Source organism: Vogesella perlucida, assembly GCF_979366545.1.
In genome coordinates, this window is the sequence record NZ_CEETRO010000002.1 from 55686 (window position 1) to 283710 (window position 228025).

Consider the following 228025-nt stretch of genomic DNA (forward strand, 5'->3'; position numbering starts at 1 on the left):
TGAAGGCGCTGCTGCGCGCCGCCGTGCTGGTGCCGTGGGCTATTCCCACCGTGGTGTCGGCCAAGATGTGGACCTGGATGCTGCACGACCAGTTTGGCGTGATCAACGCCATGCTGTTATCGGCCGGCCTGATCGACGCGCCACTGGCATGGACCGCCGACCCCGACCTGGCCTTTACCACCATCGTCCTGGTGGACGTGTGGAAAACCACGCCCTTCATGGCACTGCTGATCCTGGCGGCGCTGCAGATGGTGCCGGGCGATTGCTATGAAGCCGCCCGCGTGGATGGCGTGCCCACCTGGTCGGTGTTCGTCAACATCACCCTGCCGCTGATTACCCCTGCGGTGCTGGTGGCCATGATTTTCCGCACGCTGGACGCGCTGCGCGTGTTCGACCTGATCTACGTGATGACGTCCAACAGCCGTAGCACCAAGAGCATGTCGGTGTACGTGCGCGAACAGCTGATCGACTTTCAGCTGGCCGGTTACGGCTCGGCCGCCGCCACGCTGCTGTTCCTGCTGATTGCGCTGATTACCCTGTGCTACATGGCGCTGGCGCGCCGCCGTATGGAGGGCCACTGACATGCTGCCTAAACGATTACACACCGCCGACCTGGCGTATTACCTGCTGCTGCCGCTGGTGCTGGCGTTTTCGCTGTATCCGTTTGCCTACGCCATTGCCAGCTCGTTCAAGCAGGGCAGTGCGCTGTTTTCCAGCGATTTCTGGCCCAAGGTGTGGAGTGCGGCCAACTACGTAGCAGTGTTTGCCGAGCAGCCTTTCGGCCAGAACCTGCTGAACTCGGTACTGGTGGCCGGCGGCGTGGTGCTGCTATCACTGACCGTGTCGCTGCTGGCGGCCTACGCGCTGGGCCGGGTGCAGTTTCGCGGCCGCGGCGTGCTGATGATGACCATCCTGGGCGTGTCCATGTTTCCGCAGGTGGCCATCCTGTCCGGCCTGTTCGAGCTGATCTCGTGGCTGGGCCTGTACGACAGCCTGTGGGCGCTGGTGTTGTCCGACCTGATCTTTACCCTGCCGTTTACCGTGTGGGTGCTGGTGACTTTCATGCGCGAGCTGCCGCGCGAGCTGGAAGAAGCGGCGCTGATGGACGGTGCCGGCGTGCTGACGGTGATCTTCCGCATTTTCCTGCCACTGCTGTGGCCTGCGGTGGCGGCCACTTCGCTGCTGGCGTTTATCGCGGCGTGGAACGAGTTCCTGTTTGCGCTCACCTTCACGCTGTCCGGCGAGCAGCGCACGGTGCCGGTGGCTATTGCGCTGATTAGCGGGGCCAGCAGCTACGAGCTGCCATGGGGCAACATCATGGCCGCCTCGGTGATCGTGACCGTGCCGCTGATTGTGCTGGTGCTGATTTTCCAGCGCCAGATCGTATCGGGCCTGACTGCCGGCGCAGTAAAAGGCTGATGTTATTTTCGCCATAAAACGCCTGTGCATGACCAGCAAAACAATACTGCCTGATCGCCGGCATGAAATAGGCCATCGCCAGCTATTCTGCGCATGACGCATCCGGTGTTATTTCGTGCTTTTCGTGATTTTCGTGGCTAAGGAATAAAAGAATGCAAAATAATCAACACTGGTGGCAAAACACCGTTATTTACCAGATTTACCCACGCAGTTACCAGGACAGTAATGGCGATGGTATCGGCGATTTGCCGGGTATTACCCGCCGCCTGCCGCATATTGCGCAATTGGGCGCCGAGGCCATCTGGATTTCCCCCTTCTTTACTTCGCCAATGGCCGATTTCGGTTACGACGTGTCCGATTACTGTGACGTCGACCCGATGTTCGGCACGCTGGACGATTTTCGCACACTGGTTGGCCGCGCACATGAGCTGGGCCTGAAAGTGCTGATCGACCTGGTGCTTAGCCATACCTCCGACCAGCACCCGTGGTTTGCCGAAAGCCGCGCCAGCCGCGACAACGCCCGCGCCGACTGGTACGTGTGGGCCGACCCGCGCGCCGATGGCACGCCGCCCACTAACTGGCTGAGCATTTTTGGCGGCAGCGCCTGGCAGTGGGACGCCCGCCGCGGCCAGTATTACCTGCACAACTTTCTCACCAGCCAGCCGGACCTCAACTTTCACCAGCCAGCGGTACAAGACGCGGTACTGGACGTGGCGCGCTTCTGGCTGCAGTTGGGCGTGGACGGCTTCCGGCTGGATACCGTCAACTTCTACACCCACGACGCGCAGCTGCGCGACAACCCGCCGCAGCCGGCCGGCAGCTACGCCGGTGGCGTGCCGCGCAGCAACCCGTACGCCTTCCAGCGCCACCTGTACGACAAGACGCAGCCGGAAAACCTGCACTTCATCCGCCGTCTGCGCCGCCTGTGCGACGAGTTTGGCGCCATCACCGTGGGCGAGATCGGCGACGACCTGCAGTACCAGACACTGCGCGACTACACCGCCGGCAGCGAGCTGCTGCACATGGCCTATGTGTTTACGCTGCTCACCGACGAATGCCACCCGCGCTACCTGCACCGCGTGCTGCAGGAGTACGTGGCCGAAGCCGGCGACGCCACCGTGTGCTGGGCGCTATCCAACCACGACAACATCCGCGTGGTGAGCCGTTGGGCGGCGCTGGGCGGCAGCGAAGTGGCGCGCGCGCGCGTGTTTGCCATGCTGCTGCTAGCCTTGCCCGGCCCGGTGTGCGTGTACCAGGGCGAAGAGCTGGGCTGGCCGGAAGCCGAGATCCGCTACGAACAGCTGCAAGACCCGTACGCAAAGGTGCTGTGGCCGGAGTTCAAAGGCCGCGACGGCTGCCGCACGCCGATGGCGTGGGACAACAGCGCCGACGGTGGCTTTGGCAGCCAGCAGCCGTGGCTGCCGCTGTGGTCGGCGCACCGCGATGCTGCCGTGGCACAACAGGCGGGGCAGGCCGACAGCCCGCTGGCGTTCTGGCAGCAGCTGCTGGCCTGGCGTCGGGCGCAGCCCGCCTTGCACGGGGGCGATTTTGTGCTGGGCGAGGCCGACGACAGCCTGCTGCGCTTTAGCCGTAGCGGTAACGGCCAAGTGCTGCTGTGTGTCTTCAATCTGGGCGGCGATGCGGCCAACCTGCCCCTACCGGCCGGTGCCCGCGTGCTGTTGCACAGTGACGGTAGCCAGGCTGCCGGGCAGGTGATCGAACTGGCGCCGATGTCGGCTGCCTTTATCCAGCTGGCCGTGGAGGGCTGATCATGAGCGAAATCCGTTTGCAGGGCATTCAAAAGCGCTTTGGTGGCAACCCCATCCTGGCCGACATCAACCTCACCATTGCACCGGGCGAGTTCTGCGTATTCATCGGCCCGTCCGGCTGCGGCAAGTCCACCTTGCTGCGCCTGATTGCCGGCCTGGACGACGCCAGCGGCGGCGAACTGCATATTGACGGCCGTTGCGTGAACGACGTGCCACCGGCTCAGCGCGACGTGGCGATGGTGTTCCAGAGCTATGCGCTGTACCCGCACATGACGGTGTACGACAACATGGCTTTTGGTCTGCGCCACCTGAAGCTGGGCCAGGAAGAGATCGAGCGCCGCGTGCGCAGCGCGGCCGAATCGCTGCACCTTACCGCGCTGCTGGACCGCAAGCCGGGCGCCCTGTCCGGCGGCCAGCGCCAGCGCGTGGCCATTGGCCGCGCCATCGTGCGCCAGCCCAAGGTGTTTTTGTTTGACGAGCCGCTGTCCAACCTGGACGCCTCGCTGCGGGTGAAGACGCGGGTAGAGATCGCCCGCCTGCACCGCCAGCTGGGCAGCGCCAGCATGGTGTACGTGACGCACGACCAGGTAGAAGCCATGACGCTGGCCGACAAGATCGTGCTGCTCAAGCCGCTGGCCGGGCAGGAAGGCCTGCCCAGCATCGCACAGGTGGGCCACCCGCTGGACTTGTACCATCACCCGAAGAACCGCTTTGTGGCCAGCTTTATCGGCTCGCCAGGCATGAACTTTTTCCCGGCCGAGGTCAGCCAGGCCAGCAGCAGCGGTTTGCAGTGCCTGGCGGGTACGGCCACGCTGCACGCGGCGGTGAACGCTAGCGGCCAGCTGGCAGGCTCGACGGTGACGGTGGGCATTCGCCCCGAGCACGTGCAGGTGGGCGAGGGCAGCCTGCAGGGCCGGATTACTCACCTGGAGCACCTGGGCGAGCATAGCTATGCCTACCTGGAAACCGGCTTGTCGCCCGCACCGCTGGTGGTAAAACTGGCCGGTAGCAGCGCCGCCATCGGCGATAGCTTGCGCTTTGCGCTGCCCGCCGCCAGCTTGCATGTGTTTGACACGGCGGACGAAGCCTTGCCCAGGTTGGCCGCCAGCCTGGCCGCAGCCTGAGCCGCCGGGGGCGATTGTGAATAAAGGCACCGAAGGGTGCCTTTATTTATATGTGCTGTATTTCAATTGTTAATGGTGTGTTTTATTTATGAATAATGTTTTGTTGCGGGTAACCAATTTGTTTTAAAAAATGAGCGGGTTTGTTTTGTAATGTGTTGGCTACATGTTTGTTGGCGTCTTAAATAAGCCTTACCGGCAAGCGCTGGAAAATAAACACAAACGGAGACAAGCATGAATAAAAAACACATTGCCCTGCTGATCACTGGCACCCTGATGGCTGGTCACGCATTTGCCCTGGATGGTGATATCAAATTCACCGGCAAAGTAGAGGTCGGCATGGCATCCAAAAAAGAAAACGGTATTAGCAACCGTGCAGTAGAAGACGGTGGTTCAGAATTGAATGTGGTGGGTAGCGCCGATATTGGCAATGGTCTGAAAGCGCTGCTGCAAGTCAATACCGATATCAAGTTGGATAATAATAAAGGCACCGACCATTTTGCCAATGGCGATACCTTTGTCGGCTTGCAAGGCGAGTTTGGTACTGTAAAACTGGGCCGTGGCATTAATGCTTATGGCGATGGCTACTTCAAAGCCAATCTGTACGCCTACGACGTGGGCCCGGACCGTGGCGACATCGCCAGCGGCGGTGGCAGCAGCCGCGGTGCTTTCAAATACGAGGCACCCAAGCTGGATGGCCTGGCGCTATCGTTCAGCTACTCGCCAGGTGAAGATAAGACCACCACCCAGCCACGTGCGACCGACGCCTGGGCAGCCAGTGGTACTTACGAGCAAGGCATGTTCGGCACCCGTTTGTCTTTTGGCCAGCAAAAAGTGGCTGCCGGTGGCACGCTGAAAGACACCCTGCTCGCGTTCAAGCTGATGCCGGCAGCCGGCCTGACCCTGGCCACAGAGCTGAACAATTCCAAGAACGTGACAGGCCTTACGCAAAAGAGCGTGGGGGTGTACGCCGAGTACAAGCCACAGCGTGTTGGCGTGCGTGCCGGTTACATCAATACCAAAGACTATGGCTACACAAATGGTGGCAAACACAAAGTGACCCTGCTGGGGGCCGACTACGATCTGTCCGGCAAGGACAGCCGTTTCAAGACCAGCCTGTTTGCCGAGTACAAGTCGGACAAGAAAAACAATGGCAAGCGTGACAGCTATCTGTTTGGCGGGGTGCACATCGGCTTCTGATGCTGCTGTGCATGGCAGCTTGGGCTGCCAGTTCCGGATGAGGTCTTGGCCTGCCGCGCTGCGGCAGGTTTTTTTCATGCAGGAGACACAATGACACAGCCCTTGGCAGCCTTGCTTTGTTTTGGCGAGGCCTTGACCGACATGATTATCCAGCCCGATGGCCGCTGGCTGTCGCGCCCGGGCGGTGCCCCGTGGAATGTGGCGCGTATCCTGGCGGGCTGGGGGCTGCCGGCTGCGTTTGCCGGGGCCATCAGCCGCGATTGTTTTGGTGAGGCGCTGCAGCTAGCCAGTGCCGAGGCGGGGCTGGATCTGCGCTATATACAGCCCGTGGACGCCTCGCCCTTGCTGGCCATGGTGTACAGCACGCAGCCACCGCAGTATTTCTTTGTGGGTGATCACAGCGCCGACCTGCATTTTGATGCGGCCAACTTGCCGCCAGGTTGGCCGCAGGCAGCGCGCTGGGCATTGTTTGGCGGGATCAGCCTGGCCCGCCCGCCGTTGGCGGGGCGTTTACTGGCGCAGGCGCAGCAGCTGAAGGCCGCCGGGGTACGACTGGCTTACGACCCGAATTTTCGCGTGGCAATGGATGCCCGTTACGACGACATGCTGCGCCAGATGGTGGCGCTGGCCGACGTGGTAAAGGTATCGGACGAAGACCTGGCCGGGCTGTTCCGCCACCACGATCAGGCCGCCGCGCTGGCGACGCTACAGCAGTGGAACCCGCAGGCCTTGATTCTGTATACCTGCGGTGCGGCAGGGGCACAGCTGTGGGCGGGCGCCCAGCGCTGGCAGCTGGCACCACCGCCGGTGGCAGTGGTGGATACGGTCGGCGCGGGCGACGCCAGCATGGCCGGCTTGCTGGCCAGCCTGTGGCACACCCCGCAGGCCACGCCAGCTCAGCATCTGGCGGCAGCGGTCGCCAGTGGTAGCGCAGCGTGCGGGGTGGCCGGCGCTGCCGTGCCGCCGCGCAGTGTGGTGGATACGCTGTGCCAGCGTTTGCTGCCGCAGGTGGCTGCGATGGTTTGAGGTGGCGCGCAAGACGCGGTGCCAGGCGTCCGATGGGCGTGCAGTGCCCGCGCCGAAAAGCACAAGGCCGCCCACGGGCGGCCTTGTGCCTGGCTGGCAGCGTAAGCTTAGTTCAGCTGCGAGGTGCAGCAGGGGCAGCGCGTGGCTTTTACCGGGATGCTGGACAGGCAGTAGCGGCATTCTTTGGTTGTGGGTTCGGCCGCGACTTCTTCCACTTTTTCTTCACGCTTCAGACGGTTGATCACTTTTACCAGCATGAAGATGGCGAAGGCCACGATGGTAAAGCTGACCAGCGCATTGATGAACAGGCCGATGTTCATGGTCACCGCGCCGGCTTCCTTGGCCGCCGCGACCGAGGCGTACGGGGCCGCGGCCTTGGCGCCTTCTTTCAGCACGATGAACATATTGGCAAAATCGACATTGCCGACCAGCAGGCCGATAGGCGGCATGATCACGTCGTCCACCAGCGACTTGACGATAGCGCCGAAGGCACCACCAATCACCACACCGACTGCCAGGTCGATTACGTTGCCGCGCATGGCAAATTCGCGGAATTCTTTCAGTACGGACATGTGTGCCCCCCTTGTGATTTTGTAATGAAGATTAACAAGCCAGATAAGTATCGAACGAAAATCAGAAAAGTTGAAGCAAATCAGGCTATTTGATTATTTAGTATTTAAATTGCAGATCAACTGTTTAGATTTGACTTATGAGTAGTGCGATTTGACTTGGCTAAATGACAAAACCCCGGCCTGGGCCGGGGTTGGTGCCTGCACTATTCATTAGTGATTGCTTACGGGTGGATGACCAGTGCGGTGAACGGCGGCAGGTAGGCCATGGCCGATACCACCAGGCCCACCAGGCAAGCCAGGGCCAGCGAGTGGAAGAACACGTAACGCAGGATTACGCCTTCCTTGCCGTAGTACTGGGTCGCGGTAGACGCCACCACGATGGACTGGGCGTCAATCATCTTGCCCATCACGCCACCAGACGAGTTGGCCGCTGTCATCAGCACGGGCGACAAGCCCAGTTGCTGTGCCGAGGCTTTCTGCAGGCCGCCAAACAGTACGTTGGCCGCCGTATCGGAGCCGGTCAGCGCTACGCCCAGCCAGCCCAGCAGGGTGCCGAAGAAGGGGTAGAACACGCCGGTATGCGAGAAGGCCAGGCCCAGGGTGATGTCCACACCGGAGAAGCGGGTGACATAGCCCAGCGCCAGCATGGCCACGATGGTAATCAGCGAGTAGCGCAGCGACCAGAAGGTCTCTTTGTACACTTTGACCATTTCGGACGGGCGGTAGCCCATGATGAAGGCGGAAATCAGGCCTGCTACCAGAATGCCGGTGCCGGTGGTGGACAGCAGGTTGAACTTGTAAATGGCGGCTTCCAGGTGCGGCTCGGCCACGACTGGCGGCATCTTGTAGATCAGGTTATGCAGGCCTGGCCACTGGATTTCCAGCGTGAAAATACCGTCCAGGATTTTCTTCACTGCCGGCGAGCCGAAGGCAAACACGCAAACCGACAGGATCAGCCACGGCAGCCACGCGCGAATCACTTCGCCACGGCTGTAGCCATGCTTGCTGGTGGATACCACTTCTTTGGCACCCAGTGCGGCTTCGCCACCCATGGTACCGGCGGTGGAGGTGTAGATCTCGGCCGGTTTCCATACTTTCAGGAAACCTACCAGGGCGGCAATGGAGCACACCGAGGCAATCACGGCAACCAGTTCCGGGCCCATGGTGTTGGACACGATCAGCTGCGGGATGGCAAACGACAGGCCGGCTACCAGCACCGCTGGCCAGATGCGCAGGGTGTTGCGCCAGCCGCAGAAGGCAATCAGCAGCCAGAACGGCACGATGATGGCGAAGATGGTCATCTGGCGGCCAACCATGGCCGAAATCTGCAGCACATCCAGGCCGGTTACCTTGGCCAGGGTGGTAATCGGGGTACCCAGCGCACCGTAGGCTACCGGGGCTGTGTTGGCGATCAGCGACAGGCCGGACGCGGCCAGCGGCGAGAAGCCCAGGCCGATCAGCATGGCGCCGGTCACCGCTACCGGGGTACCAAAGCCGCCAGCACCTTCAAAGAACGCGCCAAAGCAGAATGCAATCAGCAACAGCTGCAGGCGGCGGTCGGTGGTAATGCCGGAAATGGACTCGCGCAGTACGGCAAACTGGCCTTTGCGCTCGGTAAGCTGATACAAGAAGATCACGTTCAGGATGATCCAGCCAATCGGCATCAGGCCGTTGGCCGCACCCAGCAGGGTGGCGCTCATCGCCATATCGCCCGGCATGCCGAATACGGCCACGGCGACTAGCAGCGAGGTCGCCAGGCCCAGCAGGGCGGCAATGTGCGCTTTGATATGGAAAATGCCCAGTGCGCCCAAGAGGACGATTACCGGGATGCTGGCGGCCAGCGTGGACAGCCACGGGTTGCCTAGCGGGTCATAAACGTGTGACCACATGATTGCTCTCCTTGTTGTGTCGGGCCGCGGCCACCGGCAATAAACCCTGGGGCTTGTCCGGTTTTACCGCTTCTGGCGCGCACTGTAGCGGCAGGCAAATCTTGTGTCAGTTGGGGCTGCCCCTTGCGGGAAAACCCTTGCGGGGTAACCCTTATCGCTGTTTTTCCTGCATATTGGGCCGGTATGTACGGCTGGCTGGCAGCTTGGGCAAAGCGCGGGCAAGGGGTAGGGGGCGTGCTCAAACAAGAGGGATGGGTTGGCCGCAGCGTGCGGCCAACCATGGCTTACAGGGCGAGTGGGTGGGCGCTCAGGCCGTGTTCGTCCAGGCGCAGATAGCCGCCACGGCCGGCGTACCAGTCGGCAATCACCCAGCGCTGGCGGGTTTCGCCGTTTAGCTGCTGTGTATGGCAGGCCGGGCGGTGGGTATGGCCGTGGATCAGCGTGGCGCCGGGGTGGGCCGCCAGCAGCGCATCAATGGCGGCCGGGGTGACATCGCCCATCTCGTTCAGGCCTTCGTCCTGCTTCTTGGCCTGGCTCATGCCGCGTATCTGCTGGGCGATGGCGTGGCGTTCGGCCAGCGGTTTGTGCAGGAAGGCGGCCTGCCAGGCTGGCTGGCGCACCATGGCACGAAACTGCTGGTAGGCTGCGTCGTCCGTGCATTGGCCGTCGCCGTGTACCAGTACATAAGGTTGGCCGCAGGCCTGCAGCAGGTAGGGTTCGTCCAGCAGGGTGGCACCACTGGCAGCGGCAAAGCCGGGGCCGAGCAGGAAATCGCGGTTGCCGCGCATCACGTACAGCGGCGTGCTGGCGCTGAATGCCCGCATGGCGGCCAGCATGTCGTGTACAAAAGGGTCGGTGTCGTCGTCGCCTACCCAGTACTCGAACAGGTCGCCCAGGATATACAGGGCGTCGATCTGCCCGCGCCAGCTTGCCAGCGTGCGGGTAAACAGCTGCCCCAGCCAGGGCTCGCCCGGGTGCAGGTGCAGGTCGGATATGAAGTGTATGGCCATGTGTCAAGAATGAAAAAGGCCGCACGAGGCGGCCTGTGCAGGGCGGCTTAGCCCTGGATGATTTCGGCTTTTTCGATGATGACGGCGTCTACCGGTACGTCCTGGTGGCCACCTTTGCGGCCGGTGGCCACGGTCTTGATGCGGTCTACCACGTCCTGTCCTTGTACGACCTGGCCAAATACGCAGTAACCCCAGCCTTGCATGGTTTCGCTGCGGAAATCCAGGAAGTCGTTATCGGATACGTTGATGAAGAACTGGGCGCTGGCCGAGTGCGGGTCCGGCGTGCGGGCCATGGCAATGGTGTAGGTCTTGTTGGACAGGCCGTTATTGGCTTCGTTTTCGATGGTGTCGCGGGTGTCTTTTTGCTGCATGTCGGCAGTAAAACCACCGCCCTGGATCATGAAACCATTGATCACACGGTGAAAAATGGTGCCGTCGTAGTGGCCGTCGATCACGTATTGCTCGAAGTTGGCCGCCGTTTTCGGGGCTTTGTCGGCAAACAGTTCCAGTACGATGTCACCGTGGTTGGTGGTCAGCTTGATCATGTTGTCTATCCTTGCTATCAGGGTTTATAGGTGGCTTTGGTGATAACGACCGGCTCGATAGGCACATCCTGCATGCCGCCTATCATCGCGGTGCGGGCTTTGGAAATGCGGTTTACCACATCCATGCCGGCCGTTACCTTGCCAAATACGGCATAACCCCAGCCTTGCGGGGTTTTGCTGCGGTAATCCAGAAAATCGTTGTTCACCAGGTTGATGAAAAACTGCGAAGTGGCAGAGTTCGGGTCATTGGTGCGTGCCATGGCAATGCTGCCGATCACGTTCTTCAGGCCGTTGTCAGCCTCGTTGGCGATAGGGCTGCGCGTGGGCTTCTGGGCCAGTTCGCCGTCCTTGATGGCAAAGCCGCCACCCTGGATCATGAAGCCGTCGATCACGCGATGGAACAAGGTACCGTTGTAGTGGCCGGCTTTCACGTAGGCAACAAAGTTGTCTACCGACTTGGGCGCGCGCGCGGCGTCCAGCTCGATGGTGATCAGGCCTTTGTTGGTAGCCAGTTCCACGGTAGGGGCAGCCAGTGCCGACAGTGGCAGCAGCATCAGCAGGGAGCACAGCAGTTTTTTCATGGTGAACTAAAGTCCTAAAATGCGGGCGGTTGGCAGTTTATCACGCCGGCCACCATGCGGTAGATTGCGCAAGGTCAGGGCAGCTTTCTAAATTAAAAGTGTAAGCTGGCTCAAGATTTTTATTTGATGTCCGATAAGCCGATGTGGCTATAAAATGATATGCATACTCGGCGGAGCGAAATAATGAAGAATATCACCCGAATGATTCCCGGCTTGCTGGCCATGACCGTGCTGTCGGCTTGCGCCTCCACGCCTGCGGCCAACACTGCGGGTGAAGGCTGGTCTGTGGTAGCCGTGGCCCCGGCAGCTGCCGATACGCACGGCGCGGTGGCGCAGGCCCCTGCCGTGGGGGGTAGCCACGAGCAGCCCGGTATTTCGCGCCAGCCGGTGATGTCGCCTGGTGGCGTGATGATGGGTGGCGCCTATGTCGGCCCGCTGGCCGACCCGCCAGCCGAGCACAAGCAAGAGTCGTTCAATGCACTGCGTATTCGTGTGGTGGGCTATGGCGCGCCGCCAAGCAGCAAAGAGCTGTCGCCGGTGCAGCGCCGCCTGCTGGCCATGCGCGCTTCGCAGCTGGATGCTTACCGTGCGGTGGCCGAGCAGGTGCAGGGCTTCAAGCTGTCCGGTAGCAGCTCGGTGGGTAACCTGGTAACGGTCAACGATACCTTCCGCGTGTATGTGGATGCCTATCTGCGCGGCGTACGTCTGCTGTCTACCGAGTTCAAGGCCGACGGCAGCAGCGAAACCATTGCCGAAGTGGTACTGGATGAAGGCTTCTTCAAAGCGTATCGTACAGCCTTGGTCAGCGCGGGGAATGTTGCCGCCGCGGCGCGGGTACTGCCTGCGGCGGATGGCAGCAAACTGGGTTGCACTGACAGTGGTTGTGTATACGGCGGGGACTTCTACGTTTCGCACTAGGACATGATGCGACTATCCATACTGTTACGCGCCGCCTGCTGGGCGGCGTTTGTTTTCGCGCTGCCCGGCGCGCGGGCCGAGGTGTATCAGGCCGAGGGTGTGGCTTCGCTGGAAGCCGGCCGTGTGGCTGCGCGCGAAGCGGCCATTGGCGACGCTTTGCGCCAGATTGCCATTACCCACCGTGGCGGCATGCTGGCGTCCAGCCAGGTGGTGGATGGGCTGCAAACGGCGGAAAGCATGATGCTGGGGCCATTGAGCTTGCCGGGCAAAACACGCGTGCTGTCTGAAACCCTGCGCGATGGCCTGCTGCTGGTGCGAGTGGAGCACGATACCGATGCGGCCGACGGTGAGCAAAAGGCCGATACCTGCCAGCGCGCGGCCATGCCGCCCGGGCGCTTTCTGGCCCGCCGTATCGTTACCAGCTATTTCCAGCTGGAGCGGCCGACAGACGCCAGCGACCTGGGCAGCATTGCCAACTGGTTTCCGGGGGAGTTGGTACGGTTATTCAACCTGCGTCGCGAAACCCAGGCGCTGTACGCGGGCACCATGTCGGTTTTTCCTGGCGGGCGCATGCTGGAAGCGAGCGCCGCCGCCGACACCGTGCGCGAGATAGGCCGGCGTGAGGGCGCGCAATTTGTGTTGGCCGGGCGCATTGTCGATACCGCTGTGACCCGCCGCGAACCCCGTGTCGATGTATTCGGCAGTGGCACACCAAGCGGGCAGGGTACGTATTACACCGGGCCGCTGTCGGGCTTGCTGGGCTTGTCGGTGCGTAACGTGCCGGTCGAGCGGCGTTTTGAAATCGAATACTGGCTGTACGACACACTGAGTGGTGGCATTTTGCTACGCGATAACCTGCGCCGCGTCGCCAGGGGCGATGTGCACCCGCAATCCAGCCGCGTCTTTAACGTAGACGCCATGGTGGAGTCGGAGTACGGGCAGGTGATGGGCCTGGTGCTGGAAGAAATAGCCGCCAAGGTGTCCAGTGCCGTGCAGTGCCTGCCATTTGCTACCCGTGTGGCCAGGGTAGAGGGTGACAAGGTGTACCTGTCTGCCGGGGCGCTGGATGGCCTGGCCGTGCGTGACCGCCTGGTGGTGTACAAGCCCCGCCCGGCTACCGAGATCCGCCGTACCGACGGCGAGGTGTTGGGGGTGCCCGAGCTACAGCTGGGCGATGTGGAAATCGAGCAGGTGCAGCCGCGTTTTGCGGTGGCCCGTTTGCGCAACGGAAAACTGAAAGTAGACGCCGGCGACTGGGTGAGGTTCCCTGTTTTACCTAAATAATACTGAAATGCGAAATGGTGTTGATAACGGTTCTCTTCACTGTTTATACTCGGCCCCCATGTTGAAACACCTTGCCCTTGCCGGGCAATGAACAGGAGCGGGTCATGAAGAAACAAGTAATGTTGGCTGCGGTACTGGCAGCGTTCAGTGGCGTGGCGATGGCAGAAGAGATCACGCTGTACACCGCGCGTGCCGAGCAGCTGATCAAGCCGATTCTGGAAGCCTACGAAAAAGAAACCGGCGTGAAAGTCAACGTGGTCAGCGGCGGCGAAGGCCCGCTGATGGAACGCCTGAAAGCCGAAGGCACCAATACCCCTGCCGATATTTTCATGACTGTAGACGCCGGCAACCTGTGGCAAGCCAGCAATATGGGCCTGTTCCAGCCGGTAAAGTCCACCGTGCTTGCGGCCAACATTCCGGCCAACCTGCGTGACCCGGCCGGTAACTGGTTTGGCCTGTCCGTGCGTGCCCGTACCATTTTCTTCAACAAGAAAACCGTGAAGCCGGAGCAGCTGTCCAGCTACGAAGACCTGGCCGACGCCAAATGGAAAGGCCGCCTGTGCCTGCGTACTTCCAAAAAGGTGTACAACCAGTCGCTAGTGGGCACCATGATCGCCGACAAGGGCGTGGCCGCCACCGAGAAAGTGGTGAAAGGCTGGGTGGATAACCTGGCGGCGCCTGTGTTCCCGGACGATACCAAGATGCTGGAAGCCATCGACGCTGGCCAGTGTGACGTGGGCATTGCCAATACCTACTACTATGGCCGCTTGCTGAAAAAGAACCCGAATCTGCAAGTAGGCATCTTCTGGGCCAACCAGAAACAGAACGGCGTACACGTTAACGTATCCGGCGCTGGTGTGACCAAGCATGCCAAAAACCCGAAAGGCGCAGTGAAGCTGCTGGAATGGCTGTCGTCTGAAAAAGCGCAGAAGCTGTACGCCGATATCGACATGGAGTTCTCGGCCAACCCTAAAGTAAAAGCCAATCCGACCGTGGCTTCGTGGGGCAGCTTCAAGTCTGACCTGATCAACGTATCCGAAGCGGGTGCCAAGCAGGCTGAAGCAGTGAAACTGATGGACCGTATGGGCTACAAGTAAGCCGGCAAGCCACCGCTGGTGGCCGATAAGCGGGGGCGCTACGGCGCCCCTGTTTTGTTGCTGCGGCCTTTTTGCGCGACGCTGTCTTTCCTAAATTGCATGCCTGCAACGATAATGCCCCTTTTCCTTGCCCCTTTATTGCCATGAGCCGCCTGCACACGCTTGTGATTCCCTGGCTGCTGGCCTGCCTGATAGCCCTGTGCACCATCGTGCCGCTGGGCGTGGTGATGCTGTCGGCGCTCACCCCCGACCCGGCTATCTGGTCACACCTGATCGACTTCACCCTGCCGGAACTGTTCAAGAACACTGCCATCATGCTGTTGGGCGTGGGGGCTGGTGTGCTGCTGCTGGGTGTCAGCCTGGCCTGGCTGGTGGCGGTATACGACTTTCCTGGCCGCCGCATCTTCAACTGGGCGCTGATGCTGCCGCTGGCCATGCCGGCTTATGTGCTGGCCTTTGCCCAGGTGGGCCTGCTGGAATTTACCGGGCCGGTGCAAACCTGGCTGCGGCCGCACTTCGAGGACATGCGCTGGTTCCCGCAAATCCGTAGTGCCTGGGGGCTGGTGCTGGTGATGACGCTGGCGTTCTACCCCTATGTCTACCTGCTCAGCCGTAATGCTTTTGCCACCATGGGCCGGCGCGCACTGGAAGTAGGGCAGAGCCTGGGGCTGTCGCGCAGCCAGGGTTTCTGGCGCATCGCCCTGCCCATGGCGCGGCCGTGGATTGCCGGCGGACTGATTCTGGTGATCATGGAAAGCCTGGCTGATTTTGGCACGGTAGCGGTGTTTAACTACGACACGTTTACCAGCGCTATCTACAAGGCCTGGTTTGCGCTGTTCTCGCTGGATACCGCCAAGCAGATCGCCTCGTTGTTGGTCATTCTGGTGTTCATCGTACTGGTGCTGGAGCAGCGCAGCCGTGGCCGCCGTGCCTACGCCCAGGCGGGCCGTGCCGCCCCGCAGCCGCGTTTGCTGCTGGCCGGCTGGCGTGGCTGGGTGGCGACGTTGGCCGCAGGCAGCGTGGTGCTGGTGGCGTTTGTCATTCCCATGCTGCAGCTGGCGTACTGGGCATCGCTGGATTTTGCCAACCAGTTCAGCAGTGACTTCCTGGGCTACGCCTGGCGTTCGGTCAGCCTGTCGCTGATTGCCGCCGTGCTGGTGACCGCTATCGCCCTGGTGCTGGCCTACCTGGTACGGCGCCAGGGTAGCCAGGCCATGCGCAACCTGGCACGGGTGGCCACCATGGGTTACGCCATTCCGGGCACCGTGCTGGCGGTAGGTGTATTTGTGCCGGTGGCGTGGCTGGATAACCAGATCATTGCCCTGATGGGCTGGGGCGGCGACGTAACGGCGGTGTTCAAAGGCACCTTGCTGGCCATGCTGCTGGCCTTTGTGGCGCGTTTTCTGGCCGTGGCGTATTCGTCGGTAGACACGGCAATGAACCGCATTACCCGCAGCCACGATGAAGCCGCGCGCAACCTGGGCTACTCGGGCTGGGCGCTGCTGCGCCGCGTGTATCTGCCGCTGCTGTCCGGCGGCCTGTTTACCGGCGTGCTGATGGTGTTTGTCGATGTGATGAAGGAAATGCCCATCACCCTGATGACCCGGCCATTCGGCTGGGACACGCTATCGGTACGCGTTTACAACATGACAGCCGAAGGCATGTGGGACCAGGCAGCGCTGCCGGCCATTGCCATCGTGCTGGTGGGGCTGATTCCCACCATTTTGCTGTCGCGCCAACGGGATGTTGCCTGATGAGTGCCTTGCTTGAACTACAGTCGGTGTCGCAACGCTATGGCGACAAAACCGTTGTCAATGACATGTCGTTTGCCCTGCAGCAGGGCGAGATAGCTTGCCTGCTGGGTAGCTCCGGCTGCGGCAAGACCACGGTGTTGCGCTGTATCGCCGGCTTTGAGCCGCTGGCTGGCGGCGAGATCCACCTGGCGGGCCGCCGTCTGGCCAGCGTGGTCGACAGTGTGCCGGCGCACCTGCGCCAGATCGGCATGGTGTTTCAGGATTACGCTTTGTTCCCGCACCTGAATGTGCAGGAAAACGTGGGTTTTGGCCTGGGCAGGCTGCCACGCAGCGAGCGCGAGGCCCGCGTGATGACGGTGCTGGAAGTGGTGGGCTTGCAGGCGTATGCCCAGGCCTTCCCGCACGAGCTGTCCGGCGGTCAGCAGCAGCGCGTGGCGCTGGCGCGGGCGCTGGCACCCAAACCGCAGCTGCTGCTGCTGGACGAGCCGTTTTCCAACCTGGATGTCGATCTGCGCGAAAGGCTGTCGCGCGAGGTGCGCGATATTCTGAAATCACAGGGCACCACGGCCATTCTGGTCACGCACGACCAGCACGAAGCCTTTGCCATGGCCGACAAGGTGGGCGTGATGCACCAGGGCCAGCTGCAGCAGTGGGCACCACCGTACGAGCTGTACCACGAGCCGGCCAGCCGTTACGTGGCCGACTTTATCGGCCAGGGCGCCTTTGTGCCGGGGCGGGTCACCGGCCCGCGCTGCGTCACGCTGGAGCTGGGCGAGTACTGCAGCGCGGTGCCGCGCCAGTTTGCCGAGGGCGACCAGGTAGACGTGCTGCTGCGCCCCGATGACGTGGTGCACGACGATGCCAGCCCGGTGACGGCCAAGGTGCTGGGCAAGGTGTTCCGTGGCTCCGAGTTCCTGTACACGCTGCAGCTGGATTCCGGCCAGCAGGTGCTGGCACAGGTGCCTAGCCACCACAACCACGCCATTGGCGAGGCCATCGGCATCCGGCTGGAACTGGATCACCTGATCGCGTTCCGCCGCGCCTGAGTGCTCTGGTAAAACAAAAAAGGTTGGCCGCGGCCAACCTTTTTGTCGTACTGCGCAGGCTTAGCCTGACAGCCAGCTATTTGGGTGTGCTTCCAGCCAGGTCTTGATGGACTTGGCGTCGTTCACGCGGGCAGCCGAACCGTTGGCCGCCAGCAGCACCACGATCAGGCGCTGGCTGCCCATGGTGGTTTCCATCACCAGGCAGCGGCCGGCTTCTTCGATGTAGCCGGTTTTGGACAGGCCGATATCCCACTCGCCCTCACGGACCAGCGGGTTGCTGTTTTTATAGTGCAGCACGCGGGTAGGGCTAGGGTGGGCAATGTATTCGTGCGTGGTGGAAAACTGGCGGATCAGCGGGTACTGGTAGGCTGCTTTCACCATGCGCACCAGGTCCATGGCGGTGGCGGTATTGCGCATGTCCAGGCCGGTGGCATCGTGGAACACGGCATTGCGCATGCCGATGCTGCGGGCTTTCTGGTTCATTTTGGCAATAAACGCAGCCTTGCCGCCGGGGTAGGTGCGCGCCAGCGAGGCCGATGCCCGGTTTTCCGACGACATCAGCGCCAACAGCAGCATCTCGCGGCGGGTCAGGGTAGACCCCACACTCAGGCGCGAGCTGGTGTTTTTCAGGCGGTCTACTTCGTCTTCGGTAATGGTGATGGGTTCATCCAGCGACAGGCCGGCGTCCAGCATGACCATGGCAGTCATCAGCTTGGTGATCGACGCGATGGGCTGGGCTTGCAGCGGGTTTTTTTCGTAAACCAGCTTGCCGGTTTGCGAGTCCACCACGGCTACCGACTGGGAATTCAGTCGCGGGCTACTGGTCAATGCCTGGGTTTGCAGGTTTACAGGCTGGGCGGCATGCGCCACCATGCTGCTGGCGGCCAGGCAGCCTAGCAGGGCAAAGGTTCTGAGCATCATTCATGGCTCCGATGCAGTGTTCATGCGGCAGGTAAGGCGCTGGCAGGGCTGTATCACACCCGGTGATGCGCAATAGCGCCGTGTCTTGGCACGGCCTGTCAGGCTTACCCTGTTGTTGGTTTATCGAGCCCTTTTATTTTAAATTGATTCCCCTGCTTTGTCCGGCATTACTTTTAGTCAAAACACATGAAATGTGGGCTAGTTACCGGCATGAAGCGTGACAAATGAGTGAAATTTCATGGTCGTAAGCTATCCAGGCAGCGCTTTCAAGCTTCATCAGCCTTTTGCCCCGGCGGGCGATCAGCCAGCGGCGATTGCCAGCCTGGTAGAGGGCCTGTCCGACGGCCTGAGCTACCAGACACTCCTGGGTGTTACTGGTTCTGGCAAAACCTACACCATGGCCAATGTCATTGCGCAAACCGGGCGCCCGGCCATCATCATGGCGCACAACAAAACCCTGGCAGCACAGCTGTACAGCGAGATGCGCGAGTTTTTCCCCGAAAACGCGGTGGAGTATTTTGTGTCGTACTACGACTACTACCAGCCAGAGGCCTACGTGCCCAGCCGCGACTTGTTTATCGAAAAAGACTCCAGCATCAACGAGCACATCGAGCAGATGCGTTTGTCGGCCACCAAGAGCATTCTGGAGCGGCCGGACTGCGTGATCGTGGCCACGGTGTCGGCCATTTACGGTATCGGCGACCCGTCCGACTACCACCAGATGATCCTGCACCTGAAAGAAGGCGAAACCACGCCGCAGAAGGATATCGTCAGCCGCCTGGTGGCCATGCAGTACGACCGTAACGATACCGACTTTGCGCGCGGCACCTTCCGCGTACGCGGCGACGTGATCGACGTGTTCCCGGCGGAAAGCAACGACACCGCCGTGCGTATCAGCCTGTTCGACGACGAGGTGGAAACGCTCACGCTGTTCGACCCGCTCACCGGCACCACCAAACAACGGGTTGGCCGCTTTACCGTGTTTCCGTCCAGCCACTACGTGACGCCGCGCGATACCGTGCTGCGCGCCTGCGAGCAGATCAAGCTGGAGCTGGCCGACCGCGTGGCCTGGTACCTGAAAGAAGGCAAGCTGGTAGAGGCGCAGCGCATCGAGCAGCGCACGCGCTTTGACCTGGAAATGCTGTACGAAATGGGCTTCTGCAAGGGCATCGAAAACTACTCGCGCCACTTTTCCGGGCGCGAGCCGGGCGGCGCACCGCCCACGCTAATCGACTACCTGCCCAAAAACGCGCTGATGTTCATCGACGAAAGCCACGTGACCGTGCCGCAGGTGGGTGCCATGTACAAAGGCGATGCGGCGCGCAAGCAAAACCTGGTGGACTATGGCTTCCGCCTGCCGTCTGCCGTGGACAACCGCCCGCTGAAGTTTCACGAGTTTGAACAGCTGATGCCGCAGACCATTTTTGTGTCGGCCACGCCAGCCGACTACGAAAAAGAGCACGCCGGCCAGGTGGTAGAGCAGGTGGTGCGGCCCACCGGCCTGGTGGACCCGGTAATCGAGATCCGCCCGGTGGCCACGCAGGTGGACGACCTGCTGTCGGAAATCCACCTGCGCATCGAGCGCGGCGAGCGCGTGCTGGTGACCACACTGACCAAGCGCATGGCCGAGCAGCTGGCCGATTACTACACCGAGCACGGCATCAAGGTGCGCTACCTGCACAGCGATATCGATACGGTAGAGCGGGTGGAGATCATTCGCGACCTGCGCTTGGGCATGTTTGATGTGCTGATCGGTATCAACCTGCTGCGCGAAGGGCTGGATATCCCGGAAGTCAGCCTGGTGGCGATTCTGGATGCTGACAAAGAAGGCTTCCTGCGTAGCGAGCGCAGCCTGATCCAGACCATAGGCCGCGCGGCGCGTAACCTGCACGGCAAAGCGCTGCTGTACGCCGACCGTATCACCAACAGCATGCAGCGCGCCATGGATGAAACCGAGCGCCGCCGCACCAAGCAGCTGGCGTTCAACGCCGAGCACGGCATCGTGCCGCAGGGGGTGAGCAAGAAGATCAAGGACATCATCGACGGCGTGTACCAGAACGAACCGGTCGATAAGAAAGCCCTGGCCGAAAACGCCCGCATTGCCATGCTGGACGAAAAGGCGCTGGCCAAAGAAATCAAGCGTCTGGAAAAAGACATGATGGAGGCGGCGCGCAATCTGGAGTTCGAAAAAGCCGCCAAGCTGCGCGACGAACTGAAGGCCTTCAAGGAAAAAGCCTGGATGAGCGGCCTGTAATCCGCCAGCCCACGCCAAGTTGGCCGCATAGGGAAAACAATGAGCAAAAAACGCATACTCATGGTCTGCATGGGCAACATCTGCCGCTCGCCTACCGCCGAGGGGGTGATGCGCAGCATGTTGTTAAAGCATGGCCTGCAAGACCAGCTTGAAGTAGACTCCGCCGGCACGCATGCCTACCACATAGGCGAGGCGCCTGATCTACGCAGTACGCAAGCGGCACTGGCACGCGGCTACGATTTGCGCCAGCAGCGCGCCCGCCAGGTCTGCCCGGCTGACTTTAGCCGCTTTGACTATATGTTGGCCGCAGACCGCGCCAACCTGGCCAGCTTGCAGGCCATGCGTCAAAAGGGTGTGACACCGCAGCTATTGTTGTCGATATTGGGTACAGAGGCTGACGTGCCCGACCCGTACTATGGTGGCCCGCAGGGCTTCGAGCAGGTGCTGGATCTGATAGAGCAGGCGTGCGAGGCGTGGTGTTTGGCGTTCTTGCGCCAAGCCGGGCGTGAATAGTGTTTGTTTGCCGCAAAATGACTAAGGGAAAGTATGGCCCTCGATAAAAAAACAGCTGCGTCCAAGCCCATAGAAGTGGCACCCAGCCATAGTGCCGACATGATTCTGCCGCGCCAGCCGGGCAAGCTGTCGCTGGGGCGTCAAACGGTGATCGTGATTGGTTCTTCCACGGGGGGCACCGAGGCACTGCGCGTGTTGCTGACCGCCTTGCCCGCCAGCATGCCGCCCATTGTCATTACCCAGCATATGCCGGAAATGTTTACCAAGTCGTTTGCCGTACGGCTGGATGCCTTGTGCAAGCTGACCGTGAAAGAAGCAGAAGATGGCGAGCGTCTGCAGCCGGGGCATGTGTATATTGCCCCAGGCCACTCGCACCTGCTGGTCAAGCCCGCCAGCACCATAGGCTACGCCACCAGCTTGCACCACGGGGTGCCGGTAAACCGCCACAAGCCATCGGTGGATGTGCTATTCCGCTCTGCGGCCAACGTGATCGGCAAAAACTGCATCGGCGTGATTCTTACCGGCATGGGGCGCGATGGCGCGGCAGGCATGGCCGAGCTCAAAGAAGCGGGTGCGCACAATATCGCCCAGGATGAAGCCTCTTGCGTAGTGTTCGGTATGCCCAAAGAGGCGATTGCCTGCGGTGGCGTGCACGAAGTATTGCCCCTGGCGGGTATTGCCCCGCGTTTGATCGCGCTGTGTGCAGGCCGTGCGCACACGGACTAAAGTAGGACGGATGTAGAAACACATGAAACGATTGCCGGTACTGGTTGTAGAAGATGACGCAGACCTGCGCGAGGCGCTGGTGGATACGCTGGAGCTATCCGGCTTTAGCGTGGTAGAGGCCAGCGATGGTGAAGCCGCACTGGCGGTATTGCGCCGCGAGCCGGTGGGCCTGGTAGTGTCCGACGCCCAGATGCAGCCCATGGATGGCTATACCCTGTTTACCCACGTGAAAGACCGCTACCCGGGGTTGCCCTTTGTGCTGATGACAGCCTATGGCGTGATCGAGCGTGCCATCGAGCTACTGCGTGCCGGTGCCAGCCATTACCTGCTGAAGCCCTTCGAGCCGCAACGTCTTATCGACGAGGTTGAGCGCTTCTTGCTGGATGCACCCGAGGTGGCGGCCGAATCCATGGTGGCCGAATCGCCCGCCATGAAACAGATCGTGTCGGTAGCCAGCCGGGTGGCACCCAGCGACGCCAGTGTGCTGATTACCGGCCCGAGTGGTGCGGGTAAAGAGGTGTTGGCCCGCTTCATGCACCAGCACTCGCGCCGCAAGGATGGCCCGTTTGTGGCGGTAAACTGCGCGGCCATACCGGACAACCTGCTGGAGTCCACGCTGTTCGGCCACGAAAAGGGTGCCTTTACCGGTGCGGCCACCGCGCTGCCAGGTAAATTCGAACAGGCGCAGGGCGGTACCATCCTGCTGGACGAAGTCACCGAAATGCCCTTGCCCCTGCAGGCCAAGTTGTTGCGTGTGCTGCAGGAACGCGAGGTGGAGCGCGTGGGCGGGCTGAAAACCATCAAGCTGAATATCCGTGTGCTGGCCACCAGTAACCGTGATATCCAGGCCGAGGTGGCCGCCGGGCGATTCCGCGAAGACCTGTATTTCCGCCTGAACGTGTTCCCGCTGAATTTGCCAGGGTTGGCCGCACGCCCGGAAGATATCCTGCCTTTGGCACGAAAATTGCTGCGTAAACACGGTGATGCAATGGATAAGCCGCGATTGGCGCTAGGCAGCGATGCCGAGCGAGAATTGACGGCCTATAGTTGGGAAGGTAACATCCGCGAGCTGGACAATGTAATGCAAAGGGCGGCAATTCTTGCCGCAGGTGCGGAAGTTTCTGCCGCTGACCTGATGCTGAATATTGGCTCGTTTGCCAAAACTGTTACCCCGCCAGAAGCAGTGCAAGAGGCGCCGCAGGAAACCGATATGCGTTCGGTGGAAAAACGGCATATTCTGGATGCGCTGGCAGCGACGGGCGGTGCAAAGAAGCTGGCAGCCGAAAGGCTGGGCATCAGCGAACGCACCTTACGGTACAAGCTGCAGCGCTACCGCGAAGAAGATGGAGAATCTGTCTAGGCAGATTCGTTCACGGGTAGAGGTCAACATGTCTACGCAAGGCATCAATCAGCTGCTGGGAGAGCTTCGAGCCATGTCTGCGCTTGCCGCAGGCAAGCAGGCACCCGCCGCCGAAGAAACACCGGAAGTTGATTTCTCCAATGTGCTGAAATCGACGCTGGAGCAGGTCAACCAGGTGCAGCAAACATCGCAAGAGCTGCAAAAGCGCTTCGAGCTGGGTGAAGAGGGGGTCGACATCCAGGACGTGATGGTGACAATGCAGAAAGCCAGTCTGAGCTTCCAGACCATGGTGCAGGCCAGGAACAAGCTGGTTTCGGCTTATCAGGAAATCATGAATACGCAAGTGTAGCGCTGCGCTGCCCCGGTTTGGCTTGCAGCGGAAGATCAATAACGAAACAACCACTGTATGGCTGATCTGGTAGACAACGCTGCGCCTGCCTGGAAAGTGCGCCTGAATGAAGTGCTAGAGCGCTTCAAGGCCCTTCCCAACAATAAAAAAATTCTCTTCTTCACCGCTGTCGCAGCGGTGTTGTCTATTGCTATTGCCCTTTTCGCTTTCAATCGCGAACCCGCTTACAAAGTTCTGTTTACCGGCTTGGCCGACCGTGACGGTGGCCAGATCACCGCATCGCTTCAGCAAATGAATGTGCCCTACCAGATCAGTGATGGCGGGGTGATTTCGGTGCCTAGCGATAAGGTCTACGATGTCCGGCTGAAGCTCGCCAGTCAGGGCCTGCCCAAGGCTGGCGGTGTCGGCTTCGAGCTGATGGACAAGCAGAAATTCGGCATCAGCCAGTTTGCCGAACAGGTGAACTACCAGCGCTCCATCGAGGGCGAGCTGGCCCGCACGATTGAATCGGTCGGCGTGGTGGAAACCGCGCGCGTTCACCTGGCCATGCCCAAGCAAAGCGTATTTGTGCGCGAGCAGCAGCTGCCTACTGCCTCGGTTATGCTGAGCATGCGTGGCGGGCGCATTCTGGATGCAGGTCAGATTGCCGGTATTTTGCACCTGGTGTCCAGCTCGGTACCTAACCTGCCGGTGCGCAATGTGTCGATTGTGGACCAGGACGGCAACCTGTTGTCCAGCCTGCCAGACCTGAACAACGCGTCTGGCCTGGACCGCCGCCAACTGGACTACGTGCGCCAGATCGAAGCTGACTACGCCAAGCGGGTAGAGGCTATTCTGGAGCCCATCTTTGGCAAGGGCAATGCCCGTGCCCAGGTGACCGCTGCGGTAGATTTTGCCGAGGTGGAGCAAACCTCGGAAACCTACCGCCCCAACTCTACGCCCAACCCGTCGGCGACCCGCAGCCAGCAGATTGTCGAATCGCTGGGCAAAGATGCCAGCTTGCCCTCGGGTGTGCCGGGTGCGCTGACCAACCAGCCGCCGTCTGCTGCGTCTGCACCGCTGACGCTACCGCCTGGCGCGGCACCGGGTACCGCTACGCTGTCCGGCTTGCCCATGGGTACGGCTTCAGGGACGACGCATCGCGAGATCACCACCAATTACGAAGTCGACAAGACTATCCAGCACACCAAGATGCCCAAAGGCAATATCAAGCGCCTGACAGCTGCGGTAGTGGTGAATTACAAGATGGTGCCGGATGCCAATGGCGAAGCCAAACCGACGCCGCTGACCGATAAAGAGTCAGCCCAAATCCAGAGCTTGGTGCAAGAGGCCATCGGCTACAATAAAGATCGTGGTGATTCGGTAAACGTGGTGAATGCCAGCTTTGCTGATGCCGTACCGGTTAGCACGGCAAAAGACCGCCTGCTGGATTACCTCAGTGCCAATGCGGGTGAGCTGATCAAATACGGGCTGCTCGCGCTTGCCGTGCTGTATCTGTTGTTTGGTGTGGTGCGCCCGATCATGCGCGACGTGGCCAAACCGCCAGCAGCCGATACGCCGGAAACTGCGGAAGAAGCTGCTGCGGCAGCCGGCGGGCGCTTGCTGGCGGTGGCGGGTGAAGACGGCGAAGAGGGTAGCGAGTCTGGTGGCGAAGGCGGTTCCGCGGGTGGCGGTGACAGTGGCGATCCGAAAGAACAAGCTCGCCGTCAGTACGAAGCCCATCTGCAGGCTGCACGTGATCTGGTGAAAGCTGATCCGCGCATGGCCGCGCAGATCATTAAAGAATGGATAACGTCAGATGAGTGATGCCGGTATTCGTCGCAGCTCGGTGCTGCTGTTTAGCTTGGGTCAGGCCGAGGCCATTGAGGTATTCAAGTATCTAGGGCCCAAAGAAGTGCAAAAGCTCAGCCTGGCCATGGCGGGCCTGAGTAACCTGAGCCACGAAGAAGTCGAAAAAGTGGTGGGGCAGTTCCGCGAAGAATGTGCGGCGCGCGCCAACTTCGGTGCCACCGACGAATACCTGCGCAATGTACTGGTAGAGGCGTTGGGCCCGGACAAAGCGGCCAACCTGCTGGACAAGATTTTGCAGGGCAACGACCACAGCGGTATCGAAAGCCTGAAGTGGATGGACCCGTCGTCTGCGGCAGATCTGATTCGCAACGAGCACCCGCAGATTATTGCTACCATCATGGTGCACCTGGATCCCGACCTGTCCAGCGCCATTCTGGCCTATTTCCCCGAGCGTATGCGTAACGAAGTACTGATCCGTACCGCTACGCTGGAAGGTGTACAGCCACAAGCCCTGCGCGAGCTGAACGACGTACTGACCCAGCTGCTGTCCGGCTCCGACCGCGTGAAGAAGAGCGCGGCGGGCGGCGTGGGCATGACCGCCGAGATCCTGAACTTCCTGGGTTCCAATGTGGAAGCGTCCGCGCTGTCTTACATTCGCGAGTACGACCCGGAACTGGCGCAGCGCATTCAGGACAAGATGTTTGTGTTCGACAACATTCTGGAAATCGACGACCGCTCTATCCAGACCATCCTGCGCGAAGTGCAGTCCGACTCGCTGGTGGTGGCACTGAAAGGTACCAGCCAGGAGCTCAAGGACAAGATCTTCCGCAATATGTCGTCGCGTGCGGCCGAGATGCTGCGTGACGATCTGGAATCCAAAGGCCCGGTCAAGCTGTCCGAAGTGGAAGCCGAGCAGAAAGAGATTCTCAAAATTGTGCGCAAGCTGGCAGACGAAGGCCAGATCGTGATCGCAAGCAAAGGTGGAGACGAAGGCCTTGTCGAGTAACAACATTATCCCGGCGGAAGCGCTGGGTCAGTGGCAGTCCTGGCGCTTTGGCGAGATAGGGGCGCAGCCCGCCCCGCAGCCCGAAGCCAGCATTGCCGCGACTGAAGCCCCCGCAGAGGGGGTTTCTGCTTTGCAGCAGGAGGCAGTGGAGGCAGCACCGCCCGAGCCCGCAGAGCCGCAGGAAGAGGTGCCGCCGCCACCGGCTTACCCCACTGCGGCCGAACTGGAAGCTATTCATCAGGAAGCCTGGCAGGCCGGTTTTGAAGCAGGCAAAGAAGAAGGGCTGCAGCAGGGCCAGGCCGAGGGGGCCCAGCAAGCGCTGGCCGATGCCGCCCAGCAGTTCGAGACATACTGGGCGCCACTGGCCGAATTACAGCAGGCTATGGAAGCCCAGCTACAGCAGCTGGGCGCGGCTTTGTCCGCCGAGGTGTTGCAGCTGGCGGTCGGTTTTGCCGAGCAGATCGTCGCCAGCAAAATCGCGCTGGACAAGGCCGCCGTGCTGCCAGTGCTGCAGGCTGCGCTGGATGAGCTGGGGCAGGGCCTGCTGCAGGCACGCGTGCGCGCCCACCCGGAAGACATGGCGGTGATACAGGCTTTTGCGCAGGAGCGTTTTGCCGGGGTGAGCTGGCAGTGGGTGGCGGATGATGCCGTGGTGCGCGGCGGCTGCGTGGTCGATACCGGCAGCGTCAAGCTGGACCTGACATTGCCGCCAAGGTTGGCCGCATTGCGCCAGGCGCTGGGGTTGCCTGCGCATGATTGACCTGCTGCAAAGCCAGCGCAGCTACCTGGCCGCCTGCCAGCAAACTGTCGCCAATACCCCGGTCTGGTTGCCCGAGGGGCAGCTTACCCGTGTAACCGGCCTGGTGATGGAGGCGGTTGGCTTGCGTTTGCCGGTAGGCAGTGCCTGTGAAGTGCACCTTGCCCAAGGCCACAAGGTAGAAGCCGAGGTGGTCGGTTTTGCCGGCGACAAACTGTTTCTGATGCCGGTGGCCAATATCCAGGGGCTATTGCCAGGCACGCCGGTGCGGCCCGCCCGCAGCATTCAGCCGCCTGCCTATGGGCAGCAGCAGATTGCTGCTGAAGTGAATGGCCCACTGGGCCGCCAGGTGCCTGTGGGGCTGAGTCTGCTGGGCCGTGTGCTGGACTCGCTGGGTCGCCCGCTGGATGGCAAGGGCCAGATTTTTCCTGAGGCTTACTTTCCCTTGTACAGCCAGCCCTTGAACCCCTTGCAGCGTACCCCGGTGCGACACGTGCTGGATGTGGGCGTGAAGGCCATCAATGGCCTGCTCACGGTTGGCCGCGGCCAACGTTTGGGCCTGTTTGCCGGCTCGGGCGTGGGTAAGTCGGTGCTGCTGGGCATGATGGCACGCTACACCCGTGCCGACGTGGTGGTGGTGGGGCTGATTGGCGAGCGGGGCCGCGAGGTGAAAGACTTCATCGAGCACATTCTGGGCGAGGAAGGCCTGGCACGCTCGGTAGTGGTGGCCGCCCCCGCCGACATGCCGCCGCTGATGCGCCTGCATGGCGCCGCCTATGCCACGGCGCTGGCCGAGTACTACCGCGCTCAGGGTCTGGACGTGCTGCTGCTAATGGATTCGGTTACCCGCTACGCCATGGCGCAGCGCGAAATTGCCCTGGCCATTGGCGAGCCACCGGTGAGCAAAGGCTACCCGCCATCGGTATTTGCCAAGCTGCCACAGCTGATCGAGCGTGCAGGCAATGGCGAGGCGGGTGGTGGCTCCATTACCGCTTTTTACACTGTGCTGTCCGAAGGCGACGATCAGCAAGACCCCATCGCCGACTCCGCGCGGGCCATCCTGGATGGCCACTTTGTGCTATCGCGCGAGCTGGCCGAATCTGGCCACTATCCGGCCATCGATATTGAGCAGTCCATCTCGCGGGTTATGGTAGATGTGGTGCCGCGCGAGCACATGGATAGCGCCCGCCGCTTCAAGCAGCTGTTTTCTCGCTACCAGCGCAGCCGCGACCTGATTAGCGTCGGTGCCTATGTACCCGGCTCCGACCCGATGCTGGACGAAGCCATCCGCCTGCATACCCGACTGACCGGGTTTCTGACCCAGGCACAGCATGAAAACGTGGATGCCGGCATGACCACGCTGCTGCTGAACGATGTGCTGGCAGACTAGGGCTAGGCCATGAGCAAATTTGCCCTGCTGGTCCGCCTGGCCACCGACCGCATGGACGCGGCGGCAGAGCGCATGCGCAAGGCACAGCAGGCGCACACCCAGGCTGAAAACACGCTGGCGCAAATCAAAGGCTATATCGATGACTATCAGCAGCGCATGTTGTCGCTAGGCCAGTCGGGTACCAGTGTGGCGCAGTGGGCAGACTATCGCCTGTTTTTGCAAAAGCTCGACGATGCACGCGAGCAGCAAACGCGGGAGGTAGACCGCAGCCTGCAGCGCTTTCTGATGGAAAAACAAGCCTGGCTGCAGCAGCGCAAACAGCTGAAATCCTATGAAGTACTACAAGAGCGGGAAAAGGCCCGCCTGGCGCTGCGCCAGCGCCGGCAAGAGCAAAAAGCGCTGGACGAGTTTGCCGCACGGCCCAAGCCCGAATAGCGGCATATCCCAAGCCGGCAAAGCGTTCTACTGACCGCATTTCTATTGGCATGTTTCCTGCTTTAACCGCCTCATTCCGTACATGGGGTGCCGGCCATGAGCTTCTCCTTGAAACCTGTATCACACAGTGCCACTGCGGCCGTTGCCAGCCAGAGCGCAGCCATGCCTGCTGCGACTGCGGGCGATGGTTTGTTTGCCAGCCTGTTTGCCGGCCAGCTTGGCGAGGGGGGGCAAGGCCAGCAGGCCGACCTGACCAGCTTGCTCGGTTTACCGGCAGCCAAGCCTGCCGTGCTGCTGCCAGAGGCCGCGGCGACATCTGCGCAGCAACCGTTGGCCGCACAGCCTGCTGCCAGCGATGCGGCCATGATGATGCAGATGTCCGGTTTGCTGCAGCCGCCTGCAGCACTGCCCCCGCCCGTACAAGAAAAGCAGGCCCTGCCAGCCCTGGGGGATAGCGCACAGCAGCAACAGCAAGATCAACACGGCCAGCCAGACCCGGCATTGCTCGCCGCCCATGCTGGCATGGCGGCATTACCAATCGCGGCACAGCAAGCCGCGCCAACCACTGCCGCGGTGAACCAGCTCGCACCAGCGGCTGCCGTGGCACAGCAGGCCGCACCTGGCCCCACCCAGCCGCCCTCAGATGCGGTAGTCACGAGGCGTGAAGCGGGTGGCGTGCTAGCTGCTGCAGCGTCGGATGTGAGCAAGTTGCTAGCAGACAAGAGCAGTGCGGCCAGTGTGTTGCCGCCAGCGCAAACGGTGGCCGCGCTGCCCCAGCAAACTGGCCAGCAAAGCGGCTTTACCGCGCGTGATGAGGCTCCGATGCAGGTAGTGACCATGTCGGCACAGGGCAAGGCCGATATTCTGCCCGCGGACGTACGCCTGATGTTCCGCAAGGAAATGCAGCAGGCCGTGCTAGCAGAGCAGGCAGCCTCTGCGGCGAATGAGGCGGCAGACAAGGTGGCCGGTCAGCGGCAAATCTTGCCGCCCGCGTTGACAACGGCTGCACCAGCCGGCGCAGCAGCACAAGAATGGCGGATTGACCCGCCAATGGCACGCACGGCGGAATGGCAGTCGGCTTTTGGCGAAAAAGTGGGCAGCATGGTGGCGTTGAAGCTGGATAGTGCTTCTATCCGGGTGTCGCCGGAAAACCTGGGCCCGCTGGATATCTCCATTCGTTTTGATAGCCAGGATCAGGCCGCCATTTCGGTGGTGGCGGCCAACCCGGAGGCCAAGGCCATTGTGGAAAGCAGCCTGCCGCAGCTGGCGCGCATGCTGGAGAACAGCGGTATTCAGCTGGGTCATACCCAGGTATCTACCCAGCATCAGCAGCAAGCACAGCAGCAGGCGCAAGAACAAGCGCAAGAACAAGCGCAGCAACAGGCCGGTAGGCAAGGGCGACAGCCTGGCCACGCAGCAGGCCAGGATATCGAGCTGGTGGAGCCAGAGCTGGCGCTGTCTGCCGTATCCACACGCCAAAACGGCCTGAGTATTCACGCCTGATGCTTTAATCTGTGGAAACGCTGTTCAATTGGCCTGGAAATGGAGAAAATACGTTTTAACAATTTCCTCATGACGAGTTAAACCCAAATGGCTGAAAAAGAGAAAAAAGAAGACCCGAAAGCAGCAGCTGCAGGGGCGCCGGCACCGGCTGGTGGCAATAAAAAGCTGATGATTATCGTGATTGTTCTTTTGGTTCTGGTCCTGGCGGCCGTTGGCGGTTTGGGTGCCTACCTGTTCCTGGGCCAGAAGCACGCAGCCGAGGCGGCTGCCGGTGGTGCACACGGTGCGGCCGCCGCAGAGCACGAAGAAGCGCCGAAGAAGAAAGAGAAAAAAGAAGGCCCGCCGATTTTCGAGAAAGTAGAGCCCTTCGTGGTGAACTTGTCCGGCGGCCCAACAGCCCCGATGCTGCAGCTTGAAATGCAAGCCGAGCTGATGGACGAAGCTGCCAAAACCAACTTCAAAGCCTACATGCCCAAGATCCGCAGCGCCGTGATTTTGCTGCTGTCTTCCAAAACCGAAGAAGACGTTGCCTCGGCGGAGGGCAAGGTGAAGCTGCGTGCCCAGATCAAGCGCATCATGAATGAATCCATGGACGCTGCCGAAGAAGAGCCGGTAGACAGTGTCCTGTTCACTTCCTTCATCATCCAGCAGCAGTAATCCCGTATGGCTGATGAAATCCTGTCCCAGGAAGAGGTCGACGCGCTATTACGTGGCGTCACCGGGGAAGAGGACGACGAAAGTGGTGGCGCGGACAGTGGTGCGGTACGGTCGTACGATATTGGCCGGCAAGAGCGCATTGTCCGTGGCCGCATGCCGACGCTCGAGATTATCAACGAGCGTTTTGCGCGTAACCTGCGTATCGGTTTTTTCAACTTTATCCGCCGCAATGCCGAGATATCGGTGGGGCCGGTGCGGGTACAGAAATACAGCGAATTCATCCGCAACCTGGTCGTACCCACCAACCTGAACCTGGTACATATCAAGCCGCTACGCGGTACCGGCTTGCTGATTTTCGACCCGGATCTGGTGTTTCTGGTGGTGGATAACCTGTTTGGTAGCGATGGCCGCTTCCACGTGCGGGTAGAGGGGCGGGATTTCACCCCTACCGAGCAGCGCATCATCCAGAAAATGCTGGAAGTGGTGTTTACCGAGTACCAGAAAGCCTGGGAGCCGGTATATCCCATCGAGTTCTCTTACCTGCGCTCCGAGATGAACACCCAGTTTGCCAACATTGCCACCCCTACCGAGGTGGTGGTGGCGGTGACTTTCCATATCGAGCTGGGTGCCGGCGGCGGCGATTTTCACGTTTGCCTGCCATACTCGATGGTGGAGCCACTGCGCGACATCCTGGCCAGTACCATGCAGGCTGACCGTACCGAGGTGGATAACCGCTGGGTCAACCTGATGCAACGCCAGGTGCAGGCTGCCGAGGTGGAGCTGGTGGCCACCTTGGCTACCGCCAAGATCAGCCTGGGCCAGATCCTGAACCTGAAAGAGGGCGATGTGGTCATGGTGGACATACCGGAAAAAATCGTCGCAGATGTATCGGGCATCCCCGTGCTGGAGTGTAGCTATGGCACGGTGACCGGTAACTACGCACTGAAAGTAGATGCAATTCTGGCCGGCGCGCACGACCTGGCCGACCTGCCCAATGGAGAGAACGAAGATGGCTGATGAGCAAGCCTTTGACCCGGATTCTGTTGCGGGTGCGGTAGACGATAGTAGCGATGCAGGAGTGATGGACGACTGGGCGGCCGCCATGGCCGAGCAGGAGGTGGCCGAAAGTGCCGCCGCGGCCGAGGTCAAGACCGCCAGCTCGCTGTTCCAGGATTTCTCCGGTACCAGCAGTGCGCAATCGGTGCCGCAAAACCTGGACATGATTCTGGATATCCCGGTGCAGCTCACGGTAGAGCTGGGCCGTACCAAGATCGCTATCCGCAACCTGCTGCAGCTGGCACAGGGTTCGGTAGTAGAGCTCGATGGCCTGGCCGGCGAGCCTATGGACGTGCTGGTAAACGGCTGCCTGATTGCCCAGGGCGAGGTGGTGGTGGTAAACGACCGCTTCGGTATCCGCCTGACCGATATCATTACCCCTGCCGAACGTATCCGCCGCTTGCAAAAATGAAACTGAACTATACGCTATGCGTTCTGCTAGCCAGCCCGGCCTGGGCGGCCCCTCCGGTAGAGGGGCCTTCGCCTTTCTGGAGCCTGGTACAAATGGTGTTTGGCCTGCTGCTGGTACTGGGGCTGATTTTTGCCGCGGCCTGGCTGTTTCGCCGCTTTACCATGGGTAGCATGCTGGGTCGATTCCAGCCCGCCCGTGTTGTTAGCGGCGTGATGGTGGGCCCGCACGAGCGCGTGGTGATTGTCGAGCTGGGGGGGGAGTGGCTAGTGCTGGGGGTCACGTCCCGCAGTGTCAACCTGCTCAAAACCATGGATAAACCGCCGCAGGCCGATGCGGCCAACGTTGCCGCTGCCACGCCGCCATTTGCGCAGTGGTTGGCCGCAGCCATTGAAAAAAGCCGTAAGCGCCAAGGGGGCGAGGGCGAATGAAACGAAAGTTATGGCTGGTGATGCTGCTGTCACTGGTATTGCCGGTAAGCGTGTGGGCCGCGGGCCTGCCCATGATGAATAGCACCCCGGCGCCGGGGGGCGGGCAGAATTATTCGCTTAGCCTGCAGATGCTGCTGTTCATGACCGGCCTGGGTTTCATCCCGGCCATGACGCTGATGATGACCGCCTTTACCCGTATCGTGATTGTGCTGTCGCTGCTGCGCCAGGCGCTGGGTACCATGCAGTCGCCACCCAACCAGGTGCTGATCGGCCTGGCACTGTTTCTGACGGTATTCGTGATGACGCCTACGCTGGACCAGGTTTATAACAAAGCTTGGGTGCCGCTGTCGGAAGACCGTATCACCTTTCAGCAGGCAGCCGACGAAGCGGCCATCCCGATGAAGGCTTTCATGCTGTCGCAGACACGCGAGAAAGACTTGCAGTTTTTCATCGAGATTTCGCAGTCGCCGGCCCCGGCCAGCAAGGCCGACGTGTCACTGAAAACGCTGGTGCCAGCCTTTGTGGTGAGCGAGCTGAAAACCGCCTTCCAGATCGGCTTCATGATCTTTATCCCGTTTCTGATCATTGACCTGGTGGTGGCCAGCATCCTGATGGCCATGGGCATGATGATGGTGTCGCCGGTGATCATTTCCCTGCCATTCAAGATGATGCTATTCGTGCTGGTCGATGGCTGGGCATTGGTAATGGGCTCGCTGGTGCAGAGCTTTGCCGCCAAGTAGGAGCTGACATGACCCCTGAAACCGTCATTAACCTGGTGCAAAACGCGCTGTTTGTGCTAATTCTGGTATCGGCGCCGCCGCTGGCCGTGTCGCTGCTGGTGGGTTTGCTGGTCAGCATCTTGCAGGCGGCGACCCAGATCAACGAAATGACGCTGACCTTCATCCCCAAGCTGCTGGCCATGTTTCTGGTGCTGGTGCTGGCCGGCCCCTGGATGATGACCACCTTGCTGGACTACATGACACGCCTGTTCCAGAGCATTCCCAGCGTTATCGGCTAAACCATGATCAGTTTCAGCGATGCCCAGATCAATGCGCTACTGGCGTATTTCCTGTGGCCGTTTGCCCGCATTGTGGGCCTGATGCTGGCCGACCCGCTGCTGTCGTCCAAAAGCATACCGCGCCGCTACAAGGCGGGTTTTGCCATGTTCCTGACCATTCTGCTGGCCCCGGTACTGCCGCCCATGCCCGAAGTGTCGGTGGTGTCCGCCCAGGGCACGCTGATCGTGATCCAGCAGCTGCTGATCGGCATCGTCATCGGCACGGTGATGCGCATCGTGCTGACCGGGGTGGAAATGGCCGGTTTTCTGATGGGTAGCCAGATGGGCCTGGGCTTTGCCATGTTTTTCGACCCGCAACACTCCGCCCAGGTGCCCGCGGTATCGCGCGTACTGAGCGTATTTGCCACCCTGATCTTCCTGACCTTTGACGGCCACCAGGTATTGATTGCCACCCTGACCGAAAGCTTCCGCCTGATGCCGGTGGGGGCGCCGTTTCCGGCGGCATCGCTGTACAGCCTGGCCGTATGGGGGGGCAAACTGTTTGAGTGGGGGCTGTGGCTGTCCTTGCCGGTGGTCGGCACGTTATTGGTGGTGAACCTGGCGATCGGGGTGATGACCCGCGCGGCGCCACAGTTCAACGTGTTCTCTTTCGGCTTTCCCGTCACGCTGTTCATTGGCTTTGTGGCGTTGTACCTGTCGCTGCCGCTGATGGAGCCCGCCTTGTCGCAGCTTTACCGCGAGTCTTTCGACTTTATTGCAGCGTTGCTGAAGGCGCGCTAGCTTTTTGCTAGAATCCCGCACTGAAAATTTTTGCGGCTTGCCGGTGGCAGGCTGCCAACACACTGAAACCGAGGCTTTTATGGCTGGCCACAGTAAATGGGCGAATATCAAGCACAAAAAGGAACGCGCTGACGCCAAGCGCGGCAAAATTTTTACCCGTCTGATCAAGGAAATCACCGTTGCTGCCAAAATGGGCGGCGCCGACATTGATTCCAACCCGCGCCTGCGTCTGGCGGTGGATAAGGCCTGGGATGCCAACATGCCCAAGGACAACATCCAGCGCGCCATCGACCGTGGTGCCGGCACGCTGGAAGGTGTGGACTACCTGGAATGCCGTTACGAAGGTTATGGCATTGGCGGCGCAGCCGTCATGGTGGACTGCCTGACCGACAACAAAACCCGTACTGTGGCCGACGTGCGCCATGCCTTCTCCAAATACGGTGGCAATATGGGCACCGACGGCTGCGTGGCGTTCCAGTTTACCCACTGCGGCTACCTGGTATTTGCCCCGGGTACCGACGAAGACGCGCTGATGGAAAAAGCACTCGAAGCCGGTGCCGACGACGTGGTTAGCAACGACGACGGTTCGCTGGAGGTGATTACCCCACCGTACGAGTTCACCCGCATCAAGGGCGAGCTGGAAGCCGCCGGCTTCAAGTCGGAAATGGGCGAAGTGACCATGCGTCCGCAAAATGAAAGCGTGCTGTCTGGCGACGACGCCGTGCGCATGCAAAAGCTGCTGGACGCGCTGGAAGACCTGGACGACGTGCAAGAGGTGTACACCTCGGCCGTACTGGACGACTAAGCTTGGCCACCAAGCTGACCCAAGCCTGCCTAGCAGGCTTTTTCTTTTGTGTGCTCTCGCCCGTGCAGGCCGAGGCGCTGCGCATGTACTGCAGCGACCACACGGTGCCCAAGCACTATGCAGAGTACGGTCAGCCGCGTGGCTACGGCGTGGAGCTGGGGCTGGCTATCTTGAAACAGGCCGGTATCGAGGCCGAGGCGCGCTGCCTGCCATGGGCGCGTGCCATCCAGGAGGTCGCTGCGGGGAAGGGCATCATGGCCCCGGTGTTTTCCCGTACGCCGGAACGCGAAGCGCAGATGCTGTTTTCCAGTGTGGTGATGGACGACCCGGTGGTGTTGGTACAGGCGGCTTCACGACCCTTTGCTTTTCATCATCCTACCGACCTGGCCGGGCGGCGGGTGGGGACCACCCGGGCATCGCGTTTCAGCGAGGCCTTCAATGCGGCCATGCCATCCATGCTGATCAATGAGGACGGTGGCCCGGCGCAGCGGCTGCTGATGCTGGTAGCGGGCAGGCTGGACGCCGCGGTGATTGCCGGTGGTGCCCATGCCGTCCGCTACAACGCCCGCCAGGCGCGCATTCCCATCGAGCAGCTGCGTATTGTCAGCCTGCCGATCATGCAAGACCCGAACCATTTTGCCATTGCGCGCCAGCACCCGCAGGCGCGGGCGCTGATGACTCGTATCAACCAGACAGTGTGGCGCATGAAGCAGGACCGCAGCCTGAACCGTTTGCTGGCCGAGGCCCAGGCGCGGTATTAGGCGTAGAACGAACCATGCCAAAGGTTGGCCGCAGGGGTGATGCGGCCAACCTTCATCAGAACACCGATTCGCCGCTACGGGTGGTAAAGCGGTCCAGCGCCTCTAACCCGGCCAGCGAGTTGCCACGTGCATCCAGCCCCGGGCTCCACACGGCAATGCTCATCTTGCCCGGCAGAATGGCCAGAATGCCGCCACCCACGCCGCTCTTGCACGGCAGGCCCACACGGTAGGCAAACTCGCCGGCTGCATCGTAGGTACCGCAGGTCAGCATGATGGCGTTTACCTGCTTGGCCTGGCTACGGCTCAGACGTTGCTGGCCGCTGACCGGTGACGCGCCGTGGTTGGCCAGAAACAGGCCGGCGCGGGCCAGCTCGCGTACCGACATGCGCAGGCTGCAGGCACGGAAGTAGTGCGCCAGCACCTGGTCTACCGGGTTGCGGATATTGCCGCAGCTTTTCATGAAGTGCGCCAGCGCGGCATTGCGGTGGCCGTGCTCGGCCTCGGAGGAGGCTATCACGTAGTCAAAGTCCAGCGCCTGCTCGCCGCTCTCCTCGCGCAGGAAGGTGCGCAGTGCCGCGCTGCTGTCGCCCTGCTGGCTGATGGCGATATCGGTGACCACCAGCGCGCCGGCATTAATGAAGGGGTTGCGCGGAATGCCTTGTTCGTATTCGAGCTGCACCAGCGAGTTAAACGGGTTGCCAGAGGGCTCTTTGCCTACCCGTTGCCAGATCGGTTCGCCGTGCTGTGCCAGCGTATGCGCCAGCATGAAAGCCTTGGAAATGCTCTGAATGGAAAAGCGTTTGTCTGCCAGGCCGGTGTGGAAGTGTTGCCCGTCCAGCGTGGAAACCGCCATGGCGAACTGCTCGGCGCTTTCACCGGCCAGCGCCGGAATGTAGTCTGCCGGCTTGCCGAGCGGCAGGTAGGGGGTCACATCGCGGGCGATGTCGTCTATCAGTTGCTGAATGTCCATTTTTATCACAGGTGTTGTGGTAGAGAAGGTGGCGCGGGTGGTCTTTGCCACCCTGCTGCCGGTACCTGCCACCAGGGTTGGCCGCAGGCTGCCGCGGGCGCTGCCCGCGTGCATTCAGGGTGGGGTGGTGCCCCATTCCGCCAGGAAGGTGGCACGGAATTGCATCACCCACGCCAGGCGCTGTTCGCCCAGCGCACGGCCGGCGTCGGTTTGCATGGTGGCGGGCAGGGTGGCTAGCTTCACGGTAATGTGGTCCAGCGCGTACAGGCGGTCGTCCAGCGGGCGCTGTTCTGCCTGCGGGTCGGCCGGGTGCGCCAGCTGGCTGTCCATCTTGCCGGCGGTGTAAAACAGTCTTGCCAGGCCTACCGCGCCCAGCGCATCCAGCCGGTCCGCGTCTTGCACGATTTGTGCTTCCAGTGTTTGCGGGGCAATGGCGGCAGAAAAGCTGTGTGCTTCGATAGCGTGGCCCACAGCGGCCAACTTGTCGGCGGGGAAGCCTGCCCCCGCCAGCTCGCGGCAGGCCAGCGCAGCAGCCTGGCGTGAGGCCAGGTGGCGCTCCGGGTGGTTCTTGGGCAGGTTCACCAGGTCGTGCAGGTAGCAGGCTGCCATCACCACCAAGGCATCGGCTTGCGGGTAGTGGGCCAGCAACAGGGTGGCGCTTTGCCATACACGCTGCAGGTGGGCCTGGTCGTGGGCGCCGTCGTTGCCGGCGTGGCGGGCTGCCAGCTGGCGGCAGTGGGTTTGCCAGTGTGTCAGATCGTGCGTCATGGAGCGGCTTTCTGGTAAAGGCCGCCCATTTAAAGAGCCTGGCATCAGGCTGTCAATGCGCACGTGGCCAAAAAAACAAAAGCGCCCTGCAGGGCGCTTTTGTCGGCATGAAGCGGGTTATTTTTTGCCTTTGATGCTTTCTTCCAGCTCCTGGAAGGTAGGGCGCTCGGTGGAGTACAGCACCTTGCGGCCAAACTCGACGGCAGTCTGCGGGGCGTAACCCTGCATGCTGGCCAGCAGCACGGTCTTGATGCACTGGAACTCCTTGGAGCTTTCATCCAGCTTTTGCTCCAGCAAGGTACCCAGCGGCGCCACGATACCGTAGGCCAGCAAAATACCCAGGAAGGTCCCCACCAGTGCCGAGCCGATCATGCCGCCCAGTACAGCCGGGGGCTGGCCCACCGAACCCATGGTGTTCACCACACCCAGCACCGCCGCCACGATACCGAAGGCCGGCAGGGCATCGCCCAGGCGGGTAATGGCCGCTGCAGGCGCATGGCCTTCGTGGTGGTGGGTTTCGATCTCGATGTCCATCAGGTTTTCGATTTCCATCGCGTTCAGGTTGCCGGACACCATGATGCGCAGGTAGTCGGTGATGAAGTCCATCACGTGGTGGTCGTGGGAAATGGCTTCGTACTTGGAGAACACGGCACTGCTATGCGGGTCTTCGATGTCTTTTTCTACCGACATCAGGCCTTCTTTACGGATCTTGACCAGAATCTCGAACAGCATGCCCAGCAAGTCCATATAGCGGGCCTTGGTGTAAGGCGAGCCTTTGAACAGCGTAGGCAGGGCGCCTTTTACCGCTTTGAGCGTTTTGCCCTGGTTGGACACCACAAAGGCACCAATGGCACCGCCCAGAATGGCCATCAATTCGGTAGGCAGCGCATGGACAATCACCATGATGTCGCCGCCGTGAATGATGTAGGCGCCAAAAATGCAAATCAGCGCAATTGCGTAACCGATACCAACGTTCATGAGCCTGCGTTCCCCTAAGTGTGCAAGGCGTGGATGTGAGTGAATTTAAGGACAGATGCAGCCGGATTGCCAGCCGCAGTGCAACATGTCAGTAGTCTACTTTCCCGCGCATGGCCTTGATGCTACCGCGATTGCATTTGCCTGCCAACCGGCGCTGCTGGCTGCCCCAGGTCGGTTTGGTGGCCTTGCGTGCCTTTATCGTGATGTTGGCCGCATCGATCATGGCCTGCAGACGCTGCAGTGCATCATGGCGGTTTTGCTCCTGCGTGCGGTACTGCTGCGCCTTGATGATCACCACGCCGTCTTTATTGATGCGCTGGTCGCTACTGGCCAATAGCTTTTCTTTCAGGCTGTCGGGCAGGCGCGAGGCGCGGATATCAAATCGCAGGTGGATAGCAGACGAGACCTTGTTCACATTTTGCCCGCCAGCGCCTTGGGCGCGTATGGCGGTAAAAGTCACGTCATCCGGGTGGAGCTGGGCCAAGTCATTCTTCCTGCGGCAAAAGTCTGGCGGCAGTGTAGTGCCTGCCGTGACCGGCGGCTAGCGCTACATGCGCTGCTGCCGCCGCTCGGCAAAGGGCAGCTGCCGGTCGCAGCTGCGTTCGCGCTTTTTCAGGTACATGGCATTGTCGGCTTGCTCGATCAGGGCCTCCAGCTTGCTTTGGGCATCGATAGCGCAGTAGCCAATGCTGGCGCTGACCGACACTAGCACGCCAGATGGCAGCGCAATGGGGCGGCTTAGCTCGTAATCCAGTGCATCGATCGTGCGGCGGATAGCCTGGCTGCTATCCCGGCACAGCGCCACAATGAATTCATCGCCCCCAAAACGGCAGCAGACATCCTGCTGTTGCAGTGTGGTCAGCAGGCGCTCTGCCGTGATCTGCAGGACGACATCGCCTGCCTTGTGGCCGTACTGGTCATTAATGGGTTTAAAGCGGTCCAGGTCGATCTCCAGCAAGGCTTTTTCCCCTTGCCCGCTGGCCTCTTCCAGTAGCTGGCTGATGTGGCGTATGCCTGCACGCCGGTTGTATAGGCCGGTAAGCAGGTCGCGGTCGGCCATGTGCTGCATTTCGCGGTGGCTGCTGGCGAGCTGGCGCATGGCTTGCTCGGCGCGTTGTCGGGCTTTTTTCAGCAAGCGCAGATTGTCGTAGTGGCGCCGGGCTTGTTTGCACACGATTCGCCCCACCGCCAGGCTTAGCAGCATGCTGATGGTGACGTTTTCGATGACGGTGGCGACGGCAAAGCTGGGCAAATCGAATAGCAACAATGACGCGATTGCAATGAGCCAGTTGCTGATAGAGGCCAGGCATAGCAGGCTGAAGCGCGAGGTGGTGGCGATCAGTACCAGGTCTATCACGGCAAAACCCTGGGTCATGGCCAGGTAGCTCACGCCAATCCGGTTCAGCTCATAGCCAAACCACACCACGGTAATGGGGTAGACCATGCCGCAGCCCACATGAAATGCATTGCCCCACTGCCGCGCATGGCGGCCATGCATCATGATGAGCGCACCCAATGCCCAGGCTATACCGATAACACGCGGGATCAGAATGCTCTGCCAGTGGGCGTAGTTCTGCACGTATTCCAGACAAAACATCAGCGTGAAAATGCTACCCACCAGTAACGCAGCCGTGCGCCTGGCTACCAGGGCTTGCTGATCACGGCGGGTATGAAAACGCGTCATGCGGTAGGGCTTGTCCTGCATGCTCATGCTAGCGTGCGAAGATTTTCCCAGGGTTCAGCAGCTGCGCCGGGTCCAGTGCCTGCTTGATGGCACGCATCATGGTCAGGCCGTGCGTACCGGCCTCGGCAGCCAGATAAGGCTGTTTGCCGATACCGATGCCGTGTTCGCCGGTGCAGGTACCTTCCATGTCTTGTGCCCGTTGTATCAGGCGGTGATTCACGCCTTTGGCTTGTGCCATGGCGGCCTCGTCGCCGGGTTGTACCAGCAGCATCAGGTGGAAGTTGCCATCGCCCACGTGGCCGAACAACGGTGCTTGCATGCCTTGTGCGTGCAGGTCGGCATAGGTGGCCTCGATGCACTCGGTTAGCCGCGAAATCGGCACGCAGACATCGGTGGCCACGCAGCGGCTCCCAGGCTGCAGCTGCAAACCGGCAAAGTAGGCGTTATGGCGGGCTTGCCACAGGCGGTTGCGCTCTTCGTCGCGCGTGGCCCAGGCAAAGCCGCCGCCGCCGTTGGCTGCCGCCAGCTCGCCTACCATGGCGGCCTGTTCGGCCACGCTGGCGGTTGTGCCGTGGAATTCCAGAAACAGGGTAGGGCGTTCGGGGTAGTCGGTACGGCTGTGGCGGTTCACTGCTTGCATGGTCAGTGCGTCCAGCATTTCGGCGCGGGCCAGCGGTATGCCGCACTGGATGCTCTGGATAACGGTGTCTACCGCACCGGCTACGCTGTCGAAGTTCACCACGGCAGCCGACATCGCTTCCGGCATGCCGTACAGGCGTACGGTGACTTCGGTAATGATGGCCAGCGTGCCTTCCGACCCTACCAGCAGGCGGGTCAGGTCGTAGCCGGCGGAGGATTTGCGCGCACGGGTGCCGGTGTGCACCACCTCGCCACTGGCCAGGACAGCGGTCAGTGCCAGCACGTTCTCGCGCATGGTCCCGTAGCGTACGGCATTGGTGCCGCTGGCACGGGTGGCGGTCATGCCACCCAGCGTGGCATCGGCACCGGGGTCGATGGGAAAGAACAGCCCGCTGTGGCGCAGCTCACGGTTCAGCTGCATGCGGGTTACCCCGGCCTCTACCGTGGCGGTCAGGTCGGCTTCGTGTACTGCCACGATGCGCTGCATCTGCGATAGGTCAATGCTGATGCCGCCATGGATGGCCAGGGTATGGCCCTCTACCGAGCTGCCGGCACCATAGGGGATCATCGGCACGCCGTACTGGCTGCACAGGCAGGCAATCGCGCTGACCTCGGCGGTGCTGTGTGGCCACACTACCGCGTCCGGGAGGGCGTCCGGGTGGCAGGATTCATCGTGCCCGTGGTGGGCACGTATTGCATCACTGGTGGAGATGCGCTCGCCCAGCAAGGCGCTGAGTGCTGCAAGCAAGGGGTCGAGGGAAGAAGGGCTTGTCATGGGTTTCTCGCATAGAGCCAAGGTTAAATTATCACCCATAATGAATAATTTAACAGTATTTATATATAACGCAGACTGGATAGCGCGAGTTTCTGTTGTGAAACATGCCCGCCAGGCGAAACCGCCCGGCTGGCATGTAATGGCGTGGCGACAGGCGGCTATTGCAGCTGCCAGCGCCCTTCGCCTTGTAGCTGCAGCTGGTGGCTATGGTGTGCCAGTAGCGTGCTGCGGTGGCCTACACTCACCAGTACCGTGTCCGGCAGCTGGCTGCGTACCAGGCGGTACAGCGCGTCTTCCAGGCCTTCGTCCATGGCCGAGGTGGCTTCGTCCAGGAAGGCTACTTTTGGTGCGGCCAACAGTAGGCGGCCAAACGCCAGCCGCTGCTGCTCACCCAGCGACAGGATGCGGCTCCAGTCGGCCACTTCGTCCAGGCGGCTGGCCAGCTGCCCCAGCTGCACGGCTTGCAGCACGCTGCTGATGCGGGCGCTGTCGGTAATGGCTGCTTGCGGGTAGCTTAGCGCGTCGCGCAGGCTGCCCAGCGGCAGGTAAGGGCGCTGCGACAAGAACAGCGCGGCTTGCTGCGGGTAGGCAATCTGCCCGTCGCAGTGTGGCCACAGCCCGGCAATGGCACGCAGCAGCGTGGTTTTGCCGCTACCGGACGGGCCGCGTATCAGCAGCGCATCGCCACTGTGCAGCGACAGCTGCAGCTGGTCGATCAGCACCTGCTGGTCTGGCCGGCGTACGGTGAAGTCTTGCAGCGACAGGCCGCTATCGGCGTGGTTGCTGGTGGCTTGTGGCAGCAGCACGGCCTGCTGACAGGCGTCCTGGAAACCGGTCAGGCGGTCCAGCACGGCTTTGTACTCGGCAAAATTGTCGTAGGAGGTGCGAAAGAACGACAGGTTGGTTTGCAGTTGGCCAAATGCCTGGGCGGTTTGCACCATGTCACCCAGCGAGATTTCCTTGGCAAAAAAGCGCTTGGCCTGTAGCAGGAAAGGGAAAATCACCCCGGTCTGGCTGACGGTGAGGTTAAAACCACTCAGTTTCAGGTTCCGGAAAACCAGCGACCAGATATTGTCGATCACCTCGCCAAAGCGCTGACGCAGGCCCGCACCCTCTACCTGCTCGCCGCGGTAAAAGGCGATGTTCTCGCTGTACTCGCGCACCCGCATCAGGCTGTAGCGGTAGTCGGCATTGAGCTTTTCGTTCAGGAAATTCAGGCGGATCAGCGGGCGGCCAATACGGAAGGCAAACACCGTGGCAATGATCACGTAGATGTAGGCGATGAACACCGTGCTGCGCGGAATCTCTACCCCGAAGATGGCCAGGGCACCCGACAGCCCCCACAGGATAAGGGTGAACTCGAAGGTAGACACCAGTGCGTCGATCACGCCCATGGACAGCGACAGGCTGCTGCCGACAAAGCTGGTAATGTCCTGCTGGATACGCTGGTCCGGGTTATCCGCCGGGGTAGCCAGATGGTGGCTGCGGTAGTAAGCCTGGCCCTGCAGCCATTGCCCCAGCAAGCGTTCGTTCAGCCACTGCCGCCAGCGGATCACAAACGCCTGCTGCAGGTAGTATTCAAACAGTACGCGGCCAACGTGTGCCGTAGCCAGCGCCGCAAACAGCAGCATGGACGCCCAGAAGGCTTTCTGGTCCAGCTTTTGCAGCGCGGTGTACATGCCGTTGTACCAGTTGGAAAACAGCACGCTCAGCCGCACGCCGGCCAGGGTGACCAGCACAATCAGCAGCAGGCTCAGCAGGGGCCGCCAGCCGTGCTTGCGCGGCTGAAAGTAGTCGCCCGATAGCTGCCAGAACTGCCGCCCCCACTGCGTGTGGCGTGTCAGCAGCCACAGCGCGCCGCCGCTCAGCAGCAGCGTAATCACCATGGCCTGCCCCAGCCATACCAGGCTGGCCAGCACTTCGCTTCCCCAATTCACAATGCATTACTCCTGTCTTGGTTTTGTTGTTTCGGCCAGGCCTGCCAGCAGCTGACCACGCTACACGCTAGGGGCTTGACGGCTTTGCTACAATAGCGGTTCGTTAGATAACCGATACAGGCTAAGACGCCATGCTCAAGCTCTATAACACACTGACCCGCCAGAAAGAAGAATTCAAACCGCTCGTACCCGGCCAGGTAAAGATGTACGTGTGTGGCATGACTGTCTATGACCTGTGCCATATCGGCCACGCCCGCATGCTCACCGCGTTTGACGTAATCTACCGCTGGTTTGCGGCCAGTAACTACGACGTGACCTATGTGCGCAATATTACCGATATTGACGACAAGATCATCAAGCGTTCTGCCGAGCGCGGCATCAGCGCCGAGGCGCTGGTAGAAGAAACCATCGCCGACATGCATGCCGATACCGAAGCGCTGGGCCTGCTGCGGCCAACCTTCGAGCCGCGCGCCACCCAGCATATTGGTGGCATGCAGGACATCATCAGCAAGCTGATTCACCGTGGCAAGGCCTACCCGGCGCCCAATGGCGACGTGTACTACGCCGTGCGCGAGTTTGAAGGCTACGGCAAGCTGTCCGGCAAGACGCTGGAAAGCCTGCGCGCCGGCGAGCGCATCGACGTAGACCCGAACAAACGTGACCCGTTCGACTTTGTGCTGTGGAAAGCCGCCAAGCCGGGCGAGCCGCAGTGGCAAAGCCCGTGGGGCGCCGGCCGCCCTGGCTGGCACATCGAGTGCTCGGCCATGAGCTGCCACCACCTGGGTGAGCATTTCGATATCCACGGCGGTGGCGAAGACCTGCAGTTCCCGCACCACGAAAACGAAATTGCCCAAAGCGAAGGCGCACACGGCCACCAGTACGTGAACTACTGGATGCACAATGGCTTTATCAATGTGGATGGCACCAAGATGTCCAAGAGCCTGGGCAACTTCTTTACCATCCGCGACGTGCTGGGCCACTTTGACGGCGAAGTGATCCGCTTCTTTATCGTGCGCAGCCACTACCGCAGCCCGGTCAACTTTACCGACGGCATCCTCAACGACGCCAAGCAGGGCTTGACCCGCCTGTACACCGCGCTGCGCGGCCTGGACCTGCCAGCCAGCACCGGCATCGACTGGGCCAACCCGTACGCCGCGCGCTTCAAAGCTGCCATGGACGACGACTTTGGTACCTCCGAAGCGGTGTCGGTACTGTTCGAGCTGGCGGGTGAAGTGAACAAGAGCAAAGACCTGGCGCTGGCACGCCTGCTGAAAGACCTGGGCGGTGTACTGGGCCTGCTGCAGCGCGACCCGGAAGCCTTCCTGCAAGGCGATAGCGCCGAGGGCGGCCTGAGTGCCGAGCAGGTAGAAGCGCTGATCCAGGCGCGCAAGGATGCCCGTGCCGCCAAAAACTGGGCCGAATCCGACCGTATCCGCGACGAACTCACCGCCGCCGGTATCGTGCTGGAAGACAGCGCCGGTGCCACCACCTGGCGCCGTGCCTGAGCATAAAACCCCGTGCCTATAGCAGGAAAGGTTGGCCGCGGCCAGCTTTTCCTTGCCAATGCCCGTTTTAGTCTGGATAATCTCGCGTTTTGAAGAAGTACAGGCAAAACCCCTGTACCCGAGTTAAAAGGAAAAGCCATGCAAGCCGATATTCAGCCGAACTACAAAGAAGTAGCCGTTACCTGCTCCTGCGGTAACCAGTTCACCACCAAGTCCACCATGGCTAAAGACGCCTTCCACATTGAAGTGTGCTCCCAGTGCCACCCGTTCTACACCGGTAAACAGAAGATCGTTGATACCGCTGGTCGCGTTGATCGCTTCAACCAGAAGTTCGGCAACTTCTTCAAGCGCTAATTCACGCTTGCAAGATGGACAGAAAGGCAGCCATGGCTGCCTTTTTTCATGTCTGCCGTATGGGTATTGGCCTTGTGTTGGCTGAAATGCCAGCTACAGGGCGTAGTCATATGGTCTACACTATGCCGGTTTACGTTTTCGAGCTTGTCAGATGATGCCTGTCAATATCGTGTACCTGTCGCACGGCAGCCGCAAATACCACGACCAGACCCGTTTCTCGGTGCTGACCCTGCTGCATTTGCTACTGCAACAGCAGCGCGATGATATCCGTATCGTGGTGTATACCGACGATGCCCGCGAAGTACCGCAGCACCCGCTGATTCGCGCTATCGTGCTGCAGCGCGCCGAGTTGGCCGCATTCCGTGGCACGTTCGACTACGTGCACCGTATCAAGCTGAACGTACTGCGCCGCGCCAGCACCGAGCTGGATGGCCCGTTGCTGTATGTAGACTGCGACACCCGCTGGCTGCACCTGCCCGACGATATCTTCAGCCGCCTGCGCGGCGACGCTGGCCAGGCGCCGCTGTGCTGCATGCACGTGGCCGAGGGCGCGTTTTCGCCAGCATTCTTCCCCGATTACCACCGTTACGTACAGCAAAAACAGGCGCAGCTGCAGCAGCTGGGCATTGCCGATACCTCGCGCCTGCTGATGTGGAACGCGGGTGCCATTGGCGTGCCGGCTGGCAGTACCGCCTTCTTTGACGACGTGATCCGTGTCAGCGATTACCTGTTTACCCGTGTCGTGCCGCGTAACTGGGTAGAGCAGTTTGCCCTGTCGCTGGTGGCCTGCAGCCGCTACGAGATGGTGGCGCTGGATACCGCGCTGCACCACTACTGGAACTACAGCTACGAAGCGCCGCTGTACCTGGCCAGTTTCTTTGCCGCGCAGCCGCCAGGGCTATCGGTGCCGCAGCTGGCGGCCGCGTGCGCCCAGCATGACTGGCGCGAAGACGAGCTGAAACGCCTGCAGGCCGCACCCGAGCACAAACGCCAGCGCCGCCGTAACAAGCTGCGCAATTCGCTGCAAAAGCGCCGTATCGACCTGAAAATCGCCATTGCCCGCCTGGGCCTGCGCTTACGCGGCCAGCTAGGCTAGCCCGGCCAGCCGGTTTGCCTGCCCACGCCACGCGGCTTGCTGCGTGGCGTTTGTTTTGCCTGCTAGGTGCGGGCGGCGATTATCACTACAATGTCGGCTTACTTTCTCTTGGTCATTTCCGCGCATGCTGACTTATTCCGCGCAGAGCCAGGTTGCCGCCCGGCCTACCGAAAAACCCTGGGTACTCTTGCTGCTGTGCTTTGTCTGGCTGTGGCCCGGCATTCTGGGGCATACCCCCTGGAAACCGGACGAGCCCTATGTCACCGCCGTGGTGCAGAGCTTTGTGGCCGGCGGCCATTGGCTGCTGCCCGCCATAGACGGCCAGCCCTATCTGGAAAACTCGCCGCTGTACTACTGGGTCGCCGCCGGTCTGGCGCGCTTGCTGTCGCCGTGGCTACTGCCCCTGCACGACGCCGCGCGGCTAGCCACGCCGCTATTCATGGCCGTGGCGCTGGCTTTTGCCGGCGGGGTAGGGCGCGAGCTGATTGGCCGCCGCCATGGCCGCAGTGTGGTCATGATCCTGATCGGCTGCCTGGGCCTGATTGTTACCGGGCACGAAATGAACCCCGTCGTAGCCGGGTTTGCCGGCTTTTCTGCGGCCTTGTACGCCATGGTGCTGAGCTGGCGTGCCTCTGCGCTGGCGGGCGCGCTGCTGGGGGCTGCCAGTGTGGTGGTGTTTTTGTCTACCAACCTGCTGCAGCTGATACTGGTGTGGAGCGTGGCGCTGCTGCTGCCTGCCTTTGCCAGCTGGCGCAACAAGCGCTACGCCATCACCCTGGTTATGGCCCTGCTGTTTGCCCTGCCGCTACTGATGGTATGGCCGTGGGCACTGTATAAAAACTACCCGCTGGTGTTTCAGCAATGGTGGCAGGCCTATGCGCTGGGGCCGCTACATGGCTTTGGCGGTATCGGTCTGTTTCACGAAATCGGCTATTACCCCAAGCTGGTGCTGTGGTACGCCTGGCCCGCCTGGCCATTGGCCGCCTGGGCGCTATGGAAAAACCGCCGTTACGAGCTGCCCATGCTGCAGCTGCCGTTGCTGAGCTTTGCGGTGCTGCTGTTGCTGCTGACTTTCTCCAACAACACCCATACCGAAGACGCCATGCCGCTACTGCTGCCGCTGGCGGTGCTGGCCGCGGTAGAGCTGGACAGCCTGCGCCGTGGTGCCGCGGCTTTCCTGAACTGGTTTGGCCTGATGGCTTTTGGCTTCTTTGCCGTGCTGGTGTGGCTGGGCTGGGCGGCCATGAACTTTGGCTGGCCGGCCAGGTTGGCCGCACGGGCCGAGTACTTTAGCCCCTATTACACGCCACAGGTATCGCTGCTGGCGGTGCTGCTGGCGCTACTGGCATCGGCCGTGTGGGTGTGGGCGGTCACGCGCCGCCACCTGCGTGGCCGCCAGGCCATTACCAACTGGGCTGCCGGCTTATCGCTGTTGTGGGGCCTGCTGCTCACCCTGTGGCTGCCGTTTCTGGATGCCGCCAAGAGCTACCAGCCGGTAGTGGCCGGCATGATGAAAGCCATGCCGGCGGGGGATAAATGCGTTGCTATCGACGAGCGCCAGATGATGGCGCGCGTGAGCTGGCAGTATTACGCCCAGCTGCGGCTGAAGCCGCTAGCGGCAGGGCAGGCCGTGCCGTGCACGCTACAGCTGGTAGTGGGCGACAAGGATCACCCGCCGCAGATAGCGGGCTGGCAGCTGCGCTGGCAGGGTGGTCGCCCGCGTGACAAACACGAGGTGTACTACCTGCTGCAGCGTTCGCCCGTGGGGCACTAAACGCAGCACTGCCAAACAACAAGGCCACCGCATGCGGTGGCCTTGTCTTTATACCTGCGGTTTAGCTGCTATAGCCATCCGGGTTCTGGCTTTGCCAGCGCCAGCTGTCGGCGCACATGTCTGCCAGGGTTTTTTCTGCGCGCCAGCCCAGCAGCTGTTCTGCTTGCGCCGGGTCGGCGTAGCAGGCGGCGACATCGCCAGGGCGGCGCGGGGTGATGGTGTAAGCAATGCTGCGGCCACTGGCCTGTTCGAATGCTTTCACCATGTCCAGCACCGAATAACCCTGCCCAGTGCCCAGGTTGACGGTGAGCAAGCCGGCCTGTTGTTGCAGCTTGTCCAGAGCGCACAGGTGGCCGCGTGCCAGATCTACCACATGAATATAGTCACGCACGCCGGTGCCGTCGTGGGTGGCGTAGTCGTTACCGAATACGCTGAGTTGCGCGCGTTTACCCACGGCCACCTGCGTAATGAAGGGCATCAGGTTATTGGGGATACCGTTGGGGTTTTCGCCGATCTGGCCACTTTCGTGTGCACCCACCGGGTTAAAGTAACGCAGGATGGCAATGCGCCAGTCTGGCTCGGCGTGTGACAGGTCGCGCAGCATGTCTTCTATCATCAGCTTGCTGCGGCCATAAGGGTTGGTGGCCGATAGCGGGAAATGCTCGCGAATGGGCACGCTGGCCGGGTCGCCGTATACCGTGGCCGACGAGCTGAAAACCAGCGTCTGGCAGCCGTGTTTTTTCATGGCTTTCAGCAGGGAAAGCGTGCCAGCCACGTTATTGTCGTAATAGCGCAGTGGCTCGGCGACCGATTCGCCCACCGCCTTCAGGCCGGCAAAATGAATCACGGCAGTGATGGGGTAGCGGAAGACAGCATCCAGGATGGTTTCGTCGCGGATATCCCCCTCTACCAGCTGCAGCTGGCGCCCGGCCAGCTTTTGCACGCGTTGCAGTGCTTCGGGTTGGCTATTGCTGAGGTTATCCAGCACAACCAGTTCGTGGCCTGCTGCCAGGAGCTGCAGGCAAGTATGCGAGCCGATATAGCCAGCCCCGCCAGTGACCAGAATCATGATGAACTCCGATTTATCGATTTGGCACGATGTTAACACTTCATGCTTCAATCATGAACAAGGCCACCGCATGCGGTGGCCTTGTTGTTTACGCTGTTGCGGCCAACCTGGGTTGGCCGCACGGTAAGTGCTAGCTTTGCAGCTCGGGCAGCTTGGCAAACAGCTGCAGTGCTTCCGGGTTCGCCAGAGCGCTCAGGTTGTTTACCGGCTCGTCGTGAATCACGTTTTTCACCGCCAGCTCTACAATCTTGCCGCTGATGGTTTTGGGGATGTCGGCCACGGCAATGATCTTGGCCGGTACGTGGCGCGGGCTGGCGCCGTTTTTGATCTTGTCCTTGATGGCCGTTACCAGAGCGGTATCCAGCGCCTGGCCGTCGCGCAGCTTCACAAACAGCACCACGCGCTCGTCGTCCTGCCAGCGCTGGCCCACCACGATGCTTTCCATGACCTGGGCAAAAGTTTCTACCTGGCGGTAGATCTCTGCCGTGCCGATACGCACGCCGCCGGGGTTCAGTACTGCGTCCGAGCGGCCGTAAATCACCATGCCATCGTGTGCGGTGAGCTCGGCGTAGTCGCCGTGGCACCACACATCCGCGAATCGGTCGAAGTAAGCCTTGCGGTATTTTTCGCCGCTATCATCGCCCCAGAAGCCGATAGGCATGGAAGGGAAGGGCTTGGTGCACACCAGCTCGCCTTTTTCGCCCTGTACCGGCTTGCCGTGGTCGTTGCGTATTTCTACCGCCATACCCAGGCCACGGCACTGCAGCTCGCCGCGGTATACCGGCAGCGCAGCGCAGCCCAGTGCAAAGCACGACACAATATCGGTGCCGCCAGAAATGGACGCCAGGTTCATGTCGGCCTTGATGGCGTCGTAGGCCCAGTCGAAGCTTTCTGCCACCAGTGGCGAGCCGGTGGAGAACACGGCGCGCAGGCAGGCCAGGTCGTAGTGCAGGCGGGGTTGCAGGTCGATCTTTTTCAGGCCATCGATGTACTTGGCCGAGGTGCCAAAGTGGGTGCAGCGGTAAGCCTGGGCGTATTCCCACAGGACATGCCCGCCTTTGGCAAACGGCGAGCCGTCGTACAGCATGAGCGTAGCGCCGCTACCCAGGCCGGATACCAGCCAGTTCCACATCATCCAGCCGCAGGTGGTGAAGTAGAACAGGCGGTCACCTGCGTGAATGTCGGCATGCAGCTGGTGTTCTTTCAGGTGCTGCAGCAAGGTGCCACCGTGGCCGTGCACGATACACTTGGGTTTGCCGGTGGTGCCGCTGGAATACAGGATGAACAGCGGGTGGTTAAACGGCACACGGGTAAACACCAGCTCGCGTGCCACAAAACCCTGCAGGAAAGCATCCAGCGTGCTGGCCTGCGGGAGGTTGGCCGCAAAGGCGTCGGTGTCGCCCAGGTAGGGCACTACCACGATTTTTTCTACCGATGGCAGGCCGGCGGCAATCACCCGCAGCTTGTCCAGAATATGCACCTGCTTGCCGTTGTACCAGTAGCCATCCGGGCAGAACAGGATGCGCGGCGCGGTCTGGCCAAAGCGGTCGATGGCGCCATCGGTGCCGAAATCCGGCGAGCAGCTGGTCCACACTGCGCCCAAGCTGGTGGCGGCCAGCATGGCGGCCAGGGTTTCCGGCATATTGGGCATGTAGCCAGCAATGCGGTCGCCACACTGGACGCCGTGCTCTTTCATGGCTTGCTGCAGGCGCGATACCAGGTCGTTCAGCTCCCACCAGCTTAGCTCGCGCTTGACCTGGTCTTCGCCCCAGAAGGTAACTGCCAGCGCATCGTCTTTGCGGCGCAGCATGTTTTCGGCGTAGTTCAGCGCGGCCTCGGGGAAAAACCGCGCCTCGCGCATGGTGCCGTGCTGCTGCAGGGCGATGCTGCCTTTGTCACCCAGCACGCCGCTGTAGTCCCACACCTGACTCCAGAACCGGTCTGGCCGGTCTACGCTGGCCTGCCACAGGCTGGCGTAGTCGGCATAGGGTTGGCCGTCTACTGTGGACATCAGCTTGCTGAAGGCGGCCAGATGGGTGGCGGCGGCGCGGCCCGGGGCGGGCTGCCAGATGGGGGTATCCGGTGCGTGCATGGGTGGGTCTCCTCTTTGTCGTGTTATTCCGGCGGTATGGCTAGTGTACGACGACTTACGTTAACGTAACAGGCTCAGTCTTCCTGGTAGCTGCCATCGTGCATCCAGCGGGCGTGTTGTGGTGCTTTGCGTGTGGCCGCCCACTCGTTGAGCATGTCCCATTTCACCTCGTCCAGCATCTGCATCATTTTGGGCGTGCCGGTATTGCAGGCCAGCTCCAGGCGGTGGCCGTTGGGGTCGAAGAAATAAATGCTGTGGAAAATGGTGTGGTTGGTGGGGCCGAGCACCTTGATGCCTGCCGCCTCCAGCCGTGCCTTGGTGGCCAGCAGGGTGTCCATGCTGTCTACCTGCAGCGCCAGGTGCTGCACCCAGGCCGGGGTGTTGGCATCGCGGCCCATTTCCGGGCTGTTTGGCAGCTCGAAAAACGCCAGGATATTGCCCTGGCCAGCGTCCAGAAACACGTGCATGTACGGGTCTGGCTGCTTGGTGGACGGCACTTCGTTTTCGGCAATGGCCAGCACGAACTTCATGTCCAGGTGCTTTACGTACCATTCCACGGTTTCTTTGGCGTCTTTGCAGCGGTAGGCCACGTGGTGGATTTTCTGAATCAGCATGGGTGTCTCCTTGTGCGGGGCAGCGGTGGCTGCATGGCCAGCACCATACTGCATTGTTAGATATTGCTCAATATATTTGATATTAACGAACTAGTATCGCAAGGCAGCAATGCTACACTGTGGCCACATTCATCTTCTCTTATCGTTATGGACGCAGAAAAAGACCCCCGCCGTGGCATTCAATCCATTGAGGTAGGCGGCAGCCTGCTGCAGGCCCTGGTGCGGGCGGCCACCCCCATGATGCTGAAAGACCTGGCGCGCAGCGCCGGCATGCCGCCAGCCAAGGCCCACCCCTACCTGGTGAGCTTTGGCAAGCTGGGGCTGGTAGAGCAAGACAGCGTTACCGGCCACTACCGCCTGGGCAGCTTTGCCCTGCAAATGGGCCTGACCGCCCTGCACGGGCTGGATGCGGTAAAAATAGCCAGCGATGCCGCCACGCGCCTGGCGCTCGACATCAACCAGAACGTAGCGCTGGCCGTGTGGGGGAACCACGGCCCCACCGTGGTACGCATCGTGGAGTGCAACCGCATCGTGCACATCAATATGCGCACCGGCAGCGTGATGTCGGTGCTGGATTCCGCCACCGGCCGCGTATTTGCCGCCTGGTTACCCACCGAGCTTACGCGCGATGTGATAGCGCGCGAGCTGGCACAGCAGCCTGCCGGCCAGCAGCCAGACCTGCCCGCCATGCTGGCCCAGGTACGCCAGCAAGGCATGGCCCGTGCTGTGGGCTACCCGCTGCCCGGCATCAATGCGCTATCGGCGCCGGTATTCGACAGCGGCGGCCAGCTGGCGCTGGCCATCACCACGCTGGGCCCGGCCGCAGATTTTGACCCGGCATGGGGTGGGCCACTGGCGCAGCAGCTGGCTGCTTGCGCAGCAGCGATATCACGCAGCCTGGGTTTTCATGCGGCAGCAGGGGGGTAGTGGTATTGCTGTGGTGCAGCATCAACACCTAATCGAAACAAAAACACCCACAATTGGATACTAATTTTAAACAGTCATTTTAATAACATATGCTGTCATAGCCGCCCTGTGTGGCTATTTTTTTTGTAATCAATAGCTTAGATGCTGATATGTGGTTGCGGCATATCTTATCCTATAAGATTAAGTATAAAAAAAACCGCTTGGCATTCATGAAAGTTGTACGATTGCTGTAAAATATCGATGAAACAATGGCAGCGTAAATCGCAAAGCCAACCATCGAAATACCGCGCCGCGTTACCCCACCGCGGCGGTATGTTTACTGCAGGATGCAACCCATGAAAACCGGCCGCCTAAAACAGGGCTCTGCCATCGTTAGCAACATCATTCTGTTACTGGATGCCCTTACCGTGTGGCAGGCCGCCGAGCTGGCGGCCTGGCTGCGTTTTGGCGGCAGTAGCCTGCCCCTGGGCTACGACAGCCTGATTGTGGCCACCAGCCTGCTGGCCATGCTGTGCTCGTCGCTGGTGTACCAGTCTTTCCGTGGCGGCTCGTGGCAGGCTATGTATGGCCGCGTGGTACTGGCCTGGGTCATTACCGTGGGTCTGCTGCTGTCCTGGCTGTTTTTCAGCAAGAGCTCCGAGGCGTATTCGCGCATCTTTGTAGGTACTTGGATAGCCGGCATGCTGCCGCTGCTGCTGCTGCAGCGTACCCTGGTGATGCAGGGCCTGCGCTGGCTGCACCGCCGCGGGGTCAATACCCGCGAAGTGTTGCTGATAGGCAAAGGCCCCATGAGCAACGACCTGGCCAAGCGCGCCCGCGAGGCATCGTGGAGTGGCTTTAAAGTCACGCGCCAGGTCAGCGCCAACGACCTGGCCCGCATTACCCAGCTAGCCAGCGACGCCACCTACGACGAAGTGTGGATCAACCTGCCCGCGCACGAAGCCTCCATCATCCCCGACGTGCTGGAAGCGCTAAAACACAGCGCCGCCGATATCCGCGTGGTGCCAGACCTGCTGACCTACCGCATGATCAACCACGGCGTCACCTTCATCATGGGTGTGCCCATGCTGGATATCAGCGGCAGCGCCCTGGGCGGCATTAACCGCGTTATCAAGCAGATAGAAGACTACGTGCTGGCCAGCATCATCCTGCTGATGATCAGCCCGCTGATGCTGGGCATTGCGGTGGCGGTAAAGCTGACCTCGCCCGGCCCGGTGATCTTTCGCCAGAAGCGCCACGGCTGGGGCGGCGAAGAAATCGTGGTGTACAAGTTCCGCAGCATGGCGGTGCACCAGGAGCATGACAAGGTGACCCAGGCCACCAAAAACGACGCCCGCATTACCCCGCTGGGTGCTTTTTTGCGCCGCACCAGCCTGGACGAGCTGCCGCAGTTCATTAATGTGTTGCAAGGCCGCATGAGCATAGTGGGCCCGCGCCCGCACGCCATACAGCACAACCATTACTACAAAGAGCTGATTCCCAACTACATGCTGCGCCACAAGATGAAGCCCGGCATAACCGGCTGGGCGCAGGTAAACGGCCTGCGCGGCGAAACCGACACCATAGACAAAATGAAATGGCGCGTGGAATACGACCTGCACTACCTGGAGCACTGGTCGGTATGGCTGGATCTGCGTATTGTGTTTCTTACCGTATTCAAGGGCTTTGTGAACAAAAACGCTTACTAAAGCGCACAAGGCAAGCCGGCAAATTTATCGATATAAAGAGCAATTAATCATGAACGTAACCGTATTTGGCACCGGCTATGTAGGCCTGGTGCAAGCTGCTGTACTGGCCGATGCTGGCCACCATGTGTGCTGCGTAGATGTAGACCAGGTCAAGATCGATAACCTGAACAAAGGCATTATCCCCATCTATGAGCCGGGCCTGACCCCGCTGGTGCAAGACAACCACGCCCAGGGCCGCCTGCGCTTTACCACCAGCGCAGAAGAAGGCGTGCAGTTTGCCGACCTGATCTTTATTGCCGTAGGCACCCCGCCAGACGAAGACGGCTCCGCCGACCTGAAATACGTGCTGGCTGTAGCCGGCACCGTGGCGCAGCACATGGCCAGCAATAAAGTGATCGTGAACAAGTCCACCGTGCCAGTAGGCACCGCCGACAAAGTAAGCCAGCACGTGCAGGGCATACTGGCCCAGCGCGGCAGCCCGCTTGGCTTTACCGTGGTATCGAACCCGGAATTCCTGAAAGAAGGTGCGGCAGTAAGCGACTGCAAGCGGCCAGACCGCATCATTATCGGCACCGACAATGCCGACGCCGTAGCGGTAATGCGCGAGCTGTACGAGCCGTTTAACCGCAACCACGAACGCATTATCGTAATGGACGTGCGCAGCGCCGAGCTCACCAAGTATGCGGCCAACTGCATGCTGGCCACCAAAATCAGCTTTATGAACGAAATGGCCAATATTGCCGAGCGGGTAGGGGCAGATATCGAGGCGGTACGCAAAGGCATAGGCTCGGACGTGCGCATTGGCTACCACTTTATCTACCCCGGCTGCGGCTATGGTGGTTCGTGCTTCCCGAAAGACGTGCAGGCACTGGTGCGCACTGCCGAGAGCATAGACTACCAGCCGCAGCTGCTACAGGCGGTAGAGGCGGTAAACCACCGCCAGAAGCGCAAGCTGTTTGAATACATTACCCAGCATTTTGGCAGTGACCTGAGCGGCAAAACCTTTGCGCTGTGGGGCCTGGCATTCAAACCCAATACCGACGACATGCGCGAAGCATCCAGCCGTGTATTGATGGAACAGCTATGGGCAGCCGGCGCCCGCGTACAAGCCTACGACCCGGAAGCCATGGAAGAAACCCAGCGCATCTATGGCTCACGCCCAGATTTAACCCTAATGGGCACAAAAGAATCGGCACTTAATGGCGCTAATGCTTTAATAATTTGTACCGAATGGCAAAACTTCAAAGCGCCTGATTTTTCATTGATTAAAGAGCAGCTTAGTGAAGCGGTAATATTTGATGGCCGTAACCTATTTGAACCAACTCGCATGAAAAAGAAAGGGTTTGTTTATTGGTCGATTGGCCGAATTTAATTTTATGACGATTGCCTGTGAATCAAGCATGGTAATACAGTTAATATTATTTTTAAATATGATCGATGTGGTTTTATCCAAATGCCCGAGTTAATTAAATGACTACCGTCTCACATGGAGTAAAGCTACGCAATGCATTAGCAAAAAGCATGGGCGGGAAATACAGCCTGTATTTAATGCAGGTGGTATCGATGGTGGTGCTGGCCCGCATTTTTACACCTGAACAATTTGGTATTTTTTCAGTTGTTCAAGTCTTTGCGCTATTTTTTGCCCTGTTTAGCGAAATTGGCTTAGTTCCGGCATTGGTGAACGAAAAATACATCAGCGAGCACATGCGTAACGGGGTATTTGGTTTTACCCTAGTCATTGGTCTTACGGTGTCTGTGGCTTTTTTGTTGTTCTCGCCCGCCATTGCTTGGTTTTACAACTACAGTGCTTACCAATATTTAGTAATACCGGTTGCGCTATCGATTATTTTTAATGCTTGTTCGATAGTGCCAACCGCCGCTTACACACGGGAAAAAAAATTCTTGCACATAGCAAAGGCTGAAATTATTGCTGAGCTGACCTCGCTAACGGTACTATTGGCCTTGCTGAATTTGCAGCACTTTGACACCGTGTTACTGCTAGCTTTCAAGCCACTAACTGTTTCCATAGTGAAATTCATTGCGCTTTGGCACGGCAGCCGTAAAACCGAAGTAGGGCTTGCCAGGGTATCTTTTGAGTTTACACAAGTGAAACCTTTGTTTAGATTTTCGGTTTACCAATTTATGTCGAACGTGATGGTTTACTTTTCACGTAACCTAGACAACCTGTTAGTGGGCAAATATTTTGGCGCAACCAGTCTTGGCCTATACGACAAAGCCTACCAGCTAATGCGCTATCCACTAATGCTGCTTACCTTTGCTATGGCACCCGCCATACAACCCGTATTAAAGGAGCTAAATCACGACAAAAGCAAATTTGTCGCCCTGCACAATAAGTTCATTACTTACTTGGCAATAGTGGGTGGTATGGCGGGCTTGGGGCTGTATTTTGCCGCCGATTTGATTGTTTGGCTGTTGCTTGGCAATCAATGGGGGGATGTAGGCGAATTGCTTAAAATATTAGCTATAACCGTGCCGATACAAATCGTACTGAGCTCAAGCGGTGGCTTTTTTCAGGCGGCCAACCGGCCAGATTTAATGTTTTTGGCCACGGTATTTTCTTTCGTTACTAACGTAAGTGCAATTGTGCTGGCGATCATTTTGGGTGATTTGTTTGTACTTTGCTGGGCACTAACGGCATCATTTACGGTGAATTTTTTCCAGTGCTATTACTTGCTGGGGAAATATGTTTTTGTCGGTGAGTATTTTGGCTTCTTTAGGCCTTTATCTGTTGTTGTTGTTGCATCATCTTTAATTTTATTGCTGAATGTGGTGATTTAATTATGCTCGTGTTTTTGGTTGATATCGACGATAAATGGAAAACAGGACTTTTCAATGCAGTTGATAGTCGAGTCTGTTACTATGCGCCAGATATGGTTTTGAATATTTCGTACGTTGATTCTTTCATTGTTGCGTTAATTAAGCGCTTATTTTTTAAGAAAATAAATTTAGCCAAAAATACCTTTTTTTGTGGCGATATTGAAGTGAGGCCAGTTGTGATTAGGCGTGGCCTTTTTGCAGTCCTAGCTAGTAAGTTACCATTTTTATTGGGCTACATGCTAAGAAAAGAATCAGAAAAAATTCGAAGAGTCATTAATGTCGTCAATGTAAAAAATGAAACAGTTAATTTAGTTGCCCATTGGGGTGTAACTTCATGTATCTATGCATATTTTATGCGTACTCATCTAAGATGCTGCTTTAATTTTTATCACGGAAGCGATGTTCATACTGAGCCAAAAAAAAATAAGCAACTTAAACGTCTGACTCTACAAGCAATGCATGCAGCTACACTTAATTTCTTTGTGAGCCATGGTTTGTTAGCAGCAGCAAGAGATTTAGGTTATGCAAATACGAATTACGCAATTAGTTATAACGGTGTAAATAAAGACAAGTTTTTTAGAAATCGTGTGAAAAATGATTCACCTATCGTTGGTTATGCAGGTAATCTTTTTCATGTAAAGGGGGCTGATTTCTTGCCAAGAATTTTTATCGAAGTACAAAAACTAACACAAAATGTAAAGTTCAAGATAGCTGGAGATGGCAACTTAAGAAATAAACTAGAAGCTGAATTTAAGGATGAAGGTATTGAAGTTGAGATGCTAGGTAAGCTTTTACCAAGTGATATGCCAAATTTTTATGCTGGTATTGATATACTAGTTATCCCGAGTCGTAATGAGGCTCTATGTATCTCCGCAATTGAAGCGTTAATGTGTGGCTGTAATGTCATTGCTTCAAATGTGGGGGGGATTCCTGAAGTCGTAGAATCTGAATTTTTGATCAACTTTTCAGATAACTTCGAACAAGATTTTGCAAATAAAGTTTGCTATATTTTGAAAGAAAAGCCAGCTCAATATGTAAACCCCTGTTTTGATTCTTCTATATCATTGGCGGCTGAATATCAAACTTATCTTTTGCTAAGCTAAAATTTTCAGATTCTTGCTTTATTTAACCATTGATGGTGGCTTTCTTGTGATAACTCCATTTCCTTTGATTTCAGTGGTTATACCAACCACGGATAGAGTGGACGGTTTGAAACGGTGCGTTCAGTCTGTGCTAGAACAAAATTATCCAAATATTGAAATTGTGGTTGTTGGAAATAATTATAAAGATCATAATGCAGTGCCAGATTGTTTGAATACGTTTGATTGCAATAGATTGAAGTATCTTTATCTAGAAGATTGTAAAAATGCCAATGTGGCAAGGAATTTTGGTGCTACAAACGCCTCTGGCGAATTTATTGCATTTCTAGATTCAGATGATTTTTTTATGCCTTCTCATATCGAGAAAGCGTATACAATTTGGAGTCATAGTAAAAATCAAAAAGTTTGTGTCTATTCCAATTTTTTTGTAAATGAGCCGATTAAGGCCTGTGAAGCATATCAAGGTAGTTATTCGCAAGATTTGAGGCGTTCACTTTTTGTTAGCAAAGATTTAGATTTCCGTAGTTCGACAATCTTTGTCAGGAAAGAGTATTTTTTACAAGTCCAGTTTGATGAGCTGCAGTTTAAACACCAAGATTGGGCATTTGGCTTAACATATGAAGAAAAATTTGGCTTGTTGTATTCCGGGCAGCCGACTGTTGTAATTATTGAGTCCACTGGGAATAGAATGAGTTCAAATACAAAGCCGAAAGCAAGCATACGTTTTTTGCTCACGTATTTAAAAGAACCATATAGCTCAAAGTTTTTAGCGAGTCGATTAGTTGATGAAGTTAAGTTAGGTTCGTATGCAGGTATTTTAGAATATAAGAATACTGTCAACGCCAGCCTTGTGGCCGCGTTAAAGCACATGCCTTATCCTAGGCAAGTTGTCCTTCGGCTAGCTATATCTAGCAAATTTATCTTTTCGTTACTTAAGATTATTCTTTCACTATATGGTAAATTTAAATGATACCTAAGGTCATTCATTATTTCTGGCTGGGAGGTAATGCCCTTCCTCCGTTGGTTGAGCGTTGCATACAAACTTGGCATGAAAAACTACCTGACTATGAAATAAAGCGTTGGGATGAGAGCAATTCTGATTTGAGTAATAAGCTTGTCCAATATGCAATAAAAACAAAAAGATGGGCATTTGCTGTTGATTATTTAAGATTGAAAGTATTATATGAGCAAGGTGGCATTTACCTAGATACTGATATGGAAATGGTGTCTGCCTTTAAGGAAGATATGCTAGATGCGTCGGCATTTTTAGGCTATGAATGTGATAGATTTCTTAATGCCGCTGTAATGGGAGCGGCCCCGGGTAGTATGTACATTAAAGATTGCATAGCTGAGATGGAACGCTCATTTAGAAACGGTGGTTTTGAGACCATACCCAAAATATTGACGCGAGTCTACCAGGCCGCCAATTATGCAGATGTTGTCGTGTATTCTCCGGTTGTTTTTTACCCATTCAATCCATATGCAAAGGATTCAACTGTACACCAACTAATGTATTCCGATGTTAAAGAGAACACGATTGCAATTCATCATTGGCATAAGACGTGGAAGTTATCACTCTTGGCGAGGGTAAAGAAAAAAATCACTATGCTTGTTAGGGGTTCGAAATGAAGATCAGTGTTGGTGGTGTAGCGGTTGATGATTTCACTTTGCAGGGGTGGATTGATTATTTTTATTCGGACTTTGACGCTGGTTTCTCTTTTGGAAAACCCAAGTTTTTTACTTCACTTAATGGTAACTCACTCTCACAAGCAGGCCGAAATGAAAAATTGAAGAATATCATTAATACCGCTGATGGTGTGGATCCAGATGGCATGTCTATCGTTTTCGGTTCAAAGCTATTCGCAAAATCAGCCCTGCCTGAAAGAGTAGTGACAACCGATTTTGCATTGGGTGTTTTTTCTGCAGCTGCTGACCGTGAGTTGAGAGTATATTTATTAGGTGGGACAGAAAGGGAAAATACCAAAGCGCTAGGTGTTCTAAATGCAGATTATCCTGATGTAGAATTTCATGGTCGAAATGGTTATTTTAATCTCGAAGAAGAGCAAGATATTGTCGATGGCATTAATGCATTTAAGCCGCACCTGCTATTTGTCGGCTTAGGTGTGCCAAAGGAGCAATATTTTGTTGAAAGGAATATTGCTAGTCTACAAGCGGGTTGGATTAAAACCTGTGGTGGGATGTTTAAGGTAATTTGCGGTGAGGTGGATAGGCCTCCAATTTGGGTTAGAAAAATCGGTTTTGAATGGGCTTATCGCTGTATCCGAGAGCCAAGGCATGTACTATGGCGCTATATGACTACTAACCCTCATTCTATCTATCTGATGATAAAAAATAGCAGATTTTTAAAAGGTTAGTCTCTGTATGCGCGACCAAAAATTCAGCCTGTCTAATTTCATAACGCCAGAATTTTTCTTGGTGTTTTATATTCTTTTTGCATTTGTCGGGCTCTCGCCATTTTCTATTGGGGTTGATGAGGTAAATCCTGCAGAGGCTGATGCGAGTCTTTTTCGTAGATTTTTTTACATTGGTTTTTTTGCTTTTTCGGTTTATTTTTTTGTTAAATCTAAGTTTGAACTTTTGAGAGTCATCCGAATTTATTGGCCGTATTTGACATTTGGCACATTTATCCTGATGTCTACTTTATGGTCAGTTGAGCCTGATGTTACTTTCATTCGCGCTGCATTGTATATTGTCTCTGTATTTACACTTGTTTTCCTAGTTTACTTGATTGATATAAGTGATTTTTTTAGCAAATTAACTTTTATGTTTGCGGTGTTATTACTCTTTTCTTTTGTGTCTGTTTTTGTGTTGCCAACCGCTATACATTCTGTCGGAGAGCTTGCGGGTAACTGGCGAGGAATTTATAGTCACAAAAATGATGCCGGGCTTGCAATGGTCTTTTCAATCATTCTTTTTGTTTGTGCGTATCTTCAGACACATAAAAAGTATTGGCTGTATTTATCTTTTCTCGCGTTTGTTTTTTTATATTTTACTGGGTCAAAAACTTCAATCGGCTTTTTGTTTGCTGGGCTTTCTATCGGTTTTATCTATTCATTTTATAATTCTTCAGTTCATTTTCGAAGCAGTTACTATTTAGTGTTGGCGCTTTTCTTATTAATGTTATCTTTTTGGTATCTTTCTAACTCTTATCAGACTTTAGATCTAATTTACGGGGTGCTGGATGATCCTGATCGCTTCACTGGGCGTGCCCTGATTTGGGATTATTTGTTGAGTCTCATATTGGATAGGCCGCTGTTAGGTTATGGCTATGGTGCCGTTTGGGGGATGGGGGAAGACTCAAGGTTATATGATTATGCTTATGGTAGTGACTCTTGGGTTTTTAGGTTGACGCAGGGGCACAATAGCTACCTTGATTTGATATTGTCCGTAGGTCTTGTTGGTCTTTTTTTATTTTTGCTACTTTATGTGGTTAGGCACTTGGTGTTTATCGGTGCGAACGCTTACTTGGATAAGTATTTTTTATTTGTTTTTTATGGTGTGTGGTCATTCTTCTTCCTGCATGGGCTGATGGAATCAAACTTCCTATTGGTTGATAAAGGGCGTTGGGTCGTTTTTCATGTCTTAGTTTTTATAAACGCTCGAATGGTGCATGATGCCCAGTACAGGAGTTAAGCTTTTACCTGGTATTCAAGGGCAATTTTCTGCTTTATGTCTTTGAATAGTATTTCAAATTTACGATGTTCAACTGCTGTAATGACCTACTAATAAATCTGTACAGGCCATGATCCACATAGGAACTCGTCATGAGTATGATCATGAAAGACGACATCAGATTTTGGATCGTCAAGTACAATGCTGCGCTGTTTCTATAGATCATTCAAGGCAACAGCACGGTGGTCTAATCCTCCTGCGCCTTCGAACTGGTCTTCTTCGAGATCGAAGCCTGGCTCGATGAAACCAAGCAAGGCATAGAAAGCGCCCTTTGTGCCAAGCCGATAGACATTCGCGAGCAGTATGATAAACGGCCTAAAGTGCTGCAGGATGCCTACAGCGAAGCATGCTGGACATACACCCTAGAAAAGGCTGCAGTCTCTGCCGGGATTTGAAAGCTTAGCGCACGCCAAACGTGTGATTGCAGACTGGATAGGTTTCTACAACCACGACTCCCAGCAAGCTTTGGGGATGAAGACTCCGGCGATGACGCATCAACTAGCAGCCTGTACTGTGCAGAAAGGGCTGTTTCATTACATGGCTATATAAAGGTAAGTCTAAATTTGTGCGGCAGTTTGTGGTGTAGAGAGGTTTCATGTTTTTTTAAGATTTAATGTTTAACGACTATGGTGTGCTAAATGGTTTGGATCGATATCGCCAGAATTTTATCTTCATTCGCAGTTATTATTCTGCATGTTTCTGCTTCAGTTATTTTGTCGAATGATATTGGCTCTTATGCTTGGTGGAGCGGTAACTTCTTTGATTCTATGGTTCGGTGGTGTGTACCTGTTTTTGTAATGATCAGTGGTGCCCTGTTGCTTGACCCACAGAAGGAGGAGAGCTTCAGTATTTTTTATAGCAAGCGTATTCATAAAATATTGATACCCCTCATTTTTTGGACATTTTTTTTCTTATTTTGGGTATCATTAAAAAATTTTATTAAAAATGAGCCCATTGAATTAAGTATGCTTCTAAAAAGTGTCTACACAGGTAAGCCATACTATCACATGTGGTTTATGTATATGATAGTTGGAATTTATGCGTTCACTCCTTTTTTTAGAAAAATTGTCCGAGTGAGCTCCCAAGGTGAAATTATTGTATTGGTCGTAATGTGTCTTTTTCTCTCGATGCTAGAGTCCTTTGTTAAATTTTATAATCAAAGCACTAGTGGTAATTTTCTCAATTGGTTTCTTAGCTATGTTCCATATTTTTTCATAGGTTACTTGGTTCGTTATGGCCAGTTTCGTTTTAAATGCTTTAAATTGATTTGCGTTTTTTTATTGTCTTTCTTTGGTACGGTACTTGCGTATTACTTTGGATCATATATTTTTGGTACGGTTTATGGATCCTATTTTTATGATTATAACAGCCCAATGGTTGTTGTAATGTCGGTGGCAGTTATTTATATGTGTAGAGAAGAGGGCAATAAACTCGCTAAGTTCAGTTTTTTGCAGGCTATTTCTCCATTGACCCTAGGTGTGTATCTAGTCCATCCTGTTTTTATTGACATAGCAGCGCTGACTACAGGTTATGCTAAGTCAAATTTTTCTTATTTAGCGATACCAGTAGTTGCTTCTGCAGTGTTCTGCTTATCTATTCTTACTGCTTGGATTCTTCAGAATTTGCCCTACCTTCGTCGTGTAATATGAGTTGATAAAGATGTGCATGGTACAAGTCGGCTTGATATTAATCGGCTAATAATTTTCTGGAATTTTTAAATATTTGAATTTTTCGAAATCTTGCCATGGCCAACTTCTCGTTAGTTATTTTTTAATTCTGTAATAACCCACTAAAAACCTGCACAGGTCATAATCCACACAGGAGCATGTGATGAGTATGACCATGGAACGCTACATCGAACGCTGGACCGCCAAGCGCAAAGCCGCGCTGGTGATGGAGATCATTCAAGGCAAGAGCACGGTGGCCTAGGCCTCCCGCGCCTTCGACCTGAGGCCCTCCGAGATCGAAACCTGGTCGATGAGGCCAAGCGCGGCATGGAGAACGCCCTGCGTGCCAAACCGATGGATATCCGCGAGCAATACGAGAAACAGCTCAAAGAACTGCAGGAAGCCTACGGCGAAGCCATGCTGGAGCTGCGCGCTAGAAAAAAGCTGCAGTCTCTGCTGGGCGAGGACGACAAGTAGCCCACCTCGTCCGGCAGCGACTGGCAGACGACGGCATCCAGGTGCCCATCAGCAAGCTGTGCCGCTGGTTCGACGTACCGCGTCGCACGCTGTACTACCGCCCGCAAAAGGCCGCGCCCAAGCTGCAGCCGCAGCTGGTCGAGCCGATCAAGGCGATGATCGAAGAGAATCCTTCATTCGGCTACCGCACCGTGGCAGGCCTGCTGGGCATGAACAAAAACACCGTGCAGCGCATCTTTCAGCTCAAAGGCTGGCAGGTGAAGAAGCGTCCGGTCGGCTTCCGCCCGCGCGTGCAAGCCCTGCCATCGGTGGCTGCCGAGCCCAACCAACGCTGGGCCACCGACCTGTGCCGTATCTGGGCTGGTAAGGATGGCTGGTGCCACTTGGCATTGGTGATTGACTGCTGCACTCGCGAACTGCTGGGCTGGCATCTGTCACGCAATGGCAAGTCCAAAACGGCTGCATCGGCGCTGGAGCATGCGCTGATCAACCGCTTTGGCTGCCAGGGGCGGGTACCGCAACGCTTCCTGCTGCGCAGCGACAACGGTTTGGTATTTACCAGCCGCAGCTACACCGCGCTGGTGAAAAGCTACGGTTTACAGCAGGAGTTCATCACGCCGTACACGCCGGAGCAGAACGGTATGGTGGAGCGGGTGATCCGCACCTTGAAAGAGCAGTGTGCGCATCGACACCGCTTTGAAAGCCTGGCGCACGCCAGCCGGGTAATTGCAGACTGGATCGGGTTCTACAACCACCGGCGCCCGCACCAGGCTTTGGGGATGAAGACGCCGGCGATGGCGTATCAATTAGTAGCCTGACCTGTGCAGAAAGGGCTGGGTCATTACACTATTGCAAGTGAAAGGAATGTATGAAAATTTTTTTAGCGGAGGAGCAGGTGGCATGTCGGACTTTGGCATTCAATACGTTGGTTATGCCTGCCTCTTTCAACTTTGAAATGTTCATACTGCAGATCTGCCGCTATGGCCAGAAGCTTGCCCGCTATTGTTGGTTTACACCTGCCGTGGCAGTGCCGAACCCACAGGTACATCCGTTCAATAGGTTCTACTTCGTAGCGGTCAACTAATGGCGTGGCGTTTGGTGGTGTTGTTATTGCTGGCGTCGCTGGTGGCTCTGCTTTTTTGGTGCCAAAATTTGCTGCTGCTGCCCACGGTGCCCACCCCTTACGACAAGCTGGTGCACGCCAGCGTCTACGGCTTGGCGCTGGCGGTGGCGGGCTGGGCGTTGCGGCCCACCTTTTGGCGCTGCCTCGCGCTGGCGCTAATGGGTATGGTGGTAGGGGCAGGGCAGGAGTGGCACCAGTCGATATTGCCGGGCCGTGTGGCGTCGGTAGAAGACTGGCTGGCAGACTTGGCCGGCCTGCTGTGCGGGCTGCTGCTGTGCTGGGCTGGCTCGTGCTGGAGCCGCAGGCGGGCTGCCCGTCTGTAATAGCAAAGAGCTGCCAGCTGCTTGTTCTGCATGCATACCATTAAATAAAAAACCGCCCCGGTTTGCCATGCGCAACCCGGGGCGGTTTGTTTTATGTAGCTGGCAGGATGCTAGGGCTGCACTAGCTGGCGGGCGGTGGGGCCGGGTAGCTGTTTTAGCAGGTGCTGCAGCTGCTTTTGTGCCGGCTCGCTCTGCTGTGCGTATACCTGTCGCGCAAACGCCATGCTGGCGGGTGGCAGCTTGTCTTCAAACGGCAGGGTGGCCAGCAGCAGGCTGCGGCCTACACTGTAGTCGCTGGGGGCCTGGCGCAGGGCAGTGGCCAGGGCCTGCTGGTATACCGGGCCCTGGTCGCCGGTAAGGATGCGCAGCAGGGCGATATTGGCCCAGGCGCGGCCGTTTACCGGGCGCAGTGCCAGAGACTGGCGGTAGTAGTTTTCTGCCACGTCAGCCATATAGGCCTGAACGTCGGGTACCGCTGCAGCACGCATGGTTCGCAGGGTGTAGAGCGTGGCCAGGTTGTCCAGCACCTGGTGGTGCGGGGGCTGGCGTTGTTGCTGCGCCTGGTTCAGTGTCTGTTCAATCTGTATGGCTTCGGCCAGCAGTAGTGGGGTTTGCTGGTCTGCGGTGGCGCGATCCAGCATGGCGCGCGGTTGGGCTAGCATCAGGTCGTGCCAGGCTGTTTGCAGGGCACCGGGCAGTACCACGGCGGCGCAGCTTGCCATGGCCAGGGCCAGTGCGTAGGGTGCGGCGGCTTTCATGGTGTGTCTTCCAGGGTGGGTATGCTGGCGGGGGTGCTGTGGTACAGCAGGCCGGGGTGCTCGGTGGTGAGCATGTCGGCGTAGCCGCTATCAAAGCGGCGGCTTAGCCACTGGTGGGCCTGGGCCATATTGGGCTGCCGGGCTTTCAGGTTGTGGGTATCTGTAGCTACCAGGTACACCAGGTCTTCTTCCAGCAGCTGCTCGGCGGTGGCCTGGGCGCGGCTGCCAAAGCTGCCCAGCAGGGCACCGGTGGTCACCTGCAGCCAGCAGCCGGCGCGGTGCAGGCGGCTGGCCTGGCTGGGGTCGCTCATTACGGCTTTGTTGCGCTCGGGGTGGGCGATCAGGGGGCGTACCTTGTGCCGCATCAGCCAGGGTATCAGCTGCCACAGGCCGGCGGGTATCTGGTGGTCCGGCATTTCCAGCAGCAGGATATCGTAGCCGCCCACATGCCCCAGCATGGGGATGCGCCCTGCTTGTATCAGCTGCGGTAGCTCGTCGCACACGCGCACCTCTGCCCCCAGCTTTATCTCCAGCGCCAGGTTGGCCGCAGCCATGGCTTGGCGTAGCTGGTCCAGCGCGGGCTGCAGGTTGGCGTAGCCATTGTCCCAGCGGCCGGGGTAGATGTGGGGGGTGCAGATGGCCTGGCGTATGCCGTTGCTGGCGCTGGCTTTCACCAGCGCCAGCGCGGCGGCCAGGTCTGCCGGGCCGTCATCGACGCCCGGCAGCAGGTGGCAGTGTACGTCTATCACGCGGGGGCCTTACTTTTTGGCGGGGGCGCCATAGTTGCCGTAGTACTGGCCGTAGGTGCCGTAGTCGCCATAGCGTTCGGCCTGTTTCAGGTCTACGCCGTTCAGCACAATACCCAGCAGGTGGCCACCGGCGCGCTGCAGGCGGCGGGTACCTTTTACCACCAGCGGCGCAGCGGTTTCACCGGCGCGTACTACGTAGATCAGGCCGGTGGCTTTCGGGGCCAGGGCTACCGCGTCGCTGACCATTTCGCATGGTGCGCTGTCGATAATGATCATTTCGTACTGTTGCTGCAGCGTGGCCAGCAGCTCGTCAAAACGGCGCGACAGCAGCAGGTCCAGCGGGTTGGGCGGCAGGGTACCGGCGCTGATCAGGTCTACCTGGCTGTTTGGCAGCTGTTGCAGCACGTCGGCCAGCTGTTTGGTACCGGCTATCAGGTCGGACAGGCCGGCGGCGTGCGGGTCCAGCCCCAGCGACGCGGCTACCGACGGGCGGCGCATGTCGGCGTCTATCAGCAGGGTGCGCTTGTTTTGCGATAGCGACAGCGCCAGGTTGCAAGACGTGGTGGTCTTGCCTTCGCCCGCCACGCTGGACGTTACCAGCAGTACGCGGCGTTCCTGATCGATATCCGACAGCAGCACGCCGGTTTTGGCGGTGCGCACGGCCTCGGCAAACGGGGTGTGCGGGTCTTGCTGGCTAAGCAGGGCAGCTTGCTGGCGCTGTTTTTTGTCCAGCAGGGGCAGGGTAGACAGCAGCGGCTGTTTGACCTTGCTTTCCACGTCGGCCGGCAGCTTCAGCGTGTTGTCCAGGCGTGCGCGCAGCAGGGCGGTGGCGGCACCCAGCAGCAGGGCCAGCACAAAGGCCATCAGGGTCACCTGTGCTTTTTTCGGCGCTACCGGTTTTTCGGGTACTTCGGCCATGTCCACAATGCGGCCTACGCTGCTCTGCAGGTCTTGCGAGGCGGCGGTTTCCTTGGCGCGGGTTACAAACATGTCGTACAGCTGGCGGTTGGATGCTACTTCGCGTTCCAGCACGGCTAGCTCGAAGTTTTTGCGGTTGTCGGTTTGCGCGCCGCCACGTGCCTGGCCCAGGGTGGCTTCCAGGCTGCGCTCGGTGGCGCGGGCTACTTCGTACTCGTTGGTGACGCTGGCCACAATGCTGTTGATCTGGCGCTTGGCGCTGTCCCGTGCCGACTGCAGCTCGGCTTCTGCCTGCACCATGCGCGGGTGTTCCGGGCCATAGCGCTGCGACATTTCGGCGTGTTTGCGTTCGGCGTCCGCCAGTTGTTTCTTGGCCTCGGCTACCAGCGGGTTGCGAACTACGGCAGGCAGCGAGCCCAAGTCTTGCACTTTGCCGCCACGTATCTGGTTGTAGGCGTTTTCGGCTTCGGCACGGCGCATGCGGGCTTCTACCAGGCGCTGGGTTACTTCTTCAATCAGCTTGCCGGTACCAAACTGGTTGCTGGCGTCTACGGTAATCACACCGGCGCGTTCGCGGTAGCTTTGAAGCTTGCGCTCGGAGGTTTCCAGGGCTTCGCGCAGGCTCTTGGTGCGGTTTTGCAGCCAGTCGCTGGCTTGCTGGGTCATCTTGAAGCGCGCTTCGCGGTCGTTCTCTATGTAGGCTTCGCCCACGGCGTTGGCAAAGTCGGCGGCCACTTTGGCATCGGTAGAATCAAACGACACGTTGACCAGCTGGCTCAGGCGCACCAGCTCGATATTCAGGTCTTTACCCAGGGCGATTTGCTGGTATACGGCAGCAGCCAGCAGGTCTTCGTTCCACTGTGGTTGGGGCTTGCGTTCCATGCCCAGCATGTCCAGCACCGGTTGGTGTACTGGCGGTTTTTGCAGTCGCGGGTTGTAGTCCGGGTGTTCCCACAGCTTCAGCTTCTTGATGGCGCGCAGGGCTACCTCGCGCGATTTCATGATTTCAGCCTGGGTCTGGAAGTATTCGCGGTTGCTGCCTACGCCGCCGTATACCTCGTCGATAGACAGTACTTTGGCTTTGTTGGCTTCAATCAGTACTTCGGCGGTGGCGCGGTAGGTTGGCCGCATGGCCTGGGTGGTGACCAGTGCTACGGCACCTACGGCTACGCCCAGCGCCAGAATGCCCCACTTTTTGGCGTTTACGATGCGCCAGTATTCCAGCAGGGGGGAGGTGTGCTGCTGCTCGTTGTCCTGCAGCAGCAGCGCAGGTTTGGCAGCCTGGGCTTGGGGTTTGGTTTCTTCACCAAAAAGCGACATTCGGTCTCTCCGCGCGGCTTAGCGCACTATCAGCATTTCGATCAGAAAAAGCTTTGTTCCACAATAACCGTATCGCCCGGGTAGATGGGCGTGTTCATATCGGCCTTGATTGCGTCCTGGTTTTTGTCGTTGGCACGAATCACATAAACCTTGTCTACCGACGCGCGTATCTTCAGCCCGCCCGCAATGGAGGCGGCTTTGCGCACGGTTAGCGCTGGCTGGTACGGGTAGCTACCCGGTTTTTCTACCAGGCCGTTTACGTAAAACGGGCGGTATTCGTCCATCTGCACCGACACCTGCGGGTTTTTCAGGTAGCGGCCGCGCAGGCCGTCGGTAATGATTTTTTCCAGCTCGCCTACGGTCAGGCCCAGCAGGCGTATTTCACCCAGCACCGGGTACGACAGCGTGCCGGCGTCGGTCAGGCGGATTTTTTCCAGTGTCAGCTCTGGCTCGCCCAGCACGCGGATGGTCAGCATGTCACCCGCGCCCAGCTGGTAGGTGGAAAACAGGCTGGCAGAGTCGACAGGCACTTGCAGGGTGGTCTGGGCACTGGCTGCCAAAGGCTGCATGCCTGCTACAGCGAGCAGGCATGCAGACAGCCAGCATTTCAGCGTAGAGCTACGTTGAAAAGCATTCAGGGCCATGAATTACAGTCCAATCTGGGTATTGAGCATGATCACGTTGCGTTTATAGGTGCTTGCGCGCACGGTGGATTCGTTTTCGGCGGTTTTCCACTCCAGCGACATCTTCATCCAGCGGCGCACGTCGTAGCCCACGCCTACGCTGTATAGCTTGATCTTGTCTAGACGGTTGCCATTAACGTAGTCGTTATGAATATCCGAGTAAGCCAAGCTGGCAGAGAACAGATCAGTCAGCTTGTGGGTCCAGCTAATGGCGTACTTGCGGTTTTTGATGTAGTCACCGGTGCCGGTGGAATCGTCGGTGGCACGGCGGGTGTTGAGCTCAACGGTCGAGTACTCTACCGGCATCCATTTGGCGCTGCCTTCCCAAGTGAAACCATTGAAATCTTTACGGGTATTGGACGCAAAGTCTTTCTTCAGGTTGCCGGCCTTGAATGTGCCCTGAGTAGCAGCAGAGATATCCCAAGTATAGCCCAGCAGCAGGCGCTGTTCGGTGCTGTCCTGCTCGGGCGTGGCCAGCTTGTAATCGAAATCAGTGTAGCGGGCTTCTACCAATACTTGGCTATTGGGTGCTACACGATAGAAGAAGCGGCCGGCCAATTCAAACGCGTCCAGGTCGCCGTCCAGGGTGGTGCTGCGGTTGTTTGTGTAGCGTTTGTTGTTGTACTTCGCTTCGGCTTCTACACGGCCTGGCGCTTCATTAGCGCCGTAGCCCGCAAGGTAATTGGCGTAGGTGTTGCGGAACTTATCGGGGCTGTCCGATTCTGGGCGGTCTGTCAGTTCGCGCGCGTCAGAAGCCAGCATAACGCCTGCACGGAACAGGGTATTGAGGCGGGGGTCGTACTGGATGGCTACTTGGCCCTGCACTTCGTGGGTATCGTTGTTATCTTTGCTGCTGCTGGCATAGCGGGTATAAGAGCCGCGGTAGCCCAAGCTATAGGTATCGCCAGCAGCGTTCAGCTGTTCCAATAACAAGCTGGGGCTAAGGTTGAACACGCTAGACGACTTGGTGTTCGTGTTGACTGCGTTAACGTTGTCATCGTGGCCAAAAGTGATGCCCACAGTGGGGTACAGGTAGAAACTACCTACGCGCATGGCGCCATCCGGGTCGGCTTGCTCCTTCGGCTTGTAGGTGTCAAACCCTTTATAGATATCTTGCTGCTGCGGAATGGCGGCATTCTGGGAGGTTTGTGCCACGGCATAGCCACTTAGCAGCGCCAGGGCCAGCGCCAGGGGGGTCAGTTTGTACATGGTGGGGCTCCACATTATTCGATAAAAATTCAGATTTTAAAGCTGCCGGGCTGGCCGCTCGATGAAGCCGGCACTCCAACCCAAGCCTAAAATGCAGGTAAACAGCATGGCATTGGTGGGTACCTGCAGGTTGAAATCCACCAGGCTGTGCAATAGCGCAGCGCAACATGCCATGATCGTAGAGAAAGCCAGGCCTTTGGCCAGCGCCGATTTTCTATGTCTCAGTACCCCAATTGTACGTGCTATGACACACAGGACAAGAGCCGCGAACAGGGAAATACCGATAAATCCATGGTCTGTAAGCAATTCTACATAATCATTGTGGGCATGATCGTAGTAATAGTTTACAGTGGTAGGTTTGTATGTCGGGAATATTGTATAGAATGTACCAGCGCCTGTGCCGGTTAGTGGATAGTCTTTGATAATGTTTACTGCATAATCGGCTGGCAGCAGGCGCGCCTCTACCGATTCGTCGCGTGGCCATTCTGGGCTGTTTTCCTGGCCGCGTATCATGGCGCTCAGCGTGGCGCTGTTCTTGCTCAGCGCGGTATTGCCTATGCGCTCGGCTACCTTGTCCAGCCCCACCCAGCTGCCCAGCACCACGATATCGATAATCACCACGCTGGCTACCAGCCACAGCAGGTTTTTATTGCGTGGTTTTACCAAGGCCAGGTACACGGCCATGCTGGCCAGCAGGGCGGTAAAGAAGGCGGCATTGCCCATGCGTGATTTGGTCAGTACCAGCGCAATCACAATCACGATCAGCCCCAGGCGCAGCAGCATCTTGCGGCTTTCCACAAACGCCAGCAGCTTGTTCAGCTGCTGTTTCCAGCCGCCGCTTTGCTGTGCGGCAGGCTCGGCCATGATCAGCCCCAGCCCCAGGCACAGCGCCATCACTAGGTAAAAGGCGTAGTGGTTGTGGTAGGTGAAGGTGCCCAGTGTGCGCACATGGTGCAGGGCAAAGTAGAACAGGGTGTAGTCGGCATTAACCGAATACAGGTAGATGCCGACTACGGCCTGAAAGATGCCCGCCAGTACCAGTACCAGCAGTAGCTGCTTTATCAGCCGGGCAGACTGCAGGGCAAAGTACTGGATAAACACAAAAGCCGATGCATAGCACAGGGTAAGCGTGGCATACAGCTGGGTGTTGAAACGGTCTAGCGACAGGCTGCCCTGGCCCTGCCATAGGTTTGCCAGGCCCGGTGACACGGTGGCCAGCCAGCTTGCTGGCAAGGTAAGAGTCTGTATCGTTTGCAGTAGGGCAATACCTGCCAGGCAGGCCAGGGGAAATTTGCTTTGCCTGATAGCCTGGCCCAGCTGGTGCCGGCTACCATCGCTGGCTAGCAGTAGGCCCCACACGGCCAGCAGGCCGGGGGCGATAATCAGCAGCACCCACGAGCGGTTGCCGCCCAGCGGCAGCGGCATCAGTACCAGGGTCAGGCAAAACAGCCACCAGGCCAGCTTGGGCAGGTGCGGTGTCCGCAGCATGCAGTGTCTCCATTAGCGGGTAGCAGCAATAAAAAACCGAACTTGCGTTCGGTTTTTTATTCGCGGGGAAGCAAAGGCTTAGTTGCGGCTTACGCTACCACCACCGCCGCCGCCCAATGACGGGCTGCTGGAGAAGGACAGCGCGCTACCGGCACCGTTACCAAAGCCACCAGTTTGGCCGCTTGTGCCGGTGTTGCCGGCTGCTGTAGGAACCTGATCTGCAAGTGCAACAGCACTAGAAACTTTTGCCTCACTGATTGCTGCATCAATAGCATCTGTCGAGATTCCAGCAAGTTCCATTGCCGATTTCAATTCACCCTCAGGCAGCATGGAGATGAACGTTTTAGCTATCTCATCTGCGGAAGCATTTGCGTTTGCTGCTGCAACAACCAAAGCAGAAGCTGACATTTTCGATTTGACAGCCTGCTTAACAATCTCAGCAATAGGCTTCTTGTCTTTCACTGCAGATGCTAGGCTTTTTTGGACCTGCGTTGCAGAGGTCTCCCCGGAAGTAGATGTAGCGGCATAAGAAACAGACGCCACCAAGGCTGCAGCAAGAATGAATTTCTTGGTCATGGTTGATTCTCCTGCTCACTAGAGCATGAACTTATCGATATGTTTGCATGATACGGGGGCAAAACCGACTTGGCAAGGCAAGATGGCAATAAATTTTGCGCCCCCGCACCGGCTAAAAGCTTGTTTACATTAATAATTTTTATATTAAATTATCACTGCAAAATGACGGGGTGTTTTATTAAGCAGTTGTGTGTTAATGCTTTGTCATGGTGCCTGCTCAGCCCTGCCAGGCGTGCGCCAAGCGCGAGCCGGCGGGCCTGCCCAGGGCGCTGGCGATGAATTTCGACGCCGCCACCAGCTTATCCATATCCACCCCGGTGTGGTAACCCAGGCCGTGTAGCAAATACACCACGTCTTCGGTAGCCACATTGCCGGACGCCCCTTTGGCGTATGGGCAGCCGCCCAGGCCGGACACCGAGCTGTCAAAGGTATGCACGCCGGCTTGCAGTGCGGTATGGATATTGGCAATGGCCATGCCGTAGGTGTCGTGGAAGTGCCCGGCCAGCTTTTCTACCGGTACCCGCTCGCTTACTGCATCCAGCATGGCGGTAACCTTGTCCGGCGTACCCACGCCAATGGTGTCGCCCAGCGATATCTCGTAACAGCCCATGTTGTACAGTGCGCTGGCCACCTCGGCCACCTTGCGCGGCGCGATGGCGCCTTCGTACGGGCAGCCCACCACGCACGACACGTAGCCGCGTACGCGAACGTTGGCCGCGGTGGCGCGCTTCATTACCGATTCAAAGCGCTGCAGGCTTTCGGCTATGCTGGCGTTGATGTTTTTCTGGCTAAAGGCCTCGCTAGCCGCGCCAAACACGGCAATCTCGCGCACGCCGGCTGCCAGCGCCGCGTCCAGGCCCTTGTCGTTGGGCACCAGCACGGGGTAGTTCACCGTGCCATCCAGCTGCAGCGCTTGCAGCACCTCGGCGCTGTCCGCCATCTGCGGCACCCACTTGGGCGATACAAATGCCCCGGCTTCGATGTTCAGCAGCCCGCTGGCGGCCAACCTTTGAATCAGCTCGACCTTTACCGCCAGCGTGACGGTCTGCTTTTCGTTTTGCAGCCCGTCACGCGGGCCGACTTCCACAATCTTCACGTGTGTCATGTTTTGATCCTTTGTGGCTGCAGCTCGTGCCTTAGGGGTATGTGTCAGTAGCAAAGAAAAAACCTGTTTATCGCCACGGAAGTACACGGAAAGCACGGAAGACAACCGTTGCGACGCCATGTTGTTGCCATCCGTCAGGCAAGGGCGCCTTGCCTTTGCTCTTGTCCGTGCCTTCAGTGTGTTTCCGTGGCTAACAAGACATCAGTCCGCTTCGAAGTCCACCAGCTCGTCGCCGTCGCCTACCTGCTCGCCGGCGGCAAAGTAGAACGCCTTCACCACACCGTCGGCCGGAGCGGTGATGGTGTGTTCCATTTTCATCGCCTCCAGGATCAGCAGCGGCTCGCCTTTGGCGATGCGGGCGCCGGCTTCGGCCACCAGTGCCACCACGCGGCCGGGCATGGGGGCTTTGAGGTGGGTTTCGCCGTGCACGCCTGCTTCGCTAAACGCATACGGGTCGAGGTAGTCCACGGCCACGCGTTCGCCGTCGGCAAACAGCACGCGCTGGCTGCCGTGGCGCACCACGGTGGCCGCCAGCTGTTTGCCGTCCAGCGTCACGCGCAGCGTGTGGCCGTGCAGGGTGGCTTCTGCCTGCAGCGTGCTGCCGGCGGCCTCGATGCGGTAGCCGTCGGTGTGCTGCTGCAGCGTGACGGTGTAACGGGCATCGCCCAGCTCGAAGCCGATACTGTGGTGGTGGCTGCCGTTCAGGCGCCAGCCCTGTAGCGTGCCAAAGGCATCGTTACCCGTGCTGCTGCTGGCTAGCATTTCGGCCAGCCCCAGCAGCGCCAGCTGCGTGGCGGTGGGCGCAGCGGGGGCGGGCAGCAGGCTGTCGTGGTGGCGCGCTATCAGGCCGGTGTCCACATTGCCGCTGGCAAAGTCCACGTTGGCCGCAATGCGGCGCAGAAAGCGGATATTGGTGGTCACGCCTACCACCTGGTAGGCCGCCAGCGCGGCGTCCAGCTGCTGTAGCGCGGCTTCACGGGTTTCGCCCCATACGATGAGCTTGGCGATCATCGGGTCGTAAAACGGGCTGATGCTGTCGCCCTGCAGCACGCCGGTATCCACGCGCACGCAGTCGCTTTCCGGTGGCGGCGCCAGGTGCACCAGGGTACCGGTGGCCGGCAGAAAGCCTTTGTCCGGGTCTTCGGCGTAAATACGCGCCTCGATGCTGTGGCCGTGCATCTGCAGCTGGTTTTGCGCCAGGGGCAAAGGTTGGCCGCAGGCTACTTTCAGCTGCCAGGCTACCAGGTCCTGGCCGGTGATCATTTCGGTCACCGGGTGTTCTACCTGCAGGCGGGTGTTCATTTCCATGAAATAGAACTGCCCAGGCTCTCCATTTTCCTGGACGTCCATGATGAATTCCACGGTGCCGGCGCCCTCGTAGCCTACTGCGCGGGCGGCGGCCACGGCGGCCTCGCCCATGGCGCGGCGGGTATCGGCGGGCAGGTGCGGTGCCGGGGCTTCTTCCAGCACTTTCTGGTGGCGGCGCTGCACCGAGCAGTCGCGCTCGAACAGGTACACGCAGCCGCCCAGGCTATCGGCAAACACCTGGATTTCCACGTGGCGCGGGCGGGTCAGGTATTTCTCTACCAGTACCTTGTCGTCGCCAAAGCTGGCGCGTGCTTCGCGCTGGCAGCTGGCCAGGGCGGCCTCGAAATCGGCGCTTTTTTCCACAATCCGCATGCCCTTGCCGCCACCACCGGCACTGGCCTTGATCAGCACCGGGTAGCCCATGGCGTCGGCCTGCGCTTGCAGAAAGGCGGGGGCTTGCTCGTCGCCGTGGTAGCCGGGTACCAGCGGTACGCCGGCTTTTTCCATCAGCGCCTTGGCGGCCGATTTGCTACCCATGGCGGCAATGGCGCTGGCTGGCGGGCCGATAAAGGCAATGCCTGCAGCGTGGCAGGCGGCGGCAAAGTCTTCGTTCTCGGACAAGAAACCATAGCCGGGGTGCACGGCCTGGGCGCCGCTCTGGCGGGCAATGTCCAGGATCAGGTCGGCTTTCAGGTAGGATTCCGCCGCCGGGGCCGGGCCCAAGCGCCAGGCTTCGTCGGCCAGCTTTACAAAGCGGGCGTTGGCGTCGGCATCCGAATACACCGCCACGGTGCGGATACCCATGGCACGGGCAGTCTTGATGATGCGGCAGGCAATCTCGCCGCGGTTGGCAATAAGGATCTTGCTGAACATGGGGCGGGTTTCCTGTGGGGCAGCCACTGCAAGGTTGGCCGCAGCGCGGCTGGCGCAAGGGGTAGGGTAGGCGTGCATGATGTGTCCTGTTTGGCCACGAAAGCACACGAAAGGCACGAAAGAAAGCAGGGGCTTTGGCACAAACCCGGTGCGACGCTGCGTGTCTGTCCGGTTGGCAGTCAGCCAGTCACCGTTTTGCTACCTAGCCTGCAGTGCTTTGTCCGGTCTTGTCCGTGTCTTGCGTGTGTTTCCGTGGCAAAAAATCATATCCAGCTTGGCGGGCGTTTTTCGAAAAAGGCGGCCAGGCCTTCGCGCGCTTCGTCGGTAATGCGTATCGCGGCGATGCGGTGCGCGGTGTCCGACAGCAGTTCGTCGTCCAGCGGCGAGCTGTCGTGCAGGCAGCCCAGCAGGTCTTTGGCGGCGGCCAGCGCATGCGGGGCACCTTTGCCCAGCTCGGCGGCGATCTCGGCAATGCGGCTATCCAGCGCGTCCTCGGCCACCACTTCGTGCACCAGGCCGATGCGCAGCGCGGTGGCGGCGTCAATGCGCTCGGCGCTCAGAAAGTAACGCCGCGCCTGGCGCCAGCCGATGGCGTCGGCCACGTAGGGGCCGATGGTGGCGGGAATCAGGCCCAGGCGTACTTCGGTCAGGGCGAAGCGGGCGGCGTCGGTGGCCACAGCGATGTCGCACACGGCGGTCAGGCCGGTACCGCCAGCCAGTGCCGCGCCGTGGATGCGGGCGATAACGGGCTTTTTGCTGCGGTAAATACCCTTGAGCATGGCGGCCAGCTTGTTGGCGTCTTCCAGGTTTTGCGCCTCGGTGTAGCCGGCTGCGCGGCGCATCCAGTCCAGGTCGGCGCCGGCGGAGAAGCTCTTGCCGTGGCCGGCCAGCACGATCACGCGCACGCTGTCGTCACGGTTCAGCTCGCGAAAAGCGGCGGTGAGGTCGGCGATGAGGTGCTCGTTCATCGCATTGTGCAGCTCGGGGCGGTTCATCCAGACGGTGGCCACCTGGCCGCTGCGGGTGATTTCCAAAGTGCTGTAGTTCATTTGAAAACCCTTTCACTTTTTTTGCCACTGAACCACACGGAAAACACGGAAAAGAGCGAATGCGTCTTCTGGCAGGCCGTGCGGGTTCGGGTTTGCTTCCGTGTCTTCCCGTGTGTTTCCGTGGCTAAATAAAAATTACATGCGGAACACGCCGAAGCGCGTGCTTTCTACCGGTGCCGACAGGCTGGCTTCCAGCGCCAGGCTCAGCACTTCGCGTGTTTGCGCGGGGTCGATCACACCGTCATCCCACAGGCGGGCGCTGGCGTAGTAGGGGTGGCCTTGCGCTTCGTACTGCTCGCGTACCGGTGCTTTCAGCGCTTCTTCCTGCTCGGCGGTAAAGGCGTCGCCCAGCTGCTCTTTCTTCACCTGGGCCAGCACGCCGGCGGCCTGCTCGCCCCCCATGACCGAAATGCGGCTGTTGGGCCACATCCACAAAAAGCGCGGGCTGTAGGCGCGGCCGCACATGCCGTAGTTGCCGGCGCCGAAGCTGCCGCCTATCAGCACGGTGAACTTGGGCACGCTGGCGCAGGCCACGGCGGTAACCAGCTTGGCGCCGTCTTTGGCAATGCCGCCGTTTTCGTACTTCTTGCCCACCATGAAGCCGGTGATGTTCTGCAGGAAGATCAGCGGAATGCCGCGCTGGCAGCACAGCTCGACAAAGTGCGCGCCCTTGAGCGCCGACTCGGAAAACAGGATGCCGTTATTGGCGATGATGCCGACGCGGTAGCCATTGAGGCGGGCAAACCCGGTAACCAGCGTGGTGCCGTAGTTCTGCTTGAATTCGTCGAAATCGGAATCGTCCACCAGGCGGGCAATGATCTCGCGCACGTCGAACGGCTTTTTGCTGTCGGCCGGAATCACGCCGTAGATTTCTTCGGCGCTGTAGCGCGGCGGGCGGGGCGCGATGCGGTCCAGCCGGCCTTGCTTGTGCCAGTTCAGGTCGGCCACGATGCGGCGGGCGATGGCCAGCGCGTGGGCGTCGCTTTGCGCCAGGTGGTCGGCCACGCCGCTGATGCGGGTGTGTACGTCGCCACCGCCCAGCTCTTCGGCCGAGACCACCTCGCCGGTGGCGGCTTTCACCAGCGGTGGGCCGCCCAAGAAGATGGTGCCTTGTTCTTTGACGATAACGGTTTCGTCGCTCATGGCCGGTACGTAAGCACCGCCAGCGGTGCAGCTACCCATCACCACGGCGATTTGCGGTATGCCGGCGGCGGACAGGTTGGCCTGGTTGTAAAAGATGCGGCCAAAGTGCTCGCGGTCGGGGAAGACTTCGTCCTGCAGTGGCAGGAAGGCGCCGCCGGAATCCACCAGGTAGACGCAGGGCAGGCGGTTTTCGCGGGCGATTTCCTGTGCGCGCAGGTGTTTTTTTACCGTCATCGGGTAGTAGGTGCCGCCTTTGACAGTGGCGTCGTTGGCCACAATCAGGCAGTCGATGCCGCTGATGCGGCCAACCCCGGTGATGACGCCGGCGCCCGGCGCGTCGTCGTTATACATGCCGAAGGCAGCCAGCTGCGACAGCTCCAGAAACGGCGCGCCCGGGTCCAGCAGCAGGTCGATGCGTTCGCGCGGCAGCAGCTTGCCTTTGGCTACGTGCTTGTCGCGTGCCTTGCTACCACCACCCAGGGCGGCCTGGGCGACTTTGGCTTTCAAGTCGGCCACGATGCTGCGCATTTTGTCGGCGTTGGCCTGGAAGTCGGCAGCGCGGGGGGAAAGCTTGGATTCGATGATGGGCATGTTGTAGACCCTGTTATTTTTGCCACGGAATCACACTGAAAACACGGACGGCCAGCGGCTATCTGGCCGGGAGCGTGTGTTGCTTTCCGTGTTGTTTCGTGTGTTTTCGTGGCGAAAGAATAGTCTTTGAAGGCTTAGCGGGTTTCGGCCATCAGCTCGCGGCCGATCAGCCAGCGGCGGATTTCGCTGGTGCCCGCGCCGATTTCGTACAGCTTGGCGTCGCGCAGCAGGCGGCCGGTGGGGTATTCATTGATATAGCCGTTACCGCCCAGGCACTGGATGGCGTCCAGCGCCATCTGGGTGGCGCCTTCGGCGGCGTACAGGATGGCGCCGGCGGCGTCCTTGCGGGTTTGGCGGCCCGATTCGCCACGGTCCAGTGCCTGGCCTACGGCGTAGACATAGGCACGGCTGGCGGACAGCTTCACGTACATATCGGCCAGCTTGCCTTGCATCAGCTGGAAGTCGCCAATGGCCTGGCCAAACTGCTTGCGGTCGTTCAGGTAGGGCACCACCACGTCCATGCAGCCTTGCATGATGCCCAGCGGGCCTGCGGCCAACACGGCGCGTTCGAAGTCCAGCCCGCTCATCAGTACTTTCACGCCGTTGCCTTCGCCGCCCAGTACGTTGGCGTCCGGCACGAAACAGTCGTCAAAGAAAATCGGGTAGGTGTTGGAGCCACGCATGCCCAGCTTGTCCAGCTTGCTGCCGTGGCTGAAACCGGCAAAGCCTTTTTCCACGATAAAGGCGGTGATGCCTTTCGGGCCGGCGTTGATATCGGTTTTGGCGTACACCACCAGGGTATCGGCGTCGCCGCCGTTGGTGATCCACATCTTGCTGCCGTTCAGTTTGTAGCCGCCGTCTACCTTGTCAGCGCGCAGCTTCATGCTCACCACGTCGGAGCCGGCGTTGGGTTCGGACATGGCCAGTGCGCCGATGTGGTCGCCGCTGATCAGCTTGGGCAGGTATTTCTGGCGCTGTTCGTCGTTGCCGTTTTTGAAGATCTGGTTCACGCACAGGTTGGAATGCGCACCGTAGGACAGCGCCACCGAGGCGCTGGCGCGGCTGATTTCTTCCATGGCGATCATGTGCGCCAGATAGCCCATATTGGCGCCGCCGTACTCTTCGGACACGGTGATGCCCAACAGGCCCAGATCGCCAAATTTCTTCCACAGGTCGGCCGGAAACAGGTTGTCGCGGTCGATATCGGCGGCGCGCGGTGCGATTTCGCTGGCGGCGAATTCGCGTACCGCTTCGCGCAGCATGTCGTAGGTTTCGCCAAAGTCAAAGCGCAGGCTGCTGTACATGTTATCTCCTCTGTGCCCGGGCGGGCGGCTGTGTCCGTTTGCCCCTTGTGCGTGCTGCCGGGGGCTCTTGTATAGATAGGCGTTTTTTGCCTGGTTATGGTTTTATGTTGACTTACGCTTACGTTAACGTCAATACAAAATGACAGAACCATCCGGCAGGATGGTAAAAAACGGGCTAGTTTGTGGCGTCCTTGCCGGTGACGGTGTCGATGACCTGGCGGCAGTGGCCTTCCAGGGTCACGATCTCGGCCAGTACGGCGTCGATGTCGCGGCGTTGTTCTTCCAGCTGTTTCTTGCGCTCGGACAAGAGCTGCAGCAGCTTTAGCGACTGGCTGGCTTCGTCGCGGGCCAGTTCGTACAGATCGAGAATCTCGCGGATCTCCGACAGTGCCAGCCCGATGCGCTTGCCACGCAGGATCAGCTTGAGCCGGGCGCGGTCGCGGTGGGTAAACAGCCGCTGGCGGCCTTCACGTTGCGGCTCTATCAGGCCCTGTTCTTCGTAAAAACGGATGGTGCGCAGCGTGATGTCAAAATCGCGTGCCAGATCTGAAATGGTAAAGAGGCGTTCTTCGCTCATGATGGTTCCTGTTGTTCTGCCGCGATTGTAGCGTTTTTTACCCGCTCTGCCCGATTAAGCTTGAGTTTACGTTAACGTAATAGTAAGTTTTGCGCACAAAGACAACGGCATCGCCAGTGGAGACCTCACCATGACCCTTTCGCCCAGCTATGTGCACGGTACCAGTGCTACCCCGCTTATCGGCCAGACCATCGGCCAGTATTTCGACGAAGCTTGCCAGCGCTACGCCGCGCGCGACGCGCTGATCGTGCGCCAGCAGAATGTACGCTGGACGTATGCCGAATTTGGCGAGCAGGTCACGCGCCTGGCCTGCGGCCTGCGCCGGCTGGGCCTGCAGCCGGGCGAGCGGGTGGGGATCTGGTCGCAAAACAACGTGGAATGGGTACTGATGCAGTTTGCTACCGCCAAGGCGGGGCTGGTGCTGGTCAACATCAACCCGGCCTATCGCCGCAGCGAGCTGGAATACGCGCTGAACAAGGTAGGCTGCCGCGCACTGGTGTTATCGCCCAGCTTCAAGAGCAGCGACTACCTGGCCATGGTGGCCGACCTGGCGCCGGAGTTGGCCGTTAGCGCCCCTGGCCAGCTACAAGCGGTGCGCCTGCCCGAGCTGCGCTGGGTGGTGCGCATGGGGGAGGAGGCGACCGCTGGTATGCTGAACTTTGCCAGCCTGCTGGCGCCGCCAAGCGATGAGGAGCGTGCAGCGTTGGCCGCTACGGCCAGCACGCTGCAGTTCGATGACCCGATCAATATCCAGTTTACCTCCGGCACCACCGGCAGCCCCAAGGGTGCCACGCTCACGCACCACAACATCCTGAATAACGGCTTTTTCGTGGGCGAGGCCATGCAGCTGGGGCCGGATGACCGGCTGTGCATCCCGGTGCCGCTGTACCACTGCTTCGGCATGGTGCTGGGCGTGCTGGCCTGCGTGACCCACGGCGCGGCCATGGTGTTCCCTAGCGAGGCCTTCGAACCGCTGGCGGTGCTGGAAGCGGTGCAGGCAGAGCGCTGTACCGCGCTGCACGGCGTGCCCACCATGTTTATCGCGGTGCTGGACCACCCGCGCTTTGCCGAGTTTGATCTGGCCACACTGCGCACCGGCATCATGGCCGGCAGCCCGTGCCCGATCGAGGTGATGCGGCGCGTGGTGGCGCACATGCACATGGCCGAAGTCACCATTGCCTACGGCATGACCGAAACCAGCCCGGTGAGCTTCCAGAGCCACACCGACACGCCGCTGGAAAAAAAGGTCGCCACCGTTGGCCGCATCCACCCGCATGTCGAAGTAAAAATCGTAGATGCCAACGGCCGTATCGTGCCGCGTGGCGACACCGGCGAGCTGCTGACCCGTGGCTACTCGGTGATGCTGGGCTACTGGGGTGACCCGGCCAAAACCCGCGAAGCCATCGACGATGCCGGCTGGATGCACACCGGCGACCTCGCGGTCATGGACGAAGATGGCTACTGCAATATCGTAGGCCGCGTGAAAGACATGGTGATTCGCGGTGGCGAGAATATCTACCCGCGCGAGATCGAAGAATTCCTTTACCGCCACCCCAAGGTGCAAGACGTACAGGTCATCGGTGTGCCCGATGCCCGATACGGCGAGGAGCTATGCGCCTGGATACGCCTGCGCGATGGCGAAAGCTGTAGCGCCGACGAGATCCGCGCCTTCTGCGACGGCCAGATTGCCTACTACAAGATTCCGCGCTACATCGAGTTTGTCGACAGCTTCCCCATGACCATCACCGGCAAGATCCAGAAGTTTGTAATGCGCCAGCAGATGAAAGAGAAGCTGGGGCTGGACGAAGCAAAAACCGCCTGATGTGCTGCGATCAACCCCGCCGGCAGGCGGGGTTTTTTGTGCTGTCACAATTCTGTGGCAGCGTGGATACGCTACAATGCGCGCCATACTTTTGGAGATTGCATCATGACCGTATTCAACGAAGCCGACCTGACCCGTCTGGAAACCCTGCTCACCCCGCTGTCGCAAGCTGGCACCACCATGCGCCCCGACGAAGTACAGGGTTTCTTTACTGCGCTGGCCTGTGGCCCCGACCGCCTGGGGGTGGACGAGTGGCTGGATGATGTCCTGGGTGATGCGCCGGCATTTGAAAGCGCCGAAACCGAAGCCGAAATCCGTGCCCTGCTGCAGAAGTTCTACGACAGCGTGGCGGCCGCGCTGGCCGACGGCGAGCTGCCAGAGCTGGTGCTGTATAGCGCCGACGACAGCGACGAGCCGGACTTCCGCCCGTGGTGCAATGCCTATATGTACGCGCTGGACGTGGTGCCCACCGATTGGTTTGAGGCAGCAGACGACGAAGGCTTCGAAGAGTTGCTGATGCCGGTGATGGCACTGGGTGGCATGTTCGACGCCGAAGAGGGCGAAGCCCCGCTGATGCAATTCAGCGCCAGCGAGCTGGAAAGCTTCAAGGGTGAGCTGGACGACGCCGTGGTGGCCGTGCACAACTACTGGCGCGCCAAAGAGGCTGCGCCGGTGACCGTGCGTAACGATGGCAAGGTTGGCCGCAACGACCCGTGCACCTGCGGTAGCGGCAAGAAATACAAAGCCTGCTGCGGCCGTAACTAAGCCCTGCAGCCGTACCGGAAAGCCCCGCAGAATGCGGGGCTTTTTGTTTGCGTGGGCTAGACTGCAGTATCACCTGTTGTGGAGTCTGGCCATGAAACTGGGGCTGGAAGAAGTGCTGACCCTGCTGGCTGCCATAGAGCAGGACTACCCGTGGCTGACTGAAGAGCTGCCGTTTGACGAGAATGCGCTGCGCAGGCTGGTGGTAGCCGACTTGCTGGAGCGTGACGCGCTGCTGCACCAGCAGGGGGTGAGTGCCGAAGATCGCCAGCTGGTGTACCTGGTTTCTACCGCGCGCCTGGTACTGGATAACCTGCTGCTGTATTTACGGCTGATGCGCCACGAAACGTTGCCGCAGGAGCAGATGGCCGAGGTGCGCCAGCTGATGCAGCGTCTGGCGCGTGGCGAGGGGCGGGAATAGGCCCGCCAGATGCAACAAACCCCGCCTGTTGCCAGTGCGGGGTTGTGTAGTCAGCGGCTTAATCAATGGGCCAGGCTGATGTAGGCGTCGCCTTGATAGCTGGCGCTGGCAATGCCCAGCGCGGAGCGGAATGTTACCAGAAAACGGCGGCCGATCTGGCGAATGGCAACTACTTCAAAAGCAACAGTACTGTTATCAAGCTCTTGGGTGACACAGTCACCCGGTTTCAATTCATTAATTTTCATTGGATTCCTATACGACACAGCCGGAACCCGGTTGTGTCTTTTTCAATAGCGGCGTTTGGCAGGCGGCAGGCCTTCCATCTTCGCCGTTGGATGGCGGAAGTTAATGCGGCCTTTAGTCAGATCATAAGGCGACATTTCTACAGTAACGCGATCACCCACCAGCACACGGATACGGTGCATTTTCATTTTGCCGGAGCCATAGGCAAGGATTTCCACATTGTTATCGAGCCGAACGCGATAGCGCGATTCCGGCAGCATCTCGATGACAACACCTTGCAATTCGATCATGTCTTCTTTAGACACAGTGTCTCCTTCCGGATGAGGGGTGAGCCCGGTCCAATCACGCAAAGCACAAAGTCTTGCGCCGCCGGGCGGCGGTTTGCATCGTTTAAACCTAAGCGGGAATTGCTGTGCGGAGTGGTTAACAGCAGTTAAAGCAAGGCAGGTTTGGTAGTGTGCGCCAAACCAGAAAATGAGGCAAAAATCAGTGTAAGGGTAAATGCATGATTTGTCTAGAAAAACTTTTATTGCCATTCATGGTGGCCCGCGTGACCCGCACCTTGGCCAGGCAGTGCCTAAGTCACTAGCCGCGGTATGGGGGGCGAGCCAGCTCAAAGCGCTGGCGTGTGGTGCAGTAGCTATCAGCGCCCATTTTCCCTATTACATCAAGCTGTTCAGCGCAGAGTTGGCCGTTTTGCATGAGCTGGTCGTCTATGGCGAAACCGAGTACATCCAGCAATACTACCGTGCCACTTTGCGCCGCCGGGCTGATTTGCAGCTGCTGGCGCAGCCGGCAGGCCAGCTGTACCGGTGCGCCGGCCACGCCAGGTACTTCCAACCATGGCAGTACCGTGGTGCCGAGTCCGGCGGCGGCCAGCTCGCTGACATCCGGCGGGTAGGGCGCGCAGCTTTGGTTCATGGCCTCGGCCTGGGCGTGGGTGACGATATTGACCACGCACTCGCCGTTGGCCTGCAGGTTGCGCAGGGTGTCTTTTGTGTGGCCATCGCGCGGGTTGACCTGGGTAAACAACAGCACAGGCGGGTCGATGCTGGCTACGGTGAAAAAGGAAAATGGCGCCAGATTGACTACCCCTGCCGGGCTGCGAGTGCTGATCCAGGCAATGGGGCGCGGGCTGACAGCGTGGGTGAGCAGCTGGTAGGCAAGGCGGGTGTCCAGGGTGGTGCTATCTAGCAGCATGGCAGCGTGTCCGTGGCAGGGTAGACCATGATTCTATCAGCCCGGGCAGCCGCTGCCGGGCTTGCTTTGCCCGCGGTAACCGTGAATAACGATAAAAACATCCCTATCGAGCCCGGCATGAGTGACCCCCTGACGATCGTGCAAGCCAACATCACCGTCTGCTGGGTGGCGGCTAGCGGCTGGGCGGTGGCGGGCATGGCGCTGAAAATGGCCCCCGCTGTAGCACGCCGCTTTTTTCTGTGCGATTTCCTGATGGGTTTGAGCCTGCTGCTGACGCTGCATCGTGATGGCACGTTGCCGGTATGGCTGGCTTACCCGTTTGCCGATGTGCTGGGGCTGCTGGCCTTGTGCAGCTTGCGCTTGGGCATACGCTATTTTGTACGACGTGATGGTAGCGGGGTAAGCGAAAGTCTGGGGGTGGCGTTGCTGGGGGGCGCTTTGCTATTGAGCCAGCCGTATGGCCAGCCAGCCGGTTTCCATGCGGTGGTGTATTCACTGACGGCTGCCTGGCTGTTGCTGCGCGCCACACAGGATGCGCTGCTACATGAACAGCAGCACTTTACCCGTGGGGCGCGTGCCTTGGTGGCGAGCCCTCTTGGCGCTGTAGCCAGTTTGTTTTTGCTGCGTGCCCTGATGGTGCTGGTGGGCAATGTGGCGTCGGCGTCTGTTGCGTCACCCGAGCCTTTCAATGTGGTATTCCTGATGGTGGGCCTGGTGTTGAATCTGGCGGTGAATATTGCCATGGCGGGAGTGGTGACCATGCGGCTGGTGGGCAAGCTGGAACACCTGTCCATGACCGACCCGATGACCGGCGCGCTCAACCGCCGCGCTTTCAGTGCCAGCCTCAAGCAGCAGCACAGCATGGCGCAGCGTGGCATGCCCTATGCGCTGTGCGTACTGGATGTGGATCACTTCAAGCAGATTAATGACCAGCTGGGCCACGCGGCAGGCGATGCCGCGATTGTGCACTTGGTGGCGGTGCTACGCCGCGAGCTGCGCGAGCAGGACCTGCTGTGCCGGGCCGGGGGCGAGGAGTTTTGTATCCTGCTGCCGGATACGACCGAGCACGGTGCCACTGTGGTGGCAAACCGCCTACGCCTTGCGCTGGAACAAACGCCATTTGCCTGGGAATGCACACGTTGGCCGCTAACCGCCAGCTTTGGCGTGGCAGTATTGTCATCCGTCAACGATGATCCGGAGACCCTGCTGCAGCGTGCCGACCGTGCGGTTTACCACGCCAAAGCACGCGGGCGTAACCAGGTGGTATTACTGTGAGCGGTGGCCAGAGCCATGAAAAAGCCCCCGGCTAGCGGGGGCATGGGTAGGGCTAGCGTACTGGCTTAAAAGGCAAACTGCTCGTCTTCCAGCGACATCAGCGGTTTGGCGCCGCCCTTGATGGTGGCTTTCAGGCTTTCTACCTCGGGCAGCAGCTTGGCAAAGTAGAAGCGTGCCGTGGCGATCTTGGCCTTGTAGAAGTCGTCGCTGGCGGTGTCCAGCTTGGCATAGGCTACCTCGGCCATGCGTGCCCACAGCCAGGCGTAGGTCAGGTGGCCCACCAGACGCAGGTAGTCGGTAGCCGCCGCACCGGCCTCGTCACGGTCTTTCATGGCGGCCATGCCGATACCCATGGTGATGTCTCCCACGTCTTTCAGCAGCTTGGCCAGCGGTGCCACAAACTCGGCCAATTGTGCGTTGCCTTCGTTGGCCTGACAGAACTTGTGAATCTGCTTGGTGAACTTGCGCAGCTTCTGGCCCTGGTCCATCAGCACTTTGCGGCCCAGCAGATCGATGGCCTGGATGCCGTTGGTGCCTTCGTAGATCTGCGAGATGCGGCAGTCGCGTACCAGTTGTTCCATCCCCCATTCGCGGATAAAACCATGACCGCCGAAGACCTGCATACCCATGTTGGCCGCGGTGTAGCCGTTGTCGGTCATGAAGGCTTTGGCTACCGGCGTCAGCAGGGCCACCAGGTCGGCGGCTTCGGCACGGGCGTCGGCATCCGGGTGTTTTTCTTCGATATCCAGCTGTAGTGCCAGCAGGGCGGCCAGCGCGCGGCCTGCTTCGGTGTAAGCTTTCTGTGTTAGCAGCATGCGGCGTACATCGGGGTGCACGATGATGGGGTCGGCGGCTTTTTCCGGGAACTTGGCACCGGCCATGGCGCGCATCTGCAGGCGGTCGCGGGCGTAGGCCAGCGCGCCCTGGAACGAGGCCTCGCCAATACCCAGACCCTGCATGCCGCAACCCAGGCGGGCGGCGTTCATCATGGTAAACATGCAGGCCAGGCCTTTGTTCGGCTCGCCGATCAGATAGCCTTTGGCGTCATCCAGGTTGATCACGGCGGTGGCGTTGGATTTGATGCCCATCTTGTGTTCCAGGCTGCCGCAGTACACGCTGTTGCGGCTGCCGTCGGCGTGGAACTTGGGCACGATGAACAGCGAAATGCCTTTTACGTCTTTTGGAGCATCCGGCAGGCGGGCCAGGACCAGGTGGATGATGTTGTCGGACATATCGTGTTCGCCGGCCGAGATGAAAATCTTGGTGCCGGTAATGCTGTAGCTGCCGTCAGCGTTGGGTTCGGCCTTGGTTTTCAGCAGGCCCAGGTCGGTACCACAGTGCGGCTCGGTCAGGCACATGGTGCCGGTCCAGCTACCGTCTACCAGGTGTGGCAGGTAGGTGGCTTTCTGCTCGTCGGTGCCGTGGGCGTGGATGGCAGAGTAGGCGCCGTGCGACAGGCCGGGGTACATGGACCAGGCTACGTTGGCCGAACACTGCATTTCGATGATGGGGAAAGACAGGGTCTTGGGCATGCCCTGGCCACCGTAAGCCGGGTCACAGTCCAGAGCGGTAAAGCCCAGCTCGCAGAACTGCTTGTAGGCTTCCTTGAAGCCTACCGGGGTGGTGACCGACTTGGTGGCCGGGTCGAAGCTGCAGCCTTCTTCGTCGGCCTGGCGGTTCAGCGGCGCCAGCTCGTTTTCACAGAATTGGGCGGCGGCTTCCAGGTAGGAACTGAAAATGTCCTGGGTGGCTTCTTCGTAGCCAGGCAGGCCGGGCAACACTTCCTGAACTTTGATCAGCTCGTTCAGGACAAAGTCGAAATCGCGCAGGGGAGCTTTGTAGCTAGGCATGTCGTATCTCCAGTGTTGTCGCAGCCCGCAGGCGGTGCTGCTTCCTCGTGTTGGCCGCTTGTGGCCTGTTGGTCTGTTACTGCCGTGTATCGGCGAGTGAGGGTGATTATAGAACCGGTTCAAACGCTTGTTTTAATTTTTTCAGACTTTTTTATTACGCCAGGAAAAAACATGAAAACAGATAAGCCATGTCAAAGTTAAAGCGCTGGGTACGCGGCAAAATGCAGCACATACACGGCTGGGTGCAGCAGCCCGGTATGGCGTGGTTGCAACCCTATCTGGACAGGGATGAGCTGTGGTACGTACAGCGGCGCAAGGTGGCAGGTGCCATTGCCGTGGGCATGTTTGCCGGGCTGATGCCGGGGCCGACGCAGATGCTGGCGGCCGGCATGCTGGCGTTGTATTTTCGCACCAATTTGCCCTTGGCCTTGTTGTGTACTCTTTATACCAACCCGCTGACCTACTTGCCCCTTTACTTCGTGGCCTACCGCTTGGGCAGGCTTTTACTCGGGCAGACCGACACCGCTACAATGCCCGTCATACCGGATGGCACGTGGCATGACATTACCGTCTGGGGGCCGCAGCTGCAGGCATGGCTGGCCGAATACGGCCAACCCCTGCTGCTGGGTGTCCCCGCCCTGGGTTTGTTGCTGGCGGGCTGCGGCTATGTACTGGTTATGGTGCTGTGGCGTGCTGCCGTGGCGTGGCAATGGCGTAACAGAAAGAAAAACAGTGGATCTCACCGAAAAGCAGCTCACTAGCGATCAAGTATTTGAAGGGCGTTTCCTCAAGGTGCGGCGCGACACGGTGAGCCTGCCGGATGGCAAGCAGGCCACCCGCGAGTTTATCCGCCACCCCGGTGCGGTAGCGGTGCTGGCACTGAGCGATGCTGGCGAGCTGGTGCTGGAGCGCCAGTACCGCTACCCGGCCGGGCAGACTTTTATCGAAATCCCTGCCGGCAAAATTGACCCGCAGGAAGCCCCTGCCGATACCGCCAAACGCGAGCTATGGGAAGAAACCGGTTTTATCGCGGCGCAGTGGCGTTATCTTGGCAAGGCCTACCCGTGTATCGGTTATGCTGACGAGGTGATTCATTACTATCTGGCTACCGGGCTCACGCAAACGCCCCGCCAGCTGGACGAAGGCGAGTTTCTGGAGGTACTGCTGTTGCCCGCCAGAGAAGCGCAAGCCATGTCGCTGGATGGCCGCATTACCGATAGCAAAACCCTGGTCGGCCTGCACTGGCTGGCCGCGTGGCAACAAGGAACCCTGCCAGGTGAAGCCATTTGACACCCACTATCACGACCGCCGCGTAGGCCGGCGCCTGCGCATGGGCTGCCGTGCCAAGATGAAATCGCTGCATACCGGTGAAACACACTATGGCGAGTGTGTGGACCTGTCGGTAGATGGCATGGCCATACGCTGCATGTATGTACCGCAGCATGGCGAGCGGCTGGAAGTGATCGTGATTGTGCCGGGGGTGGGTAATATGCCGATGAAGCCGCTGGAAGCGGTGGTGGAGGTGCGGCGCTGCAATGAAGTGGAGCGGGGCAAACTGTACGAAATCGGTACCCGAATCCTGGATCGCAAGGCATGACAAAAAAATTTGGCAATAAAAAGCACAAGGCCGGCAGCATGCCGGCCTTGTGCTTTTATGCTAATCGGTTTGCTTACGTGCGTGCTAGTGTTGTTTAAGTGTTTGAATCGTAATGAATTAGCCATTTTTTGACGGCTGTTGTCAAAAGCCCGCTACGTCATGATGGTTTTTTTGTATCGGTTTTAGCATAACGATAGCTTTAGATTTTGTACTTGCCTTTTTTTTGCTGTGCTATACCCAAACAAAGAACAGGTTTTCCGCGTCAGCAGACTAATAGGCAAGGGGGAGCATGGTGCACCGCACTATGGCGTCTTGCTTGCCTCTAACAGGAGGGTCACGCCATGAGCCCGGACATCTTCAGCCACTACGCATCCCGTTACGATCGCACCCGCGAAGAAGAATTCACCATCCAGGAGTACCTGGATATCTGCAAGCGCGAGCCACTGGCCTACGCCAGCGCGGCCGAGCGCATGCTGATGGCGATCGGTGAACCGGAAGTCATCGACACCCGCCACGACACCCGCCTGTCACGCATCTTCAGTAACAAGATGATTCGCGTCTATCCGGCGTTCCGCGAGTTTTACGGCATGGAAGAGGTCATCGAGCAGGTGGTGGCCTACTTCCGCCATGCCGCCCAGGGGCTGGAAGAGAAGAAGCAGATTCTCTACCTGCTGGGCCCGGTGGGCGGTGGCAAATCGTCCATTGCGGAAAAGCTCAAAGAGCTCACCGAGCGCGTGCCGTTCTACGCCATCAAGGGCAGCCCGGTAAACGAGTCGCCACTGGGCCTGTTCAACTTTGAAGAAGACGGCCCCATCCTGGAAGACCAGTACGGCATTCCGCGCCGCTACCTGCGCGCCATCCCCAGCCCGTGGGCGGTCAAACGCCTGCACGAGTTCAATGGCGACATCAGCCAGTTCCGTGTGGTGAAACGCTACCCGTCGGTGCTGAAGCAAGTGGGCGTGGCCAAGACCGAGCCGGGCGACGAAAACAACCAGGACATCTCCAGCCTGGTGGGCAAGGTGGACATTCGCAAACTGGAAAGCTATGCCCAGGACGACCCGGACGCCTACAGCTACAGCGGTGGCCTGTGCCTGGCCAACCAGGGCCTGTTGGAGTTCGTGGAAATGTTCAAGGCGCCGATCAAGGTGCTGCACCCGCTCTTGACCGCCACCCAGGAAGGCAACTTCAAGGGTACCGAAGGCTTTGGCGCCATCCCGTTCGACGGCATCGTGCTGGCGCACAGTAACGAAAGCGAGTGGAAGCAGTTCCGCAACAACAAGAACAACGAAGCCTTCCTCGACCGTATCTACATCGTGAAGGTGCCGTACTGCCTGCGCGTGTCGGACGAGATCAAGATTTACGACAAACTGGTGCGCAACTCCTCGCTGGGCGGTGCCCCGTGCGCGCCGGGTACCCTGAAAATGATGGCGCAGTTTGCCGTGCTGTCGCGGCTGAAAGACCCGGAAAACTCCAGCCTGTACAGCAAGATGCTGGTGTACGACGGTGAAAACCTGAAAGACACCGACCCGAAAGCCAAATCGCACCAGGAATACCGCGACTTTGCCGGCGTAGACGAGGGCATGAACGGCCTGTCCACCCGCTTTGCCTACAAGATCCTGTCCAAGGTGTTCAACTTCGACCACACCGAGGTGGCGGCCAACCCGGTACACCTGATGTACGTGCTGGAGCAGCAGGTAGAGCGTGAGCAGTTTCCGGCAGAGCAGGAACAGAAATACCTGACCTTCCTGAAAGAGTACCTGGCGCCCAAGTATGTGGAATTCATCGGCAAGGAAATCCAGACCGCCTACCTGGAAAGCTATAGCGAATACGGCCAGAACATCTTTGACCGCTACGTGACCTTTGCCGACTTCTGGATACAGGATCAGGAGTACCGCGACCCGGACACCGGCGAAAACTTCGACCGCACCTCGCTCAACGCCGAACTGGAGAAAATCGAGAAGCCGGCAGGCATTTCCAACCCGAAAGACTTCCGCAACGAGATCGTCAACTTCGTGCTGCGCGCCCGTGCCAACAACGCCGGCAACAACCCGGCCTGGACCAGCTACGAGAAGCTGCGCACCGTGATCGAGAAAAAAATGTTCTCGAACACCGAAGAGCTGCTGCCGGTGATCAGCTTCAACGCCAAAGCCAGCGCCGACGAGGCCAAAAAGCACGAAGACTTTGTCAACCGCATGGTGACCAAGGGTTACACGCCCAAGCAGGTACGCCTGCTGTGCGAATGGTACCTGCGGGTGCGCAAGTCGTCCTGAGCAGTACGCGGCAGAAGGTTGGCCGCAAGGTTGCGGCCAACCCGTCACCGTGACAACACGGCTAGGAGGCAAGCATGTCGCACATTATCGACAGAAGACTGAACGGCAAGAACAAATCCGCCGTCAACCGCGAGCGCTTTTTGCGCCGTTTCAAGGCCCAGATCAAGGAAGCCGTCGGCAAGGCCATCAAGGGGCGCAGCATCACTGACATTGAAAGCGGCGAGAATGTATCCATTCCGGTAAAGGATATTTCCGAGCCGTCGTTCCACCATGGACGTGGCGGTGTGGGCGAGCACGTGCACCCGGGTAACGAAGAGTTCGTGCAGGGCGACCGTATCAAGCGCCCGCAGGGCGGCGGTGGCGGCGGCGGCGGTGGCAAAGCCAGTAATGAAGGCGAGGGCGAGGACGACTTTGCCTTCCAGCTGTCGCGCGAAGAATTCATGAACGTGTTCTTCGAAGACCTGGCGCTGCCCAACCTGGTGAAAACCCAGCTGATGGGCATCGAGGAAATGAAGCCGGTGCGCGCGGGCTACACCAATGACGGCACGCCGGCCAATATCAGCATCGTGCGCAGCCTGCGCGGCGCGCTGGCGCGGCGCGTAGCCATGGCCGCGCCGACACTGACCCGCCTGCGCGAAGCCGAGGAAGACCTGGACACTCTGCTGGAGTCGGACGACGACAACGGCGTGGAGGTGCGCGAGCGCCGCCGCCAGATTCATGCCCTGCGCGAAAAGATCAACCATATCCCCTTCATCGACCCGTTCGATCTGCGCTACAACAACCGCGTCAAGCAGCCCAAACCCACCAGCAAGGCGGTGATGTTCTGCCTGATGGACGTGTCCGGCTCCATGGACGAGGGCAAGAAGGATATGGCCAAGCGCTTTTTCATCCTCTTGTACCTGTTTTTGCAGCGCAATTACGAGAAGATCGAGGTGGTGTTCATCCGCCACCATACCAGCGCAGTAGAAGTGAACGAGCAGGACTTCTTTCACTCGCGCGAGTCGGGTGGCACCGTGGTGTCGTCGGCGCTGAACCTGATGGCCGACATCGTGAAAAAACGCTACGCCAACAGCGAGTGGAACATCTACGCCGCGCAGGCGTCTGACGGGGATAACTGGGACAGCGATTCGGCCAACTGCGGCAAGATCCTGCAGGAGAACATCCTGCCGTGGTGCCAGTATTACGCCTATATCGAAATCACCGAGGGCGAGCCGCAAAACCTGTGGTACGAGTACCTGCGCGTGGCGGGGCAGCACAAGCACTTTGCCATGCAGAAAATCCGCTCGCCGGCCGACATCTACCCGGTCTTCCGCGAACTCTTCAAACGGCAGCCGGCCACCCGCTAAGGTTGGCCGCAGGCCGCAGCACAAGAGGAGGGCAGCACCATGACACCGATCTCCACCGGGTCCGAATGGACCTTCGACCTGATTGACGAATACGACAAAGCCATCCGCGATATCGCCGTGAACGAGTTCCAGCTGGACTGCTACCCCAACCAGCTGGAAGTGATTACCGCCGAGCAGATGATGGACGCCTACTCGTCGGTAGGCATGCCGGTGAACTACCACCACTGGAGTTTCGGCAAGCACTTCGTCAGCACCGAAAAAAGCTACAAGCGTGGCCAGATGGGCCTGGCGTACGAGATCGTGATCAATTCCAACCCGTGCATCGCCTACCTGATGGAAGAAAACTCCATGACGATGCAGGCGCTGGTGATTGCCCACGCCGCCTACGGCCACAACAGCTTCTTCAAGGGCAACTACCTGTTCCGCACCTGGACCGACGCCAGTGCCATCATCGATTACCTGGTGTTTGCCCGGCAGTACATCAGCCGCTGCGAAGAGCGCTACGGCATTGATGCCGTAGAAGAGCTGCTGGATAGCTGCCACGCGCTGATGAACTACGGCGTGGACCGCTACAAGCGGCCGCAAAAACTGTCGCTGGCCGAAGAACAAGCGCGCCTGCACGAGCGCGAAGCCTATCTGCAGACGCAGGTAAACGACCTGTGGCGCACCATTCCGCGCCGCGAGCGCGACGACAGCGCCAAGGCTGCGCCACGCTTTCCGGCAGAGCCGCAGGAAAACCTGCTGTACTTCATCGAAAAATCGGCCCCGCTGCTGGAGCCGTGGCAGCGCGAGATCATTCGCATCGTGCGCAAGGTGGCACAGTACTTCTACCCGCAGCGCCAGACCCAGGTGATGAACGAGGGCTGGGCCACGTTCTGGCACTACACCTTGCTGAACCGCTTGTACGAGAAGGGCCTGGTTACCGATGGTTTCATGATGGAGTTCCTGCAAAGCCACACCAATGTGGTGTACCAGCCGCCGGTCACCGCCCGCTGGTACAACGGCATCAACCCGTACGCGCTGGGCTTTGCCATGTACCAGGACATCAAGCGCATTTGCGAGGCACCTACCGCCGAAGACCGCGAGTGGTTCCCCGATATTGCCGGCACGCCGTGGCGCCCGGTGCTGGAGTTTGCGATGAAGAACTTCAAGGACGAGAGCTTCATTTCGCAATACCTGTCGCCCAAGCTGATTCGCGACTTCCGCCTGTTTGCCATTCGCGACGACGACCGCGACGACAAGCTGGAGGTGGCCGCCATCCACGACGAGCGCGGCTACCGCCGCATCCGTCAGATGCTGTCCGAGCAGTACAACCTGGGCTCGCGCGAGCCGAATATCCAGGTGTGGAACGTGAACCTGCGTGGCGACCGCAGCCTCACGCTGCGCCACAGCATGCACAACCGCAAACCATTGGAAGCCGGTAGTGCGCAAGAGGTGTTAAAGCACGTGAGTCGGCTATGGGGCTTTGACGTGAAGCTGGAAAGCGTGGACGCCGACGGCAGCGTTAGCCAGACGTTCAGCTGCAAGCCGGATGTGTCGGCCATGGTCTGAGCCCCTCTGCCACAGGGTTGGCCGCAGGCAAAGGCGCACCGATAATGGTGCGCCTTTTCTATTGTCAGGCCTTCAAGATCGGCCTGGGTACGTCAGCTTGGCCTGCTTCTTGCCAGTAAAGCGGCATGGATACGCATACCGAAGCCGCTCCCGCCCCGCCACAAGCCGTGGTCACCATCCGGCGCGACTATAACCGCTGGGTGGCCAGCGAGACGCTGGAAGACTACGCGCTGCGCTTTACCCCGCAGCGTTTTCGCCGCTGGTCGGCGTGGCGGGTGGCCAATACCGCCGTGGGGGGCGCCGCGTCGTTTCTGGTGCTGGAGGCCGTGGGCGCCACCATGATGGTGGAGGCCGGCTTCCTGAACGCCTTTTTGGCCATCCTGGCCACTGGCCTGATTATCTTTCTGGCCGGCCTGCCTATCAGCCTGTACGCCGCCCGCTATGGCGTGGATATGGACCTGCTGACCCGAGGTGCCGGCTTTGGCTATATCGGCTCCACCATTACCTCGCTGATCTATGCCTCGTTTACCTTCATTTTCTTTGCGCTGGAAGCGGCCATCATGGCCTATGCACTGGAACTGGGCTTTGGCATACCGCCACAGTGGGGTTACCTGCTATGCGCACTGGTGGTGCTGCCGCTGGTGACACATGGCGTCACTGCCATCAGCCGGCTGCAGGTGTGGACGCAGCCGTTGTGGCTGTGTTTACTGGTGCTGCCGTATGTCTTTGTGCTGTGGCACGAGCCGCAGGCGTTGGCCGGGCTGTGGCGCTACGCTGGTGCAAACCATGCACCGCAGGCGTTTGACCTGCATCTGTTTGGTGCGGCGCTCACGGTGGGCATTGCGCTGATTACCCAGATGGGCGAGCAGGCAGACTACCTGCGCTTCATGCCGCCGCGTACTGCGGCCAACCATAGACAGTGGCTGCTGGCGGTGATGGTGGGCGGCCCCGGCTGGGTGCTGCCCGGCGTGCTGAAAATGCTGGGCGGGGCGCTGCTGGCGTGGCTGGCGCTGCGCAACGGTGTGGCGGCAGAGCGCGCGGTAGACCCTAACCAGATGTACCTGATCGGCTTTGCGCATGTGTTTGACAACACCACGCTGGCTATCGCGGCTACCACGCTGTTTGTGCTGGTGTCGCAGTTGAAGATCAATGTCACCAATGCCTATGCCGGTTCGCTGGCGTGGTCCAACTTTTTTTCTCGCCTGACCCACAGCCACCCTGGCCGCGTGGTGTGGGTGGTGTTCAACCTGGCCATTGCCCTGCTGCTGATGGAGCTGGAGGTGTTTCACGCACTGGGCCAGGTGCTGGGGCTGTACGCCAATATTGCCATCTCGTGGATCATGGCCGTGGTGGCGGATCTGGTGGTCAGCAAGCCACTGGGGCTGAGCCCGAAAGGCATCGAGTTCAAGCGCAGCTATCTGTACGACATTAACCCGGTAGGGGTAGGAGCCATGGCGCTGGCGTCTTTGCTATCCATTGCCACCCATGTGGGGGTATTTGGCGAGCACTGGCAGCCGCTGGCGCCGTTTGTGGCTATGGCGGTGGCGTTTTGTACCGCCCCGCTGATTGCCTGGCTCACGCGCGGGCGCTATTACAGCGCTCGCCCGGCCATGGCGGCCGGTGCCAGCCAGTACCGCTGCGTGGTGTGCGAGCGCGATTACGAGGCAGAAGACATGGCACCGTGCCCGGCCTATCAGGGCATGATCTGCTCGCTGTGCTGCACGCTGGACGTACGCTGTGGCGATGCCTGCAAGCCGCAGGCCAGGTTGGCCGCACAATGGGCGGCACTGCTGCACCACCTGTTGCCGCGCGCCTTGCAGCCCTATCTGGCACACGGGCTGGGCCATTATCTGCTGTTGATGACCGGCATCGGCAGCGTGCTGCTGCTGGTACTGGGCCTGCTGTACTACATAGAGTGGCAAGGCGCGCTGCAGGGCGGCTATGAGGCCTGGCTCCCGCAGCTGTTCTGGCGGCTGTTTGCCGTACTGCTGCTGGTGAGCGGCGTGGTGGCGTGGTGGATGGTGCTCACCGCCCAGAGCCGCGAGGTGGCACAGCTGGAATCGAATCGCCAGACCGCCCGCCTGCTGGCCGAAATCGAGTCGCACCGGCTCACCGACGAGCAGCTCAAGCGTGCGCGCGAGGCTGCCGAGCAAGCCAACCAGGCCAAGAGCCGCTACGTGTCGGCCATCAGCCACGAGCTGCGTACGCCGCTCAACAGCATTCTGGGCTACGCGCAGATTCTGGACGGCGACGCCGAGATCCCGCCGTCGCGCCGCCAGGCCATCGAGGTAATACGCCGTAGCGGCGACCACCTGCTGTCGGTGATCGAGGGCAGCATGGATATTGCCCGTATCGAAAGCGGCAAGCTGCAGCTGGCTACCCGCGCCATGGATTTCGATGCTTTCCTGCGCCAGCTGGTGGCCATGTTCGAGCTGCAGGCGCGTAACAAGGGGCTGGATTTTCACTACGCCCCCGCCGCCCACTTGCCGCAGGTGGTGCGCGCCGACGAGAAGCGCTTGCGCCAGATATTGATCAACCTGCTGGGCAATGCGGTCAAGTTTACCCGCCGCGGCAGCGTGCGTTTTGCCTTGCAGTACCGTGGCGAGATGGCCACCTTCGAGGTGATCGATACCGGGCCGGGTATTGCCGAAGGCGAGCTGCTGCGCATCTTCGAGCCGTTCGAGCGCGGCAGTAGCAGCGGCGCGGGCGGCACCGGCCTGGGGCTCACCATCAGCAAGATGCTTACCGACCTGATGGGCGGCGAGCTGACGGTACGCAGCACGCCGGGGCAGGGCAGCCACTTTACCGTGCGCCTGTTTTTGCCGCATGTACACGCCGCGCTGGCCGAGCGCGAGCTGCCGCGTCGCAACCGGGTGGGCTATGTGGGCGTGCGCCAGCGCATCTTGCTGGTAGACAACGAAGCTATCGACCGCGAAATGCTGGCGGGTGTGCTGGAGCGCCTGGGCTTCGAGGTGGCTCAGGCGGCCAACGGTTACGACTGCCTGGCCATGGTGGGGCGTTTTCAGCCGCATCTGGTGTTCATGGATCTGGCCATGCCGGGGATAGACGGCTGGGAAACGCTACGCCGCTTGCGGCAGGCCGGCTGTACCGCGCAGCTGGCCGTGATTTCTGCCAATGCCTTTGATAAAGGCCAGGACAACGACGCCGGTATTGCCAGCGAAGATTTCATTCTCAAACCGATACGCGTAGAAGAGCTGCTGGACTGGATAGGCCACAAACTGGCGCTGGAATGGGTGATTGGCCAGCCTGCCATGGCAGCGGCCAACCCTGTGGCCGTGGTGCAGGCCCTGGTACAGCCCCCGGCCGCCGAGCTGGCCGGCCTGCTGGAAGCGGTAGAGCTGGGCTATGTGCGCGGGCTGCGCAGCGAGCTGGCCAGGTTGGCCGCACTGGACGCTGCCTACACCGAGTTTGTGCGCGTGGCCGGCGAGCACGTACGCCAGTTCCAGTTTGAAGCCTTGCGCGAGCTACTGCACCATGGTCTGCAGCCGGAGAACAAAGCATGACGACCCCACACCTGCAGCACGTGGTGCTGATCGTAGACGACCAGCCGGACAACCTGGCGCTGCTGCACGACGCGCTGGACGAGGCGGGTTACACCGTACTGGTGGCCACCGATGGCGAGGCCGCCTTGCAGCGCGCCCGGCTGTCGCTGCCCGATGTCATCCTGCTGGACGCGGTGATGCCGGGGCTGGATGGCTTCGAGGTGGCGCGCCGCCTGAAAGCCGCTTTTGCCACCCGTGCCATCCCCATCGTGTTCATGACCGGCCTGACCGAGAGCGAACACGTGGTGGCGGCCTTTGCCGCCGGCGGGGCCGACTATGTCACCAAACCCTTGCGCCCGCCCGAGGTGCTGGCACGCATTGCCGCGCATATCCAGAACGCCCGCCAGATGACGCAGGCCAGCAGTGCGCTGGACGCTTTCGGCCAGGCCACGATCGCCATTGCCGCACGCAGTGGCCGGCTGGTGTGGCAAACCGCGCTGGCACGGCGGCTGATCGAGCATTATTTTGGCGCGGGCGACCAGGCCCCGCCGGCGCTATTGGCCTGGACCCAGGCGGCCCAGGCCGCCAGGCTGGCCGGTACCGAGCAGCCGGCCTTATTGCTGGCGCAAGCCGGGCGGCGGCTATTGGCCAGCTTCCATGACCAGACCGGCGATGAGGAGTGGCTGGTGGTGCTGCGCGAGGAAAACGACGAAGCCAGCATCCAGACCCTGATGGGCGCGTTCCGGCTAACCCAGCGCGAGGCAGAGGTGCTGCACTGGCTAAGCCTGGGCAAGACCAATCGCGATATCGCCGATATTCTGGGCATGAGCCCGCGCACGGTAAACAAACACCTGGAGCATGTATTCGACAAGCTGGCGGTGGAGACCCGCACCGCGGCGGCCAGCCTGGCACTGGGCAAGCTGCGCGGCAGTACCGTCTAGCCTGGTGTCTGCGCTCGGTGGTGGCGTAGCACTGCCAACGGGCTACCGCTTCGACCACTGCACTAACAGCGTGCTAGTCCAGCGCTAGCCGGCTGGCGAGAAAATCGCGCAGTGCCGTCGCCTGGGGGGTGAGTGTGTCGTTGGCCGCCAGCGCTACCAGGGTCAGCGCCGGGCATTCCCAGTCTGCCAGTACCGCCACCAGTCGGCCGCTGCGTACCGCGTCCTGCGTCATCAGCTTGGGTAGCATGGCAATACCCGCGCCATGCTCGGCCAGCGTACGCATCAGGCCCAGATCATTCAGGCCTACCCGCCCGCTGATCATGGGCTGCTGTGGCTTGCCCGCCTGGCGCAGTGTCCACTGTACCTGGCCACGGCTGTGCAGGCAGTCGTGCACGGCCAGCTCCGCCGGGGTCAGCGGGGCCATATGTCTTGCCAGATAGGCCGGCGCGGCAAACAGGCCCTGTGCCAGCGTGGCCAGTGGCCACACCGGGCGCCCCGCCGGGCGGCTGCTGCCCTGGCGGATGATCAGGTCTGGCTGGGTATCGGCGTGTTCGTCCACCACACCGCTCAGGTCCAGATCCAGCGTGATATCGGGGTGCAGGCGGGTGAACTCGGCCAGCAGCGGGCCAACCCACAACACGGCAATATCGGCTGCCATGCAAACCTGCAGCGTGCCCGCTGCCATGGCCTGCTGGCTTTGCAAGAGCGATTCGGCTTGTCTTGCTTCATCAACCAGCACGGCGCAGCGCTCGAAAAATGGCCGCGCACGCTCGCTCAGCGCCACCCGGCGTGTGGTGCGCTCCAGCAAGCGCACACCCAGGCGTTTCTCCATCGCCGCAATACGGCGTGACAGCGTGGCACCGGGCATGTCCAGTAGCTGGGCGGCACGGTGAAAGCTGCCGTTACGCACCACCTCCACAAACAAGGCCATGTCGTCCAGCGAAGGGGTGTGGTGAAACTGTCTCTTTTCTTTCATATATGGATAATTTATCTGACTTTGTTCTTTAAATGCAAGAATCGCTTTCGCGCACACTGGCCATTCGTTGCTGATCACTGCGGGAGGTGATGTGAAAGCGATTCGATTCTTTACATACGGTGGGCCCGACGTTATGCAGCTGGACGAGGTACCCATCCCGGACTGCGGCCCTGGCGACCTGCTGGTACGCGTGGTGGCGGCAGGTATCAACCCGCTGGACTGGAAGCTGCGCTCTGGCGCCATGGCGGGCATACGGGATCTGTCATTGCCTTTTACACCGGGGCTGGATGCAGCGGGTGTGGTGGTAGCGCTGGGTGGCGCGGTGCAGGGTTTTGCGCTGGAAGACCGCGTGTGCTTTTACGGCGATCTGGGCCAGCATGGCACCTATGCCGAATACGTGGTGGTGCCCGCGCAGCAGGCAGCACTGATGCCGCAGGCTGTCTCGTTTGTCGATGCCGCGGCACTGCCCACCCCCGGGCAGGCTGCCTGGACCGCGCTGGTGGACATGGCCCAGCTCAAGCCGGGCAACCGTGTGCTGATACATGGCGCAGCGGGCGCGCTGGGCGGGGTGGCTGTGCAGCTAGCCAAACAACACGGCGCGTATGTGGTGGCCATGGCCAGCGGCCACACCGTGGCGCGTGTTCAGGCGCTGGGTGCCGATGAAGTGCTGGACTACCAGGTAGATTCATTCGGCCAGCAAGTACGCGGCATTGATGTGGTGCTGGATACCATCGGCGGCCCGGTGCAAGAAGCCTCATGGCGCACTTTGCAAACAGGTGGCTTGTTACTGGCCACTACCATGCCGCCGCCACCTGGGCGGGCCGAACGGGCCGGCGTGCGCGCGGCGTTCGTCATGACCCGGCCGCGTGGCAGCGTACTGGCCAGCCTGCTACAGCGCCAGTTACGGGTAGAGGTCGCGCGTACCCTGCCCATGGCCGACGCTGCCGAAGCGCACCGGTTGGGCGAGCGCGGGCAGGCAGGTGGCAAGATGGTCTTGCTGATGCCGCCTCGCGTGCTGTAGCCCTGTACTGTTTTTTCGGCAGTGGATATAGCTACCGTTTAACCGGTGCCTAAGCCAAAAGTCTGGCCATGTTGGCTAGCCAAAACAAAAGCCCTCGCAGCTAGCGGGGCTTTTGTTTTGTGGCGATCACCGTGGTGATGCTTACAAGCTGTGTATTTTACGGGTAAGCCATACACCCAGGATTTGGCCGGTCATGAAAAACAGCATGGCTACGGGCAAGATAACCAATGTCAGCCCGAACCACCTCACCCAATCACCTTCTTGGCTTATGCCAGCTGCAATCAATAGTCCCGCTAGCAGCATCGTGCTGCCGATAAAAGCAGGTATCAGCCGCGTGGCCATACGCCGTAGCAAGCCATGCATGAGCCCGGCAAGCAATATGGCCGGGAAAATCAGCTGCTGCAGTAGTGTTTCATCCTGCATGGCAGCTTAGTAACGCAGCTGACGCCACAGTGCATAGGCCAGCATGGCCGGTACAGCAAAAACCAGCAGGAAAATAGGCAGCTCTTCCATCACGCTATAGCCAGCACGCTGTACGCCCGTCCACATATTGCTGGCCGCTATCAGTAGCCACAGTGGCACAAAGTACAAGGCTGCCTGCGCCTGGCTGATGATGCCGGTAAAACGGGCGAGTAGTTGGCCGCATAGCAGTAAAACCACGCCGCCTGCCATAACCAAAATGGTGTGCATGATGTCTCCTGGAAAGATCAATGCATTCGCATTGCAGCTTGATCATCGCGCGTAGACCAATTTCTTTAAAAACAGAAGTTTATAGATTGCTTAAAGCGGCGGTGAGTTGTCGTTCCAGCCTGACATCTGTTCGCCTGTCTGCGTATGTTGCATTGCAGCGTGTACGCAATTTGACGTATTCCCGCCATGGCACCGGCACCGTAATCTGACCCTGCACTGCAACAAAACCAACTGTTCTTCAGGGAGCTTTGCCATGACTACTCGCCGTCTCGTTTTGAAGTCTTCTGTAATTGCCGCCTCGCTGCTGGCTGCCGGTTTCAGCGTGCAGGCCCGTGCTGCCGATACCATCAAGGTCGGGGTGCTGCATTCGCTGTCCGGCACCATGGCCATTTCTGAAACCTCGCTCAAGGACATGGCGCTGTTTGCCATCGACGAGATCAACGCCAAGGGCGGCGTACTGGGCAAGAAGCTGGAACCGGTGGTGGTAGACCCGGCATCGAACTGGCCGCTGTTTGCCGAAAAAGCCCGCCAGCTGCTGACCCGTGACAAGGTTGCCGTAACGTTTGGCTGTTGGACATCCGTATCGCGCAAATCGGTACTGCCGGTGTACGAAGAGCTGAACGGCCTGCTGTTCTACCCGGTGCAGTACGAGGGTGAAGAGCTGTCGCCTAATGTGTTCTACACCGGTGCCGCGCCAAACCAGCAGGCCATCCCGGCGGTGGAATACCTGATGAGCAAAGAAGGCGGTGCCGCCAAGCGCTACTTCCTGCTGGGTACCGACTACGTTTACCCGCGCACCACCAACAAGATCCTGCGTGCCTTCCTGAAATCCAAAGGCGTGAAGGATAGCGACATCCAAGAGGTGTACACCCCGTTTGGTCACAGCGATTACCAGACCATTGTCGGCAACATCAAGAAGTTTGCCGCTGGTGGCAAGACCGCCGTTATCTCCACCATCAATGGCGACTCCAACGTACCGTTCTACAAAGAGCTGGGTAACCAGGGCCTGAAAGCCACCGACGTGCCGGTGGTGGCGTTCTCGGTGGGTGAAGAAGAGCTCAAGGGTATCGACACCAAGCCGCTGCTGGGCCACCTGGCCGCCTGGAACTACTTCATGAGCGTGAAGAACCCGGTCAATACCAAGTGGATTGCCGCCTACAAAGCCTGGGCTGCCAAGAAAGGCATGGCCGGCGCCGACAAGCTGGTGACCAACGACCCGATGGAAGCCACCTACGTCGGTATCAATATGTGGGCCGAAGCCGTGAAGAAAGCCGGTACCACCGATGTGGCAGCCGTCAGCAAAGCCATGGCCGGCATCAGTTTCAAGGCACCTTCCGGCTACACCTTGCAGATGGATGGCAAGAACCATCACCTGCACAAGCCGGTGATGATTGGCGAAGTGCAGCCTAATGGCCAGTTCTCGGTGGTGTGGAAAACCAAAGGCCCGATCCGTGCCCAGCCATGGAGCCCGTACATCCCGGGTAACGATAAAAAGCCAGACACCCCGGTAAAAACCAAGTCCTGATCGCCGTAGCCGCTGGCTGGCCACTGCCACTCGCCGGTGCTTAGCCACGCTGCGGTATTTCCCGGGCTGCCCTGTGCAGCCCGTTTTTTTGCAAGGACCTCACCATGAACAAGCTCAAGCACCTGATGGCCGTACTGGCATGCAGCCTGCTGTGGGCACCGGCTTTTGCCGCCAGCCCGGCGGCCGAGCTGGCCGCTGCCGACCCGGCTGCCCGCGCCGAGCTGATCGCCAGCTGGGCCGCCAACCCCACCGCAGCGCATACCGCCGCGGTAGCGGCGCTGGAAGAAGGCCGCCTGCTGGCCGACCCGGACGCTACCCGCTTTTTTGTGCAGCAAGGCGAGCTATGGCTGGATGCCGATAGCGGCCAGCCAGTAGACAGCGTGCCCGACGGCACCGATAGCGTACCGCTGAATAACAGCGTGCGCAGTGCACTGCAAACATTTCACGCCGCTGCCGGCCTGCACGCGATAGATAGCGGCAGCCGCCTGGCAGCAGTCAAAGCCATACAGGACGCGGCCAACCCGGCCTTGCTGCCGCTGCTGCAAAAGCAACTGCAAGTCGAGCGCGAAGACAGCGTGCGCGACGCGCTGCGCCTGGCCGCCGCCACCTTGCAGCTGGGCAGCCCGTCTACCACCGACAAGCTGGCCGCCATCGCCATCATGGGCGACGCCAGCGACCCGGCGCTGCTGACACTGCTGGAACCGCTAGCGGCCAACCCGCAAGAAAACACCGACGTGCGCCGCGCCGCGGACGAAGCCATTGCCAGCATCAAGGCCACACAGTTCAGCTACAGCTTGCTGGGCCACCTGTTCAGCGGCGCCAGCCTGGGCTCCATCCTGCTGTTGGCCGCACTGGGGCTGGCGATCACTTATGGCCTGCTGGGCGTCATCAATATGGCGCACGGCGAAATGCTGATGCTGGGGGCCTACACCACCTGGCTGATACAGAACCTGTTCCGCCAGTACGCCCCCGCCGCGTTCGACTACTACCTGCTGGCCGCGCTGCCCGCCGCGTTTGTGGTCACCGCCATCATCGGCATGGCGCTGGAGCGGCTGGTGATTCGCCACCTGTACGGCCGCCCGCTGGAAACGCTGCTGGCCACCTGGGGTATCAGCCTGATGCTGATGCAGGCGGTGCGCGTGGCGTTTGGTGCGCAGAACGTAGAAGTGGCCAACCCCAGCTGGTTGTCCGGCGGCATTACGCTATCCACCACGCTGACGCTCCCTTACAACCGTCTGGCCATCATCGCCTTTGTCGCTGCCGTGCTGGTGCTGACCTGGCTGCTGCTGAACCGCACCCGTTTGGGCTTGTTCGTACGCGCCGTTACGCAGAATCGCCGCATGGCCGATAGCGTGGGCGTGCCCACCGGCCGCGTAGACATGCTGGCCTTTGGCCTGGGCTCCGGCATCGCTGGCCTGGGTGGCGTGGCGCTGAGCCAGATCGGCAACGTGGGGCCGGACCTGGGCCAGAGCTACATCATCGACAGTTTCATGGTGGTGGTGCTGGGCGGGGTAGGGCAGCTGGCCGGTACCGTAGCCGGTGCGCTGGGTCTGGGCATGCTGGCCAAGGTCATCGAGCCGTCGCTGGGGGCCGTGCTAGCCAAGATCCTGATCCTGGTGTTCATCATCCTGTTTATCCAGAAGCGTCCTCAGGGTTTGTTTGCCCTGAAAGGCCGCGTGCTCGACTGAGGCCTGCCATGTCACAACCTTACTCTCTCAAGTTGGCCGCAGCGGCCGGGCCGCGTGCCACCACGCTGGGCGTGGGCCTGCTGCTGGCCCTGCTGATGCTGCTGCCGCTGGGGCACGCGGTGTTTCCAGAAGGCCACGCGCTACACGTGTCCGCCTACACCCTCACGCTTACCGGCAAAATCCTGTGCTACGCCATCGTGGCGCTGGCCATGGACCTGGTGTGGGGTTACACCGGCCTGCTCAGCCTGGGCCACGGCCTGTTCTTTGCGTTGGGCGGTTACGGCATGGGCATGTACCTGATGCGCCAGATCGGACGTGACGGCAATTACCAGAGCGACCTGCCCGATTTCATGGTGTTTCTGGACTGGAAAGAACTGCCGTGGTTCTGGCAGGGCAGCGAGCACTTTGCCTGGGCGCTGCTGGTGATCGTGCTGGTACCGGGCCTGCTGGCGCTGGTGTTCGGCTGGCTGGCGTTCCGCTCGCGCATCAAGGGCGTGTACTTTTCCATCATGACCCAGGCGCTCACCTTTGCCGCCATGTTGCTGTTCTTCCGTAACGAAACCGGCTTTGGCGGCAACAACGGCTTTACCGACTTCAAGCGCATCCTGGGTTTCGGCATTGCCGAGCCGGCCACCCGCGCCGTGCTGTTTGCTGCCACCGTGCTGCTGTTGGCGCTGGCACTGTGGGGTGCACGCTGGCTGGTGCAAAGCAAGTTCGGCCGCATCCTCACTGCCATCCGCGACGCCGAAAGCCGGCTGATGTTCTGCGGCTACAACCCGCTGTACTACAAGCTGGCCATCTGGGTGCTGTCGGCGGTGCTGTGCGCGCTGGCCGGTGCGCTGTACGTGCCGCAGGTGGGCATTATCAACCCCAGCGAGATGTCGCCGGGCAACTCTATCGAAATCGCCATCTGGGTAGCGCTGGGCGGCCGTGGCACGCTGATCGGCCCGGTGCTGGGCGCGGCCATCGTCAACGGTGCCAAGAGCTGGTTCACCGTGGCGTTTCCCGAGTACTGGCTGTTTTTCCTGGGCTTTTTGTTTATCGCCGCCACCCTGTTGCTGCCTAACGGCGTGCTGGGTCTGCTACGCAAGAAAGGGGCGCAATAATGTTGGCCGCATCCACACCCACCAGCCAGCGTGAAAACTGGGACGGCGAGGCCCGCGGCCTGGTCCACCCGGTAGACGGGCAGCTGGACACCCGCCACGGCGCCATCCTGTACCTGGACGACGTGACCGTGAGCTTCGATGGCTTTCGCGCGCTGAACAAACTCACGCTGGACATCGGCGTGGGCGAGCTGCGCTGCATCATCGGCCCCAACGGCGCCGGCAAAACCACCATGATGGACGTCATCACCGGCAAGACCCGCCCCGATAGCGGCAGCGTGTTCTTTGGCCAGACCATTGACCTGACGCGCCACACCGAGCCGGAAATCGCCCAGCTGGGCATAGGCCGCAAGTTCCAGAAGCCCACCGTGTTCGAAGCCATGAGCGTGCACGATAACCTGGCGCTGGCGCTGGCCGGCAATAAATCGGTCTGGGCCAGCTTGCGCTCGCGCCTGACCGGTGCACAGCGCGACCGCATCGGCGAGCTGCTGGCCACCATCCGCCTTACCGAGCACTACCAGCGCCCGGCAGGGCTGCTGTCGCATGGCCAGAAGCAGTGGCTGGAAATCGGCATGCTGCTGGCGCAAGAGCCGCAACTGTTGCTGCTGGACGAGCCGGTAGCCGGCATGACCGACGCCGAAACCGAAAAAACCGCCGAGCTGCTGCTCACGCTGAAAGGCCAGCACTCGCTGATGGTGGTGGAGCACGACATGGACTTTGTCGGCAGCATCGCGCAGAAGGTGACGGTACTGGCCGAAGGCAGCGTGCTGGCCGAGGGCAGCCTGGCGCAGGTGCAGGCCAATGAACGCGTTATCGAAGTGTATCTGGGGCGCTGAATCATGCTGAAAGTAGACAAACTCAACCAGTTCTACGGCGGCAGCCACATCCTGCGCGACGTAGCCTTTACCGCGCCGGTCGGCGAGGTGACCTGCATTCTGGGCCGCAACGGCGTGGGTAAAAGCACGCTGCTGCGCTGCCTGATGGGGCAGATCGCCGCCAAAAGCGGCGCCGTGCAGTGGCAGGGCGAAGACATCCAGCGCCTGGCCCCGCACCAGCGCGTAGCGCGCGGCATGGCGTATGTGCCGCAGGGGCGCGAGATCTTTGCCCGCCTCACCGTGGAAGAAAACCTGAAAATGGGTCTGGCGCGCTTTAGCGGCCGCCAGGGGCGCGACATCCCCGCCAGCGTGTACGAAATGTTCCCGGTGCTGAGCGAGATGCGCCACCGCCGTGGCGGCGACCTGTCCGGCGGCCAGCAACAACAGCTGGCCATTGGCCGCGCGCTGGTCAGCCAGCCCAGCCTGCTGATTCTGGACGAGCCCACCGAGGGCATCCAGCCGTCCATCATCAAGGACATCGGCACCGTGATCAAAAGGTTGGCCGCACGCGGCGACATGGCCATCTTGCTGGTAGAGCAGTACTACGACTTTGCCGAGGCGCTGGCCGACCGCTACGTGGTGATGTCGCGTGGCGAGGTGATCAAGGCCGGGCAGGGCAAGGACATGCCGCAGGACGGCGTGCGGGAGCTGCTGGCCATCTAGCCCCGCCGTGTGCCAAACCGGCCCCGTGTCATGCACTGGCACGGGGCTTGCAATACCGCATCTGACTTCACTTTTTGCCCATCCCCCCATGAAACCCGACGCTGTTGCCACCCTGCTGCCCCCGTCCTTGCTACAAGGCTGGCCGGCTACCCTGCAGCTGGCCTACGCCCGCGACGGCGCCCGCACCATTCCGGTGCTGCGCCGCCACACTGGCCCGCTACGGGTGCAGAAGCACTTTATCGGTGCCGACGGCAGCTGCGAGCACATCATCGTGCACCCGCCCGGTGGCGTGGCCGGCGGTGACAGCCTCACGCTGGACATCGACCTGCAGGCCGGCAGCGAGGTGCTGCTCACCAGCCCCGGCGCCGCCAAGTGGTATGACGGCTTTGGCCGCCAGGCGCAGCAGCAGCTCAGCATCCGCCAGGCGGCTGGCAGCGTGCTGGCGTGGCTGCCGCAAGAAACCATCCTGTTCGACGGCGCCGAGGTGCGCTTTGCCAGCCGTGTGGATCTGGCTGGCGACGCCCGCCTGCTATGGGGCGATGTGGTCTGCCTGGGCCGCCCTGCGGCCAACCTCTTATACCGCCGTGGTAGCTGGCGCCAACAGGGCGACATCTACCGCGACGGCCGGCTGATTTACAGCGAACGCACCGTGCTGCCCGCCGATAGCCACCTGCTGCACTCGCCGGTGGGCCTGGCGGGCCATAGCGTAGTGGCCACGCTGCTGTGGGCCGGGCCGGCGCTGCCGCCCGCGCTGCACGAGGCGGTGCTTGCTTTACCGCTGGCCGGCTGCGCCGCTGCCAGCCAGCTGGACGACGTGTGGCTGGCCCGCTTTGTCGGCGACGGTGCCGAGGCGGCGCTGGCCTGGCTGCGCGCCGCGCGCGACCTTATCCACCCCTTTACCCACGGCCGCCCGGCGCATGCACCGCGCATCTGGGCGACCTGATACCGAGGCAACACCATGGAACTGACCCCCCGCGAGAAAGACAAGCTGCTGATCTTTACCGCCGCCTTGCTGGCCGAGCGCCGCCGTGCCCGTGGCCTGAAGCTGAACTACCCCGAGGCGGTGGCCTTTATCAGCGCCGCCATCATGGAAGGCGCACGCGATGGCCAGAGCGTGGCCGCGCTGATGCACTACGGCACCACGCTGCTAACCCGCCACGACGTGATGGACGGCATACCGGAGATGATTCCGGATATCCAGGTAGAAGCCACCTTTCCCGACGGCACCAAGCTGGTGACCGTGCATCAACCCATTGTTTAGGAGCCGCCATGATCCCAGGGGAACTACTCGCTGCCAGTGGCGAGATCGAGCTGAACGTTGGCCGCGCCACGCTCACGCTGACGGTGGCCAATAGTGGCGACCGCCCGGTACAGGTGGGCTCGCACTACCACTTTGCCGAGGTCAACAACGCCCTGCTGTTCGACCGCGACGCGGCGCGCGGCTACCGGCTTAACATTGCCGCCGGTACCGCCGTGCGTTTCGAGCCCGGCCAGACGCGCACCGTCGAGCTGGTGGCGCTGGCGGGTTTGCGCCGTGTGTACGGCTTTCAGGGCAAGGTAATGGGGGCATTATGAAAATCAGCAGACAGGCTTACGCCGAGATGTTCGGCCCCACCACCGGCGACCGCGTGCGGCTGGCCGATACCGGCCTGCTGGCCGAAGTGGAACACGATTACACCGTGTACGGCGAAGAGGTGAAATTCGGCGGCGGCAAGGTGATTCGCGACGGCATGGGCCAGGGCCAGGGCCTGGCGGCCGAGGTGGCCGACACGGTGCTGACCAATGCGCTGATCCTGGACCACTGGGGCATTGTGAAAGCCGATATTGCGCTGAAAAACGGCCGCATCGCCGCCATCGGCAAGGCCGGTAACCCCGACATCCAGCCCGGCGTGGACATTGTGATCGGCGCGTCCACCGAGATCATCGCCGCCGAGGGCATGATCGTTACCGCTGGCGGCATCGATACCCACATCCACTTTATCTGCCCGCAGCAGATCGACGAAGCGCTGATGTCCGGCGTCACCACCATGATCGGCGGCGGTACCGGCCCGGCTACCGGCACCAACGCCACCACCTGCACGCCGGGGCCGTGGCATATGGCGCAGATGCTGAAAGCCGCCGAGGCGTTTCCCATGAACCTGGGTTTTACCGGCAAGGGCAACGCCAGCCTGCCGGAGCCGCTGCGCGAGCAAGTACGCGCCGGCGCCATCGGCCTGAAACTGCACGAAGACTGGGGCACCACGCCAGCCGCCATCGACAACTGCCTGAGCGTGGCCGACGAGATGGACGTGCAGGTAGCCATCCATACCGACACGCTGAACGAAGGCGGCTTTATCGAGGCCACCTTGGCCGCGTTCAAGGGCCGCACCATCCACACCTACCACACCGAAGGCGCGGGGGGCGGCCACGCACCGGACATCATCAAGGCCTGCGGCCAACGTAACGTGCTGCCCAGCTCCACCAACCCGACGCGGCCGTTCACCGTCAACACCATCGACGAGCACCTGGACATGCTGATGGTGTGCCATCACCTGGACCCAGCCATCGCCGAGGACGTGGCCTTTGCCGAAAGCCGCATCCGCCGCGAAACCATCGCCGCCGAAGACATCCTGCACGACCTGGGTGCCTTCGCCATGATGTCGTCCGACAGCCAGGCCATGGGCCGCGTGGGCGAAACCATCCTGCGCTGCTGGCAAACCGCCGACAAGATGAAGCAGCAGCGCGGCCCGCTGCCGGGCGACGGCCCCGGTAACGACAACGCCCGCATCAAGCGCTACCTGGCCAAGTACACCATCAACCCGGCCATCACCCACGGCATTGCCCACGAGGTAGGCAGCGTAGAGGTAGGCAAGCTGGCCGACCTGGTGATCTGGCGCCCGGCGTTTTTTGGCGTGAAGCCCAGCCTGATCCTGAAGGGCGGCATCATCGCCGCCGCCGCCATGGGCGATGCCAACGCCAGCATCCCCACGCCGCAGCCGGTGCATTACCGGCCGATGTTCGGTGCCTACGGCGGCGCCATTGCCGCCGGCAGCGTCACCTTTGTGTCGCAGGCGGCGCTGGCCGCCGGCGTGGGCGAGGCGCTGGGGCTGAAAAAGCGGCTGGTGGCGGTGCAAGGCTGCCGCAACGTGCAGAAAACCGACCTGATCCACAACGACTACCTGCCGGTAATCGAGGTAGACCCGCAAAACTACCAGGTGCGTGCCGACGGCCAGCTGCTGTGGTGCGAGCCAGCCAGCGTGCTGCCGATGGCGCAGCGCTACTTTCTTTTCTAAGGGGACACCATGCTGGTATTGCGACAACACGCCAGCGGCGGCCAGCCTGCCGACGAGCTGGTGCTGGATTTCGACCGCCGCTGCAAGACCCGGCTGCTTACCCGCAGCGCCGCCGGAGAAGAAGTGGGTGTGATGCTGACGCCGGGCAGCCCGCCGCTGCGCCATGGCGACCTGCTGCTGGCCGACGATGGCCGCTGTGTGCGCGTGGTGGCTGCCGCCGAGCCGCTGCTGCACGTGGCCTGCCACGACGCGGTGACGCTGGCGCGCGCGGCCTACCACTTGGGCAACCGCCACGTCAAAGTAGAAGTCGGCGCCGGCTGGCTGCGCCTGCTGCAAGACGACGTACTGGCCGACATGCTGCAGCAAATGGGCCTGCAGGTGGAAAGGTTGGCCGCAGGTTTTTCGCCGGAGCACGGCGCCTATGGCGGCGGCCATCACCATTCGCACGGCCAGGAAGCGGCGTTTCACTACGCGCCGAAAATCCACCAGTTCGAGGGGCAGCCATGAGCGGTACCGCTACCCGCCTGCAGCTGCTGCGCCTGGCCAGCCCTGGCTTGCCCATTGGCGGCTACAGCTACTCGCAGGGCATGGAAACCGCGCTAGACCTGGGCCTGGTACACGACGAAACCACGGCGCGGCACTGGCTGGCCGACCTGCTGGCCGGCCCGCTGTCACAGTTTGACGGCGCCATGTTGGCCGCCTGCTGCCGCGCGACAGCCGATGGCGAGGTGGCCGCTCTGCAGCGGCTTAACGCACAGCTGCTGGCCAGCCGCGACAGCCGCGAGCAGGTACTGGAAAGCACGCAGATGGGCTACTCGCTGCGCCAGCTGCTGCTGGGCCTGCGCGAAGGTAGCGACGCTGCCCTGTGGCCAGCCGGCGAGCCATTAAGCCTGCCGGTAGCCTGGGCACTGGCCGCCCGCTGCCTGCAATTGCCGGGCGAGCAGGCGCTGGAAGCCTGGCTGTGGGGCTGGCTGGAAAACCAGATCATGGTGCTGATGAAAGCCATGCCCATGGGGCAGAGCACCGGCCAGCGCCTGATCTCCAGCCTGCTGCCCGAGCTGGCCACCGCCGCCGCCCGCGCCTGGCAGCTGCCGGAAGACGACATCAGCAACTTTGCCCCCCTGTACGCCTGGGTGGCCCAGAAACACGAAACCCAATACAGCCGGTTGTTCCGGTCTTGACCCGATAAAAGGACACAGCATGAAACAGGCAGCATTACGCGTCGGCATTGGCGGCCCGGTGGGCTCCGGCAAGACCCACCTTACCTGGGCGCTGTGCACGGCGCTGCGCGACAAATACAACGTAGCCGCGGTCACCAACGACATCTACACCCAGGAAGACGCGCAGTTTCTGGTGCGTAACGAAGCGCTGGCGCCAGACCGCATCATCGGCGTGGAAACCGGCGGCTGCCCGCACACCGCCATCCGCGAAGACGCCTCCATCAACCTGGAAGCCGTGGCCCGGCTGAACGCCCGCCACCCTGGCCTGGACGTGATTTTCATCGAAAGCGGCGGCGACAACCTGGCCGCTACCTTCAGCCCCGAGCTGTCCGACCTCACGCTGTACGTGATCGACGTGTCCGCCGGCGACAAAATCCCGCGCAAAGGCGGCCCCGGCATCTGCAAAAGCGATCTGTTGGTGATCAACAAGATCGACCTGGCACCGCTGGTAGGCGCCTCGCTAGAGGTGATGGACCGCGACGCCAGCAAGATGCGCGGCGAGCGGCCGTTCATCTTCTCCAACCTCAAAAGCGGCCACGGCCTGGCCGACATCATCCGATTCATCGAAGAAAAAGGCATGCTCACCCTGAATGCCGAAGGAGCCCACCATGCGTAAACCCCTGTTATTTGTCCTGCTGGCTACTGCGGCCAACCTGGCGCAGGCCCACACCGGCCACGGTGCCGATGGCTTTGCCCACGGCTTTGGCCACCCGTTCTCCGGCCTGGACCACCTACTGGCTATGTTCGCCGTCGGCCTGTGGTCGGCCCAGCTGGGCGGCCACGCCCGCTGGCAAGGCCCGGCGCTGTTCGTGCTGATGCTGGCCGCCGGCGCGGCGCTGGGTGTAGCCGGTGTGGCGCTGCCGTGGCTGGAAAGCGGCATCGCACTGTCGGTATTGCTTAGCGGCATGCTGGTGGCCGCGCTGGCGCGCCCGCCACGCCTGTTGGCGATGGCCGCCATCGCTGGCTTTGCGCTATACCACGGCGTAGCCCACGGCCTGGAAATGCCGGCCGACGCCAGTGGCGCCGCCTACGCCGCCGGCTTCATGCTGGCCAGCGCGCTGCTGCACATTGCTGGCGTGGCAGTCGGCCAAGGCACGCTGCGCAGCGCCATGCTGCTGCGCGCGCTGGGCGCCGGTATTGCTGCCTCTGGCGCGTTGTTGCTGGTGGGCACGCTGTAACGGGCCTGCGGCCAACGTGACACGTAGCCCGGATAAGCCAACGGCGCATCCGGGGATGGGCTAGGCTGCATTTTGTCTATCCTGCTGGAGGTTGCGCCGTCTTCACCATTGCGGTCAACGTTGGCCGCAATGCCATCTACAGGGTTACGGTGCAGCGGTAATAACAAGGGCAAGCCTGCGGGCTTGCCCTTTTGTCATGGGGAGGAGACATGATGAATGGGCATGCCATGTAGGTTGGCGCTGAGCGCAGCGAAGCCCAACGTTCACCGCGCAAAACAGGATAGTTGCTTGAGGCCGATAAGATGAAGCCCAGCGTTTACCACCACAGGGAGGCAGGGCAATGCATTATCGGCGTAGCCTAGTGGCCGGCGGCACCTGGTTTTTCACCGTCAATCTGGCTGACCGCCACCAGGATTATCTGATTCGCCTTATTGATGTTTTGCGACAGGCCGTCAGGCTGACACGAAGCCGCCACCCGTTCGAAATAATTGCCATGGTGGTATTACCAGACCATCTGCACGCTATCTGGACCCTGCCGCCTGGCGATGCTAATTACCCGCTACGCTGGGCGCTGATCAAGTCTATGTTTTCACGCGGTTTGCCCCAAACCGAATTTATCCGCGAAAGCCGCCTGGCCAAGCGAGAGCGCGGTATCTGGCAGCGACGTTATTGGGCGCATCAATTTCGCGATGAAGCAGATTGGCAAGCGCACGTGGATTACATCCATTTCAATCCGCTAAAGCATGGCTATGTGCAGCGCGTAGCCCGGATAAGCCAACGGCGCATCCGGGGATGAGCTGGCGCTATATTGCCCCGGATGCGGCCATGCCTTATCCGGGCTACGGTTTACGGGCTATGGCACGGCAGGTTTGCTTGCGCGCTACGAAGCCCTGCCGCCCATGCATCAGCAAGAAACGCCAGCCATGAAAAAAGCCAGCCCTCGGGCTGGCTTTTGCGTAGTGCAGGGTGGCTTAGCGCAGGCCCAGTACGTCTTGCATGTCGAACAGGCCGTGCGGTTTAGCGGCCAGCCAGCCGGCGGCGCGTACGGCGCCGTTGGCGAAGGTGGCGCGGCTGCTGGCTTTGTGGGTGATTTCCACGCGTTCGCCCAGGGCGGCAAACAGCACGGTGTGGTCGCCCACTACGTCGCCGGCGCGCACGGTGGCAAAGCCGATGGTGCCGGGGTCGCGCTCGCCGGTAACGCCTTCGCGGCCGTATACGGCGCAGTCTTTCAGGTCGCGGCCCAGCGCGTTGGCGACCACTTCGCCCATCCGCAGTGCGGTGCCGGACGGGGCGTCTACCTTGAAGCGGTGGTGGGCTTCGGTGATTTCAATATCGTAGCCTTCGTTCAGCACGCGGGCGGCCATGTCCAGCAGCTTGAAGGTGAGGTTCACGCCCACGCTGAAGTTGGCCGCAAACACGATGCCGATGTGCTCGCCAGCGGCCTGGATGGCGGCTTTGCCGGCGTCGTCGAAACCGGTGGTGCCGATGATCATCTGTACTTTGTGCTGTACGCAGGCGGCCAGGTATTGCAGGGTGGCTTCCGGGCGGGTGAAGTCGATCACCACGTGGGCGCCGTCCAGCGCGGCGGTAAAGTCGCTGCTGATTTTGACACCGGTGTCGCGGCCCATGAACAGGCCGGCGTCCTGGCCGATGAACGGCGATTCGGCGCGGTCGATGGCGGCGTGCAGGCGCGCACCCGGGGTGGCAAGGACGGATTCGATCAGCGTGCGGCCCATGCGGCCTGCGGCGCCAACGATGACGATGTTCAAGGTGCTCATGCTTTATCTTTGTCCGGCATTAGGGTTGGTGTTATCCAGTGTCGGGCGCAGGGCAGGGAAGGCCTGGCCTTCGATACGGCTGACGACGTCTTTATCGAAATAGACGGTCAGGCGTTTTTCTTCGGTAGGTTTGCCCTGGCGTTCTATGCGGTAGGCGTAGTCCCAGCGGTCGCCGTGAAAAATATCGGCCAATAGTGGTGTGCCCAGCAGAAATTTTACCTGGGGGCGGGTCATGCCGGTTTTGACGCGGGAAACGGCATCTTCCGTTACATAATTGCCTTGTTGCACGTCCATCCGGTGTGCGGTCAGCCAGGTCGTGGGGTTAAACGAGCTGCAGGCGGACAGGAACAGGACTGCAATAAGGGGGAAAGACTTGAGCATCATAGCCATGGCGCCAGGGTCACAGTTGGGGAATCGGTGAAAAGGTTTTATCATACTGTAAGACCGCCAACCACGATATACATACACCACATGAACAAAGCCAGCCATTTGAAGGGGATCGGCCTGAAAGCCACCGGTCCGCGCCTGCGTATTCTCGACCTGTTCGAGACCAGCGAAGACCGGCATATGTCGGCTGAGGACGTCTACAAGAAGCTGATCTCCGAGGATGCCGACATCGGCCTGGCCACCATTTACCGCGTGCTGACCCAGTTCGAGCAGGCGGGTATTCTGATTCGCCACCACTTCGAGTCGGGCAAAGCGGTATACGAGCTGAACCAGGGCGGCCACCACGACCACATGGTGTGCTACCGCTGTGGCAAGGTGACCGAGTTTTTCGACCCGGAAATCGAAGCCCTGCAAAACCGCATTGCCGAGCAACACGGTTTCAAGATCAAGGATCACTCGCTCTATCTGTATGGCGAGTGCAGCGACTGCGCCAACTGCGAGCCTAAATACTTCAAGCGATGATCCCGGTACTGGGCGCCGCGCATGCCTTTCCGCCGGTAAACCGTGCGCTGGCAGAGCCGGATGGCCTGCTGGCAGCTGGCGGCGATTTGTCTGCCGGCCGTTTGCTGGCGGCGTATCGCAGTGCTGTTTTCCCCTGGTTTTCCCCCGGCGACCCTATCTTGTGGTGGTCGCCATCCCAGCGCATGGTGCTGGAGCCGGCGCGGGTGCGCGTGACCCGCTCGTTGGCCAAGGCGCTGCGCAACCGCGCTTATCACATCACCATCAACCAGGCTTTTGACACCGTGATGCGCGCCTGCGCTGCGCCACGCGGTGGCCAGGCCGGTACCTGGATTACCGACGAGATGGTGGCAGCGTACGGCGAGCTGCACCGCCAGGGCTACGCGCATTCTTACGAGTGCTGGCAGGATGGCCAGCTGGCCGGCGGGCTGTACGGGGTGGCAGTTGGCCGCATGTTTTATGGCGAGTCCATGTTTCACCGCGCCACCGATGCCTCCAAAATGACCTTTGTCAGCATGGCGCGGCACCTGCACCGGCATGGTTTTGCCATGGTGGATTGCCAGATGTTTACGCCGCATCTGGAAAGCCTGGGTGCACAGCTGATCTCGCGTGACGAATTTATTGCTAGACTGGAAAGAGCCATCCATCTACCGCAGCCGCCAGGCATGTGGGAGGACGAATTCCGCCATGAGCCACCGCGATGACGCGATTGCCGTCGTGCACTTCTATGCCACGGCACCTTACCCCTGCAGCTACCTGGAAGGCCATCAGGCCCGTTCCCAGGTAGCCATCCCGGCCGATGCCATCGATGGCAGCGTGTACTCGCGCCTGGTGGGGCTGGGTTTTCGCCGTAGTGGCCACTTTACCTACCGCCCGTATTGCGATGACTGCCGCGCCTGTGTGCCGGTACGCCTGGCTGCGGCCGAGTTTCGCCCCAGCCGCAGCCAGCGCCGCGCGGCCAAGGCGCACGGTGCTTTGTCTACCCGCATCTTGCCGCTGGCGTTTTCCGACGAGCATTACCAGCTGTACTACCGCTACCAGCACGCCCGCCACGATGGTGGCGGCATGTCGGATGATGACCCGGTGCAGTACGCCGAGTTCATTCTGAAAAGCCGGGTGGATAGCTGGCTGGTGGAGTTCCGCGAGGACGGCGTGCTGCGCATGGTGAGCCTGATCGACCGGCTGGACGACGGCTTGTCGGCGGTGTACACCTTTTTCGACCCGGATGTACCCGGTGCGTCTTACGGCGTGTACAACGTGTTGTGGCAGGTGGAGCTGGCTTGCCACCTGGGTTTGCCGTATGTGTACCTGGGCTACTGGATCAAGGCCTCGCCCAAGATGGTGTACAAGCAGCATTACCGCCCGCTGCAGATGCTGGACAACGGCCGCTGGGTACCGTTTCGCGACGATATGGCCCCCTGACGTACCCAGGGTTGGCCGCATAAACAGCAAGGCCCGGCGTAGCCGGGCCTTGTGCTTTGCAGCTGCGCTGCTTATTTGCGCTGCAGCGCGTCGGCGCATTCGCTGATCAGCCCCGGGCCGCGGTAGATCAGGCCGGAGTACAGCTGTACCAGCGTGGCGCCGGCGTCGATTTTTTCGCGTGCGTCGTCACCGGACAGGATGCCGCCCACGCCGATGATGGGCAGGGCGCCGTCCAGCGCGCGTGCCAGGTTGCGGATCAGTGCGGTAGAGCGCTCGCGCACTGGCGCGCCGGACAGGCCGCCGGCTTCGCCCGCCAGCGCATGGCCGGCGATCTCGCTGCGCGACAGCGTGGTGTTGGTGGCGATCACCGCGTCCAGGCGGTGCTGGGTCAGCAGGCGGGCGATGTCGTCGGTTTGCTCGGCGTCCAGATCCGGCGCAATTTTCACGGCCAGCGGTACGTAGCGACCGTACTGGTCGGCCAGGCGCGACTGGCGGTTTTTCAGTGCGGCCAGCAGGTCGGACAGCTCGTCGGCCTGCTGCAGCTGGCGCAGGTTTTTGGTGTTGGGCGAGGAGATGTTTACCGTGATGTAGCTGGCGCATTCGTACACGCGGTCCAGGCAGGTGAGGTAGTCGTCCTTGGCGTTTTCGATCGGGGTGGCAGCGTTTTTGCCGATATTGATGCCCAGAATGCCCTTGAAGCGGCTGTGGCGCACGTTGTCCAGCAGCACGTCCACGCCTTTGTTGTTAAAGCCCATGCGGTTGATGATGCCCTGGTGCTCGGGCACGCGGAACAGGCGCGGCTTGGGGTTGCCGTCTTGCGGGCGCGGGGTGATGGTGCCGATTTCGATAAAACCGAAACCCAGTGCCGCCAGCGCGTCGATGTGGTCACCGTTCTTGTCCAGGCCAGCGGCCAGGCCTACCGGGTTGGGGAAGGTCAGCCCCATGGCTTTTACCGGGTTGCGGCCAACCTTGCGGGTAACGAGGCCGGTGAGCTGCAACTGGTGGGCGGTATCCAGCATTTTCAGCGTGGTTTCGTGGGCAGACTCGGCATCGGTGCGGAACAGCAAGGGGCGTAGCAGGGGGTAAAGCATAGGGTCTCCGTGGGCGAAAAAACGCCCGGCATTATAACCGGGCGGGGGTGTTTTGGGGCTGCGCCGTGCGGGGCGCTGTGGCGCAGCCGGCCACAGCGCTAGACGATCTGGCAGGCTTCGTCAAAGCCCAGGCGTGGCGAGCGCGGGTACACCTTGGTGGCGTCGCCGTAGCCTAGGTTGATCAGGAAGTTGGCTTTTACATTGCCCTGCGGGAAGAACGCGGCTTCCACGGCGGCGGCGTCAAAGCCGGACATCGGGCCGCAATCCAGCCCCAGTGCGCGGGCGGCCATGATCAGGTAGGCGCCTTGCAGGCTGCTGTTGCGAAAAGCGGTGGCCTGGATGGCGGCGTCGTTGCCGGCAAACCAGCTACGGGCGTCGGCGTGCGGGAACAGCTTGGGCAGCTGGTCGTAAAACTGCATGTCCATGCCCACGATTACGCATACCGGGGCGGTCATGGTTTTGTCCACATTGCCTTCCATCAGGCAGGGTTTCAGCTTGGCTTTGGCGGCATCCGATTGCACGAATACAAAGCGGGCCGGGCTGCAGTTGGCACTGGTGGGCGCCATTTTCAGCAGGTCGTACAGCTGGTGCAGGGTGCTGTCGCTGATGGCACGGTCTTGCCAGGCATTGTGGCTGCGTGCGTTGCCGAATAGCTGTTCCAGGGCAGATTGGCTGATATGCGTGGTCATGGCGTGTTGTCTCCGTGCTATAGGTCTTGTCGGGTGCTTACTGAGGCATTTTCACCGCGATGCCGCCAGGCAGGCTGTCCTGGCCACTCGTTGTGTTGGAAATAATGGTAATGGCCACGCGGCGGTTTTGTGCGCGGCCTTCTGGTGTGTCGTTATCGGCAGAGGGCTTGGTTTCACCGCGGCCTACCGCCACCAGCCGCTCTGGCGCAATGCCGTTTTCCATGAACAGACGCACGATACTGCCGGCGCGGGCGGCAGACAGCTCCCAGTTGGATGGGAAAAAGGCATTGCGGATGGGGGTGTTGTCGGTAAAGCCTTCTACCTGTACCTGGTTATCTACGGTGGCCAGCTGGCGTGCTACGTCGGCCAGCAGGGCAGGCGAGGTGCCGTTGGGCGCGGCCTGGCCGGCGGGGAACAGCGCGGTGTCCTTGATCTCGATGTGCACGCCTTCTTCGTCTTGCCGCATGGACAGCTGGCCGCCTTGTATCAGCGGTGCCAGGCTCTTGGCCAGGCCGCTGGACAGCGTTTCCAGCTTGCGCCGCTCTTTCATGCGCGCCTCGCTCTTGATGGCGGTGGCAATCGGCTTGGTATCGGGGATCTCGATCATGGTGTTGGCCCCGCCGCTGGGCGGCGTTACCTGGATGGCCAGGTTGCCGCTGCGAAAGGCATCGGTCATGGCGCTGGACAGCACGCGGTACTTGCCCTCGTTGACTTGCGAAATGGCGTACATCACCACAAAAAAGGCGAACAGCAGGGTAATGAAGTCGGCGTAGGAAACCAGCCAGCGTTCATGGTTTTCGTGTTCTTCTTCCTCGCGTCGGCGTCGGGCCATGGTGCGCTTCCTGCAAAAAGGTTGGCCGCAAGGTGCGGCCAACGTGGGTTGCTCTGTGGGGTGGCAGCTTAGTGCAGCCGGGTCTCACCCAGCATGGCGCGTACGCCACCGCTAAACGAGACGCCGATGCGGCGTGCCACGCGGCTGGCCAGGTCGTCGTCCGGGGTGAAATCCACCAGCTCTTCGGCCTTGATCACATCGCGCGCTACCGAGCCCACCGAGCCCAGGCCGTCGGCCAGGCCCAGCTGTATGCCACTGCTGCCCAGCCAGACGCGGCCGCTAAACAGCTCCGGGTCGTCTTTCAGGCGCTTGCCACGGCCTTGCTTGACCACGGCAATAAACTGGGCGTGGATTTCGTCCAGCATGGCCTGGCGGATGGCTTCCTGTTGCGGGTTGGCCGGCGAGAACGGGTCGCCCATGCCTTTATTGCTGCCGGCGGTGGCCAGGCGGCGCTCGATGCCCAGCTTGTCCATGGCCTTGTCAAAGCCGAAGCCGTCCGAAATCACGCCAATGGAGCCAACGATGCTGGCCTTATCAACATAGATGCGGTCAGCAGCCGCAGCAATGTAGTAACAGCCGGACGCGCACACTTCTTCTACTACCATGTACACCGGAATCTTGGGGTGCAGCTTTTTCAGGCGCAGGATTTCATCGTTGGCCATGCCGGACAGGGCAGGGCTGCCGCCTGGGCTGTTGGCACGGATGATGATGCCGCGGGTGTTTTGGTCTTCATAGGCGGCCAGCATGCCATCCAGCATCTTGGCGGTAACATTGCTTTCGCTATCGATGGCGCCATCCAGCGATACCACGGCGGTGTGGGGCTGCCCCATGGCTTTGCTGTTATTGCGGCTTTCCATGTCGCTGTACATCAGCCAGACAAAGCCTGCCAGCACAGCCAGCCAGGCCAGGCGGAAAAAGATTTTCCAGCGCCGGGCACGGCGTTGTTCGGTCAGGGAGGCGGTAGCCAGTTTTTCGATCAGCTGGCGTTCCCAGGTGCGGTCTTGTTCCACGCTATTCCTTTGTTCTAGGGGGCTGAGTCAGGCAGATAGTATACATGCCCATCGCATTCTGCCGTGTGCAGCTTCTGCAGGCTGCGCCCGTGGCAGGGGCCGGCAATACACAGGCCGCTGTCGGGCCGGTAGAGTGCGCCGTGCAGGCTGCAGATCAGGTACAGGCCGCTACTATCGAAAAAACGGCCGTCCTGCCAGTCCAGCTCGGTGGGTACGTGGCGGCAGCGGTTCAGGTAGGCGTGTACCACGCCCTGGTGGCGTACGGCAAAGGCGGCGGCCTGCTCGCCCTGCCATCGCACGGTAAAGCGTACGCCTTTGCCACCGTCTGCCAGCTCGCTGCTGGCGGCGATCAATTGCCGTGCATCAGCCATTGTTGCAGCTCGGTGTAACGGTGGAAGATGGCCTGCGGGCCGCAATCCTGCAACACATCCAGCGGGTGGGCGCCGTAGCTCACGCCTGCGCTGTGGGTGCCGGCATGGCGCGCCATCAGCAGGTCGTGGCTGGTGTCGCCTACCATCAGTGTGCGGGCAGGCTGCATGCCGGTGTGTTCGCAGATCTGCAGCAGCATGTCCGGGTGGGGCTTGCTGTGGCATTCGTCCACCGTGCGCGTGGTGACAAAGCGCGACTGCAAGCCGGTGCTGGCCAGGGCGTGGTTCAGCCCGCTACGGCTTTTGCCGGTGGCTACTGCCAGCAGATAGCCAGCGTCTTCCAGTGCGGCCAACCCTTCCTGTACGCCATCGAACAGCTCCACGGTTTCTTCCTGATGCACATACTGGTGGCGGTAGGCGTCGGCCATGGCCTGGTGGGTAGCCGCCGGCAGCTGGGGGTAGATGTGGCGCATGGCGTCGATCAGCCCCAGGCCGATCACGTGGCTGGCGGCTTCGCGGCTGGGTTCGGGCAGGCCCAGCTGCACGCAGGCTCGCTGGATGCTGCGCACGATATGCGCGGTGGAGTCCATCAGGGTGCCGTCCCAGTCAAAGACGATCAGGTCGTAGGCGTGTCGCATGGTGGTCAAATTTTATCCAGGGTGTCCAGGAAACGGCTGAGCTCTTTGGGCAGCGGTGCGTGCAGCTGCAGTGGCTCGCCGGTGAGCGGGTGGGGCAGGCTCAGGTTGGCCGCATGCAGGAACATGCGCTTCAGCCCGCGGCGCTGCAGCTCGCGGTTGGCGGCAAAGTCACCATATTTTTCGTCACCGGCGATGGCGCAACCATTGGCCTGCATATGCACGCGAATCTGGTGGGTGCGGCCGGTGCGCAGCAGGGCTTCGACCAGCGTCAGGTCGGCGTAGCGTTGCTGCACGGTGAAAATGGTGTGTGCGTAAATGCCCTGGTCTTCGTCCACACGTACCATGCGCTCGCCGCTAGGGGTGTGAAAGCGGTGTAGCGGCAGCTTGACGTGGCGCACATTGCCCGGCCACTGGCCCAGGCCCAGCGCAAAGTAGCGCTTTTGCGGTACGTCGTTGCGAATCATCTCGTGCAGCTTGACCAGTGCCGAGCGTTTTTTGGCGATCATCAGCAGGCCGGAGGTTTCACGATCCAGGCGGTGTACCAGCTCCAGATAGCGTGCGTCAGGGCGGGCGCGGCGTAGCTGTTCGATCACGCCAAACGACACGCCGCTGCCGCCGTGCACGGCCACACCGGCCGGCTTGTTGATCACCAGCAGGGCGTCGTCTTCGTACACGATGGGGAACTCGTGCTGCGGAATGTGGCTGGTGGCGGCGGCCGGTTTTTCGGCAATGCGGATAGGCGGAATGCGCAGCTCGTCGCCCAGGTTCAGGCGGTGCTGGGCGTCGGCGCGGCCTTTGTTTACGCGCACCTCGCCCGAGCGGATGATGCGGTAGATATGGCTTTTCGGTACGCCTTTGAGCAGGCGCACCAGGTAGTTATCCAGGCGCTGGTCGGCGCCATTTTCGTCTACCTTGTGAAGTGTCACGGAATCTTTGCGAATATCAGTCATATTGCTTATACTTCGTGGGCTTTGTCGCGCAGAAATTGCAGCGGCAGAAAGCACACCGGTTTAGGGTCGCAGAGTTATCGATTGCGGCGCTGCTGCGCAACATCAACCGGCCGGCAGGCTAAGCGCCTGACCTGATGCCGGTTTCCCGGTCGCAGCCAAGGTTATCTCGCTCACCCAAAAGTAGCGATGTTAATGCATTTACATGCATGACGCACTCACGCCAGTTTCCATTCCGGAACGATCAAGCCCGTTCCGGGGTTCGCAGCAAAATTTGACCCGGCGTGGCCCGCACGCCTCTTTTTTCCCGGCCAGGTGCTGGACGGGACAGAACCATCGCAAGTGCGCAGTTTGCACTACCGGGGCCACGTGAAATAACAACAGGAAGTCGGCTTAGCCATCGCAGTCATTTCGCTCTTTACTGAACACTTCTTTCGGCATGCGCCCATCTCAATCACTGGGCCGTCAAATACTTGCTGTACCCCTTCCGTGAGTGCACGCGTAGGGATTGTTATTACATGAAACGCATGCTTTTCAATGCGACGCAGGCAGAAGAACTGCGCGTCGCCATTGTTGATGGTCAAAAGCTGATTGACCTCGACATCGAAACCGTTGGTAAAGAACAGCGCAAAGGGAACATCTACAAGGGCACGATCACCCGCATCGAGCCTTCCCTGGAAGCTTGTTTTGTCGATTACGGCACCGAACGTCACGGTTTTCTTCCTTTCAAAGAAGTTTCCCGCAGCTATTTCCAGAACTACGACGGCGGCCGCCCGCGCATCCAGGATGTGCTGCGCGAAGGCATGGAAGTCGTTGTACAAGTAGAAAAAGACGAGCGTGGCAACAAGGGCGCTGCCCTCACCACCTACGTCAGCCTGGCTGGCCGCTACGTGGTGCTGATGCCGAACAACCCGCGTGGTGGTGGCGTATCGCGCCGCATCGAGGGCGAAGAGCGCCAAGAGCTGAAAGACCTGCTGTCGCAGCTGGAAGTGCCGAACGGCATGAGCCTGATTGCGCGTACCGCTGGTATCGGCCGCAGCCTGGAAGAGCTGCAATGGGATCTGAACTACCTGCTGCAACTGTGGCGTGCCGTAGACGGTGCTGCCGGTGCGCAGTCCGCGCCGTTCCTGATCTTGCAGGAAGGCAGCCTGGTGATTCGCGCCATTCGCGACTACTACCAGCCTGACATCGGCGAGATCCTGATCGACACCGAAGAAATCTACGAACAAGCCCGCCAGTTCATGAGCCACGTGATGCCCAACAACGTTGGCCGCGTGAAACTCTACAAAGACCCGGTGCCGCTGTTCTCCCGCTTCCAGATCGAACACCAGATCGAAACCGCCTTCTCGCGTGCGGTTACCCTGCCGTCCGGCGGTGCCATCGTGATCGACCACACCGAAGCACTGGTGTCGGTAGATGTGAACTCGGCACGCGCCACCAAGGGTTCCGATATCGAAGACACGGCCTTCCGTACCAACCTGGAAGCCGCCGAAGAAATCGCCCGCCAGCTGCGCCTGCGCGACCTGGGTGGCCTGATCGTGATCGATTTTATCGACATGGAAAGCCAGAAAAACCAGCGCGACGTGGAAAACCGCCTGCGCGAAGTGCTGAAGCACGACCGTGCCCGCGTACAAATGGGCAAGCTGTCGCGTTTTGGCCTGCTGGAGCTGTCGCGTCAGCGCCTGCAGCCTAGCCTGGGCGAAACCAGCCACGTACCGTGCCCGCGTTGCCATGGTATCGGTTTTATCCGCGGTATTGAATCTTCCGCTCTGCACATCCTGCGCATCATTCAGGAAGAAGCCATGAAGGAAAACACCGGTGCGGTACACGCACAGGTGCCGGTAGATGTGGCCACCTTCCTGCTGAACGAAAAACGCGCCGAGATTTACTCCATCGAAGCCCGTCTCGATGTGGCTGTGGTGCTGATCCCGAACCTGCACCTGGAAACCCCGCATTACAAGATCGTGCGCGTACGTCACGACGATCTGGCCGAAGTCAGCGAGGCACCAAGCTATCGCCGTGTCGAGCTGCCGGAAGAAGACGCAGCCCACCCGTTTGGCCAGGAAAAACCGAAAGTAGAGCGCCAGGAAGCGGCAGTAAAAGGCATTACCCCGGCCCAGCCTGCCCCGATGGCAGCTGATCCGGTGCCGGCTGCAGCACCTGTAGCACCGGCTGCTGCGCCTGTGGCTGCCCGTCGTGATGAGCCAGGCCTGATCGCCAAGATCGTTGGCTGGTTCAAGGGTCTGCTGGGTGAAGAACCGGCTGCTGCCGCACCCGCCCCGGTTGCCGAAGTGAAAAAGCCGCAACGCGAAGCGCGTAACCCGCGCCAGCGTAACGAGCGCCGCCCTGGCGCGCGCCGTGACCGCGAAGATGGCCGTGGCAATCGCGATGAGAATCGTGCCAACCGCGAGCCGCGCGAAGAGCGCCAGCCGCGCCAGGCAGACGAGCAGCGTCGCCGCCCGCAAGCGGCCGATGTGCCGCAGCGTGAAGAGCGCGAGCCGCGCAGCGAGCAACAGCCACGCCAGGAGCGCGCACCGCGCCGCGAACGTGAACCGCGCGAGCCACGCGAGCAGCGTGAAAACGTGCAGCGTGCCGAGCTGGGTGATGCCGCGCCGAAAGAGCGCGAAACCGCCCCGCGTAACGAACGCCGCCGCGAGCGCAACCGCGACGCCGGTCGTGAAGCGAAAGAGCTGGTGCAGGCGCCTCTGCTGGCAGAAGAGCAGCAGGCTGCTGTGGTTGTGCCGGCACAGGAAGACGCTGTCGAAGCCGTGGCAGATGCCGCCGTGGTTGCTGCCGCAGATGCCGGTAGCGCCGAGCCGCGTGAGCGCCGTCGTCGTCGTTCCCGCCGCGATCGCCGCGATGATGCTGTTGTGGCAGAGCAGGGCGAAGCTGTAGCCGGAACCGTAGAAGGTGCGGTAGACGTAGTGGCAGAAGTGGCCGAGCAAGCTGCAGCCCCGGTGTCGCAGCCGGTCGTGGCAGCAGAAGCGGCACCTGTGGCCGTGGAGACTGTCGTGGCAGAAGCAGTAGAGCTTGTTGCTGCGGCCGAGCCGGTTGCGGTGGTGTCGGAGCCGGTGGCTGTTGAATCTGTGGCAGAAGTGGCTGCAGAGCCGGTGCAGCCGCAGGTTGAGGAGGCTGTTGTCGAGCAGCCGGTGAGTGTGGCAGAGGCTGTGGCCGAAGCCCCGACACAAGTTGAAGAAGCGCCTGTCGCCGTAGCTGTTGAAGCTGAGCCTGTTGTACAGGCTGTAGTTGAAACCGTCGCCGCGCCTGAGTCCGCCGTGGTTGCCGAGCCGGTAGCGGTAGTAGCAGCCGAGCCAGTAGCCGATCTGGGTGGTTTGGTACTGGTGACCACGCGCCCTGCATCCGAGCTGCCGGTAGTGGAAGTGGCTCCGGTGGAGGTGAAAGGCAAGCGCCGCCGCGAGGTGGTGCGCGAAGTGGCTGAGGTAGCCCCGCTGGAGCTGGTGCAGGTACAAACTGCACGTAACGACAGCTAAGTCATTGTTCCTTCGTCAGGCCTGAAAAGTTTATCGATTCAGGCTTGACGAAAAGGCAGGCGCTGCCTACAATGCGCACCTCTCTAAGGCAATTCCCTGATAGCTCAGTCGGTAGAGCGACGGACTGTTAATCCGCAGGTCGCAGGTTCGAGCCCTGCTCGGGGAGCCAGAAAATTTAGAAGTAGTGCTTCGGTAGTACTTCAAGCAAGTTGTGTTCCCTGATAGCTCAGTCGGTAGAGCGACGGACTGTTAATCCGCAGGTCGCAGGTTCGAGCCCTGCTCGGGGAGCCAGAAAATTTAGAAGTAGTGCTTCGGTAGTACTTCAAGCAAGTTGTGTTCCCTGATAGCTCAGTCGGTAGAGCGACGGACTGTTAATCCGCAGGTCGCAGGTTCGAGCCCTGCTCGGGGAGCCAGAAAATTCAGAAGTAGTGCTTCGGTAGTACTTCAAGCAAGTTGTGTTCCCTGATAGCTCAGTCGGTAGAGCGACGGACTGTTAATCCGCAGGTCGCAGGTTCGAGCCCTGCTCGGGGAGCCAAAAAATTCAGAAGTAGTGCTTCGGTAGTACTTCAAGCAAGTTGTGTTCCCTGATAGCTCAGTCGGTAGAGCGACGGACTGTTAATCCGCAGGTCGCAGGTTCGAGCCCTGCTCGGGGAGCCAGATACAAGACAAAACCCGCCTTTTGGCGGGTTTTGTCTTTTTTGCTTTGTACCAGCGTATCCGCATGGCGCTGTAGCCTGTAGCTAGCCAGCTCAGGGCTTGCTCGGTACGGGGTTGGCCGCAGCCTTGTCGCCGGGGCTGGGCAGTGGCCGCGATAGTGCCTGCTGCAGCATGCGCTCATGCTCGCCGCTTTGTTGTAGTTGCTGCATGGCCTGTTGCAGCTTGCTTACGGTCACGCCAGGTGTGCCGTGGCTGGCTGCCAGAAACAGGGTGCGAACCGGCGCAATGGCCGTGGTTTTGTGCAGGAAAGACGCTGGCAGGTTGCTTTGCTGCAGGGTGGCCTGTACACGGTAGGGCGAGCCTGCCATATAAGCCACGCTGCCACTGCGCAGCATGCGCAGGCAGTCGTTGTGGCTGCCGGTGAGTACCAGCTGCATGGTGTGATCACTGTCTTGCTGCCGCAGGGCTTCTTCGCTGACGTCTTTGCGCACCGTGCAAATGCTGCAGCAGCGCAGGATCTGCTGCAGGGATGGCTCCGCCCCGTGCACGGCTGTCTCTAGCCGCCACAGAAATTGCTGTGTCTGGCTGAGCTTGCCTATCCAGATGAATTTGTTTTCGCGCTCAGGTGTGCGTGCCAGGCTGAATAGCAGGGTGTTGGGGCGCGACTGGGCGATCGCCATGGCGCGTGCCCACGGGTAGACAACGGTTTGTGCCTGCAGGCCGCTGAGTGCCAGCGCACGCTGCACAATGAGCGCGTGGGCGCCGTCGGCGGTATCGTCATTGCTGAAGGTGTTATATGGTGGCCACGGCTCGGTAACGGCAATCAGCCCTTTGTCGGCCTGCTGCCCATGTGCCGCAAGGCTTGCCAGCAGCAGGCAGCCGGCAAGCCGGTAGCTTGCCTGACGGCAGGTGTGCGCTGCGGTGCTGGGGTACGGTGGCTGGAGCATGGTGGGTTTCCGGCTGGCCTGTTTACTTAGTGTGGCTGATGTTGCCGGAACTGCAAGCTTTGCTGGCCAAGTGTGGCGGTAGTGGTACCAAGAAAAACACCCCCGGCGAGATGCACGGGGGTGTGTGATGCAGGGCTTGGCAAGCTTACTTGCTGGCTACCCAGTCTTGGGCGCTGGCCAGGGCACTGGCCAGGTTTTCCGGCTGGGTGCCGCCGGCCTGGGCCATATCCGGGCGGCCACCGCCTTTGCCGCCGACCTGTTGGGCTACATGGTTGACCAGCTCGCCAGCCTTGAAGCGGCCGGTCAGGTCTTTGGTCACGCCAGCAATCAGCGCGACCTTGCCGTCGGCCTTGCTACCCAGCACGATCACGGCAGAGCCCAGCTTGTCTTTCAGTTTGTCCAGCGTGTCGCGCAGGGTGGCGTTATCGGCGCCTTCCAGCTCGGCGGCCAGCAGTTTTACGCCGTTCACCTCGCTGGCTTGTTCGGCCAGGCTATCACCTGCGCTGGCAGCCAGTTTGGCCTTGATACCCGCCAGCTCTTTCTCCAGCGCTTTCAGGTCGGCCTGCAGGCTGCCAATCTTGTTCAGCACTTCGTCGCTGCTCTGGGCTTTCAGGTTGGCCGCAGCGGCCTTCAGCAGGCTGTCTTGCGCCTGTACGTAGGCTACCGCGCCTTCGCCAGTGACTGCTTCGATACGGCGTACGCCAGCGGCTACGCCGCCTTCGGCGACGATCTTGAAGAAGCCGATATCGCCAGTGCGTTGTACGTGGGTACCACCGCACAGTTCGGCGGAGAAGTCGCCCATGCTCAATACGCGTACTTCGTCGCCGTATTTTTCGCCAAACAGCGCCATGGCGCCGGCGCGTACGGCGTCGTCGAAGCTCATCAGCTGGGCTTTCACTTCGTAGTTGGCCGCAATCACGTGGTTCACCAGGCGTTCGATCTCGGCGATTTCTTCTGCGGTGACCGGCTGGCCGTGGGCAAAGTCGAAGCGGGTGCGCTCCGGGTTCACCAGCGAGCCCTTCTGGGCCACGTGGGTGCCCAGTACCTTGCGCAGCGCAGCGTGCAGCAAGTGGGTAGCCGAGTGGTTGCGAGTGGTTGCCAGGCGCTGGTGCAGGTCGATGGTGGCTTGCACGGTGTCGCCTACTTTCAGCGCACCACGCGCCAGGCGGCCGGTGTGGCCGAAGACTGCTGCTTTCACTTTCTGCGTGTCGGCAACGTCAAACAGCGCGTCTACGCCGCCGGTTAGCGAGATCTCGCCCACGTCGCCTACCTGGCCACCGCCTTCGGCGTAGAAGGCAGTGTGGTCCAGCACCACCACGCCTTCGTCGCCAGCAGCCAGGCTGTCTACTTGCTCGGTGCCTTTGTACAGCGCCACGATGCGCGCATCGGTGCTGGTCTGGGTGTAGCCGTGAAAGGTGGTGTCGCTGCCTTCGTAGCTCAGGCTGCCGGCTACCTTGAAGGCAGACGCGGCGCGGGCGCGGGTGCGTTGTGCTTCCATGGCGCGCTCGAAGCCGTCCATGTCTACATCGATATTGCGTTCGCGGCAGATGTCGGCGGTCAGGTCTACCGGGAAGCCGTAGGTGTCGTACAGTTTGAAGATGGTGTCGCCATCCATGGCGGTCTTGCCACCCGCCAGTGCGGCGTCAACCAGCGCCATGCCGGTGTCCAGCGTTTCGGCAAACTTGATCTCTTCGGAGCGTAATGCGTCTTCGATCTGGGCTTGTTGCTGGCGCAGCTCGGGGTAGGCATCACCCATCTCGGCGACCAGGTCGGCCACGATCTTGTGGAAGAACAGGCCTTTCTGGCCCAGCTTGTAACCGTGGCGGATAGCACGGCGGGCAATGCGGCGCAGCACGTAGCCGCGGCCGTCAGCGGACGGCAGAATGCCGTCGGCGATCATGAAGGAGCAGGCGCGGATGTGGTCGGCGATCACTTTCAGCGACGGCACGTCCTGGCTGTAGGCCACGCCGGTTTCACGCGCTGCAGCGCGTACCAGGCAGGCCAGGGCGTCGGTTTCGTAGTTCGATTTTACGCCCTGCAGTACGGTGGACAGGCGCTCCAGGCCCATACCGGTATCCACGGACGGTTTCGGCAGCGGGTGCAGGGTGCCGGTTTCGTCGCGGTTAAATTGCATGAACACGTTATTCCAGATTTCCATGTAGCGGTCGCCGTCTTCGTCCGGGCTGCCTGGAGGACCGCCGGCCACGCTTGGACCGTGGTCATAGAAAATCTCGGTACACGGGCCACACGGGCCGGTGTCGCCCATGGTCCAGAAGTTGTCGGACGCGTACGGTGCGCCTTTGTTGTCGCCAATGCGCACGATCTTGTCGGCAGGCACGCCTACCACTTTGTGCCAGATGTCGTACGCTTCGTCATCGCTGGCGTACACGGTCACCATCAGCTTGTCTTTGGGCAGGTTCAGCCACTGTTCGCCGGTGAGGAATTCCCAGGCAAAGGTGATGGCGTCGTGCTTGAAGTAGTCGCCAAAGCTGAAGTTGCCCAGCATTTCAAAGAAAGTGTGGTGGCGGGCGGTGTAGCCCACGTTTTCCAGGTCGTTGTGCTTGCCGCCGGCGCGCAGGCATTTCTGGCTGGTGGTGGCGCGGGTGTAGTCGCGTTTTTCAAAGCCCAGGAACAGGTCTTTGAACTGTACCATGCCGGCCACGGTGAACATCAGGGTAGGGTCGTTGCCCGGAATCAGGCTGCTGGACGGGACAACCTGGTGATTTTTGGAAGCAAAAAAGTCCAGAAACTTCTGGCGAATGGCGGAGGTTTTCATGATTTATGGGTCGTATTGGGTCGGATTCTGAAAACGGCGACACGCGACGCGTGAATATCGGTCGATTGTGGCAACTGCGCACCGTGCTGGCAAGCCTTGCGGCCAACCTTGTGCACGGCGGGGCGCATTTTCGGCTGCTGCCGGTGTGTGGCTGGCCGTGCGCTATGTTGGCCACAGCGGGTGGCGGGTGCGCTTATCGAAGCAGCGCTGGCTGACTAGCTTTGTGCATCGTCATCCGGCCATTCGTCACAGCCTTTGATGACTTGCCGGATGGTATCCATGCCAAAGCCGCGGCTGGCCAGAAAACGCATCTGTTTGGCGCGCCCGGCGGCATCGCTGGCGGGTTGGCCGAATTTGCGCAGCCACTGGCTGCGTGCGGTGGCCAGGTCGTTGTGGCTGGACAGGGTCTGCTTGATGGTGTCGCTGTCTACGCCACGTTCGCGCATTTCCATGGCCACGCGGCGGCTGCCGTACTTGCGGCTGCGGCTGTCGGCAAACTGTTCGGCAAAGCGGGCGTCGCTTTGCCAGCGGCTGGCGGCCAGCTCGTCCAGCAGGGCGTCCACTTCTTCTGCGTTTTCTGCAAAAGGCGAAAGCCGCCGCTTCAGCTCCAGCCGCGTATATTCGCGGCGGGACAGAAGGTCGACGGCTCTTGCCTTCAGGCTTTTGCCCGGTTTTTCCATCAGGCGTCGAAGGTGTCGTCCAGCAGCTCTTCGTCTGCGTCCGGCTTGCCTTCGGTAATTTCTACCTTGATACCCACGGCTTCGCGGATTTTGCGCTCGATTTCCTGGGCAATGGCCGGGTTGGATTTCAGCCATTCGCGGGTGTTGTCCTTGCCCTGGCCGATTTTCTGGCCGTTGTAGGCGTACCAGGCGCCGGATTTGTCGATAAAGCCGTGCTCTACGCCCAGCTCGATGATTTCGCCCTCGCGGCTGATGCCTTCACCGTACAGGATGTCAAAGCCGGCTTGCTTGAACGGTGGCGATACCTTGTTTTTCACCACTTTCACGCGGGTTTCGTTACCGATGATTTCTTCGCCTTTCTTGATACCGCCAATGCGGCGGATATCCATACGTACCGAGGCGTAGAATTTCAGGGCGTTACCGCCAGTGGTGGTTTCCGGGCTGCCGAACATCACGCCGATCTTCATGCGGATCTGGTTGATGAACACCACCAGGGTGTTGGTGCGCTTGATGTTGCCGGTGAGTTTGCGCAGTGCCTGGCTCATCAGGCGGGCTTGCAAGCCCACGTGGCTGTCGCCCATTTCGCCTTCGATTTCGGCTTTGGGAACCAGGGCAGCTACCGAGTCCACAATGATGACATCCACGCCGCCGGAGCGTACCAGCATGTCGCAGATTTCCAGTGCCTGTTCACCGGTGTCCGGCTGCGAGATCAGCAGGTCTTCTACCGATACGCCCAGTTTTTGTGCGTATTGCGGGTCCAGCGCGTTTTCGGCATCGATATAGGCGCAGGTACCACCCAGTTTTTGTGCTTCGGCAACCACCTGCAGACACAGCGTGGTTTTACCGGACGATTCCGGGCCGTAGATTTCCACCACACGGCCACGCGGCAGGCCACCCACACCCAGTGCCAGGTCCAGGCCCAGCGAGCCGGTGCTGATGACTTGCAGGTTTTCGGTGATCTGGTTGTCGCTCATGCGCATGATCGAGCCTTTGCCGAACTGCTTTTCAATTTGCGCCAGCGCTGCACTCAGCGCCTTGCTTTTGTCTTCGGAACGCTCTGCCATGCTTGCTCCATTCATTCAACGGGGTGGATAACGATTCAGCTTTTGATTATGTACGTTTTCATCTGGCCTGCCAAATAAAAACGACAGGCAGCGATGCATGCGCGCCACAGCGCTGTGGCGGTGATGAATACAATCAGCGGATTATCGCACAAAAGGCGGCGCGACCAAGCCGGCGGGCGCGCCGCCAGGCTGTGATGCGGCAAAGCCTTTGGCTGGCGGGCAAGCTGTGACAGAATGGCAGCATGCTGAACGATCGCACTCAACATTTGCTCAAGGTGCTGGTAGAGCGTTATATCGCCGATGGCCAGCCTGTGGCGTCCAAAACCCTGGCCACGGTGTCGGGGCTGGAGCTGTCGTCGGCGTCCATCCGCAATATGCTGGCCGACCTGGAAGGGCTGGGGCTGATTGCCTCACCGCATACCTCGGCCGGGCGCGTGCCTACGCCGCGTGGCTACCGTCTGTTTGTCGACCGCCTGTTGACCGTGCAACAGCTGACCGAGCCTGCCGTGGCCGAGCTGCGGCATACGCTGCAGCCGGACAGCCCCAAACGGGTCGTGAAGGCAGCGTCGCAGCTGCTGGCCGAGCTGACGCAGTTTGCCGGCGTGGTGATGACGCCGCAGCGCGCCGATGCCGCGTTTCGCCAGGTGGAGTTTTTGCGCCTGTCCGAGCGGCGGGTGTTGCTGATTCTGGTGACGCTGGAAGGCGATGTGCAAAACCACCTGTTCAATACCGCACGCGACTACAGCGGCAGTGAGCTGATCGAAGCGGCCAACTTCCTGAACCAGCATTACGCAGGGCAAGCACTGGGTGGCGTGGCCAGCCGGGTAGGGGAGGAGCTGCAGCAGCTGCGTGGCGATATTTCCGAGCTGATGCAGCTGGCCATCCAGTTTGGCCAGCAAGCGCTGCACGGTGGTGACGACCTGGTGATTAGCGGGCAGGGCAAGCTGCTGAACGTGAGCGATTTTTCCGGCGACCTGAACCGCCTGCGCGAGCTGTTCGATACCTTCCAGCGCAAGACCGAGCTGTTGCAGCTGCTGGAGCAAAGCCGCCGCGCCCCCGGCGTGAACCTTTTCATCGGCGACGAGTCCGGCGTGGTAACGCTGGACGACTGCAGCGTGGTGATTGCCCCGTACCGGCTAAACGGCCAGGTCGTGGGTGCGCTGGGCGTGGTAGGCCCCACCCGCATGGCCTACGAGCGGGTGATCCCGATTGTGGACATCACCGCGCGGCTGGTATCGAGTGCGCTGAATTTCAACGATTGACCCCCTGTGTCGCAGTGTGTTGGCTGCGGCCAACCTTGGTATTCCCCATGACTCTCCTGAAAACCCTGCTAGCCGTGACCAGCCTGCTGGCAGCCGGTGTTGCCCATGCCGACGTGGCGCTGCTGATGCGCCCGGACGTGCAACGCTATATCGACGAACAAGTTGCCACCGGCGAGCTGAGCCGTGCCGAGCTGGAAAGCGTGTTTGCCAATGTGGAGCTCAAGCCGAACATCATCGCCATTATGGATAAACCGTCCACGGCGCGGCCGTGGTACCAGTTTCGCCCCAGCTTTTATAACGACAAGCTGATGCAGGAGGGCGTAGCGTTCTGGCAGCAGCATGAAAGCACCCTGCAGAAGGCGGCTGATACCTACAAGGTGCCGCCGGAAATCATCGTGGCCATTATTGGTATCGAAACGCGCTACGGCCGTAATACTGGCGGCTTCCGTCTGGCCGATGCGTTGTCCACGCTGGCATTCGACTACCCGCGCCGTGCCGACTTCTTCCGCGCCGAGCTGTCCGAGTTTTTCCGCTTGGCGCGCAGCGAAAACGTCAACGCACTCACCCTCAAAGGCAGCTACGCCGGTGCCATGGGCCTGCCGCAGTTCATGCCGTCCAGCCACCGCAAGTGGGCGGTGGATTTTGATGGCGATGGCCACCGTGATATCTGGAACAACCCTGTCGATGCTATCGGTAGTGTGGCCAACTACTTCCGCGAGCACGGCTGGCTGGGCGGGGACGACGTGGTGGTACCGGCCGAGCTGGTACCCGGCACCGTGCCGGATGCGCTGGTGGCGGATAAATTCAACCTGCACTACACCGTGGCCGAGCTGAAAGCCCGTGGCGTCATGCCACAAGCGCCGGTGCGCGACGACGCGCTGGCCGTACTGGTGCCGCTGGAAGTGGCGCCGGGCGACACGCGCTACTGGCTGGGTCTCAATAATTTTTACACCATTACCCGCTACAACAAGAGCACCCTATACGCCATGGTCACGCACGAGCTGGCACAGGAAATGCGCGCACGCTTTGTGCAGGCGCGCATGGCTGCGGGCGCAGGGCAATAAGGTGCCAGGCCGCCGGAGCCAGTATGGCCAGCTGTGTACCGAGCGGCTGGCGGTTGCGCTGAAATAGTCGCCATACCCGGCGAATCCCTTTAGAATTCCGCGCCATGACCTATCAAGTTCTCGCCCGAAAGTGGCGCCCCAAGCGCTTTGCCGACCTGGTTGGCCAGGAGCACGTGGTACGCGCCCTGTCCAATGCGCTGAAAGAATCCCGCCTGCACCACGCCTACCTGCTGACCGGTACCCGTGGCGTGGGCAAAACCACCATCGCGCGTATTCTGGCCAAGAGCCTGAACTGCGAAACCGGCACCACGGCCGAGCCGTGTGGCGTGTGCCAGGCGTGCACCCAGATCGACGCAGGCCGTTTTGTGGACCTGCTGGAGATCGACGCCGCCTCCAATACCGGTATCGACAACATCCGCGAAGTGCTGGAAAACGCCCAGTACACCCCCACCATGGGGCGCTATAAGGTCTACATCATCGATGAAGTGCACATGCTGTCCAAAAGTGCCTTCAACGCCATGCTCAAGACGCTGGAAGAGCCGCCAGCGCACGTGAAATTCATCCTGGCCACCACCGACCCGCAAAAAGTGCCGGTAACGGTGCTGAGCCGCTGCCTGCAGTTCAGCCTGCGCAACATGACACCGCAGCAGGTAGCCGGCCACCTGGCACACATGCTGGATGTGGAAGGCATTGCCTACGACACCCCGGCGCTGGCCTTGCTGGGCCGTGCCGCCGCCGGCTCCATGCGCGACGCGCAATCGCTGCTGGACCAGGCCATTGCTTATGGCTTGGGCGAAGTGAAAGAAGACGGCGTACGTGCCATGCTGGGTGCCGTGGACAAGCGCTACCTGTTTGCCCTGCTGGACGCCCTGGCCGAGGCTGACGGCCCCCGCCTGGTGGGTGAGGTGGAAGCGTTGGCCGCACGCGGCATCGGTTTTGACAGCGCCCTGGCAGAGCTGGCCAGCCTGCTGCACCAGCTCGCGCTGGCGCAAACCGTGCCGGCCGCCATTGCCAGCGACGAGCCCGAGCGCGACGCCATTTTTGCCCTGGCCCAGCGCCTGGCCGCCGAAGACGTACAGCTGTATTACCAGATCGCCCTGCACGGCCGCCGTGACCTGGCGCTGGCGCCAGACGAACACGCCGGTTTCAGCATGAGCATGCTGCGCATGCTGGCCTTTCACCCGGTAAACGGCGGTGAAAGCGCTGCCCGCCCGCTGCCGGTAGCCCGCCCGCCGGTGCCTGCGGCCAACCCTGGTGCCAGTAGCGCAGCCTTGCCTGCCGGCGTATCACCAGCACGTGCCGCCTTGGCGCAGCTGGGTGGCAAGCCAGCCGAGCGCAGCCCTGCGGCCGCCGAAAAACCGGCTGCGCCCGAGCCGGAGCCCGAGCCCGCACGGCCCGCCCCCGCGGCGCCAGCCCGCCAGGCCCCGCCGCCTGAGCCCGCGCCGTGGGAGGAGCAGCCTGCTGCCGTGGTACCGTCGCCAGCGCCTGCCACTGCCCGCTCGCCAGCCCCCGTGCACGTGGAGCAGGTGCCGGACGAGGCTGATGACGACGCCGAGCCCGAAGTGCTGGATACCGCCATCGACAGCGACGACGAGCTACCCGCCTACGCCATGATGATGGACGAAGACCCGGGCGAGCTGGTGAGCGACACGCCGGTATTCGATGGCGACTGGGCCAGCCTGATTGGCCGCCTGGGCAACAAGCTGGGCGCCGCCCGCATGCTGGCGCAAAACGCCGCGCTGAAACACTGGGATGGCAAAGTATTCGAGCTGGCGGTGCCGGAAGGCTTTCGCACTATGGCCACGCGCGATTATCAGGACAAGTTGAAAAGCGTTCTGGGCGAGTATCTCGGCCAGAGCATTGAACTGAGGGTGTCAGTAGAGACCCTCGATATGGAGACCCCCGCCATGCGCGACGCACGCTTCAAGCGTGAGCAGCTGGCTGGTGCGCGTCAACACATGGAAAACGACCCGGTCGTACAGCAGCTGGTGCAGGAAATGGGCGCCATGCTGCTCGCCGAGACAGTACAACCCGTACAGGAGTAGAAACAATGTTTGGTAAAGCCGGTATCGCAGGCCTGATGAAACAGGCGCAGCAAATGCAGGAAAACATGAAAAAGGCGCAAGAAGAACTGGCGCAAATCGACGTAGAAGGCCAGGCGGGTAACGGCCTGGTAAAAGTGGTGATGAGCTGCGCGCACGTTACCCGCCGTGTCATCATCAGCGACGATTTGCTGGCCGATGCCAAGGAAGACAAAGACATGCTGGAAGACCTGATCGCCGCTGCGTTTAACGACGCCAGCCGCAAGGCCGAAGCCACTTCGTCCGAGCGCATGTCCGGCTTTACTGCTGGCATGAACCTGCCGGCCGGCATGAAGCTGCCGTTCTGACCGCTTGATGACCTGAAAGGTTGGCCGCAGGCTGCTGCTTGCGGCCAACCTTTTTTACTGGAGCGCCCATGAAAAACCCGCCCTCGCTCGACCAGCTGATAGCGGCGCTGAAAGTCCTGCCCGGCGTCGGCCCCAAATCCGCGCAGCGCATGGCGTTTCACCTGCTGCAAAAAGACCGTGGCGGTGCCGACAAGCTGGCGCGGGCGCTGGATCACGCGCTGCTGAACCTGCGCCATTGCCAGCGCTGCCATACCTTTAGCGAAAGCCCGCTGTGCAATGTATGCGCCGACGCCGAGCGCCGGCAGGACCTGCTGTGCGTGGTGGAAATGCCGGCTGATCTGCTGATGCTGGAGCAGACGCGCTGCTACGACGGCCTGTACTTTGTGCTGATGGGGCGCCTGTCGCCCATGGACGGTATCGGCCCCAAGGATATCGACTTGGAAAAACTGATCGCCCGTGCCGTGGATGGCGTGGTGGAGGAGGTGATCATTGCCACCAACTTTACCGCCGAAGGTGAGGTCACCGCGCACCTGATCAGCGAGATGCTGCAGGCGCACGGCCTGCGCGTCAGCCGCATCGCCCGTGGCATGCCGGTGGGGGGCGAGCTGGAGAACGTCGACCCGGGCACGCTGGCCCAGGCCATGTACGAGCGGCGCAGTGTGAGCTAGGCGGCCAGTACCTGCTAGCAAAAAGCCTGCCCTGCGGGGTAATGCCAGTCAGTTAAGAGAGTATGCCTGGCCGTCAAGTAAAAGGGCGTGGGTGCGGCACCCCATCCCGTTGGCGCGAGCCGGTCAAAATGGTGCGCCCCAGGGTTGTGCTGAGCGAATCGAAGATTCGCACGCGCAAGACGCCGATTTGTTTGAGTCCCGAGCCGTTAGCGATCTGCGTGCAAATCTTTGATTTGCTCAGCGATGTGAGTTCGGCGGCGCCTGGGGCGTGCCATTTTGGACGGGGTTTCGAGCAGCCCCGGGTTGCGGGGTCTGCGTGCGAATCTTTGATTCGCTCAGCGATAGAAAAGGGGGCGGCAATCCGCCCCCTTTCCCGTCTTATTCCCTCGCGACGCTGCGCTTGCCTCGCTCGGTCACGGGCGGAACCGGCACTTAAACATCGTCCGCATCGCGGACACAAAAGCACGCCTGAACAAAGCAAACCCCTAGCCAAAAAAGACGCCAGTCAGCGTTAACTGACTGACATTAGCCCTGCGGGGCTGGTGATCAGCGCATCAGCGTGTGCAGCGTTTTTTCGTAGACGCAGGCCAGCGGCTCGATATCATCCACGCATACGCATTCGTTCAGCTTGTGAATGCTGGCGTTGATCGGGCCGAATTCCACCAGCTCGCGCGCGATGCGTTTGATGAAACGGCCGTCCGAGGTGCCGCCGGTGGTGTTCAGCTCTGGCGTTACGCCGCAGGTGTCAACGATCGCCTGGCTGATAGCGTCCGTGAGCGCGCCGGGTGCCGTGATGAACGGGTTGCCCGACAGCGCCCAGTGCAGCTCGTAGGCCAGCTGGTGTTTGTCCAGGATGGCGTGCAGGCGGTCTTTCAAGGTCTCTGCCGTGTTTTCGGTAGAAAAGCGGAAGTTGAACTTGATCTCGCAGCTGCCCGGAATCACGTTAGTGGCGCCGGTGCCGGCGTGGATATTCGATACTTGCCAGCTGGTGGGCGGGAAGTAGTCATTTCCGTGGTCCCATACCTCTGCGGCCAACTCGGCCAGTGCCGGGGCCGCCAGATGGATGGGGTTTTTGGCCAGGTGCGGGTAGGCGATATGGCCCTGGATGCCATGCACGATCAGGTGGCCGGACAGCGAGCCGCGGCGGCCGTTCTTGATGGTATCGCCGAACACTTGCGACGAGGTGGGCTCGCCCACAATGCAGTAGTCCAGTTGCTGGCCGCGTGCCGCCAGCTCGTCTACCACGCGCACGGTACCGTCGGCGGCCACGCCTTCTTCGTCCGAGGTAATCAGGAAGGCGAGGGTGCCGGCGTGGTCGGGGTTGGCCGCAATGAAGCGTTCGCTGGCGGTGATAAACGCGGCCAGCGAGGCTTTCATGTCGGCAGCGCCGCGGCCGAACAGGTGGCCGTTGCGGATAGTAGGCTCAAACGGGTGGCTGTCCCATTTGTCCAGCGGGCCGGTGGGCACCACGTCGGTATGGCCGGCAAAACACAGTACCGGTGCGCCGTGGCCGCGATGCGCCCAGAAGTTGCTTACATCACCAAACGGCATGCGTTCGATGGTGAAGCCCAGGTCTTCGAGGCGGGCAATCATCATGTCCTGGCAGCCTTCATCGCGCGGGGTGATGGAGTCCTGGCGGATCAGTGCCCGGGTGAGGTCGAGTGTGCTGCTCATAGGTTGAACTCCGTGGCGTAGTCGGCTTCTTTAAAGCCCACGCGCAGCTTGCCGGCATTATCCAGCACCGGGCGCTTGATGAGCGATGGTTTGGCCTGCAACAGGGCAATGGCGGTGTCAGGGTTGGCCGCCAGGGCTTTTTCTGCGTCGTCCAGCGCACGCCAGGTGGTACCGGCACGGTTGATCAGCTTGTCCAGGCCAATGCTGGCGATCCAGGTGCGCAGTGTGGCTTCGCCTATGCCTTGTTTTTTGAAGTCGTGAAAGGTGAAATCCAGCCCCTGCTGGGTGAGCCAGGTGCGGGCTTTCTTGACGGTATCGCAGTTGGGAATGCCGTAGAGGGTAATCATGGGTGGGGTCAGTGGTTCAGTGTAAAGCCGGAAAAAGTGGTGTTGTCGCCCTGCTTGCCGCTCGCATTGCTGTTGCTGTCGTGATTGACCAGCCAGAACAGGTTAGTGGGCGAGTCGGCGTTTTGCAGCGCTTCATCAAGCGAGATCAGGCCGTCTTTATAGAGGCGGAACAGTGACTGCTCGAAGGTTTGCGAGCCTTCGCTCATGCTGCTTTCGATGGCTTCCTTGATCTTGTCGATCTCGCCATTGCGGATCAGCTCCGATACGTGGGCGGTGTTGAACATGATCTCCATCGCCGGGCGACGCTTGCCGTCCACGGTTTGCACCAGGCGCTGCGACACCACGGCTTTTAGCGTGGCGGCCAGGTCCATCAGCAGGGCATTGCGGTTTTCCAGCGGGAAGAAGCTGATGATGCGGTTCAGCGTGTGGTAGCTGTTATTGCCGTGCAGGGTGGAGATGCACAAGTGGCCGGACTGGGCGTAGTTGATGGCGTAGGTCAGGGTTTCGGCGTCGCGTATTTCGCCGATCATCAGCACGTCGGGCGCTTCACGCATGGCGTTTTTCAGCGCATTTTCGTAGCTGTGGGTGTCTACGCCGATTTCGCGCTGGTTAATGATGGCGCGCTTGTGTTCGAAGATGAATTCCACCGGGTCTTCCACGGTGAGGATATGGCCTGCCTGCGTCTGGTTGCGGTATTCCAGCATGGCCGCCACGGTGGAGCTTTTGCCGGAGCCGGTGGAGCCCACGATAAAGATCAGGCCGCGGCGCTGACGGATCAGGTCTTTCAGCGAGTCGGGCAGGTTCAGGTTGTCCAGGCTGGGGACGGTGGGGGTGATGTAGCGTATTACCATGGCCACGTGCCCGCGCTGGCGGAAGATATTGACGCGGTAGTTGCCCAGGCCGTCGATCTGGCGGCCAAAGTTCATTTCCAGTTCCGCCTCAAAGCGGGCAATCTCGTCCTCGCTCATCAGGCTGTAGGCCAAGCGTTTGACGTTTTCTGCACTCAGGGCTTTGTCGTTTACCGGTACGGTTTGCCCGTCTATCTTGATCTGGGGTGGCGTGCCGCAGGAAAAAAACAGGTCGCTGGCCTTTTTGTCGGCCATGAGTTTGAAAAAAGGCAGCATCAGCATGGTGTGCAGTGTGCTTTCACAATAGGGTGTCAGGCCGCTAGTCTAGCGTGAAATACCCCTGTGTGCGCACGGGTGCGGGGCTGGCTGGCAATTTTGACCCTGTCAGGGTTGGCCGCATTGGCGGCGGGTGTGGTGGGAAGCAACGCCCGTAGATAGCCGCGGCGGCTGGCGCCGGTAACATGCAAAACGCCCCGCTGGTAAACCAGGCGGGGCGTTTTGTGGTGGCCGGGTGGTGTTATTGCTTGACCTCGGCATCGCGCAGGGCGCGGCGCAGGATCTTGCCTACGTTGGTTTTGGGCAGCTCCAGGCGGAACTCTACCGACTTGGGCACTTTGTAGCCGGTAAGGTTGGCACGGCAGTGGCTCAGTATGTCGGCCTCGGTCAGCGCCTGGTCTTTCTTCACCACAAACACCTTCACCACCTCGCCCGACTTGTCATCCGGCACGCCAATGCAGGCTACTTCCAGCACACCAGGGTGCAGGGCGACCACGTCTTCGATTTCGTTCGGGTACACGTTGAAGCCGGACACCAGAATCATGTCTTTCTTGCGGTCTACCAGCTTAACAAAGCCTTCCGGGGTCACGATGGCCATGTCGCCGGTAGCCAGAAAGCCCTGACTATCGATGACTTTGGCAGTTTCTTCCGGGCGGTTCCAGTAGCCCTTCATCACCTGCGGGCCGCGGATGCACAGCTCGCCCGACTCGCCCTGTGCTACTTCACGGCCTTCATTGTCGCGGATCTGGATGTCGGTGGACGGGATCGGTACGCCAATAGTGCCGTTGTACGCTTTCAGGTCCAGCGGGTTGATGCACGCCGCCGGGCTGGTTTCGGTCAGGCCGTAAGCTTCGATCAGCGGGGTGCCGGTGATGTCTTTCCATTTGTCGGCCACGGCTTTTTGTACTGCCATGCCACCGCCCAGTGCCAGGCGCCAGGTGGAGAAGTCCACGGTTTTGAAGTCCGGGTTATTCAGCAGGGCGTTAAACAGCGTGTTGACACCGGTGATGGCCGTGACCTTGTACTTTTTCAGTTCTTTGACAAAGCCCGGAATGTCGCGCGGGTTGGTAATCAGCACGCTCATGGCGCCCAGCTCGGTAAAGACCATCAGGTTCGCAGTCAGCGAGAAGATGTGGTACAGCGGCAGGGCGGTAACGATGATTTCCTGGCCTTCACGTACCGAGTGTTTTACCCACTCGCCAGCTTGCAGCATGTTGGCAATGATGTTGGCGTTGGTCAGCATGGCGCCTTTGGACACGCCGGTGGTGCCGCCGGTGTATTGCAGGAAGGCGATATCGTCGTGGCTGATGTCTACCTTGCGCATCGGCTGGCGGGCGCCTGCAGCCAGGGCATCGTTAAAACTGGTGTGCTTGGCAATATGCCAAGGCGGCACCATCTTTTTCACCTTGCGCACCACGAAATTGACAATCAGGCGCTTGGGGAAGCCCAGCATGTCACCAATACTGGCAATCACCACGTTTTTAACGGGTGTTCTTGGCAGTACCTGCTCCAGTACATTGGCAAAGTTCTCCAGAATCACGATGGTGTCGGCGCCGGAGTCCTTCAGCTGGTGTTCCAGCTCGCGCGGGGTGTACAGCGGGTTGACGTTTACCACCGTGCAGCCGGCGCGCAGGGTGCCAAAGACCGCTACCGGGTATTGCAGCAGGTTGGGCATCATGATGGCGACGCGGCTGCCTTTGGCCAGGCCCAGCGTGTTCTGCAGGTAGGAGGCAAAGTTGGCTGACAGTTGGTCGAGCTCGCCATAGCTCAGGATCTTGTCCATGCAGGCCAGTGCCGGGCGGTCGCGGAACTTGACCGCGCTACGTTCGAATACCTCGGACACCGACTTGAATTCGTTGATGTCAATCTCTGCGGCAACACCTGCCTGGTAATTCTTCAGCCAGATTTTTTCCATGGCACTAGTCTTCTCCATCGTGTTGGATTTGCCGCCACCTCTTGTCGTTTGCGGGTGGCGTCTGTGGGGATCTGCTTGCTGCAGACTCAAATATAGATTGTTTTGGCAAACGTTCGTTTCGGAACGCAGGGCAACTGTACCGTATGTCTCATCTGGTGCAAAGCATGTGCTTGGTTTGCGGCCTGAGACCTCAGTTTTCTTTTGTCGCAGAGTGGTTTATAATCGCGGCATTTTAGGGATGGGCGGTTCTTCGCCCATTTTTCTTTTCTGGAATTGGATGCCCATGGATGTACGTTTGCTGCTCGAGAACACGCTGCCCGGTTTGGGGTATGAGCTTGTAGATTTTGAAATGACCCCGGGGGGTGGTTTCCGCGTGTTTATGGATAAACCGGGCGGCATTACCGTAGAAGATTGCGTCAGCGTGAGTAATCACCTGACGCGTCTGTTCATGGTCGAAAATGTTGACTACGAGCGTCTGGAAGTTTCCTCGCCCGGCCTGGATCGTCCGCTGAAGAAAGAAGCGGACTATGTGCGTTTCACCGGCAGTCTTGCCAAGATTCGTACCCGCCTGCCTATCGAACAGCAGAAGCGTTTTCAGGGTCGTATCGCTGGCATCGCCGATGGCGTTGTCAGCCTGGTGGTGGAAGATGGTCGCACCGTGGCCATTCCCCTGGCGAATATCGATAAAGCACGGCTGGAGCCGGAGTTTTAATTCGCAGGACGTTGGCCGCGAACAAGAATACGGAATTTGGAGGATTGCATGAGTCGCGAGATTTTGCTGTTGGTTGATGCTCTGGCAAGCGAGAAAAACGTTAGCCGCGAGGTGGTTTTTTCCGCGCTGGAGCTGGCACTGGCTTCTGCCACCAAAAAGAAGTTTAACGAAGATGAGCTGGATGTCCGCGTAGAGATCGACCGTCACAATGGTCAGTATCAGACTTTCCGCCGCTGGACTGTTGTGGATGCCGAAGCGCTGGAATACGAAGACCGCGAGCTGAGCCTGGAAGAGGCTCGAGAGCGCGACCCGCGCGCCGAGCTGGGTGGCGTGATCGAAGAGTCGATGGAAGCCGTCGAATTCGGCCGTATTGGCGCCCAGGCTGCCAAACAAGTCATCTTGCAGAAAATTCGCGATGCCGAGCGCGAGCAGGTGCTGAACGAGTTCCTGCAGCGCCGTGAAAGCCTGATCACCGGTACCATCAAACGCATCGAGCGTGGCAATGCCATTGTGGAATGCGGCAAGCTGGAAGCCGTCCTGCCGCGCGACCAGATGATTCCGAAGGAAAACCTGCGCGTGGGTGACCGCGTCAAGGCTTACCTGATGCGCATCGACCGCCTGGGTCGTGGCCCGCAGCTGGTGCTGTCGCGTACCTCGCGCGAGTTCCTGGTGAAGCTGTTCGAGCTGGAAGTGCCGGAAATCGAAGAAGGCATGCTGGAAATCAAGGAAGCAGCCCGTGACCCGGGTATGCGCGCCAAGATGGCCGTGAAGTCCAACGATCCGCGTCTGGACCCGCAAGGTACCTGCATCGGCATGCGCGGTTCCCGCGTTCAGGCTGTTACCCAGGAACTGGCCGGCGAGCGTATCGATATCGTGCTGTGGGCACCAGAGCCGGCACAGTTCGTGATCAACGCGCTGTCCCCGGCAGAAGTGAACCGCATCATGGTGGACGAAGACAGCCACACCATGGATGTGGTGGTAGAGGAAGAACAGCTGGCCCTGGCGATCGGCCGTGGCGGCCAGAACGTGAAGCTCGCTGCCGAGCTGACCGGCTGGAACCTGAACATCCTGACCGTGACCGAAGCGGAAGAAAAACACCTGGAAGAAGATGCCAAGCTGCGCGAGCACTTCATCCGTCATCTTGGTGTGGACGAAGAAATGGCTGCCCTGCTGGTGCAGGAAGGCTTTGCAACACTGGAAGAAGTGGCCTATGTGCCAATTTCCGAAATGCTGGAAATCGATGGTTTCGATGATGCGCTGGTAAACGAGCTGCGTAGCCGTGCGCGTGATGCCATCCTGACCCTGGCAATTGCTTCGGAAGAAAAAGTGGAAGAAGTGGCCGACGAGCTCAAGGATCTGGAAGGACTGGATGCCGAGCTGGTACGCAAACTGGCCGAAAACGGCGTGACCACCCGTGACGACCTGGCCGATCTCGCCGTTGACGATCTGGTCGACATGACAGGCATGGATGCCGATGCGGCGCGCGCGCTCATCATGAAAGCCCGCGAACACTGGTTCAACTGAGCCAGCCCCGCAAACGGATCGATTGCTAGAAGGAATTAGGAATACGCATGGTTTTAACGAATGTAAAGCAGTTTGCGAGTGAGCTGAACTTGTCCCCGGAACGTCTTCTGGAACAGTTGAAAAACGCAGGTGTAGGCAAGCGTGGTTTTGATGACACGCTGACCGAGCAGGATAAAAAGCAGTTGCTGGACTTTCTGAAAACGTCGCATGGCGCACGTGACGAAGGCAAAGTAACCCTGACCCGTAAGCAAACCAGCGAGATCCACACTGCCGCAGGCAGCACTGTCAAAGTGGAAACCCGCAAGAAGCGTACTTTTGTGCGTCCGGAAGACCAGCCTGCTGCTGCAGCCCCTGCTGTGGAAGCCCCCAAGGCTGCAGAGCCGGTCGCTGAAGTGGCACCACAGGTTGCCGCCCCGGTAGCCGAAGTTGCCAAGCCGGAAGCTGCCCCAGTGGCCGCCAAGCCAGCCCAGCCCAAGGTTGAAGAAAAGAAAGTGGAAGAGAAAAAGGCAGAAGCCAAGCCAGCCGCCAAGCCGGTAGCCGAAGCTGCCGCCCCTGTCGCCCCGGTGAAGCAGCCTACGCTGACGCGCCCGGCGCCGACTTCCATCTTGAGCCAGGAAGAAATGGATGCCCGCGCTGCAGAAGAGCGCCGCCAGGCAGAATTCCGTGCTCGCCAGCAAGCGCTGCTGCGTGAAAAGCAGGAGCGTGAAGCTCGCCGTCTGGCTGCCAAAGCCGAAGCTGCTGCCCCTGCCAAGCCGGTGGTAGAAGCCAAGCCAGAGCCGAAAGCAGAAGAACTGCCACGTTCGGCCAAGCCTACCCAGCCGCGCATGCAGCCAGCTGCCGCCGGCCAACGTACCGATGCACCGCGTGGCGATCGCCCGGCAGGCCAGGGCCAACGCCCGGCCGGTCAAGGTCAACGCCCGGGTCAAGCTGGCCAGGCGCGTCCGGCAGGCCAGGGTGCTCGCCCTGCTGCTGGCGGTGCCGCACCCGCTCGCGGCCCGGCTGCCGCAACCACGGCACCTGCACCCGCTGGCGATGCGCGTCCAGGCGACAAGCGTGGCCCGGCCAAGAAGGGTGGCAGCAAAGACTGGAATGACGGTAAGAAAGGCAAAGGCCTGAAAACCCGTGGTGGCGATACCAGCAACGACTGGAAATCGCGCAAGTCCGGCGGCAAGCACAAGAACAGCAATAACCAGCACGCCTTCCAGGCACCAACCGAGCCTATCGTGCACGAAGTATTGGTGCCGGAAACCATCACCGTAGGTGATCTGGCTCACCGTATGGCCGTGAAAGCCGCCGAGGTGATCAAGGTACTGATGAAGATGGGCATGATGGTGACCATCAACCAAGTGCTGGACCAGGAAACCGCGCTGATTATCGTGGAAGAAATGGGCCACGTGGGTAAAGCTGCCCAGGCGGATGATCCGGAAGCCTACCTGGCCGACGGCGAAACCATCGAAGTCGCCGAGCAGATTTCCCGTCCGCCGGTGGTAACCGTGATGGGTCACGTGGACCACGGTAAGACCTCGCTGCTGGATTACATCCGTCGCGCCAAGGTAGCAGCCGGCGAAGCGGGTGGCATTACCCAGCATATCGGTGCCTACCACGTAGAAACCGACCGCGGCATGATCACCTTCCTGGATACCCCGGGTCACGAAGCGTTTACCGCCATGCGTGCCCGTGGTGCCAAGGCCACCGATATCGTGGTGCTGGTAGTGGCTGCTGACGACGGCGTCATGCCGCAAACCATCGAAGCGATTCACCACGCCAAAGCGGCCGGTGTACCTATCGTGGTGGCAGTGAACAAGATCGATAAACAAGGCGCCAACGCCGAGCGTATCCGCCAGGAACTGGTTGCCCATGAAGTGGTGCCGGAAGACTGGGGTGGTGATACCCAGTTCATCGAAGTGTCCGCCAAAATGGGCCTGAACATTGATGCGCTGCTGGAAGCCATCCTGCTGCAAGCCGAAGTGCTGGAACTGACCGCTGCCGTCGATGCGCCTGCCAAGGGCATTATCGTGGAAGCACGTCTGGACAAAGGCCGTGGTCCGGTAGCGACCCTGCTGGTACAGTCCGGTACCCTGAAGAAGGGCGACATCGTGCTGGCTGGTACCGCCTTTGGCCGCGTGCGTGCCATGGTGGACGAAAACGGCAAGCCGATCGACGAAGCCGGCCCGGCTATCCCGGTAGAAATCCTGGGTCTGTCCGATGTGCCGTCTGCCGGTGAAGACGCCATGGTGCTGGCCGACGAGAAGAAGGCGCGTGAAATCGCCCTGTTCCGTGCGGGCAAGTTCCGTGATGTGCGCCTGGCCAAGCAGCAAGCAGCCAAGCTGGAAAACATGTTTGCCCAGATGTCCGAAGGCGAAGTGCAGAACCTGCCTATCATTATCAAGGCAGACGTACAGGGTTCGTACGAAGCGCTGGCTGGCAGCCTGCAAAAGCTGTCTACCGAAGAAGTGCGCGTCAACATCCTGCACTCCGGTGTGGGTGGCATTTCCGAGTCCGACATCAACCTGGCGATTGCGTCCAAGGCCATCGTGGTGGGCTTCAACGCCCGTGCCGATGCTGCCGCCCGCAAGCTGGCCGAGAGCGAAGGCGTGGAAATCCGTTACTACAACATCATTTACGATGTGGTAGACGACGTGAAAGCCGCCATGTCCGGCATGCTGGCACCTGAGAAGAAAGAGCAGATCATTGGTACCGTGGAAATCCGTCAGGTGATCTCCGTGTCCAAGGTTGGCAATATCGCAGGTTGCATGGTGACCGATGGCATCATCAAGCGTGCTGCAAGCATCCGCCTGATCCGTCACAACGTGGTGGTTCACACCGGCGAGCTGGACTCCCTGAAGCGCTTCAAGGACGACGTGAAAGAAGTGAAGCAAGGCTACGAATGCGGCCTGATGCTGAAGAACTTCAACGATATCCAGGAAGGCGACCAGCTGGAAGTGTTCGAGATCGTGGAAGTCGCACGTTCTCTGTAATGCAGTGATATAGAGGCGGGTGCCAGGTTGGCCGCATGGCCGGCGGGCACTCGCCTTTTCTTGTTTCAGCCACCACAACCATCGCCATGCATCGCGATGCGCCGGCTAGCCGGCAGTCCGGATGCCGTGGTGTGTCGGGTGGCCAGGAGTATCAGACCATGGCTAAAGCCAAAAAAGGTTTTTCCCGCTCGGACCGTATCGCCGAGCAGATCCAGCGCGAGCTGGCCGAGCTGATCCGCAAGGGCCTGAAAGACCCGCGCGTGGGTTGGGTCACTATCACGGCCGTAGACGTTACCCGTGACTACTCGCACGCCAAGGTGTTCTACACCGTGATGGACGAGAACAAACGCGAGATCACCCAGGAAGCGCTGGAAAGCGCCGCCGGTTACCTGCGCAACGGTATTGGCCGCGTGCTGCAGATCTTTACCACCCCGCAGCTGCACTTTGTCTACGACGACTCCATCGAGCGCGGTGTGTACATGAGCCGCCTGATTGACGAAGTGAATGGCAATGCCACCACCGTCGAACACGACGATGCGGCCAACCTTGACGCCGAAGACGGCGACGAGGGCGAAGCGGGTAGCGATAAAGCATGAGTGCACCGCGTCGCGTAAAGCTGCCGATCAATGGCGTTTTGCTGCTGGACAAGCCTTATCTGCTCAGTAGCAACACCGCCCTGCAGCGCGCGCGCTGGTTGTACAGTGCGGCCAAGGGCGGCCATACCGGTGTGCTGGACCCGCTGGCCACCGGCTTGCTGCCGCTGTGCTTTGGTGAGGCCACCAAGTTTTCCTCGTATCTGCTGGATGCCGACAAGGGTTACCGCGCTACGGTAAAGTTTGGCGAAGTCACCACCACCGGCGATATCGAGGGCGAAGTGGTACTGCAGCGCCCGGTAGCGTTTACGCTGCCGCAGTTGCAGGCCGCCATCGCCGCGCATACCGGGCCCATCAGCCAGGTGCCGCCCATGTATTCGGCGCTGAAGCATCAGGGCAAGGCGCTGTACGAGTACGCGCGAGAGGGTATCGAGATCAAGCGCGAGGCGCGCGATGTCACCATTCATCGTATCGATTTGATCTCGTTCGACGGCACGACCGCCGTGATCGACGTGCTGTGCAGCAAAGGCACCTATATCCGCACGCTGGGGCAGGACATTGGCGAGATGCTGGGCTGCGGTGCGCACCTTACCGGCCTGCGCCGCACCACGACGGGTGGTTTCCTGCTGGAAAACGCCATCACGCTTGAGCAGCTGGAAGCCACGCCCGCCGAAGCGCGCGGCCAACTTTTGCTGCCGATAGACGTGCTGGTGGCGCATTTTGACGAGCAGACCCTGCCTGCGCGCGACGCCGAGCGTTTTTGTCACGGCCAGGCCGTGCGTGCGCCGGAAAAATGTGAGACAATGCGCCGTTTTCGCGTATACCGCGAGGCAACGCGAGAATTTCTCGGGCTGGCCGAGGCAAGAGACGACAGTCTGTTGCACCCGGTCCGGGTAACGGCTGCTCCGGCAGCCGCTGTGTGAAGTGTAGGTGGGTTCCGGCTCGCCGCACTTGTCGGGCTTTACCGCCCTAAACCGATATTGGAGTAATTCCTCATGGCAATGAACGCCGAAAAAAAAGCAGTCATCGTTAAAGATTTCCAGCGTAAAGAAAACGACACCGGTTCCACCGAAGTTCAAGTGGCTCTGCTGACCGCTCGTATCAATGACCTGACTCCGCACTTCAAAGCCAACACCAAGGATCACCACAGCCGTCGTGGCCTGCTGAAACTGGTGAGCCGTCGTCGTCGTCTGCTTGACTACCTCAAGCGTACCGATGCTGAAGGCTACCGCGCTCTGATCGCTCGTCTGGGTCTGCGCAAGTAATCGGTTTGAATTCGAAAAAGTCGCAGCCCGTCTGCGACTTTTTCGTTTCTGCAGTAGCAGTATCTGTAAGTTATTGAGTCAACGGGGGGAGCCTCTATAAATCTGCATCATGCTGGTGCCGATTCGTAGGGGTTCCCGTTGCATAAAGTACCTAATGAAGGGCACCTCAAGTGTTTAACAAAATTACCAAGTCGTTCCAGTACGGCAAACATACCGTTACCCTGGAAACCGGCGAAGTAGCGCGCCAGGCCTCCGGCGCGGTACTGGTGTCGGTAGAAGATACCGTGGTTCTGGTTTCTGTTGTGGGCTCCAAAAACGTGAAGCCGGGCCAGGATTTCTTCCCGCTGACCGTAGATTACCTGGAGCGTACTTACGCTGCCGGCAAGATCCCTGGCGGTTTCTTCAAGCGTGAAGGCAAACAGTCCGAGAAAGAAATCCTGACCAGCCGCCTGATCGATCGCCCGATTCGCCCGCTGTTCCCGGAAGGCTTCTACCACGACGTACAAATCGTGGCCACTGTGATGTCGCTGAACCCGGAAGTGGATTCCGACATCCCTGCCATGATCGGTGCCTCCGCTGCCCTGGCCATCTCCGGCCTGCCGTTCAACGGCCCGATCGGTGCCGTGCGCGTAGGTTACGCCAATGGCGAGTACATCCTGAACCCGACCAAAACCGAGCTGCTGACCTCGGAAATGGATCTGGTTGTCGCCGGTACCGAGCGTGCCGTGCTGATGGTTGAGTCCGAAGCCAAAGAACTGTCCGAAGCCGTGATGCTGGGTGCCGTGGTATTTGGCCACGACCAGATGCAGGCTGCCATTACCGCCATTAACGAGTTCGCTGACGAAGTGAACCCGGTAATGTGGGACTGGGAAGCCCCGGCCAAGAACGAAGCACTGATCGCCCAGATCCGTGACATTTCCGGCGAAGCCATTGCCAACGCTTTCCGCATCCGCCAGAAAGGCGCCCGCTCCGAAGCGCTGAACGCTGCCTGGGCTGCCGTGAAGGCCGCACTGATCACCGAAGACACCGACACCCTGGTGGCTAACGAGATCAAAGGCATCTTCAAATCGCTGGAAGCCGAAATCGTCCGTGGCCAGATCCTGTCTGGCGAGCCGCGCATCGACGGCCGCGACACCCGCACTGTACGCCCGATCGCCATCCGTACCGGCGTGCTGCCACGTGTACACGGCTCCTCGCTGTTCACCCGTGGTGAAACCCAGGCGATCGTGACCACCACCCTGGGCACCAAGCAAGACGAGCAGATCATCGACGCGCTGGCCGGCGAATACACCGACCGCTTCATGCTGCACTACAACTTCCCGCCGTACTCCACCGGTGAAGCTGGCCGCATGGGCCCGCCAAAACGCCGCGAAATCGGCCACGGCCGCCTGGCCAAGCGTGCACTGGCACAAGTGCTGCCGTCCGAAACCGAGTTCGGCTACACCATGCGTGTGGTGTCCGAAATCACCGAATCCAACGGCTCTTCGTCGATGGCTTCCGTGTGCGGTGGCTGCCTGGCACTGCTGTCCGCCGGTGTACCGCTGAAAGCCCACGTTGCCGGTATCGCCATGGGCCTGATTCTGGAAGGCAACCGCTTTGCCGTGCTGACCGATATCCTGGGTGACGAAGATCACCTGGGCGATATGGACTTCAAGGTAGCCGGTACCGCTGCTGGCGTGACTGCCCTGCAGATGGATATCAAGATCCAGGGCATCACCAAGGAAATCATGCAGATCGCGCTGGAACAAGCCAAAGACGGTCGCCTGCATATCCTGGGTCACATGAAAGAAGCCATCGAAGGCCCGCAAGAGCTGTCCACCCACGCGCCGCGTCTGTACGTGATGAAGATCAACCCGGAGAAAATCCGCGAAGTGATCGGTAAAGGTGGTGAAACCATCCGCGCCATCACCAAAGATACCGGCTGCGAGATCAACATCGAAGAAGACGGCACCATCACCATCGCCTCCGTGTCCAACGAAGGCGCTGAAGCTGCCAAGAAGCGTATCGAAGAAATCACCGCTGAAGTTGAAGTAGGCAAAGTCTACGAAGGCCCGGTAGTGAAGATTCTGGACAACAACGTGGGCGCCATCGTGTCCATCATGCCGGGCAAAGATGGTCTGGTACACATTTCGCAGATCGCTCACGAGCGCATCAAGAACGTGTCCGACTACCTGAAAGAAGGCCAGATCGTGAAAGTAAAAGCCATTGAGATGGACGACCGCGGCCGCGTTCGTCTGTCCATCAAGGCTTTGCTGGACAATCCTGCAGCCCCGGCTGCTCAAGGTGACTTCGGTCTGAAATCCGGCGCCTAAGCCAGATAGCCCTGTTACCACAGGGTAGACAAACCGCCTGTCAGCGTAAGCTGGCAGGCGGTTTTGCTTTGTGGCAAGGGCATGAAAAAGCCACCCCGCAGGGTGGCTGTGCTGGCTTGCGGCCAACGTTGGCCGCAAGTGGTCTGCTTAGTGGTTGTGTGCGCCCGCGGCACCGTGGCCGGTTTGTGCGCGCACAAACTGGTCGTCAAATCGGGCACGCTCGGTAGCCGCGGCTGCACTGCGGTCCAGCAGCGACACCACGATACTCACGGCAAAGGCCAGCGGCATGGAGAACAGCGCCGGGTGCTCGTACGGGAAGATGGCGGTTTCGTTGCCCAGCACCGTTACCCATACTGCCTTGGACAGAATCACCAGTGTGACCGCCGAGATCAGCCCGCTAAAGCCGCCCAGCAACGCACCACGGGTGGTCAGGTCTTTCCAGTACATGGACAGGATCAGGATAGGGAAGTTGGTGGATGCAGCTACACCGAAGGTCAGGCCCACCAGGAAGGCCACGTTCTGTTTCTCGAACAGGATGCCCAGCACAATCGCCAGTACACCGATGGCGACTGCCGCAATGCGCGACACTTTCAGCTCGGATTTCTCGTCAGCCTTGCCCTTTTTGATCACGGTAGCGTACAGGTCGTGCGAGATGGCCGACGCGCCCGCCAGTGCCAGGCCAGCGACCACGGCCAGAATGGTGGCAAACGCCACAGCAGACAAAAAGCCCAGGAACAGGTTGCCGCCTACGGCTTTGGCCAGATGCATGGCCACCATATTGCCGCCGCCTACCAGCTTGCCACCCAGTTCGCCGTTCACGAAGTATTGCGGGTCTTTGCCAATGATCACCACCGCAGCAAAGCCCAGTGTGCACACCACCAGGAAGAAGAAGCCGATAAAGCCGGTAGCGTAGAACACCGATTTACGCGCTTCCTTGGCATTCGGCACGGTAAAGAAGCGCATCAGGATATGCGGCAGGCCGGCAATGCCGAATACCAGGCCCAGCGACATCGACGCCACGTTCACCGGGTCGGCCAACATGCTGCCCGGGCCCATCATGCCCAGGCCGTCCTTGTGCACGGTAACGGCTTCGCGTGCCAGGGTTTCGTAGCTGAAGCCGAACTGCGCCATGGCCATGAAGGCCAGTGTGGTACCGCCAGCCAGCAGCAGTACGGCCTTGATGATCTGTACCCAGGTGGTGGCGATCATGCCGCCAAAAATCACATAGGCCATCATCACCACGCCGACCACCACCACGGCTACCGGGTAGTCCAGGCCGAACAGCAGCTGGATCAACTGGCCTGCACCCACCATCTGCACGATCAGGTAGAAGCTCACCACGGTGAGCGAGCCAAAAGCGGCAAAGGTGCGGATTTTGGTCTGGTCCAGCCGGTAGCTGGCGATATCGGCAAAGGTAAAGCGCCCCAGGTTACGCAGGCGCTCGGCCATCAGGAAGGTAATGATGGGCCAGCCCACAAAGAAGCCCACGGTGTAGATGAAGCCATCGTAGCCTTTGGCAAACACCATGCTGGACAGGCCCAGCAGGGTAGCGGCCGACATGTAATCGCCGGCAATGGCCAGGCCGTTCTGGAAGCCGGTGATGCCGCCGCCTGCGGTATAGAAGTCACTAGCGGAGCGGGTGCGGCGCGACGCCCAATAAGTAATGCCCAGGGTCAGCACCACAAACACCATGAACATGCCGATGGCGGCCACATTCAGTGGCTGTTTTTCCACGGCGCCAGCTACGGCAGGGCCGGCCAGGGCCAGTGGGCTGGCCGATAGCGCCAGCAGGGTAGCGAGGGTGCGCATCATGGCTGGCTCTCCTGCAGGATGGTGGCGGTCAGGCGGTCGAACTCGGTATTGGCGCGGTATACGTAATAACCGGTCAGTGCCCAGGTAAACACGATGATGGCAGCGCCTACCGGCACGCCCAGTGTTAACACGCCACCACCATGCAGTGCCTGGCGCAGGGTGTCGGGTGCCAGGGCCACCACCAGCATGTACAGGTAATAAATACCCAGGGTGAGCGCGGCCAGGGTCCAGGCCAGGGTAGAGCGCTTCTTCACCAGGGTGGCGAATTGCGGGTGTTGCCGGATGGCGTGTGTTGCATTGCCAGTCATGATCTCTCCTGTTTCTCGGTTGTGTTACTGCGGGGGGCCGCTCTGTGGCGGCTGGTGTCGAGCATTTACTCGCTTATGCTTGATGATTCCCTGTCAACCTTGCGCAACTGTGTGTGAAATGTAACGAAACATGAACGGGGCATGATTGGGCCCAGAGAGCCGTCTGGCAGGGGGTATTGCGCTGTGTGGCAGCCGCTTCGGGCCCACTGGCGTGGCAGCCTTGCAACAAATGCGCGTGGGCGACAAGGCAAAAAAATCCCCGCCGAAGCGGGGTATAAGGGGGAAATGTTCGCAGCGTAGCTACGAGGCCTGCCATGCCGGCACGATGCAGCCAACCAGAACACCCCTGTTGCAGGGTTGGCCGCAGGCGCTGCCGGTGCGGCGGGTTACTGGATGGCGGCGGCAGCGTTGGTTTGCTGGCGCAGCAGAAACTTCTGGATCTTGCCGGTAGAGGTCTTGGGGATAGGCCCGAAGATAATGCGCTTGGGCACCTTGAAGCGTGCCAGGTGGGCGCGGCAGTGTTCAATCACCGCTGCCTCGTCGCCCTCTACGCCTTCGCGCATTTCCAGGAAGGCGCACGGCACCTCGCCCCATTTCGGGTCCGGCAGGGCCACCACGGCCGCAGAGATCACGCCAGGGAAGCGGCACAGCACGTCTTCTACCTCGATGGACGAAATGTTTTCGCCACCGGAAATAATGATGTCCTTGGAGCGGTCCTTGATCTTCACGTAGCCGTCCGGCTGGATCACGGCCAGGTCGCCGGTGTGGAACCAGCCGCCTGCCAGCGATTCTTCGGTAGCGCGGGCGTTTTTCAGGTAGCCCTTCATCACCAGGTTGCCGCGGAACATGATCTCGCCCATGGTTTCGCCATCGTGCGGAACCTCGGTCATGGTGCTGGGGTCCATCACCGTCATGCCTTGCTGCATGGTGTAGCGCACGCCTTGGCGGCCGTTGCGCTCGGTGCGCCCGCCAATGTCCATGTGTGCCCATTCGTCCTGCTTGGCGCATACCGAGGCCGGGCCGTAGGTTTCAGTCAGCCCGTACACGTGGGTAATGTTGAAGCCCAGGGTTTCCATGCCTTCGATTACCGCTGACGGTGGCGCGGCGCCGGCCACCAGGCAGTTCACCTGGTGTTCGATGCCCTGTTTGCAGTCGTCCGGGGCATTGATCAGCATATTGTGCACAATCGGCGCGCCGCAGTAGTGGCTCACGCGATGGGTTTTGATCAGCTCGAAAATCAGTCTCGGGTCGACGCGGCGCAGGCAGACATTGGTGCCAACGTTGGCCGCCATGGTCCACGGGAAGCACCAGCCGTTGCAATGGAACATCGGCAGCGTCCACAGATAGGTGGCATGGCGCGGCATGCCCCAGTCCAGGATGTTGCAGCTGGCGTTCAGGTAGGCACCGCGGTGGTGGTACACCACACCCTTGGGGTTGCCGGTGGTGCCGGAGGTGTAGTTCAGCGAGATGGCGTCCCATTCGTTATCCGGCAGCTGCCAGGCGTAGTCGGGGTCGCCACCGGCAATAAAGGCTTCGTATTCGATACTGCCCAGGCGCTGGCCGGGGCCGGCGTATTCCGGGTCGTCCACGTCGATTACCAGTGGCGGCTTGTCCAGCAGTGCCAGGGCCGGGGCGATGGTGAACGAGAACTCGCGGTCGGTAATCAGTACCCGTGCCTCGCCGTGTTGCAGCATGAAAGCAATGGCTTCCGGGTCCAGCCGCGTATTCAGCGTATTCAGCACGGCACCGCACATCGGCACGCCAAAGTGACAGTCCAGCATGGCCGGGATATTGGGCAGCATCACCGCCACGGTGTCGCCCTTGGCAATGCCATGGCTAGCCAGTGCGCTGGCCAGGCGGCGGCTGCGCTCGTAAGCCTGCTGCCAGCTAAAGCGCTGGCTGCCATGCACGATGGCCGTACGGTGCGGGTAAACTGCCGCCGCGCGTTCGATATAGCTCAGCGGCGACAGCGGCACATGGTTGGCCGCAGTTTGGGGCAGATCTTGCTGGTAGCTGTGCAGGGACATCCGGTCACACTCCTCTGTCTGTGTTGCTGTCATTATCTGCACGATGATTGCCCCCAACCCTTGCGCAAGTTTGTGGCAATTGTAACGAATGATTTCAGCCGCGCTTTTGTGGTGCAAGCTGGCCTAAAATCGGGCTTTATATCGATAAGCCATTGCCATTAGCCGGGGAAAACGTCGTCATGTTGCAACACTCTGCCGCGGGGCTGGATAGCTCGCAGCGCAACGCCATGTTGCTGTACGGGCTGGACTTGCTGGACCAGGGCGTCACCGTGTTTGACGCCCAGCTGCGTCTGCTTGCGTGCAACCAGCGCTTTCTGGATTTGCTGGATTTTCCCCCGGAGCTGGGGCAGGTGGGTACACCGTTTGCCGACTACATGCGCTATAACGCCTACCGCGGCGAATACGGCCCCGGCGACCCCGAGCAGCAAGTGGCAGAGCGCGTGGCGCTGGCCCTGCGTTTCGAGCCGCACGACACCGAGCGCATCCGCCCGGACGGCTCGGTGCTGCGCGTGCGTGGCGAGCCGCTGCCATCAGGCGGCTTTATTGCGCTGTACACCGACAAAACCCAGCAACAGGCGTATGAGCGGCTGCAGCAGCAGCAAAAAGCCGATCTGGAATCGCACGTGCGCGCCCGCACCGCCGAGCTGGAAGCCGCCAACCAGCGCCTGCGTGAAGCGCATGCGGCCAACGTGCAGATTACCGCGGCCCTGCAGCGCAGCGAGGAGCGGCTACGGCTGATCACCGACACCATTCCCGCGCTGATTGCCTACTTCGATAAAGACCATATCTACCGCTATGCCAACAAAGGCTATAGCGACTGGTTTGGCCGCCGTAACGAGCACATCGTGGGGCAGCATATCGAGGCAGCACTGGGCAGCAAGTTTTATGCGGCGGTGGTGAGCTATGTGAACGAGGCGCTGACCGGCAAGCAGGTCACCTACGAATACTCGATGGAGAAAGACGACGGCACGCATATTTTTGCGCGTAGCACCCTGGTGCCGGAAATCGCCCCCGATGGCGAGGTGCTGGGCTGCTTTGTGTTGTCGTTCGACATTACCGAGCAAAAGCAAACCCAGTCGGCACTGGTGCAGGCGCAAAAAATGGAAGCCGTGGGCCAGCTGTCCGGCGGCCTGGCACACGACTTTAACAATATGCTGACCGTGGTGATCGGCAACCTGGCCGAGCTGCGCCGCCACGAGGCAGACAACACCGCACTACTGAGCTACCTGGACCCGGCGCTGCAAGCGGCCGAGCGCGGCGTGGCGCTGGTGCGCCGCCTGCTGACCTTTGCCCGCCAGCAGCCGCTGCTGCCCAGTGCGGTGGATATTGGCGCGCTGTTGCAGGACATGCTGCAGCTGATACGCCGTTCGCTGCCCGAAAGCATTGCGCTGCAAAGCCAGCTGCCTCCGGCACCGCTGTTTGCCATGGCCGACCCGCACCAGCTGGAAAGTGCCATCCTGAACCTGGTACTCAACGCCCGCGACGCCATGGCCGAGGGGGGTAGCCTGCAGCTGGCGGCCAGCCTGGCCCGGCTCAGCGAGCGCGAGGCAGCCGAATGGCAGCTGCAGGCCGGTGACTACGTGTGTATCGAGGTGGCCGACACCGGCTGCGGCATGTCCCCCGAGCTGCTGCTGCGCGTGTTCGAACCTTTCTTTACCACCAAGCGCTTTGGCAGCGGCAGTGGCCTGGGGCTGGCTATGGTCTACAGCTTTGCCCGCCAGTCTGGCGGGGCCATCCACGTGAGCAGTACGCCGGGCAAAGGCACGCGCTTTACCCTGCGCCTGCCGCACACCCAGCCCGCCGCACAGCCAGCCGGGCGGCTGAACTTCAGTGGCAAGGCAGGCGGGCGTGAACGGCCGCTGACCCTGCTGGTAGAAGACAACGCCGAAGTGCGCCGTGTGGTGCGTCTGCAGCTCACCAGCCTGGGCTACCCGGTGCTGGAGGCAGAAAGCGGCGACGAAGCCGCCCTGATGCTGGAAAACATCCCCGATATCGGCCTGCTGCTCAGCGATATCGTCATGCCCGGCACGCTGGATGGCCGCGCGCTGGCACAGTTGGCGCGCAGCCTGCTGCCACGCATCCGCGTGGTGTTGATGAGCGGCTACGACGACAGCAGCCAGCGCCCCGGTAGCGGCTTTGCCAAGCTGGAAAAACCCTTCACCCCGGCCGAGTTGGCCGCTTTGCTAGACGAGGTAATGTTGTGCCCACCGCAAGCCTGAGCCCTGCCGAGCCAGCCATCAGCGACAAGCTGGTGTATCTGGTAGAAGACGATCTGTCCATTTCGCGGTTGATCGTCACCATCCTGCGCGACTACCAGTTCCGCTGCGAGTCGTTCCGTACCGGCGCAACGCTGCTGCAGCGTGTGCGCCAGCAGCCGCCGGACCTGGTGATTGTCGACCTGGGCCTGCCCGATATGGACGGCATGGCCATCGTGCGCCAGGTGCGCGAGCAGCAGCGCTGTGGCGTGATCATCCTGAGCGGGCGCGGCCACGTGGGCGACCGCGTGATGGGGCTGGAAACCGGCGCCGACGACTACATCATGAAGCCGTTCGAGCCGCGCGAGCTGGTGGCGCGCGTGCGCAGCATCCTGCGCCGCTGCGACAAGCCGGCCGAGGGCAGTGCGGCCAACCCCACGCGCTGCGCCTGTTTTGCCGGCTGGCGCTACGAGATGGATAGCTACAAACTGTTGGCCGCTGATGGCACCGAGCGCACGCTCAGTGCGGGCGAAGGCCAGATGCTGCAGCGCTTTCTGGAGCGGCCCAACCGCGTGCTGCCGCGCGAGCAGCTGTTGGGCCAGGACGATATCTCACCCTACGATCGCAGCATCGATGTGCGCATTTCACGCCTGCGCCGCAAGCTGGAAGACGACAGCTACAACCCGCGCCTGATCAAAACGGTATACGGCGCGGGCTATTTGTTTGTCAGCAAGGTGGAATGGGTCTGAGGCCCGGGCGGCTGGCTAGCGTACCGGCAGGGTATGGCCCTGGGCGGCACTGGTGCTGGCCAGCTCGATAAGCTGCATCACCGCCATGGCCTGGCTGGCCGGTACAGGGTTGGCCGCACCGTCCAGTATGGCCGCCGCCACCCCGGCGTAGTAGTGGCGGTAGTCGCCGGGCAGCATGGCCACGGCGTGGCCGTGTTCCTGGCCGTCTTGCTGTACATAGTGCAGGCCCGGCAGCGGGTCGTGGCCCCAGCCGGCGCAGCCGGGTTTTTCTCCTAGTTTCAGCTGGCTTTCCTGGGTGTCCAGGCCGTATTTCACGTAGCTGCCCTGCGTGCCGTGTACGGCAAAACGTGGCGAGCCGCCACTGACCAGGCAGCTGGCCGACAGCAGCACGCGCAGGTGCGGGTAGTGCAGGCTGACATGGAAATAGTCGGTAGCCACTGCGCCGCTACGCTGTGCCGCCAGGTCGGCGTGCAGTGCGTGCGGCATGCCGAACAGCTGCAGCGCCTGGTCCAGCAGGTGCGGGCCCAGGTCATACCACAGGCCACCACCGGCCACGGCGGACTCGCGCCAGCGCACTTGTACCTGCGGGCGGTAGCGCTCGAAGCGCGATTCAAACAGGCGGATCTCCCCCAGGCTGCCGCTATCCAGCAGCTGGCGCAGCGTCAGGAAATCGGCATCCCAGCGGCGGTTGTGGAACACCGACAGCAGGCGCTGATGGTGGCCGGCCAGCACCTGCAGCTGGCGGGCTTCATCCAGGGTGGTGGTGAAGGGTTTGTCTACCACCACGTGCTTGCCGGCGCGCAGGGCGGCGTCGGCCTGCGGGTAGTGGCAGTCGTTGGGGCTGGCGATCACCACCAGGTCGATGGCGGGGTTGGCCAGGGCTTGCGCCGTGTCGCTGACCACGTGCACGCCGGGCTGTTCGGCCAGTAGCTGTTCGCCCTTGCTGCTGACGATGGTATGCAGGCGCAGGCGCGGCTCGGCATGAATCAGCGGGGCATGAAAGGTGCGGCCAGCGTAGCCATAGCCAATCAGGGCAACATTCAGAGGGGGTGTCATGCGCGCTCCACAGTAGGGCAGGCCGTGTGGCCGGCAGCCAAGCTTGCATGAAAAAGCCCGTGTACGCTAGCTAGTACACGGGCTGTAGATGGGTGCGCAACTTAGCTTTTTTGCATGCCCAGCATCAGTTGGTCGAACAGACGGCCAATGGCGTTTTGCTGCTCCGGGCTCAGGCCCAGCGTGGCGCTGGCTGCCGGTAGCTGGCGGCGTAGCTCTACCAGGCTGGTTTGCTGGGCCTGGATGCGCGCTTGCAGGGCAGACACCTCGCGGTGCAGCTCGTCCAGGCCCTGCGCGCGCGAGGCGGCCACTTCGGCCAGAATGGCCAGGTGGTCGCGCAGGCGGCCGCAGCGGTCTTCGTTGTCCAGCGGCATGTCGCGCACCACGAGGCAGCAATGCGGGTAGTTGAACGAGGTGTTGCTGCCGGACGAGTAGATGTGCGTCAGCGTGCGCGCATTGGCAATAATGCTGGCCTCCAGCGGCGTGGCCTGGCCATCGGTAGCGTGCAGGTGTTCGCCCTGGCTGCCGTATACCTGCATGCAGCCATGCAGGCCGTAGGCTTCTAGCGTGTTGCCGATGGCTTGGGTAATTTCCTGGTAGCTGTCCAGTTTGTTGATATTGCGGATAAAGTCCACCAGCACGCCCATTTCCGACATGGCGGTCATGGCGGTCATGGCGGCAGAAAAGGCGCTGCGGCCGTTTTCTTGCAGCTGGCGCTGCTCGTCACGCTGGCGCAGTACCAAAGCCAGCTTTAGCAGCAGCTCGCGCGGGTCGATGGGTTTGCACAGAAAGTCATTGCCGCCGGCATCGTAGCCTTGCAGCCTTTCTTGTAGCTCCACATGGGCAGAGATAAACAGGATGGGCATGTCCAGCCCTTGCTCGCGTAGCCGGCGGCAGACTTCGTAGCCGTCCATTTCCGGCATTTCCACGTCCAGCAGGATGACATCCGGGGTGTCTTCTTCTGTCAGCGCGAGGGCTTCCTTGCCTTGGGTGGCAAAGCGCGTAGCGTAGTGCCCCTCCAGTACGCTGGCGTAAAAAGCACGCTGGGTTTTACTGTCTTCGACGACCAGCAGCTTTGCTTCGGACATGCCTATCTCCTTGCTTGAATCTGGAATGCGCAGACCTGCCATGGCAGCTGCTTGTCAATTAGCCTGTAACTTTACTGCATCTGTTGTAAAAGTTAGATGTTATTTCGATATTTTGCTGGCCAGATTGCAGTGAATCAGGCTGGCGCACCTGCTATGCCGGTGGGCAGGGGCGATATGGCCTATGCGGTGTGCGATATGGCCAAGGCAGGGCCGAGCCATGTGTTGGCCACTGGCAGGCCTGATGCAGGGCGAATTTTGCGTGGCCTAAAAGCAGAAAACCGTGGCGCTATTTTGCATTTCGATGATTTAAGTTTATGAAATAAAACCGTTTTTTGTGGGTGGCACATTGTTGGACAAAACAGGAAAAAGTGTAAGCGCATGTCGCAAAGAGGATATGGCCTGCTGCAGAGATTCGATTAGAATCGTTGCAAGACTGATGTAACAGTGCGCGGCGTACGCAGCGCGGGCTGTGAACAAACAATAATTGCGACAAATTGCAGGAAGGAACCCATCAATGAGCAACACTGTCACTCGCGACACATTCGACCAGGTTATGGTGCCCAACTACAGCCCGGCCGGTTTTATCCCGGTAAAGGCTGAAGGCTCCCGCGTGTGGGACCAGCAGGGCCGCGAGTTTATCGACCTGGCCGGTGGCATCGCCGTGAACTCGCTGGGCCACTGTCACCCGGAAGTGGTGGCCGCCCTGACCGAGCAAGCCGGCAAACTGTGGCATGTTTCCAATGTGTTTACCAACGAGCCTGCACTGCAGCTGGCCAGCGCGCTGGTAGAAAAGACCTTTGCCGAGCGCGTGTTTTTCTGTAACTCCGGCGCCGAAGCCAACGAAGCCGCTTTCAAGCTGGCACGCAAATACGCGGCCGACCACTACAGCGCCGACAAGTACGAAATCATCTCCTGCACCAACTCGTTCCACGGCCGTACCGTGTTTACCGTGAACGTGGGCGGCCAGCCCAAGTACGCCGAAGGCTTTGGCCCGAACCCGGTCGGTATTACCCATGTACCGTTTAACGATATCGACGCCCTGAAAGCCGCCATTTCCGACAAGACCTGCGCCGTGGTGATCGAGCCGGTACAGGGCGAGGGCGGTGTGATGCCGGCCGACCTGGCGTACCTGCAAGCTGCCCGCGAGCTGTGCAATGCGCACAACGCGCTGCTGGTGTTCGACGAAGTGCAAACCGGTGTTGGCCGCACCGGCTCGCTGTATGCCTACCAGGAATACGGCGTGACCCCGGACATCCTGTCCAGCGCCAAAGGCCTGGGCGGTGGCTTCCCGATCGGTGCCATGCTCACGACCACGGCAATCGCCAAGAGCCTGGCGGTAGGCACCCACGGCACCACCTACGGCGGTAACCCGCTGGGTGCCGCCGTGGCCGGCAAAGTGGTCGAGATTGTCAGCCGCCCCGAAGTGCTGGCCGGTGTGCGCGCCAAGCATCAGCGCTTTGTGGATGGCCTGAATGCCATCAACGCCAAGTACAACGTCTTTAAAGAAGTACGCGGCATGGGCCTGCTGATTGGTGCCGTGGTATCGGACGAGTTTGCCGGCCGCGCCCGCGATTTCCTGAAAGCGGCAGAAGCCGAACAGCTGATGGTGCTGGTAGCCGGCTTGTCGGTGGTGCGCTTTGCCCCGTCGCTGGTGATTACCGAGCAGGATATCGACGACGGCCTGGCGCGTTTCGACGCCGCCGTGGCTGCTGTGGTCGCCGCTAGCCGCAGCTAAGCCGTACCCGGTCAATACCCCTGATACAAAGGAACACCGCTGCCAGCCCGGCAGCGGTGCGGGGCAGGCTGCGCCTGCGCCGGATAATAACGAGAGAGAGGCTTTCATGCTGATCGTGCGCCCAGTACGCATTTCCGATCTGCCGCTCATTGAAACCATGGCGGTGGAGAGTGGCATTGGCGTAACCAGCTTGCCGAACAATCGGGAAAAGCTTTACGAAAAAATCCAGACCTCGCTGGGGGCTTTCGAACACGAAACCATCGCCGGAACCGGGCGTGAATACTATATGTTCGTGCTGGAAGACGAAGGCCGGGTGATCGGTACCGCGTCCATCAGCGCGTCCGCCGGTTTTGAAGAGCCGTTCTACAGCTACCGCAGCGAAACCATGGTGCACGCCTCGCGCGCGCTGCAGGTGAACAACCGCATCCATGTCCTGACCATGTGCCATGACCTCACCGGTATGGTGCAGTTGTGCGGCTTTTTCTGTTCGCCGCAGTACCCCATTCGTGCCTACGAGCTGCTGTCGCGTGCCCGTCTGCTGTATATGGCGGCCGCGCGCGAACGCTTTGGCCGCCGCATTCTGGTAGAGATGCAAGGCATGCTGGACGAAAACGACCAGTCGCCGTTCTGGGATGCCATTGGCCGCCGCTTCTTCAATATGGATTTCCCGCAGGTAGAGCAGGCATTTGCCCAGCGTAGTAAGACCTTCATTGCCGAGCTGATGCCCACTTACCCTATCTACGTACCCCTGCTGCCCGATGCGGCACAGAACGCCATTGGCCAGATTCACCCCGATTTCGAGCGCCCGTTCAGCATCCTGTCGCGCGAGGGCTTCGAGGCCGACGACTACATCGATATTTTTGACGGCGGCGCCGTGCTGACCGCCGAGGTAGACCAGCTGTTTTCGCTGCGCCAGCAGGGCGTGTACCCGGTAGAGGTGGCACCTGTGCTGCCGGCCGGCGCGCAGGAAATGTTGCTGTCCAACCACCGCAGCAGCCAATTTGCCGCCACCCAGGCGCACGCCAGCCTGGTAGACGACGTGATGTTCATTACCCAGGAGACAGCCCGTGCGCTGTCTGTCAGCAGCGGCCAGCGCATCTGTGCCGCCCCGTTGCTGCCTGAAGCCGGGAGGGCCCAAGCATGATGGTAATTCGCCCCGTACGGGCAGGGGATCTGCCCGGTTTGATGGACCTGGCGCGTAGCGCCGGTGTCGGGCTCACCAGCTTGCCGGTGAATGAAGACAGGTTGGCCGCACGTATTGCCCGCTCCGAGCGCAGCTTTAGCGGCGAGGCCGAGCTGGCCGAGCGCGGCTATGTATTTGTGCTGGAAGACACCGATAGCGGCCGCGTTGGCGGTATCTGTGCACTGGAAGCGGCAGTGGGCCTGAAAGAGCCCTGGTACAACTACCGCGTGGGCAATATCGTGCATGCGTCCGAAGAGCTGGACGTCTACACCCGTCACGAAACCCTGTTCCTGTCCAATGACCACACCGGTTACAGCGAGCTGTGCACGCTGTTCCTGCATCCGGACTTCCGCGTCAACAAGAACGGTGGCCTGCTGTCCAAGAGCCGCTTTCTGTTTCTGGCGCAATTCCACCAGCTGTTTGGCAAGGTGGTGGTGGCCGAAATGCGCGGCGTGTCCGACGAGCAAGGCAAATCGCCGTTCTGGGAGGCCTTGGGCCGCCATTTCTTCTCGATGGAGTTTGCCGAGGCAGACTACCTGACCGGCGTGGGGCAAAAATCCTTTGTGGCCGAGCTGATGCCCAAGTTTCCGGTGTACATCGACTTTTTGCCGCAAGCCGCGCAGGACGTTATCGGCAAGACACACGACAACACCCGCCCGGCGGTGGCCATGCTGCATAGCGAGGGCTTCCGCTACGAAGGCTACGTCGACATTTTTGACGCCGGCCCTACCGTACAGGCTTATGTACAAGACGTACGCGCCGTGCGCGAAAGCCGCGTGCTGCCCGCCAGCATCGGCGCCCAGCCCGACGGCCAGGCCGAGTGGTATCTGGTGGCCAATACCGGCTACGACAGCTTCCGCGTGATTCTGGCCGAGCTGGTGCGCGGGCCGGAGGGCGTAACGCTGAGTGCCGAACAGGCCAGCGCATTGAATATCAAGCAGGGCGACCCCGTGCGTATCGTCACGCTGTCGCCAAAGGAGACTGCATAGTGACTACCCAGTTTATCGATGGCAGCTGGTTCGCCGGCGAAGGCGAGCTGCTGAACAAAACCAACCCGGCCACCGGTGAGACAATCTGGCAAGGCCAGGCCGCCAGCGCGGCACAAGTTGGCCGCGCTGTGGCTGCCGCCCGCGCCGCCTTCAAAGCCTGGGCACGCCTGCCGCTGGACGAGCGCCTGGCCATTATTCGCCGTTTTGGCGAACTGCTGGCCGCCAACAAGGCCCAGCTGGCCGAGGTGATTGCCCGCGAAACCGGCAAACCGATGTGGGAAGCGCAAACCGAAGTCACCACCATGGTGAACAAGGTGGATATCTCCATCAAGGCCTACCACGAGCGCACCGGCGAGCGCGCCGCACCGATGGGCGATGCCCAGGCAGTATTGCGCCACAAGCCGCACGGCGTGGTGGCGGTGTTTGGCCCCTATAACTTTCCGGGCCACCTGCCCAACGGCCATATCGTGCCCGCGCTGATTGCCGGTAACACCGTGGTATTCAAACCGTCCGAGCTGACCCCGTGGACCGCACAGGAAACCGTGCGCCTGTGGGCCGAGGCAGGCCTGCCGGCTGGCGTGATCAGCCTGCTGCAAGGCGCCAAGGAAACCGGCATTGCGCTGGCCAACCACGACGGCATCGACGGCCTGTTCTTTACCGGTAGCTCGGCCACCGGCAACCTGCTGCACAAAACTTTTGGCGGCCAGCCAGAGAAAATCCTGGCGCTGGAAATGGGCGGCAACAACCCGCTCATCGTCGGCCAGGTGGCCGATGTGGACGCGGCGGTGCACCACGTTATCCAGTCGGCCTTTGTGTCCGCCGGCCAGCGTTGCACCTGTGCACGCCGCCTGCTGGTGGCTGCCGGTGCAGCAGGCGACGCGTTTGTTGCGCGCCTGGTGCAGGTGGCGGCCAACCTCAAGGTAGGTTTGTATAACGATGAGCCGCAGCCCTTCATGGGCTCGGTGATTTCCAATGCGGCAGCCGATGCGCTGTTGGCCGCACAGGCCAGCCTGCAGGCTAGCGGCGGCAAGGTACTGCTGGAAATGAAACGGCTGTCGGCCAGCGGCGCGCTGCTGAGCCCGGGCATTATCGATACCACCCACGCACAGCGCCCGGACGATGAGTTCTTCGGCCCGCTGCTGCAGATCATCCGCTACAACGATTTCGCGCAAGCCATCGATATCGCCAATGACACGCGCTTTGGTCTGGCGGGCGGTGTGCTGTCCGACGACCGCGCCCAGTACGAGCACTACCTGCTGGAAGCGCGCGCCGGCGTGGTGAACTGGAACAAACCGCTGACCGGCGCGTCCAGCGCGGCACCGTTTGGTGGCATCGGTGCCTCCGGCAACCATCGCCCTAGCGCTTACTACGCGGCCGACTACTGCGCCTGGCCGGTGGCGTCGCTGGAGTGCGACAGCCTGACCGTACCGGCACAACTTTCCCCGGGGATCACGCTATGAGCCAAGCATTTGAAGTGAACTTTGATGGCCTGGTGGGCCCCACGCACAACTACAGCGGCTTGTCGTTCGGTAATGTGGCCTCTACCGGCAACCAGCGTGCGGCGTCCAACCCCAAGCTGGCGGCCAAGCAGGGCCTGGCCAAAATGAAGGCGCTGCACGACCTGGGCTTCAAGCAGGGCGTACTGGCCCCGCACGAGCGTCCGGATGTGGCCAGCCTGCGCCAGCTGGGCTTTAGCGGTACCGACGCCCAGGTGATTGTCCGCGCCGCCAAAGAAGCGCCAGCCATTCTGGCTGCGGCCACGTCGGCATCGTGCATGTGGACAGCCAACGCTGCCACTGTCAGCCCATCCGGCGACACCGCCGACGGCCGCGTGCACTTTACCCCGGCCAACCTGAACAACAAGTTTCACCGTTCCATCGAGCACCCCACCACGCGCCGCATCCTGCAGGCCATGTTTGCTGATGAAAGCCGCTTTGCCGTCCATGCGGCGCTGCCGGCACAGATGCACTTTGGCGACGAAGGTGCGGCCAACCATACGCGCTTCTGCCACGAGTACGACGGGGCGGGGGTGGAGTTCTTTGTGTTTGGTGCCTCGGCTTTTGATGGCCGCTACCCGAAACCGGCACGCTTCCCGGCACGGCAGACACTAGAGGCCTGCCACGCGGTGGCGCGCCTGCACGGCCTGAAGGAAGAGGGCGTGGTGTACGCCCAGCAAGACCCCGACACCATCGACGCCGGTGTCTTCCACAACGATGTGATCTCGGTAGGTAACCGCAATGTGCTGTTCCACCACGAGAAGTCGTTCCTGCATCAGCAAGACGTGCTGAACGAGCTGGCGCGCAAGTTGGCCGCGGTGGGCGGGCAGTTTGTGCCTATCGAGGTGCCGCAGGCCGACGTGACCGTGGAAGAAGCGGTGAAGAGCTATCTCTTTAACAGCCAGCTGCTGTCCCGTGCCGACGGCAAGATGATCATTGTGGTGCCGGAAGAGTGCCGCAACATCGAGCGTGTGTGGACGTACCTGCAGAAACTGGTGCACAGCGGTGGCCCGATTGCTGAAATCCGCGTCTTTGACCTGAAGCAGAGCATGCAGAACGGCGGTGGCCCGGCCTGCCTGCGCTTGCGTGTGGCACTGTCGGCCAGCGAGATTGCGGCAGTGAACCCGAATGTAATGATGAGCGAGGCGCTATTTGGCACGCTTAATGCTTGGGTAGACCGGCATTATCGCGACCGCCTGGCGCCGGAGGATCTGGCCGATCCCCAGTTGCTGGTGGAATGCCGTACTGCACTGGATGAGCTCACTGGCATTCTGGGTCTTGGCACGGTTTACCCGTTCCAGCTGGCCTGATTACTGCCATATGGCATGAAAAGCCGCAGCCTTCCCGGGCTGCGGCTTTTTGCTGTCTGGCGGTCAAAAACGAATACGGTAGATTGTATACAGAATGTTGCCGTCGCATATTCGCAAAAACGAAACGTTGGCGTGACTGCATTGTTCGAAATGGAAAATAATTGGCACAATTTAAGTTGATAAGCGAAAATTTTTAAAACCCGCCTCATCTGAAAATAACATCCCAAATGCGTAATATTTTGCACTGCAATATATTGCCGCGCCCCTGTTTTGACTAAAAAACACTAGCAAAATCAAATGCTTGCAAAAAAATAAAAAAATGCTGCAAAAAGGTGAAATTCGCCTTTCTTTAAGATTGACAGTCAATTGGATACACCTACATAATCCGCTCGGCTTGTCTTACAGTTGACAGTCTGTAAGGTGCGGCCAACAAGATGGCATATAGAGGGTAAACCCCCGGATAAAGCTATCGGGACCATCAATCTAAGGAGATCCCACCGTGGACATTTTTCTGCAACAGATCCTGAATGGACTTGTGCTGGGCAGTATTTATGCCCTTATCGCACTTGGCTATACCATGGTGTACGGGATCATGGGCCTCATCAACTTTGCTCACGGCGAAGTAGTGATGTTTGGCGCTATGGTTACCATCACCGTTATTTCCCTGCTCACCAGCGCAGGCGTGGCTTTGCCAGGCCCCGTTCTGGTGCTTATCGGCCTGTTGGTGGCGATTCCGGCGTGTATGTTGCTGGGCTTCGTGATCGAGCGTGTGGCCTACCGCCCGCTGCGTAATGCACCAAAACTGGCCCCGCTGATCACCGCGATCGGCCTGTCCATCGTGCTGCAGCAAGCGGCCATCCTGATCTGGGGTCGTAACTACATCCCGTTCCCGCCCATCCTGAGCCATGACACCATCGACGTGTTCGGTGCCACCATCACCCAGCTGCAAGTCGGCATTGTGGTGCTGTGCCTGGCGCTGATGGTAGGTCTGCTGGTGGTGGTTGAAAAAACCAAGCTGGGCCGCGCCATGCGTGCGACCAGCCAGAACCCGGCGGTTGCCGGCTTGATGGGCGTCAACGTTAACACCATCATTTCCGCTACCTTCGTTATCGGCTCGGCACTGGGTGCCATTGCCGGTGTGATGGTGGCCACCAACTACGATCAGGCTCACTACTACATGGGCTTCATGATCGGCCTGAAAGCGTTTACTGCAGCGGTGCTGGGTGGTATCGGCAACCTGGGTGGCGCGGTAGCCGGCGGTATCCTGCTGGGTATCATCGAAAGTCTGGGTGCCGGTTATATCGGTGACCTGACCGGTGGTTTCCTGGGCTCGCACTATCAGGACATCTTTGCCTTCATGGTGCTGATTGCGGTGCTGATTTTCCGTCCTTCTGGCCTGCTGGGCGAGAAGATGGCCGATCGCGCTTAACACGGGGTACGTATGACTATGAATGCCAACAAAAAACTCGGCGTATTCATTGCCTCGGCCATCGTGCTGGCAGTGTTGCCTTTCGTGGTGGGTAGCACCCTGGGTAATTCCTGGGTACGTACCATCGACTTTGCCTTGCTGTACGTGATGCTGGCCCTGGGCCTGAACATCGTGGTGGGCTTTGCCGGCCTGCTGGATCTGGGCTTTATCGCCTTCTACGCCGTGGGTGCCTACACCTTCGCGCTGCTGGGTTCGCCGCACTTTGATATTCACCTGCCGTTCTACATCAGCATTCCGCTGGGTGCGCTGTGTGCGGCCGTGTTCGGTCTGCTGCTGGGTACGCCAGTGCTGAAACTGAAAGGTGACTACCTGGCGATCGTGACCCTGGGTTTCGGCGAGATCATCCGTATCTTCATGAACAACCTGAACGCGCCGATCAACATCACCAACGGCCCGCAGGGTATCAACCTGATCGACCCGATCCAGGTCGGTGGCTTCTCCATGGGTAAAACCATCGACGTAGCCGGCTTTGCGCTGAACCCGGTACACATGTACTACTACCTGTTCCTGGCGCTGACCGTGGGCGTGGTGATCATGGCCTACCGCCTGCAGTACTCCCGTATCGGCCGTGCCTGGGTAGCCATGCGTGAAGACCAGATTGCTGCATCGGCCATGGGTCTGAACATCCGCAATATCAAACTGCTGGCTTTTGCCCTGGGCGCCTTGTCCGGTGGTGTGGCTGGTGGCCTGTTTGCGGCCTTCCAGGGCTTCATTTCGCCGGAATCCTTCGGCCTGCTGGAATCCATCATGATTCTGGCCATGGTAGTACTGGGTGGCATGGGTCATATCCCTGGCGTCATCCTGGGTGCTGTTGTGCTGACCATTGCGCCGGAAATCCTGCGTGATGTGATTGGCCCGCTGCAAATGCACACGTTCGGCCGGATGATTGTGGACCCGGAAAACGCACGTATGCTGCTGTTCGGTCTTGCCATGGTAATCATGATGCTGACCCGCCCAGAAGGCATGTGGCCGTCCAAGCGCCGCAAAGCCGAGTTTGAAGATGCCAAGAAAGGTTAAGCCATGGCTGAAGTTCTGCTGAAAATCGAAGGCATCCACAAACGCTTTGGCGGCCTTCATGCCCTGAATAATGTTGCCCTGCACATTAACAAAGGCGAAATCTACGGTCTGATCGGCCCGAACGGTGCCGGTAAAACCACCATGTTCAACGTGCTGACCGGCCTGTACACCCCGGACGAAGGTACCTTCACCTTCGACGGCAAGGACCTGTTCCGTGCCCCTCCGCACATCGTGGTAGCCGGTGGTATTGCGCGTACTTTCCAGAACATTCGCCTGTTCCACGAGATGACGGCGCTGGAAAACGTGATGGTTGGCCGCCATATCCGCTCCAAGGCGGGTGCATTGGGCGCCATCCTGCGCACCAAGGCGACGCGTGAAGAGGAAGCTGCGATCGAGGCGAAAGCCTGGGAGCTGCTGAAATACGTGGGTATCGACGATGTGGCGCACGAGCGTGCCCGCAACCTGTCGTACGGCCACCAGCGCCGCCTGGAAATCGCCCGCGCGCTGGCCACCGAGCCGAAGCTGCTGGCGCTGGACGAGCCTGCAGCCGGTATGAACCCGAAAGAAACCGAAGACCTGAAGACGCTGATGGAGAAGATCCGCAACGACGGTGTCACCGTTCTGCTGATCGAACACGACGTGAAGCTGATGATGGGCCTGTGCGACCGTATTGCCGTGCTCGACTACGGCAAGAAAATCGCCGAAGGCGTGCCGGAAGTGGTGCGCAAGGATCCTAAAGTCATTGAAGCTTACCTTGGAGCGGCACACTCATGAGTCTCTTGGAAGTCAAAAACCTGCAAGTGTCCTACGGCGGTATCCAGGCCGTACGTGGCATCGATTTTCACATCAACAAGGGCGAGCTGGTAACGCTGATCGGTGCCAACGGCGCCGGTAAGACCACCACGCTGAAGACCTTGGTGGGCATGGTGAAAAAGTCCGGTGGCACCATCCATTTCGATGGCAAGGAAACCGACAACATCGCCTCGTTCAACTTTGTGCGTAATGGCTTGGTGATGGTGCCGGAAGGTCGCGGTATCTTTGGCAAGCTGACGGTGGAAGAAAACCTGCAAATGGGTGGCTATCATCGTAACGACAAAGATGGCATCCAGCGTGATATCGAGCGTGGCTACGAGCTGTTTCCGCGCCTGAAAGAGCGCCAGAAGCAGCTGGCCGGCACCTTGTCCGGTGGCGAGCAGCAAATGGTAGCGATGGCGCGTGCCATCATTTCCCAGCCCAAGCTGCTGTTGCTGGACGAGCCTTCCATGGGCCTGGCGCCGCTGATCGTGGAAAAGATCTTCGAGATCATCCAGATGGTGGCCAAAGAGGGCGTGACCATGCTGCTGGTAGAGCAGAATGCCAAGCTGGCCCTGGAAGTGTCTCAGCGTGGCTACGTGATGGAAAGCGGCCGCATCACCATGAGCGGCCCGGCACAAGAGCTGCTGGCCGACGAGCGCGTACGTAACGCCTACTTGGGCGAATAAGCCAGCTCATCGCCTGACCAACCCCCTGTCCTGTGGCAGGGGGTTTTTCTTTGTGCTCGCGCCGGCCTGCCAGCTATCATGCTGCTGCCCATAAGCTATGGAAACCGTCATGACCGCACAAACCGATAGCATGGTGCTGTTGCACCTGCTGCTGGGCTCGCTGATGCTGCCCCCGCTCAACTATCTGCTGCTGGCCGTGGCCGGCTGGCTGCTGCAGCGCCACCGGCCACGGCTGGGGCGCAGCCTGATATGGGCTGCCGGCTTATCTGCTTATCTGCTTAGCTTGCCGGTGACCGCCATGTGGCTTAACCGCTGGCTGGAGCGCTACCCGCCGCTGGCGCCAGCCGATGCCCGCCAGGCGCAGGCCATCGTGATTCTGGGCGGCGGGCAGCGCCCCGCACCGGAGTATGCGGCCAACGTGCTCTCGGGGGCGGCCAACCAGCGTGTACAGTACGGCGCCTGGTTGGCGCGCCAGACCGGCCTGCCGATTCTGGTCAGCGGTGGCTCGCCGCTGGGTGGCGAGCCGGAAGCGGTGGTGATGGCGCGTGTACTGCAGCAGAGTTATGGCCTTGGCGTGCGCTGGCAAGAAGGCGCATCGCGTACCACACTCGAAAACGCCCGCTATAGCCAGGCACTGTTAACCAAAGACGGCATACAGCGCATCGTGCTGGTGACCCAGGCCTGGCATATGCCCAGGGCGCTGCCTTTCTTTACTGCGCAAGGTTTACAGGTGTTGCCTGCTTCTACGGGCTATAGCCGTTACGATGGGCAGGGCCTGGTGCACTGGCTACCTAGCGGTAATGCCATGCAAGAGTGCCATCAGGCGCTGCGCGAGGTTGTTGGAATGTTGTACTATACAATACGTCAACAATTAGGAAGCTAAAACCATGAAAACCGGTGCACTGATTATTGGGGACGAGCTGCTGTCCGGCAAACGCCAGGATAAGCATATGCAGTCGTTGATTCGCATGTTGGCCGCACGCGGCATGAAGCTGGCGTGGGCGGAATACCTGGGCGACGACCCGGCACGCATCGAAGCCGCGCTGCGCCGCGCGGTTGCCAGTGGCGACCTGGTGTTCAGCTTTGGCGGCATCGGGGCCACCCCGGACGACCACACCCGCGCCTGTGCCGCGGCGGCGCTGGGCGAGCCGCTGGCTGTTCACCCCGAGGCGCGCGCCTTGATAGAAGGGCGCTTTGGCGACGAAGCCTACCCGCACCGCATCCATATGGGTACCTTTCCTGCCAGCGCCAGCATCATCCCCAATCCGGTTAACCAGATTCCCGGCTTCAGCTGTGGCCATGTGCACTTTGTGCCGGGCTTCCCCAAAATGGCCTGGCCCATGGTGGAGTGGGTGCTGGATACCCATTACCGCCAGCTATTCAGCGACACGCCAGACGTAGAGCGCGGCTGCATTGCGCTGGATGCGCGCGAAGGCGACCTTATCAGCCTGATGCAGGACTTTGTGGCGCGCTACCCGGCGCTGCGGCTATCCAGCCTGCCCAGCTTCGGTAACGAGCGCATTGCCCAGATGCACATCGAATTCGGCTTTACCGGCCAGCCGGCGCTGGTTGACATTGCGCTCTCTGAATGGCAAAAGGCACTACAAGCCAAGGGCTATACCATCCAGCCCAAGGCTTGAGTGCACGCCCTCACAAGGTTGGCCGCGCCACTGCGGCCAACCTTGTGACCTGTAATAGGCGGCCTGCGGCTATCCGGTGTGGCCAAGCGCCGTAGCAAGTACAGCGCATGGCTTGTCATGGCATTATGCATTTTGCAATAATGCTTTCCCCAGCCAGCCAGCCTTTGGGTCAGCCAGCCAGTAACTTGCTACCAAGGATGGACCATGTCTCCGCACCATACCGCCTGCCGTTTAGCCGCTGCCACTCTGTTTTGCCTGCTCGCGACCAGTTATGCCCGCGCCACCGAGCCGGTGGACGTCACCGTCAAACAAGCCCATCAACTGTTGGAGCAGGGCAAGCCCCAGGCGGCTTTGCCTTTGCTTGACGCAGTGCTGGCTAGCCAGCCACAGCACGCAGCCGCCCGTTTCAACCGTGGCCAGATCTGGCTGGGGCAAGGCCGCGTCGATGCGGCGTTGGCGGATCTTGACCAGGCCATTGCCAGCGCACCTGGCAATGCACGCTATCTGGGCGCACGTTGTGTGGCGCGTGTACAGGCAGGCCAAGCCGAAGCCGGTTTGGCGGATTGTGCTGCTGCGCTGGCACAGCCCGGCAATGCGGCCAACGCCTTGGTCGCGCGCGGCCAGGCTAGGCTGTGGCTGAAGCGTGACGCCGAGGCGCTGGCCGATTTTGATGCTGCCTTGCAAGCCAGCCCGCAACATATGCGGGCGCTGTACGGCAAGGGCGTGGCATTAACCCGACTGGGGGCGCTGCTGCGCCAGCAAGCGCTGCAAGCGCTGCCGGGTGCCGACCGCGATTATCGCGATCCGGCCTTGGCCGTGTCGCTGTCGGATCAACCGGCCTGACCCTGACAAAGCTGGCATGAAAAAGCCCCGACTCGCCATGGCGAGTCGGGGCTTTCGCGTAGTGCTGCCGGTGCTTACGGCTTGCGCTTGGGCGCGCTGAACAGCGCGGCCTGCTGCTGGCGTGGCTTGCCGCCTTGGCCCTGGCGTGCACCGCCTTGGCCTTGGCCGCGCGGCTGTTGCTGCATGCCGCTGTTTTGCTGGCGCGGTGGCTTGCGGCCGGTGAGCGTGCCCATGCTCAGCTCGTGCATGGTGAGGGTAGGCTGGCGCGGGCCGTCGTCATGGAAGAAGTTACCGTTTGGCTCGCCTTGCGGTTTGCGCGGTTTCTCCTGGCGTGGCTGGCGCGGCTTGTCACCCGCAGCTCTCGGCTGTTGCTGGCTGTCGCTGCGCGGCTTGCCGCCGTTGCTGTTGCGGCGGGCGTCGCCGTTCTGGCCGCGTGCTGGCTGGGCTGGCTTGTCGCCTGCCGGTTTGGCCGTGCGCGGTGCGCGTTTTTCTTGTACTTCACCGCCCTCGCGCTGTGCTGGTTTGGCTTGGCGTGGTTTGCCACCCTGGCCCTGGCGTGCGCCCTGGCCGCCGCGACGGTTATTGCCGCTGCTGCCGCCTTTCGGGGTGCTGGTGGGGGTCAGTGCGCCGTGAATGTAGCGGCCCAGGCCGATTTCGATGGCTTGCGGCTCTGCGTTCGGGTCGGCTTCAAAGCCGGGAACGGTAAAGCGTTCCACGGTTTGCTTGGTCAGCTTCTCGATATCGCGCAGGAAGCCCAGCTCGTCTACGCAGACCAGCGAAATGGCTTCGCCCACGCAGCCGGCTCGGCCGGTACGGCCGATGCGGTGTACGTAGTCTTCCGGCACATTGGGCAGCTCGTAGTTCACCACGTGTGGCAGCTCTTCGATATCCAGGCCGCGGGCGGCGATATCGGTGGCGACCAGGACTGGCAGGCTGCCGTCCTTGAAGCCGGCCAGCGCCTTGGTACGGGCGCCCTGGCTCTTGTTGCCGTGGATGGCCATGCTGGCGATGCCGGCTTTTTCCAGCTTCTCGGCCAGGCGGTTGGCGCCGTGTTTGGTGCGGGTGAATACCAGCACCTGGTGCCAGTCGCCACCTTTGATCATGCTGATCAGCAGCTCGGTTTTACGGTCGCGGTCGACCAGGTGCACCTTCTGGGTGATCTGGGCGTTGGTCTGGTTCGGGCGGGCCACCTCTACCAGCTTGGGCTGGTTCAGCAGCTTGTCGGCCAGCGTCTTGATCTCGTTGGAGAACGTGGCAGAGAACAGCAGGTTCTGACGTTGCTGCGGCAGCAGGGCCAGCACTTTCTTGATGTCGTGGATAAAGCCCATGTCCAGCATACGGTCGGCTTCGTCCAGTACCAGGATTTCTACGCCGGACAGGTCGACGGTTTTCTGGCCAGCGTGGTCCAGCAGGCGACCCGGTGTGGCTACCAGGATATCCACCGGCTTGCGCAGGGCGGCGATCTGCGGGTTGATGCCCACACCGCCAAACATCACCATGGATTTCAGCGGCAGGTATTTGCCGTACTCGCGCACGGATTCTTCAACCTGTGCTGCCAGCTCGCGGGTAGGGGTCAGCACCAGGGCGCGCGGGCGGCCTTTCTGTTTGGCCGGGGCATCCATCAGGCGGTGCAGCAGTGGCAGGGTAAAACCGGCGGTTTTACCGGTACCGGTCTGAGCTGCGGCCAGCAGGTCGCCACCCAGCAGTACCTGGGGGATGGCTTGCGCCTGGATCGGGGTAGGGGTGGTGTAACCGGTGTCGGCCACGGCGCGCAGTAGCGGCTCGGCCAGACCCAGTGCAGCAAAAGTCAGTTCGGACATTTATTGTGCAATCAGGATGTCTGCCCATTGCAATGACAATACCAATCCGGGCGGACAAAACATTAGTTCATGGAGTGGGCCGGCAGGCTGCCTGGCCAAAGAGATAGTCGCGTTGATTGGTGGGGACGCGAAGCAGTAAGTTTACATTGAATAGCGACGCTGTGCTGGTAAACCGGCTTACTTTATAGAAAATATCCATAATGCAAGCCGCCCCGTGCGGCGGGGCGGTGGTAGACGGCAGGCTGGTGCGGGGCGCTGCTCTGGCGGGGCAGGGCGGGCTCAGCGCGCCACGGGTGCCATGTCGTGGTCTGGCACCCGTGGCGGCATGGTCTTAGCGTGTGCTGTCTGGGGCGAAGTGCTGCACGATGCTGGAAAAATCCAGCTTGCCCTGGCCAGCGGCCACGTGCGACTCAAACAGCTGCTGCGCCAGGCTGCCCATGGGGTTGGCCGCCTGGCTCTGGCTGGCGGTTTCACTGGCCAGGCGGAGGTCTTTCAGCATCAGCTCGCTCATGAAGCCACCGCTGTAGCCACGGCTGGCAGGGGCGGCTTCCATCACGCCCGGCCAGGGGTTGTAGCGGTCCAGCACCCAGTTGCTGCCGGAGCTTTTACTCATGATGTCCGACAGTACCGCCGGGTCCAGCCCGTTTTGTACGCCCAGCGCCAGCGCCTCGGCGGTGCCGGCCATCAGGATGCCCAGCAGCATGTTGTTGCACACCTTGGCGGTTTGGCCGGCACCCGCGCTACCAGCGTGGAACAGGTTTTTGCCCATGCTGGCCAGCAGCGGCCGCGCGGCGTCTACGTTGGCCGCATCGCCGCCAATCATGAAGGTCAGCGTGCCGGCTGCTGCCCCTGCGGTACCGCCGGAGACCGGCGCGTCCAGAAAGCGCAGCCCGGCGCTGGCGGCAGCGTCTGCCACGCCGCGGGCGGTATGCGCGGCGATGGTGCTGCAGTCGATCACCAGCGTGCCTGCTGGCAGGCGGGCAAACAGGCCGCCTTCGCCCAGGTACAGGCTTTCCACGTGCTGGCCGGCGGGCAGCATGGAGATGACAACCTCGGCGCCGTCTACTGCCTGCAGCACACTGTTGGCAGGGCGGCCGCCGGCGGCAGCAAATTGTTCCAGCGCCTGTGGCGACAGGTCAAAACCATTCACGGCATGGCCCGCCTTGACCAGGTTGGCCGCCATCGGGCCGCCCATATTGCCCAGGCCGATAAATGCGATATGTGTCATGTTGTGTGTCCTTTGCTCAGGCCAGCGCGGCCAGTGGGTGGTCGGCTGCACGCCAGGGTTGGGTAAAGTGGGCAGCCACGATATGGCTGTCTACGTCGGCCAGTGTGGGGCGGGCCCATTTGGGCTGGCGGTCTTTGTCTACCAGCAGGGCGCGTACACCTTCGCGGAATTCCGGCCCGGCGCAGAAGTTGAGCGACAGCGCCAGCTCCATGCGGAATACCTCGGCCAGTGACTGGTGGCGGGCGCGGCGATAGATGTCCCACGTCACGGCCGCGCTGGTGGGGCAGCCCGCAGCATAGGTTTTGGCTGCAGCAGCCAGCCAGGGGTCTTCGTAAGCGGTATTGCGCAGTGCCAGGTCTACCGCCTGGAGCGACCCTTTGTTCATCAAGGCATGGATGGCTGGCAGGTTGCGCTGTAGCGCGCTGTCGGCCAGCGTGTCGGCATTCAGGTTTTCCAGCTCGCCCAGCAGCGCGGTAAGGCGGGCATGGTTGGCCGCCGCGTCGGTTTGCCAGTGGCTGGCGGCCATGGCCGCCAGCAGGGTATCCCAGCCGTTTTGCGGCAGGATATGGTCAGCCAGGTTGGCCAGCAGTGCGTCGCGGGCGTTGATCGGTGCGCCGGTCAGGCCCAGAAACAGGCCACTTTTGGCGGGCATGCGCTGCAGAAACCAGCTGCCGGCCACGTCCGGGTACAGGCCGATGGTGATCTCGGGCATGGCGATGCGCGTACTGGCCGTGGCCACGCGGTGGCTGGCGCCGGCCATCAGGCCCAGGCCGCCACCCATCACGATACCGCTGCCCCATACCAGCAGCGGCTTCTGGTAGGTGTGGATGCGGTAGTCCAGCGCGTATTCGCGGGTAAAGAAGTCTTCCGCCACCGCGTTGGGGTAGCTATTGTCGGCCAGCAGCGCGTCGCGCAGCGCACGTACGTCGCCACCCGCGCAGAAAGCCTTGTCGCCTGCGCCGCGCAGCAATACGGCGGCGATGCCGTCGTCGGCGCCCCAGATCGACAGCCGCGCGTCCAGCAGGCGGATCATGTCCAGGTTCAGCGCATTGAGCGCCTTTTCCGCGTTGAGCGTGGCCACCCCCAGGCGCATGCCGCTGGTGGTGGCGATTTCGTCAAACAGCACGATGTCGTTCATGGTGTTCCTTGATGATGGCGATAGGTCGATGCAACAACAGTCCTGCCACGAAAACCACCAAACAGGTCTTTGCATGCCTCAGGGTTTTCACGGTCTGCCAACGGTAGCCGGGTTGATTTTACTGTCGTGCTTTTCGTGTTTTTCGTGGCCAAAATAGTCATCAGGCGTTTTTCCACACCGGTGCGCGCTTTTCCAGGAAGGCGTTCACACCCTCACGCTGGTCTTCGCTATCGAATAGCTGGATGAACAGCTCGCGCTCGTGGATAAGGTTGGCCGCAGGCGGTGCGTAGCGGGCGCGCTGTACCAGCGTCTTGCAGGCACTAACCGCTACCGGCGACTGGCGGCCCACCTTGTCGGCCAGCGCCAGCGCCGCGTCACGGGCAGCGCCCCTAGGCACCACGTCTTCTACCAGGCCGATACGCAGTGCGGTGGCGGCATCTACGCGCTCGCCACACAGAATCATGCGTTTGGCCCAGCCTTCGCCCACCAGCCACGGCAGGTTTTGCGTGCCGCCGGCGCAGGGCAGCAGGCCCACGGCAGCTTCTGGCAGTGCCATCTGCGCCTGCTCTTCGGCAATGCGGATGTCGCAGGCCAGCGCGCACTCCAGCCCGCCGCCCATGGCGTAGCCGTTGATAGCGGCAATGCTCACGCCACGAAAGCCCGACAGCGCCTCGAATGCCGCACCAAATGCCTGGCTGGCGCTGGCAGCATGGCCTTTGTCGCCGTCGGCAAACTGTTTCAGGTCGGCCCCGGCACTAAAGAATTTTTCGCCTTCCCCGGTGATCACCAGTGCGTAGATGCTGCGGTCGGCATTCAGGTCGGCTACCAGCTGCTGTAGCGCCTGCAGGCTGTCCAGCGTCCAGGTATTGGCCGGCGGGTTGGCAATGGTGACCAGCGCGGTGTGACCGAGTTTTTCTACCGTGAGGTTGGTGTAGTGCATGGTGTGGTGTCCTGTTGGTTGGTCACGAAAGACGGTTCATTCGGGATGTCTGTCGTGTGCTTTTGTACTGGGTAGTGTGTTGGCAGCGTTAGTCAGTTTTTTGCCACGAATCCCACGAAAAAACACGAAAAGGTTCGAGTCCTGGTCCTGCTGTGTGCTCGGTGGCGAACAAGGCTGCGTTTGCTTTTTTGCCACTGAATACACCGAAGGCACGGAAAAAGCTGGGCAGCTGTGGTGTGATCTGGTTGTGCCGATGCGGGCTATCCTCGTCATTTTTCGTGCTTTTCGTGTGCTTTCGTGGCCAGTCTGCTTTAGCTTTTAGCCTCTGCACGGTATCTGCTTGTTGGCCACGAACCCCACGAAAAAACACGAAAAGGTTCGAGTTCTGGGCCTGCTGTGTGCTCGGTGGCGAACAAGGCTGCGTTTGCTTTTTTGCCACGGAATACACCGGAGGCACGGAAAAAGCCGCGCAGCTGTGGTGTGATCTGGTCGTGCCGATGCGGGCTATCCTCGTCATTTTTCGTGCTTTTCGTGTGCTTTCGTGGCCAATCTGCCTTTGCCTTTGCCTTTAGCGCTTGCTAGCGCAGGCTGTCCAGCGCGCCATCCTGTAACAGCCGACGTGCGGTGATGACGCGCATGATTTCGTTGGTGCCTTCCAGTATCTGATGTACGCGGTTGTCGCGCACGTAGCGCTCCAGCGGGTATTCCTTGATATATCCATAACCGCCAAACAGTTGCAGCGCTTCGTTGGTCACCTTGAAGCCGGTGTCGGTGGCCAGGCGTTTGGCCATGGCGCAGTAGGCGGTGGCGTCGGGGCTGGCGTTGTCCAGCTGCCAGGCGGCCAGGCGTACCATCTGGCGGGCGGCAATCAGCTCGCAGGCCATGTCCGCCAGGCGGAACTGCACGCTTTGCAGCTGGGCCAGTGGCTGGCCAAACTGCTGGCGCTCCTGCACGTAGCGGGTGGCCGCTTCCAGTGCTGCTTGCGCGGTGCCCACCGAGCAGGTGGCAATATTGATGCGGCCGCCGTCCAGCCCTTTCATGGCAAAGGTAAAGCCCTGGCCTTCTTGCCCCAGCAGGTTGGCCACCGGTACGCGCACATTGTCGAAGGTGATGGTGCGCGTGGGCTGGCTGTTCCAGCCCATTTTCTTTTCTTTCTTGCCGTAGTGAATGCCCGGCAGGTCGGCCGGTACCACCAGCGCCGAAATGCCCTTGGCGCCGGCGCCGCCGGTCCGTGCCATCACCACCAAGACATCAGTGCTACCGGCGCCGCTGATGAAGGCTTTGCTGCCGTTCAGTACGTAGTCGTCGCCGTCGCGTTCGGCGCGGGTGCGCAGGTTGGCCGCATCGGACCCGGCACCCGGCTCGGTCAGGCAGTAGCTGCCGAACTTGTGGCCGGCCGCTAGCGCCGGTGCCCATGCGGCAGCTACGTCGGGGTGGGCGAAGCTGCCTATCATCCAGCTCACCATATTGTGGATGGTGAGGTAGGCGGTGGTGCTGGTGCAGCCGCCGGACAGCGCTTCGAAAATGATGGCGGCGTCCAGCCGCGACAGGCCCAGCCCACCGTATTCGGCGGGGGTGTACAGGCCGCAAAAGCCCATTTCGCCGGCGCGGCGCAGTACGTCCAGCGGGAAGATTTCCTGCTCGTCCCAGTGCGCGGCATGCGGTGCCAGCTCGCAGCGGGCAAACTCGCGGGCGCTGTCCTGAAAGGCCAGCTGTTCGTCGCTGAGTGCAAAGTCCATGAAGAATCCTTTGTCGAATTGGCCGGGTGGGTGCTGATAGCTTTGTTGTCAACCACGAAACGCACGCCAGGCGGGGCGGTGGTGTATCCGCTTTTATGCGTTTCGTGGTTTGCGTGGCTACACGGGCCTATTTCAGCGAAATGGTGGTCTGCACCTTGCCACTGCTGGCCTCGTCGTCAAACCAGCGGCTGGTGACGGTTTTGGTCTGGGTATAGAACAGCACGACCTGTTTGCCGTAGGGGCCCAGATCGCCCAGTTTGGAGGCGCGCGAGCCGGTAAAGCTGAACAGCGGCACCGGCACCGGAATGGGTACGTTGATGCCGACCTGGCCTACGTCGATGTCTTCCTGGAAGCGCCGCGCCACTGCGCCGCTCTGGGTGAAGATGGCAGTGCCGTTGCCATTGGGGTTGGCGTTGATCAGCTCAATGGCGTCGTCCAGCGTATCGGCGGCCATCAGACACAACACCGGTCCGAAAATTTCTTGCTCGTACACGCTCATGCCGGGCTTCACACCGCTAAAGATGGTAGGGCCGACAAAGTTGCCTGCCGGGTAGCCGGCTACGCTGACATTGCGGCCGTCCAGCGCCAGGGTGGCGCCGTCGGCTACACCGCGCTCGATCAGGCCGTGGATGCGTTCGCGGGCGCTGCAGCTGATGACCGGGCCCAGGTCCGGGTTGTCGATACCGGCGCCCACGCGCAGGCTTTGCGCCTTGGCCACCAGATCGGGCAGCCACTGCTGCGCTTCGCCCACCAAGATGGCCACGCTCAGCGCCATGCAGCGCTGGCCTGCGGCACCGAAGGCGGCACCGGTGAGCTGGTTCAGCGCTTGTTCTTTGTTAGCATCGGGCATCACTACGGCGTGGTTTTTGGCGCCCATCATGCACTGCACGCGTTTGCCGGCCAGGCTGGCGCGGTTGTAGACGTGGGTGCCCACACGGGTGGAGCCGACAAAGCTGATGGCCTTGATATCCGGGTGATCGCACAGTGCGTTCACCACGTCCGGGCCGCCGTGTACCACGTTCAGCACGCCTGGCGGTATGCCGGCTTCAAGAGCCAGCTCGACCAGGCGCATGGTCACCAGCGGGTCTTGCTCCGATGGCTTCAGCACGAAGGTGTTGCCGGTGGCGATGGCCATCGGGAACATCCAGAGCGGGATCATGGCAGGGAAGTTGAATGGGGTAATGCCGGCGCACACGCCCAGCGGCTGCATGACGGTATAGGTATCCACGCTGCCAGCCACGTTTTCGGCGTATTCGCCCAGCTGCAGCGTGCCAATATTGGCCGCATGCTCGACGACCTCCAGGCCACGGAAGATATCGCCCTCGGCGTCAGCCAGGGTTTTGCCCTGTTCGGCGGTGAGCAGGGCGGCCAGCTCTTTCATGTTGTCGCGGATCAGCTGCTGCAGCTTCAGGAAGATACGGGCGCGGGTGCCGATGGGCGTTTTCTTCCAGCGCTTGAAGGCGGTTTTGCCGGCAGCAATGGCGGCGGCCACTTCGTCGGCAGTGGCCATGGGGACGCGTGCCAGCACTTCCTGGGTGGCAGGGTTCACGATATCGCGCCATTCGGTGGTGCGGGATTCGACAAACTCGCCGCCGATGAGCAGCTTGACGGTGGGCAGGTGCGACATGGGTGTTCTCCTGTGGTGGCCGTTTGAGTACGGTTTAGTGTACGTTAACGTAAACGTCAATTTGCATTAAATTAAAGCAAGTGCTTGGTTTTTTCCATCCTGCATGTTGGCCGAACGCGGAAAACACTGTTCTTGTGGCGGTAGTGGTACAGGCTTGGGTGATGCTACCTGTCGGGCTCAGGCCGGGCAGGTAGCGGGTCGGGTGTGACTGGGGTAATGGCCCCGGGCAAGCGCCTAGGCCAGGCTGCGTTCGTCGGCAATGATCTTGCCGTCGTTGGGCAGGCTGCCTGGCGTACACAGGGTCACTTCGCCGCGTAGCTTGGTGAGCTCGCGTAGCGAGGCGGCAATGCTGTCGGCCAGGTTTGCGTCGTGCGGGCCAGGGTGTTCGGCGTGCAGCGTCATGCAGTCCAGGTGGTTGTGTTGCTGTATCACCAGCCGTACGCGCCCCAGCGCGGGGTGCCGTGCTGCGACGGCGTGTACCTGCTCGGGGTGGACAAACATGCCTTTCACTTTGGCACTTTGGTCGGCACGGCCCAGCCAGCCCTGGATGCGCACATTGCTGCGCCCGCAGGGCGAAGGGCCTGGCAGGGTGGCGGACAGGTCGCCGGTGGCAAAGCGGATCAGCGGGTACGCGGTATTGAAGCTGGTGACGACGACTTCACCGACCTCGCCATCGGCTACCGGGGTGCCACTGCCGGGGCTGACCAGCTCCAGCAAGATGTCTTCCTCTACTACCATGCCGCTGCCGGGGGCGCTTTCATAGGCGATCAAGCCCAGGTCGGCGGTGGCATAGCACTGGTACACGCTAATGCCGCGCCCGGCAAACCAGCTGCGCAGGCTGGCGGGCAATGCTTCGCCGCTAACCAGGGCTTTGTGTAGCCGGGGCAGGGCGATGCCCAGCTCGTCGGCTTTTTCCAGTATCAGTTTCAGGAACGATGGCGTGCCGGTGTAGCCGCTGGCGCCCAGGTCACGCATGGCCTGTACTTGCAGCTCGGTTTGCCCGGTGCCGCCGGGAAAGACGGCGCAGCCTAGCGCGCGGGCGCCAGCGTCCATCATCCAGCCGCCGGGGGTGAAGTGGTAGGAAAAGCCGTTATGTACCACATCGCCCGGGCGGAAGCCGGCGGCGTGCAGCGCGCGGCTCATGCGCCAGCTGTCGGCCTCGTGGCCTTGTGGTTCGTATAGCGGCCCGGGCGAGGCAAACAGCCGGGCGGCCTGGCCGGGCAGTACGGCAGCAAAGCCGCCAAACGGCGGGCTGGCCTGCTGCGCGGCTAACAGTGCGGACTTGCGTGTGAGCGGCAAGGTGGCCAGCGCCGCCAGGCTGGTGATGCGCTCGCAGTCGATATCGGCCAGCAGGCTGGCGTAGGCCGGGCTGTGGGTTTTGGCGTGCGCCAGCTGGGCCGGCAGGCGTGCCAGTAATGCAGCCAGCCGGTCGCTGTGGGCGCGGGTTTCCAGTGCGTCGAGATGGGGCATGGTGGCGGTTTCCTGGTTGATGGATGCGTAGTGGCCGTCGCGGCAGCTATTTCTGGCCACGAAATCCACGAAAAAGCACGAACAAAAGCCAGCCCCGGGTGTCACCAGGTCGCGTAATGCAACTCATGCATGGAGCGGGAATGACGCTGCTGCAGAGGGGCTCGGCATGAAGCCATACATGCTTGATGTCATTCATGCTTCGACAGGCACCCCACGGACGGCATCCGGCAGCTGCCCGCTTCGCCAGTGCCGCGCGAGGCTTGCCAGCGATACGCGCATGGCGTTCTTGGTTTGCTGGGCCTTTTTCGTGTCTTTCGTGTTTTTTGTGGCAAAAGAGTAGCCGTTGCTGCCGTGGCAAAAAATCACGCCAGCCAGCGTTTGCGGCGGCGGTAGTGTTTGACATCGCGGAAGCTCTTGCGGCCTTCGCCACCCAGGCCCAGGTAAAACTCTTTGACGTCTTCGTTGCTGCGCAGCTCTTCGGCGCTGCCGTCCATCACTACGCGGCCGTTTTCCAGGATGTAACCGTAGTGGGCGTATTTCAGCGCCACATTGGTGTTCTGTTCGGCCAGTAGAAAGCTGACGCCCTCTTTTTCGTTGAGCTCGCGCACGATTTCGAAAATCTCTTCCACAATCTGCGGTGCCAGCCCCATGGATGGTTCGTCCAGCAGAATCATGCGTGGGTCGGCCATCATGGCGCGGCCGATGGCCACCATCTGCTGTTCGCCGCCGCTGGTGTAACCTGCCTGGCTTTGGCGGCGGGTTTTCAGGCGCGGGAAGTAGTGGTAAATGCGCTCCAGTGCCAGCTTGATTTCACTGCGGCTGATGCTGCGGGTGTAGGCGCCGGTCAGCAGGTTTTCTTCTACGGTGAGGTGGCCAAAGCAGTGGCGGCCTTCCATCACCTGCACCACGCCCTGGCGCACCAGTTGGTCTGGCGTCAGCGCATCGATACGTTGGCCGCGAAAAGCGATGCTGCCTTTGGTAATGTCCCCACGCTCGGAGCGCAGCAGGGTGGAAATGGCTTTCAGGGTGGTGCTTTTGCCGGCGCCATTGGCACCCAGCAGGGCCACGATCTGGCCTTCCGGTACGTCTAGCGAGACGCCTTTGAGTACCAGAATCACGTGGTTGTAAATGACTTCGATATTGTTGACCGACAGCAGGTAAGGGCTAGACGTAGTGTGCATGGCAGGGCTCCATCCGTGGCCGGGGCGTGGTGCCCCGGCCGGCTTGTGTGCAGTGCTTATTTCTCGGCGTTGCAGTCGCGCAGGGTGATGCCTTTTTCCTGCACGTATTTTTCAACCGAGGCCTTGATCAGGGGTAGGGTGACGCTGGTGTCGGCCTTGATCCAGCCCGACACCGGCTTCCAGTCTTTGCCGTCCCACTGCATGAAGCGGGTGTAGCCGCTGCCTTCGTGGTTCTGGCAGCTGGTACGCACTTGCGGGAACATGTCGGTCACCCCCAATGCCTGCTGACGTTTGGCATCGATATTGATGTTTTCCATACCCCAGCGGATCTGGTCGCCGGTCAGGGTCTTGGCGCCGTATTTTTTCTGCGCGGCGCGAATGGCTTCCACCATCAGGATGCCGCTGACCACACCACGGTTGTAGTTCACGGTGCCGATGAAACCCTTGTCCGACAGGTTGCCCTTGCCAGCGCCGTACACCACTTTTTCGATGTCCTGGATCACCGGGAACTGCTTGCCGTCCAAAGCAAAGCTGCCGGCGATATAGCCTTTGGCTGCCTCGCCTGCGGCGATGGCGTCTTCTTCCGAGCCGCCCCACCAGTTGGAGACGATCTGCTCACGCGGGTAGCCTACTTTCTGTGCCGACTTCAAGGCGGCCGGTGTCATGACGCCCCAGCTGCGCAGTACCACGAAGTCTGGCCGCTCGCGGCGAATATCCAGCCACTGCGATTGTTGCTCGGTGCCGGGGGCCGGTACCTCGATATGCTTCAGCTCGAAGCCGTGTTTTTGGGCCATGGCGTCCAGTACCGGGATGGTTTCCTTGCCGTAAGCCGAGCCGTGGTACAGGTTGACGATTTTCTTGCCGCGCAGTTTATCCATGCCACCCAGACGCTGGCCGATGAACTGGATCTTGGCCGTGGCCTGGCTCCAGTAGCTGGTAATCAGCGGGAAGGTGTATTTGAAGGCACGGCCATCCTGGGCGTCGGCGCGGCCAAAGCCCATGGTCATCAGCGGGATTTTGTCCTTGTCGGCACGGTCCATCACCGCGTAGGTAATGCCGGTGGACATGAAGTTGAAGGCACTGGCGCCACCGTTTTTGGCCTTCAGCCGTTCGTAGCACTCTACGCCACGGTCGTTTTTGTATTCGGTTTCACACTCTTCGTAGGTCAGCTTCACCCCGCCCACACCGCCTTCTTTCATGTTGACGTAGTTCAGGTAGTCGATCATGCCGCCGTAGAACTTGGCGCCACCGGAGGCGTAGGGGCCGACGCGGTAGCTGGGAATCGGAATGAACTGGTCTGCGGCCAGGGCGCTACCGGCGATGGTGGCCAGTACCAAGGATGCGGCGATGATGGTCTGTTTCATGGTTCTCTCTCCAGGTCTTGTTGTACTGCTGTGTTGTGGCTGGCTTGCGGCCAACCTTTGTCATCCGGTTTGCCGCCCTGCCTGTGGGCTGGGCGGCGGGGTATGGCTTAGTGCGGGAACGGCCAAACGCGCAGTTTTTCCTTGGTGATCTGCCACAGCCGTGCCAGGCCGTGCGGTTCAACGATCAGGAAGAAAATGATCAGGCCGCCGAACAGCATCATTTCCAGGTTGGCCAGAAACTGTGTGCTGATAGCCCCGTGAAATACCTGGCCGATGAGGTTCAGGCCGATGGGTAGCAGCACGATGAAAGCAGCCCCCAGGAACGAGCCCAGAATGCTGCCCACGCCACCAATGATGATCATGAACAGGATCTGGAAAGAGCGGTGCAGGTCGAAGGCCTGGGCATCCACCGTACCCAGCAGTACAAAGGCGTACAGTGCGCCGGCCACACCGCAGTAGAACGAGCTGATGGCAAAGGCCAGCAGTTTGGTGCGCAGCATGGGGATGCCGATGACCTCGGCGGCCACATCCATGTCACGTACTGCCATCCAGGCGCGGCCGATGCTGGCGCGGGCCATGTTTTTGGCAGCCAGCGCCATGAAGGCCACGATGGACAGCGTCAGCAGGTATTTGCTGGCCGGGGTGTCGATGGGGTAGCCAAAGATCTGCATGGCCGGTGCACTGATCACGCCAGAGCTACTGTTGTTGCTGAACCAGCCGAACTTGGTGAACACCCATTCGATGAAGAACTGTGCGGCCAGCGTCGCCACGGCCAGGTAAAAGCCCTTGATGCGCAGCGATGGCAAGCCAAAGGCCACGCCCACCAGCGCAGCACACAAACCGCCCAGAAACAGTGCTACCAGCAAAGGCATGCCGGGCAGGCGCACCATGAAGTTGTAAGTGGCAAAAGCCCCTACCGCCATGAACGCTGCCGAGCCCAGCGATAGCTGGCCGGCGTAGCCGGTGAGGATGTTCAGCCCCAGCGCGGCCAGGGACAGGATCAGGAAAGGGATGAGAATGCCGGACAGCAGGTAATCACTGGCCAGGCCTGGTATGGCCACAAAAGACAAGGCCAGCAAGGCGGCGATGAACACCCGGTCCTGCGCGATGGTAAAGATGGCAGAGTCTGCCGCGTAGCTGCTCTTGAACTGCCCCGATTCACGGTAGAACATGGTTTACACCCTCTCGATGTGTTTTTCGCCGAACAGGCCTTCCGGGCGTACCAGCAGGAACAGCAATGCCAGCATGTACGGGAACCAGTTTTCGATGCCGCCAGACAGGAAAGGCCCCAGATAGACCTCGGCCAGCTTTTCGCCCGCCCCGATGATCAGGCCGCCGACGATGGCGCCCGGTACCGAGGTAAACCCCCCCAGGATCAGCACCGGCAGCGCCTTCAGCACCACCAGGGTCAGTGCAAACTGCACCCCCAGGCGCGAGCCCCACAGCAGGCCGGCTACCAGTGCCACAAAGCCTGCCACCCCCCAGACGATGGCCCAGATGTGCTTGAGGGGAATGCCCACCGACATGGCGGCCTGGTGATCGTCTGCCACGGCGCGGAGCGCCCGGCCCAGCTTGGTTTTGCTGAAGAACAGGGCCAGCGTGGCCACCAGGGTGCCGCACACGGCAGCGGCAAACAGGTCGAACTTGGAAATGAACACGCCAGCTACATCAAACGGCTCATCGGCAATGCCCAGCTCCAGGCCGTGAACGTCGGTACCCCACACCATTTGCGCCAGGCCCTCCAGAAAGAAGGACAGCCCGATGGTGGCCATGAACAGGGTAATGGGCGGCTGGTTGACCAGCGGGCGCAGCACCACCCGCTCAATACCCACCCCCAGCAACACCATCAGCACCAGGGTGAGTAGCAGCGCCAGCCAGAACGGTACCCCCATGGCCTGGATGGAAACGAAAGACAGCGCAGCAAACAGCACCATCGCGCCCTGGGCAAAGTTGAATACGCCGGACGCCTTGTAAATCAGCACAAAACCCAGCGCCACCAGCGAATACATCACACCGGCGAGCAGGCCGCCCACCAGCACCTCCAGAAAAAACTGCCATTCCATGACTTGCTCCTTTCATGCTTGCGGCCAACTTTGCATGCCTTTGTTCTTGCTTCGGGCAAGGCGAGGGCGTCCGTGCCTCGCGGGCACGGGCAGGCTGCAAGCTGTGGGGTTAGTGGCTGCCGCCCAGGTAGGCGGCAATAACGTCCGGGTTTACGCGGATTTCATCCGGTGTGCCGTCGCCGATTTTCTTGCCGTAATCCAGCACCACGATACGGTCGGAGATGTCCATCACCACGCCCATGTCGTGCTCGATCAGGACGATGGTGGTACCGAATTCGTCGTTCACATCCAGGATAAAGCGGCACATGTCCTGCTTTTCTTCCACGTTCATGCCGGCCATCGGTTCATCCAGCAAGAGCATGGTGGGTTCGGCCGCCAGCGCGCGTGCCAGCTCTACGCGCTTTTGCAGGCCATAGGGCAGGCGGCCTACCGGGGTTTTGCGGATGTGCTGGATCTCCAGAAAATCGATGATCTTTTCCACATAGGCACGCTGGGCAATTTCCTCGCGCTGGGCGCGGCCCCAGTACAGGGCTTGCTGGATAAAGTTGGCGCGCATTTTCAGGTTACGCCCGGTCATGATGTTGTCCAGCACGCTCATGCCCTTGAACAGCGCAATGTTCTGGAAGGTACGGGCAATCCCTTGGCGGGCAGCTTCGTGCGGGCGCATGCGGTCGCGTGTTTTGCCGCGGTACACTACATGGCCTTGCTGCGGGTGGTAGACGCCGTTGATCACGTTCAGCATGGAGCTTTTGCCGGCACCATTGGGCCCGATGATGGACAGAATCTCGTGTTCGCGTACTTCCAGGCTGATATTGGACAGGGCTTTCACGCCGCCGAAGGATAGCGAGATGGCCTCGGCCTGCAGGATAACGTCGCCGATTTTGCGGTGCTGGGTCATGCGGCCTCCGAGGTAATGGCAGGGTAGGTCTTGGCGTCACGAATCTGCAGCGTGGCGCGCAGGTTGCCGCTGCGGCCATCTTCGAATTTCACCACGGTGTCGATGCTGCATGCCTGGCTGCCGTCGTACAGTGCCTCGATCAGCGGGGCGTAGCGTTCAGCAATGAACTTGCGCCGCACCTTGCGGGTGCGGGTGAGCTCGCCGTCGTCGGCATCCAGCTCCTTGTGCAGGATCAGGAAGCGCTTGATCTGGCTGCCGTGCAGCTTGGGGTCGCGCGCCAGGTCGGCATTCATTTTTTCTATGCACTCGCGGATCAGCTCGTATACCGGTGTCTGGCCGGCCAGGTCGGTGTAGCCGGTGTAGGGCAGGCCGCGCTTTTCGGCCCAGTTGCCTACCGCGGTGAGGTCGATATTGATGAAGGCGGTGGTGTAATCCCGGCCATCGCCAAACGCCACCACTTCCTTGATGTGCTGGAAGAACTTGAGCTTGTTTTCCAGGTATTTGGGGGCAAACAGGCTGCCGTCGGTCAGCCGGCCTACGTCTTTGGCGCGGTCGATGATTTTCAGCTGGCCATCTTCATCGAAGTAACCTGCATCACCGCTGTACACCCAGCCTTCGGCGTTACGGGTTTCATTGGTCGCATCCGGGCGCTTCCAGTAGCTGTGAAAGGTACCTGGGCCGCGGAACAGCACCTCGCCGTTATCGGCAATTTTCACCTCTACCCCCGGCACCGGTACGCCTACCGTGTCCGGTTTCACCTTGTCGTTGGGGTGTACGCATACCATCACGTAGGCTTCGGTCTGGCCGTAGAGCTGCTTGATGTTCACACCGATGGCGCGGTAGAAGTCGAACAGCTCGGGGCCGATGGCTTCACCGGCGGTGTAGGCCAGTTTCAGGCGGGTGAACCCGAGCACGTTTTTGACCGGGCCGTACACCAGGTACTCGCCCAGTTTGTAGCCCACGCGGTCCCAGAAACCTACCGGTTTGCCTTCCAGAATATCGGTGCCCACACGGCGGGCATGGTTCATGAAGTAGTGGAACAGCCAGTATTTGAAGCGGCCGGCGTCTTCCATGCGGATCATTACCTGGGTCAGCAGGTTTTCATACACGCGTGGCGGGGCAAAATAGTAGCTGGGGCCGATCTCCCGCATGTCGGTCATCACGGTATCGCTGCTTTCCGGGCACGATACGCAAAAGCCGACGACCAGTGACTGGGCGTAGGAAAACAGGTTGTCGCCCACCCAGGCCATGGGCAGGTAGGCCAGCACTTCTTCGTGCTCGGTCAGGCCTTCCAGCTTGGCCGCATTGCGCGCGGTAATGATCATGCTGTCGTAGGTGTGCAGCACGCCTTTGGGGTTGCCGGTGGTGCCGCTGGTGTACAGCATGATGGCCGGGTCGCTGCCACGGCCCATGTCTACCATGCTCTGGAAAAACAGCGGGTGTTCGTCGTGGTGAATACGCCCGGCACCCAGGATCTCGGCCATGTCATAGACGCCATCGTGCTGGTAGTGGCGCATGCCGCGCGGGTCGTCGTATACGATGGCTTGCAGGTCGGGCAGGCGATCTCGGATTTCCAGCAGCTTGTCTACTTGTTCCTGGTCTTCTACTACCGCCATGCTGACTTCGGCGTCGGACAGCACAAATACCATTTCTTCTGCCGCGGCATCCTGATAGAGCGGTACGGGTACACCACCCATGCATTGTGCCGCCATGATGGCCATGTACAAGCGCGGGCGGTTGTCGCCTATCACGGCCAGGCGGTCGCCTCGTTTGAAGCCTTTGGCGGCCAGGCCCAGTGCCAGCGCGCGCACTTCTATCGCGACTTCGTCCCAGTTCCAGGTTTGCCATATGCCCAGGTCTTTTTCACGCATGGCCGGGCGAGCGCTGCGCTCTCTGGCATGAGCCTGCAGCAGCTTGGGAAAGGTGTCGGCCACACTTTCTTGCGTCTGGGCAGGTCGTAGGAATTCAGGCTTTGCCATCTCTCTGTGTCTCCTGTGTTCTTGTGTTGGCCGCATGGGCAGCCGAGATACAACCGGCCCTCTGGTGGGGCTTTGCATGGGTGATACGGTAAACCGGAACGTATGGGGTGGCAGCGGGGGTGGGCTGCGCGAATGGTGCAAGGCTTTTGGCCTTGTCGTTGACGTAAACGTCAACTCGGTGTGTGTAAGCTAAAGCAAGCGCTCAGTTTTATGCAACGGGATTACAATAAGATGGGGTGATGTTGCGCTGCCGCATGTGGCAGTTACGTCACAACATGTCTGCTGCTGTGACGTAAGTTGATGATTAATAGTGGTAAAAACCCTTTCCGCTCTTGCGGCCCAGGTGGCCGGCGGCAACCAGCTGCACCAGCAACGGGCAGGCGCGGTATTTGGAGTCGCGGAACTCGCGGTGCAAAATATCCATGATGGAAAGGCAGGTATCCAGGCCTATCAGGTCTGCCAGTGCCAGTGGTCCGATAGGGTGGTTCATGCCCAGCTTCATCACGGTATCGATGTCTTCGGCGGTGGCCAGGTTTTCATACAGCACAAAAGCGGCCTCGTTGATCATGGGCATCAGCACGCGGTTGGAGACAAAGCCTGCACCGTCCTTGACTGTGACTGGTGTTTTGCCCAGCTCCAGGCTCAAAGCGTGAATGCGCGCATGGGTGTCGTCGCTGGTTTGCAAGGCGCGGATGATTTCTACCAGCTGCATTACCGGTACCGGGTTCATGAAGTGCATGCCGATAACGCGCTCTGGGGAGGTGACCCAGGCAGCGATAGTGGTTAGCGAGATGGAGGAGGTATTGGATGCCAGAATGGTGCTGGCAGGTACCACACTGGCGAGCTCGCGGAAAATCTTTTCCTTGATCTGCGCATTTTCTGTCGCTGCTTCAACCACCAGCTCGCAGGCTGCCAGGTCGGCAAGCCGGGTGCTGCCGCGGATGCGTGACACAATCAGTACGGCTTCGTTGTCGGTGAGCGTCCCCTTTTTTACCAGGCGGCTCAGGCTGTTACTGATGGCCGCCAGGCCGCGGTCCAGGGCGCTTTGGGATACATCGGTCATGATCACGTCAAAGCCAGCCTGGGCAAATGTCTGGGCAATGCCATTGCCCATGGTGCCGGCGCCAACGACGCCTACGGTGCGAGAAGTCATTACGGGTCTCCTGTTTGCGGAACGAAACGGTTGGGAATAAGTTCCAGTTTACGTTAACGTAATCTATGCTGTCATCAGGCATGCAGCGCTTGTTTCTGTTTGTAGCGGCTGCTACACCCGGCGTGCCTGTGTTGCGTTGCCGTATTACAATTGCGCGTCGCTTCATTAGCGCCCACCCACTGCAGTGACCGAACCAGGAGACGTCGTGACTGCCGCAGCAGACCGCACATTCAGCATTTCCGAGCTGGCACAGGAGTTTGATGTAACGACCCGTGCCATCCGCTTTTACGAGTCGGAAGGCCTGCTCACGCCCGAACGTCAGGGCCAGCGCCGTATCTACTCGCGCCGCGACCGCGTGCGCCTGATGTTGACCCTGCGCGGTAAGCGCATCGGTTTGTCGCTGCTGGAAATCCGCGAGCTATTCGAGCTGTACGATGCGGCCAACAATGACGAGCCACAGCTCACCAAATTTGTCGATATCCTCAGCCGCCGCGAGCAGCAACTCACGCAGCAGATGCAGGATATCCAGCTGGTGTTGCGCGAGATCGGCCAGCTGAAGGCGCAGTGCGAGCACTGGATGGAAAAGCGCAGCGGCGGGCTGCCGGAATAGGTCGGCCCGTTTTGGCCGGGCAAGCAAGCAAAAAGCCGCAGCGGGTGCTGCGGCTTTTTGCTTGCTTGCCCGCCAGTGTGTGGGCGGCAAGGCTGGCTTAGGGTGGTGGCAGCTCAAGTTTGCTGTTGCCGCCAATGTTGCATCTCTTCCTCGATGAAGTGATTCACCAGGTCTGTGAACAGGCGTTCGATAGCGTCTGCGCTGAGGCCCTCTTGCTCAGCCCACTGTCGCCGTTGTGCCAGCATGGCCTTGAAGCGCGCCGGTGCGCGCACTGCGGTGGCCGATGTTTTGAATTTTGCTGCGGCAAGCACGTATGTGTAACGCTGGCCGATAAGGCGGATGACTGCCTGGTCAAGCAGGTCTATCTCCGCGCGGATGTCATCCATGCTGCTGCATTGCGCTGCTGAGCGTTTGTTCCTGATGTGCATGCGGTCTCTTTACTGGCTATTCGATGGGGTGGTCTGCTCTTCGGCTGCATGGCACGCCACACACAGCTTATTGCCATCCGGGTCGCGGAAGTAGGCGCCGTAATAATGCGGGTGATAGTGTGGGCGCAGGCCTGGTGCGCCTTCGCAGCGTCCGCCGTGTTGCAAGGCGGCTTGGTGGGCGGCGTCTACCTGGCTGCGCGTGGTGGCCAGCAGGGCAATGGTCTGGCCGTTGCCGGGGGTGGCTGCGGCGCCGTCGAGCGGTTTGCCGATCAGTAGTAGCGGCCGCGGACCAGGCTCGCTTTGCCAGCCTGCCCACGGTCGTGACGGGTCGCAAAAGCGCTCGCGGACGCCCAGCACTTGCATCAGCGGGCGGTAGAAGGCGAGGGCGCGGTCGAAGTCGTTGATGCCGATGCAGAGGTGCGAAAACATGGTGTCTCCTGTGTGTGGGCTGCTTGCTTGGCCAGGTCGTACTGGGCCGCCAGCGCGGTGGCGGTTTGTCTGGCAGCTGGGCGAAGGTGTCGTTGTGTTGCATGATGATGCCATGTGGTCTGCGGTGTCTACGCCACAGCATGGCGGCGTGAGGCTTGAATTTCACGCCAAGTTTACGTTAACGTAAGCGTTATCTAACCGGAGGCTTGAACCATGAACAACGAAGCAATCGTGATTGTCGGTATGGCGCGTACTGCCATGGGTGGTTTTCAGGGTGTCTTTGCCGGCCAGAGCGCCAGCGACCTGGGGGCGGTGGCGATCCGCGCAGCAGTAGAGCGTGCCGGCGTTACACCGGAGGCCGTTGAAGAAGTGATCATGGGCTGCGTATTGCCCGCTGGCCAGGGCCAGGCACCTGCGCGCCAAGCTGCCATCAAGGGCGGGTTGCCGCTTTCGGCAGGTGCCACCACCATCAATAAGATGTGCGGCTCGGGCATGAAGGCGCTGATGCTGGCCAATGACCTGCTGAAAGCCGGTGCGGCCAAGGTCATGGTGGCGGGCGGCATGGAAAGCATGAGCAATGCACCCTATGTGATGCCCAAGGTGCGTACCGGTCTGCGCCTGGGTCACGGCGAGATCAAGGATCATATGTTCCTGGATGGTCTGGAAGATGCCTACGACAAAGGCCAACTGATGGGTGTATTTGCCGAGGCTTGCGCTGAAAAGTACGGTTTTAGCCGCGCAGCCCAAGACGAATACGCCATCGCGTCGCTGACCCGTGCGCAGCAGGCCATTACCAGCGGTGCCTTTGCCGGCGAGATCACCCCGGTGACCGTGGCCAGCCGCAAAGGCGAAGAGGTGGTGCTGCAGGACGAGCAGCCGCTTAAAGCCAATCTGGACAAAATCCCCACGTTGAAGCCTGCTTTCAAGCGGGACGGCACGGTCACGCCGGCCAACGCCAGCTCCATTTCCGACGGTGCGGCCGCGCTGGTGCTGATGCGCGAAAGCGATGCCGTAGCGCAGGGCCTGCAGCCGCTGGCACGCATTGTGGGCCACAGCACCCACGCGCACGAGCCGGCCTGGTTCTCTACTGCACCGGTCGGGGCCATGCAAAAGCTGTTTGCCAAAACTGGCTGGACAGCGGATGACGTAGACCTGTTCGAGATCAACGAAGCTTTTGCCGTGGTCACCATGGCCGCCATGCAGGACCTGGGCCTGCCGCATGCCAAGGTTAACGTTAACGGCGGTGCCTGCGCACTGGGCCACCCCATTGGTGCCTCCGGTGCCCGTATTGTGGTATCGCTGATTGCTGCCCTGCAGGCGCGCGGCGGCAAGCGTGGCGTGGCCAGCCTGTGCATTGGTGGCGGCGAAGCGACCGCACTGGCAGTGGAGCTGGTGTAGTTTGTTTTCTGCCACGGAATCCACGGAAAACACCGCATGGGTGGCGATCTCGGTGGTCTTTTGTTCGTGTTTTTTCGTGTTTTTCGTGGCAAAAAGGTTTTGCCTTTGCCTGCAAAGGCAGGGCTGAGCAATATCACGCACAGAAAGCAAAAGGAATCAGCATGTTGCTGACTACAGAGCAGGAACAGGTCGTGGATGCGGTGCGCCGCTTTGTCACCAGCGAGGTGGCGCCGCATGCGGCAGTGTGGGACCGCGAGCATACTTTCCCCCGTCAGGCGCTGAGCGGTCTGGGCGAACTGGGATGCTTTGGCCTGACCGTGTCGCCGGATTGGGATGGCGCCGGGTTCGACTACCTGACCCTGGCCGCGGTGATCGAGGAAATTGCCGCCGGTGACGGCGCGCTGTCGACCATCATTTCGGTGATCAATTCGGTGGGCTGTGGCCCGATCGAGCGTTTTGGCAACGACTGGCAGAAAGATACCTTTCTGCGTCGCATCGCCCGTGGCGAGTGGGTGTCGGCGTTTTGCCTGACCGAGCCGGACGCCGGGTCCGATGCGGCCAACCTGCGCAGCCGCGCCGTGCGTGATGGCGACGATTACCTCATCAACGGCGTAAAACAGTTCATTACCAACGGTAAGCATGCCGACGTGGCCATCGTGTTTGCGGTGACCGACCCGGCGGCCGGCAAGAAGGGCATCAGTGCGTTTCTGGTGCCGACCGCTACGCCCGGTTACACCGTGGCCAAGGTAGAAGACAAGCTGGGTCAGCACGCGTCGGACACCTGCCAGATCGTGTTTGACAATGTGCGTGTGCCAGCTAGCCACCGGCTGGGTGCGGAAGGCGAGGGCTACAAGATTGCCCTGGCCAATCTGGAGTCCGGCCGTATCGGCATTGCCGCGCAGTGCCTGGGCATGGCGCGGGCGGCGCTGGATTTTGCCACCCGTTACGCCACCGAGCGCCACACCTTTGGCCAGCCTATCATCCGCCACCAGGCAGTAGGTTTCCGCTTGGCCGAAGCCGCGGCGCGGCTGGAGGCTGCCCGCCAGCTGGTGTGGCACGCCGCTGCGCTGAAAGATGCCGGCAAGCCTTGCCTGAAAGAGTCCAGCATGGCCAAGCTGATGGCGTCCGAAATGGCCGAGGCGGTGTGCTCCGCCGCCATCCAGACGCTGGGTGGCTACGGCTACCTGAGCGACTACCCGGTGGAGCGCATCTACCGCGACGTGCGTGTGGCGCAGATCTACGAAGGCACCTCGGACGTGCAGAAGCTGGTGATCGCCCGGGCGCTGGAGGATGGGCTGAGCTAGTAAGCAGCCTGCGGCCAAGGTTGGCAGCAGGGCAGACGTGGCAAGGGCCGGTGCACGCACCGGCCCTTGCTGCTTTAAACAGGGATGAACTTAGCGTCCAACCTGGCCCAGCGACGTGGCAAAGTCGTCGGCGTTCTGGTAGCCAATGACCTTGTGCACCAGCTCGCCCTGCGCGTTGTACAGCATGATGCCGGGCGGGCCGTACAGGCCAAAGCGCTTCAGTAGCGCCTGGTGCTCGGCATTATTGGCAGTGACATCCGCCTGCAGCAGGCGCAGTTTGCCCATGCGGCTGGCAATGGCCGGGTCGCGGAAGGTGGTTTCTTCCATCTCGATGCAGCTCACGCACCAGTCGGCATAGAAATCCAGCATGACCGGCTGGCCAGCTGCTTTGGCCTGTGCCAACGCCGCATCCAGCTCGGCCAGGTTGGTCACCGGCTGGAAGGCTGGCTTGGCAGCCAGCTGGCCCTGCCAGATACCCGCCAGCGGCAGCCGTGGCGACGGTGCGCCAGTCGCCGCGCCCAGTACTTGCAGCAGCCCGGCCACGGCCAGTACCGCCGCCAGCAGGCGTACTGCCCATAGGCCGATGCCGCGTGTGGTCGGGCGCTGCGGGCTAAGCAGCAGCCACCAGGCACTGCCTAGCGCCAGCGCAGCCCACAGCAGCATGGTTAGCCACACTGGCAGGAAGGGTCCGGCCATCCAGATGGCTACGCCCAGCATCACCACGCCAAAGGTGTATTTCACCTGCTGCATCCAGGCCCCGGCCCGTGGCAGCAGGTGGCCGCCAAAGGTGCCTACCAGCAGCAGCGGCAGGCCCAGGCCCATGGCCATGGCGTACAGGGCGGCCCCGCCCAGCAGGGCGTCGCCGGTCTGGCCGATATAGCCGAGCGCCAACGCCAGCGGCGGGGCCACGCAGGGGCCGACCAGCAGCGCCGATAGCGCGCCCATGGCAAACACGCTGGCCAGGCGGCCGCCGCCCAGTTTGTTGCTCTGGTTCGCCAGCCGGCTTTGCAGCGCCGAGGGCAGCTGGATGGTAATCAGGTCGAACATGCCCAGCGCAAACACCACCATCAGCGCGCTGGCGGCCAGTATCACGGCGGGCTGCTGTAGCCACACGGTCAGCAGGCTGCCGGTTTTGCCGGCGATCACGCCCACGGCGGTATAGGTCAGCGCCAGGCCTTGCACGTAGGCAAAGGTCAACACAAAGCCGCGGGTTTTGTTGAGCTTGCTACCCTGGCCGGCCACCATACTGGACACAATGGGCAGCAGTGGGTACATGCAGGCGGTAAAGGCCATGCCCAGGCCGGCCAGTAAAAATGCGGCCAACGTTGCCCACAGCTGTTGGCGGCTCAGCGGGGTGCTATCGCCGGGCGTGGCTGCTGTGGCCGGGCTGAGCCAGTCGCCCAGCCTGTTGTCGCCAATCTTGAGCTGGTGGGTATACGGCGGGTAGCACAAGCCGGCATCGGCGCAGCCCTGGATGGTGGCCTGCAGGGTAAAGGTGTCGGGGTTGATGGGGCCGGTCAGCGGCAGCGTCACGGTAACGCGCTGGTGGTAAACCTGCTGCAGGCCAAAGTACGGGTCTTGCTTGGCCTCGCCTGCGGGCAGCTGCGGCGTGCCCAGTACGCCGGCCGGCTGGCTGGTAAAACGCGTGCGGTCGCGATACAGGTAGTAGCCTTTGGCGATGTCGAAGTGCACGCGTAACTGCTGGCCCTGTTGCTCTACGCTGGCGGCAAAGGCTTTTTCCGGTGGCAGCAGCTCGTCCGGGTTCAGGGCGCGGGCGGGCAGGGCCTCCATCAGCATTAACAGGGGGAATAGCCAGTGAAACAGGCGCAACAGTGCAGGCATGGTAGAGGCAGGCAGGGTAATGAACAGGATAGACCGTAACCCGGCGTCGGTGTTCCGGGGCGGCTGCAGCTTATCATAGCCCGCACAGGGTGGGCAGATGTCATGTAAACAAGTGTTTGCTTGCGCTAATATGCGGTGCAGAGGAGAACAATATGGATAAAACCATTCACTTTGCCCACGCCAACAGCTTTCCGGCGCCCATCTACCGGCAGCTGCACGCCGTGTGGCAGGACGCCGGCTATGAGGTGGGTTTTTTGCCGTGCAGCGGCCACGACCCGCGCTACCCGGTGACAGACTGCTGGCCGCAGCTGGTAGAAGAAATGGTGGCGTACATGCGCGCGCACTACACCGCGCCCGTGCATGGGGTGGGGCATTCGCTGGGCGGCATCCTGCTGTTCCTGTCCGCTATCCGTGCCCCCGAGCTGTTTCGCAGCGTGGTGCTGCTGGACTCGCCGCTGCTGTCGCCGCAGCGCGCTTTTGGCATCTGGCTGGCCAAGCGGCTGGGGTTTATCCAGAACGTGACCCCGGGGGGTACGGGCACCCTGAAACGGCGTGACAACTGGGCCAGTGTGACGTCGGTATACGACTACTTTGCCCGCAAGCCAGCCTTCGCCCGCTGGGCGCCGGCGGTGCTGCACGACTACGCCGCGCTGGGCACCGAAGACAATGGTGAAGGCGGCCGCCGCCTGCTGTTTCGCCCGCAGGTGGAGCACGACATTTATGGCACCTTGCCACATCACTACTGGCAGCTGCGCGGCCAACTACAGGTGCCCATGCACTATGTGGCCGGCGAGGGCAGCGATGTTACCGGGCCCAGTGACCTGACCTTCATGCAGAAGCACTTCGCTGCCCGCATCCATTGGCACCCCGGCAGCCATCTGTTCCCCATGGAGCAGCCGCAGTCTACTGCCGCGTTTGTACTGGGCTTGTTGCAGCCTTAGCCTGGTGTATCAGGCCAGGTCGCGGCTATCGATGCAGGCGTAGGCCGAGTGGTTGTGGATGGACTCGAAGTTTTCCGAGGTCACCACAAAATGCCGTACCAGCGGCTCCTGCCGCAGCGCCTCGGCCACGTCGCGCACCAGGTCTTCCACGAATTTGGGGTTGTCGTAGGCTTGCTCGGTAACGACTTTTTCGTCGCTGCGTTTTAGCAGGCCGTACAGCTGGCACGACGCCTGCGCCTCGGCGATGGCAATCAGCGTTTCCACCGCCAGCGCATTATCGGCTTCGGCGTCGATGCAGATATGCGAGCGCTGGTTGTGCGCGCCGTAGCGCGAAATCTGCTTGGAGCAAGGGCACAGGCTGGTGACCGGTACCGTGACCTGCAGCCGGTACTGGTACTGGCCATGTGCTAGGCGGCCATCCAGGCACACCTGATAGTCCAGCAGGCTGGCGACACCAGAGGCCGGCGCCGTTTTGCCCAGAAAGTACGGAAAGCGCAGGCGGATGTGCGCGCTATCGCTTTCCAGTCGCGTGGCGGTGGCGCGTACCAGCGCCTCGAAACCGGCGCCATCCAGCGGCGTGTCCTGCGCGTGCAGCAGCGCCACAAAGCGCGACATATGCGTGCCTTTCTGCGTGGCCGGCAGGGCTACCGTCAGCTGGCAGTCGGCCACGGTATGCTGCACCTCGCCGTTGGCCTGGCGCAGGCTGAGCGGGTGGCGCAGGCCCTTGATGCCTACCTCGCGGATAGGAATATGGCGCAGGTCTTGGTGGCTTTGTACATCGGGGATGGCAGTGTGCGGCATGATGTCGATTCGATTAAAAATGTTACGGTATAACATATTGCCATCGATGGATTGTTACGGCAAACCGATAAGAAAAAGCCCGCCGTGCGTGGGCAGGGCGGGCGGTGTGTTGTGGCGGTTTGCAGGAGGGGCTAGTTTGCGGCCAACCACAGCCCCGCCAGCATGCCCAACATGGACATGGCCAGCGCAGGGGCGCAGGCCCGTGCCAGGCTGGCGCCGCCTATGCTGGCGATCAGCCCGAACTTGAATACCGTATTGCTGAACACCGCCAGTGCCATGGTTACCAGCAGTGGCGTGGTGGCCAGCTGCTGCTGGCCAAACAGCTCCAGCGCGGTAAGGCTGATGGCGTCGACATCGTTCAGGCCGGAAACCAGCGCCACCACGTACAGGCCGCTTTCGCCAAACAGGTCGCGTAGCCAGGCCGAGCACAGCATCACCACCGCAAACATGGCGGCAAAGCCTAGTGCAATGCTGAGCTTGGCCGGGTTTTTCAACGTCAGCTCGGGGGCGTTTTCCTGCTGTGCTTGCCGTTTGCCCAAGATGAACAGGGTGGCCAGGCCGGCTAGCAGTGCGGGTAGCATCATGCTGGCGACGCTGTGTACGCTGGTGGGGGCAATGGCCAGTGCCAGCAGGCTCAGACGCACAAACAGCACCATATTGGCCAGCAGGATCACCCGCGTGGCCAGCCGTAGCGAGCCAGGGTTGGCCGCCGCCTCGCGCGCGTACACCAGGCTGGTGGCCGTGGTGGATACCAGCCCGCCGAGTATGCCCAGCACGGGTGCGCCCACGCGCTCCCCCAGAATCTTTACCGCCAGGTAGCCCGCCAGGCCCACGCCCACAATCAGCACCACCAGCAGCCAGATACGGTGCGGGTTAAACGCCAGGTAGGGGCCAAAGCCCTGGTTCGGTAAAATGGGCAGGATGATGAAGGTGAGCGCGGCAAACTGCAGTAGCGACAGCAGGTCTTGCCGCTCCAGCTGGTTGGAAAAATTGGACAGCTCCGGCTTCAGGTACAGCAAGCCGGTGGTGATGATGCCCAGCGCAATGGCCAGCTCGGTATTGCCCAGCCCCACCATCAGCCCCAGCGTATACGCCACCAGCAGCGCAATGACCGAGGTGGTGCGCGGCTCGGGGCCTGCGCTTTCGCTGCCGCCGTTGCCCAATGGCAGAAAGCCCAGCATGGCCACCGCCAGCAGCCCGGCGGGCATCAGCCAGGGCAGGGTGGACTGCGCTGCCAGCATGGCCAGCATGGTGCCCAGCAGGCTGACCAGCGGAAAGGTGCGGATGCCGGCCAGCACACGGCGCTTGCGCTCGCGCTCTACGCCGATCAACAGGCCGATGCCCAGGCTGGACAGCAGCATGGGCAGCGCGGCGTAGGGGGTGTTGGCCAGGTGCAGCCAGTGGTGTACGTCCAGGCTTGTCATGGTTTTATCCTGTAGACGATGGGCAAGAAAAAAGGCCTGCAGCGCGGGGCGGCAGGCCTGTCGGGCAGCGGCTGGCTAGTGTGCGGCCAACCTGGCTTCGATACTGCGCTGGATGCCCGCGGCGTCCAGGCCGCAGTCGGCCAGCAGCACGGCAGGGTCCCCATGTTCAACATAGTCATCCGGCAGGCCCAGATGCAACATCGGCATGCTGATGCCAGCGGCGGTCAGGGCTTCGGCACAGGCGCTGCCGGCGCCGCCCATGATGGCGTTTTCTTCTACTGTGACCAGCAGGCTGTGGCTGGCGGCCAGCTCGCGTACCAGCGCGGCGTCCAGCGGCTTTACGAAACGCATGTCAGCCACGGTGGCATCCAGCGCGGCGGCGGCGGCCAGCGCGGGCTGTACCATGCTGCCAAAGGCCAGAATCGCCACCTTGCCGGCGCCCTGGCGGCGTAGCACGCCTTTGCCTACCGGCAGCGCGGTCATGGTCTGCTCGATGGCCGCGCCCGGGCCGGTGCCGCGCGGGTAGCGCACGGCGGTCGGGGTGTCCAGGCTAAAGGCGGTATACAGCAGCTGGCGGCATTCGTTTTCGTCGGATGGCGCCATCACCGTCATGTTGGGGATGCAGCGCAGGAAGGACAAATCGAACGAGCCGGCGTGGGTGGGGCCGTCGGCGCCCACCAGGCCGGCGCGGTCGATGGCAAACACTACCGGCAGGTTTTGCAGGGCCACGTCGTGGATCAACTGGTCGTAGCCGCGCTGCAGGAAGGTGGAGTAGATCGCTACCACCGGTTTCAGGCCGTCGCAGGCCATGCCGGCAGCAAAGGTCACGGCGTGCTGCTCGGCAATGGCCACATCGAAGTAGCGGTCCGGGTGTTCTTTTTCGAAGCGCACCAGGCCGGAGCCCTCGCGCATGGCCGGGGTAATGCCCACCAGGCGTTTGTCCAGCTTGGCCATGTCGCAGATCCAGTCACCAAAAATCTGCGTGTACTGTGGCTTGCCGCCGCCTTTGCTGCCGGCCAGGCCACAGGCCGGATCGAACTTGGTCACGCCGTGGTATTTCACCGGGTCGTTTTCGGCCAGCTTGTAGCCCTGGCCTTTTTTGGTGACGATGTGCAGGAACTGCGGGCCTTTCAGGCTCTTGATGTTCTTCAGTGTGTCGACCAGCACGTCCAGATCGTGGCCATCGATCGGGCCGATGTAGTTGAAGCCGAACTCCTCGAACAGCGTGCCGGGGGTAAAGAAGCCCTTCACGTGTTCTTCCATCTTGCTGGCGATATCGCGCAGCGGCGGGGCGATGCCCAGCACCTTGTTGCTGCCTTCTTTGACCGCGGCGTAGAAGCGGCCGCTCATCAGCTTGGCCAGGTAGTTGTTCAGCGCGCCTACATTGGGCGAGATCGACATGTCGTTATCGTTGAGGATCACCAGCAGGTCGGTATCCATGGCGCCGGCGTTGTTCAGCGCCTCGAAAGCCTGGCCGGCGGTCATGGAGCCGTCACCGATGATGGCAATGCTCTTGCGCGGGATGTTTTGCAGCTTGGCGGCGACTGCCATGCCCAGCGCAGCACCGATGGAGGTGGACGAGTGGCCCACGCCAAAGGTGTCGTATTCGGATTCGTCACGCTTAGGGAAGCCCGCCAGGCCGCCTTTCTGGCGCATGCTGTCCATACGGTCTTTACGGCCGGTCAGGATCTTGTGCGGATAGGTCTGGTGGCCTACGTCCCATACCAGCCGGTCGTCCGGGGTATTGAACACGTAGTGCAGGGCAATGGTCAGCTCGATGCTGCCCAGGTTGGAGGCAAAATGGCCGCCGGTTTTGCTAACCGAGCTCACCAGGAATTCGCGCAGCTCACGGGCCAGCTGTGGCAGCTTGCTGCGGTCCAGGGTTCTGAGGTCGGCCGGACTCTGTATGGTGTCGAGCAGTGTAGTCATGATGTTGCTTTTGTTATGGTCAGAACGAGCGGGCCACGATGTAATCTGCCAGCTGTTTCAGGCGCTCGGCGCGGCTGCCGAACGGTGCCAGCGCGGCCAGCGCGTCGTCGTACAGGTCGCGGGCAAATTGCTTGGCTTCACCCAGGCCCATCAGGCTGACATAGGTGGGCTTGTCGTTGGCCGCATCCTTGCCGGCGGTTTTGCCCAGCGTGGCGGTATCGGCTTCGCAGTCCAGCACGTCGTCCACCACCTGGAAGGCCAGGCCCATGCGCTTGGCAAAGTGGTCCAGCGCGGTTTCTTCTGCTTCGGTCAAAGCTTGGCCGCAGTATGCGCCCAATAGCACGGCAGCGCGAATCAAGGCACCGGTTTTCAGCATGTGCATGAATTCCAGCTCTGGCTGGTTCAGTGCGGTGCCGACGCTGGCCAGGTCAATGGCCTGGCCGCCGGCCATACCCGCGTGCCCGCTGGCGTGGGCCAGCAGTTTCACCATGGCCAGCTGGCGGCTGGCGTCTACGCCGGGTAGCGGAGTGGCCAGCACATCGAAGGCCAGCGTTTGCAGGGCGTCGCCTACCAGCAGGGCGGTGGCTTCGTCGTACTGCACGTGGCAGGTGGGTTTGCCGCGGCGCAGCACGTCGTCGTCCATGCACGGCATGTCGTCGTGTACCAGCGAGTAGGCGTGGATCATCTCCACCGCACAGGCGACGCGGGCCACGTTGGCCGCATCGGCACCGCTCAGCTCGCCTGCGGCAAAGGCCAGTAGCGGGCGTACACGCTTGCCGCCTTGCAGGGTGCTGTAGCGCATGGCGTCGTGTAGCACCTGCGGGGCGCGTGCCGCGTTGGGCAGCAGCGCTTCCAGCGTGCTTTCTACGGTTTGCTGGGTATGGGTCATCCAGCCGGTAAAGGTGTTATTGGCCATCGGTGAGGTCCAGCGGCTTGAGTTCGTCGTTTTCCAGCACGCGCAGCTGTTGTTCGGCGTCTGCCAGCTTGCCCTGGCAGAACTTGATCAGTTCTATACCCTGCTTATACGACGTCAGGGCGGTATCCAGCGGCAGGTCGCCGCCTTCCATCGCCTGGATAATGTCCTCCAGCTGCGCCAGTGCGCTTTCGAAACTGGCTTGGGCTTTAGCGGTTTTAGCCATGGCGCTTGTCCTTCTGCATCTATAACGGTTGGCCGCCATTGTAGGGGTTTTCCGCTGCGCAACAAAGCGGCAACAAAGCCAGCAGCATGGCAGTGTGGCGGGTGGCACAGGCAAAACAAACCCCCTTTGCCAGGCAGAAGGGGGTTTGTTAGCCGGCCTGCTGCTAGGCAGCAGGCCGGTGGGGCACGCTCAGGCGGCTTTTTTCGGGAACATCAGCGAGGCAATCACCGAGCCGATAATCACCACGAACACCACGCCCAGCGAGATGGCTACCGGGATGTGCACGAACTTCAGGATCAGCAGTTTTACCCCGATGAACGACAGCACGATTGCCAGACCATAGCGCAGCAGGTGGAAACGGTCTGCCACGTCCGCCAGCAGGAAGAACATGGCGCGCAAGCCCAGGATGGCGAAGATGTTGGACGTCAGCACAATGAACGGGTCCATGGTGACGGCAAAGATCGCCGGGATGCTATCCACGGCAAACACCACATCCGATAGCTCGACAAACACCAGCACCAGGAACATCGGTGTGGCGTAGCGCATGCCATTCTTCACCACGAAAAACGCTTCGCCGTGGTAGTCGTCAGTCATGCGGATATGCTTGCGCAGGAACTTCAGCAAGCCGTTATTGGCCAGGTCTTCTTTTTCCTCTTTTTCCGGCAGCATCATTTTCAGGCCGGTAAACAGCAGGAAAGCACCGAACACGTACAGGATCCAGCTGAACTCTTTCACCAGCGCCGCACCCAGGAACACCATGACGGTACGCAGGATGATGGCACCGAATACACCGTACAGCAGCACGCGGCGCTGGTACTCTGCCGGCACCTTGAAGAAGGCAAAGATCATCAGGAACACAAAGATGTTGTCTACCGCCAGCGATTTTTCAATCACGTAGCCGGTAAAAAACTCCAGTGTTTTTTGTTTGGCTACCACCTCGCCATAGGCGGGGTCGTTGGCCAGAGTCCACCACAGCCAGCCGCCAAAGGCGCAGGCTACGGCTACCCACACAGCCGACCAGCCGGCGGCTTCCTTGATGGATACCTTGTGCGAGCCGCTTTGCTTGAGCGCCACCATGTCGATGACGATCATGATCAGTACGGCCACGAAGAACACCGTATAGAAGAAAGGCGATCCGATAGAGGGGAGGGCCTGTTCCATTATGTTGAATACTCCTTGAGTGAGGGCTGTCGTGAGGTTTTGTTATTATCTGCCGGTTTTGTTAGTAAACGTACCGCCCGGCGCGATGTACATATTGTTACATATGCGCCAGTTTGACAGGCATGTCTTTTAACTGGTTCAACCGATGACACAAAAAAACATCCTGATTACCGGCTGCTCCAGCGGCATAGGCCTGGACGTGGCACGTGGCCTGCAACAGCAGGGCTGGCGCGTGTTTGCCACCGCTCGTCGCGCCGAAGACGTAGCCAGCTTGCAGGCGCAGGGGTTTATCGATGCCCTGCAGCTTAATGTAGATGATAGCCAAAGCATCCGCACAGCACTGGCTGAAGTGTTGCAGCGCAGTGGCGGCACGCTGCACGCCCTGTTCAATAATGCCGGCTACGGCCAGCCCGGTGCGGTGGAAGACATCAGCCGGCAGGCCATGCGCGAGCAGTTTGAAACCAATCTGTTTGGTGCCTGGGAGCTGATGAACGCCGTGCTGCCGGTGATGCGCCGCCAGGGCCATGGCCGCATCCTGTTCAATAGCTCGGTACTGGGTTTTGCCGCCATGAAATACCGCGGTGCCTACAATGCCAGTAAATACGCCATGGAAGGCCTGTGCGACACCCTGCGCCTGGAGCTGGCCGGCAGCGGCATTTTTGTCAGCCTGATCGAGCCTGGCCCGATTGAAAGCCGCTTTCGCCCCAATGCGCTGCAAAAATTCCTGCAAAACGTGGATATCCAGGGCAGTGTGCACCGTGACAGCTACGAGAAGCAGCTGCAGCGCCTGAAGAAAGAAGGCCACGCCGCGCCGTTTACGCTACCTGGCACCGCCGTGCTGGCCAAAGTGGAACAGGCGTTGGCCGCAGGGCGGCCGGCGGCGCGCTACCGTGTGACCACACCCACCCATGTGTTCTGGTATCTCAAGCGTCTGTTGCCCACGCGCTGGCTGGATTGGGTGCTGAACAAGGCGGCATAACAGGCTGGCCTGCATCACAGCCCTGGTCGTGCCTGGGCTTGCACCAAAAGAAACCCCCGCTTGTCAGACAAGCGGGGGTTTCTTGTCAGCCATCAGCGCGCTGGCGCCAAAGCTTGACGGTATAGGCCAAGCTAGCCGGTACACACCCGGTTGCGCCCCTGGCTCTTGGCCATGTACAGGCGCTCGTCTGCCAGCTTCAGCAGCGCGCTGACATCCGGCAGGCCAGCGGCGACGCCTATGCTCAGCGTAAACTGCAAATCACCCTGGCTGGTGGGGAACACCGCTTCGGCGGCACTGGTGCGAAACGCCTCCATGGCGGCCATCATGTCCTGCTCGCTACGTGCCTGCATCAGGATGACAAATTCTTCGCCGCCAAAGCGGGCAATGTGTTTGCCGGGGAACTGGTCGCGTAGCAGGTCTGCCACCAACTTTAGCGCCAGGTCGCCTATATCGTGGCCGTAGCGGTCGTTGATGCGTTTGAAGTGGTCGATATCCACCATGGCCACGCCAAACGGCTGGGTTTGCTTCAGCACGTTTTCAAAGAAATAACGGCGGTTGGGCAGGCCGGTCAGCGGGTCTTCGCGCGCGGCGCGCGACAGGGCGCGCAAGTTTTCCACAAATTCCACGTTGCGCGTTACGCGGCAGAAGAACTCTTCGTGGTTAAACGGCTTGTTCAGGTAGTCATCGGCGCCGGCCTTGATGAAGCGCGCGGTCATGGCCGGGTCCTGGCTGCCGGAAATGCCGATGATCGCCAGCTCCTCGTGGCTGCGAAAGCGGCGTATCTCGCTGACCATGGTCACGCCGTTTTTGCCCGGCATGTCGTGGTCGGATAGCACCAGGCGGATAGTCGGGTCGTCGCGCAGCATGCGCAGCGCCGTGTCTGCTTCTGGCGCTTCCAGCACTTCGTACAAGTGGCGGCGCAGCAGCTGGCGCAGATAGCCGCGTATGGTGACCGAGTCATCCACTACCAGCACCCGTATGCCGGGGTTGTGGTGGATGCGGCGTATCATCTTGATGGTGTATTCGAACGCGGCAGGCGTGTCTTTGGGCACGTAGTCCACTACCGGCTGCAGCAACACCTTTTCGCGGGTTTCCATATCGCTGCGTGCCGTCAGCACGATGGTCGGTATCTTTTTGGCCAGCACCAGCGGCAGGGCTTCACCATCGGGGGCGTCGGGCAGGCAGTAGTCCAGCACGCAGGCCATGAAACCATGCTCGCTTTGGGCCAGAATGGTTTCCACCTCGCGCAGGGTGGTAGCGCATACCACGGCAAAGCCATCGTTTTCGATAATGCGCTGCATGGTGCGCAAGACAGAGGTGTTGTCCTCTACCAGTAAAATCTTGTTGCTGGACATGGTGATCGGTGTAGAGCCCGGTTACGGCCGCCAGGTGGCGAGCCGTGTAAAAAAACAGTTTTGCTTAGTCATATATACATGGCTTTTGTGAGGATTGTCGCGGCCAACGTGCTATCTGATAAAGCTTCATGGCAGCAAGCGGGACGCAGTGCAGCAGATCGGTTTATAATTTCAGCCATTTTTGCCTCACTCAGACCGAATTCACACCATGACCATGGAACTTGCCAAAAGCTACGAGCCGGGCGACATCGAACGTCGCTGGTACGATCAATGGGAACAGTCCGGCTACTTCAAGCCGCACATGGATACCACCAAGCCGTCCTTTGCCATCCAGCTGCCACCGCCAAACGTCACCGGCACGCTGCACATGGGCCACGCCTTCAACCAGACCATCATGGATGGCCTCACGCGTTACTACCGCATGAAGGGCGACAACACGGTGTGGATTCCGGGTACCGACCACGCCGGTATCGCCACCCAGATCGTGGTAGAGCGCCAGCTGGCCGAGCAAGGCATCAGCCGCTTCGACCTGGGCCGCGACGCCTTTACCGCCAAGGTATGGGAATGGAAAGAAAAGTCCGGCGGCACCATCACCAGCCAGATGCGCCGTGTCGGCTGCTCGGTAGACTGGACCCGTGAATACTTCACCATGGACGACGCGCGCGCCGACGTGGTGACCGAAGTGTTCGTGCGCCTGTTCGAGCAAGGCCTGATCTACCGTGGCAAGCGCCTGTCCAACTGGGACGCCAAGCTGGGCACCGCCATCTCCGACCTCGAAGTGGTTTCCGAGGAAGAAGACGGCCACATGTGGCACATCAAATACCCGGTAGTGGGCAGCGACGAGTTCATCACCGTGGCCACCACCCGCCCGGAAACCCTGCTCGGCGACGTGGCCGTCGCGGTGAACCCCACCGACGAACGCTTTGCCCACCTGGTCGGCAAGCTGGTCGAGCTGCCGCTTACCGGCCGCCAGATTCCGGTGATCGCCGACGAATATGTCGACAAAGAATTCGGCACCGGCTTCGTCAAGATCACCCCGGCCCACGACTTCAACGACTACGAAGTCGGCAAGCGCCACAGCACCCAGCTCATCAACGTGATGAGCCTGGACGCCACCATCCTGGCCAAAGCGCAAGTATTCGGCTTTGACGGCAGTGCCCAAGGCAGCATCGAGCTGCCAGCCGCCTACGCCGGGCTGACCACCGCCGACGCCCGTAAAGCCATGCTGAAAGACCTGGACGCCCAGGGCCTGCTGCTGGAAACCAAACCGCACAAACTGATGGTGCCGCGCGGCGACCGTACCGGTACCGTGATCGAGCCGCTGCTCACCGACCAGTGGTTCGTGGCCATGAGCAAAGTAGGCGAGGGCGATGCCACTGGCCAGTCCATCGCACAAAAAGCCATCGACGCCGTGGCCAGCGGCGAAGTGCGCTTCATCCCGGAAAACTGGGTCAACACCTACAACCAGTGGATGAACAACATCCAGGACTGGTGCATCAGCCGCCAGCTGTGGTGGGGCCACCAGATTCCGGCCTGGTACGATGAAGACGGCAATATCTACGTTGGCCGCACCGAAGCCGAAGCCCAGGCCAAAGCGCCGGGCAAAACCCTGCGCCGCGAACAAGACGTACTGGACACCTGGTTCAGCTCCGCCCTGGTACCGTTCTCCACCCTGGGTTGGCCGCAAGACACGCCGGACCTCAACGCCTTCGTTACCAGCAACGTGCTGGTCACCGGCTACGAAATCATCTTCTTCTGGGTTGCCCGGATGATCATGATGACCAAGCACTTCACCGGCAAAGTACCGTTCCGTGACGTTTACATCCACGGCATGGTGCGCGACCACGAAGGCAAGAAGATGTCGAAGTCGGAAGGCAACGTCATCGACCCGGTCGACCTGATCGACGGCATCGCCCTGGCCCCGCTGGTAGAAAAACGCACCACCGGCCTGCGCCGCCCCGAAAAAGCCCCGGCCATCGCCAAAGCCACCGAAAAGCTGTTCCCAGACGGCATCCCGGCCTACGGCACCGACGCCCTGCGCTTCACCATGGCCAGCTACGCCACGCTGGGCCGCTCGGTCAACTTCGACTTCAAACGCGCCGAAGGCTACCGCAACTTCTGCAACAAGCTGTGGAACGCCACCCGCTTCGTGATGATGAACGTAGAAGGCAAAGACTGCGGCCAGGACGAAACCCTGCCGCTGGAATACAGCTTTGTCGACCAGTGGATCATCGGCCGCCTGCAGCAAGCCGAAGCCGACGTGACCAACGCGCTGGAAACCTACCGCTTCGACCTGGCCGCCCAGGTGATCTACGAATTCATCTGGAACGAGTACTGCGACTGGTACGTAGAGCTAGCCAAAGTACAGCTGCAAAACGGTAACGAAGCGCAGCAGCGCGCCACCCGCCGCACCATCGTGCGCGTGCTGGAAGTGGCTCTGCGCCTTACCCACCCGCTGATGCCGTTCATCACCGAAGAGCTGTGGCAAACCGTGGCCCCGCTGGCCAACGCCAAGCACACCGACAGCATCATGCTGGCGCAGTGGCCTGTTGCCGTACCCGAGAAGATCAATGCCGCCGCCAACGCGCGCATGGACGCCTTCAAGGATATGGTCAACGCCGTGCGTAACCTGCGCGGCGAAATGGGCATCGGCCCGGCGGTAAAAGCGCCGCTGTTCATCGAAACCGCCGACGCCAGCATCGCCGACTTCGTGCCGTACCTGAAGCTGCTGGCCCGCCTGACCGAAGGCAGCATTGTGGCTGCCCTGCCGGCCGACGACGCGCCGGTGGCTATGTCGGGCAACGCCCGCCTGATGCTGAAGGTGGAAGTGGACAAAGCCGCCGAAACCGCCCGCCTGACCAAAGAGCAGGGCAAGGTGGAAGCGGAGCTGGCCAAGCTGACAGCCAAGCTGGAGAAGCCGGGCTACATCGATAAAGCCCCGGCGCATCTGGTAGAGCGCGACAAAGCGCAGCTGGCTGAGCTGAATGACAAGCTGGAGAAAGTGAAGGCGCAGCTGGCCAAGTTGGCTTGATAGCGCGTTGTCATTCGTGATAAAACCCCCGTCATCGAAAGGTGGCGGGGGTTTTATCTTGGAAAATTGTTTGATAGATGATGATGCTGATGCGGAAGGGTTTTATAAGGCAGTTCAGCAAGGGAGCGATTTTTTGGATCCTCCAGATTATGCGAGAAAAATGTTGGAGTGGATGTATCAAGAGTGCAAAGATGTGCTGGATAGGAAATTTAAAAGTCAAATAAAAGCGGATTTTTCAGCCTCTTTTGCTGAGTTGTATTTTGCTGCAACTACTAGAATTCGGTATGGGTATAAGGTAAAGCATTTGGCAGATTTCGGGCCGGACTTTTACTTTCCTGATTTTAATTTGCACTGTGAAGTGACATCAATAAAAAATGGAAATTCTGAGTTTAATTCGGTGCCTGTGTTTGATGATGGGGTTGTGCATTCTTATCCAGAGGATAAAGTCATACTAAGGTTGACTGGCGCAATTGATCAGAAACTTGCTAAGATTAAAAAATACATTGAGTGTGGTCTTATTTCAGACGAGCAATCGGTCCTGATTTTTATTTCTGCCAATGGGATGAGTGAGCGGTTGCCAATGCATCCGGAGGGTGGGTATCCCCAAATTGTAAAAGCGGTTCTCCCGCTTGGGGATCAAACTTTTTGGCTTGATCCGCTAATGCTTCAGTGCTCGTCAGTAACATATGCATGGCGAGATAGTGTATCTAAAGTCAAGGCTGGCGGTTTTGAGTGTATAGATACATCTCTCTTTTTAAGTGAAAAGTCGTCTTGTGTAAGTGCTATTGCATATTCTTATGCAACAGCACTTGATGGTGATGGCGTTTCAGGTTTTGGAAATGATTTTTTAGTTGTTCATAATCCAATGGCTAGGAATCCCCTCTCTTTGGAATTTTTCAAGACTGGAAAGCAGTATCTGGTTGATTTAATGGACGGTGCGTTTAAGATTTATCAGCATAACAGCTCGTAGGTTGGGCTGAATGAAATGAAGCCCAACGTTTACCGTGCCCAGCGCGTAGCGCGTAGCGCGTAGCTCGGATAAGCCAATGGCGCATCCGGGGTTGGTGGTGATCTGGAACGAGGTTGCTGGATGTATTCCCCGGATGCAGCTGTGCCTTATTCGGGCTACGAATTCAATCCCCACGTTTACCGCGCCCCGCAAGGTTGGTCGCATGCCTTTACGGTATTGCGGCCAACCTTTTTGTTTTGTGTGTCGCTGCGCGACGTAATTGTCTGCCGCTTTCCGCGCGGCGGCGGGGTACTTTCTTTTGCGTCGCCAAAAGAAAGTACCCAAAGAAAAGGCGACCCGGGGCTGCTCGAAACCCCGTGCCAAACGGCCCGCCCCAGGCGCCGCCGAACTCGCCCCTTGCTAACGGCGCGGGGCTCAAACAAATCGGCGTCTTAAAACCTGGGGCAAACCGTTTGACCCGGCTCGCGCCAACGGGATAGGGCGGCGCCGGTGCGGTTCTATTGAGCCCGTAGGTTGGGCTGAATGAAATGAAGCCCAACGTTTACCGCACCTCACGGGGTTGGCCGCATGCTTTTATGGTGTGGCGGCCAACCTTTTTGTCTTGTGTGCCGCTGCGCGGCGTATTGGCATGCCGCTTTCCGCGCGGCGGCGGGATACTTTCTTTTGCTTCGCCAACAGAAAGTACCCAAAGAAAAGCGCGTAGCCTGGATAAGCCAACGGCGCATCCGGGATTGGTGATAGTCTGGTACGTGTTGACTGAATTTTTTCCCCGGATGCGGCTGCGCCTTATCCGGGCTACGATTCAAATCCCAATGTTTACCGCGCCCTGCAAGGTTGGCCGCATGCCGTTACGGTATTGCGGCCAACCTTTTTGTTTTGTGTGCCGCTGCGCGACGTAATTGTCTGCCGCTTTCCGCGCGGCGGCGGGATACTTTCTTTTGCGTCGCCAAAAGAAAGTACCCAAAGAAAAGGCGACCCGGGGCTGCTCGAAACCCCGTGCCAAACGGCCCGCCCCAGGCGTCGTCGAACTCGCATCGCTGAGCAAATCAAAGATTTGCACGCAGATCGCTAACGGCGCGGGGCTCAAACTAATCGGCGTCTTGCGCGTGCGAATCTCCGATTCGCTCAGCACAACCCTGGGGCAAACCGTTTGACCCGGCTCGCGCCAACGGGGCTGGGTGGCGCCGGTATGGTTCTGTCTGGGCGTAGGCTGGGTAAAACTCCGAGGTTTTCCTGCCAACAAAATGAAAGCTTGGCCGCATTCGGTCACGCTGTTGCGGCCAACCGCTACCCGGTCCGCGGCGTATTTTTCGTGGTATTCCGCCCGCTGGCGTGATGATCTGTGCAAAATTTCGATATGATGGCGCTAGATGCCATTCGGGATACGCCATGTTCAAACCGGTGCTTTTATGCTTGCTGCTGCTATTGCCGTGCGCGCACGGCCTGGCCTTGCGTATTGCTACCGGCGAGCTGCCACCCTACGCCACGCAGGAGCGGCCGGATCAAGGGGTGGCGCTGCAGATTGTGCGCCGTGCGTTTGCGTTGGCAGGCCATTCGGTGGAATACCATTTCATGCCCTGGACGCGGGCGCTGGAGGAAACCGCCAACGGCCGCTGGGATGCCTCGGCGTACTGGGGGTACAACGCCGAGCGTAATGCCCGCTTTCTGAGTAGTGATACCGTGCTGGTCGAGCAGTGGGTGTTTGTGCACCGGCGTGACATGCGCTTTGACTGGAAGGTGCTGCCAGACCTGCAGCCTTACCGCCTGGCGACGATTGCCAATTACACCTACACCCCGGCGCTGTGGCAGCTGCTGCGCCAGGGGCTGTTACAGGGGGATGCCACGCCGGATGACGAGCTGGCCTTGCGCAAGCTGCTGGCGCGGCGGGTGGATGTGGTGCCGATAGAGCGCAATGTGGCGTGCTATTTGCTGGCCAGGCACTTTACGATGGCGCAGGCAGAGAAGCTGCATGTTCACCCGCGCTTGCTGACCGACCAGTTCACCACCCATTTGCTATTGCCACGGGTATTGCCGGGTAGTGCGGCTTTGCTGGCGGATTTCAACCGCGGTTTGCAGCGGTTAAAAGCCAGTGGCGAGCATGCGCGCCTGCTAAAAGGGGTGGATTGCCCGCGTGGCTGGTAACGGGGTGGGTGGCGCGGGTGATGTCAGGGTGGTGCGGCGGGCTGTGTGCCATGCAAAAAGCCCGCTGCTTGCGCAACGGGCTTTTGTCTTGGCGTCCCCACGGGGATTCGAACCCCGGTTACCGCCGTGAAAGGGCGATGTCCTAGGCCTCTAGACGATGGGGACTTATCCATCAAACCCGCCATGTGGCAGGTTTTTGTCTGTTTGTGGTGGAGGTAAGCGGGATCGAACCGCTGACCTCTTGCATGCCATGCAAGCGCTCTCCCAACTGAGCTATACCCCCACTGAGGCGTTACCGCGTTGTGTGTTGGTCACAACGTGGGGCGCATAATAGACGCCCGTTTTGGGTGTGTCAAGCATTGTGCTGCATTTTTTTCGTTAAATGGCCGGCGCTGCGGTTTGCTGCCTACTTGCCTTTATAATGCGCGCTTTGATTCTGCCAGGTGCTTGCCATGTCGGTAGGGCATTACGAAAACTTTCCGGTGGGTTCCATCCTGCTGCCACGGCGCATGCGCCGGGCGGTGCATGCCATCTACCACTTTGCCCGCTACGCCGACGACCTGGCCGACGAGGGCGACGCGCAGCCGGCTCAAAGGTTGGCCGCACTGCAGGCGCTGCGCGACGAGCTGGGCCGTATCGAGGCCGGGCAGGCACCGCAGACGGCGCTGATGCAGCGCCTGGCGGTGGTGATCGCCGAATACAAGCTGCCGCTGGCGCCGTTTTACGATTTGCTGTCGGCCTTTAGCCAGGACGTGGAAAAAACGCGCTACCAGAATTTTGCCGAGCTGGTGGACTACTGCCGCCGTTCGGCCAACCCGGTGGGGCGGCTGATGCTGCACCTGTACGGCGAGCACGACCCGCGCAGCGTGGCCATGTCGGACGGCATTTGCACCGCGCTGCAGCTGATCAACTTCTGGCAGGATGTGGCGGTGGATTGGGACAAGGGCCGCGTGTATATCCCGCAGGAAGACCTAGCGCGCTTTCGCGTGACCGAGGCGCAGATCGCCGCGCGCGACGCCGGCGGCGTGTGGCCCATGCTGATGGATAAAGAAGTAAAACGTGCGCTGGCCATGCTGGAAGCCGGCTCGCCGCTGGCGCTGAAGCTCAAAGGCCGCCTGGGGCTGGAGCTGCGCATGATCGTGCTGGGCGGCGAGCGCATACTGAAAAAGATTCACGACGCCCGTGGCGATGTGCTGACACAGCGCCCGGTGCTGGTGTGGAAAGACTGGCTGTACATTATCTGGAAGGCGTTTAGCGCGCCGTACAGCAAAAAGAGGAGGCGGGCGTGACCCCCCAACAATATTGCGAAGACAAAGCCGCCAACAGCGGCTCCAGCTTCTATAGCAGCTTTCGCTACCTGCCGGCCGACAAGCGCGACGCCATGGTGGCGCTGTACGCGTTCTGCCGCGAGGTGGACGACGTGGTGGACGAGATTCACGACGACAACGTGGCGCGTACCACGCTGGCGTGGTGGCGCACCGAGCTGGCGGCGCTGTACGAGGGCACGCCTACGCACCCCGTTATGCAAGCGCTGAAGCCGCATGTGGCAGCGTTCGACCTGCCGCAAGCCTGGCTGGCCGAGATCATCGATGGCATGCAGATGGACCTGGACGTGCCGCGTTACAGCCGCTACAGCGACCTGCAGCTGTACTGCCACCGCGTGGCCGGCGTGGTGGGGCAGCTGTCGGCGCAGATTTTCGGCTATACCGACCGCGCCACGCTGAAATACGCGCACGAGCTGGGCCTGGCGTTCCAGCTGACCAATATCATCCGCGACGTGGGCGAAGACGCGCGCCGTGGCCGCCTGTACCTGCCGGTGGAAGACCTGCAGCGCTTTGGCGTACCGGCTGCCGACATCATGGCGTACAAAGAATCGCCCGAGTTTGACGCGCTGATGCGCTTCCAGATCCAGCGCGCGCGCGAAAGCTACCAAAAAGCCTGGCAGCTGCTGCCGGCGGCCGACCGCAAGGCGCAGCGCATCGGCCTGGTGATGGCGGCCATCTACCGCGCCACGCTGGACGAAATCGAGCTGGACGGCCCGCGCAAGGTGCTGAACCAGCGCCTGTCGCTGTCCCCCGGCCGCAAGCTGTGGCTGGCGTGGAAAACCGCCACCTTCGGCTACAAGCCTTGACCCCACGCGTTGCCATTATCGGTGCCGGCTGGGCTGGCTTGGCCGCCGCCATCGAGCTGGCGCCCACCGCCCGCGTGGTGCTGTACGAGGCCGGCAAAGCCGCCGGCGGGCGGGCGCGGCGCGTGCCGCTGGGTGGCATGGCGCTGGATAACGGCCAGCACATCCTGATTGGTGCCTACCGCGAATGCCTGCGCCTGATGCGCACTGTAGGTGTGGACGTGGGTGCCCAGTTGGCCGCACAGCCGCTGGCCTGGCAGCAGGTAGACGGCATGGCCATGCACTGCCCGGCCTGGCCGGCGCCGCTGCACCTGCTGGCGGGCCTGCTCTCCGCCCGTGGCCTGCGCTGGCGCGACAAGCTGGCGCTGGCACGGCTGTTGACCTGGCTCAGGTGGCAGCGCTGGCAAATCGGGCAAGATGCGCCCGCGCAGGCATGGTTGGCCGCACATGGCCAGAGCGAGGCGCTGCTGCAGCGCTTCTGGCAGCCGCTGATTCTGGCCACGCTCAATACGCCCCCGGCGCAGGCTTCCATGCAGCTGCTGGCCAATGTGCTGCGCGATAGCCTGGGCGCGCCCTCGGCGCGTGACAGCCAGCTGCTGCTGCCGCGTGTGGATCTGTCTACGCTGTTTGTTGACCCCGCGCTGCAATGGTTGGCCGCACAGGGCGTGGCTACCCGGCTGGGCCAGCGTGTGGCTGTGCTGCAGCCCGATAACGGCGGCTGGCGCGTGGACGGCGACTATTTCGATGCGGTGGTGGTGGCGGTCGCGCCGTACCACGCCGCCGCCTTGCTGGACCATGCGCCGCTGACCGCGCTGCTCAAGGCGTGGCAATACCAGCCGATAACTACCCTGTACCTGCAGTTCGAGGGCAGGGTGCGGCTGCCCGCCGTGATGACCGGCCAGGCCAGTGGTGTGGGCCAGTGGTGGTTCGACCGCCAGGCATTAAGCGGCGAGCCGGGGCTGGTGTCGGTGGTAATCAGCGCCGACGGCCCGCACGCTACGCTGGGGCGCGACGCGCTGCTGGCTGCCGTGCTGGGCGAAATGCAGCGCCATGTGCCGGATTTGCCGCCGCTTAAACACAGCTGGCAGATTACCGAGCAGCGTGCCACCTTTGCGGCCAACGTGAGCCTGGCGCGCCCGGCGGTGCGACTTGGCGTAGAATCCGCCTATCTCGCGGGCGACTGGTTGTGTGCCGACTACCCGGCCACCCTGGAAGGGGCTGTGCGCAGTGGCGTCACGGCCGCCCGAACCCTCATGCAGGACTGGACTAAAAAGAATGACGCAAACGTTTGAAAAAGATTATCTGGCCGGCCGCGTAGTGCTGGTCACCGGTGCTACCCAGGGCATAGGCCGCGAAACGGCGCTGGCCGCCGCCGCCCATGGTGCCACCGTGGTGCTGCTGGCGCGCAGTGTGAAAGGCCTGGAAAAGGTATACGACGATATCGTGGCCGCAGGTGGCCCGGAGCCGGTAGCCATTCCGCTGGATTTGCTCAAGGCCAGCGATGACGACTTCAACACCATGGCCTACCAGATCAAGCACGCGGTAGGCCGCCTAGATGGCATCGTGCACTGTGCCGCGCATTTTTACGCGCTGTCGCCGCTGGTAGACCAGCGCATCGACGAATGGATGAACCAGTACCGCATCAACACGGTCGCACCGTTTGCACTGACCCGCGCCTGCATGCCCTTGCTCACTGCCGCAGCCGACGCCAGCGTGGTGTTTGTGGGTGAAACCCACGGCCAGCAGGCAGGGCCGTTCTGGGGCGCGTTTGGCGCGTCCAAGGCCGGTGTGGGCTACCTGATGCAGGTGGCCGCGTCCGAGTGGGATGTGTACCCGAACCTGCGGGTAAACCTGCTGGTGCCAGGCCCGGTCAACTCGCCGCAGCGCACGCGCACCCATCCGGGTGAAGCCAAGAGCGAGCGCGGTAATCTGGCCGACCTGATGCCGCATATGCTGTACTGGCTGGGTGGCGCCAGCCGTGGCCGCAGTGGCGAAACCACGGTGCTGGACTTGCGCAATATTGCATAGGGATACTGAATGCGGGCTTATCTGTTACTGCCCATGCTGGTGCTGCTCACCGGTTGCAACTGGGTCATGAATGTCAGCGGGCTGGCTGCCGAGTCCAACAAGGCGATCGGTGCGTCTTGTCGCCAGACCGGCCGTTCGCTGGAGGAGTGTTACAACCGTAACCCCGACGCAGATAAGGCGCAGGTATATGCCGGCTGGCGCGAAATGCACGAATACATGACCAAGAACAAGCTGGAAACGGTCACCCCGCCGCCCGACCCGACGCCGCCGCCGCCCCCGGCGGAGGCGTCGGCACCGCCCGCAGCGGCAGAGGGCGCCGCGCACGACGACCCGGCTCAAAAAAAAAGTGATCAGCCTGTAGCCGTACCCGGCGCACACGGTGGCGCAGCGGCCCCGGCGCACGGTGCGGCTGCGGCCGCGCCGGCCGCCCCGGCAGGCAAGCGCGTGATCACCAACGAAGAAGCCGAAGAGCTGGCCAAGCACGACCCGCTGATTGATTCCATCCTGTCTACCGTACGCGGGGCCGAGAAAGCCGAAAACGCCGACAAAGGCGCCCCCAGTGCTACCGACAACCGTCTGCTGAATATCCTGAACGACCTGGAAGCCGAGAAAAACGGCACCGCCCCGGCCGCCAAACCTGCACCCGCTCCCGCCAAACCTGCCGGCTCGCACTAAGCGGCGTTGTTGCGCGGGTGTGCTGGCTGCCGTGACCTGGCAGCCGTACTGGCTCATAATCCCCCCATGGCAAAACTCAAGACGCAATATCAATGCGGCGAGTGCGGTGGCACCTCGCCCAAATGGCAAGGCCAGTGCCCGCACTGTGGTGCCTGGAACAGCCTGGCCGAAACCGTGGCCGCGCCGCCCGCCGCGGCGGCCAACGCCCGCTTCCAGAGCTGGACCGCGCAAACCCAGCCGGTGCAGCAGCTGTCGCAGGTACAGGCCGCCGAAGTGCCGCGCGAATCGTGCGGTATCGAAGAGCTGGACCGTGTGCTGGGCGGCGGCATCGTAAAAGGGGCCGTCATCCTGCTGGGCGGTGACCCCGGCATTGGCAAATCCACGCTGCTGCTGCAAGCGCTGGCCACTATCGGGGCCAGCCGCAAGGTGCTGTACGTGTCTGGCGAGGAATCGCCGCAGCAGATCGCCCTGCGCGCCAGCCGCTTGGCGGTGGATGCCAGCCGCGTGCGGCTGCTGTCCGAAATCCGCCTGGAGGCCATCATCCCGGCGCTGCAGGCCGAAATGCCCGAAGTGGCGGTGATCGACTCCATCCAGACGCTGTACTCCGACCAGGTGACCTCGGCCCCCGGCTCGGTATCGCAGGTGCGCGAGTGCGCGGCGCAGCTCACGCGCATCGCCAAGCAAAGCGGCATCACCATCATCCTGGTGGGCCACGTCACCAAAGAAGGCTCGCTGGCCGGCCCGCGTGTGCTGGAGCACATCGTCGACACCGTGCTGTATTTCGAGGGCGACAGCCACTCCAGCTACCGCATGATCCGCGCCATCAAGAACCGCTTTGGTGCGGCCAACGAGCTGGGTGTGTTCGCCATGACCGACCGCGGCCTGCGCGGCGTGTCTAACCCGTCGGCCATTTTCTTGTCCAGCTACCGCGACGATGTGTCGGGCTCCTGCGTGCTGGTGACCCAAGAAGGCAGCCGCCCGCTGCTGGTGGAAATCCAGGCGCTGGTGGACGACGCGCACGGTTTTCAGCCCAAGCGCCTGAGTGTGGGGCTGGAACAAAACCGCCTGGCCATGCTGATGGCGGTGCTGAACCGCCACGCCAGCATTGCCTGCTTCGATCAGGACGTGTTCCTGAATGCGGTCGGTGGGGTGAAAATCAACGAGCCGGCAGCCGACCTGGCGGTGATTCTGGCCATGGTGTCGTCGCTACGTAACAAGCCGCTGCCGGAAAAACTGGTGGTGTTTGGCGAGGTAGGCCTGTCTGGCGAGGTGCGCCCGGTGGCGCGTGGCCAGGAACGCCTGAAAGAGGCCGCCAAGCTGGGTTTCGAGCGCGCCATCGTGCCGGCGGCCAACAAGCCGCGTCAGGACATAGAAGGCCTGGAAGTCATTGCAGTCGAGCGCCTGTCCGAGGCGGTTGATTTTTGCATTCGTCGCTAAGGAACCCCATGAGCGCCAGCCCCGAACAGATAGAAGCAGAGCGCCCCTGGCTGCTGCGCTACGCCCGCGCCCAGCTGCAAGACCAGGCCGCCGCCGAAGACGCGGTGCAGGACGCGCTGGTGGCCGCACTGGAAGGGCGCGAGCGCTTTGCCGGCCAGGCCAGCGTGCGCACCTGGCTTATCTCCATCCTGCGTTTCAAGCTGGTGGATACCATCCGCCGCCAGCACCGCGAGGTCGCCACCGACCTGAGCGAAGACACCGACCTGTCCGATCTGGACGGCCTGTTTGATGGCCAGGGGGCGTGGCAGCAAGCGGTGCGTGCCTGGGGTGTGCCGGAAGAGGGCCTGCTGGCCAAGCAATTCTGGCAGGTGTATCAGCAGTGTGCCCAGGCCATGCCCAAGCGCACCGCCATGGTGTTTGCCATGCGCGAGGTCATGGATATGGACATTGCCGATATCTGTCAGAATTTATCGATTACGGCGACTAACTGTTCAGTCATGTTGTACCGCGCGCGCATGAGCCTGCGCGAGTGCCTGGAGACACGCTGGTTTCAGCAGGAGGGGGCGTCATGGGGATGAGCTGCAAACAGGCTAGCCGCCTGATTTCGGACGGTATGGACCGCCCGCTTAGCCGCAGTGAACAGGTGCGTTTGTCGTTTCACCTGCTGCTATGCCGCAACTGCCGCCATTTCCGCCAGCAAATGCAGCAGCTGCGTAGCGGTATCCGCCGCGCCCGCGACGAGTAAGGCCAGGGCGGGCGGCAGCTTGGCCGCACACTACGCTGTCACAACACGGCCAGCAGGCAATCCGCTGCTGGCCGTGTCACATCTGGTCGCATCCCAGCCATAAGAAACGATCGTCCGCGTAGGGGGCACGGTATGGCTGGTGTGCGGCTTAGTGTTTGCGTGCCTTGCCACCGGCGCCGGTTTTCTGGCAGGCATTGGGGCAGCTGGCACAGTGCTGTTTTTCGGTAAAGCCGACACAGTTCAGCTGTTGCTTGAGCGAGCATACCGAGCGGCGGCAGGCGATAAAACGCACTTTTTCTTCGTTGGCCAGCTCGCGAAAATGCTTCATCACGTTATGGCCCAGAAAATCGGTAAACAGGATCAGCAGGTCGGTGCCGGCGGGCAGGCGGTCCAGTTTGCGCTGGTGCGAGCTGTTGCGGCCGCTCAGGTGTTTGTGGATGCTGATGCCGAACTCGTCCAGCACCCCCGGGATATTGCCCAAAGTATCTGCCCCTACCAGCATGGCGTTCATGTCATCCACTCCTGCATTGATTGATTTGATGTGTGGATGATAGCCATTCTCATTATTCTTATCAAGAATAATTCTCATTAAAAGTTTGTGACTGTTGCGTTGCCCGCAACGTATCCGTGCTCGATGTGGGTGTGTAAGCGGGCGGGAGGGCGTGCAATGGTTGGCTGGAAAGAGGCAAGGCCTGCCGGCATAGCCGGCAGGCCTTGCACGCGTTTACTGCGGCCAACCTTTAATGCGCCTGGCTGGTATCGGCCACGCGGGTGGGGCGTGGTGCCAGCCAGATCATGCACGCAGCCAGTACGAAGGACAGGCCGGACAGCCAGAACAGCTCGTTGGTGGAGAGCATGATGCTTTGCGACTGGATCAGTTGCGATAGCTGCTGGCGGCCGGCTTCGATGCTGCCGTTGCCCAGCTGCTGCAGCGCCTGCGGGCTGCTGTCTACCAGCGCGGTGAGCTCGGCGTGGTAGTGGCTGGCCTTGTCGTCCCACGCGGTGGTCACGATGGAGGTGGCAAATGCACCGGCCAGCGTACGCATGAAGCTCATCAGCCCGGCGGCAGACGCCATTTCTTCCGGCTCCACGCTGGCCATGGCCAGGCCGGTAAGCGGCACAAAGAAAAACGGCATGCCCACGCCCTGGAACAGCAGCGGCAGTGCCACCTGCCAGAAGTCCATGTCGGTGGTGGCAAAGCTACGGTACAGGGTGACCGCCCCCAGCCACATCACGCCGGCAAACACCAGCGGGCGCGGGTCCATCTTTTGCGATAGCTGCGCGGCCAGCGGTGCCACCAGCACCGCCAGGATACCGCTCATGGCGGTGGCGTGGCCGGCTTCGGTGGCGGTGTAGCCCATATAGGCCTGCAACCATTGCGGTGTCAGTACGGTGGCACCAAAAAACGAACCGAACGCCAGCGAGATGGTGGCTACGCTGACCCAGTAACCGCGGTGGCGGAACACGCGCAGGTTCACCACCGGGTCGCGCTCGGTGAGCTCCCAGATCATGAAGGCGGCAAAGCCGATGGCGCTGACCACGGCCAGGCCCACGATGATGGGTGAGCCGAACCAGTCCAGGTTTTTGCCTTCGTCGATCATGATCTGGAACGCGCCCACCCACAGCACCAGCAGTGCCAGGCCAATGGTGTCAAAGCGCATCTTCATGATGGGGCTCTGGTAGCGTTTGAGCAGGTGCCAGCCAAAGTAGCCGCAGGCAATGGCGATGGGCACGTTGATGTAGAAGATCCACGGCCAGCTGGCTTCGTCACACAACCAGCCACCCAGAATGGGGCCCATGATGGGTGCCACCAGCGTGGTCATACTCCATAGCCCGATAGCGGCGCCGGCTTTTGCTTTGGGGAAAATCTGCAGCAGCAGTGTTTGCGACATCGGCATCAGCGGCCCGCCAGCCAGGCCTTGCAGCACGCGGAACAGGATCAGCATCTCCAGCGAGGTGGCCATGCCGCACAGCAGCGAAAACACGCCAAACAGTATCATGGCCCCGGCAAACAGCCGCACGGTACCAAAACGCGCCGCCAGCCAGCCGGTCAGCGGCACGGTAATGGCTTCGGCCACCGCGTACGAGGTGATGACATAGGTGCCCTGGCTGGACGACACACCCAGGCTGCCGGCGATATTGGGTACCGACACGTTGGCAATGGTGGTGTCCAGCACGGCCACAAAGTTGGCCGCAGCCAGCAGCAGGGCCGCCAGCCATAGCTGGCCGCCTTGCAGGGGGACGATGGGGGCAGAAGCGGGAGGGGAATGGGGCGCGGACATGCGGCCTCCTTATTCGCTGCGGGTGTCGATGGTGGCAGTCATGGACAGGCCCACTTGCAGTGGGTGCTGGCGCAGCTCGGCCGGGTCTAGTGCGATGCGTACCGGCACGCGCTGCACCACCTTGATCCAGTTGCCGGTGGCGTTCTGTGCCGGAATGGTGGCAAACGCCGCGCCGGAGCCACCGGCCAGGCCGGCTACCTTGCCGTGGTAGGTCACTTCGCTACCGTACAGGTCGGCTTTCAGCGTGACCGGCTGGCCGATGCGCACGGTGCGCAGCTGGCCTTCCTTGAAGTTGGCATCCACGTGCACGGCTTGCAGCGGTACCACGGACAATAACTGGCTGCCGGCCTGCACGCGCTGGCCCAGCTGCACCTGGCGCTTGGCCACGACGCCGTCTACCGGGGCGCGGATCACGGTGCGCGCCAGGTCCACGCGGGCCTGGTCACGCTTGGCGCGTGCCAGTGCCACTTCCGGGTTGGTCTCCACGCTGGTGTTGCGGGTCAGGGTCTGGTTGGCTTTCAGGCTGCCTTCGGCGGCACGCAGGTTGGCCGCGCTCTGTCTGGCGGCCGCTTCGGCGGCCTGGTGGGCAGCCTCGGCTACGTTGAGCGCGCTGCGCGCATTGCTGACTTCCTCGCCGGATACCGAGCCGTTTTTGGCCAGTGCCTGGCGGCGGTTGTAGTCCAGACGGGCGCGTTCCAGCTCGGCTTGCGCCGAGACCAGCTGCGCCTGGCTGCGTACTTGTTCGGCGGCGCGGGCCTGCACCTGGGCGCTGAGGCCTTCATCGCTGGCCAGGTAGCCCTGTACGCGGCGTTCGGCGCGTGCCAGCTCGGCCTCGGCCTGGGTCAGTGCCAGGCGGGCGTCGGTGTTGTCCAGCTCTACCAGTACGTCGCCGCGTTTCACCGCCTGGGTGTCCACTACATTCACCTGGCGCACTGTGCCGCCCACTTCGGGGGTGAGCTGCGCCATTTCGGCCGCCACGTAGGCATTGTCGGTGCTGACATGGTGCGAGGCCACCAGGTACCAGTAGCTGCCGTAGGCCACGGCGCTCACGGCCACCACGCCGCCTAGCAGGGCAAACAGGGTTTTGCGGCGGGCGCCAGGGTTGGCCGCATGGGCCGGCATGGCTTGGGTGGGGGTGTCCTGGGCGGGGAGGGCTTGGGTGTGTTCGCTCATGATGGGGTGCTTTCTCTCAATAGTGTGTGTCGGGTCAGGCCGGGCGGCTGCTGCCACCCAGGGCTTTGGTCAGGGCGATGTCCAGCTGAGCCTGCTGGCTTTGCAGCTGGGCCAGCGTGCGGCGGCTGGCGATTACGCTGTCTTCGGCATTCAGTACGTCCAGGTAGCTGGCCAGGCCGCCCTGGTAGCGGTCGTGGGTAAGCTCCCACGCACGCTGGGCGGCGTCCAGCGCCTGGCTGCGCGCTGCCAGCTGTGCGGCCAACCCTTGCTGGCGGGTGTAGGCCTGGGCGATGTCTTGCAGTGCTTGCAGCAAGGTCTGGTTGTAGCTGGCTACCGCGCTGTCGTACTCGCCGCGTGCGCTGCGGTAGCTGCCTTGCAGCGTGTCCTGGCGGAAGAGCGGCAGGCTGATGGCCGGCCCAAAGCCGGCGATGCCGGACCCGCCACGGGTGAGCGCATCCAGCCCCAGGCTCTGGCTGCCTACATAGGCGCTCAGGTTGACATTGGGGTAGAAGCCGGCACGGGCGGCCTGGATGCGGCTGGCGGCGGCCTCGGCACGCAGGCGGGCGGCGGCCAGGTCGGGGCGGTGGCCGATCAGGTTGGCCTGCAGCTGGGCTGGCAGCGCCTGCGCCTGGTTCACGCTCAGCGCAGG

The 228025-nt window shown here is 60.6% G+C and carries 208 protein-coding genes, 7 tRNA genes and 1 pseudogene (2 of these 216 only partly in view); 126 read left to right on the plus strand and 90 right to left on the minus strand.

Annotated elements, in window-relative coordinates; translation table 11 throughout:
- The 6 genes from ACZ9XP_RS02850 to ACZ9XP_RS02875 all read left to right on the plus strand — a co-directional run.
- On the plus strand, positions 1-581 hold the 3' portion of the coding sequence (locus ACZ9XP_RS02850; RefSeq protein WP_147685585.1) for a carbohydrate ABC transporter permease. 358 nt of this gene lie to the left of the window's left edge; 581 of the gene's 939 nt are visible here — the last part of the coding sequence; its start codon lies beyond the left edge, outside the window; its stop codon occupies positions 579-581.
- 1 nt (position 582) lies between these two features.
- A complete protein-coding gene (locus ACZ9XP_RS02855) occupies positions 583-1419 on the plus strand; it encodes a carbohydrate ABC transporter permease (RefSeq protein ID WP_147685588.1) in 837 nt (278 codons plus the stop codon).
- Positions 1420-1571: 152 nt separating this feature from the next.
- Positions 1572-3188: an alpha-amylase family glycosyl hydrolase gene (locus tag ACZ9XP_RS02860; protein ID WP_147685590.1), complete on the plus strand. Its 1617-nt coding sequence runs from the start codon at positions 1572-1574 to the stop codon at positions 3186-3188.
- A 2-nt stretch (positions 3189-3190) separates the two neighbouring features.
- Entirely contained in the window at positions 3191-4312 is a 1122-nt protein-coding gene (locus ACZ9XP_RS02865; RefSeq protein ID WP_147685592.1) for a sn-glycerol-3-phosphate ABC transporter ATP-binding protein UgpC, read from the plus strand.
- A 231-nt stretch (positions 4313-4543) separates the two neighbouring features.
- On the plus strand, positions 4544-5509 hold the full coding sequence (locus tag ACZ9XP_RS02870; RefSeq protein ID WP_147685594.1) for a porin: 966 nt from the start codon (positions 4544-4546) through the stop codon (positions 5507-5509).
- A 90-nt stretch (positions 5510-5599) separates the two neighbouring features.
- Complete coding sequence (locus ACZ9XP_RS02875; RefSeq protein WP_465187955.1) at positions 5600-6535, plus strand: carbohydrate kinase family protein; 936 nt, start codon at positions 5600-5602, stop codon at positions 6533-6535.
- 107 nt (positions 6536-6642) lie between these two features.
- On the opposite strand, the gene mscL is transcribed toward ACZ9XP_RS02875, so the two are convergent.
- The 5 genes from mscL to ACZ9XP_RS02900 all read right to left on the minus strand — a co-directional run bounded on the left by mscL (position 6643) and on the right by ACZ9XP_RS02900 (position 11132).
- The gene (gene mscL, locus ACZ9XP_RS02880) at positions 6643-7107 is read right to left on the minus strand and encodes a large conductance mechanosensitive channel protein MscL (RefSeq protein ID WP_147685598.1); all 465 of its coding nucleotides are present in this window, start codon (positions 7105-7107) and stop codon (positions 6643-6645) included.
- 221 nt (positions 7108-7328) lie between these two features.
- Positions 7329-8996 carry an L-lactate permease gene (locus ACZ9XP_RS02885; protein WP_147685601.1) on the minus strand — a complete coding sequence of 556 codons (1668 nt, stop codon included), beginning with the start codon at positions 8994-8996 and terminating at the stop codon, positions 7329-7331.
- A 284-nt stretch (positions 8997-9280) separates the two neighbouring features.
- On the minus strand, positions 9281-10006 hold the full coding sequence (locus ACZ9XP_RS02890) for a UDP-2,3-diacylglucosamine diphosphatase (RefSeq protein ID WP_465187956.1): 726 nt from the start codon (positions 10004-10006) through the stop codon (positions 9281-9283).
- Positions 10007-10053: 47 nt separating this feature from the next.
- Entirely contained in the window at positions 10054-10551 is a 498-nt protein-coding gene (locus ACZ9XP_RS02895; RefSeq protein WP_147685606.1) for a peptidylprolyl isomerase, read from the minus strand.
- 17 nt (positions 10552-10568) lie between these two features.
- Entirely contained in the window at positions 10569-11132 is a 564-nt protein-coding gene (locus tag ACZ9XP_RS02900; RefSeq protein ID WP_147685608.1) for a peptidylprolyl isomerase, read from the minus strand.
- Positions 11133-11315: 183 nt separating this feature from the next.
- Here ACZ9XP_RS02900 and ACZ9XP_RS02905 point away from each other — a divergent pair, with 183 nt between their 5' ends.
- The 5 genes from ACZ9XP_RS02905 (at position 11316) to ACZ9XP_RS02925 (ending at position 17231) form a co-directional block, all read left to right on the plus strand.
- On the plus strand, positions 11316-12050 hold the full coding sequence (locus ACZ9XP_RS02905; RefSeq protein ID WP_465187957.1) for an LPP20 family lipoprotein: 735 nt from the start codon (positions 11316-11318) through the stop codon (positions 12048-12050).
- 3 nt (positions 12051-12053) lie between these two features.
- Positions 12054-13334 (plus strand): flagella assembly protein FlgT middle domain-containing protein, encoded by a 1281-nt coding sequence (locus ACZ9XP_RS02910; protein ID WP_465187958.1) that lies wholly within the window; start codon positions 12054-12056, stop codon positions 13332-13334.
- Between the two features lie 104 nt (positions 13335-13438).
- Complete coding sequence (locus ACZ9XP_RS02915; protein WP_147685614.1) at positions 13439-14431, plus strand: extracellular solute-binding protein; 993 nt, start codon at positions 13439-13441, stop codon at positions 14429-14431.
- Between the two features lie 143 nt (positions 14432-14574).
- Positions 14575-16185 carry an ABC transporter permease gene (locus tag ACZ9XP_RS02920; RefSeq protein ID WP_147685616.1) on the plus strand — a complete coding sequence of 537 codons (1611 nt, stop codon included), beginning with the start codon at positions 14575-14577 and terminating at the stop codon, positions 16183-16185.
- Positions 16185-17231, plus strand: coding sequence for an ABC transporter ATP-binding protein (locus tag ACZ9XP_RS02925; protein WP_147685618.1), 1047 nt, complete (start codon positions 16185-16187; stop codon positions 17229-17231). Before ACZ9XP_RS02920 ends, ACZ9XP_RS02925 begins: the two co-directional genes overlap by 1 nt.
- A 60-nt stretch (positions 17232-17291) precedes the next feature.
- Here the strand turns inward: ACZ9XP_RS02925 and pbpG are convergent, their stop codons facing one another.
- Positions 17292-18152 (minus strand): D-alanyl-D-alanine endopeptidase, encoded by an 861-nt coding sequence (gene pbpG / locus ACZ9XP_RS02930; RefSeq protein WP_240803428.1) that lies wholly within the window; start codon positions 18150-18152, stop codon positions 17292-17294.
- 238 nt (positions 18153-18390) lie between these two features.
- On the opposite strand from pbpG, the gene uvrB reads away from it, so the two are divergent.
- The 20 genes from uvrB to ACZ9XP_RS03030 all read left to right on the plus strand — a co-directional run bounded on the left by uvrB (position 18391) and on the right by ACZ9XP_RS03030 (position 36153).
- Positions 18391-20406 (plus strand): excinuclease ABC subunit UvrB, encoded by a 2016-nt coding sequence (gene uvrB, locus ACZ9XP_RS02935; RefSeq protein ID WP_147685620.1) that lies wholly within the window; start codon positions 18391-18393, stop codon positions 20404-20406.
- A 39-nt stretch (positions 20407-20445) separates the two neighbouring features.
- Complete coding sequence (locus ACZ9XP_RS02940; protein ID WP_147685622.1) at positions 20446-20919, plus strand: low molecular weight protein-tyrosine-phosphatase; 474 nt, start codon at positions 20446-20448, stop codon at positions 20917-20919.
- 33 nt (positions 20920-20952) lie between these two features.
- Entirely contained in the window at positions 20953-21645 is a 693-nt protein-coding gene (locus ACZ9XP_RS02945) for a chemotaxis protein CheB (protein ID WP_147685624.1), read from the plus strand.
- 22 nt (positions 21646-21667) lie between these two features.
- Entirely contained in the window at positions 21668-23005 is a 1338-nt protein-coding gene (locus tag ACZ9XP_RS02950; RefSeq protein ID WP_147685626.1) for a sigma-54-dependent transcriptional regulator, read from the plus strand.
- A gap of 73 nt (positions 23006-23078) precedes the next feature.
- The gene (fliE, locus tag ACZ9XP_RS02955; protein WP_240803429.1) at positions 23079-23354 is read left to right on the plus strand and encodes a flagellar hook-basal body complex protein FliE; all 276 of its coding nucleotides are present in this window, start codon (positions 23079-23081) and stop codon (positions 23352-23354) included.
- Positions 23355-23411: 57 nt separating this feature from the next.
- A complete protein-coding gene (fliF, locus tag ACZ9XP_RS02960) occupies positions 23412-25160 on the plus strand; it encodes a flagellar basal-body MS-ring/collar protein FliF (protein WP_147685630.1) in 1749 nt (582 codons plus the stop codon).
- Positions 25153-26151 (plus strand): flagellar motor switch protein FliG, encoded by a 999-nt coding sequence (gene fliG / locus ACZ9XP_RS02965; protein WP_147685632.1) that lies wholly within the window; start codon positions 25153-25155, stop codon positions 26149-26151. The genes fliF and fliG overlap by 8 nt, the downstream gene beginning before the upstream one ends.
- Positions 26141-26911 carry a FliH/SctL family protein gene (locus tag ACZ9XP_RS02970; RefSeq protein ID WP_147685634.1) on the plus strand — a complete coding sequence of 257 codons (771 nt, stop codon included), beginning with the start codon at positions 26141-26143 and terminating at the stop codon, positions 26909-26911. The genes fliG and ACZ9XP_RS02970 overlap by 11 nt, the downstream gene beginning before the upstream one ends.
- Entirely contained in the window at positions 26904-28298 is a 1395-nt protein-coding gene (fliI, locus tag ACZ9XP_RS02975) for a flagellar protein export ATPase FliI (RefSeq protein WP_147685636.1), read from the plus strand. The genes ACZ9XP_RS02970 and fliI overlap by 8 nt, the downstream gene beginning before the upstream one ends.
- A 9-nt stretch (positions 28299-28307) precedes the next feature.
- On the plus strand, positions 28308-28733 hold the full coding sequence (fliJ, locus tag ACZ9XP_RS02980; RefSeq protein WP_147685638.1) for a flagellar export protein FliJ: 426 nt from the start codon (positions 28308-28310) through the stop codon (positions 28731-28733).
- Between the two features lie 162 nt (positions 28734-28895).
- Positions 28896-30236 carry a flagellar hook-length control protein FliK gene (locus ACZ9XP_RS02985; protein ID WP_465187959.1) on the plus strand — a complete coding sequence of 447 codons (1341 nt, stop codon included), beginning with the start codon at positions 28896-28898 and terminating at the stop codon, positions 30234-30236.
- Between the two features lie 87 nt (positions 30237-30323).
- Positions 30324-30893, plus strand: a complete 570-nt coding sequence (locus ACZ9XP_RS02990) for a flagellar basal body-associated FliL family protein (RefSeq protein ID WP_147685643.1) — start codon at positions 30324-30326, stop codon at positions 30891-30893.
- Between the two features lie 6 nt (positions 30894-30899).
- A complete protein-coding gene (fliM, locus tag ACZ9XP_RS02995) occupies positions 30900-31910 on the plus strand; it encodes a flagellar motor switch protein FliM (protein WP_147685645.1) in 1011 nt (336 codons plus the stop codon).
- Positions 31903-32361: a flagellar motor switch protein FliN gene (gene fliN, locus ACZ9XP_RS03000; RefSeq protein ID WP_240803430.1), complete on the plus strand. Its 459-nt coding sequence runs from the start codon at positions 31903-31905 to the stop codon at positions 32359-32361. Before fliM ends, fliN begins: the two co-directional genes overlap by 8 nt.
- On the plus strand, positions 32358-32789 hold the full coding sequence (gene fliO, locus ACZ9XP_RS03005; protein WP_240803431.1) for a flagellar biosynthetic protein FliO: 432 nt from the start codon (positions 32358-32360) through the stop codon (positions 32787-32789). Before fliN ends, fliO begins: the two co-directional genes overlap by 4 nt.
- Positions 32786-33529, plus strand: coding sequence for a flagellar type III secretion system pore protein FliP (gene fliP, locus ACZ9XP_RS03010; protein ID WP_465187960.1), 744 nt, complete (start codon positions 32786-32788; stop codon positions 33527-33529). Before fliO ends, fliP begins: the two co-directional genes overlap by 4 nt.
- Positions 33530-33537: 8 nt before the next feature.
- The gene (gene fliQ, locus ACZ9XP_RS03015; RefSeq protein ID WP_017508832.1) at positions 33538-33807 is read left to right on the plus strand and encodes a flagellar biosynthesis protein FliQ; all 270 of its coding nucleotides are present in this window, start codon (positions 33538-33540) and stop codon (positions 33805-33807) included.
- Positions 33808-33810: 3 nt separating this feature from the next.
- On the plus strand, positions 33811-34587 hold the full coding sequence (gene fliR / locus ACZ9XP_RS03020; RefSeq protein ID WP_147685650.1) for a flagellar biosynthetic protein FliR: 777 nt from the start codon (positions 33811-33813) through the stop codon (positions 34585-34587).
- 79 nt (positions 34588-34666) lie between these two features.
- On the plus strand, positions 34667-35392 hold the full coding sequence (locus ACZ9XP_RS03025; RefSeq protein WP_147685652.1) for a YebC/PmpR family DNA-binding transcriptional regulator: 726 nt from the start codon (positions 34667-34669) through the stop codon (positions 35390-35392).
- Positions 35393-35475: 83 nt separating this feature from the next.
- Positions 35476-36153 carry a substrate-binding periplasmic protein gene (locus tag ACZ9XP_RS03030; protein WP_465187961.1) on the plus strand — a complete coding sequence of 226 codons (678 nt, stop codon included), beginning with the start codon at positions 35476-35478 and terminating at the stop codon, positions 36151-36153.
- A gap of 55 nt (positions 36154-36208) precedes the next feature.
- Here ACZ9XP_RS03030 and ACZ9XP_RS03035 read toward each other — a convergent pair whose 3' ends face one another.
- The 7 genes from ACZ9XP_RS03035 to ACZ9XP_RS03065 all read right to left on the minus strand — a co-directional run bounded on the left by ACZ9XP_RS03035 (position 36209) and on the right by ACZ9XP_RS03065 (position 43904).
- Positions 36209-37123, minus strand: coding sequence for a glutaminase (locus ACZ9XP_RS03035; protein ID WP_147685657.1), 915 nt, complete (start codon positions 37121-37123; stop codon positions 36209-36211).
- A 114-nt stretch (positions 37124-37237) separates the two neighbouring features.
- Entirely contained in the window at positions 37238-37891 is a 654-nt protein-coding gene (locus ACZ9XP_RS03040; protein ID WP_147685660.1) for an HD domain-containing protein, read from the minus strand.
- Positions 37892-38008: 117 nt separating this feature from the next.
- The gene (motA, locus tag ACZ9XP_RS03045) at positions 38009-38869 is read right to left on the minus strand and encodes a flagellar motor stator protein MotA (RefSeq protein WP_147685662.1); all 861 of its coding nucleotides are present in this window, start codon (positions 38867-38869) and stop codon (positions 38009-38011) included.
- Positions 38870-38957: 88 nt separating this feature from the next.
- Entirely contained in the window at positions 38958-39353 is a 396-nt protein-coding gene (gene arfB, locus ACZ9XP_RS03050; RefSeq protein ID WP_147685664.1) for an alternative ribosome rescue aminoacyl-tRNA hydrolase ArfB, read from the minus strand.
- A 63-nt stretch (positions 39354-39416) separates the two neighbouring features.
- Complete coding sequence (locus ACZ9XP_RS03055) at positions 39417-40580, minus strand: GGDEF domain-containing protein (protein WP_147685666.1); 1164 nt, start codon at positions 40578-40580, stop codon at positions 39417-39419.
- 1 nt (position 40581) lies between these two features.
- A complete protein-coding gene (locus ACZ9XP_RS03060) occupies positions 40582-41967 on the minus strand; it encodes an FAD-linked oxidase C-terminal domain-containing protein (RefSeq protein ID WP_147685668.1) in 1386 nt (461 codons plus the stop codon).
- A 158-nt stretch (positions 41968-42125) separates the two neighbouring features.
- Complete coding sequence (locus ACZ9XP_RS03065; RefSeq protein ID WP_206211269.1) at positions 42126-43904, minus strand: ABC transporter ATP-binding protein/permease; 1779 nt, start codon at positions 43902-43904, stop codon at positions 42126-42128.
- A gap of 131 nt (positions 43905-44035) precedes the next feature.
- On the opposite strand from ACZ9XP_RS03065, the gene cysS reads away from it, so the two are divergent.
- From cysS to ACZ9XP_RS03085, 4 genes are all read left to right on the plus strand, one after another.
- Positions 44036-45409, plus strand: coding sequence for a cysteine--tRNA ligase (cysS, locus tag ACZ9XP_RS03070; RefSeq protein WP_147685670.1), 1374 nt, complete (start codon positions 44036-44038; stop codon positions 45407-45409).
- Between the two features lie 138 nt (positions 45410-45547).
- Entirely contained in the window at positions 45548-45763 is a 216-nt protein-coding gene (gene rpmE / locus ACZ9XP_RS03075; RefSeq protein ID WP_147685672.1) for a 50S ribosomal protein L31, read from the plus strand.
- Between the two features lie 151 nt (positions 45764-45914).
- Positions 45915-46859, plus strand: coding sequence for a hypothetical protein (locus ACZ9XP_RS03080; RefSeq protein WP_465187962.1), 945 nt, complete (start codon positions 45915-45917; stop codon positions 46857-46859).
- Positions 46860-46983: 124 nt separating this feature from the next.
- The gene (locus ACZ9XP_RS03085; protein WP_465187963.1) at positions 46984-48633 is read left to right on the plus strand and encodes an ArnT family glycosyltransferase; all 1650 of its coding nucleotides are present in this window, start codon (positions 46984-46986) and stop codon (positions 48631-48633) included.
- Between the two features lie 61 nt (positions 48634-48694).
- Here ACZ9XP_RS03085 and galE read toward each other — a convergent pair whose 3' ends face one another.
- The 3 genes from galE to ACZ9XP_RS03100 form a co-directional block, all read right to left on the minus strand.
- Positions 48695-49705 carry a UDP-glucose 4-epimerase GalE gene (gene galE / locus ACZ9XP_RS03090; protein WP_465188081.1) on the minus strand — a complete coding sequence of 337 codons (1011 nt, stop codon included), beginning with the start codon at positions 49703-49705 and terminating at the stop codon, positions 48695-48697.
- A 127-nt stretch (positions 49706-49832) separates the two neighbouring features.
- Positions 49833-51794, minus strand: coding sequence for an acetoacetate--CoA ligase (locus tag ACZ9XP_RS03095; RefSeq protein ID WP_465187964.1), 1962 nt, complete (start codon positions 51792-51794; stop codon positions 49833-49835).
- A 74-nt stretch (positions 51795-51868) separates the two neighbouring features.
- The gene (locus ACZ9XP_RS03100; RefSeq protein WP_465187965.1) at positions 51869-52408 is read right to left on the minus strand and encodes a VOC family protein; all 540 of its coding nucleotides are present in this window, start codon (positions 52406-52408) and stop codon (positions 51869-51871) included.
- Positions 52409-52555: 147 nt separating this feature from the next.
- Between ACZ9XP_RS03100 and ACZ9XP_RS03105 the strand changes: the two genes are divergently transcribed.
- The 13 genes from ACZ9XP_RS03105 (at position 52556) to ACZ9XP_RS03165 (ending at position 66244) form a co-directional block, all read left to right on the plus strand.
- The gene (locus tag ACZ9XP_RS03105; protein WP_465187966.1) at positions 52556-53335 is read left to right on the plus strand and encodes an IclR family transcriptional regulator; all 780 of its coding nucleotides are present in this window, start codon (positions 52556-52558) and stop codon (positions 53333-53335) included.
- Positions 53336-53670: 335 nt separating this feature from the next.
- Positions 53671-55023 carry an undecaprenyl-phosphate glucose phosphotransferase gene (locus ACZ9XP_RS03110; RefSeq protein WP_465187967.1) on the plus strand — a complete coding sequence of 451 codons (1353 nt, stop codon included), beginning with the start codon at positions 53671-53673 and terminating at the stop codon, positions 55021-55023.
- A gap of 49 nt (positions 55024-55072) precedes the next feature.
- Positions 55073-56395: a UDP-glucose dehydrogenase family protein gene (locus ACZ9XP_RS03115; protein ID WP_465187968.1), complete on the plus strand. Its 1323-nt coding sequence runs from the start codon at positions 55073-55075 to the stop codon at positions 56393-56395.
- Positions 56396-56493: 98 nt separating this feature from the next.
- A complete protein-coding gene (locus ACZ9XP_RS03120; RefSeq protein ID WP_465187969.1) occupies positions 56494-57822 on the plus strand; it encodes a lipopolysaccharide biosynthesis protein in 1329 nt (442 codons plus the stop codon).
- Positions 57823-57836: 14 nt separating this feature from the next.
- Positions 57837-58964 (plus strand): glycosyltransferase, encoded by a 1128-nt coding sequence (locus ACZ9XP_RS03125; RefSeq protein WP_465187970.1) that lies wholly within the window; start codon positions 57837-57839, stop codon positions 58962-58964.
- Positions 58965-58977: 13 nt separating this feature from the next.
- Entirely contained in the window at positions 58978-59931 is a 954-nt protein-coding gene (locus ACZ9XP_RS03130; protein WP_465187971.1) for a glycosyltransferase family 2 protein, read from the plus strand.
- Entirely contained in the window at positions 59928-60590 is a 663-nt protein-coding gene (locus tag ACZ9XP_RS03135; protein WP_465187972.1) for a glycosyltransferase family 32 protein, read from the plus strand. The genes ACZ9XP_RS03130 and ACZ9XP_RS03135 overlap by 4 nt, the downstream gene beginning before the upstream one ends.
- Entirely contained in the window at positions 60587-61336 is a 750-nt protein-coding gene (locus ACZ9XP_RS03140) for a WecB/TagA/CpsF family glycosyltransferase (RefSeq protein WP_465187973.1), read from the plus strand. Before ACZ9XP_RS03135 ends, ACZ9XP_RS03140 begins: the two co-directional genes overlap by 4 nt.
- Positions 61337-61343: 7 nt before the next feature.
- Complete coding sequence (locus ACZ9XP_RS03145) at positions 61344-62615, plus strand: O-antigen ligase family protein (protein WP_465187974.1); 1272 nt, start codon at positions 61344-61346, stop codon at positions 62613-62615.
- Positions 62616-63292: 677 nt separating this feature from the next.
- Positions 63293-64303, plus strand: a complete 1011-nt coding sequence (locus tag ACZ9XP_RS03150; RefSeq protein ID WP_465187975.1) for an acyltransferase — start codon at positions 63293-63295, stop codon at positions 64301-64303.
- 345 nt (positions 64304-64648) lie between these two features.
- Positions 64649-64798, plus strand: coding sequence for a hypothetical protein (locus tag ACZ9XP_RS03155; RefSeq protein WP_272751248.1), 150 nt, complete (start codon positions 64649-64651; stop codon positions 64796-64798).
- A gap of 20 nt (positions 64799-64818) precedes the next feature.
- Positions 64819-65616: an IS3 family transposase gene (locus ACZ9XP_RS03160; protein ID WP_465188082.1), complete on the plus strand. Its 798-nt coding sequence runs from the start codon at positions 64819-64821 to the stop codon at positions 65614-65616.
- A gap of 334 nt (positions 65617-65950) precedes the next feature.
- Positions 65951-66244 (plus strand): VanZ family protein, encoded by a 294-nt coding sequence (locus ACZ9XP_RS03165; protein ID WP_465187976.1) that lies wholly within the window; start codon positions 65951-65953, stop codon positions 66242-66244.
- Between the two features lie 110 nt (positions 66245-66354).
- On the opposite strand, the gene ACZ9XP_RS03170 is transcribed toward ACZ9XP_RS03165, so the two are convergent.
- From ACZ9XP_RS03170 to ACZ9XP_RS03235, 14 genes and pseudogenes are all read right to left on the minus strand, one after another.
- The gene (locus ACZ9XP_RS03170) at positions 66355-67002 is read right to left on the minus strand and encodes a hypothetical protein (RefSeq protein WP_465187977.1); all 648 of its coding nucleotides are present in this window, start codon (positions 67000-67002) and stop codon (positions 66355-66357) included.
- On the minus strand, positions 66999-67751 hold the full coding sequence (locus tag ACZ9XP_RS03175) for a tyrosine-protein phosphatase (RefSeq protein ID WP_465187978.1): 753 nt from the start codon (positions 67749-67751) through the stop codon (positions 66999-67001). Before ACZ9XP_RS03175 ends, ACZ9XP_RS03170 begins: the two co-directional genes overlap by 4 nt.
- A gap of 9 nt (positions 67752-67760) precedes the next feature.
- Positions 67761-69989, minus strand: coding sequence for a GumC family protein (locus ACZ9XP_RS03180; protein WP_465187979.1), 2229 nt, complete (start codon positions 69987-69989; stop codon positions 67761-67763).
- 41 nt (positions 69990-70030) lie between these two features.
- Positions 70031-70558, minus strand: coding sequence for a polysaccharide biosynthesis/export family protein (locus ACZ9XP_RS03185; protein ID WP_465187980.1), 528 nt, complete (start codon positions 70556-70558; stop codon positions 70031-70033).
- 78 nt (positions 70559-70636) lie between these two features.
- Positions 70637-71881, minus strand: a complete 1245-nt coding sequence (locus ACZ9XP_RS03190; protein WP_465187981.1) for an outer membrane beta-barrel protein — start codon at positions 71879-71881, stop codon at positions 70637-70639.
- Between the two features lie 36 nt (positions 71882-71917).
- Positions 71918-73369 (minus strand): O-antigen ligase family protein, encoded by a 1452-nt coding sequence (locus ACZ9XP_RS03195; protein WP_465187982.1) that lies wholly within the window; start codon positions 73367-73369, stop codon positions 71918-71920.
- Positions 73370-73447: 78 nt separating this feature from the next.
- Entirely contained in the window at positions 73448-73945 is a 498-nt protein-coding gene (locus tag ACZ9XP_RS03200) for a hypothetical protein (RefSeq protein ID WP_465187983.1), read from the minus strand.
- A 217-nt stretch (positions 73946-74162) separates the two neighbouring features.
- The gene (locus ACZ9XP_RS03205; protein ID WP_465187984.1) at positions 74163-75050 is read right to left on the minus strand and encodes a hydroxymethylglutaryl-CoA lyase; all 888 of its coding nucleotides are present in this window, start codon (positions 75048-75050) and stop codon (positions 74163-74165) included.
- A gap of 201 nt (positions 75051-75251) precedes the next feature.
- Entirely contained in the window at positions 75252-75908 is a 657-nt protein-coding gene (locus tag ACZ9XP_RS03210) for a biotin/lipoyl-containing protein (protein WP_465188083.1), read from the minus strand.
- Positions 75897-77231, minus strand: a pseudogene (locus ACZ9XP_RS03215) (acetyl-CoA carboxylase biotin carboxylase subunit); the annotation flags it as partial. The pseudogene ACZ9XP_RS03215 and the gene ACZ9XP_RS03210, both read right to left, overlap by 12 nt.
- A gap of 263 nt (positions 77232-77494) precedes the next feature.
- Positions 77495-78280, minus strand: coding sequence for an enoyl-CoA hydratase/isomerase family protein (locus ACZ9XP_RS03220; RefSeq protein WP_465187985.1), 786 nt, complete (start codon positions 78278-78280; stop codon positions 77495-77497).
- A 135-nt stretch (positions 78281-78415) separates the two neighbouring features.
- Positions 78416-80014: a carboxyl transferase domain-containing protein gene (locus ACZ9XP_RS03225; protein WP_465187986.1), complete on the minus strand. Its 1599-nt coding sequence runs from the start codon at positions 80012-80014 to the stop codon at positions 78416-78418.
- A gap of 134 nt (positions 80015-80148) precedes the next feature.
- A complete protein-coding gene (locus tag ACZ9XP_RS03230) occupies positions 80149-81318 on the minus strand; it encodes an isovaleryl-CoA dehydrogenase (RefSeq protein WP_465187987.1) in 1170 nt (389 codons plus the stop codon).
- A gap of 175 nt (positions 81319-81493) precedes the next feature.
- Positions 81494-81895: a MerR family transcriptional regulator gene (locus tag ACZ9XP_RS03235; protein WP_147685732.1), complete on the minus strand. Its 402-nt coding sequence runs from the start codon at positions 81893-81895 to the stop codon at positions 81494-81496.
- Positions 81896-82025: 130 nt separating this feature from the next.
- On the opposite strand from ACZ9XP_RS03235, the gene ACZ9XP_RS03240 reads away from it, so the two are divergent.
- From ACZ9XP_RS03240 to ACZ9XP_RS03250, 3 genes are all read left to right on the plus strand, one after another.
- Positions 82026-83717, plus strand: coding sequence for an AMP-binding protein (locus ACZ9XP_RS03240; protein ID WP_147685734.1), 1692 nt, complete (start codon positions 82026-82028; stop codon positions 83715-83717).
- Between the two features lie 105 nt (positions 83718-83822).
- Positions 83823-84482, plus strand: a complete 660-nt coding sequence (locus ACZ9XP_RS03245) for a UPF0149 family protein (protein WP_147685736.1) — start codon at positions 83823-83825, stop codon at positions 84480-84482.
- 91 nt (positions 84483-84573) lie between these two features.
- Positions 84574-84900 carry a hypothetical protein gene (locus ACZ9XP_RS03250; protein WP_147685738.1) on the plus strand — a complete coding sequence of 109 codons (327 nt, stop codon included), beginning with the start codon at positions 84574-84576 and terminating at the stop codon, positions 84898-84900.
- 62 nt (positions 84901-84962) lie between these two features.
- Here the strand turns inward: ACZ9XP_RS03250 and ACZ9XP_RS03255 are convergent, their stop codons facing one another.
- The 3 genes from ACZ9XP_RS03255 to ACZ9XP_RS03265 all read right to left on the minus strand — a co-directional run bounded on the left by ACZ9XP_RS03255 (position 84963) and on the right by ACZ9XP_RS03265 (position 86343).
- Complete coding sequence (locus ACZ9XP_RS03255) at positions 84963-85145, minus strand: hypothetical protein (RefSeq protein WP_147685740.1); 183 nt, start codon at positions 85143-85145, stop codon at positions 84963-84965.
- Positions 85146-85187: 42 nt separating this feature from the next.
- Positions 85188-85448 (minus strand): translation initiation factor IF-1, encoded by a 261-nt coding sequence (gene infA, locus ACZ9XP_RS03260; protein WP_038297484.1) that lies wholly within the window; start codon positions 85446-85448, stop codon positions 85188-85190.
- Between the two features lie 280 nt (positions 85449-85728).
- Positions 85729-86343 (minus strand): flavin reductase family protein, encoded by a 615-nt coding sequence (locus tag ACZ9XP_RS03265; protein ID WP_147685742.1) that lies wholly within the window; start codon positions 86341-86343, stop codon positions 85729-85731.
- A gap of 117 nt (positions 86344-86460) precedes the next feature.
- Here ACZ9XP_RS03265 and ACZ9XP_RS03270 point away from each other — a divergent pair, with 117 nt between their 5' ends.
- Positions 86461-87618 (plus strand): GGDEF domain-containing protein, encoded by a 1158-nt coding sequence (locus tag ACZ9XP_RS03270; RefSeq protein ID WP_170253668.1) that lies wholly within the window; start codon positions 86461-86463, stop codon positions 87616-87618.
- Between the two features lie 65 nt (positions 87619-87683).
- Here ACZ9XP_RS03270 and ACZ9XP_RS03275 read toward each other — a convergent pair whose 3' ends face one another.
- Positions 87684-89468, minus strand: coding sequence for an acyl-CoA dehydrogenase C-terminal domain-containing protein (locus tag ACZ9XP_RS03275; RefSeq protein ID WP_465187988.1), 1785 nt, complete (start codon positions 89466-89468; stop codon positions 87684-87686).
- Between the two features lie 188 nt (positions 89469-89656).
- Between ACZ9XP_RS03275 and ACZ9XP_RS03280 the strand changes: the two genes are divergently transcribed.
- From ACZ9XP_RS03280 to ACZ9XP_RS03315, 8 genes are all read left to right on the plus strand, one after another.
- On the plus strand, positions 89657-90229 hold the full coding sequence (locus ACZ9XP_RS03280) for a DUF2062 domain-containing protein (protein ID WP_147685749.1): 573 nt from the start codon (positions 89657-89659) through the stop codon (positions 90227-90229).
- Entirely contained in the window at positions 90201-90758 is a 558-nt protein-coding gene (locus ACZ9XP_RS03285; RefSeq protein WP_147685751.1) for an NUDIX hydrolase, read from the plus strand. The genes ACZ9XP_RS03280 and ACZ9XP_RS03285 overlap by 29 nt, the downstream gene beginning before the upstream one ends.
- Positions 90745-91065: a PilZ domain-containing protein gene (locus ACZ9XP_RS03290; RefSeq protein WP_147685753.1), complete on the plus strand. Its 321-nt coding sequence runs from the start codon at positions 90745-90747 to the stop codon at positions 91063-91065. The genes ACZ9XP_RS03285 and ACZ9XP_RS03290 overlap by 14 nt, the downstream gene beginning before the upstream one ends.
- Positions 91066-91406: 341 nt before the next feature.
- Entirely contained in the window at positions 91407-93335 is a 1929-nt protein-coding gene (locus tag ACZ9XP_RS03295) for a PrkA family serine protein kinase (RefSeq protein WP_147685755.1), read from the plus strand.
- Between the two features lie 74 nt (positions 93336-93409).
- Entirely contained in the window at positions 93410-94681 is a 1272-nt protein-coding gene (locus tag ACZ9XP_RS03300) for a YeaH/YhbH family protein (protein WP_147685757.1), read from the plus strand.
- Between the two features lie 39 nt (positions 94682-94720).
- Positions 94721-96232 (plus strand): SpoVR family protein, encoded by a 1512-nt coding sequence (locus ACZ9XP_RS03305; protein WP_147685759.1) that lies wholly within the window; start codon positions 94721-94723, stop codon positions 96230-96232.
- Positions 96233-96357: 125 nt separating this feature from the next.
- Entirely contained in the window at positions 96358-99756 is a 3399-nt protein-coding gene (locus ACZ9XP_RS03310) for an ATP-binding protein (RefSeq protein WP_147685761.1), read from the plus strand.
- Entirely contained in the window at positions 99753-100676 is a 924-nt protein-coding gene (locus ACZ9XP_RS03315) for a response regulator transcription factor (RefSeq protein ID WP_147685764.1), read from the plus strand. The genes ACZ9XP_RS03310 and ACZ9XP_RS03315 overlap by 4 nt, the downstream gene beginning before the upstream one ends.
- A gap of 73 nt (positions 100677-100749) precedes the next feature.
- Here ACZ9XP_RS03315 and ACZ9XP_RS03320 read toward each other — a convergent pair whose 3' ends face one another.
- Positions 100750-101652 (minus strand): LysR family transcriptional regulator, encoded by a 903-nt coding sequence (locus tag ACZ9XP_RS03320; RefSeq protein ID WP_170253669.1) that lies wholly within the window; start codon positions 101650-101652, stop codon positions 100750-100752.
- 91 nt (positions 101653-101743) lie between these two features.
- Here ACZ9XP_RS03320 and ACZ9XP_RS03325 point away from each other — a divergent pair, with 91 nt between their 5' ends.
- On the plus strand, positions 101744-102673 hold the full coding sequence (locus ACZ9XP_RS03325) for an NADP-dependent oxidoreductase (RefSeq protein ID WP_170253670.1): 930 nt from the start codon (positions 101744-101746) through the stop codon (positions 102671-102673).
- Between the two features lie 141 nt (positions 102674-102814).
- Here the strand turns inward: ACZ9XP_RS03325 and ACZ9XP_RS03330 are convergent, their stop codons facing one another.
- Positions 102815-103096, minus strand: a complete 282-nt coding sequence (locus ACZ9XP_RS03330; protein WP_147685769.1) for a hypothetical protein — start codon at positions 103094-103096, stop codon at positions 102815-102817.
- Between the two features lie 6 nt (positions 103097-103102).
- A complete protein-coding gene (locus ACZ9XP_RS03335) occupies positions 103103-103363 on the minus strand; it encodes a hypothetical protein (RefSeq protein WP_147685771.1) in 261 nt (86 codons plus the stop codon).
- A 253-nt stretch (positions 103364-103616) separates the two neighbouring features.
- Here ACZ9XP_RS03335 and urtA point away from each other — a divergent pair, with 253 nt between their 5' ends.
- The 14 genes from urtA (at position 103617) to ACZ9XP_RS03405 (ending at position 115683) form a co-directional block, all read left to right on the plus strand.
- Positions 103617-104888, plus strand: a complete 1272-nt coding sequence (gene urtA / locus ACZ9XP_RS03340; RefSeq protein ID WP_147685773.1) for an urea ABC transporter substrate-binding protein — start codon at positions 103617-103619, stop codon at positions 104886-104888.
- A gap of 104 nt (positions 104889-104992) precedes the next feature.
- Positions 104993-106576 (plus strand): urea ABC transporter permease subunit UrtB, encoded by a 1584-nt coding sequence (gene urtB / locus ACZ9XP_RS03345; RefSeq protein ID WP_465187989.1) that lies wholly within the window; start codon positions 104993-104995, stop codon positions 106574-106576.
- Positions 106577-106584: 8 nt separating this feature from the next.
- Positions 106585-107682 carry an urea ABC transporter permease subunit UrtC gene (gene urtC, locus ACZ9XP_RS03350; RefSeq protein ID WP_147685777.1) on the plus strand — a complete coding sequence of 366 codons (1098 nt, stop codon included), beginning with the start codon at positions 106585-106587 and terminating at the stop codon, positions 107680-107682.
- Positions 107682-108515, plus strand: a complete 834-nt coding sequence (urtD, locus tag ACZ9XP_RS03355) for an urea ABC transporter ATP-binding protein UrtD (RefSeq protein ID WP_147685779.1) — start codon at positions 107682-107684, stop codon at positions 108513-108515. The genes urtC and urtD overlap by 1 nt, the downstream gene beginning before the upstream one ends.
- A gap of 3 nt (positions 108516-108518) precedes the next feature.
- Positions 108519-109217 carry an urea ABC transporter ATP-binding subunit UrtE gene (gene urtE / locus ACZ9XP_RS03360; RefSeq protein WP_147685782.1) on the plus strand — a complete coding sequence of 233 codons (699 nt, stop codon included), beginning with the start codon at positions 108519-108521 and terminating at the stop codon, positions 109215-109217.
- An 88-nt stretch (positions 109218-109305) separates the two neighbouring features.
- On the plus strand, positions 109306-110160 hold the full coding sequence (locus ACZ9XP_RS03365; protein ID WP_465187990.1) for an urease accessory protein UreD: 855 nt from the start codon (positions 109306-109308) through the stop codon (positions 110158-110160).
- Between the two features lie 15 nt (positions 110161-110175).
- On the plus strand, positions 110176-110478 hold the full coding sequence (locus tag ACZ9XP_RS03370) for an urease subunit gamma (protein ID WP_147685786.1): 303 nt from the start codon (positions 110176-110178) through the stop codon (positions 110476-110478).
- Between the two features lie 8 nt (positions 110479-110486).
- Positions 110487-110792: an urease subunit beta gene (locus ACZ9XP_RS03375; RefSeq protein ID WP_438698022.1), complete on the plus strand. Its 306-nt coding sequence runs from the start codon at positions 110487-110489 to the stop codon at positions 110790-110792.
- Positions 110789-112489 carry an urease subunit alpha gene (gene ureC, locus ACZ9XP_RS03380; protein ID WP_147685790.1) on the plus strand — a complete coding sequence of 567 codons (1701 nt, stop codon included), beginning with the start codon at positions 110789-110791 and terminating at the stop codon, positions 112487-112489. The genes ACZ9XP_RS03375 and ureC overlap by 4 nt, the downstream gene beginning before the upstream one ends.
- A gap of 9 nt (positions 112490-112498) precedes the next feature.
- Complete coding sequence (gene ureE, locus ACZ9XP_RS03385; protein ID WP_465187991.1) at positions 112499-112996, plus strand: urease accessory protein UreE; 498 nt, start codon at positions 112499-112501, stop codon at positions 112994-112996.
- Positions 112993-113670 (plus strand): urease accessory protein UreF, encoded by a 678-nt coding sequence (locus ACZ9XP_RS03390; protein WP_465187992.1) that lies wholly within the window; start codon positions 112993-112995, stop codon positions 113668-113670. The genes ureE and ACZ9XP_RS03390 overlap by 4 nt, the downstream gene beginning before the upstream one ends.
- A 19-nt stretch (positions 113671-113689) precedes the next feature.
- Positions 113690-114325 (plus strand): urease accessory protein UreG, encoded by a 636-nt coding sequence (ureG, locus tag ACZ9XP_RS03395; RefSeq protein WP_017508886.1) that lies wholly within the window; start codon positions 113690-113692, stop codon positions 114323-114325.
- Positions 114318-114887: a HupE/UreJ family protein gene (locus ACZ9XP_RS03400; RefSeq protein WP_465187993.1), complete on the plus strand. Its 570-nt coding sequence runs from the start codon at positions 114318-114320 to the stop codon at positions 114885-114887. Before ureG ends, ACZ9XP_RS03400 begins: the two co-directional genes overlap by 8 nt.
- A 340-nt stretch (positions 114888-115227) precedes the next feature.
- Positions 115228-115683 (plus strand): REP-associated tyrosine transposase, encoded by a 456-nt coding sequence (locus tag ACZ9XP_RS03405; protein WP_465187994.1) that lies wholly within the window; start codon positions 115228-115230, stop codon positions 115681-115683.
- Between the two features lie 175 nt (positions 115684-115858).
- Here the strand turns inward: ACZ9XP_RS03405 and dapB are convergent, their stop codons facing one another.
- Together dapB and ACZ9XP_RS03415 are read right to left on the minus strand one after the other, a co-directional pair.
- Positions 115859-116665 (minus strand): 4-hydroxy-tetrahydrodipicolinate reductase, encoded by an 807-nt coding sequence (gene dapB / locus ACZ9XP_RS03410; RefSeq protein WP_465187995.1) that lies wholly within the window; start codon positions 116663-116665, stop codon positions 115859-115861.
- A 3-nt stretch (positions 116666-116668) separates the two neighbouring features.
- Entirely contained in the window at positions 116669-117049 is a 381-nt protein-coding gene (locus ACZ9XP_RS03415) for an outer membrane protein assembly factor BamE (protein ID WP_017508890.1), read from the minus strand.
- Positions 117050-117136: 87 nt separating this feature from the next.
- Between ACZ9XP_RS03415 and fur the strand changes: the two genes are divergently transcribed.
- Genes fur through ACZ9XP_RS03430 form a run of 3 tightly spaced genes read left to right on the plus strand, consistent with a single transcriptional unit; the run spans position 117137 to position 118993 of the window.
- Positions 117137-117574, plus strand: coding sequence for a ferric iron uptake transcriptional regulator (gene fur / locus ACZ9XP_RS03420; protein WP_147685809.1), 438 nt, complete (start codon positions 117137-117139; stop codon positions 117572-117574).
- Complete coding sequence (gene aat, locus ACZ9XP_RS03425) at positions 117571-118275, plus strand: leucyl/phenylalanyl-tRNA--protein transferase (RefSeq protein ID WP_465187996.1); 705 nt, start codon at positions 117571-117573, stop codon at positions 118273-118275. The genes fur and aat overlap by 4 nt, the downstream gene beginning before the upstream one ends.
- Positions 118259-118993 (plus strand): arginyltransferase, encoded by a 735-nt coding sequence (locus ACZ9XP_RS03430; protein ID WP_147685813.1) that lies wholly within the window; start codon positions 118259-118261, stop codon positions 118991-118993. Before aat ends, ACZ9XP_RS03430 begins: the two co-directional genes overlap by 17 nt.
- A gap of 71 nt (positions 118994-119064) precedes the next feature.
- Here ACZ9XP_RS03430 and ACZ9XP_RS03435 read toward each other — a convergent pair whose 3' ends face one another.
- From ACZ9XP_RS03435 to ACZ9XP_RS03465, 7 genes are all read right to left on the minus strand, one after another.
- Positions 119065-120084 (minus strand): quinone-dependent dihydroorotate dehydrogenase, encoded by a 1020-nt coding sequence (locus tag ACZ9XP_RS03435; RefSeq protein WP_465187997.1) that lies wholly within the window; start codon positions 120082-120084, stop codon positions 119065-119067.
- Between the two features lie 98 nt (positions 120085-120182).
- Positions 120183-120773, minus strand: coding sequence for a malonic semialdehyde reductase (locus ACZ9XP_RS03440; RefSeq protein ID WP_147694299.1), 591 nt, complete (start codon positions 120771-120773; stop codon positions 120183-120185).
- 37 nt (positions 120774-120810) lie between these two features.
- Entirely contained in the window at positions 120811-121605 is a 795-nt protein-coding gene (gene motD / locus ACZ9XP_RS03445) for a flagellar motor protein MotD (RefSeq protein WP_465187998.1), read from the minus strand.
- A 68-nt stretch (positions 121606-121673) separates the two neighbouring features.
- Positions 121674-122615 carry a S49 family peptidase gene (locus tag ACZ9XP_RS03450; protein WP_465187999.1) on the minus strand — a complete coding sequence of 314 codons (942 nt, stop codon included), beginning with the start codon at positions 122613-122615 and terminating at the stop codon, positions 121674-121676.
- Between the two features lie 14 nt (positions 122616-122629).
- Positions 122630-122986, minus strand: coding sequence for a Rieske (2Fe-2S) protein (locus ACZ9XP_RS03455; protein WP_465188000.1), 357 nt, complete (start codon positions 122984-122986; stop codon positions 122630-122632).
- A complete protein-coding gene (locus ACZ9XP_RS03460; RefSeq protein WP_465188084.1) occupies positions 122965-123621 on the minus strand; it encodes an HAD-IIIA family hydrolase in 657 nt (218 codons plus the stop codon). Before ACZ9XP_RS03460 ends, ACZ9XP_RS03455 begins: the two co-directional genes overlap by 22 nt.
- Before the next feature lie 5 nt (positions 123622-123626).
- Complete coding sequence (locus tag ACZ9XP_RS03465; protein WP_465188001.1) at positions 123627-124571, minus strand: RluA family pseudouridine synthase; 945 nt, start codon at positions 124569-124571, stop codon at positions 123627-123629.
- A gap of 515 nt (positions 124572-125086) precedes the next feature.
- Here ACZ9XP_RS03465 and ACZ9XP_RS03470 point away from each other — a divergent pair.
- The 6 genes from ACZ9XP_RS03470 to ACZ9XP_RS03495 all read left to right on the plus strand — a co-directional run bounded on the left by ACZ9XP_RS03470 (position 125087) and on the right by ACZ9XP_RS03495 (position 128716).
- Positions 125087-128059 (plus strand): Rne/Rng family ribonuclease, encoded by a 2973-nt coding sequence (locus ACZ9XP_RS03470; RefSeq protein WP_465188002.1) that lies wholly within the window; start codon positions 125087-125089, stop codon positions 128057-128059.
- Positions 128060-128152: 93 nt separating this feature from the next.
- Positions 128153-128228: transfer RNA gene (locus ACZ9XP_RS03475), tRNA-Asn, on the plus strand.
- A 46-nt stretch (positions 128229-128274) separates the two neighbouring features.
- Positions 128275-128350 (plus strand) — tRNA-Asn (locus ACZ9XP_RS03480).
- Between the two features lie 46 nt (positions 128351-128396).
- A tRNA-Asn gene (locus ACZ9XP_RS03485) sits at positions 128397-128472 on the plus strand.
- A gap of 46 nt (positions 128473-128518) precedes the next feature.
- Positions 128519-128594, plus strand: a tRNA-Asn gene (locus tag ACZ9XP_RS03490).
- Positions 128595-128640: 46 nt separating this feature from the next.
- Positions 128641-128716: transfer RNA gene (locus ACZ9XP_RS03495), tRNA-Asn, on the plus strand.
- Positions 128717-128808: 92 nt separating this feature from the next.
- Here the strand turns inward: ACZ9XP_RS03495 and ACZ9XP_RS03500 are convergent.
- From ACZ9XP_RS03500 to recA, 4 genes are all read right to left on the minus strand, one after another.
- Entirely contained in the window at positions 128809-129663 is an 855-nt protein-coding gene (locus ACZ9XP_RS03500; protein WP_147684536.1) for a type 2 periplasmic-binding domain-containing protein, read from the minus strand.
- A 145-nt stretch (positions 129664-129808) separates the two neighbouring features.
- Positions 129809-132439 (minus strand): alanine--tRNA ligase, encoded by a 2631-nt coding sequence (alaS, locus tag ACZ9XP_RS03505; RefSeq protein WP_147684538.1) that lies wholly within the window; start codon positions 132437-132439, stop codon positions 129809-129811.
- 215 nt (positions 132440-132654) lie between these two features.
- On the minus strand, positions 132655-133119 hold the full coding sequence (gene recX, locus ACZ9XP_RS03510; protein WP_147684540.1) for a recombination regulator RecX: 465 nt from the start codon (positions 133117-133119) through the stop codon (positions 132655-132657).
- A complete protein-coding gene (recA, locus tag ACZ9XP_RS03515; RefSeq protein ID WP_147684542.1) occupies positions 133119-134183 on the minus strand; it encodes a recombinase RecA in 1065 nt (354 codons plus the stop codon). The genes recX and recA overlap by 1 nt, the downstream gene beginning before the upstream one ends.
- 242 nt (positions 134184-134425) lie before the next feature.
- Between recA and hrcA the strand changes: the two genes are divergently transcribed.
- From hrcA to recR, 5 genes are all read left to right on the plus strand, one after another.
- Complete coding sequence (hrcA, locus tag ACZ9XP_RS03520; RefSeq protein WP_147684547.1) at positions 134426-135445, plus strand: heat-inducible transcriptional repressor HrcA; 1020 nt, start codon at positions 134426-134428, stop codon at positions 135443-135445.
- Between the two features lie 47 nt (positions 135446-135492).
- A complete protein-coding gene (mltB, locus tag ACZ9XP_RS03525; RefSeq protein ID WP_147684549.1) occupies positions 135493-136509 on the plus strand; it encodes a lytic murein transglycosylase B in 1017 nt (338 codons plus the stop codon).
- Positions 136510-136613: 104 nt separating this feature from the next.
- Positions 136614-138554, plus strand: a complete 1941-nt coding sequence (gene dnaX, locus ACZ9XP_RS03530; RefSeq protein ID WP_147684551.1) for a DNA polymerase III subunit gamma/tau — start codon at positions 136614-136616, stop codon at positions 138552-138554.
- A gap of 5 nt (positions 138555-138559) precedes the next feature.
- Complete coding sequence (locus tag ACZ9XP_RS03535; RefSeq protein ID WP_147684554.1) at positions 138560-138898, plus strand: YbaB/EbfC family nucleoid-associated protein; 339 nt, start codon at positions 138560-138562, stop codon at positions 138896-138898.
- Positions 138899-138966: 68 nt separating this feature from the next.
- On the plus strand, positions 138967-139566 hold the full coding sequence (recR, locus tag ACZ9XP_RS03540; protein WP_017510014.1) for a recombination mediator RecR: 600 nt from the start codon (positions 138967-138969) through the stop codon (positions 139564-139566).
- 546 nt (positions 139567-140112) lie between these two features.
- Here recR and dapE read toward each other — a convergent pair.
- From dapE to ACZ9XP_RS03560, 4 genes are all read right to left on the minus strand, one after another.
- Complete coding sequence (dapE, locus tag ACZ9XP_RS03545; RefSeq protein WP_147684556.1) at positions 140113-141240, minus strand: succinyl-diaminopimelate desuccinylase; 1128 nt, start codon at positions 141238-141240, stop codon at positions 140113-140115.
- Positions 141237-141587 (minus strand): arsenate reductase, encoded by a 351-nt coding sequence (locus ACZ9XP_RS03550; protein WP_147684559.1) that lies wholly within the window; start codon positions 141585-141587, stop codon positions 141237-141239. The genes dapE and ACZ9XP_RS03550 overlap by 4 nt, the downstream gene beginning before the upstream one ends.
- Before the next feature lie 8 nt (positions 141588-141595).
- Positions 141596-142717 carry a PilT/PilU family type 4a pilus ATPase gene (locus tag ACZ9XP_RS03555; protein WP_147684561.1) on the minus strand — a complete coding sequence of 374 codons (1122 nt, stop codon included), beginning with the start codon at positions 142715-142717 and terminating at the stop codon, positions 141596-141598.
- A 235-nt stretch (positions 142718-142952) separates the two neighbouring features.
- Positions 142953-144626, minus strand: a complete 1674-nt coding sequence (locus ACZ9XP_RS03560; protein WP_147684563.1) for a long-chain-fatty-acid--CoA ligase — start codon at positions 144624-144626, stop codon at positions 142953-142955.
- A 283-nt stretch (positions 144627-144909) separates the two neighbouring features.
- Here ACZ9XP_RS03560 and rimP point away from each other — a divergent pair, with 283 nt between their 5' ends.
- From rimP to pnp, 7 genes are all read left to right on the plus strand, one after another.
- Entirely contained in the window at positions 144910-145338 is a 429-nt protein-coding gene (gene rimP, locus ACZ9XP_RS03565; protein ID WP_147684565.1) for a ribosome maturation factor RimP, read from the plus strand.
- Positions 145339-145386: 48 nt separating this feature from the next.
- Positions 145387-146862, plus strand: a complete 1476-nt coding sequence (nusA, locus tag ACZ9XP_RS03570) for a transcription termination factor NusA (RefSeq protein ID WP_147684567.1) — start codon at positions 145387-145389, stop codon at positions 146860-146862.
- 47 nt (positions 146863-146909) lie between these two features.
- Positions 146910-149840 (plus strand): translation initiation factor IF-2, encoded by a 2931-nt coding sequence (gene infB, locus ACZ9XP_RS03575; RefSeq protein WP_147684569.1) that lies wholly within the window; start codon positions 146910-146912, stop codon positions 149838-149840.
- 158 nt (positions 149841-149998) lie between these two features.
- On the plus strand, positions 149999-150436 hold the full coding sequence (gene rbfA / locus ACZ9XP_RS03580) for a 30S ribosome-binding factor RbfA (RefSeq protein WP_147684571.1): 438 nt from the start codon (positions 149999-150001) through the stop codon (positions 150434-150436).
- Positions 150433-151356, plus strand: a complete 924-nt coding sequence (gene truB / locus ACZ9XP_RS03585) for a tRNA pseudouridine(55) synthase TruB (protein ID WP_147684574.1) — start codon at positions 150433-150435, stop codon at positions 151354-151356. Before rbfA ends, truB begins: the two co-directional genes overlap by 4 nt.
- 72 nt (positions 151357-151428) lie before the next feature.
- Positions 151429-151698 (plus strand): 30S ribosomal protein S15, encoded by a 270-nt coding sequence (rpsO, locus tag ACZ9XP_RS03590; protein WP_144373089.1) that lies wholly within the window; start codon positions 151429-151431, stop codon positions 151696-151698.
- Positions 151699-151868: 170 nt separating this feature from the next.
- Entirely contained in the window at positions 151869-154010 is a 2142-nt protein-coding gene (pnp, locus tag ACZ9XP_RS03595) for a polyribonucleotide nucleotidyltransferase (RefSeq protein WP_147684576.1), read from the plus strand.
- Between the two features lie 147 nt (positions 154011-154157).
- Here pnp and ACZ9XP_RS03600 read toward each other — a convergent pair whose 3' ends face one another.
- The 3 genes from ACZ9XP_RS03600 to ACZ9XP_RS03610 all read right to left on the minus strand — a co-directional run bounded on the left by ACZ9XP_RS03600 (position 154158) and on the right by ACZ9XP_RS03610 (position 158157).
- Positions 154158-155822 (minus strand): cation acetate symporter, encoded by a 1665-nt coding sequence (locus tag ACZ9XP_RS03600; RefSeq protein ID WP_465188003.1) that lies wholly within the window; start codon positions 155820-155822, stop codon positions 154158-154160.
- Complete coding sequence (locus tag ACZ9XP_RS03605; RefSeq protein WP_147684578.1) at positions 155819-156130, minus strand: DUF485 domain-containing protein; 312 nt, start codon at positions 156128-156130, stop codon at positions 155819-155821. The genes ACZ9XP_RS03600 and ACZ9XP_RS03605 overlap by 4 nt, the downstream gene beginning before the upstream one ends.
- Before the next feature lie 386 nt (positions 156131-156516).
- On the minus strand, positions 156517-158157 hold the full coding sequence (locus ACZ9XP_RS03610) for an acyl-CoA synthetase (RefSeq protein WP_465188004.1): 1641 nt from the start codon (positions 158155-158157) through the stop codon (positions 156517-156519).
- Positions 158158-158336: 179 nt separating this feature from the next.
- On the opposite strand from ACZ9XP_RS03610, the gene ACZ9XP_RS03615 reads away from it, so the two are divergent.
- Complete coding sequence (locus ACZ9XP_RS03615) at positions 158337-160376, plus strand: PAS-domain containing protein (protein ID WP_147684582.1); 2040 nt, start codon at positions 158337-158339, stop codon at positions 160374-160376.
- Entirely contained in the window at positions 160358-161101 is a 744-nt protein-coding gene (locus tag ACZ9XP_RS03620; RefSeq protein WP_147684584.1) for a response regulator transcription factor, read from the plus strand. The genes ACZ9XP_RS03615 and ACZ9XP_RS03620 overlap by 19 nt, the downstream gene beginning before the upstream one ends.
- 15 nt (positions 161102-161116) lie before the next feature.
- On the opposite strand, the gene ACZ9XP_RS03625 is transcribed toward ACZ9XP_RS03620, so the two are convergent.
- The gene (locus ACZ9XP_RS03625; protein WP_147684586.1) at positions 161117-162157 is read right to left on the minus strand and encodes an oxidoreductase; all 1041 of its coding nucleotides are present in this window, start codon (positions 162155-162157) and stop codon (positions 161117-161119) included.
- 101 nt (positions 162158-162258) lie between these two features.
- On the minus strand, positions 162259-163242 hold the full coding sequence (locus ACZ9XP_RS03630) for a response regulator transcription factor (protein ID WP_465188005.1): 984 nt from the start codon (positions 163240-163242) through the stop codon (positions 162259-162261).
- 514 nt (positions 163243-163756) lie between these two features.
- Here ACZ9XP_RS03630 and ACZ9XP_RS03635 point away from each other — a divergent pair.
- The 12 genes from ACZ9XP_RS03635 (at position 163757) to ACZ9XP_RS03690 (ending at position 176425) form a co-directional block, all read left to right on the plus strand.
- Entirely contained in the window at positions 163757-164977 is a 1221-nt protein-coding gene (locus tag ACZ9XP_RS03635) for an aspartate aminotransferase family protein (RefSeq protein ID WP_147684591.1), read from the plus strand.
- Between the two features lie 106 nt (positions 164978-165083).
- Positions 165084-166121, plus strand: a complete 1038-nt coding sequence (gene aruF, locus ACZ9XP_RS03640) for an arginine/ornithine succinyltransferase subunit alpha (RefSeq protein ID WP_147684594.1) — start codon at positions 165084-165086, stop codon at positions 166119-166121.
- A complete protein-coding gene (gene astA / locus ACZ9XP_RS03645; RefSeq protein ID WP_147684596.1) occupies positions 166118-167149 on the plus strand; it encodes an arginine N-succinyltransferase in 1032 nt (343 codons plus the stop codon). Before aruF ends, astA begins: the two co-directional genes overlap by 4 nt.
- Positions 167149-168609 (plus strand): succinylglutamate-semialdehyde dehydrogenase, encoded by a 1461-nt coding sequence (gene astD, locus ACZ9XP_RS03650; RefSeq protein ID WP_147684598.1) that lies wholly within the window; start codon positions 167149-167151, stop codon positions 168607-168609. The genes astA and astD overlap by 1 nt, the downstream gene beginning before the upstream one ends.
- Positions 168606-169955, plus strand: a complete 1350-nt coding sequence (gene astB / locus ACZ9XP_RS03655; RefSeq protein WP_147684600.1) for an N-succinylarginine dihydrolase — start codon at positions 168606-168608, stop codon at positions 169953-169955. Before astD ends, astB begins: the two co-directional genes overlap by 4 nt.
- A gap of 499 nt (positions 169956-170454) precedes the next feature.
- On the plus strand, positions 170455-171384 hold the full coding sequence (locus ACZ9XP_RS03660) for a branched-chain amino acid ABC transporter permease (RefSeq protein WP_147684602.1): 930 nt from the start codon (positions 170455-170457) through the stop codon (positions 171382-171384).
- 12 nt (positions 171385-171396) lie between these two features.
- Complete coding sequence (locus ACZ9XP_RS03665; RefSeq protein ID WP_206211231.1) at positions 171397-172461, plus strand: ABC transporter permease subunit; 1065 nt, start codon at positions 171397-171399, stop codon at positions 172459-172461.
- Between the two features lie 3 nt (positions 172462-172464).
- Positions 172465-173235: an ABC transporter ATP-binding protein gene (locus tag ACZ9XP_RS03670; RefSeq protein ID WP_147684604.1), complete on the plus strand. Its 771-nt coding sequence runs from the start codon at positions 172465-172467 to the stop codon at positions 173233-173235.
- Complete coding sequence (locus ACZ9XP_RS03675) at positions 173232-173942, plus strand: ABC transporter ATP-binding protein (protein ID WP_147684606.1); 711 nt, start codon at positions 173232-173234, stop codon at positions 173940-173942. The genes ACZ9XP_RS03670 and ACZ9XP_RS03675 overlap by 4 nt, the downstream gene beginning before the upstream one ends.
- 109 nt (positions 173943-174051) lie before the next feature.
- On the plus strand, positions 174052-174825 hold the full coding sequence (locus ACZ9XP_RS03680) for a YdcF family protein (RefSeq protein WP_465188006.1): 774 nt from the start codon (positions 174052-174054) through the stop codon (positions 174823-174825).
- Positions 174826-174829: 4 nt separating this feature from the next.
- Complete coding sequence (locus ACZ9XP_RS03685) at positions 174830-175582, plus strand: molybdopterin-binding protein (protein WP_147684610.1); 753 nt, start codon at positions 174830-174832, stop codon at positions 175580-175582.
- A gap of 204 nt (positions 175583-175786) precedes the next feature.
- Positions 175787-176425, plus strand: coding sequence for a tetratricopeptide repeat protein (locus ACZ9XP_RS03690; protein ID WP_147684612.1), 639 nt, complete (start codon positions 175787-175789; stop codon positions 176423-176425).
- Between the two features lie 74 nt (positions 176426-176499).
- Here the strand turns inward: ACZ9XP_RS03690 and ACZ9XP_RS03695 are convergent, their stop codons facing one another.
- From ACZ9XP_RS03695 to ACZ9XP_RS03765, 15 genes are all read right to left on the minus strand, one after another.
- Complete coding sequence (locus tag ACZ9XP_RS03695) at positions 176500-178245, minus strand: DEAD/DEAH box helicase (RefSeq protein WP_147684614.1); 1746 nt, start codon at positions 178243-178245, stop codon at positions 176500-176502.
- 331 nt (positions 178246-178576) lie between these two features.
- Positions 178577-179473: a 3-hydroxyisobutyrate dehydrogenase gene (gene mmsB / locus ACZ9XP_RS03700; protein ID WP_465188007.1), complete on the minus strand. Its 897-nt coding sequence runs from the start codon at positions 179471-179473 to the stop codon at positions 178577-178579.
- A 16-nt stretch (positions 179474-179489) separates the two neighbouring features.
- Positions 179490-180611 (minus strand): enoyl-CoA hydratase/isomerase family protein, encoded by a 1122-nt coding sequence (locus ACZ9XP_RS03705; protein ID WP_465188008.1) that lies wholly within the window; start codon positions 180609-180611, stop codon positions 179490-179492.
- Between the two features lie 160 nt (positions 180612-180771).
- Entirely contained in the window at positions 180772-181551 is a 780-nt protein-coding gene (locus ACZ9XP_RS03710; RefSeq protein WP_147684620.1) for an enoyl-CoA hydratase, read from the minus strand.
- A gap of 88 nt (positions 181552-181639) precedes the next feature.
- Positions 181640-181990 carry a hypothetical protein gene (locus tag ACZ9XP_RS03715; protein ID WP_465188009.1) on the minus strand — a complete coding sequence of 117 codons (351 nt, stop codon included), beginning with the start codon at positions 181988-181990 and terminating at the stop codon, positions 181640-181642.
- Between the two features lie 139 nt (positions 181991-182129).
- Positions 182130-183290 (minus strand): acyl-CoA dehydrogenase family protein, encoded by a 1161-nt coding sequence (locus ACZ9XP_RS03720; RefSeq protein ID WP_465188010.1) that lies wholly within the window; start codon positions 183288-183290, stop codon positions 182130-182132.
- 127 nt (positions 183291-183417) lie between these two features.
- Complete coding sequence (locus tag ACZ9XP_RS03725) at positions 183418-184917, minus strand: CoA-acylating methylmalonate-semialdehyde dehydrogenase (protein WP_147684628.1); 1500 nt, start codon at positions 184915-184917, stop codon at positions 183418-183420.
- Between the two features lie 234 nt (positions 184918-185151).
- A complete protein-coding gene (locus ACZ9XP_RS03730; protein ID WP_147684630.1) occupies positions 185152-186387 on the minus strand; it encodes an AMP-binding protein in 1236 nt (411 codons plus the stop codon).
- A gap of 362 nt (positions 186388-186749) precedes the next feature.
- Positions 186750-187568 (minus strand): ABC transporter ATP-binding protein, encoded by an 819-nt coding sequence (locus tag ACZ9XP_RS03735; RefSeq protein WP_147684632.1) that lies wholly within the window; start codon positions 187566-187568, stop codon positions 186750-186752.
- A gap of 56 nt (positions 187569-187624) precedes the next feature.
- Positions 187625-188932: an ABC transporter substrate-binding protein gene (locus tag ACZ9XP_RS03740; protein WP_147684634.1), complete on the minus strand. Its 1308-nt coding sequence runs from the start codon at positions 188930-188932 to the stop codon at positions 187625-187627.
- Between the two features lie 107 nt (positions 188933-189039).
- Positions 189040-190104, minus strand: coding sequence for a branched-chain amino acid ABC transporter permease (locus ACZ9XP_RS03745; RefSeq protein ID WP_147684637.1), 1065 nt, complete (start codon positions 190102-190104; stop codon positions 189040-189042).
- 3 nt (positions 190105-190107) lie between these two features.
- Complete coding sequence (locus ACZ9XP_RS03750; protein WP_147684639.1) at positions 190108-190995, minus strand: branched-chain amino acid ABC transporter permease; 888 nt, start codon at positions 190993-190995, stop codon at positions 190108-190110.
- Positions 190996-191104: 109 nt separating this feature from the next.
- On the minus strand, positions 191105-191893 hold the full coding sequence (locus tag ACZ9XP_RS03755; RefSeq protein ID WP_147684641.1) for an ABC transporter ATP-binding protein: 789 nt from the start codon (positions 191891-191893) through the stop codon (positions 191105-191107).
- The gene (locus ACZ9XP_RS03760) at positions 191890-193872 is read right to left on the minus strand and encodes an AMP-binding protein (protein ID WP_465188011.1); all 1983 of its coding nucleotides are present in this window, start codon (positions 193870-193872) and stop codon (positions 191890-191892) included. The genes ACZ9XP_RS03755 and ACZ9XP_RS03760 overlap by 4 nt, the downstream gene beginning before the upstream one ends.
- Before the next feature lie 304 nt (positions 193873-194176).
- Positions 194177-195025: a 3-hydroxybutyryl-CoA dehydrogenase gene (locus ACZ9XP_RS03765; protein WP_465188012.1), complete on the minus strand. Its 849-nt coding sequence runs from the start codon at positions 195023-195025 to the stop codon at positions 194177-194179.
- Between the two features lie 205 nt (positions 195026-195230).
- Here ACZ9XP_RS03765 and ACZ9XP_RS03770 point away from each other — a divergent pair, with 205 nt between their 5' ends.
- Complete coding sequence (locus tag ACZ9XP_RS03770) at positions 195231-195635, plus strand: MerR family transcriptional regulator (RefSeq protein WP_147684648.1); 405 nt, start codon at positions 195231-195233, stop codon at positions 195633-195635.
- Between the two features lie 113 nt (positions 195636-195748).
- On the opposite strand, the gene ACZ9XP_RS03775 is transcribed toward ACZ9XP_RS03770, so the two are convergent.
- Positions 195749-196063 carry an isochorismate lyase gene (locus ACZ9XP_RS03775; RefSeq protein WP_147684650.1) on the minus strand — a complete coding sequence of 105 codons (315 nt, stop codon included), beginning with the start codon at positions 196061-196063 and terminating at the stop codon, positions 195749-195751.
- A 9-nt stretch (positions 196064-196072) separates the two neighbouring features.
- Positions 196073-196492 (minus strand): VOC family protein, encoded by a 420-nt coding sequence (locus ACZ9XP_RS03780; RefSeq protein WP_147684652.1) that lies wholly within the window; start codon positions 196490-196492, stop codon positions 196073-196075.
- Between the two features lie 213 nt (positions 196493-196705).
- Between ACZ9XP_RS03780 and ACZ9XP_RS03785 the strand changes: the two genes are divergently transcribed.
- Together ACZ9XP_RS03785 and ACZ9XP_RS03790 are read left to right on the plus strand one after the other, a co-directional pair.
- Positions 196706-197890, plus strand: coding sequence for an acetyl-CoA C-acyltransferase (locus ACZ9XP_RS03785; protein WP_147684654.1), 1185 nt, complete (start codon positions 196706-196708; stop codon positions 197888-197890).
- 161 nt (positions 197891-198051) lie between these two features.
- Positions 198052-199194, plus strand: coding sequence for an acyl-CoA dehydrogenase family protein (locus ACZ9XP_RS03790; protein ID WP_147684657.1), 1143 nt, complete (start codon positions 198052-198054; stop codon positions 199192-199194).
- A gap of 90 nt (positions 199195-199284) precedes the next feature.
- On the opposite strand, the gene dsbD is transcribed toward ACZ9XP_RS03790, so the two are convergent.
- The gene (gene dsbD, locus ACZ9XP_RS03795; RefSeq protein ID WP_147684659.1) at positions 199285-201036 is read right to left on the minus strand and encodes a protein-disulfide reductase DsbD; all 1752 of its coding nucleotides are present in this window, start codon (positions 201034-201036) and stop codon (positions 199285-199287) included.
- Positions 201037-201188: 152 nt separating this feature from the next.
- Between dsbD and ACZ9XP_RS03800 the strand changes: the two genes are divergently transcribed.
- Positions 201189-201977, plus strand: a complete 789-nt coding sequence (locus ACZ9XP_RS03800; RefSeq protein WP_147684661.1) for an alpha/beta fold hydrolase — start codon at positions 201189-201191, stop codon at positions 201975-201977.
- Between the two features lie 9 nt (positions 201978-201986).
- On the opposite strand, the gene folE2 is transcribed toward ACZ9XP_RS03800, so the two are convergent.
- The 6 genes from folE2 to ACZ9XP_RS03830 all read right to left on the minus strand — a co-directional run bounded on the left by folE2 (position 201987) and on the right by ACZ9XP_RS03830 (position 208431).
- Positions 201987-202778: a GTP cyclohydrolase FolE2 gene (gene folE2, locus ACZ9XP_RS03805; RefSeq protein WP_465188013.1), complete on the minus strand. Its 792-nt coding sequence runs from the start codon at positions 202776-202778 to the stop codon at positions 201987-201989.
- A 131-nt stretch (positions 202779-202909) separates the two neighbouring features.
- Positions 202910-204202, minus strand: coding sequence for an MgtC/SapB family protein (locus tag ACZ9XP_RS03810; RefSeq protein WP_147684665.1), 1293 nt, complete (start codon positions 204200-204202; stop codon positions 202910-202912).
- Positions 204203-204277: 75 nt separating this feature from the next.
- On the minus strand, positions 204278-206131 hold the full coding sequence (gene dxs, locus ACZ9XP_RS03815) for a 1-deoxy-D-xylulose-5-phosphate synthase (protein ID WP_147684667.1): 1854 nt from the start codon (positions 206129-206131) through the stop codon (positions 204278-204280).
- Between the two features lie 19 nt (positions 206132-206150).
- Positions 206151-207047, minus strand: a complete 897-nt coding sequence (locus tag ACZ9XP_RS03820) for a polyprenyl synthetase family protein (protein WP_147684670.1) — start codon at positions 207045-207047, stop codon at positions 206151-206153.
- Positions 207037-207270, minus strand: coding sequence for an exodeoxyribonuclease VII small subunit (locus ACZ9XP_RS03825; RefSeq protein ID WP_144373043.1), 234 nt, complete (start codon positions 207268-207270; stop codon positions 207037-207039). The genes ACZ9XP_RS03820 and ACZ9XP_RS03825 overlap by 11 nt, the downstream gene beginning before the upstream one ends.
- 189 nt (positions 207271-207459) lie before the next feature.
- Positions 207460-208431 (minus strand): TerC family protein, encoded by a 972-nt coding sequence (locus ACZ9XP_RS03830; RefSeq protein ID WP_465188014.1) that lies wholly within the window; start codon positions 208429-208431, stop codon positions 207460-207462.
- A gap of 145 nt (positions 208432-208576) precedes the next feature.
- On the opposite strand from ACZ9XP_RS03830, the gene ACZ9XP_RS03835 reads away from it, so the two are divergent.
- Complete coding sequence (locus ACZ9XP_RS03835; RefSeq protein ID WP_465188015.1) at positions 208577-209410, plus strand: SDR family NAD(P)-dependent oxidoreductase; 834 nt, start codon at positions 208577-208579, stop codon at positions 209408-209410.
- A 131-nt stretch (positions 209411-209541) separates the two neighbouring features.
- On the opposite strand, the gene ACZ9XP_RS03840 is transcribed toward ACZ9XP_RS03835, so the two are convergent.
- Entirely contained in the window at positions 209542-210765 is a 1224-nt protein-coding gene (locus ACZ9XP_RS03840) for a diguanylate cyclase (RefSeq protein ID WP_465188016.1), read from the minus strand.
- A gap of 214 nt (positions 210766-210979) precedes the next feature.
- Between ACZ9XP_RS03840 and ACZ9XP_RS03845 the strand changes: the two genes are divergently transcribed.
- The 3 genes from ACZ9XP_RS03845 (at position 210980) to ACZ9XP_RS03855 (ending at position 216908) form a co-directional block, all read left to right on the plus strand.
- A complete protein-coding gene (locus tag ACZ9XP_RS03845; protein ID WP_465188085.1) occupies positions 210980-213796 on the plus strand; it encodes a valine--tRNA ligase in 2817 nt (938 codons plus the stop codon).
- A gap of 70 nt (positions 213797-213866) precedes the next feature.
- Positions 213867-214766 (plus strand): hypothetical protein, encoded by a 900-nt coding sequence (locus ACZ9XP_RS03850; RefSeq protein WP_465188017.1) that lies wholly within the window; start codon positions 213867-213869, stop codon positions 214764-214766.
- Between the two features lie 1389 nt (positions 214767-216155).
- On the plus strand, positions 216156-216908 hold the full coding sequence (locus ACZ9XP_RS03855; RefSeq protein WP_465188018.1) for a substrate-binding periplasmic protein: 753 nt from the start codon (positions 216156-216158) through the stop codon (positions 216906-216908).
- 89 nt (positions 216909-216997) lie between these two features.
- Here the strand turns inward: ACZ9XP_RS03855 and ACZ9XP_RS03860 are convergent.
- Positions 216998-217073 (minus strand) — tRNA-Glu (locus tag ACZ9XP_RS03860).
- Between the two features lie 42 nt (positions 217074-217115).
- Positions 217116-217191 (minus strand) — tRNA-Ala (locus ACZ9XP_RS03865).
- Between the two features lie 169 nt (positions 217192-217360).
- Between ACZ9XP_RS03865 and hpnC the strand changes: the two genes are divergently transcribed.
- The 8 genes from hpnC to ACZ9XP_RS03905 all read left to right on the plus strand — a co-directional run bounded on the left by hpnC (position 217361) and on the right by ACZ9XP_RS03905 (position 223921).
- A complete protein-coding gene (gene hpnC, locus ACZ9XP_RS03870; protein WP_465188019.1) occupies positions 217361-218197 on the plus strand; it encodes a squalene synthase HpnC in 837 nt (278 codons plus the stop codon).
- On the plus strand, positions 218194-219039 hold the full coding sequence (hpnD, locus tag ACZ9XP_RS03875; RefSeq protein WP_017507910.1) for a presqualene diphosphate synthase HpnD: 846 nt from the start codon (positions 218194-218196) through the stop codon (positions 219037-219039). The genes hpnC and hpnD overlap by 4 nt, the downstream gene beginning before the upstream one ends.
- Positions 219036-220328: a hydroxysqualene dehydroxylase HpnE gene (gene hpnE, locus ACZ9XP_RS03880; protein ID WP_465188020.1), complete on the plus strand. Its 1293-nt coding sequence runs from the start codon at positions 219036-219038 to the stop codon at positions 220326-220328. Before hpnD ends, hpnE begins: the two co-directional genes overlap by 4 nt.
- The gene (locus tag ACZ9XP_RS03885) at positions 220312-221064 is read left to right on the plus strand and encodes an SDR family oxidoreductase (RefSeq protein WP_147684686.1); all 753 of its coding nucleotides are present in this window, start codon (positions 220312-220314) and stop codon (positions 221062-221064) included. Before hpnE ends, ACZ9XP_RS03885 begins: the two co-directional genes overlap by 17 nt.
- Before the next feature lie 9 nt (positions 221065-221073).
- On the plus strand, positions 221074-221739 hold the full coding sequence (locus ACZ9XP_RS03890) for a hypothetical protein (RefSeq protein WP_240803404.1): 666 nt from the start codon (positions 221074-221076) through the stop codon (positions 221737-221739).
- A gap of 66 nt (positions 221740-221805) precedes the next feature.
- Positions 221806-223176, plus strand: coding sequence for a DNA repair protein RadA (gene radA, locus ACZ9XP_RS03895; protein WP_017507914.1), 1371 nt, complete (start codon positions 221806-221808; stop codon positions 223174-223176).
- Between the two features lie 8 nt (positions 223177-223184).
- Positions 223185-223754, plus strand: coding sequence for a sigma-70 family RNA polymerase sigma factor (locus tag ACZ9XP_RS03900; RefSeq protein WP_147684689.1), 570 nt, complete (start codon positions 223185-223187; stop codon positions 223752-223754).
- On the plus strand, positions 223751-223921 hold the full coding sequence (locus tag ACZ9XP_RS03905; RefSeq protein ID WP_227303053.1) for a zf-HC2 domain-containing protein: 171 nt from the start codon (positions 223751-223753) through the stop codon (positions 223919-223921). The genes ACZ9XP_RS03900 and ACZ9XP_RS03905 overlap by 4 nt, the downstream gene beginning before the upstream one ends.
- A gap of 148 nt (positions 223922-224069) precedes the next feature.
- On the opposite strand, the gene ACZ9XP_RS03910 is transcribed toward ACZ9XP_RS03905, so the two are convergent.
- The 4 genes from ACZ9XP_RS03910 to ACZ9XP_RS03925 all read right to left on the minus strand — a co-directional run.
- Entirely contained in the window at positions 224070-224432 is a 363-nt protein-coding gene (locus tag ACZ9XP_RS03910) for a DUF2325 domain-containing protein (protein WP_147684693.1), read from the minus strand.
- A gap of 229 nt (positions 224433-224661) precedes the next feature.
- A complete protein-coding gene (locus tag ACZ9XP_RS03915) occupies positions 224662-226203 on the minus strand; it encodes a DHA2 family efflux MFS transporter permease subunit (protein ID WP_465188021.1) in 1542 nt (513 codons plus the stop codon).
- Positions 226204-226212: 9 nt separating this feature from the next.
- Positions 226213-227376: an HlyD family efflux transporter periplasmic adaptor subunit gene (locus tag ACZ9XP_RS03920; RefSeq protein ID WP_147684697.1), complete on the minus strand. Its 1164-nt coding sequence runs from the start codon at positions 227374-227376 to the stop codon at positions 226213-226215.
- A gap of 34 nt (positions 227377-227410) precedes the next feature.
- Positions 227411-228025 carry the final stretch of an efflux transporter outer membrane subunit gene (locus ACZ9XP_RS03925; protein ID WP_147684699.1) on the minus strand. It continues 825 nt past the right edge of the window, so only the last 615 of its 1440 coding nucleotides appear in the window; the start codon falls outside the window, past its right edge — the gene reads right to left on this strand; its stop codon occupies positions 227411-227413.

Coding starts and splice junctions, on each gene's coding strand:
- fliP (WP_465187960.1), top strand. CDS start 32,786: ATGAAACGAAAGTTATGGCTGGTGATGCTGCTGTCACTGGTATTGCCG.
- dsbD (WP_147684659.1), bottom strand. CDS start 201,036: ATGCCTGCACTGTTGCGCCTGTTTCACTGGCTATTCCCCCTGTTAATG.
- dapE (WP_147684556.1), bottom strand. CDS start 141,240: ATGAGCAGCACACTCGACCTCACCCGGGCACTGATCCGCCAGGACTCC.
- fliO (WP_240803431.1), top strand. CDS start 32,358: ATGAAACTGAACTATACGCTATGCGTTCTGCTAGCCAGCCCGGCCTGG.
- ACZ9XP_RS03550 (WP_147684559.1), bottom strand. CDS start 141,587: ATGATTACCCTCTACGGCATTCCCAACTGCGATACCGTCAAGAAAGCC.
- ACZ9XP_RS03270 (WP_170253668.1), top strand. CDS start 86,461: ATGAGTGACCCCCTGACGATCGTGCAAGCCAACATCACCGTCTGCTGG.
- ACZ9XP_RS03315 (WP_147685764.1), top strand. CDS start 99,753: ATGACGACCCCACACCTGCAGCACGTGGTGCTGATCGTAGACGACCAG.
- ACZ9XP_RS03745 (WP_147684637.1), bottom strand. CDS start 190,104: ATGTTCTACCGTGAATCGGGGCAGTTCAAGAGCAGCTACGCGGCAGAC.
- ureG (WP_017508886.1), top strand. CDS start 113,690: ATGAAACAGGCAGCATTACGCGTCGGCATTGGCGGCCCGGTGGGCTCC.
- ACZ9XP_RS03255 (WP_147685740.1), bottom strand. CDS start 85,145: ATGAAAATTAATGAATTGAAACCGGGTGACTGTGTCACCCAAGAGCTT.
- ACZ9XP_RS03790 (WP_147684657.1), top strand. CDS start 198,052: ATGTTGCTGACTACAGAGCAGGAACAGGTCGTGGATGCGGTGCGCCGC.
- ACZ9XP_RS02890 (WP_465187956.1), bottom strand. CDS start 10,006: ATGGCCATACACTTCATATCCGACCTGCACCTGCACCCGGGCGAGCCC.
- ACZ9XP_RS03725 (WP_147684628.1), bottom strand. CDS start 184,917: ATGTCGCACCTGCCCACCGTCAAGCTGCTCATCGGCGGCGAGTTTGTC.
- ACZ9XP_RS03275 (WP_465187988.1), bottom strand. CDS start 89,468: ATGCCTAGCTACAAAGCTCCCCTGCGCGATTTCGACTTTGTCCTGAAC.
- ACZ9XP_RS03610 (WP_465188004.1), bottom strand. CDS start 158,157: ATGTCCCTGCACAGCTACCAGCAAGATCTGCCCCAAACTGCGGCCAAC.
- ureC (WP_147685790.1), top strand. CDS start 110,789: ATGAAAATCAGCAGACAGGCTTACGCCGAGATGTTCGGCCCCACCACC.
- urtE (WP_147685782.1), top strand. CDS start 108,519: ATGCTGAAAGTAGACAAACTCAACCAGTTCTACGGCGGCAGCCACATC.
- urtB (WP_465187989.1), top strand. CDS start 104,993: ATGAACAAGCTCAAGCACCTGATGGCCGTACTGGCATGCAGCCTGCTG.
- ACZ9XP_RS03890 (WP_240803404.1), top strand. CDS start 221,074: ATGCGGGCTTATCTGTTACTGCCCATGCTGGTGCTGCTCACCGGTTGC.
- ACZ9XP_RS02990 (WP_147685643.1), top strand. CDS start 30,324: ATGGCTGAAAAAGAGAAAAAAGAAGACCCGAAAGCAGCAGCTGCAGGG.
- fliM (WP_147685645.1), top strand. CDS start 30,900: ATGGCTGATGAAATCCTGTCCCAGGAAGAGGTCGACGCGCTATTACGT.
- ACZ9XP_RS03185 (WP_465187980.1), bottom strand. CDS start 70,558: ATGCAGCCTTTGGCAGCCAGTGCCCAGACCACCCTGCAAGTGCCTGTC.
- folE2 (WP_465188013.1), bottom strand. CDS start 202,778: ATGCCGCACACTGCCATCCCCGATGTACAAAGCCACCAAGACCTGCGC.
- ACZ9XP_RS03675 (WP_147684606.1), top strand. CDS start 173,232: ATGAGTCTCTTGGAAGTCAAAAACCTGCAAGTGTCCTACGGCGGTATC.
- dnaX (WP_147684551.1), top strand. CDS start 136,614: ATGACCTATCAAGTTCTCGCCCGAAAGTGGCGCCCCAAGCGCTTTGCC.
- urtA (WP_147685773.1), top strand. CDS start 103,617: ATGACTACTCGCCGTCTCGTTTTGAAGTCTTCTGTAATTGCCGCCTCG.
- ACZ9XP_RS03555 (WP_147684561.1), bottom strand. CDS start 142,717: ATGCTGATGCTGCCTTTTTTCAAACTCATGGCCGACAAAAAGGCCAGC.
- ACZ9XP_RS03040 (WP_147685660.1), bottom strand. CDS start 37,891: ATGACGCACGATCTGACACACTGGCAAACCCACTGCCGCCAGCTGGCA.
- ACZ9XP_RS03705 (WP_465188008.1), bottom strand. CDS start 180,611: ATGAACGACATCGTGCTGTTTGACGAAATCGCCACCACCAGCGGCATG.
- ACZ9XP_RS03205 (WP_465187984.1), bottom strand. CDS start 75,050: ATGACACACGTGAAGATTGTGGAAGTCGGCCCGCGTGACGGGCTGCAA.
- fliQ (WP_017508832.1), top strand. CDS start 33,538: ATGACCCCTGAAACCGTCATTAACCTGGTGCAAAACGCGCTGTTTGTG.
- ACZ9XP_RS03180 (WP_465187979.1), bottom strand. CDS start 69,989: ATGTCGCTTTTTGGTGAAGAAACCAAACCCCAAGCCCAGGCTGCCAAA.
- infB (WP_147684569.1), top strand. CDS start 146,910: ATGGTTTTAACGAATGTAAAGCAGTTTGCGAGTGAGCTGAACTTGTCC.
- ACZ9XP_RS03305 (WP_147685759.1), top strand. CDS start 94,721: ATGACACCGATCTCCACCGGGTCCGAATGGACCTTCGACCTGATTGAC.
- ACZ9XP_RS02885 (WP_147685601.1), bottom strand. CDS start 8,996: ATGTGGTCACACGTTTATGACCCGCTAGGCAACCCGTGGCTGTCCACG.
- ACZ9XP_RS03335 (WP_147685771.1), bottom strand. CDS start 103,363: ATGCACACCATTTTGGTTATGGCAGGCGGCGTGGTTTTACTGCTATGC.
- ACZ9XP_RS03280 (WP_147685749.1), top strand. CDS start 89,657: ATGTCAAAGTTAAAGCGCTGGGTACGCGGCAAAATGCAGCACATACAC.
- ACZ9XP_RS03030 (WP_465187961.1), top strand. CDS start 35,476: ATGTACTGCAGCGACCACACGGTGCCCAAGCACTATGCAGAGTACGGT.
- mscL (WP_147685598.1), bottom strand. CDS start 7,107: ATGTCCGTACTGAAAGAATTCCGCGAATTTGCCATGCGCGGCAACGTA.
- nusA (WP_147684567.1), top strand. CDS start 145,387: ATGAGTCGCGAGATTTTGCTGTTGGTTGATGCTCTGGCAAGCGAGAAA.
- ACZ9XP_RS03085 (WP_465187963.1), top strand. CDS start 46,984: ATGCTGACTTATTCCGCGCAGAGCCAGGTTGCCGCCCGGCCTACCGAA.
- ACZ9XP_RS03755 (WP_147684641.1), bottom strand. CDS start 191,893: ATGACCCAGCACCGCAAAATCGGCGACGTTATCCTGCAGGCCGAGGCC.
- ACZ9XP_RS03155 (WP_272751248.1), top strand. CDS start 64,649: ATGGAGAACGCCCTGCGTGCCAAACCGATGGATATCCGCGAGCAATAC.
- ACZ9XP_RS03220 (WP_465187985.1), bottom strand. CDS start 78,280: ATGAACTACAGCACTTTGGAAATCACCCGCAGCGGCCAGGTGGCCACC.
- ACZ9XP_RS03430 (WP_147685813.1), top strand. CDS start 118,259: ATGAGCCACCGCGATGACGCGATTGCCGTCGTGCACTTCTATGCCACG.
- ACZ9XP_RS03455 (WP_465188000.1), bottom strand. CDS start 122,986: ATGGCTGATGCACGGCAATTGATCGCCGCCAGCAGCGAGCTGGCAGAC.
- ACZ9XP_RS03115 (WP_465187968.1), top strand. CDS start 55,073: ATGAACGTAACCGTATTTGGCACCGGCTATGTAGGCCTGGTGCAAGCT.
- hpnC (WP_465188019.1), top strand. CDS start 217,361: ATGTCGGTAGGGCATTACGAAAACTTTCCGGTGGGTTCCATCCTGCTG.
- ACZ9XP_RS03370 (WP_147685786.1), top strand. CDS start 110,176: ATGGAACTGACCCCCCGCGAGAAAGACAAGCTGCTGATCTTTACCGCC.
- ACZ9XP_RS03150 (WP_465187975.1), top strand. CDS start 63,293: ATGGTTTGGATCGATATCGCCAGAATTTTATCTTCATTCGCAGTTATT.
- ACZ9XP_RS03240 (WP_147685734.1), top strand. CDS start 82,026: ATGACCCTTTCGCCCAGCTATGTGCACGGTACCAGTGCTACCCCGCTT.
- ACZ9XP_RS03500 (WP_147684536.1), bottom strand. CDS start 129,663: ATGCTCCAGCCACCGTACCCCAGCACCGCAGCGCACACCTGCCGTCAG.
- ACZ9XP_RS03600 (WP_465188003.1), bottom strand. CDS start 155,822: ATGATGCGCACCCTCGCTACCCTGCTGGCGCTATCGGCCAGCCCACTG.
- ACZ9XP_RS02940 (WP_147685622.1), top strand. CDS start 20,446: ATGAGCAAAAAACGCATACTCATGGTCTGCATGGGCAACATCTGCCGC.
- ACZ9XP_RS03785 (WP_147684654.1), top strand. CDS start 196,706: ATGAACAACGAAGCAATCGTGATTGTCGGTATGGCGCGTACTGCCATG.
- fur (WP_147685809.1), top strand. CDS start 117,137: ATGAACAAAGCCAGCCATTTGAAGGGGATCGGCCTGAAAGCCACCGGT.
- fliE (WP_240803429.1), top strand. CDS start 23,079: ATGTCTGCGCTTGCCGCAGGCAAGCAGGCACCCGCCGCCGAAGAAACA.
- radA (WP_017507914.1), top strand. CDS start 221,806: ATGGCAAAACTCAAGACGCAATATCAATGCGGCGAGTGCGGTGGCACC.
- mltB (WP_147684549.1), top strand. CDS start 135,493: ATGACTCTCCTGAAAACCCTGCTAGCCGTGACCAGCCTGCTGGCAGCC.
- ACZ9XP_RS03365 (WP_465187990.1), top strand. CDS start 109,306: ATGAAACCCGACGCTGTTGCCACCCTGCTGCCCCCGTCCTTGCTACAA.
- ACZ9XP_RS02870 (WP_147685594.1), top strand. CDS start 4,544: ATGAATAAAAAACACATTGCCCTGCTGATCACTGGCACCCTGATGGCT.
- ACZ9XP_RS03470 (WP_465188002.1), top strand. CDS start 125,087: ATGAAACGCATGCTTTTCAATGCGACGCAGGCAGAAGAACTGCGCGTC.
- ACZ9XP_RS03060 (WP_147685668.1), bottom strand. CDS start 41,967: ATGACAAGCCCTTCTTCCCTCGACCCCTTGCTTGCAGCACTCAGCGCC.
- ACZ9XP_RS03905 (WP_227303053.1), top strand. CDS start 223,751: ATGAGCTGCAAACAGGCTAGCCGCCTGATTTCGGACGGTATGGACCGC.
- ACZ9XP_RS03250 (WP_147685738.1), top strand. CDS start 84,574: ATGAAACTGGGGCTGGAAGAAGTGCTGACCCTGCTGGCTGCCATAGAG.
- ACZ9XP_RS03145 (WP_465187974.1), top strand. CDS start 61,344: ATGCGCGACCAAAAATTCAGCCTGTCTAATTTCATAACGCCAGAATTT.
- ACZ9XP_RS03845 (WP_465188085.1), top strand. CDS start 210,980: ATGGAACTTGCCAAAAGCTACGAGCCGGGCGACATCGAACGTCGCTGG.
- ACZ9XP_RS02875 (WP_465187955.1), top strand. CDS start 5,600: ATGACACAGCCCTTGGCAGCCTTGCTTTGTTTTGGCGAGGCCTTGACC.
- ACZ9XP_RS03190 (WP_465187981.1), bottom strand. CDS start 71,881: ATGTACAAACTGACCCCCCTGGCGCTGGCCCTGGCGCTGCTAAGTGGC.
- ACZ9XP_RS03225 (WP_465187986.1), bottom strand. CDS start 80,014: ATGCCCATCATCGAATCCAAGCTTTCCCCCCGCGCTGCCGACTTCCAG.
- ACZ9XP_RS03760 (WP_465188011.1), bottom strand. CDS start 193,872: ATGGCAAAGCCTGAATTCCTACGACCTGCCCAGACGCAAGAAAGTGTG.
- ACZ9XP_RS03820 (WP_147684670.1), bottom strand. CDS start 207,047: ATGGCCAATAACACCTTTACCGGCTGGATGACCCATACCCAGCAAACC.
- ACZ9XP_RS03105 (WP_465187966.1), top strand. CDS start 52,556: ATGGACGCAGAAAAAGACCCCCGCCGTGGCATTCAATCCATTGAGGTA.
- urtC (WP_147685777.1), top strand. CDS start 106,585: ATGTCACAACCTTACTCTCTCAAGTTGGCCGCAGCGGCCGGGCCGCGT.
- ACZ9XP_RS03800 (WP_147684661.1), top strand. CDS start 201,189: ATGGATAAAACCATTCACTTTGCCCACGCCAACAGCTTTCCGGCGCCC.
- ureE (WP_465187991.1), top strand. CDS start 112,499: ATGCTGGTATTGCGACAACACGCCAGCGGCGGCCAGCCTGCCGACGAG.
- ACZ9XP_RS03465 (WP_465188001.1), bottom strand. CDS start 124,571: ATGACTGATATTCGCAAAGATTCCGTGACACTTCACAAGGTAGACGAA.
- aruF (WP_147684594.1), top strand. CDS start 165,084: ATGCTGATCGTGCGCCCAGTACGCATTTCCGATCTGCCGCTCATTGAA.
- astB (WP_147684600.1), top strand. CDS start 168,606: ATGAGCCAAGCATTTGAAGTGAACTTTGATGGCCTGGTGGGCCCCACG.
- pbpG (WP_240803428.1), bottom strand. CDS start 18,152: ATGATGCTCAGAACCTTTGCCCTGCTAGGCTGCCTGGCCGCCAGCAGC.
- ACZ9XP_RS03025 (WP_147685652.1), top strand. CDS start 34,667: ATGGCTGGCCACAGTAAATGGGCGAATATCAAGCACAAAAAGGAACGC.
- rbfA (WP_147684571.1), top strand. CDS start 149,999: ATGGCTAAAGCCAAAAAAGGTTTTTCCCGCTCGGACCGTATCGCCGAG.
- ACZ9XP_RS03915 (WP_465188021.1), bottom strand. CDS start 226,203: ATGTCCGCGCCCCATTCCCCTCCCGCTTCTGCCCCCATCGTCCCCCTG.
- fliG (WP_147685632.1), top strand. CDS start 25,153: ATGAGTGATGCCGGTATTCGTCGCAGCTCGGTGCTGCTGTTTAGCTTG.
- ACZ9XP_RS03730 (WP_147684630.1), bottom strand. CDS start 186,387: ATGCCCCATCTCGACGCACTGGAAACCCGCGCCCACAGCGACCGGCTG.
- aat (WP_465187996.1), top strand. CDS start 117,571: ATGATCCCGGTACTGGGCGCCGCGCATGCCTTTCCGCCGGTAAACCGT.
- hrcA (WP_147684547.1), top strand. CDS start 134,426: ATGCTGAACGATCGCACTCAACATTTGCTCAAGGTGCTGGTAGAGCGT.
- ACZ9XP_RS02855 (WP_147685588.1), top strand. CDS start 583: ATGCTGCCTAAACGATTACACACCGCCGACCTGGCGTATTACCTGCTG.
- ACZ9XP_RS03735 (WP_147684632.1), bottom strand. CDS start 187,568: ATGCACACTACGTCTAGCCCTTACCTGCTGTCGGTCAACAATATCGAA.
- ACZ9XP_RS03200 (WP_465187983.1), bottom strand. CDS start 73,945: ATGACCAAGAAATTCATTCTTGCTGCAGCCTTGGTGGCGTCTGTTTCT.
- rpsO (WP_144373089.1), top strand. CDS start 151,429: ATGGCAATGAACGCCGAAAAAAAAGCAGTCATCGTTAAAGATTTCCAG.
- alaS (WP_147684538.1), bottom strand. CDS start 132,439: ATGAAAACCTCCGCCATTCGCCAGAAGTTTCTGGACTTTTTTGCTTCC.
- ACZ9XP_RS03685 (WP_147684610.1), top strand. CDS start 174,830: ATGAAAACCGGTGCACTGATTATTGGGGACGAGCTGCTGTCCGGCAAA.
- ACZ9XP_RS03605 (WP_147684578.1), bottom strand. CDS start 156,130: ATGACTGGCAATGCAACACACGCCATCCGGCAACACCCGCAATTCGCC.
- mmsB (WP_465188007.1), bottom strand. CDS start 179,473: ATGACACATATCGCATTTATCGGCCTGGGCAATATGGGCGGCCCGATG.
- ACZ9XP_RS03670 (WP_147684604.1), top strand. CDS start 172,465: ATGGCTGAAGTTCTGCTGAAAATCGAAGGCATCCACAAACGCTTTGGC.
- dxs (WP_147684667.1), bottom strand. CDS start 206,131: ATGACTACACTGCTCGACACCATACAGAGTCCGGCCGACCTCAGAACC.
- ACZ9XP_RS03120 (WP_465187969.1), top strand. CDS start 56,494: ATGACTACCGTCTCACATGGAGTAAAGCTACGCAATGCATTAGCAAAA.
- ACZ9XP_RS02900 (WP_147685608.1), bottom strand. CDS start 11,132: ATGAAAAAACTGCTGTGCTCCCTGCTGATGCTGCTGCCACTGTCGGCA.
- ACZ9XP_RS03195 (WP_465187982.1), bottom strand. CDS start 73,369: ATGCTGCGGACACCGCACCTGCCCAAGCTGGCCTGGTGGCTGTTTTGC.
- motA (WP_147685662.1), bottom strand. CDS start 38,869: ATGAACGTTGGTATCGGTTACGCAATTGCGCTGATTTGCATTTTTGGC.
- ACZ9XP_RS03635 (WP_147684591.1), top strand. CDS start 163,757: ATGAGCAACACTGTCACTCGCGACACATTCGACCAGGTTATGGTGCCC.
- ACZ9XP_RS03740 (WP_147684634.1), bottom strand. CDS start 188,932: ATGAAACAGACCATCATCGCCGCATCCTTGGTACTGGCCACCATCGCC.
- fliR (WP_147685650.1), top strand. CDS start 33,811: ATGATCAGTTTCAGCGATGCCCAGATCAATGCGCTACTGGCGTATTTC.
- ACZ9XP_RS02915 (WP_147685614.1), top strand. CDS start 13,439: ATGAAGAAACAAGTAATGTTGGCTGCGGTACTGGCAGCGTTCAGTGGC.
- ACZ9XP_RS03900 (WP_147684689.1), top strand. CDS start 223,185: ATGAGCGCCAGCCCCGAACAGATAGAAGCAGAGCGCCCCTGGCTGCTG.
- ACZ9XP_RS03695 (WP_147684614.1), bottom strand. CDS start 178,245: ATGTCCGAACTGACTTTTGCTGCACTGGGTCTGGCCGAGCCGCTACTG.
- ACZ9XP_RS03835 (WP_465188015.1), top strand. CDS start 208,577: ATGACACAAAAAAACATCCTGATTACCGGCTGCTCCAGCGGCATAGGC.
- uvrB (WP_147685620.1), top strand. CDS start 18,391: ATGGTCGTAAGCTATCCAGGCAGCGCTTTCAAGCTTCATCAGCCTTTT.
- fliN (WP_240803430.1), top strand. CDS start 31,903: ATGGCTGATGAGCAAGCCTTTGACCCGGATTCTGTTGCGGGTGCGGTA.
- ACZ9XP_RS03920 (WP_147684697.1), bottom strand. CDS start 227,376: ATGAGCGAACACACCCAAGCCCTCCCCGCCCAGGACACCCCCACCCAA.
- ACZ9XP_RS03910 (WP_147684693.1), bottom strand. CDS start 224,432: ATGAACGCCATGCTGGTAGGGGCAGATACTTTGGGCAATATCCCGGGG.
- ACZ9XP_RS03300 (WP_147685757.1), top strand. CDS start 93,410: ATGTCGCACATTATCGACAGAAGACTGAACGGCAAGAACAAATCCGCC.
- ACZ9XP_RS03615 (WP_147684582.1), top strand. CDS start 158,337: ATGTTGCAACACTCTGCCGCGGGGCTGGATAGCTCGCAGCGCAACGCC.
- ACZ9XP_RS03765 (WP_465188012.1), bottom strand. CDS start 195,025: ATGACTTCTCGCACCGTAGGCGTCGTTGGCGCCGGCACCATGGGCAAT.
- rimP (WP_147684565.1), top strand. CDS start 144,910: ATGGATGTACGTTTGCTGCTCGAGAACACGCTGCCCGGTTTGGGGTAT.
- ACZ9XP_RS03665 (WP_206211231.1), top strand. CDS start 171,397: ATGACTATGAATGCCAACAAAAAACTCGGCGTATTCATTGCCTCGGCC.
- ACZ9XP_RS03780 (WP_147684652.1), bottom strand. CDS start 196,492: ATGTTTTCGCACCTCTGCATCGGCATCAACGACTTCGACCGCGCCCTC.
- fliF (WP_147685630.1), top strand. CDS start 23,412: ATGGCTGATCTGGTAGACAACGCTGCGCCTGCCTGGAAAGTGCGCCTG.
- ACZ9XP_RS03855 (WP_465188018.1), top strand. CDS start 216,156: ATGTTCAAACCGGTGCTTTTATGCTTGCTGCTGCTATTGCCGTGCGCG.
- astA (WP_147684596.1), top strand. CDS start 166,118: ATGATGGTAATTCGCCCCGTACGGGCAGGGGATCTGCCCGGTTTGATG.
- ACZ9XP_RS03055 (WP_147685666.1), bottom strand. CDS start 40,580: ATGAGCATGCAGGACAAGCCCTACCGCATGACGCGTTTTCATACCCGC.
- ACZ9XP_RS03690 (WP_147684612.1), top strand. CDS start 175,787: ATGTCTCCGCACCATACCGCCTGCCGTTTAGCCGCTGCCACTCTGTTT.
- ACZ9XP_RS03710 (WP_147684620.1), bottom strand. CDS start 181,551: ATGCACTACACCAACCTCACGGTAGAAAAACTCGGTCACACCGCGCTG.
- fliI (WP_147685636.1), top strand. CDS start 26,904: ATGATTGACCTGCTGCAAAGCCAGCGCAGCTACCTGGCCGCCTGCCAG.
- ACZ9XP_RS03810 (WP_147684665.1), bottom strand. CDS start 204,202: ATGACAAGCCTGGACGTACACCACTGGCTGCACCTGGCCAACACCCCC.
- cysS (WP_147685670.1), top strand. CDS start 44,036: ATGCTCAAGCTCTATAACACACTGACCCGCCAGAAAGAAGAATTCAAA.
- ACZ9XP_RS03140 (WP_465187973.1), top strand. CDS start 60,587: ATGAAGATCAGTGTTGGTGGTGTAGCGGTTGATGATTTCACTTTGCAG.
- urtD (WP_147685779.1), top strand. CDS start 107,682: ATGTTGGCCGCATCCACACCCACCAGCCAGCGTGAAAACTGGGACGGC.
- ACZ9XP_RS03630 (WP_465188005.1), bottom strand. CDS start 163,242: ATGTCCGAAGCAAAGCTGCTGGTCGTCGAAGACAGTAAAACCCAGCGT.
- dapB (WP_465187995.1), bottom strand. CDS start 116,665: ATGAGCACCTTGAACATCGTCATCGTTGGCGCCGCAGGCCGCATGGGC.
- ACZ9XP_RS03235 (WP_147685732.1), bottom strand. CDS start 81,895: ATGAGCGAAGAACGCCTCTTTACCATTTCAGATCTGGCACGCGATTTT.
- ACZ9XP_RS03330 (WP_147685769.1), bottom strand. CDS start 103,096: ATGCAGGATGAAACACTACTGCAGCAGCTGATTTTCCCGGCCATATTG.
- recR (WP_017510014.1), top strand. CDS start 138,967: ATGAAAAACCCGCCCTCGCTCGACCAGCTGATAGCGGCGCTGAAAGTC.
- ACZ9XP_RS02905 (WP_465187957.1), top strand. CDS start 11,316: ATGAAGAATATCACCCGAATGATTCCCGGCTTGCTGGCCATGACCGTG.
- rpmE (WP_147685672.1), top strand. CDS start 45,548: ATGCAAGCCGATATTCAGCCGAACTACAAAGAAGTAGCCGTTACCTGC.
- ACZ9XP_RS03435 (WP_465187997.1), bottom strand. CDS start 120,084: ATGCTTTACCCCCTGCTACGCCCCTTGCTGTTCCGCACCGATGCCGAG.
- ACZ9XP_RS03825 (WP_144373043.1), bottom strand. CDS start 207,270: ATGGCTAAAACCGCTAAAGCCCAAGCCAGTTTCGAAAGCGCACTGGCG.
- ACZ9XP_RS03840 (WP_465188016.1), bottom strand. CDS start 210,765: ATGTCCAGCAACAAGATTTTACTGGTAGAGGACAACACCTCTGTCTTG.
- ACZ9XP_RS03720 (WP_465188010.1), bottom strand. CDS start 183,290: ATGGACTTTGCACTCAGCGACGAACAGCTGGCCTTTCAGGACAGCGCC.
- ACZ9XP_RS03775 (WP_147684650.1), bottom strand. CDS start 196,063: ATGCACATCAGGAACAAACGCTCAGCAGCGCAATGCAGCAGCATGGAT.
- recA (WP_147684542.1), bottom strand. CDS start 134,183: ATGGCAGAGCGTTCCGAAGACAAAAGCAAGGCGCTGAGTGCAGCGCTG.
- ACZ9XP_RS02985 (WP_465187959.1), top strand. CDS start 28,896: ATGCCTGCTGCGACTGCGGGCGATGGTTTGTTTGCCAGCCTGTTTGCC.
- ACZ9XP_RS03320 (WP_170253669.1), bottom strand. CDS start 101,652: ATGAAAGAAAAGAGACAGTTTCACCACACCCCTTCGCTGGACGACATG.
- ACZ9XP_RS03625 (WP_147684586.1), bottom strand. CDS start 162,157: ATGACACCCCCTCTGAATGTTGCCCTGATTGGCTATGGCTACGCTGGC.
- ACZ9XP_RS03405 (WP_465187994.1), top strand. CDS start 115,228: ATGCATTATCGGCGTAGCCTAGTGGCCGGCGGCACCTGGTTTTTCACC.
- ACZ9XP_RS03095 (WP_465187964.1), bottom strand. CDS start 51,794: ATGCACGCACCGGATACCCCCATCTGGCAGCCCGCCCCGGGCCGCGCC.
- ACZ9XP_RS03415 (WP_017508890.1), bottom strand. CDS start 117,049: ATGATGCTCAAGTCTTTCCCCCTTATTGCAGTCCTGTTCCTGTCCGCC.
- ACZ9XP_RS03400 (WP_465187993.1), top strand. CDS start 114,318: ATGCGTAAACCCCTGTTATTTGTCCTGCTGGCTACTGCGGCCAACCTG.
- truB (WP_147684574.1), top strand. CDS start 150,433: ATGAGTGCACCGCGTCGCGTAAAGCTGCCGATCAATGGCGTTTTGCTG.
- ACZ9XP_RS03035 (WP_147685657.1), bottom strand. CDS start 37,123: ATGGACATTCAGCAACTGATAGACGACATCGCCCGCGATGTGACCCCC.
- ACZ9XP_RS03560 (WP_147684563.1), bottom strand. CDS start 144,626: ATGGAAAAAATCTGGCTGAAGAATTACCAGGCAGGTGTTGCCGCAGAG.
- ACZ9XP_RS03375 (WP_438698022.1), top strand. CDS start 110,487: ATGATCCCAGGGGAACTACTCGCTGCCAGTGGCGAGATCGAGCTGAAC.
- ACZ9XP_RS02860 (WP_147685590.1), top strand. CDS start 1,572: ATGCAAAATAATCAACACTGGTGGCAAAACACCGTTATTTACCAGATT.
- ACZ9XP_RS03100 (WP_465187965.1), bottom strand. CDS start 52,408: ATGCTGATTCAGAAAATCCACCACGTGGCCTACCGCTGCAAAGACGCC.
- ACZ9XP_RS02950 (WP_147685626.1), top strand. CDS start 21,668: ATGAAACGATTGCCGGTACTGGTTGTAGAAGATGACGCAGACCTGCGC.
- recX (WP_147684540.1), bottom strand. CDS start 133,119: ATGGAAAAACCGGGCAAAAGCCTGAAGGCAAGAGCCGTCGACCTTCTG.
- ACZ9XP_RS03295 (WP_147685755.1), top strand. CDS start 91,407: ATGAGCCCGGACATCTTCAGCCACTACGCATCCCGTTACGATCGCACC.
- fliJ (WP_147685638.1), top strand. CDS start 28,308: ATGAGCAAATTTGCCCTGCTGGTCCGCCTGGCCACCGACCGCATGGAC.
- ACZ9XP_RS03750 (WP_147684639.1), bottom strand. CDS start 190,995: ATGGAATGGCAGTTTTTTCTGGAGGTGCTGGTGGGCGGCCTGCTCGCC.
- ACZ9XP_RS03680 (WP_465188006.1), top strand. CDS start 174,052: ATGACCGCACAAACCGATAGCATGGTGCTGTTGCACCTGCTGCTGGGC.
- ACZ9XP_RS03110 (WP_465187967.1), top strand. CDS start 53,671: ATGAAAACCGGCCGCCTAAAACAGGGCTCTGCCATCGTTAGCAACATC.
- ACZ9XP_RS03310 (WP_147685761.1), top strand. CDS start 96,358: ATGGATACGCATACCGAAGCCGCTCCCGCCCCGCCACAAGCCGTGGTC.
- ACZ9XP_RS03135 (WP_465187972.1), top strand. CDS start 59,928: ATGATACCTAAGGTCATTCATTATTTCTGGCTGGGAGGTAATGCCCTT.
- ACZ9XP_RS03440 (WP_147694299.1), bottom strand. CDS start 120,773: ATGACCACGCATATCAGCCAATCTGCCCTGGAACAGCTATTCGGCAAC.
- ACZ9XP_RS03265 (WP_147685742.1), bottom strand. CDS start 86,343: ATGCTGCTAGATAGCACCACCCTGGACACCCGCCTTGCCTACCAGCTG.
- ACZ9XP_RS03245 (WP_147685736.1), top strand. CDS start 83,823: ATGACCGTATTCAACGAAGCCGACCTGACCCGTCTGGAAACCCTGCTC.
- ACZ9XP_RS02895 (WP_147685606.1), bottom strand. CDS start 10,551: ATGATCAAGCTGACCACCAACCACGGTGACATCGTACTGGAACTGTTT.
- ACZ9XP_RS03535 (WP_147684554.1), top strand. CDS start 138,560: ATGTTTGGTAAAGCCGGTATCGCAGGCCTGATGAAACAGGCGCAGCAA.
- ACZ9XP_RS03080 (WP_465187962.1), top strand. CDS start 45,915: ATGATGCCTGTCAATATCGTGTACCTGTCGCACGGCAGCCGCAAATAC.
- ACZ9XP_RS03830 (WP_465188014.1), bottom strand. CDS start 208,431: ATGGAACAGGCCCTCCCCTCTATCGGATCGCCTTTCTTCTATACGGTG.
- ACZ9XP_RS02910 (WP_465187958.1), top strand. CDS start 12,054: ATGATGCGACTATCCATACTGTTACGCGCCGCCTGCTGGGCGGCGTTT.
- ACZ9XP_RS03460 (WP_465188084.1), bottom strand. CDS start 123,621: ATGCGACACGCCTACGACCTGATCGTCTTTGACTGGGACGGCACCCTG.
- ACZ9XP_RS02865 (WP_147685592.1), top strand. CDS start 3,191: ATGAGCGAAATCCGTTTGCAGGGCATTCAAAAGCGCTTTGGTGGCAAC.
- motD (WP_465187998.1), bottom strand. CDS start 121,605: ATGGCCCGACGCCGACGCGAGGAAGAAGAACACGAAAACCATGAACGC.
- ACZ9XP_RS03170 (WP_465187977.1), bottom strand. CDS start 67,002: ATGAAAGCCGCCGCACCCTACGCACTGGCCCTGGCCATGGCAAGCTGC.
- ACZ9XP_RS02945 (WP_147685624.1), top strand. CDS start 20,953: ATGGCCCTCGATAAAAAAACAGCTGCGTCCAAGCCCATAGAAGTGGCA.
- ACZ9XP_RS02925 (WP_147685618.1), top strand. CDS start 16,185: ATGAGTGCCTTGCTTGAACTACAGTCGGTGTCGCAACGCTATGGCGAC.
- ACZ9XP_RS03390 (WP_465187992.1), top strand. CDS start 112,993: ATGAGCGGTACCGCTACCCGCCTGCAGCTGCTGCGCCTGGCCAGCCCT.
- ACZ9XP_RS03885 (WP_147684686.1), top strand. CDS start 220,312: ATGACGCAAACGTTTGAAAAAGATTATCTGGCCGGCCGCGTAGTGCTG.
- ACZ9XP_RS02920 (WP_147685616.1), top strand. CDS start 14,575: ATGAGCCGCCTGCACACGCTTGTGATTCCCTGGCTGCTGGCCTGCCTG.
- ACZ9XP_RS03230 (WP_465187987.1), bottom strand. CDS start 81,318: ATGTACAGCAGCCTGCGCTTTGACTTTGGCGAAACCTACGACATGCTG.